The sequence below is a fragment of the Sphingomonas aerolata genome, assembly GCF_003046295.1.
In the GTDB taxonomy this organism is placed as follows: domain Bacteria; phylum Pseudomonadota; class Alphaproteobacteria; order Sphingomonadales; family Sphingomonadaceae; genus Sphingomonas; species Sphingomonas aerolata.
This window is the reverse complement of record NZ_PZZN01000001.1, coordinates 397956-628641: the sequence shown is the minus strand read 5'-3', so window position 1 is coordinate 628641 and position 230686 is coordinate 397956. Positions and strand designations below refer to the sequence as shown.

General features: G+C 66.7%; 209 protein-coding genes, 3 tRNA genes and 3 riboswitches (1 of these 215 running past the window's edge). Of the genes, 115 read left to right on the top strand and 97 right to left on the bottom strand.

Annotated elements, in window-relative coordinates:
• On the bottom strand, positions 1-1347 hold the 5' portion of the coding sequence (locus C8J24_RS03000) for a tryptophan 7-halogenase (protein WP_167396677.1). The gene continues 57 nt to the left of window position 1, outside the view; 1347 of the gene's 1404 nt are visible here — the first part of the coding sequence; it begins with the start codon at positions 1345-1347; its stop codon lies off the left edge, out of view.
• Complete coding sequence (locus C8J24_RS02995; RefSeq protein WP_420894087.1) at positions 1344-2870, bottom strand: tryptophan halogenase family protein; 1527 nt, start codon at positions 2868-2870, stop codon at positions 1344-1346. Before C8J24_RS02995 ends, C8J24_RS03000 begins: the two co-directional genes overlap by 4 nt.
• 157 nt (positions 2871-3027) lie before the next feature.
• Here C8J24_RS02995 and C8J24_RS02990 point away from each other — a divergent pair, with 157 nt between their 5' ends.
• Complete coding sequence (locus tag C8J24_RS02990) at positions 3028-6417, top strand: TonB-dependent receptor (RefSeq protein WP_167396676.1); 3390 nt, start codon at positions 3028-3030, stop codon at positions 6415-6417.
• A 102-nt stretch (positions 6418-6519) separates the two neighbouring features.
• On the opposite strand, the gene C8J24_RS02985 is transcribed toward C8J24_RS02990, so the two are convergent.
• The 5 genes from C8J24_RS02985 to C8J24_RS02965 all read right to left on the bottom strand — a co-directional run bounded on the left by C8J24_RS02985 (position 6520) and on the right by C8J24_RS02965 (position 11806).
• Complete coding sequence (locus C8J24_RS02985; RefSeq protein ID WP_244180374.1) at positions 6520-7662, bottom strand: endo-1,4-beta-xylanase; 1143 nt, start codon at positions 7660-7662, stop codon at positions 6520-6522.
• Between the two features lie 137 nt (positions 7663-7799).
• Positions 7800-9281, bottom strand: a complete 1482-nt coding sequence (locus C8J24_RS17460; protein WP_244180372.1) for a DUF2779 domain-containing protein — start codon at positions 9279-9281, stop codon at positions 7800-7802.
• Positions 9265-9636 (bottom strand): hypothetical protein, encoded by a 372-nt coding sequence (locus C8J24_RS02975; RefSeq protein ID WP_051916297.1) that lies wholly within the window; start codon positions 9634-9636, stop codon positions 9265-9267. Before C8J24_RS02975 ends, C8J24_RS17460 begins: the two co-directional genes overlap by 17 nt.
• A 23-nt stretch (positions 9637-9659) precedes the next feature.
• Positions 9660-10256 (bottom strand): response regulator transcription factor, encoded by a 597-nt coding sequence (locus tag C8J24_RS02970; protein ID WP_031393582.1) that lies wholly within the window; start codon positions 10254-10256, stop codon positions 9660-9662.
• Positions 10253-11806 carry an ATP-binding protein gene (locus C8J24_RS02965; protein ID WP_107930164.1) on the bottom strand — a complete coding sequence of 518 codons (1554 nt, stop codon included), beginning with the start codon at positions 11804-11806 and terminating at the stop codon, positions 10253-10255. Before C8J24_RS02965 ends, C8J24_RS02970 begins: the two co-directional genes overlap by 4 nt.
• A gap of 230 nt (positions 11807-12036) precedes the next feature.
• Here C8J24_RS02965 and C8J24_RS02960 point away from each other — a divergent pair, with 230 nt between their 5' ends.
• Positions 12037-12321, top strand: coding sequence for a hypothetical protein (locus C8J24_RS02960; protein WP_107930162.1), 285 nt, complete (start codon positions 12037-12039; stop codon positions 12319-12321).
• Positions 12322-12439: 118 nt separating this feature from the next.
• On the opposite strand, the gene C8J24_RS02955 is transcribed toward C8J24_RS02960, so the two are convergent.
• Together C8J24_RS02955 and C8J24_RS02950 are read right to left on the bottom strand one after the other, a co-directional pair.
• Positions 12440-13570 carry a hypothetical protein gene (locus C8J24_RS02955; RefSeq protein ID WP_107930160.1) on the bottom strand — a complete coding sequence of 377 codons (1131 nt, stop codon included), beginning with the start codon at positions 13568-13570 and terminating at the stop codon, positions 12440-12442.
• 127 nt (positions 13571-13697) lie between these two features.
• Positions 13698-15788 (bottom strand): TonB-dependent receptor, encoded by a 2091-nt coding sequence (locus C8J24_RS02950; RefSeq protein WP_244180370.1) that lies wholly within the window; start codon positions 15786-15788, stop codon positions 13698-13700.
• A 249-nt stretch (positions 15789-16037) separates the two neighbouring features.
• Positions 16038-16277: riboswitch (cobalamin riboswitch) on the bottom strand.
• Positions 16278-16495: 218 nt separating this feature from the next.
• Here C8J24_RS02950 and C8J24_RS02945 point away from each other — a divergent pair.
• The 9 genes from C8J24_RS02945 to C8J24_RS02910 all read left to right on the top strand — a co-directional run bounded on the left by C8J24_RS02945 (position 16496) and on the right by C8J24_RS02910 (position 25904).
• Positions 16496-18196, top strand: coding sequence for a catalase (locus C8J24_RS02945; protein ID WP_277352392.1), 1701 nt, complete (start codon positions 16496-16498; stop codon positions 18194-18196).
• Positions 18197-18266: 70 nt separating this feature from the next.
• Entirely contained in the window at positions 18267-18839 is a 573-nt protein-coding gene (locus C8J24_RS02940) for an ankyrin repeat domain-containing protein (protein ID WP_107930156.1), read from the top strand.
• A 95-nt stretch (positions 18840-18934) separates the two neighbouring features.
• Positions 18935-19144 (top strand): hypothetical protein, encoded by a 210-nt coding sequence (locus C8J24_RS02935; protein ID WP_037527415.1) that lies wholly within the window; start codon positions 18935-18937, stop codon positions 19142-19144.
• Between the two features lie 141 nt (positions 19145-19285).
• Positions 19286-21598, top strand: a complete 2313-nt coding sequence (locus C8J24_RS02930; RefSeq protein ID WP_107930154.1) for a glycoside hydrolase family 127 protein — start codon at positions 19286-19288, stop codon at positions 21596-21598.
• Positions 21599-21696: 98 nt separating this feature from the next.
• Complete coding sequence (locus tag C8J24_RS02925; RefSeq protein ID WP_107930152.1) at positions 21697-22629, top strand: NAD(P)/FAD-dependent oxidoreductase; 933 nt, start codon at positions 21697-21699, stop codon at positions 22627-22629.
• A 126-nt stretch (positions 22630-22755) separates the two neighbouring features.
• Entirely contained in the window at positions 22756-24195 is a 1440-nt protein-coding gene (gene leuC, locus C8J24_RS02920) for a 3-isopropylmalate dehydratase large subunit (protein ID WP_107930150.1), read from the top strand.
• Positions 24192-24317, top strand: coding sequence for a hypothetical protein (locus C8J24_RS17955; RefSeq protein WP_261362615.1), 126 nt, complete (start codon positions 24192-24194; stop codon positions 24315-24317). Before leuC ends, C8J24_RS17955 begins: the two co-directional genes overlap by 4 nt.
• Positions 24314-24943, top strand: coding sequence for a 3-isopropylmalate dehydratase small subunit (leuD, locus tag C8J24_RS02915; RefSeq protein ID WP_107930148.1), 630 nt, complete (start codon positions 24314-24316; stop codon positions 24941-24943). Before C8J24_RS17955 ends, leuD begins: the two co-directional genes overlap by 4 nt.
• On the top strand, positions 24906-25904 hold the full coding sequence (locus C8J24_RS02910; protein WP_208620900.1) for an NADPH:quinone oxidoreductase family protein: 999 nt from the start codon (positions 24906-24908) through the stop codon (positions 25902-25904). Before leuD ends, C8J24_RS02910 begins: the two co-directional genes overlap by 38 nt.
• A gap of 24 nt (positions 25905-25928) precedes the next feature.
• On the opposite strand, the gene C8J24_RS02905 is transcribed toward C8J24_RS02910, so the two are convergent.
• Positions 25929-26126, bottom strand: a complete 198-nt coding sequence (locus C8J24_RS02905; protein WP_107930146.1) for a hypothetical protein — start codon at positions 26124-26126, stop codon at positions 25929-25931.
• A 150-nt stretch (positions 26127-26276) separates the two neighbouring features.
• Here C8J24_RS02905 and C8J24_RS02900 point away from each other — a divergent pair, with 150 nt between their 5' ends.
• The 11 genes from C8J24_RS02900 (at position 26277) to C8J24_RS02850 (ending at position 34310) form a co-directional block, all read left to right on the top strand.
• The gene (locus C8J24_RS02900) at positions 26277-26600 is read left to right on the top strand and encodes a DUF1476 domain-containing protein (protein ID WP_031395262.1); all 324 of its coding nucleotides are present in this window, start codon (positions 26277-26279) and stop codon (positions 26598-26600) included.
• A 4-nt stretch (positions 26601-26604) separates the two neighbouring features.
• Positions 26605-26835, top strand: a complete 231-nt coding sequence (locus C8J24_RS02895) for a BolA family protein (RefSeq protein WP_031395261.1) — start codon at positions 26605-26607, stop codon at positions 26833-26835.
• 10 nt (positions 26836-26845) lie between these two features.
• The gene (grxD, locus tag C8J24_RS02890; RefSeq protein WP_031395260.1) at positions 26846-27172 is read left to right on the top strand and encodes a Grx4 family monothiol glutaredoxin; all 327 of its coding nucleotides are present in this window, start codon (positions 26846-26848) and stop codon (positions 27170-27172) included.
• Positions 27173-27523: 351 nt separating this feature from the next.
• Positions 27524-27892, top strand: coding sequence for a BlaI/MecI/CopY family transcriptional regulator (locus C8J24_RS02885; protein ID WP_107930144.1), 369 nt, complete (start codon positions 27524-27526; stop codon positions 27890-27892).
• A complete protein-coding gene (locus C8J24_RS02880; protein WP_107930142.1) occupies positions 27889-29511 on the top strand; it encodes a M56 family metallopeptidase in 1623 nt (540 codons plus the stop codon). The genes C8J24_RS02885 and C8J24_RS02880 overlap by 4 nt, the downstream gene beginning before the upstream one ends.
• Before the next feature lie 147 nt (positions 29512-29658).
• Positions 29659-30510 carry an MBL fold metallo-hydrolase gene (locus C8J24_RS02875; RefSeq protein WP_107931418.1) on the top strand — a complete coding sequence of 284 codons (852 nt, stop codon included), beginning with the start codon at positions 29659-29661 and terminating at the stop codon, positions 30508-30510.
• Positions 30495-31235: a DUF4230 domain-containing protein gene (locus C8J24_RS02870; RefSeq protein WP_107930139.1), complete on the top strand. Its 741-nt coding sequence runs from the start codon at positions 30495-30497 to the stop codon at positions 31233-31235. Before C8J24_RS02875 ends, C8J24_RS02870 begins: the two co-directional genes overlap by 16 nt.
• Before the next feature lie 14 nt (positions 31236-31249).
• On the top strand, positions 31250-32254 hold the full coding sequence (nadA, locus tag C8J24_RS02865; protein ID WP_037527429.1) for a quinolinate synthase NadA: 1005 nt from the start codon (positions 31250-31252) through the stop codon (positions 32252-32254).
• Positions 32251-33096 (top strand): carboxylating nicotinate-nucleotide diphosphorylase, encoded by an 846-nt coding sequence (gene nadC / locus C8J24_RS02860; protein ID WP_107930137.1) that lies wholly within the window; start codon positions 32251-32253, stop codon positions 33094-33096. Before nadA ends, nadC begins: the two co-directional genes overlap by 4 nt.
• Before the next feature lie 66 nt (positions 33097-33162).
• Positions 33163-33585, top strand: a complete 423-nt coding sequence (locus C8J24_RS02855; RefSeq protein ID WP_031395952.1) for a hypothetical protein — start codon at positions 33163-33165, stop codon at positions 33583-33585.
• A 5-nt stretch (positions 33586-33590) separates the two neighbouring features.
• Positions 33591-34310 (top strand): ribonuclease T2 family protein, encoded by a 720-nt coding sequence (locus C8J24_RS02850; RefSeq protein WP_107931417.1) that lies wholly within the window; start codon positions 33591-33593, stop codon positions 34308-34310.
• 7 nt (positions 34311-34317) lie between these two features.
• On the opposite strand, the gene C8J24_RS02845 is transcribed toward C8J24_RS02850, so the two are convergent.
• The 5 genes from C8J24_RS02845 to rpsA all read right to left on the bottom strand — a co-directional run bounded on the left by C8J24_RS02845 (position 34318) and on the right by rpsA (position 38479).
• Positions 34318-34743: a DUF4112 domain-containing protein gene (locus C8J24_RS02845; protein WP_107930135.1), complete on the bottom strand. Its 426-nt coding sequence runs from the start codon at positions 34741-34743 to the stop codon at positions 34318-34320.
• Between the two features lie 5 nt (positions 34744-34748).
• On the bottom strand, positions 34749-36050 hold the full coding sequence (locus C8J24_RS02840) for an ABC transporter substrate-binding protein (protein ID WP_277352403.1): 1302 nt from the start codon (positions 36048-36050) through the stop codon (positions 34749-34751).
• Positions 36051-36202: 152 nt separating this feature from the next.
• Positions 36203-36286: transfer RNA gene (locus C8J24_RS02835), tRNA-Leu, on the bottom strand.
• A gap of 64 nt (positions 36287-36350) precedes the next feature.
• Complete coding sequence (locus tag C8J24_RS02830) at positions 36351-36632, bottom strand: integration host factor subunit beta (protein ID WP_031393082.1); 282 nt, start codon at positions 36630-36632, stop codon at positions 36351-36353.
• A gap of 128 nt (positions 36633-36760) precedes the next feature.
• Positions 36761-38479: a 30S ribosomal protein S1 gene (gene rpsA, locus C8J24_RS02825; RefSeq protein WP_031393081.1), complete on the bottom strand. Its 1719-nt coding sequence runs from the start codon at positions 38477-38479 to the stop codon at positions 36761-36763.
• A 275-nt stretch (positions 38480-38754) separates the two neighbouring features.
• On the opposite strand from rpsA, the gene C8J24_RS02820 reads away from it, so the two are divergent.
• Positions 38755-39012 (top strand): SemiSWEET family transporter, encoded by a 258-nt coding sequence (locus tag C8J24_RS02820; RefSeq protein WP_031441625.1) that lies wholly within the window; start codon positions 38755-38757, stop codon positions 39010-39012.
• Between the two features lie 243 nt (positions 39013-39255).
• Here the strand turns inward: C8J24_RS02820 and cmk are convergent, their stop codons facing one another.
• Positions 39256-39891, bottom strand: a complete 636-nt coding sequence (gene cmk, locus C8J24_RS02815) for a (d)CMP kinase (protein ID WP_107930131.1) — start codon at positions 39889-39891, stop codon at positions 39256-39258.
• Between the two features lies 1 nt (position 39892).
• Positions 39893-41227 (bottom strand): 3-phosphoshikimate 1-carboxyvinyltransferase, encoded by a 1335-nt coding sequence (gene aroA, locus C8J24_RS02810; protein ID WP_107930129.1) that lies wholly within the window; start codon positions 41225-41227, stop codon positions 39893-39895.
• A gap of 98 nt (positions 41228-41325) precedes the next feature.
• Between aroA and C8J24_RS02805 the strand changes: the two genes are divergently transcribed.
• Both C8J24_RS02805 and C8J24_RS02800 read left to right on the top strand, forming a co-directional pair.
• A complete protein-coding gene (locus C8J24_RS02805) occupies positions 41326-41652 on the top strand; it encodes a TIGR02300 family protein (protein ID WP_031395784.1) in 327 nt (108 codons plus the stop codon).
• A gap of 82 nt (positions 41653-41734) precedes the next feature.
• Positions 41735-41810, top strand: a tRNA-Ala gene (locus tag C8J24_RS02800).
• Positions 41811-41898: 88 nt separating this feature from the next.
• Here C8J24_RS02800 and C8J24_RS17950 read toward each other — a convergent pair.
• On the bottom strand, positions 41899-43113 hold the full coding sequence (locus tag C8J24_RS17950) for a methyl-accepting chemotaxis protein (protein WP_167396675.1): 1215 nt from the start codon (positions 43111-43113) through the stop codon (positions 41899-41901).
• A 140-nt stretch (positions 43114-43253) separates the two neighbouring features.
• Entirely contained in the window at positions 43254-43925 is a 672-nt protein-coding gene (locus C8J24_RS02790) for a peptidylprolyl isomerase (protein ID WP_107930125.1), read from the bottom strand.
• Between the two features lie 96 nt (positions 43926-44021).
• On the opposite strand from C8J24_RS02790, the gene C8J24_RS17455 reads away from it, so the two are divergent.
• Positions 44022-44189: a hypothetical protein gene (locus C8J24_RS17455; RefSeq protein WP_167396674.1), complete on the top strand. Its 168-nt coding sequence runs from the start codon at positions 44022-44024 to the stop codon at positions 44187-44189.
• Here the strand turns inward: C8J24_RS17455 and C8J24_RS02785 are convergent.
• On the bottom strand, positions 44179-45510 hold the full coding sequence (locus tag C8J24_RS02785; protein ID WP_052148897.1) for an MFS transporter: 1332 nt from the start codon (positions 45508-45510) through the stop codon (positions 44179-44181). The two genes, C8J24_RS17455 and C8J24_RS02785, sit on opposite strands and share 11 nt — an antisense overlap.
• A 223-nt stretch (positions 45511-45733) precedes the next feature.
• Between C8J24_RS02785 and pgsA the strand changes: the two genes are divergently transcribed.
• Genes pgsA through C8J24_RS02770 form a run of 3 tightly spaced genes read left to right on the top strand, consistent with a single transcriptional unit; the run spans position 45734 to position 46993 of the window.
• Positions 45734-46285, top strand: coding sequence for a CDP-diacylglycerol--glycerol-3-phosphate 3-phosphatidyltransferase (gene pgsA / locus C8J24_RS02780; RefSeq protein ID WP_031395843.1), 552 nt, complete (start codon positions 45734-45736; stop codon positions 46283-46285).
• A 4-nt stretch (positions 46286-46289) separates the two neighbouring features.
• Positions 46290-46547: a molybdopterin converting factor subunit 1 gene (gene moaD / locus C8J24_RS02775; RefSeq protein WP_031395844.1), complete on the top strand. Its 258-nt coding sequence runs from the start codon at positions 46290-46292 to the stop codon at positions 46545-46547.
• Entirely contained in the window at positions 46544-46993 is a 450-nt protein-coding gene (locus C8J24_RS02770) for a molybdenum cofactor biosynthesis protein MoaE (RefSeq protein WP_107930123.1), read from the top strand. The genes moaD and C8J24_RS02770 overlap by 4 nt, the downstream gene beginning before the upstream one ends.
• 6 nt (positions 46994-46999) lie before the next feature.
• On the opposite strand, the gene C8J24_RS02765 is transcribed toward C8J24_RS02770, so the two are convergent.
• From C8J24_RS02765 to C8J24_RS02755, 3 genes are all read right to left on the bottom strand, one after another.
• On the bottom strand, positions 47000-47668 hold the full coding sequence (locus C8J24_RS02765; protein ID WP_107930121.1) for a fasciclin domain-containing protein: 669 nt from the start codon (positions 47666-47668) through the stop codon (positions 47000-47002).
• A 146-nt stretch (positions 47669-47814) separates the two neighbouring features.
• Positions 47815-48462, bottom strand: a complete 648-nt coding sequence (locus C8J24_RS02760) for a fasciclin domain-containing protein (protein WP_107930119.1) — start codon at positions 48460-48462, stop codon at positions 47815-47817.
• A gap of 86 nt (positions 48463-48548) precedes the next feature.
• Positions 48549-49466: a LysR substrate-binding domain-containing protein gene (locus C8J24_RS02755; RefSeq protein ID WP_031395848.1), complete on the bottom strand. Its 918-nt coding sequence runs from the start codon at positions 49464-49466 to the stop codon at positions 48549-48551.
• A gap of 151 nt (positions 49467-49617) precedes the next feature.
• Here C8J24_RS02755 and epsC point away from each other — a divergent pair, with 151 nt between their 5' ends.
• Complete coding sequence (gene epsC, locus C8J24_RS02750; RefSeq protein WP_107930117.1) at positions 49618-50349, top strand: serine O-acetyltransferase EpsC; 732 nt, start codon at positions 49618-49620, stop codon at positions 50347-50349.
• Between the two features lie 9 nt (positions 50350-50358).
• On the top strand, positions 50359-50703 hold the full coding sequence (locus tag C8J24_RS02745) for a DUF2794 domain-containing protein (protein ID WP_107930115.1): 345 nt from the start codon (positions 50359-50361) through the stop codon (positions 50701-50703).
• 17 nt (positions 50704-50720) lie between these two features.
• Here the strand turns inward: C8J24_RS02745 and C8J24_RS02740 are convergent, their stop codons facing one another.
• The 9 genes from C8J24_RS02740 to C8J24_RS02700 all read right to left on the bottom strand — a co-directional run bounded on the left by C8J24_RS02740 (position 50721) and on the right by C8J24_RS02700 (position 59510).
• Positions 50721-51635, bottom strand: coding sequence for an SDR family NAD(P)-dependent oxidoreductase (locus tag C8J24_RS02740; protein ID WP_107930113.1), 915 nt, complete (start codon positions 51633-51635; stop codon positions 50721-50723).
• Positions 51636-51737: 102 nt separating this feature from the next.
• Positions 51738-52106: a hypothetical protein gene (locus tag C8J24_RS02735; RefSeq protein ID WP_031395852.1), complete on the bottom strand. Its 369-nt coding sequence runs from the start codon at positions 52104-52106 to the stop codon at positions 51738-51740.
• Positions 52107-52262: 156 nt separating this feature from the next.
• Positions 52263-52955, bottom strand: coding sequence for a phosphate regulon transcriptional regulator PhoB (gene phoB / locus C8J24_RS02730; protein WP_031395853.1), 693 nt, complete (start codon positions 52953-52955; stop codon positions 52263-52265).
• Between the two features lie 5 nt (positions 52956-52960).
• Positions 52961-53644, bottom strand: a complete 684-nt coding sequence (gene phoU, locus C8J24_RS02725) for a phosphate signaling complex protein PhoU (protein ID WP_031395854.1) — start codon at positions 53642-53644, stop codon at positions 52961-52963.
• A 14-nt stretch (positions 53645-53658) separates the two neighbouring features.
• Positions 53659-54420 carry a phosphate ABC transporter ATP-binding protein PstB gene (pstB, locus tag C8J24_RS02720; RefSeq protein ID WP_031395855.1) on the bottom strand — a complete coding sequence of 254 codons (762 nt, stop codon included), beginning with the start codon at positions 54418-54420 and terminating at the stop codon, positions 53659-53661.
• The gene (gene pstA / locus C8J24_RS02715; protein ID WP_031395856.1) at positions 54420-55634 is read right to left on the bottom strand and encodes a phosphate ABC transporter permease PstA; all 1215 of its coding nucleotides are present in this window, start codon (positions 55632-55634) and stop codon (positions 54420-54422) included. The genes pstB and pstA overlap by 1 nt, the downstream gene beginning before the upstream one ends.
• 88 nt (positions 55635-55722) lie before the next feature.
• Entirely contained in the window at positions 55723-57099 is a 1377-nt protein-coding gene (gene pstC, locus C8J24_RS02710; protein WP_031395857.1) for a phosphate ABC transporter permease subunit PstC, read from the bottom strand.
• Positions 57100-57148: 49 nt separating this feature from the next.
• The gene (locus C8J24_RS02705) at positions 57149-58231 is read right to left on the bottom strand and encodes a substrate-binding domain-containing protein (protein WP_107930110.1); all 1083 of its coding nucleotides are present in this window, start codon (positions 58229-58231) and stop codon (positions 57149-57151) included.
• A gap of 46 nt (positions 58232-58277) precedes the next feature.
• On the bottom strand, positions 58278-59510 hold the full coding sequence (locus tag C8J24_RS02700) for an ATP-binding protein (RefSeq protein ID WP_056406039.1): 1233 nt from the start codon (positions 59508-59510) through the stop codon (positions 58278-58280).
• Positions 59511-59652: 142 nt separating this feature from the next.
• On the opposite strand from C8J24_RS02700, the gene C8J24_RS02695 reads away from it, so the two are divergent.
• The 4 genes from C8J24_RS02695 to C8J24_RS02680 all read left to right on the top strand — a co-directional run bounded on the left by C8J24_RS02695 (position 59653) and on the right by C8J24_RS02680 (position 62210).
• Positions 59653-60063 carry a hypothetical protein gene (locus tag C8J24_RS02695; protein ID WP_031441639.1) on the top strand — a complete coding sequence of 137 codons (411 nt, stop codon included), beginning with the start codon at positions 59653-59655 and terminating at the stop codon, positions 60061-60063.
• A gap of 4 nt (positions 60064-60067) precedes the next feature.
• Complete coding sequence (locus tag C8J24_RS17780; protein WP_244180366.1) at positions 60068-60355, top strand: HPr-rel-A system PqqD family peptide chaperone; 288 nt, start codon at positions 60068-60070, stop codon at positions 60353-60355.
• The gene (locus C8J24_RS02685) at positions 60352-61212 is read left to right on the top strand and encodes an HprK-related kinase A (protein WP_107930108.1); all 861 of its coding nucleotides are present in this window, start codon (positions 60352-60354) and stop codon (positions 61210-61212) included. The genes C8J24_RS17780 and C8J24_RS02685 overlap by 4 nt, the downstream gene beginning before the upstream one ends.
• Before the next feature lie 71 nt (positions 61213-61283).
• Entirely contained in the window at positions 61284-62210 is a 927-nt protein-coding gene (locus C8J24_RS02680) for a nucleotidyltransferase domain-containing protein (protein WP_244180491.1), read from the top strand.
• Between the two features lie 16 nt (positions 62211-62226).
• Here C8J24_RS02680 and C8J24_RS02675 read toward each other — a convergent pair whose 3' ends face one another.
• Both C8J24_RS02675 and C8J24_RS02670 read right to left on the bottom strand, forming a co-directional pair.
• Complete coding sequence (locus C8J24_RS02675) at positions 62227-62610, bottom strand: hypothetical protein (RefSeq protein ID WP_244180364.1); 384 nt, start codon at positions 62608-62610, stop codon at positions 62227-62229.
• The gene (locus tag C8J24_RS02670) at positions 62607-63326 is read right to left on the bottom strand and encodes an HAD hydrolase-like protein (protein ID WP_037527459.1); all 720 of its coding nucleotides are present in this window, start codon (positions 63324-63326) and stop codon (positions 62607-62609) included. Before C8J24_RS02670 ends, C8J24_RS02675 begins: the two co-directional genes overlap by 4 nt.
• Positions 63327-63388: 62 nt before the next feature.
• On the opposite strand from C8J24_RS02670, the gene glmU reads away from it, so the two are divergent.
• Positions 63389-64759: a bifunctional UDP-N-acetylglucosamine diphosphorylase/glucosamine-1-phosphate N-acetyltransferase GlmU gene (glmU, locus tag C8J24_RS02665; RefSeq protein ID WP_244180362.1), complete on the top strand. Its 1371-nt coding sequence runs from the start codon at positions 63389-63391 to the stop codon at positions 64757-64759.
• 97 nt (positions 64760-64856) lie between these two features.
• The gene (gene glmS / locus C8J24_RS02660; protein WP_107930104.1) at positions 64857-66680 is read left to right on the top strand and encodes a glutamine--fructose-6-phosphate transaminase (isomerizing); all 1824 of its coding nucleotides are present in this window, start codon (positions 64857-64859) and stop codon (positions 66678-66680) included.
• A 12-nt stretch (positions 66681-66692) separates the two neighbouring features.
• Here glmS and C8J24_RS02655 read toward each other — a convergent pair whose 3' ends face one another.
• Positions 66693-68486, bottom strand: a complete 1794-nt coding sequence (locus tag C8J24_RS02655; RefSeq protein WP_107930102.1) for a putative bifunctional diguanylate cyclase/phosphodiesterase — start codon at positions 68484-68486, stop codon at positions 66693-66695.
• Positions 68487-68633: 147 nt separating this feature from the next.
• Here C8J24_RS02655 and C8J24_RS02650 point away from each other — a divergent pair, with 147 nt between their 5' ends.
• A complete protein-coding gene (locus tag C8J24_RS02650) occupies positions 68634-69560 on the top strand; it encodes an ROK family protein (RefSeq protein WP_107930100.1) in 927 nt (308 codons plus the stop codon).
• Between the two features lie 88 nt (positions 69561-69648).
• Positions 69649-71484 (top strand): putative bifunctional diguanylate cyclase/phosphodiesterase, encoded by a 1836-nt coding sequence (locus C8J24_RS02645; protein ID WP_107930098.1) that lies wholly within the window; start codon positions 69649-69651, stop codon positions 71482-71484.
• A gap of 43 nt (positions 71485-71527) precedes the next feature.
• On the opposite strand, the gene dinB is transcribed toward C8J24_RS02645, so the two are convergent.
• Positions 71528-72616 (bottom strand): DNA polymerase IV, encoded by a 1089-nt coding sequence (dinB, locus tag C8J24_RS02640; RefSeq protein WP_107930096.1) that lies wholly within the window; start codon positions 72614-72616, stop codon positions 71528-71530.
• Between the two features lie 147 nt (positions 72617-72763).
• Between dinB and C8J24_RS02635 the strand changes: the two genes are divergently transcribed.
• Positions 72764-74158, top strand: coding sequence for a phospholipase D-like domain-containing protein (locus tag C8J24_RS02635; RefSeq protein ID WP_107931413.1), 1395 nt, complete (start codon positions 72764-72766; stop codon positions 74156-74158).
• A gap of 30 nt (positions 74159-74188) precedes the next feature.
• On the opposite strand, the gene C8J24_RS02630 is transcribed toward C8J24_RS02635, so the two are convergent.
• Both C8J24_RS02630 and C8J24_RS02625 read right to left on the bottom strand, forming a co-directional pair.
• Positions 74189-75868 carry a formate--tetrahydrofolate ligase gene (locus tag C8J24_RS02630; RefSeq protein WP_107930094.1) on the bottom strand — a complete coding sequence of 560 codons (1680 nt, stop codon included), beginning with the start codon at positions 75866-75868 and terminating at the stop codon, positions 74189-74191.
• A gap of 4 nt (positions 75869-75872) precedes the next feature.
• Positions 75873-76727 (bottom strand): ABC transporter permease, encoded by an 855-nt coding sequence (locus tag C8J24_RS02625; RefSeq protein ID WP_031441650.1) that lies wholly within the window; start codon positions 76725-76727, stop codon positions 75873-75875.
• A gap of 86 nt (positions 76728-76813) precedes the next feature.
• Between C8J24_RS02625 and C8J24_RS02620 the strand changes: the two genes are divergently transcribed.
• Complete coding sequence (locus C8J24_RS02620; RefSeq protein ID WP_107930092.1) at positions 76814-77581, top strand: GcrA family cell cycle regulator; 768 nt, start codon at positions 76814-76816, stop codon at positions 77579-77581.
• 339 nt (positions 77582-77920) lie between these two features.
• Here the strand turns inward: C8J24_RS02620 and C8J24_RS02615 are convergent, their stop codons facing one another.
• Positions 77921-78772 carry an outer membrane protein gene (locus C8J24_RS02615; protein ID WP_031441557.1) on the bottom strand — a complete coding sequence of 284 codons (852 nt, stop codon included), beginning with the start codon at positions 78770-78772 and terminating at the stop codon, positions 77921-77923.
• Between the two features lie 162 nt (positions 78773-78934).
• Here C8J24_RS02615 and parE point away from each other — a divergent pair, with 162 nt between their 5' ends.
• The 7 genes from parE to queE all read left to right on the top strand — a co-directional run bounded on the left by parE (position 78935) and on the right by queE (position 87171).
• A complete protein-coding gene (gene parE, locus C8J24_RS02610; protein WP_107930090.1) occupies positions 78935-80938 on the top strand; it encodes a DNA topoisomerase IV subunit B in 2004 nt (667 codons plus the stop codon).
• Positions 80939-81033: 95 nt separating this feature from the next.
• Positions 81034-82200: a hypothetical protein gene (locus tag C8J24_RS02605; protein WP_146163619.1), complete on the top strand. Its 1167-nt coding sequence runs from the start codon at positions 81034-81036 to the stop codon at positions 82198-82200.
• 83 nt (positions 82201-82283) lie between these two features.
• Positions 82284-83474, top strand: coding sequence for an aspartate aminotransferase family protein (locus C8J24_RS02600; RefSeq protein ID WP_107930086.1), 1191 nt, complete (start codon positions 82284-82286; stop codon positions 83472-83474).
• Between the two features lie 168 nt (positions 83475-83642).
• Positions 83643-84566: an ornithine carbamoyltransferase gene (gene argF / locus C8J24_RS02595; protein WP_107930084.1), complete on the top strand. Its 924-nt coding sequence runs from the start codon at positions 83643-83645 to the stop codon at positions 84564-84566.
• A 164-nt stretch (positions 84567-84730) separates the two neighbouring features.
• Positions 84731-85636: an Hsp33 family molecular chaperone HslO gene (gene hslO / locus C8J24_RS02590; protein WP_031396003.1), complete on the top strand. Its 906-nt coding sequence runs from the start codon at positions 84731-84733 to the stop codon at positions 85634-85636.
• A gap of 196 nt (positions 85637-85832) precedes the next feature.
• Positions 85833-86537: a 7-cyano-7-deazaguanine synthase QueC gene (queC, locus tag C8J24_RS02585; RefSeq protein WP_056406059.1), complete on the top strand. Its 705-nt coding sequence runs from the start codon at positions 85833-85835 to the stop codon at positions 86535-86537.
• Between the two features lies 1 nt (position 86538).
• Positions 86539-87171 (top strand): 7-carboxy-7-deazaguanine synthase, encoded by a 633-nt coding sequence (gene queE, locus C8J24_RS02580; RefSeq protein ID WP_107930082.1) that lies wholly within the window; start codon positions 86539-86541, stop codon positions 87169-87171.
• Between the two features lie 59 nt (positions 87172-87230).
• On the opposite strand, the gene C8J24_RS02575 is transcribed toward queE, so the two are convergent.
• The 3 genes from C8J24_RS02575 to lipB form a co-directional block, all read right to left on the bottom strand.
• The gene (locus tag C8J24_RS02575; protein ID WP_031441566.1) at positions 87231-87938 is read right to left on the bottom strand and encodes a hypothetical protein; all 708 of its coding nucleotides are present in this window, start codon (positions 87936-87938) and stop codon (positions 87231-87233) included.
• 279 nt (positions 87939-88217) lie between these two features.
• Positions 88218-88466: a hypothetical protein gene (locus tag C8J24_RS02570; protein WP_031396007.1), complete on the bottom strand. Its 249-nt coding sequence runs from the start codon at positions 88464-88466 to the stop codon at positions 88218-88220.
• Between the two features lie 91 nt (positions 88467-88557).
• Positions 88558-89280, bottom strand: coding sequence for a lipoyl(octanoyl) transferase LipB (lipB, locus tag C8J24_RS02565; RefSeq protein WP_277352391.1), 723 nt, complete (start codon positions 89278-89280; stop codon positions 88558-88560).
• 168 nt (positions 89281-89448) lie between these two features.
• On the opposite strand from lipB, the gene C8J24_RS02560 reads away from it, so the two are divergent.
• Together C8J24_RS02560 and C8J24_RS02555 are read left to right on the top strand one after the other, a co-directional pair.
• Positions 89449-90270 carry a DUF7847 domain-containing protein gene (locus C8J24_RS02560; protein WP_107930077.1) on the top strand — a complete coding sequence of 274 codons (822 nt, stop codon included), beginning with the start codon at positions 89449-89451 and terminating at the stop codon, positions 90268-90270.
• Positions 90267-91007 (top strand): YciC family protein, encoded by a 741-nt coding sequence (locus C8J24_RS02555; RefSeq protein WP_107930075.1) that lies wholly within the window; start codon positions 90267-90269, stop codon positions 91005-91007. Before C8J24_RS02560 ends, C8J24_RS02555 begins: the two co-directional genes overlap by 4 nt.
• A gap of 31 nt (positions 91008-91038) precedes the next feature.
• Here C8J24_RS02555 and C8J24_RS02550 read toward each other — a convergent pair whose 3' ends face one another.
• The 3 genes from C8J24_RS02550 to C8J24_RS02540 all read right to left on the bottom strand — a co-directional run bounded on the left by C8J24_RS02550 (position 91039) and on the right by C8J24_RS02540 (position 93003).
• Positions 91039-91632, bottom strand: a complete 594-nt coding sequence (locus C8J24_RS02550) for a GNAT family N-acetyltransferase (RefSeq protein WP_107930073.1) — start codon at positions 91630-91632, stop codon at positions 91039-91041.
• A gap of 10 nt (positions 91633-91642) precedes the next feature.
• Complete coding sequence (gene hemF / locus C8J24_RS02545) at positions 91643-92485, bottom strand: oxygen-dependent coproporphyrinogen oxidase (RefSeq protein ID WP_107930071.1); 843 nt, start codon at positions 92483-92485, stop codon at positions 91643-91645.
• Between the two features lie 68 nt (positions 92486-92553).
• Positions 92554-93003 carry a tRNA (cytidine(34)-2'-O)-methyltransferase gene (locus tag C8J24_RS02540; protein WP_031393567.1) on the bottom strand — a complete coding sequence of 150 codons (450 nt, stop codon included), beginning with the start codon at positions 93001-93003 and terminating at the stop codon, positions 92554-92556.
• A gap of 195 nt (positions 93004-93198) precedes the next feature.
• Between C8J24_RS02540 and petA the strand changes: the two genes are divergently transcribed.
• The 4 genes from petA (at position 93199) to C8J24_RS02520 (ending at position 96831) form a co-directional block, all read left to right on the top strand.
• Positions 93199-93765: a ubiquinol-cytochrome c reductase iron-sulfur subunit gene (petA, locus tag C8J24_RS02535; protein ID WP_051916295.1), complete on the top strand. Its 567-nt coding sequence runs from the start codon at positions 93199-93201 to the stop codon at positions 93763-93765.
• A 10-nt stretch (positions 93766-93775) separates the two neighbouring features.
• Complete coding sequence (locus C8J24_RS02530; protein WP_107930069.1) at positions 93776-95074, top strand: cytochrome b; 1299 nt, start codon at positions 93776-93778, stop codon at positions 95072-95074.
• A gap of 21 nt (positions 95075-95095) precedes the next feature.
• A complete protein-coding gene (locus C8J24_RS02525; RefSeq protein WP_031441575.1) occupies positions 95096-95938 on the top strand; it encodes a cytochrome c1 in 843 nt (280 codons plus the stop codon).
• A gap of 245 nt (positions 95939-96183) precedes the next feature.
• Complete coding sequence (locus C8J24_RS02520) at positions 96184-96831, top strand: hypothetical protein (protein ID WP_146163618.1); 648 nt, start codon at positions 96184-96186, stop codon at positions 96829-96831.
• A gap of 4 nt (positions 96832-96835) precedes the next feature.
• Here the strand turns inward: C8J24_RS02520 and C8J24_RS02515 are convergent, their stop codons facing one another.
• From C8J24_RS02515 to ychF, 3 genes are all read right to left on the bottom strand, one after another.
• Positions 96836-97297 carry a MaoC family dehydratase gene (locus C8J24_RS02515; RefSeq protein WP_107930064.1) on the bottom strand — a complete coding sequence of 154 codons (462 nt, stop codon included), beginning with the start codon at positions 97295-97297 and terminating at the stop codon, positions 96836-96838.
• Between the two features lie 14 nt (positions 97298-97311).
• Positions 97312-98622: an alkaline phosphatase family protein gene (locus tag C8J24_RS02510; protein WP_107930062.1), complete on the bottom strand. Its 1311-nt coding sequence runs from the start codon at positions 98620-98622 to the stop codon at positions 97312-97314.
• A 72-nt stretch (positions 98623-98694) separates the two neighbouring features.
• Positions 98695-99792: a redox-regulated ATPase YchF gene (gene ychF / locus C8J24_RS02505; RefSeq protein ID WP_031393698.1), complete on the bottom strand. Its 1098-nt coding sequence runs from the start codon at positions 99790-99792 to the stop codon at positions 98695-98697.
• Between the two features lie 351 nt (positions 99793-100143).
• Between ychF and C8J24_RS02500 the strand changes: the two genes are divergently transcribed.
• Positions 100144-101208 (top strand): NAD(P)-dependent alcohol dehydrogenase, encoded by a 1065-nt coding sequence (locus tag C8J24_RS02500; RefSeq protein WP_107930060.1) that lies wholly within the window; start codon positions 100144-100146, stop codon positions 101206-101208.
• A 187-nt stretch (positions 101209-101395) separates the two neighbouring features.
• Here C8J24_RS02500 and C8J24_RS02495 read toward each other — a convergent pair whose 3' ends face one another.
• From C8J24_RS02495 to C8J24_RS02480, 4 genes are all read right to left on the bottom strand, one after another.
• A complete protein-coding gene (locus tag C8J24_RS02495) occupies positions 101396-102001 on the bottom strand; it encodes a TIGR02466 family protein (RefSeq protein WP_107930058.1) in 606 nt (201 codons plus the stop codon).
• A complete protein-coding gene (pth, locus tag C8J24_RS02490) occupies positions 101998-102567 on the bottom strand; it encodes an aminoacyl-tRNA hydrolase (protein WP_031393695.1) in 570 nt (189 codons plus the stop codon). The genes C8J24_RS02495 and pth overlap by 4 nt, the downstream gene beginning before the upstream one ends.
• A gap of 226 nt (positions 102568-102793) precedes the next feature.
• Positions 102794-103492 carry a 50S ribosomal protein L25/general stress protein Ctc gene (locus tag C8J24_RS02485; RefSeq protein ID WP_107930056.1) on the bottom strand — a complete coding sequence of 233 codons (699 nt, stop codon included), beginning with the start codon at positions 103490-103492 and terminating at the stop codon, positions 102794-102796.
• A 254-nt stretch (positions 103493-103746) separates the two neighbouring features.
• Positions 103747-104613 (bottom strand): TraB/GumN family protein, encoded by an 867-nt coding sequence (locus tag C8J24_RS02480; protein ID WP_107931412.1) that lies wholly within the window; start codon positions 104611-104613, stop codon positions 103747-103749.
• 203 nt (positions 104614-104816) lie between these two features.
• Between C8J24_RS02480 and C8J24_RS02475 the strand changes: the two genes are divergently transcribed.
• The 3 genes from C8J24_RS02475 (at position 104817) to ppdK (ending at position 110955) form a co-directional block, all read left to right on the top strand.
• Positions 104817-105656 (top strand): glycine--tRNA ligase subunit alpha, encoded by an 840-nt coding sequence (locus C8J24_RS02475; protein ID WP_107930054.1) that lies wholly within the window; start codon positions 104817-104819, stop codon positions 105654-105656.
• Positions 105657-105780: 124 nt separating this feature from the next.
• On the top strand, positions 105781-108228 hold the full coding sequence (gene glyS, locus C8J24_RS17690) for a glycine--tRNA ligase subunit beta (RefSeq protein ID WP_107930052.1): 2448 nt from the start codon (positions 105781-105783) through the stop codon (positions 108226-108228).
• 63 nt (positions 108229-108291) lie between these two features.
• Positions 108292-110955 (top strand): pyruvate, phosphate dikinase, encoded by a 2664-nt coding sequence (ppdK, locus tag C8J24_RS17685; protein ID WP_056406073.1) that lies wholly within the window; start codon positions 108292-108294, stop codon positions 110953-110955.
• Positions 110956-111177: 222 nt separating this feature from the next.
• Here ppdK and C8J24_RS02460 read toward each other — a convergent pair whose 3' ends face one another.
• Genes C8J24_RS02460 through C8J24_RS02425 form a run of 8 tightly spaced genes read right to left on the bottom strand, consistent with a single transcriptional unit; the run spans position 111178 to position 118818 of the window.
• Complete coding sequence (locus C8J24_RS02460; RefSeq protein WP_107930050.1) at positions 111178-111579, bottom strand: hypothetical protein; 402 nt, start codon at positions 111577-111579, stop codon at positions 111178-111180.
• A gap of 54 nt (positions 111580-111633) precedes the next feature.
• Positions 111634-112629: a type II secretion system F family protein gene (locus C8J24_RS02455; protein WP_167396673.1), complete on the bottom strand. Its 996-nt coding sequence runs from the start codon at positions 112627-112629 to the stop codon at positions 111634-111636.
• A gap of 7 nt (positions 112630-112636) precedes the next feature.
• A complete protein-coding gene (locus C8J24_RS02450) occupies positions 112637-113608 on the bottom strand; it encodes a type II secretion system F family protein (RefSeq protein ID WP_107930045.1) in 972 nt (323 codons plus the stop codon).
• A gap of 53 nt (positions 113609-113661) precedes the next feature.
• Complete coding sequence (locus tag C8J24_RS02445) at positions 113662-114954, bottom strand: CpaE/TadZ family protein (protein ID WP_107930042.1); 1293 nt, start codon at positions 114952-114954, stop codon at positions 113662-113664.
• Positions 114954-115589, bottom strand: a complete 636-nt coding sequence (locus C8J24_RS02440) for a CpaD family pilus assembly protein (RefSeq protein WP_244180360.1) — start codon at positions 115587-115589, stop codon at positions 114954-114956. The genes C8J24_RS02445 and C8J24_RS02440 overlap by 1 nt, the downstream gene beginning before the upstream one ends.
• A 35-nt stretch (positions 115590-115624) precedes the next feature.
• A complete protein-coding gene (locus C8J24_RS02435; protein WP_107931411.1) occupies positions 115625-117205 on the bottom strand; it encodes a type II and III secretion system protein family protein in 1581 nt (526 codons plus the stop codon).
• Between the two features lie 13 nt (positions 117206-117218).
• Complete coding sequence (gene cpaB, locus C8J24_RS02430) at positions 117219-118274, bottom strand: Flp pilus assembly protein CpaB (RefSeq protein ID WP_107930038.1); 1056 nt, start codon at positions 118272-118274, stop codon at positions 117219-117221.
• A 49-nt stretch (positions 118275-118323) separates the two neighbouring features.
• Entirely contained in the window at positions 118324-118818 is a 495-nt protein-coding gene (locus C8J24_RS02425) for an A24 family peptidase (RefSeq protein WP_031395063.1), read from the bottom strand.
• Positions 118819-118866: 48 nt separating this feature from the next.
• Between C8J24_RS02425 and C8J24_RS02420 the strand changes: the two genes are divergently transcribed.
• Together C8J24_RS02420 and C8J24_RS02415 are read left to right on the top strand one after the other, a co-directional pair.
• The gene (locus tag C8J24_RS02420) at positions 118867-119883 is read left to right on the top strand and encodes an alpha/beta fold hydrolase (RefSeq protein WP_107930036.1); all 1017 of its coding nucleotides are present in this window, start codon (positions 118867-118869) and stop codon (positions 119881-119883) included.
• Positions 119880-120962: an NAD(P)/FAD-dependent oxidoreductase gene (locus C8J24_RS02415; RefSeq protein WP_107930033.1), complete on the top strand. Its 1083-nt coding sequence runs from the start codon at positions 119880-119882 to the stop codon at positions 120960-120962. The genes C8J24_RS02420 and C8J24_RS02415 overlap by 4 nt, the downstream gene beginning before the upstream one ends.
• A gap of 17 nt (positions 120963-120979) precedes the next feature.
• On the opposite strand, the gene rnhA is transcribed toward C8J24_RS02415, so the two are convergent.
• Genes rnhA through ispH form a run of 3 tightly spaced genes read right to left on the bottom strand, consistent with a single transcriptional unit; the run spans position 120980 to position 123358 of the window.
• Positions 120980-121456 carry a ribonuclease HI gene (gene rnhA / locus C8J24_RS02410; RefSeq protein ID WP_414711881.1) on the bottom strand — a complete coding sequence of 159 codons (477 nt, stop codon included), beginning with the start codon at positions 121454-121456 and terminating at the stop codon, positions 120980-120982.
• On the bottom strand, positions 121453-122403 hold the full coding sequence (gene thrB / locus C8J24_RS02405; protein WP_107930031.1) for a homoserine kinase: 951 nt from the start codon (positions 122401-122403) through the stop codon (positions 121453-121455). The genes rnhA and thrB overlap by 4 nt, the downstream gene beginning before the upstream one ends.
• A 1-nt stretch (position 122404) precedes the next feature.
• Entirely contained in the window at positions 122405-123358 is a 954-nt protein-coding gene (gene ispH / locus C8J24_RS02400) for a 4-hydroxy-3-methylbut-2-enyl diphosphate reductase (RefSeq protein WP_244180358.1), read from the bottom strand.
• Positions 123359-123534: 176 nt separating this feature from the next.
• Between ispH and C8J24_RS02395 the strand changes: the two genes are divergently transcribed.
• The 5 genes from C8J24_RS02395 (at position 123535) to gcvPB (ending at position 129409) form a co-directional block, all read left to right on the top strand.
• Positions 123535-124173, top strand: a complete 639-nt coding sequence (locus tag C8J24_RS02395) for a hypothetical protein (RefSeq protein ID WP_244180356.1) — start codon at positions 123535-123537, stop codon at positions 124171-124173.
• 287 nt (positions 124174-124460) lie between these two features.
• Positions 124461-124579: riboswitch (glycine riboswitch) on the top strand.
• A gap of 1 nt (position 124580) precedes the next feature.
• A riboswitch (glycine riboswitch) is annotated at positions 124581-124685 on the top strand.
• Positions 124686-124731: 46 nt separating this feature from the next.
• Entirely contained in the window at positions 124732-125979 is a 1248-nt protein-coding gene (gene gcvT / locus C8J24_RS02390) for a glycine cleavage system aminomethyltransferase GcvT (RefSeq protein WP_082446741.1), read from the top strand.
• Between the two features lies 1 nt (position 125980).
• Positions 125981-126352, top strand: a complete 372-nt coding sequence (gene gcvH / locus C8J24_RS02385) for a glycine cleavage system protein GcvH (protein ID WP_031395016.1) — start codon at positions 125981-125983, stop codon at positions 126350-126352.
• Between the two features lie 121 nt (positions 126353-126473).
• On the top strand, positions 126474-127832 hold the full coding sequence (gene gcvPA, locus C8J24_RS02380; RefSeq protein WP_107930026.1) for an aminomethyl-transferring glycine dehydrogenase subunit GcvPA: 1359 nt from the start codon (positions 126474-126476) through the stop codon (positions 127830-127832).
• Positions 127829-129409, top strand: a complete 1581-nt coding sequence (gcvPB, locus tag C8J24_RS02375; RefSeq protein ID WP_107930024.1) for an aminomethyl-transferring glycine dehydrogenase subunit GcvPB — start codon at positions 127829-127831, stop codon at positions 129407-129409. The genes gcvPA and gcvPB overlap by 4 nt, the downstream gene beginning before the upstream one ends.
• Before the next feature lie 117 nt (positions 129410-129526).
• On the opposite strand, the gene C8J24_RS02370 is transcribed toward gcvPB, so the two are convergent.
• On the bottom strand, positions 129527-130423 hold the full coding sequence (locus C8J24_RS02370; protein WP_031441602.1) for a DMT family transporter: 897 nt from the start codon (positions 130421-130423) through the stop codon (positions 129527-129529).
• A gap of 194 nt (positions 130424-130617) precedes the next feature.
• Here C8J24_RS02370 and C8J24_RS02365 point away from each other — a divergent pair, with 194 nt between their 5' ends.
• Positions 130618-132153 carry an aminoacyl--tRNA ligase-related protein gene (locus C8J24_RS02365; protein WP_037530527.1) on the top strand — a complete coding sequence of 512 codons (1536 nt, stop codon included), beginning with the start codon at positions 130618-130620 and terminating at the stop codon, positions 132151-132153.
• Here the strand turns inward: C8J24_RS02365 and C8J24_RS02360 are convergent.
• Together C8J24_RS02360 and C8J24_RS17260 are read right to left on the bottom strand one after the other, a co-directional pair.
• Entirely contained in the window at positions 132147-133109 is a 963-nt protein-coding gene (locus C8J24_RS02360; RefSeq protein ID WP_107930022.1) for a cation diffusion facilitator family transporter, read from the bottom strand. The two genes, C8J24_RS02365 and C8J24_RS02360, sit on opposite strands and share 7 nt — an antisense overlap.
• A gap of 146 nt (positions 133110-133255) precedes the next feature.
• Positions 133256-133516 (bottom strand): hypothetical protein, encoded by a 261-nt coding sequence (locus C8J24_RS17260; protein ID WP_146163617.1) that lies wholly within the window; start codon positions 133514-133516, stop codon positions 133256-133258.
• Positions 133517-133605: 89 nt separating this feature from the next.
• On the opposite strand from C8J24_RS17260, the gene C8J24_RS02355 reads away from it, so the two are divergent.
• Both C8J24_RS02355 and C8J24_RS02350 read left to right on the top strand, forming a co-directional pair.
• The gene (locus tag C8J24_RS02355; protein WP_107930020.1) at positions 133606-134991 is read left to right on the top strand and encodes a helix-turn-helix domain-containing protein; all 1386 of its coding nucleotides are present in this window, start codon (positions 133606-133608) and stop codon (positions 134989-134991) included.
• 199 nt (positions 134992-135190) lie between these two features.
• A complete protein-coding gene (locus C8J24_RS02350) occupies positions 135191-135550 on the top strand; it encodes a response regulator (protein WP_208620899.1) in 360 nt (119 codons plus the stop codon).
• Positions 135551-135568: 18 nt separating this feature from the next.
• On the opposite strand, the gene C8J24_RS02345 is transcribed toward C8J24_RS02350, so the two are convergent.
• A complete protein-coding gene (locus C8J24_RS02345) occupies positions 135569-136537 on the bottom strand; it encodes an aldo/keto reductase (RefSeq protein WP_107930016.1) in 969 nt (322 codons plus the stop codon).
• Positions 136538-136871: 334 nt separating this feature from the next.
• Positions 136872-137243, bottom strand: a complete 372-nt coding sequence (locus C8J24_RS02335; protein WP_107930014.1) for a hypothetical protein — start codon at positions 137241-137243, stop codon at positions 136872-136874.
• Positions 137244-137450: 207 nt separating this feature from the next.
• On the opposite strand from C8J24_RS02335, the gene C8J24_RS02330 reads away from it, so the two are divergent.
• From C8J24_RS02330 to metH, 4 genes are all read left to right on the top strand, one after another.
• Entirely contained in the window at positions 137451-138404 is a 954-nt protein-coding gene (locus C8J24_RS02330) for an ArsR/SmtB family transcription factor (protein ID WP_107930012.1), read from the top strand.
• Positions 138401-139345, top strand: a complete 945-nt coding sequence (metF, locus tag C8J24_RS02325; protein ID WP_107930010.1) for a methylenetetrahydrofolate reductase [NAD(P)H] — start codon at positions 138401-138403, stop codon at positions 139343-139345. Before C8J24_RS02330 ends, metF begins: the two co-directional genes overlap by 4 nt.
• A 127-nt stretch (positions 139346-139472) precedes the next feature.
• Positions 139473-140531 carry a homocysteine S-methyltransferase family protein gene (locus C8J24_RS02320; RefSeq protein WP_031396518.1) on the top strand — a complete coding sequence of 353 codons (1059 nt, stop codon included), beginning with the start codon at positions 139473-139475 and terminating at the stop codon, positions 140529-140531.
• Between the two features lie 134 nt (positions 140532-140665).
• Positions 140666-143293 carry a methionine synthase gene (metH, locus tag C8J24_RS02315; protein ID WP_107930008.1) on the top strand — a complete coding sequence of 876 codons (2628 nt, stop codon included), beginning with the start codon at positions 140666-140668 and terminating at the stop codon, positions 143291-143293.
• Between the two features lie 57 nt (positions 143294-143350).
• Here metH and C8J24_RS02310 read toward each other — a convergent pair whose 3' ends face one another.
• On the bottom strand, positions 143351-144559 hold the full coding sequence (locus C8J24_RS02310; protein WP_107930005.1) for a cation:proton antiporter: 1209 nt from the start codon (positions 144557-144559) through the stop codon (positions 143351-143353).
• Positions 144560-144796: 237 nt separating this feature from the next.
• On the opposite strand from C8J24_RS02310, the gene C8J24_RS02305 reads away from it, so the two are divergent.
• A complete protein-coding gene (locus C8J24_RS02305; protein ID WP_107930003.1) occupies positions 144797-145729 on the top strand; it encodes a polysaccharide lyase domain-containing protein in 933 nt (310 codons plus the stop codon).
• Between the two features lie 114 nt (positions 145730-145843).
• Here C8J24_RS02305 and C8J24_RS02300 read toward each other — a convergent pair whose 3' ends face one another.
• A complete protein-coding gene (locus C8J24_RS02300) occupies positions 145844-147532 on the bottom strand; it encodes an alkaline phosphatase family protein (protein ID WP_167396721.1) in 1689 nt (562 codons plus the stop codon).
• 70 nt (positions 147533-147602) lie between these two features.
• On the opposite strand from C8J24_RS02300, the gene C8J24_RS02295 reads away from it, so the two are divergent.
• From C8J24_RS02295 to C8J24_RS02280, 4 genes are all read left to right on the top strand, one after another.
• Positions 147603-149636, top strand: coding sequence for a protein-disulfide reductase DsbD family protein (locus C8J24_RS02295; protein WP_208620898.1), 2034 nt, complete (start codon positions 147603-147605; stop codon positions 149634-149636).
• A gap of 71 nt (positions 149637-149707) precedes the next feature.
• Positions 149708-151231: a circularly permuted type 2 ATP-grasp protein gene (locus tag C8J24_RS02290; RefSeq protein ID WP_107929998.1), complete on the top strand. Its 1524-nt coding sequence runs from the start codon at positions 149708-149710 to the stop codon at positions 151229-151231.
• Positions 151231-152166, top strand: coding sequence for an alpha-E domain-containing protein (locus tag C8J24_RS02285; protein WP_107929996.1), 936 nt, complete (start codon positions 151231-151233; stop codon positions 152164-152166). Before C8J24_RS02290 ends, C8J24_RS02285 begins: the two co-directional genes overlap by 1 nt.
• A complete protein-coding gene (locus C8J24_RS02280; protein ID WP_107929994.1) occupies positions 152166-152978 on the top strand; it encodes a transglutaminase family protein in 813 nt (270 codons plus the stop codon). The genes C8J24_RS02285 and C8J24_RS02280 overlap by 1 nt, the downstream gene beginning before the upstream one ends.
• Before the next feature lie 10 nt (positions 152979-152988).
• Here C8J24_RS02280 and C8J24_RS02275 read toward each other — a convergent pair whose 3' ends face one another.
• Together C8J24_RS02275 and C8J24_RS02270 are read right to left on the bottom strand one after the other, a co-directional pair.
• Positions 152989-153774, bottom strand: a complete 786-nt coding sequence (locus tag C8J24_RS02275; protein ID WP_107929992.1) for an arginyltransferase — start codon at positions 153772-153774, stop codon at positions 152989-152991.
• A 123-nt stretch (positions 153775-153897) separates the two neighbouring features.
• Positions 153898-155154: a threonine ammonia-lyase gene (locus C8J24_RS02270; RefSeq protein ID WP_056674504.1), complete on the bottom strand. Its 1257-nt coding sequence runs from the start codon at positions 155152-155154 to the stop codon at positions 153898-153900.
• Between the two features lie 57 nt (positions 155155-155211).
• Between C8J24_RS02270 and C8J24_RS02265 the strand changes: the two genes are divergently transcribed.
• Both C8J24_RS02265 and C8J24_RS02260 read left to right on the top strand, forming a co-directional pair.
• Positions 155212-156066, top strand: a complete 855-nt coding sequence (locus C8J24_RS02265; protein ID WP_107929990.1) for an NAD(P)-dependent oxidoreductase — start codon at positions 155212-155214, stop codon at positions 156064-156066.
• A complete protein-coding gene (locus C8J24_RS02260) occupies positions 156063-157748 on the top strand; it encodes an amidohydrolase (protein ID WP_244180354.1) in 1686 nt (561 codons plus the stop codon). The genes C8J24_RS02265 and C8J24_RS02260 overlap by 4 nt, the downstream gene beginning before the upstream one ends.
• 13 nt (positions 157749-157761) lie before the next feature.
• Here the strand turns inward: C8J24_RS02260 and C8J24_RS02255 are convergent, their stop codons facing one another.
• The 4 genes from C8J24_RS02255 to C8J24_RS02240 all read right to left on the bottom strand — a co-directional run bounded on the left by C8J24_RS02255 (position 157762) and on the right by C8J24_RS02240 (position 161618).
• Complete coding sequence (locus C8J24_RS02255; protein WP_146163616.1) at positions 157762-158109, bottom strand: hypothetical protein; 348 nt, start codon at positions 158107-158109, stop codon at positions 157762-157764.
• A 109-nt stretch (positions 158110-158218) separates the two neighbouring features.
• Entirely contained in the window at positions 158219-158920 is a 702-nt protein-coding gene (gene ctrA / locus C8J24_RS02250; protein ID WP_031396653.1) for a response regulator transcription factor CtrA, read from the bottom strand.
• Between the two features lie 185 nt (positions 158921-159105).
• A complete protein-coding gene (gene zwf / locus C8J24_RS02245; protein ID WP_107929986.1) occupies positions 159106-160599 on the bottom strand; it encodes a glucose-6-phosphate dehydrogenase in 1494 nt (497 codons plus the stop codon).
• Positions 160600-160724: 125 nt separating this feature from the next.
• Complete coding sequence (locus C8J24_RS02240) at positions 160725-161618, bottom strand: LysR family transcriptional regulator (protein WP_031396651.1); 894 nt, start codon at positions 161616-161618, stop codon at positions 160725-160727.
• Positions 161619-161733: 115 nt separating this feature from the next.
• Here C8J24_RS02240 and C8J24_RS02235 point away from each other — a divergent pair, with 115 nt between their 5' ends.
• Together C8J24_RS02235 and wrbA are read left to right on the top strand one after the other, a co-directional pair.
• The gene (locus C8J24_RS02235; RefSeq protein WP_107929984.1) at positions 161734-162453 is read left to right on the top strand and encodes a pirin family protein; all 720 of its coding nucleotides are present in this window, start codon (positions 161734-161736) and stop codon (positions 162451-162453) included.
• Positions 162454-162518: 65 nt separating this feature from the next.
• On the top strand, positions 162519-163118 hold the full coding sequence (wrbA, locus tag C8J24_RS02230; protein WP_107929982.1) for an NAD(P)H:quinone oxidoreductase: 600 nt from the start codon (positions 162519-162521) through the stop codon (positions 163116-163118).
• Positions 163119-163150: 32 nt separating this feature from the next.
• Here wrbA and C8J24_RS02225 read toward each other — a convergent pair whose 3' ends face one another.
• The gene (locus C8J24_RS02225) at positions 163151-163906 is read right to left on the bottom strand and encodes a M15 family metallopeptidase (protein WP_107929980.1); all 756 of its coding nucleotides are present in this window, start codon (positions 163904-163906) and stop codon (positions 163151-163153) included.
• 46 nt (positions 163907-163952) lie between these two features.
• Between C8J24_RS02225 and C8J24_RS02220 the strand changes: the two genes are divergently transcribed.
• The 4 genes from C8J24_RS02220 to C8J24_RS02205 all read left to right on the top strand — a co-directional run bounded on the left by C8J24_RS02220 (position 163953) and on the right by C8J24_RS02205 (position 166574).
• On the top strand, positions 163953-164678 hold the full coding sequence (locus C8J24_RS02220; protein WP_107929978.1) for an RluA family pseudouridine synthase: 726 nt from the start codon (positions 163953-163955) through the stop codon (positions 164676-164678).
• Positions 164671-165084 carry an alternative ribosome rescue aminoacyl-tRNA hydrolase ArfB gene (arfB, locus tag C8J24_RS02215; RefSeq protein ID WP_056406103.1) on the top strand — a complete coding sequence of 138 codons (414 nt, stop codon included), beginning with the start codon at positions 164671-164673 and terminating at the stop codon, positions 165082-165084. Before C8J24_RS02220 ends, arfB begins: the two co-directional genes overlap by 8 nt.
• A 19-nt stretch (positions 165085-165103) precedes the next feature.
• The gene (locus tag C8J24_RS02210; RefSeq protein ID WP_107929976.1) at positions 165104-165586 is read left to right on the top strand and encodes a GAF domain-containing protein; all 483 of its coding nucleotides are present in this window, start codon (positions 165104-165106) and stop codon (positions 165584-165586) included.
• Positions 165587-165716: 130 nt separating this feature from the next.
• Positions 165717-166574, top strand: a complete 858-nt coding sequence (locus C8J24_RS02205; protein ID WP_107929974.1) for an RcnB family protein — start codon at positions 165717-165719, stop codon at positions 166572-166574.
• 3 nt (positions 166575-166577) lie between these two features.
• Here C8J24_RS02205 and C8J24_RS02200 read toward each other — a convergent pair whose 3' ends face one another.
• Together C8J24_RS02200 and C8J24_RS02195 are read right to left on the bottom strand one after the other, a co-directional pair.
• Complete coding sequence (locus C8J24_RS02200; RefSeq protein ID WP_107929972.1) at positions 166578-167861, bottom strand: M20/M25/M40 family metallo-hydrolase; 1284 nt, start codon at positions 167859-167861, stop codon at positions 166578-166580.
• A gap of 94 nt (positions 167862-167955) precedes the next feature.
• Positions 167956-168411, bottom strand: a complete 456-nt coding sequence (locus C8J24_RS02195) for a universal stress protein (protein ID WP_031394497.1) — start codon at positions 168409-168411, stop codon at positions 167956-167958.
• Positions 168412-168545: 134 nt separating this feature from the next.
• On the opposite strand from C8J24_RS02195, the gene C8J24_RS02190 reads away from it, so the two are divergent.
• The 15 genes from C8J24_RS02190 to C8J24_RS02120 all read left to right on the top strand — a co-directional run bounded on the left by C8J24_RS02190 (position 168546) and on the right by C8J24_RS02120 (position 189680).
• Positions 168546-169913: a pyruvate dehydrogenase complex dihydrolipoamide acetyltransferase gene (locus C8J24_RS02190; RefSeq protein WP_107929970.1), complete on the top strand. Its 1368-nt coding sequence runs from the start codon at positions 168546-168548 to the stop codon at positions 169911-169913.
• A 111-nt stretch (positions 169914-170024) separates the two neighbouring features.
• A complete protein-coding gene (locus C8J24_RS02185; protein ID WP_107929968.1) occupies positions 170025-170237 on the top strand; it encodes a hypothetical protein in 213 nt (70 codons plus the stop codon).
• A gap of 44 nt (positions 170238-170281) precedes the next feature.
• Complete coding sequence (locus C8J24_RS02180) at positions 170282-170623, top strand: acyl-CoA thioesterase (protein WP_042466532.1); 342 nt, start codon at positions 170282-170284, stop codon at positions 170621-170623.
• Between the two features lie 21 nt (positions 170624-170644).
• Positions 170645-172039: a dihydrolipoyl dehydrogenase gene (gene lpdA / locus C8J24_RS02175; protein ID WP_037529779.1), complete on the top strand. Its 1395-nt coding sequence runs from the start codon at positions 170645-170647 to the stop codon at positions 172037-172039.
• Positions 172040-172288: 249 nt separating this feature from the next.
• Complete coding sequence (locus C8J24_RS02170; protein ID WP_244180353.1) at positions 172289-172762, top strand: DUF2975 domain-containing protein; 474 nt, start codon at positions 172289-172291, stop codon at positions 172760-172762.
• Positions 172762-172992, top strand: a complete 231-nt coding sequence (locus C8J24_RS02165) for a helix-turn-helix domain-containing protein (protein WP_031393448.1) — start codon at positions 172762-172764, stop codon at positions 172990-172992. The genes C8J24_RS02170 and C8J24_RS02165 overlap by 1 nt, the downstream gene beginning before the upstream one ends.
• A gap of 16 nt (positions 172993-173008) precedes the next feature.
• Positions 173009-173956 (top strand): ABC transporter ATP-binding protein, encoded by a 948-nt coding sequence (locus C8J24_RS02160; RefSeq protein ID WP_107929966.1) that lies wholly within the window; start codon positions 173009-173011, stop codon positions 173954-173956.
• Positions 173953-175452 (top strand): ABC transporter permease, encoded by a 1500-nt coding sequence (locus tag C8J24_RS02155; protein WP_167396672.1) that lies wholly within the window; start codon positions 173953-173955, stop codon positions 175450-175452. The genes C8J24_RS02160 and C8J24_RS02155 overlap by 4 nt, the downstream gene beginning before the upstream one ends.
• Positions 175453-175512: 60 nt before the next feature.
• Positions 175513-177558, top strand: coding sequence for a M13 family metallopeptidase (locus tag C8J24_RS02150; RefSeq protein WP_208620897.1), 2046 nt, complete (start codon positions 175513-175515; stop codon positions 177556-177558).
• A 406-nt stretch (positions 177559-177964) separates the two neighbouring features.
• A complete protein-coding gene (locus tag C8J24_RS02145; RefSeq protein WP_107929961.1) occupies positions 177965-181072 on the top strand; it encodes a TonB-dependent receptor in 3108 nt (1035 codons plus the stop codon).
• Between the two features lie 55 nt (positions 181073-181127).
• Entirely contained in the window at positions 181128-182678 is a 1551-nt protein-coding gene (locus tag C8J24_RS02140; RefSeq protein ID WP_107929959.1) for a tryptophan halogenase family protein, read from the top strand.
• Positions 182675-184210, top strand: a complete 1536-nt coding sequence (locus tag C8J24_RS02135; RefSeq protein ID WP_244180351.1) for a tryptophan halogenase family protein — start codon at positions 182675-182677, stop codon at positions 184208-184210. Before C8J24_RS02140 ends, C8J24_RS02135 begins: the two co-directional genes overlap by 4 nt.
• A gap of 159 nt (positions 184211-184369) precedes the next feature.
• Positions 184370-185920, top strand: coding sequence for a GH39 family glycosyl hydrolase (locus tag C8J24_RS02130; RefSeq protein ID WP_338110769.1), 1551 nt, complete (start codon positions 184370-184372; stop codon positions 185918-185920).
• 21 nt (positions 185921-185941) lie between these two features.
• Positions 185942-187498, top strand: a complete 1557-nt coding sequence (locus tag C8J24_RS02125) for an alpha-L-fucosidase (RefSeq protein ID WP_107929955.1) — start codon at positions 185942-185944, stop codon at positions 187496-187498.
• A gap of 133 nt (positions 187499-187631) precedes the next feature.
• Positions 187632-189680: a beta-galactosidase gene (locus C8J24_RS02120; protein ID WP_244180349.1), complete on the top strand. Its 2049-nt coding sequence runs from the start codon at positions 187632-187634 to the stop codon at positions 189678-189680.
• 58 nt (positions 189681-189738) lie between these two features.
• Here the strand turns inward: C8J24_RS02120 and C8J24_RS02115 are convergent, their stop codons facing one another.
• From C8J24_RS02115 to C8J24_RS02095, 5 genes are all read right to left on the bottom strand, one after another.
• On the bottom strand, positions 189739-190731 hold the full coding sequence (locus C8J24_RS02115) for an SDR family oxidoreductase (protein ID WP_056406115.1): 993 nt from the start codon (positions 190729-190731) through the stop codon (positions 189739-189741).
• Between the two features lie 60 nt (positions 190732-190791).
• Positions 190792-192087 carry a histidine-type phosphatase gene (locus C8J24_RS02110; protein WP_208620895.1) on the bottom strand — a complete coding sequence of 432 codons (1296 nt, stop codon included), beginning with the start codon at positions 192085-192087 and terminating at the stop codon, positions 190792-190794.
• Positions 192087-194756, bottom strand: a complete 2670-nt coding sequence (locus tag C8J24_RS02105; RefSeq protein ID WP_107929951.1) for a TonB-dependent receptor — start codon at positions 194754-194756, stop codon at positions 192087-192089. Before C8J24_RS02105 ends, C8J24_RS02110 begins: the two co-directional genes overlap by 1 nt.
• 164 nt (positions 194757-194920) lie before the next feature.
• Positions 194921-195850: an AEC family transporter gene (locus C8J24_RS02100; RefSeq protein WP_107929949.1), complete on the bottom strand. Its 930-nt coding sequence runs from the start codon at positions 195848-195850 to the stop codon at positions 194921-194923.
• The gene (locus C8J24_RS02095) at positions 195847-197340 is read right to left on the bottom strand and encodes an FAD/NAD(P)-binding protein (RefSeq protein ID WP_146163615.1); all 1494 of its coding nucleotides are present in this window, start codon (positions 197338-197340) and stop codon (positions 195847-195849) included. The genes C8J24_RS02100 and C8J24_RS02095 overlap by 4 nt, the downstream gene beginning before the upstream one ends.
• A 364-nt stretch (positions 197341-197704) precedes the next feature.
• On the opposite strand from C8J24_RS02095, the gene C8J24_RS02090 reads away from it, so the two are divergent.
• Both C8J24_RS02090 and C8J24_RS02085 read left to right on the top strand, forming a co-directional pair.
• Positions 197705-198859: a PQQ-dependent sugar dehydrogenase gene (locus C8J24_RS02090; RefSeq protein WP_208620894.1), complete on the top strand. Its 1155-nt coding sequence runs from the start codon at positions 197705-197707 to the stop codon at positions 198857-198859.
• Entirely contained in the window at positions 198856-199734 is an 879-nt protein-coding gene (locus C8J24_RS02085) for a hypothetical protein (RefSeq protein ID WP_107929944.1), read from the top strand. The genes C8J24_RS02090 and C8J24_RS02085 overlap by 4 nt, the downstream gene beginning before the upstream one ends.
• Positions 199735-200223: 489 nt before the next feature.
• Here C8J24_RS02085 and C8J24_RS17255 read toward each other — a convergent pair whose 3' ends face one another.
• Complete coding sequence (locus tag C8J24_RS17255; RefSeq protein ID WP_128082073.1) at positions 200224-200649, bottom strand: hypothetical protein; 426 nt, start codon at positions 200647-200649, stop codon at positions 200224-200226.
• 366 nt (positions 200650-201015) lie between these two features.
• On the bottom strand, positions 201016-201540 hold the full coding sequence (locus C8J24_RS02075) for an FxDxF family PEP-CTERM protein (RefSeq protein WP_167396671.1): 525 nt from the start codon (positions 201538-201540) through the stop codon (positions 201016-201018).
• A 424-nt stretch (positions 201541-201964) separates the two neighbouring features.
• Between C8J24_RS02075 and xrtV the strand changes: the two genes are divergently transcribed.
• From xrtV to C8J24_RS02030, 9 genes are all read left to right on the top strand, one after another.
• Positions 201965-202858 carry an exosortase V gene (gene xrtV / locus C8J24_RS02070; RefSeq protein ID WP_166746106.1) on the top strand — a complete coding sequence of 298 codons (894 nt, stop codon included), beginning with the start codon at positions 201965-201967 and terminating at the stop codon, positions 202856-202858.
• Positions 202859-202862: 4 nt separating this feature from the next.
• Positions 202863-203552: an exosortase-associated protein EpsI, V-type gene (epsI, locus tag C8J24_RS02065; protein ID WP_157840487.1), complete on the top strand. Its 690-nt coding sequence runs from the start codon at positions 202863-202865 to the stop codon at positions 203550-203552.
• Positions 203553-203810: 258 nt separating this feature from the next.
• Positions 203811-204671, top strand: a complete 861-nt coding sequence (locus C8J24_RS02060; protein WP_031438869.1) for a SurA N-terminal domain-containing protein — start codon at positions 203811-203813, stop codon at positions 204669-204671.
• 1405 nt (positions 204672-206076) lie between these two features.
• Entirely contained in the window at positions 206077-207093 is a 1017-nt protein-coding gene (locus C8J24_RS02055; protein WP_167396670.1) for an endonuclease/exonuclease/phosphatase family protein, read from the top strand.
• 290 nt (positions 207094-207383) lie between these two features.
• A complete protein-coding gene (locus tag C8J24_RS02050; RefSeq protein WP_244180347.1) occupies positions 207384-208691 on the top strand; it encodes a mechanosensitive ion channel family protein in 1308 nt (435 codons plus the stop codon).
• Between the two features lie 212 nt (positions 208692-208903).
• Positions 208904-209926, top strand: a complete 1023-nt coding sequence (locus C8J24_RS02045) for a potassium channel family protein (RefSeq protein WP_056674565.1) — start codon at positions 208904-208906, stop codon at positions 209924-209926.
• A 151-nt stretch (positions 209927-210077) separates the two neighbouring features.
• Positions 210078-210788: a glycoside hydrolase family 97 N-terminal domain-containing protein gene (locus C8J24_RS18040; RefSeq protein WP_420894083.1), complete on the top strand. Its 711-nt coding sequence runs from the start codon at positions 210078-210080 to the stop codon at positions 210786-210788.
• Positions 210789-210796: 8 nt separating this feature from the next.
• On the top strand, positions 210797-212785 hold the full coding sequence (locus tag C8J24_RS02035) for a BCCT family transporter (protein ID WP_107929933.1): 1989 nt from the start codon (positions 210797-210799) through the stop codon (positions 212783-212785).
• A gap of 41 nt (positions 212786-212826) precedes the next feature.
• On the top strand, positions 212827-213030 hold the full coding sequence (locus tag C8J24_RS02030) for a hypothetical protein (RefSeq protein ID WP_107929931.1): 204 nt from the start codon (positions 212827-212829) through the stop codon (positions 213028-213030).
• 682 nt (positions 213031-213712) lie between these two features.
• Here the strand turns inward: C8J24_RS02030 and C8J24_RS02020 are convergent.
• From C8J24_RS02020 to C8J24_RS01995, 6 genes are all read right to left on the bottom strand, one after another.
• A tRNA-Glu gene (locus tag C8J24_RS02020) sits at positions 213713-213787 on the bottom strand.
• Between the two features lie 47 nt (positions 213788-213834).
• On the bottom strand, positions 213835-215586 hold the full coding sequence (gene recJ, locus C8J24_RS02015; RefSeq protein ID WP_107929927.1) for a single-stranded-DNA-specific exonuclease RecJ: 1752 nt from the start codon (positions 215584-215586) through the stop codon (positions 213835-213837).
• Between the two features lie 84 nt (positions 215587-215670).
• Positions 215671-216354 (bottom strand): prolyl hydroxylase family protein, encoded by a 684-nt coding sequence (locus C8J24_RS02010; protein ID WP_056406126.1) that lies wholly within the window; start codon positions 216352-216354, stop codon positions 215671-215673.
• A 91-nt stretch (positions 216355-216445) separates the two neighbouring features.
• Positions 216446-217336, bottom strand: coding sequence for an RcnB family protein (locus tag C8J24_RS02005; protein WP_107929925.1), 891 nt, complete (start codon positions 217334-217336; stop codon positions 216446-216448).
• A 124-nt stretch (positions 217337-217460) separates the two neighbouring features.
• A complete protein-coding gene (locus tag C8J24_RS02000) occupies positions 217461-218006 on the bottom strand; it encodes a (2Fe-2S)-binding protein (protein ID WP_107929923.1) in 546 nt (181 codons plus the stop codon).
• A gap of 40 nt (positions 218007-218046) precedes the next feature.
• A complete protein-coding gene (locus C8J24_RS01995) occupies positions 218047-218808 on the bottom strand; it encodes a class II aldolase/adducin family protein (RefSeq protein ID WP_031438880.1) in 762 nt (253 codons plus the stop codon).
• A 172-nt stretch (positions 218809-218980) separates the two neighbouring features.
• Here C8J24_RS01995 and C8J24_RS01990 point away from each other — a divergent pair, with 172 nt between their 5' ends.
• Positions 218981-220288: a sugar MFS transporter gene (locus C8J24_RS01990; RefSeq protein ID WP_031438881.1), complete on the top strand. Its 1308-nt coding sequence runs from the start codon at positions 218981-218983 to the stop codon at positions 220286-220288.
• A gap of 79 nt (positions 220289-220367) precedes the next feature.
• On the opposite strand, the gene C8J24_RS01985 is transcribed toward C8J24_RS01990, so the two are convergent.
• The 4 genes from C8J24_RS01985 to C8J24_RS01970 all read right to left on the bottom strand — a co-directional run bounded on the left by C8J24_RS01985 (position 220368) and on the right by C8J24_RS01970 (position 223398).
• Positions 220368-221573, bottom strand: coding sequence for a CaiB/BaiF CoA transferase family protein (locus C8J24_RS01985; RefSeq protein WP_107929921.1), 1206 nt, complete (start codon positions 221571-221573; stop codon positions 220368-220370).
• 50 nt (positions 221574-221623) lie between these two features.
• Positions 221624-222820, bottom strand: coding sequence for an acyl-CoA dehydrogenase (locus C8J24_RS01980; RefSeq protein ID WP_244180343.1), 1197 nt, complete (start codon positions 222818-222820; stop codon positions 221624-221626).
• 66 nt (positions 222821-222886) lie between these two features.
• A complete protein-coding gene (locus C8J24_RS01975; protein WP_146163614.1) occupies positions 222887-223213 on the bottom strand; it encodes a hypothetical protein in 327 nt (108 codons plus the stop codon).
• A complete protein-coding gene (locus C8J24_RS01970; protein WP_031438885.1) occupies positions 223210-223398 on the bottom strand; it encodes a hypothetical protein in 189 nt (62 codons plus the stop codon). Before C8J24_RS01970 ends, C8J24_RS01975 begins: the two co-directional genes overlap by 4 nt.
• Positions 223399-223488: 90 nt before the next feature.
• Between C8J24_RS01970 and C8J24_RS01965 the strand changes: the two genes are divergently transcribed.
• Positions 223489-224121 carry a S24 family peptidase gene (locus tag C8J24_RS01965; protein ID WP_107929916.1) on the top strand — a complete coding sequence of 211 codons (633 nt, stop codon included), beginning with the start codon at positions 223489-223491 and terminating at the stop codon, positions 224119-224121.
• On the opposite strand, the gene C8J24_RS17445 is transcribed toward C8J24_RS01965, so the two are convergent.
• Positions 224118-224285, bottom strand: coding sequence for a hypothetical protein (locus C8J24_RS17445; protein WP_167396669.1), 168 nt, complete (start codon positions 224283-224285; stop codon positions 224118-224120). The genes C8J24_RS01965 and C8J24_RS17445 overlap by 4 nt on opposite strands.
• Positions 224286-224458: 173 nt before the next feature.
• On the opposite strand from C8J24_RS17445, the gene C8J24_RS01955 reads away from it, so the two are divergent.
• A complete protein-coding gene (locus tag C8J24_RS01955) occupies positions 224459-226441 on the top strand; it encodes an autotransporter assembly complex protein TamA (RefSeq protein WP_107929914.1) in 1983 nt (660 codons plus the stop codon).
• A complete protein-coding gene (locus C8J24_RS01950; protein ID WP_244180342.1) occupies positions 226438-230601 on the top strand; it encodes a translocation/assembly module TamB domain-containing protein in 4164 nt (1387 codons plus the stop codon). The genes C8J24_RS01955 and C8J24_RS01950 overlap by 4 nt, the downstream gene beginning before the upstream one ends.
• Positions 230602-230686: the final 85 nt, after the last annotated feature.

The following is a 230686-nucleotide window of genomic DNA, read 5'->3' as shown; positions in this document are numbered from 1 at the left end:
CTGCGCGATGACCCGCGCACGCTGCCCGGCCAGATGCCGCTCGATCGCCGCCAGCGGCACTATGTCCGCGCGCGCATCGTAACGGCGCGGCATGAGGCCCATCGCGTCGAACATCACCGCCCAATCCTCCTCCTCGAACACTTCGTCGTCATACATCGGCAACCGCCCGCGCGCCGCAAACAGATCGTGTTTGGCGGCCAGTGGTCCGGGTAGCGATGCCGTGCGGCGGTCGTCCCACAGCGCGCCGGCGCGACCGGCCACGGCATAATGCGCGATCAGGAAGTCGCGCGCGCCCTGTAGCGCCGCGGCCGCGGTGCGGTTGAAGGCTGCGGCTTCGATGGGTGCCTGCGGTCCGGCGGGCCAGAGCTGGATCAACTGCGCGAGCGAGCGCAGCAGCAGCGTCAGTGCGGTGGGGTGCAGCGGTTCGAGCAGACCCGCGGCGGCGCCCAGTGCGACGCAATTGCCCCGCCATGCCTCGAAGCGGCTCGCCGCGCGGAACGGCTTGCCGTTGCCGCCAACGCTGCACGTCAGTCGTACATCCGCACCGTCTAGCGGCCAGGTTGCCGTCCAGCCCGTGTCCTGCGCATCGACCTGCGTATAGGGCGGGGGCGCGCCCTGCGCGGGCACCGTCTCGGCATGCGTCCGGTCGCAGGGCAACCAGCTGGACCAGTCCTCGGACGCGGGGCTGGTACGGCTGGCGATGCGCGCGTCGGTTCCCGAACAGTCGAGGACGAGCCAGGGTTCGATCCCGGTACCGTCCGCAAGGGTCAGCTTCTCGACGATGCCGTTCGCTGCGATCTCGGCATCGACGAAGTCCGCGGACGCGCGTTCGGCCCCCGCCCGCAGCGCCGCCCCGCGCAGCAGCGCTTCATAGGGCGCGACGGGCAGATGCAGCGCATGCGCGAGCGGCGCCCCGGGTGCGAACCGGCCCGCCTGCGCGGCGACCGCGGACAGCGCATGATCGGCCAGCCGGACTGGGTGCCCCGCCGCGCGCAGCCGTCCGGCGAGCTGGTGAAACGCGATGCCCTCGAGCGGCGCACCGGTCTCGCCATAGGACAGGAACGCCGCTGCGCGGTCGGCCCGCCAGCCACCGAACGCGACACCCAGCGCATGGCCGCCGCCGGTCATCCGGACCAGAGTCGCCGCATCGAGACCGAGATCGGCATGAAAGCGCGCGAGCGCTGGCGGCACCGCGATCACCGGCGCGAAATCGCCCAGGCCATCACCGCCGGTGCCGTCGTCGATCACCACCACGCGGTAGGATTCGCGTGGCAAGCGCCGCGCCAGCGCCGCCGCGGCGATCCAGCCACATAGGTTCGCGCCCAGGACAGCGACCGTGGCTGTCACGCGGCAGCCCCGATCCGCGCAAGATAGTCCGCATGCGTCGGCATCCCCTCGGCGGTGCGGCGGCAGGCGTCGGCGACCGCCGCGACACGCGCGCGCGCGTCCGCGACGGGCAGTGCGGCGACGAGGGGGTTGATGCGTTCGGGCATGATTCGCTGGCCATAATAGACCGCGAGCCAGCTCGCGGGCAGGAACATGCCCTCGCGATATTGTTCGACGATGCCGCGATCGCGAAAGGCAGCGATCTTCCCGGCCAGCGAGGGGGGCAGGTCCATCGTCCGCATGTGGCGCCAGAACGGCGTGTCGTCACGCTCGGTCGCGCAATAATGAAGAACCAGAAAGTCGCGGACGCGGTCATATTCCAGCGCCATCGCGCGGTTGAATTCCGCGGCATCTGCAGGGTCGAGCACCGCGTCGTTCGGGAACAGCTCGATCAGCTTGCCGATGGCCAGCTGGATCAGGTGGATGCTGGTCGATTCAAGCGGCTCGAGGAACCCGGCGGAAAGGCCGATCGCCACGCAATTGTCGATCCACTGGCGATGCCGACGCCCGGTGCGGAATCGCAGCATCCGCGGCTCGGCCAGCACCTCGCCCTCGAGATTGTCGAGCAGCACCGCGCGCGCGCGGTCCGGATCGGTGAAGCGGGTCGAGAAGACATGACCGTTCCCGGTGCGATGCTGCAGCGGGATCCGCCATTGCCAGCCGGCGTCGCGTGCGGTGGCGCGGGTATAGGGGACGAGGGGGCCGGCGTTCGCCGTCGGGACCGCCCAGGCCGCATCGCAGGGCAGCCAGTGCGCCCAATCCTCGTGTCCCGCCTTCAGGGCGCCTTCGATCAGCAAGGCGCGGAACCCCGAACAGTCGACGAACAGATCGCCCTCGATCCGCTGCCCGTCCGCCAGGCGAAGGGCTGCGATACCGCTCGGGCCCCGTTCGACGTGCTCGACGCGACCCTCGACCCGCGTAACGCCGCGGGTTTCGGCATAGTCGCGCAGATACGCGGCATAGAGACCGGCATCGAACTGATACGCATAGGAATAGGTCGACCCGACCGATCGCGGATCGTCGAGCGGCGGCGTGAACCGCCCGGCACGCGCGGCGACGATCGGGAGCGAGCAGGCGGCGAGCGCGGGCGTCTCATCCGGCTTGCCCCGGGTCGCGTGGAGCCAATGCTGATGGAATGGCAGTCCGTCGATGTCATGGCCGAAATCGCCGAACGGATGGATGTAGCTGTCACCGATCCGACCCCAATCGCAGAACTCGATGCCCAGCTTGAACGTCGCCTTGGTACGCCGGACGAAGTCGGCTTCGTCGATACCCAGTCTTTGATTGAAGAACCGGATGTGCGGCACCGTGGCCTCGCCGACACCGACGGTGCCGATCTCCTCGGACTCGACCAGCGTGATGTCGGCCAGCCGTGCCGCGGACGGCGTACCGGTCGTTAGGCCGAGCGTCGCCGCGGTCATCCAGCCTGCGGTACCGCCACCAACGATAACGATGCGTAGCCGACCACGTTCGTCCAATTCCACCCCCCGGCTATGTTGCAATCATGCAACAAGCCTAGCAATTCACTAAAAAACCGTCCGATTCAGTCTAGGCCTAACTCATCCCTCTCGCTACCAAACATTGTAAGAAAAAAGCGCTTACAAATGATAGCGCTAACACAATGAGGGGATGCCGGGAGTCATGGCCAAGTACAAGATCACACGCGCCGCGCGTCGCGGGAACCTCCTCAAAGGTGGTGCCTCCCTGCTTGCGCTGTGCCTGGCCGCCGCGCCAAACGGCGCTTTAGCCCAGCAAGCCGATGCCGCCGCCGGCCAACCTGCGCTGACGCCGAACGCGGCCGGGCGTACCGCATCTTCTGATCGCACTGCGGCGACGGTGGCCGGGGCGCCCCAGGCGGGCGCGGCACAGCCCTCCGCCAACGGGCAGGTGCCCTCGGGCGGTGCCGAGGTGACGCAGGCCGAGCAGTCGACCGCAACGCCGCAGGACGAAGCCGCCGATCAGGACATCGTCGTCACTGGCATCCGCCAGAGCCTGAAGAGTGCGCAGGCGATCAAGCGCAATTCCGAAGTCGTGGGCGATTCGATCTCGTCCGAAGACATCGGCGCGCTGCCCGATCGTTCGGTCACCGAAGCGCTGCAGCGCGTGCCTGGCGTGTCGATCAGCCGCTTCTCGGCCGGTGCCGATCCCGATCACTTCGCGACCGAAGGGTCGGGCGTCACCGTCCGCGGCCTCAGCTACACGCGCTCCGAGATCAACGGCCGCGATTCGTTCAGCGCGAACAACGGCCGCGGCCTGTCCTTCGCCGATGTGCCCGCCGAGCTGCTTGGCGGCGTCGACGTGTTCAAGAGCCCGTCCGCCGACATGATCGAAGGCGGCATCGGCGGCTCGGTCAATCTGCGCACGCGCCTGCCGTTCGATTCCACCGGACTGGTGCTGGGCGGGACGCTCGAAAACAACTACGGCGATTTCGTCAAGAAGTCGGCGCCCACGGTCTCGGTTCTCGGCAGCAACCGCTGGGAAACCGGCATCGGCGACTTCGGCATCCTCGCCAGCTTCGTGCGCTCGCAGGTCCGCAGCCGCGCCGACAGCGTGCAGATCTCGAACTGGGGCGAGCGCGTGATCGGCGCCGACGGATCGCTGTTGCAGCCGGTCGACGCGACCACCGGCGTGGTCAACGCGGGCCGCACCGTCTACGTGCCCCGTGGCGCGGCGATCCGCAGCCAGGAATTCAACCGCACGCGCTACGGCTATTCGGCCGCCGGCCAGTGGCGTAGCCCCGACAAGTCGATGACCGCGACCGCGCAGTTCCTGCGGACTGACTCGCGCGAGGCGTGGACCGAGAATTCGATCGAGGTCGCGACCGACAACGTGCTGGCGGCAGGCGACACGCAGCCCTTCCCCGGCACCAGCTTTGCCTATGACGACGATAACGTCTTCACCAGCGGGATCATCACCGGCCCGAACGGCTATCGCGCCGATCAGGATCCGGCGAACGGCGGCGATCAGCGCACGCCGAGCAACGGCCTGCAGAGCAACAACATCTCGCGCGGCAACCAGTCGCGCTTCCGCACCAACGACGCCAGCTTCAACCTGAAGTGGCAGGCGACGAACCGGCTCGGCATCAACCTCGACTACCAGCATGTCTGGTCGCAGGTGAAGGTCACCGACCTGACCGTCTGGGGCACGACCTTCCAGAATGCCGACATCCGGCTGGACGGGACCAACCCGGCCTATGTGAACTTCATCCCGGTGACGAACACGCCGAACAATTACCAGAACGCCGCGCACCCGAGCTATCTCGACGCGTATAACAACTTCTACCGCTCGGCGATGGACCATATCGAGGACAGCGAGGGCAACGAGGATGCTGCGCGCATCGACCTCGATTATTCCTTCCCGGAGGATAGCTGGCTGACCTCGGTCCGCGTCGGCTATCGCTTCGCCGATCGCCAGAATGAAGCGCGTTCAACCGGCTATAACTGGGGCGTGCTCAGCGAGATCTGGGGCGGCGGCAACAACCAGGACAATGCAGCGGCGCCGACCGGCCCGGGTGGCCCGGTCTGGTTCGATCGCCCGATCGACGGCAATCCCGTCACGCGCAATACGGGCAATCTCGGCCCGCAGCAGGCATTCCTCTACGACAACTTCTTCCGCGGCAAGGCGAACGATTCGTCGAACGGCGGGCGCGTGTTCGTGCCGGGGTCGTTCCTCCAGGATTATGGCGCGGCGACGCAGGCGATCAGCCAGATCGCGCAGGAATGGCGCAACTTCACGAGCAACCTGTCGGGCGCCAATGGCTGGGTGCCGCTGGCGAGCCGTGCCGGTGTCGTCGCCGGAACGCCGTTCCTGCCCGGTGAGATCAATCCGGTCAGCGAGCGCAACAACGCGGTCTATGCGATGGCGCGCTTTGGCAACGACCTGTCGAACGGTTGGAACCTGAGCGGCAATATCGGTGTGCGGTACACGAAGACGGATCGCGTCTCGTCGGGCTTCTTCGCCTTCCCGCAACAGTCGTTCAGCTGCGTCGCGCCGACCAACGGGCAGCCGGTCTCGCGGTTCTGCGCGTTGCCGCAAGCCGTACGCGACGCCGCGGCGGCGTTCCAGAACGGCAGCACGACGCCCAACGACGCCAAGCTGAGCTACGACTATTTCCTGCCGAGCTTCAACGTGAAGCTGGCGATGGGCGGCGGTCTTCAATTCCGCGCGGCGTTCACCAAGAGCGTCGCTCCGCCGGATTTCGGGCTGACCCGGTCCTATTACAACATCAATCTGAACACGAGCGACCAGACGATCCTGTTCAACGGGGCGCCGGTCGCGACCTTCCAGGTCGGCAACCCGTTTCTGAAGCCGGTCCGTGCGGACAATTACGATGTGACCGCGGAATGGTATTTCTCGAATGTCGGCCAGCTCACGCTGTCGCTGTTCAAGAAGGACCTGTACGGCGTGCAGACCAACAGCCTGCAGCGTCAGAGCTTCACCAACAACGGCGCGACATTCGACGGGATCATCACGACCCCGCTGAACTCGACCGAGACGGGTCGCGTGAAGGGGTTCGAGGTCGGCTATCAGCAGACCTATGATTTCCTGCCCGGGTTCCTGAGCGGGTTCGGTCTCGCGGCCAATTTCACCTACGTGAAGTCGTCGGGCGTGTCGCAGCAGAATCTCGACTCCGACGATCCCAACGTCACCGCCGGGATCATCTCCAACGTCGACACCAGCGGGTTGCCGTTGCAGGGGCTGTCGAAATACCAGTTCAACTTCGCGCCCTTTTATCAGCGTAACGGGCTGGAGGTACGCGCTGCGTATAACTGGCGGTCGAAGAACCTGCTGACGATCCGCGACGTGATCGTGCCGAACTCGCCGGTCTACGCGGAGAAATACGGGCAGCTCGACGCTTCGATTTTCTACGCGGTGACGCCAGCGATCAAGATGGGGTTCCAGGGCGTCAACCTGACCAATTCGATCACGCGCACGTCATATGTGATCAACGATGATCTGCTGACGCGTCCGCGCAACTGGTTCATCGCGGATCGCCGCTTCACCTTCTCGATCCGCGCATCGTTCAGATAAGCGCGAAAGGGTCGGCCGGTGCGGTCGGCCCTCCCGATCCTTTTCCCGTTCTCCCCCCTGGGCGCCGCGCGACAACCGCGGCGCCCTTTTTTTGTCCGGGCGTCAGGTGCGGGGCGGGGCGGCAGCAAGCGCGGCGGCGATCGCCATGTACATCGGTTTGGGCTTGAACGCGGCGTCATAGGGGCAGGGGCGGCGGCGGGCCTTGTCCTTGCGCGGCTCGAACCCCTCGATCCAGCTATAGCGGTCGGTCATCCCCCACAGCAGCACGTCGCGAAGCTGCGGATAGGCGAGCATCACGTCGAGATAGCCGCGCGTGAAATTGGCCACCGCCTGATCGCGGACCGTGAAGTCGGCAGGGAGTGCGTTGTCGCGGACGTCGAGCTCGGTGATCACCAGGCCATAGCCCATCGCGGTGACCGCATCGAGGAAGCGGCGCCACTCGCCCTCGAGCGCTGCGATCGTTGCACGCGCGTCGATCCCCTGCGTGACCAGGTGAGACTGCACGCCCAGCGCATCGACCGGCACGCCGCGCGCCTTGAACCCTTCGAGCAGCTTGAGCACGCCGGCGCGGTGCGTGGCGTTGCCGGGTTCCCAGCTCATATAGTCGTTATAGACCAGCTGCGCGTGCGGCGCGACGCGGCGCGCGGTGTGGAAGGCCAGGTCCAGCGTTGCCTCGGGGCTGCCCAGCGCGCGCGACAAAGCGGTCTGGTACAGGCTCGCATCCTTGGGATCGACCGCCTCGTTGACGACGTCGTAGCTGCGGATCCGCGTGCCATAGCGGCGGCATACCGTGGTGATATGATCGACCAGCAGATGTTCGGCGGCGCGCGCGGGGGTCGCGCCAAAATCATGCGCTTCTTCCCAGCGCGGCATCCATTTGGGCTGATGCCACAGCAGATTATGCCCGCGCACCAGCAGTGCGTTGGCGTCCGCCCAGGCCATCATCGCATCGAAGCGGGTAAAGTCGAAGGCGGTCGCGCTGGGTCGCAACGCCTGCCACTTCATCTCGTTTTCGGCGACGAGCAGACCGCAATCGCGTTTGAGCAGGTCGGCATAGGCTGGATTCGCGAACGAGCCGCGATCGGCACCCGGGGCACCCCATGCGAAACTCGATCCCACCCGCATCCCCTTGGCCGCGGCGATGCCGTGCAGGCCGGTCGGCGCAGGTGCGGCCGTCCCACGGGCGCCGGCCGATACGGCAAGACCCGTCAGCATCGCCAGCCCGGTGCGTCGCGTAATTTCCACAGGACATCCTCTCTTTTATGGTAGCGCTAACGCTGACGGTTTCTCGTCATCAGGTCAATCCCGAAGCCTCCGGTTTGATACGCAAATTGGATAGCCGAAGACGCAACGGTTCGGTGGCAAGCGGGCCCTGAACGTGTCTATGCAACGGGGGAAGGCGGGCCCGGTTCAATCAGCCGTTCTGCAACGACCCGCATCGCCTCAACATCCCGGCCGCAATAGAGGCGCAGGGCGGCATCAAGTTCGGCGCGGCGCGCCGGCGTACATGCGACGTCGACCGCCTCGCGATACGCCGCGACCGCGTCGCCGCCGTCGCGCACCGCCAGCGTGGCATAATCGAGATGCGGTGCGATCGTCGGCAGGACCGCCTTGATCGACCAGCTTCCGCGCTGGTCCCGGTGGTACCAATGGTCGCGGGTGACGGGCAGCAGGTCGACGATGCGCGCGGCGAGATCGTCGAGCACGGCGGCGAGATCGGGGCAGGCATGCGCAAGGCGCAGCACGACGTCGCGTTCGAAACGGGCGTGCCAGGCGATGACCGCGCCGGTCCGTGGCAGTGCGGCAAGCGCCTCGGCACAGGCGCGACGCGGATCATCGCCGCTCAGGTCGAGGAACTCGTGTCGTACGATGCCGTGGTTCGCGGCTTCGACATCCGCGACGAATTGAAACGGCACCTGCTCATAGGGCGAGCAGCCGGGCCAGACCGGCACCGCGTCGCTGACGGTTTCGAAGTCCAGCCAGGTGCGCGGATACGACCAGCCGGCCATCACCTGCGCAGCGCCCGCGGGGTCATGCTCGACCTGCCCGGTCATCGTGGCGCGGTGGACGCGGCGGTCGGTGTCGGAGCGCAGATCCTCGACTGGGACGAGCGTCAGGTCGTCGATGCCGCGGCGCAGGAACGCTTTGCCTGCGCCGCGCGGCAGGATCGTCACGGGCCAGTACGGACCCGCCGGCAAACCTGCGTGGCAATAGTCGGTAAAGGCACAGGTGTACGGCGCGTGGCAGTGATCGCCGACGATCGCCGCAGGTTCGCTTTGTGTAAGCAAGGCCTTGGCCGCACCGATGCGCGCGCCTTGTGTCGCCACGATCGGCGCAACCAGCGCGGTCACGTCGGTATCGACGAACAGCCCGCCGCGGTCCCCCGAGCGGTCCAGCGTGAAGTCGCGATCGAGGTGGCGGACGTGAACCGATGTGATGCGGAGGCCGTTGGCGGCCGCGACCCAGGCCTGAGTCGCGAGCGCGGCGAGATGATCCGGCTTTGCCTTGGTCGAACCGCGAACGGCAATGATGCGCCAGCCGTCGCCATCCGGTTCGAGGATATCGACGATCGCCTGCACGCCGTCGTGCAGGAACTGCGCGCCCGCGATGGTCTGGCGCGTCGCAATCGCTGCGCCGGTCGCTGCTGACTCTGCCGATCGACTGGAGGCGGGGTCGATCATGACCATGTCAGGGATCTGCCGCCGCGCCTCGGCAGCAATCGCATGCGCGGTCGCCCGACGATCGGCGGCATCGTCCGCCGAGCCTGCGCTGTCGGGCCGAAACGTCATCAGCCACAATTGCCGCGGGCAACGCTCGAACGCGGCGAGGCGCGATGGCGAGAGCGTGTCAGGCGGCAAAATCACACCCCTCCATCGACCATCCGTCCCAGCGCATCACGAGATCCCGCGCGTCGCGCGACGTTGCGGGATCGACCGCGACCGCGTCGATCCGTTCGGCCTGGCGTTCGATCAGGCCGAGCCACTTGGCGCGGACCGGCTCGACGTCCGCCGGGAGCATGTAGCGATGCCATAATCGTGCGACGCGTCGTTCGATGAAAAGGCGCTCGAGCACGTCGCGCGTGCGGTCCAACGGCAGTCCGGCATGGCTGCGCCGCAATTCGCCGACGATATGCGACGGATAGATCTCGCGGCGGGTCTTGAGCAAATCGAGAATGGCTCGTTCGATCATCGTCTCGTCGATCGCCGTGGTGGTCGGCATGAAACCTCCGTCAAAGGATGCGGTCACCGCGCGAGCGCGATCAACTGGGCAAGACCGTTGGTGCCGGTCTTGGCGACGATGGCGGCGCGGTGATCTTCGACCGTCTTGGGGCTGAGCCCGAGGATGTCGGCAACGGCCTTGTTGCTATGTCCCTGCACGAGCAGGTCGAACACCTGACGTTCGCGCGCCGACAGGGCTGCGGTTCGTGCGCGGATGCTGCGTTGGCGCCGGGACCATGCGACCCCCTCGTCGACCGCGCTGAGGAGGCGTGTCTCGTCGAGCGGCTTTTCCAGATAATCGAGGCCGCCATAGCGCCGCACCGAATCCACGGCATTCGCGGTCGTCGGCCACGCGGTCATGAAGACGATCGCAACCGCGGGGTCGATCATTCGCACGCGGTCGGCAAAGCCGAAGCCGTCGAGGTCGCCCATCATGATGTCGGTGACGATGCACAGCGCCGGTGCTTCGGCATAGACCGACAGCAGCATGACCGGGTCGAGAAAGGGTTCGGCGGCATGACCGTGACGGCAGAGCAGCCGTGCGACAGCCGCGCCCAGGTCATGGTCGTCATCGACGACATAGACGGCGGCACGATCCGGCTGATTGGCGGGGAGTGTCATGTCTCGGCTCCGGGGCGCGGGAGGGATAGCGTCGCGCAGATGGTGCCGTCGGCGTGCGTGACACGCTCCACCGTGCCGCCATGGGCTTCGACGATCGCCCGCGCCACGAGCGCCCCGACGCCCATGCCGGGGCGTGCTTCCCGCCGATCGGGGCAGCGGTTCGCGACCATGACCACGACCCGGTCGTCGTTCTGATGGGCGGAGAGCGCGACACGACCGTCGCACGCCTGCACCGCATTGCGGACCAGATTGACCACCGCCTGCGCGAGCTCAATCTCCTGGCCGAAGACGACCAGGTCGGGATCGATGGGCGACACCTCCACCACGACCCGCGCCGCCCTGGCCTCGGCACGGGTCAATGCCGTGACGGTCTCGACCAGCGCGGACAGGGGCAGGGCGCTGGGTTCGTCGACCGATCGACCGCCGAAACGACGCAGCCGGCGGACCAGCGTGGACAGCGCCGCCGCCTTGCGGTCGATCAGCGCAGCGGTCTGGGCGATGTCCGGATCGGCGGCGACGGTGATCTCGTGCAGGTGCTTGGCCTCGATCGCCAGCGTCGAAAGCGGCTGGCTGATCTCGTGGATCACCGCTACCGACATGGCGCGCAACGTCTTCAGCCGTTCCGCCTGGAACAGCATGCGGTCGCGGCGCGACAGGTCGCTCTGGGCCCGCGCCTGCGCATCGGCGAAGCTGCCGGCGAGGTAGCCGACGACGACGATCGATGCGAGGCTCATGTGCAAGGCGAGCCGTTCGGCGACGGGCAGGTCGGTCGCGGTAAAGGGCAGGACGATCGCCGCCACGATCACGATCGCGCACCAGCCTGCGGTGCGGCCGAAACGCAAACCGATCCAGGCGACCGCGAGCAGCGCCGGGGCGGCGGGGACGCCCAGCCCGATCTCCGCCAGCAGCGTGCTCGCGGCGATCGCTGCGCCGAGGACGACGGCCGCTTCGGCCAGTCCGGCAAGCTGGCGCAGCGTCGGACGGTGCAATGCCCGCGGCCGGTACTGCCAAGCATGGACCACCCAGAGCAAGGGCGGGGCGATCAGCAACACGCCGAGCAGGTCGCCGACGACAAAGCCCGTCAGCGATGCCACCGTCTGACGAAGGCCCGAGACGCCCGTCAATTCGGGACTGAACAAGGTCCAGGGCAGCGCCGCCATGGTCGCCGCGACCGGCGCGGTGACTGCGGCGAGGCCGAGCGGCATCGGCGCGACGCCGAGGCTCGATTGCGACCGCGCCGCGACGTGGCGGACCAGCCAGACGACGATGCCATAGGTCAGCGCGGGCCGGGCGACGCCGTTTGCCGCGGTCAGCCAGCCGGCCTGGCCCGGAACGATGATGCCGGCGATCGTCTGCACGATCAGTTCCGTCGCCATCACCGCCAGCGTCAGCCGCGGGCCACGGCTCCACAGCAGCGCCAGCCTGACGCCCGCGGCGGGATAGAGCAGCGAGTAGAAGCCCTGACCGCCCCAGCCTGCCGCGGCCTGGTGCGCGGCCGCGAACGCCGCTGCATAGCCGATGAGCCAGGGAAGGTCGGCCAGTCGTGGCACTGTTTTGCCGGCTACGGCACCGATCGAGAGGCGGGGCGGAGAGGGAGGCAGCGGCATTGAGGGCTGCCTAGCCGCATCCGGCGCCGATAGGCCATCGGGGAAATTCCCGGGTTTTCGGCGCGGCGGCGATGGCCATGATGATCGTGAGCCAGCCCCGGGAATATATCGATGCCAGCCCATAGTGTCTCGCGATCGCGGAATCGTCACCGCGTAACGGGCGCAGCCGTACGATGACGGAAGGACCTGATCCGATTCACGCGGTGCGCGAGCTCTGGTACCAGGAGAATGGCAGCGTCATCGTCTACAGCCATCAGGTCGTGCCGCGGCGGTGGTGGAACCGCCTGACGCGGCCGATCGGCGTGCTGCTGATCGTGCTCGCCGTCGCGTGGCCCGCATTGCTGCTATCCCATGGATGGACATGGCTAGGCCTGGCGTTTGCCATCGGCGACGTGTGCGTCATATTCGTCGGCCGCGATCTGATCCTGTGGGGGGCCAAACGCTGGAGCGATTCATAGATGACCGCGACTAGACGCGGAACCGGAAGGTCTGGGTAGCGGGGCATCGCCTGCCCTGACGGGCTTGTCGCTCGTCAGGGCAGGCGATCACGGGCTTGTCGGCCCCAGGGCCGGCGGGTCAGTCGCCGGGGAGGGCAGCACCGGCGACTGCGAACAGATCCGCCGCGGAGTGGCGGGACAGGTCGATCGGAAACGCCGCGCTCATAGACTTGCCCGCCGGCGCGTCGTGCGCATCGAAGCCGAGCGCGCGGCAGGCCGCCACGCTTGCCTTGGTCCGGCAGGCGAGCCCACCGCCATGTGCAAAGACGTCCAGCAGCACGCGTGTGTGCGAGCGCGGCCGGATGCGCAGATCGGGAACGCCGGTGTAATAGACCTCCAGCGCGCCGGGGCAGAGCCGGGCGAGATCGTCGAGCAGCGCCTCGCGCTCGTTCGGTGCGGCGGTCGGTTCGGTGCGCAGCGCTTCCTCGTCGCCGTCGGTTTCATCGTCGGCCTCGCTCTCTCCGGCCAGATCCTCGACGGCGGGTGCGGGGCGGTCGGCGAGCAGCCGGGCGAGCCGCTCCTCGAACGCGACCGGATCGACCGCTGGCGCGTCGCCGGGTTCGGTGCCGTCGTTGCAGGGCGGCATGAACGCGGCAATGAGATCCCGCTCGATCGGCGCCAGCCAATGCTTCTTCACCCATGCGCTCGGCCGCTGCCCGGGCTCGGGGAGAACGGTCGCGGCCAGGTCGCGCGGCAATTGGAGATAGGTGAAGCCGAGGTGATCGAGCATCGTGGCCTCGTTCCCCGGCCCGAACACATCCCAGTGTGCAGCCGCGAGCTGCGCCTTGGCGAAGGTGCAGCTGCCGCCCTTGCGCTGGAGAAGCGGGCTTTCATCGCCGTTCAGTGCCAGCATCGCGACGATCGTCTCGATCGGTCCGTTGGGCTCTGCGGCGGCGAGCGCATGCAGTTGCTTGAGATGTCGACGGGCGAAGGTGACATAGGGCGAGCGCAGCGTCTGATAGGTGACGTGCTTCTCCCAGCGCTCGAGGACCGATCCGCCAAAGGGCCGCTCGGCCTTGCCGGCATATAGGCCGACATAGACGAGCCGGTCGTCATGGAACATGCCGTAGATGCCGGGCCCGCGCAGTGCCTCCGGCTCCCCCGCCCAGGGTGCCCGCGGCACGGCGCGCAGGTTCATCCATGCTGGCTTGCCGAGCGTGGGCGGCACGGGACGCAGGGTAAACAGCTCGGAAGCCCGGTAAAACGGCATGCGCAATGTCTCCTCATGGGGTGGCCATGCGGCTTAGGCGGACGCGCGCGCGACCGGCTATCCGGGGTTTTCCCGGGGGGCGACATCGCCGGCGGCCCGTCCCAAGGGCTGCCGGCCGCGGGGCGCGCTAGAAGCCGACGCGAAGCGAGACGTCGACCGCGCGGGGACGGCCGAGGACCCATTGATGGTTATTGTACGTGCTGATCGCGTAGTTGCGGTCGAACAGGTTGTAGCCGTGGATGTCGACCGCGAGCCGTGGCGTCACTGCATAGGAGAGCGTTGCATCGACCATGGTGTAGCTGGGGACGCGGAAGCTGTTCGCATTGTCTGAATAGCGTCGTCCAACGTAGCGCAGCCCGGCGCGTGCTTGGAGCGCACGCGTCGCGTTCCAGCGCAGCCAGAGATTGGCGAGCGTCTCGGGCACGTCCGGCGGGGTATTGCCGTCAAAGCGCGTGTCGCTGGAGACGAAGTCGTCGAACGTCGCGTCGAGCACGCTGCCGTTCGCATCGATCCCGACACCGTAAGGCAGATCGAGCGATACCGCGGCCTCGATACCCCTGGCCGATCGCTGGCCTACCTGCTCGACCGGGCTCGTCGGGGTCAGCTGCGCCAGCAGGCGCTTCTTGACGATGCGGTAGGCGGCGAGGGTGGCGGTGCCGCGACCGTCGAGGAACACCGCCTTGGCGCCGACCTCGACCTGGTCGCCGACCGCGTTGCTGAACTGCACCTGCCCGGTCGAATAGGTCGTCAGCGTCCCCAGCGGGTCCACGCCGGTGGCATATTGCGCATAGAGCGACACCGTCGTGATCGGCTGATAGACGCTCCCGACCCGCCAGGTCAGATTGTGCAGTTGCTTGGCGAGCACGAACGTCTCGGTGCCGGTGCCGCCCGGATAGTCGATCGACCAGCGGCGGATCGTGTCGCGCTCGAAGCGGACGCCACCGACGATCGAGACGTGCGTGCCGAGCTTAAGCCGGTCCTCGGCAAAGACCGCATATTCGTTGGTGCGTGTGCGATAGCGCGGTGCGATGCCTTGCGTGTCGATGATCAGACCGGGATCGAACGCGAAGGGATCGACGTCCGAAACCTGGGGATCAGACCCGAAATTGTGCGAATAGGTCAGTTTGATGAGGTTGACGTCGAAGCCCATGACAAGGTCGTTGCCGACGCCATCGGCGATGCCCGTTCTGAACGTCACGCTCCCCTGATCGCCCCATTGCGTCTGGTCGTGGACGATGCCGGTCATGTCGGTGCGCAGGATGCCGCCCGGAGTGCCGGTGTTGCCGCTGCCGTTGGCGCAGACGCCGTCCGCGGCGATCCAGCAATAGGTTTCGAGATTGAGCCAGGAGCGTTTGGAGGTGAGGCGATAGGCCTGGTTGCTGACGGTGACCGCATCGCTCGGCGTCCAGTCGACCTGCAGGCTGGTGCGGTTGTCGCGGTAGCGGATGACGCCGTCGCGTGTGTTGTAGTTGCGTTCCCGGATGCGGTCGTCGAGCCGACCGTCGATCAGCGGCGTGCCGAAATAGCGCATCGGCTTCTGGTCGCCATAATCGTCCCGCGCGGTGACGACGAGCGTGTCGGTCGGTGCCCAGCGCAGCGTGCCCGACACGGCATGGCTGCGCGACTGGCCGCGATCGACATAGCCGTCCGATCGGCGATAGCTGCCGTCTATGCGGTAGGAGAGGCGCTCGGTGATCGGCCCCCCTGCGCCTGCCGCGAGATGGAAGCTGTCCTGCGACCCATAGCCGATCTCGCCCTCCACATGCGTCCGCTGCGTATCGGGTTTGCGCATCAGGACATTCACCGCACCGCCCAGTGCGCCCTGGCCGTAGAGCACCGAGGCTGGGCCGTTCAGGATGTCGATCCGCTCGACCATCCACGGATCGTTCGGAAAGGTGATCGTGCCGGCAGCCGGGAACAGCCTGATGCCGTCGATCAGCTGGAGTACGGAGCCCTGACCGCTGAACCCCCGCGCGGCGAGTGCGGTGCCGCCATTGCCGGGATTGCCCGCGTTGCTGATGCCCGGTGCGCGGCTCGTCGCGTCGATTACCGACAGGTCGCCGCGCGCGCGGATCGTGGCGCCGTCGATGACCGAGAGCGTCGCGGGAGTCTCGAGCGGCGTGAGCCCCAGGCGGCTGCCGGTCGCATTCGGCGTGGTGAGCGTATCCTGGGCATGTTGTCCGACGATCAGGATGTCCTTGGTATCGGGATCCGGCACGGACTGGGCGTGGACTTGTGCTGCGAAGACAGGCGACAGAATAGCCCCCGCGAGCGCGAGGCGAGACAACAGGAACGGCATTACGGTAATCCCCCGGGCGTCTAGCGAACCCGGCAGGGACCTCCCGCGAACGGCCGACATCCGCGCCAGCCGGACGCGATTGCGACCGGCACGCATGCCCGTGCGGTCCCCACCGCACACGTCGTCGCTCGACGGAGTACCGTGCCGCGGCCACCCCCTGGGCCAGGCAAGAGCGACCAGACGCCGGCAGGTCTCCTGGCTCACGGGTCATCACACGATGCACGGCCTTCCCAGGCCCTCATGACGAAACGTCTGGCCCAGTGGCTGCTCCTTCCTTTGCAGGAAGAAGCGAAATGCATCGCGCTCGCCGCTTACAGTTGCAGGGACAGCCTCGGCTTCAGGTGGCGAACCACCCTCACCGCGTTCCCTATTAAGCCCTTTCGGGGCACCGACGCGATCATGCCGCCCTGCTCGGATCGAACAGGTCAGCGGCGCCGGTCTATCCCGGTCAGGATCGTTCGGCAATCGTCCGGCGAGCACGGCGATGGCGGCTCGATCGTCCCGCTCGATTGCTGTGATCCAGAAGCTCCGTTTGGCGCGATGCGCGTCCTCGATCAGGAGGCGGCGGTGCCGCACGCTCTGTGCGGGGATGCCACGCTGATGGCATGCAGGATTAAGGGATCGAGATGAAGAACGTGAAGAGCCGTCAGGCCGTGACGGCGATGCTGCTGGCTGCGACATCGGCTGGTGCCATGATTCAGCCGGTTGCCGCGCAGACGGTGGCGCCGGCCGAGACGCAGGCGGAAACCCGCATGACGACCGCGGCGGCACCGTCCAGCGCCGGCAAGCCCGCGCTGGCGCAGGCCGGGGTTGCCGGCACCGTCGAAGCCAAGGGTGATTCAGCCAGTGTCGCCGCGCCGCAGATGACCCGCGACAATGGTGCGCCGATCGGCGAGAACCGCCACTCGAAGGCGGCGGGCGATCTTGGCCCCGTCCTGCTCGAGGACACGACGCTGATCGAGAAGCTCGCACGCTTCGACCGGGAGCGCGTGCCCGAGCGCGTCGTCCATGCCCGCGGGACCGGTGCCCACGGCGTGTTCACCGCGACCGCGGACATTTCGAGCATCACCGGTGCATCGCTGTTCATGCCCGGCAAGCAGACGCCGGTGTTCGTCCGCTTCTCGACCGTGATCCACCCCTCGGGCAGCCCCGAGGGCATGCGGGATCCGCGCGGCTTTGCGACCAAATTCTACACCGATCAGGGCAATTGGGATCTGGTCGGCAACAACCTGCCGATCTTCTTCATCCGCGACGCGATCCAGTTTCCGGACATGATCCACGCGCTCAAGCCCTCGCCGGTGACGAACAAGCAGGACCCCAATCGCTTCTTCGACTTCTTCTCGGCTACGCCCGAGGCGACCAACATGCTCGCGCATGTCTATTCGAACCTCGGTACGCCGGCATCCTACCGGACGATGGACGGCAACGGCGTCCATGCCTTCAAGCTGGTGAATGCCAAGGGCGAAACAATGTTCGCCAAGTTCCGCTGGATCAGCCGCCAGGGCGTGCGCAACCTGAACGGCGCGCAGGTCGCGACCGCGACCTGGAACTACCTGACCGACGATCTTTATGGCGAGATCGGCAAGGGCAACTTCCCCGTCTGGGACCTGATGGTGCAGACGATGTCGGCGTCGGCGTTCGCCAAGCTCGACTATAATCCGTTCGACGACACCAAGGAATGGCTGGGCGTGCCGTTCCGCAAGATCGGCGAGATGAAGCTCAACAAGGTGCCGACCAACTTCTTCGACTATACCGAGCAGTCGGCGTTCGCACCGGCCAACCTCGTGCCGGGGATCGAGGCTTCGCCGGACCGGATGCTGCAGGGGCGGCTGTTCTCCTATTCGGACACGCAGCGCTATCGCATCGGCGCCAATGCGATGCAGTTGCCGGTCAATCGTCCGCTCGCGAGCGTCGTCAACAATTACCAGGACGGCCAGCTCGACCATAGCAACCGCGCGTCCGACGTGAATTATTTCCCGGCGGCGACCGCGGCAAAGTCGACCGATGCCCGCTTTCGCGCCGCGCCCTATGGTATCGACGCGACCGTCGACGCGAAGCCGATCGCCAAGACCAACAACTTCGCCCAGGCGGGCGAATTCTACCGGGCGCTCAAGCTGCAGGACAAGGCGGATCTGGTGACCAACCTGGCGGGTGATCTCAATGTCGTGACGTCGGCGCGGACGAAGACGATCATGGTCAGCTACTTCTACCAGGCGGACAAGGACTTCGGCACGCGCCTGGCAACCGCGGTGAACGTGCCGATCGCCGACGTGACGCGCGCGGTGGCGGACTATCGCGCCGCCAACCCGGGCCAGAGCGGCCGCTGATCCCGGGGCAGGAGGCGCGGCATGGCGCGCGCCTCCTGCCGTGGCAGACTTCAAGGAAACGAGACCGACGATGCTGACTTATCTTGCCGCGCTGCTCGCCGCGGCCGGTTCACAGGCCGCTCCGACCGAGCGACAGATGCCCCCTGCGGTCGCGGCCTTGCCATCACCCGAACGTCGCCAGCAGCTGCTGTTCGAGGCGGCCCGGCTCGGCCGCACGGACATGATCGATCCGCTGCTCAAGGCCGGCGCCGACATCAATGCCTATGACGAGCGCGGTTTCACGCCCGTGATCCTGGCGGCGTATAACGGACAGCTTGCTACGGTCGACGCGCTGATCGGCAAGGGCGCCGACGCCTGCCGTCCGGATCGCGACCAGGGCAACAGCGCGCAGATGGGTGTCGCGTTCAAGGGCGAGGATGTGATCGCGGCGCGGCTGCTCAAGGCGGGGTGCGACGTGAACGCGCGCAATCATGCCGGGCAGACTGCGCTGATGATGGCATCGCTGTTCAATCGCCGGGCACAGGTCGACCTGCTGCTGGCGGCGGGTGCGGACCGGACGATCCAGGATGCGGCGGGACGATCGGCAGGTTCGGTCGCGGCAGGCCAAGGCAACGCCGCGATGGCGGAACGCGTCAAGCGCTGACGCGACCTTGCTCGGGTGTTGCGCGCGCCACAGCGGGCCGTGTCGCTACCGTTCCGCATTGACGCGGCGCGGCATCCGGGGCCATCGCGTTGGCCATGACCAAGAGCAAGGGACGCACCGGCGCACACGCGCGCGCCAATATCCAGCCTGCGCCGACAGCCGCCGAGCTCGACGCAGCCAAGCACGAGGCCGTCCAGATCGAGGGGCGGCTCGCCGGCCTCGCGGCCGGGCATCCGTCGGTGAAGATCTGGAAGGCCCGCCTCCGGGCCGCTCAGGCGGTGATCGCTCGCGCGCCGCGCGACTGAGACGCGCATAGAGGTGCGGCCGGGTCTGGATCACGACGCACTGACGATCACGATCACACCGTCAGCAGATGTCAGTCCCGGGATTTACTCCGACAAGTGAAGCCGATAGCCTGTGTCTAAAGACGTGGTTGGGAGAGTGACATGGGTTGGACGCGTCGCGGTGCGCTAGGCGCAGGGATTGCGCTGGGGGCGGTGCCGCCATTCGCCTTGCCGGCGGCGGGTGCACCCTCGGCGGCGACCCCCTTTCCGCTGTCGCAGGTGCGGTTGCGGCCGTCGATCTTCCTGACGTCGGTGCAGGCGAACCAGCGCTATCTGCTGTCACTCGATGCGAACCGTCTGCTGCACAATTTCCATGCCGGGGCAGGGTTGCCGACCAAGGGCGAAGTCTATGGCGGATGGGAGTCGCGCGGGATCGCCGGGCATTCGCTCGGCCATTATCTCAGCGCGCTGTCCCTGATCTATGCGCAGACGGGGGACCAGCAATTCCGTGACCGCGCGGCCTATATCGTCGCCGAACTCAAGGCGATCCAGCGGAAGCAGGGGGATGGCTATGCCGGCGGGACGACCGTCGAGCGCGACGGCAAGACCGTCGATGGCAAGGTCGTGTACGAAGAACTGCGCAAGCGGGAGATCCGGTCGACCGGGTTCAGCCTGAACGAAGGGTGGGTGCCGCTGTACACTTATCACAAGGTGATGGCGGGCGTGCTCGACGCGCACCGGCATGCCGGGCTTGCAGAGGGTCTGGCCGTGGCGATCGGGCTCGGGACCTATCTCGGCACGATCCTGGAAGGACTGAGCGACGTCCAGGTGCAGGACATCCTGCGGACCGAGCATGGCGGGCTGACCGAATCCTATGCCGAGCTGTACACGCGGACCGGCAATCGCCGCTGGCTGACGCTTGCCGAACGACTGCGGCATCACGCGATCGTCGACCCGCTCAGGGACGCGCGCGACGACCTCGCGGGGCATCATGCCAACACCCAGATCCCGAAGATCGTGGGGGAGGCGCGGCTGCATGAGCTGACCGGCGATACCGATCATGCCAGGGTCGCGCGGTCATTCTGGACGATCGTGACGCGCGACCACAGCTATGTCATCGGCGGCAATTCGGACCATGAGCATTTCGGCGAGCCGCGCAAGCTTGCCCAGCGGCTCGACCAGCAGACGTGCGAGGCGTGCAACAGCTACAACATGCTGCGCCTGACCCGGCATCTCTATGGCTGGACCGGTGATGCGCGCTATTTCGACTTTTACGAACGCGCGCATCTCAACCACATCATGAGCCAGCAGCACCCCGATACGGGGATGTTCACTTATTTCACCGCGCTGGCGCCGGGCATGGGGCGCGTGCATTCGAGCCCGACCGAGGATTTCTGGTGCTGTGTCGGGTCGGGCATGGAAAGCCATTCGAAGCACGGCGAGAGCATTTACTGGAAGCGCGGCGATGCGGTTGCGATCAACCTCTATTATGCCTCCACGCTGGATGCCCCCGAGGCGAAGCTCGACATCGATACGCAATTCCCGCTCGGCGATACGGTGCGGATCGCGGTCAGGACGGCGCCACGGACGCTGGCGCTCCGCGTGCCCGGCTGGTGCACCGCCCCGCTGTTGCAGGTGAACGGCAGAACGGCCGGCGTGCGCGACGGCGCGTATCTGCTGCTGACCGGGCTCAAGGCGGGCGACCAGATCGCCTTGTCGCTGCCCATGCCGGTGCGCGTCGAAGCGATGCCCGACGATCCAAGGCTGGTCGCGTTCCTCAGCGGCCCGCTGGTCCTGGCGGCCGATATGGGCGCGGGGGACGGTCGGTCCGAAGGGCCGGACCCCGCGCTCGTCACCGACCGGGCGGAACCCGTGCTGGCGGCGGCAGGCGGGTTGCACCGGTATCGACTGGGCGGGCAGGGCAAGCCGGGCGACCTGACGCTGCGACCGTTTTTTGCGCAGCATGACAACCGCACCGCGGTCTATTTCCGCCGGTTCGGTACCGCCGAGTGGCCGACTGCGCAGCTCGCCTGGGCGCGTGCGTCGCAGGAGCGGGCGGCACTGGCTGCGCGGACGGTCGATGTGATCCGGCTGGGCGAGCAGCAACCCGAGGTCGACCACGCGTTCGCCGACAGCGGCAACTCGGCGGCGGTGTCGCATGTCGCCGACCGCAGCCGCAACGTGAACATCGGATATTTCGAATTCGACCTGGCGGTCGCGCCGGGGCCGCTGACGCTGCAGGTCGAATATGGCGGCGGGCAGCGCAACAAGGATTTTCGGATCTCGGTCGACGGCACGCCGTTGGCGCGCGAGCAGCTCACGGGTGACGTCACCGCCGCCCGCAACATCCGGACCTATACGCTGCCGCCCGAAACCACGCGCGGCAAATCGAAAATCCGCGTCCGCTTCGACTCCGACACATGGCAGGGGGTCGAGGTCTATACGGTGCGGACGATGCGATCCGAGACGATCTGACCGATACGCCGGTCGATAGGCCCCGGGGGATTTCAGGCTGGTCGGTTAGGCCCGGGAGCGGTATCGCGCCGTCCCGCGGATCGTCGATCGGAGACGTCATGAAGGTTGCGATCATTGGTGCAGGAATTGCCGGCCTCAGCTGTGCCCTGCGCCTCCAGCAGGCCGGATATACGGTGACGCTGTTCGACAAGGGACGCGGGGCGGGTGGTCGGATGGCGACGCGGCGGGTCGAGACGCCCGGCGGCACGATCGCGTTCGACCATGGTGCGCAATATCTGACGATGCGCGACCCGGATTTCGTGGCGGCGATGCAGGGCTGGGCGGCGGCGGGCGTCGTCGCGCGCTGGCCCGCGGCGGGGCCCGATGCCTGGGTCGGGACGCCGGGGATGAGCGCGATCGTCGGGCATCTTGCGGCGCAGACGGACGTCCGCTGGAACACCCACGTTACCGCGCTCCGTAAGACGGCGACGGGGTGGCAGCTCGATCCGGGCGACGCGGCGCTGTTCGACAGCGTCGTCGTCGCGATCCCTGCGGAACAGGCGGCGGGGCTGCTCGCACCGCATGACGCGGCGATGGCGCGCGTCGCAGCGGACAGCCGGTCGGCGCCGTGCTGGACGGCGATGTTCGCGTTCGAGACGCCGCTCGCTATTTTTGACGACGTGCTGAAGGATCGCGGCATCATCGGCTGGGCCGCGCGCAACAGCGCGAAACCGGGACGCGATGGTCCGGAGGCGTGGGTCGTCCAGGCGACGCCAGACTGGTCTCGCGATCATCTGGAAGACGCGGCGGAGACTGTGGTCGACCAGCTACAGGCGGCGCTCGCTGCGCAGTGTGCCGACGCGCTGCCCGCGCCGATCGTCCGTGTCGGGCATCGCTGGCGCTATGCGCGCGCCGCGGCAGGTGAGTCCGGCTGTCTGTGGAATGCGGGCGAACGGATCGGGGCGGCGGGCGACTGGCTGCTGGCGCCGCGGATCGAGAGCGGCTGGTTATCTGGCCGACGCCTTGCCGAGCAGATGCTGGCAGACGCGTAACGACGGATCCCGGCGCCGCGCCCGGTCGTCACGCGGACCACGCATCGACGCGATAGGGCCATGGTCCGGCGCATGAAAATTGCCGCGAACCTTTGCGTGGCAGGCATTATCGGTTAACGGGGCCGCATGGCCACCCGTCCGCAGACCCTCTACGAAAAGATCTGGGCATCGCACGTCGTCGAACGGCGCGACGATGGCACCTGCTTGATCTATATCGATCGCCACCTCGTTCACGAGGTGACCAGCCCACAGGCATTCGAAGGCCTGCGCGTCGCCGGACGGCGGGTGCGGCGGCCCGATCTGACGCTGGCGGTGCCCGACCATAATCTGCCGACGACCGCACGCGTCGACGCCGCGGGTGTGCCGCTGCCGATCGCCGATCCCGAAAGCGCGCAGCAGCTCGACGCGCTGCGTCGCAACACGACCGAGTTCGGGATCGACTATATTGACGCGACCGCGGTGCAGCAGGGGATCGTGCATGTGGTGGGGCCCGAGCTCGGCTTCACGCTGCCCGGCTCGACGCTGGTATGCGGCGACAGCCACACCTCGGCGCATGGTGCGCTCGGCGCGCTCGCCTTCGGGATCGGCACCAGCGAGGTCGAGCATGTTCTCGCTACGCAGACTTTGTTGCTGAGCCAGTCGAAGACGATGGAGGTCCGCGTCGACGGCACGCTGGGCTTCGGCGTCAGCCCCAAGGACGTGATCCTCGCGATCGTCGGGCGGCTCGGTGCTGCGGGCGGGACCGGTCATGTGATCGAATATACCGGCGACGTGATCCGCGCGATGTCGATCGAGGGGCGGCTGACTGTCGCCAACATGTCGATCGAGGCGGGTGCGCGGGCCGGCCTCGTCGCGCCGGACGAGACGACCTTCGCCTATATCAAGGGCCGGCCGATGGCGCCGAGTGGCGAGGCGTGGGAGCGCGCGCTGGCCTGGTGGCGGACGCTGCCGAGCGATGCGGCGGCGACCTATGACAAGACGGTCGTGTTGCAGGCGAGCGATATCGCGCCGGGCCTGACCTGGGGCACCAGTCCCGAGGACGTCGTGCCGATCACCGGTCATGTCCCCGACCCGATGAGCTTTGCCGACCCCGCCAAGCAGGCGGCGGCGCGCAAGTCGCTCGACTATATGGGGCTGACGCCGGGTACCGCGATGCAGGACGTCGCGATCCAGCATGTCTTTATCGGCAGCTGCACGAACAGCCGGATCGAGGATCTGCGCGCCGCCGCGGCGATCGCGAACGGCCGACGGGTCGCCGATGGTGTCCGCGCGCTGGTGGTCCCCGGATCCGGCCTTGTGAAGCGTCAGGCTGAGGCCGAGGGGCTCGATCGGATCTTCACCGGCGCAGGCTTCGAATGGCGCGAGCCAGGCTGCTCGATGTGCCTGGCGATGAATCCCGACAAGGTGCCGCCGGGCGAGCGTTGCGCCTCGACGAGCAACCGCAATTTCGTCGGGCGGCAGGGGCCGGGTGCGCGCACGCATCTCGTCTCGCCCGCGATGGCGGCCGCGGCCGCGGTCACGGGCCGGCTGAGCGACGTGCGCGACCTGATGGGACAAGAGTTATGAAGCGTGTGATGATGCTGTTGATGGCCGGTGCCGTGATGAGTGGCGTTGCAGCCTATATGGCGGCGGCGCGGACGCTGCCGGGCACCGGACGCGTTGCCCCGGCCGAGACCGGCCCGCGATGAATCCGGTTTCGACGGTTTCGGGGCGCGCCTATCCCTGGGGGGCGAAGAACGTCGATACCGACGTGATCATCCCAGCGCACTGGCTGAAGACGATCACGCGGACGGGGCTGGGGCGCGGCGCGTTCGAGACGGTCCGTGCGCAGCCGGACAATGTGTTTGACGATCCGCGCTATGCCGGCGCGCCGATCCTGATCGCGGGCGACAATTTCGGCTGCGGGTCGAGCCGCGAGCATGCCGCCTGGGCGCTCGCCGACATGGGCATCGCTGCGGTGATCGCGCCGAGCTTCTCGGACATCTTCTCTGGTAACGCGTTCAAGAACGGCATCATCGCCGTCGTCCTGCCGCAGGATGCGATCGACCGGCTGATCGAGGTGGCGCGGACCGACAGCGTGACGATCGACCTCGAATCGATGACCGTTACCACGCCGTTCCAGGACCGCTTCGTCTTCGAACTCGACGCGTTTCGCCGGCAATGCCTGATCGAGGGGCTGGACGAGGTTGGGCTGACACTGGCAAGAGATACCGCGATTTCGAAATTCGAGGAGGCGGTGGCTGAACATCGCCCCTTTCTGGAGAGGGAAAGCGGTTATGCGGGCATTGCTGTCGAAGGCGTCGGGCGGACCTGAAACTCTGATATTGTCCGATCTGCCCGATCCGGTCGCCGCGCCGGGGCAGGTCGTGATCGCCGTCCAGGCCTGCGCGATCAACTTTCCCGACGTGCTGATCATCGAGGACAAATATCAGTTCAAGCCCGAACGCCCCTTTGCACCAGGCGGCGAAATCGCGGGTATCGTCGCCGAGGTCGGTGACGGGGTCGAGGGCTGGGCGGTCGGCGACCGGGCGATCGCGATGCTCGGTCATGGCGGACTGTCCGAAAAGGTCGTTGCCGACCCGGCCAAGCTCTACCGCCTGCCCGAGGGGCGCGACTTTGCCGAGGGCGCTTCGTTGATCCTCACCTATGGCACGACGATCCATGCCTTGCTCGACCGCGGGCATCTGAAAGCGGGGCAGACGTTGCTCGTGCTGGGCGCGGCGGGCGGTGTCGGGCTTGCGGCGATCGAGCTTGGCAAGGCGTTCGGTGCGCGGGTCGTTGCCGCGGTCTCCTCCGAGGAGAAGGCCGCCGCCGCGCGTGCGGCGGGTGCCGACGCGACAATCGTCTATGCCCGCGCCCCGTTCGACAAAAACCAGTCCAAGGCGCTGGCCGAGCAGTTCAAGGCTGCGGTCGGCAAGGCGGGTGCCGACGTGATCTACGATCCGGTCGGCGGGGACTATGCCGAGCCGGCGCTGCGCTCGATCGCCTGGGAAGGGCGGTATCTGGTGGTCGGTTTCCCCGCCGGTATCCCGCGGCTGCCGCTCAACCTGACGTTGCTCAAGAGCTGCGACGTGTGCGGTGTATTCTGGGGTGCGTTCGCTGCCCGTGACCCGAAGGCCAACCAGGCGCATATCGAAACGCTGTTCGAGCTGTGGCGCGACGGCAAGATCGCGCCGCGGGTGACCGAGCGGTTCGCGCTGGAGGACGGTGGCAAGGCGATCGCGAAGATGGCCGCACGCGCCGCGATCGGGAAGCTGGTCGTCGAACTCGGCTGATGAGGTCTCTCGCGCCGTGCCGGTTCAGAGCAGGCGCGAGATCGTCATGACGATCGCCATCCACAGGATCGCGGATGCGGCCGCACCGAGCGCCATGCCATGCGCGATCGAAGGGAAGCTACCGCGACCATGACCACCGGCACCGATCGGCGGCGTTGCGGGGTGCCGCGATACGGCGGTGTCGGACGGCGGCGAAATGCTCCTTGGATGGTGGCCAGTCATTCTACTCTCCATGCCCGTGCCCTGTGTCACGTGACTGTCTTATAGATGATGGATGTGCCGGCATTGTTCCAGAGCCGCACCAAATTATTGCGGAGCCGCGGACCGCTACCTATCTGCTAAGCTCGACACGCCGGAGGGAACACGTGCGCCATGACGACTTTTGACGATCGCGAGCGATCTTTCGAGGCAAAATTTGCCCGCGACGATGAACTCGCATTCCGTGTCACGGCGCGGCGCAATCGGTTGCTGGGGCAATGGGCCGCGGCCGAGATGCGGCTGACCCGCGAGGAGGGCGACGCCTATGCGACGGCCTTGGTTCACGCCGATCTCGAAGGCGGGGGCGACGACGATGTCGTACGCAAGCTGGTCGGCGACATGACTGCCGCGGGTCTCGACCATGACGAGGCGACGGTGCGCCGTGCGCTGGCGACGCAGATGATCGAGGCGCGTCGCCAATTGATGGAGGCCCAGTAATCCAATGCCGATGACCGCCGACGATATCCGCACGATGATTCGCGACGCCATTCCCGATGCCGAGGTCGAGATCACCGATCTGGCCGGGGACGGCGATCATTATGCTGCGCGCGTGACCAGCGCGAGTTTTGCCGGGCTGAGCCGGGTGAAGCAGCACAAGAGCGTTTACGACGCGCTGGGGGGCCGCATGGGCGGCGTCCTTCATGCGCTGCAACTGACCACCGTGATTGCATAAGGACGACGACATGACTGACGACACGCACGCGCGCATCGACGCGCTGGTGAAGGCCAACCCCGTGGTACTCTTCATGAAGGGCAGCCCGCTGTTCCCGCAATGCGGGTTTTCGAGCCGCGCGATCGCGATCCTCAACCATCTCGAGGTCGAGTTCGAGAGCGTCGACGTGCTGCAGGACCAGGGCATCCGGCAGGGCATCAAGGCCTATTCGGACTGGCCGACGATCCCGCAGCTCTATGTCGATGGCGAATTCCTCGGCGGATCGGACATCATGATGGAGATGTACGAGAGCGGCGAACTGAAGCAGGTCCTGGACGCGCAGAAGGCGGCAGGCTGAGTATTTGACGAGGCTCTGGATCGCGCGGGGGTATCTGGCCGCCGTGCGGTCGGGGCTTGCAGGGTGCCGGGTGAGGGTGGACCGGTGCGAGACCTGAATGACAGCGACCCGTCCACCCTGCATAAGCGCTGAACGCTCGGTAACGCATCAGACGGTGCAGACGATGTGCCAGTTCGTCCGAGTTGCGGACTTTCCCCGGTCTCGGTGGTTAATCGGCCGCAGCGCCGGCCGCTGATCGTAAAGAAGCCCGACACAGACGGTCATCGGCGTCGATCGCGCGACCGTAAGAAACTGACATTGACTACGACCGTAAACGAGCTGATTACAAGCGTAGTCAGTAAGGAGTGAGTCGTGGTCGAACGGATCAGTGATGCCGAGCACAGCGTCATGGAGGTGCTGTGGGACGAATCCCCGCTGAGCGCGCAGGATGTCGCCGAACGCGTCGACCCGGCGCGCGGCTGGAGTGCCAACACGGTCAAGACCCTGCTCGGGCGGCTGATCGCGAAATCGGCGATCACGCATGAGGAGGATGGCCGGCGCTATCTTTATCGTCCCACCGTCGCGCGTGGCGATTATGTGGCAGGCGAATCGCGGCGGCTGATGAACCGGCTGTTCGGCGGCAGGCTGACGCCGCTGGTCGCGCATCTTGCCGAACGCGACGAACTGACCGCGCAGGACATTGCCGAGATCGAGGCGTTGCTGAAGGATCTCAAGGCATGAGCGCGGGGCCCATCCTTTCCGGGGGGATCGGAGACGGCCCTGCCGCCGCCCTCCAATCGATCGATACGGCCGCGCTCGCGGGATGGGCGAGCGACGCGCTGATTGCATCGACGCTGCTGATGCTCGTCGTGCTGCTGGTCCGCGCGCCGGTGCGCCGCGCCTTCGGGGCGCAGGTCGCCTATGCGCTCTGGGCGCTGCCCGTGTTGCGGCTCGTGCTGCCGTCGATGCCAGAGACGTGGCACGCGGCGGCGACGCCCATTACGCGCGCTGGCGAGACGATCAGCGTCTATATGATCGCACCCGCTGCAACGGTCGCCACGACGGGGACAATGACGGCTGCGGCGGCACCCGATGTGATGGAACCGCCGTTCGGCGCGGTCCTTGCGGGACTGTTCGAAGGCGGGCTCGGCAGCGCGCTCGGTGCCGCATGGGCTGTCGGGGCGCTCGGGCTGCTCATCTGGCAGCTGCTCCAGCATCGACGGTTCTGCCGGCGGATGCTCGACAGCGCGGACCGGCTCGACGACCGCGACGGGGTGCGCGTGATCGCCACCGCGGCGGCGCCCGGTCCGCTCGCCTTCGGTCTCGTCCGCCGCTACGTCGCGTTTCCACGGGATTTCGCGGATCGCTATGACGCGGACGAGTGCGAATTGGCGCTCGCGCACGAGATTGGCCATCACCAGCGTGGCGACCTGTTCGCCAACTGGGTGGCACTGGTCGTGCTCGCGCTTCACTGGTTCAACCCGGTCGCCTGGCATGCGTTTCGCCGGTTCCGCGCGGACCAGGAGCTTGCCAACGACGCACGCGTGCTCGCGGGCCGGTCCGCGGTCGACCGCCACATCTATGCCTGCGCGATCGTCAAGGCGGCGCATGGCGGCGCGGTGTCGGCCGCGTGTCACCTCCACACCATCACCGATCTGAAAGGGAGATTGCGCATGTTGACGACTTCTCGGATTTCACGCGGCCGGATCGCGACGGGGGCGGCCTCGGTCGGCCTGCTGGTCGCGACGGGGCTGGCACTGACCGCTTCGGGCACCAAGGCCGCCACGGCGATCCGTGCCGGTGTCGAGGAACGCGTGGCGCCGGTCGCCCCGGCGGCGCCCCTGCCACCTCTGCCACCTCTGCCATCCATGCCAGTCTTGACCCCGGTCGCACCCGTAGCGCCCGCTGCGCCGCTTACCGCACGCCCCGCCGACGCGCGTCAGGTCACGACGATCGTCACGCGCGACGGCAAGACCGTCAGCACGCGGGTCATCCGTGCGAAGCCGGGCAGCACGATCGTCGCGTCGGGGATGGTACCCGAGGTGACCGAACGCACCTGCGTCGATGGCAAGGACGGGCCGGGCAAGCACTATGTGATCGACCGGACCGAAGGCGGCGTGCGCAAGATGGTCATCTGCACCAATCGCATCGAACAGGCCGCCGCCGACGCCGCCACCGCCGCGATCAACAGCCGCGAGATCGAGGCGAGCGCCTATGCCTCCGCACTCGCCAGTCTGAAGATCGCGCGGGCGTCGATCGAGAAGAACGCCGACATGACCGCTGCGCAACGCCGCGAGGCGCTTGCGGGTATCGACGAGGGTCTGGCCGAGGTTCAGGCCGACATGGCCAAGCGGGATTGAGCTGCATTCTGGGGTAGGTGGGGTGCCTGCGGCCCTGGATCCTGACTTTCGTCCTGATGACGGGATCGGGGTGGTATCACAGGGTCGGGCGGCGGGGTCTCGGGTTCGGGTCTTGCCATGCGCGCCGCCAGCCGCCATTTCGGGGGCATGGCTGAGCATCCGACCGGCATCCCGATCCAGCTCGAGCCGCTCGTCGTCCGCGTGCTCGCGCCGAACGCGTCGCCCTATACCTTCACTGGCACGCAGACGTATATCGTCGGAACGACCGCGCTGGCGGTGATCGATCCCGGGCCCGACGATCCCGCGCATCTCGATGCCTTGCTGCGCGTGATCGATGGCCGCCCCGTCGCCGCGATCGTCGTCACGCATCATCACCGCGACCATAGTCCGGCGACGCGCCCGTTGCAGGCCGCGACCGGCGCGCCGATCGTCGGCGCCGCCGCGTTCGCGCCCGGTGTCGCGGCCAATAGTTCGTTCGACGCGCTCTATGCACCCGATCGCGTGCTGGCGGACGGTGAGACGGTCGGCGCGGCGGGCTGGACGCTCGAGGCGATCGCGACGCCGGGGCATACGTCGAACCATCTTGCCTTCGCCCTGCGCGAGAGCGGGGCGCTGTTCTCGGGCGATCACGTCATGGGCTGGTCGACCAGCGTGGTCGTGCCGCCCGATGGCGACATGACCGACTATATGGCGAGCCTCGAGCGGCTGCTGGGTCGCGACGACCGGGTCTATTATCCGGGGCATGGCGAGGCGATCGAGCGGCCGCAGCGGCTGGTGCGCGGGATGCTCGGCCACCGCAAGCAGCGCGAGGGGCAGATCCTCCGTCTGCTGCGCGAGGCGCCGCGGGGTGTCGCGGCGCTGGTCGAGCGCATGTATGTCGGGCTCGATCCGCGGCTGGTGCCGGGCGCCGAGGGATCGGTGCTGGCGCATCTGTACGATCTGCGCGGTCGCGGGCTGGTCGGCGAGACGGAAGGGGATGGTGCATGGCGGATGGCGTGAACGAGGACAGCCGCGGCACGGCCACTGCGCGGCGTGGCGGGGTCGGGTCGTTCCTGGCCAAGGCGGCGGGGGTGCTGGTGCTGCTCGCGCTGGCCGCGCTGATCGCGCTGTGGGGCGTGCAGCGGTACGTGCAGAGCCGCCTGGCGCCCGACCCGACGACGATCGCGAGCGCCAGCCTGGAGGGGCTGCGCGAGCAGAATCGGCTGTCGACCTTTGCCGCGCGGTTCGTCGCGGTGGTGACGTCGCGCCAGTCGCAACTGGGCTTCACCACCGAGAAGACGCTGATCATGCCGGGAATGGTCCGCTACGAGGTCGATCTCGGCAAGCTGTCGCAGCGCGACGTCGCCTGGGATGCCGCGACGCGGACGCTCGCGGTGCGATTGCCGCCGGTCGAGGTGGAGGGGCCGCAGATCGACCTCAATGCGCTGCGCGAATATGGTTCGGGCGGCGTGCTGGCGACGCTGACCGATGCGGAGAAGCGGCTCGACACCGCCAACCGGCGCGCGGGCCAGATCGAGCTGGTCCGCCAGGCGCGCGAGCCCGCAATGATCCGGCTGGCGCGCGACGCGACGCGGCGTGCGGTCGAGCGGAGCTTTGCGATGCCGCTGCGCGCCGCAGGGGTGGATGCGACCGTCAGCGTGCGCTTCGCCGACGAAGCGCGGGCGTCAGCCGAGCGATGGGATACGTCGCGTTCGCTGCAGGACGTGCTAGGGAACCGCAACTAAACCGGGATACGACAATGGAACTCCACCAGAATTTTGCGGGCATCGACATTCGCGGCGAGATCGAGCGGCTCCGCAAGGAGAAGAACGCGATCATCCTCGCGCATTATTACCAGAAGCCCGAATTGCAGGACATTGCCGATTTCGTCGGCGACAGCCTCGACCTGTCGCGCAAGGCGGCGGCGACCGAGGCGGATGTCATCGCGTTCTGCGGCGTGCGGTTCATGGCGGAGACCGCCAAGATCCTGTCGCCCGACAAGATCGTCGTCCTGCCCGACATGGATGCCGGCTGCAGCCTCGAGGACAGCTGTCCCCCCGAACAGTTCGCCGCGTTTCGCGCGAAGCATCCCGATCACATCGCGCTGACGTACATCAACTGCTCGACCGAGGTGAAGGCGCTGTCCGACATCATCGTGACCTCGTCGTCGGCGGAGAAGATCCTGTCGCAGCTGCCCGCCGACCAGAAGATCATCTTCGGCCCGGACCGCAATCTCGGCGGCTATCTGGTCCGCAAGACCGGACGCGAAATGCTGTTGTGGCCGGGCGTGTGCATCGTCCACGAGGCGTTCAGCGAGAGCGAGCTGCTCAAGCTCAAGGCCGCCAATCCGGGCGCGCCGATCGTCGCGCATCCCGAATGCCCGCCGATCATCCTCGACCATGCCGATTATATCGGGTCGACGCGCGGCATCCTCGACTATGCGATCGCGATGCCCGGCGACACGCTGATCGTCGCGACCGAGCCGCACATCATCCACCAGATGGAAAAGGCGTTGCCGAACAAGCGCTTCATCGGCGCGCCGGGCGCGGACGGTAACTGCAACTGCAATATCTGCCCGTACATGGCGCTCAACACGATGGAGAAGCTGTACGTTGCGCTGCGCGATCTGTCGCCGCGGATCGAGATCGAGGAGGGGCTGCGGCTCCAGGCGAAGAAGAGCCTCGATGCGATGCTGGCGATGGCCTCGGGCACGGTCGGGATGGGCGATCTCGGCCCGGCGCAGACCAGCGGGACGCGTTCGTGAGCGCAGCGCTGGCGGGCTTCGACATCGATAGGTTCGTCGCTGCGACGCTGGCCGAGGATCTGGGCACGATCGGCGACATCACCTCTGCGGCGGTGATCCCCGCCGAGGCGCGCTTTGCCGGGGTGATGGACAGCCGCGACGCGATCACCGTCGCCGGTCTTGCCCTCGCCGATGCGTTCTTCCGCGCGCTCGATCCCGAGGTCCGGATCGAGCATCTCGTGGAGGACGGTCGGGCGGTCGCCGCGGGTACCGAGCTGATGCGGATCGAAGGCCGTGCGCGTGCGATGCTGACCGCCGAGCGATCCGCGCTGAACACGGTCCAGCACCTCTCGGGTGTGGCGACGATGACGCGGGCCTATGTCGACCGGATGCAGAGCACCGGCGCCATCCTGCTCGACACGCGCAAGACGATCCCCGGGCTGCGCGTGCTCGAAAAATACGCGACCCGCATGGGCGGTGCGCAGAACCACCGCATGGGGCTGTGGGATGCGGCGATGATCAAGGACAATCACGTCGCGGTCGCCGGCGACGTCGGCGAGGCGGTGCGCCGGGCGAGGGATGCGGGCATCGCGCAGATCATCGTCGAGGTCGACCATGTCGATCAGATCGAGCCCGCGCTCGCGGCGGGGGCGACGCACCTGCTGCTCGACAACATGCCGCCCGAGATTCTCCGCGGCGCGGTCGCGCTGGTCGATGGCCGCGTGCCAACCGAAGCATCGGGCGGCGTGTCGCTCGACACGATCCGGGCGATCGCCGAGAGCGGGGTCACCTATGTCTCGGTCGGACGGCTGACCCAGTCCGCGCCCGCCGCCGATATCGGGCTCGATTTCGCGACGCTTTAACTGGCGCGCGGGCAGAGACGCGGTATCGTGCCGCCACGACATGATCGCGAAGTGAACAGGGTGAAGATGCGTCCCAAATCCGTTGTATTGGCCGAATGGCTGTATCTCGCCTCGATCGGTCTGCTGATCGCGGTCAGCGTGCTGACCTGGGATGCCGCGGTTGCGCAGGGCGGCTTCGCACTGGCGGCAGGGGTGACGGCGTTTGGCGTCGGACTGTCGCTGCTGCTGCTGATCCTGACGACGCGCAGGGGCAGCCGGGTTGCCCTGTGGCTGCTCGTCGCGCTGACGGTGCTCGGCGCCGCTGGGGTGATGCTGCAGGTCGCGACGGGGGTGCTCGCGACGGGGCTGATCGGGATGCTGACGATCGCGCAGCTCGTGCTGACGATCCTGCCGATCGTCCTGCTGTTCCGACCCCGCGCGCGCGCCTGGTTTGACGAGGTTGCGGACCGCGGCATCGACGACGATGCCGAGGAGGAGATCGAGGCATGACGCGGATGAACCGACTCGCCGGCATGATGATCGTCGCGGGGCTGTCCGCGCCGGGTATCGCCGCGGCGCAGGCCTATAGCTGTTCGGCGCCCATGGGCGGCACCGACCGCGTCCGCCCCGACCTGCCGTCTGCGCGCGAACCCGCGCGGATCCTGCCGATCGCGAGCTATACGCTCGCGATCACCTGGGCCCCGCAATATTGCCGCGAGAAAGGCGACCAGCCGAGCGCGCGGTTCCAGTGCGGGGCGGGCAACCGGTTCGGCTTCACGCTCCACGGCCTGTGGCCCGACGGCGCAGGCAAGACCTGGCCGCAATATTGTCGCGCAACCGCGATCGTCCCGCAGGCAGTGATCAAGGGCCAGCTCTGCACGACACCGTCGGCGCAGCTGATCCAGCATGAATGGGCCAAGCACGGGACCTGCATGCCGGGCTATCAGCCCGCACGCTATTTCCGCCAGTCGAGCAGCCTCTACGCCAAGCTGCGCTATCCCGACATGGACACCCTGTCGCGAAGCCCGCTGACCGCCGGGCAGTTCGCCACGGCAATGGCCAAGGCCAATCCCGGTCTTAACGCGGCAATGATGCGGGTTACGACGACCAAGCAGGGCTGGCTCGACGAGCTATGGATCTGTCTCGACACCGCCTTCCGTTACAAGCGCTGCCCCGCGCACGCAGGCGGGGTTACGCAGGGCACGCCGATCAGGATCTGGCGCGGCGAGACCTGACCCGCACTCAGCCCGCTAGCGTGACGGTCGAGGGGTGGTGCTTGTCGAGGTGACGCTTGATGATCCGCAGGTTGCGCGTGTTCGATCGGAACATGAAATCCGCGGCGTCGCCGACGAACGGCACCAGCCCGAGCGCTGCGTCGAACCCGACATTGCCCATCATCCGGGCGAGCTGGAACTTCGACATGCCGAGGTTGCGCGCCTCCCAGACGAGCCAGCTCCCCATCAGCGCACCGATCAGGTCACCGATGACGGGGATCAGCCCGACGATCGCATCGAGCCCGATCGGGCGGTTGATCCCGGGGACCATGAACGCGCGTTCGAGAATGCGCTCCAGCGCCTCGACCCGGGCGCGGACCGAGGCCGGGTCCTGACCGATCGCGAAGCTGCTGGCCAGCGTGGCGGGATCGATGCGAGTGGCATTGTTCGTCATGCGACTCACTTGGTGTCGGGACGAAGCCTGTTCAACGGGTGCCACGCGCGGCTGTTCGGCTGCCATTGTTGCAGCCGCGTCGCGACCAGCGACCAGCGCAGCGGCCGTGCGAGCGGAATGAAGGGCACGTCCTCGTTCAGCGCGGCATCGGCCGCCGCAATCCGCTGGCTGCGTTCGGCGAGCGTCGGTGCCGCCCGCGCGGCGTCGAGTGCCGCCTGCGCTTGGGCGCTGCAGACGATGCAGGCGTTCGCCAGATACCAGCGCGCGCTGTCATAGGGCGCTACCAGGTCGATCAGCCGCAGGTCGGCGGGCGCATCGATCGCGACGCGCTCGGGCAGGATGCCGATCCGGAGCAGGGCGGCGGCAACATGCGCGTAGAGGATCGTAGCGCCGGATCCGGCGGGCAGCGCGATCCGCATCGCGATCGGCCCGCTCTGCGCCTGCTCGCGCCACGTCGCGACCCGTAACCGGGCACCTGCCCGGCGCTCGTCCTGGTTCAGCAGCGTCCATGACGGCACCTGCGGGAGCCCGGCGGAGTCGAGGGGTTCGGCGAGGATGCGGTCCGCAGCCTCCCAATTGGGGGCGATCGCGGCGGTCAGCGCGCTGCGATCGATCGCCTGTGAGATCGCGGCGCGGTTCGCCGCCTCGGCAAGGAAGCCCGTCCGCGAAACGATCGCGAGCCCGAACAACCCGACTGCGGGGTCGACCCGGATCGCGGCGGGGGCGATATCGGCCGTCGCGAGCAGCGGCCAGTCGGCGAAGCTGCCGCCGCTGACCAGGTCCGAGTCGCGATGCGCAAACCGCGCGATCGCCCGCGCGGCGCGCTCGCCGATCAGGCGGACGTCACGTTCGGGCTGCATCTCGAGCTGGTCTTCGGGGTCGGCGCGGTTGAGATCATAAACCGGGCGCAGCAACGGCGCGGCGCCGGGCTGGGCAATGCGGAACGGGCCGCTGCCGCCGGGCGGGCGCAGACGCAGCAGCGCGAGTTCGGGCTGAGCGAACAACTTGAGCAGGTCGGGACGCGGCCGAGACAACCGGACCTCGATCACCTGCGGCGTCATCACGACGATTTCGTCGACCGCGCTGAGAAAGGGGGCGAGCGGATTGCGCGATGCCGGCACGATCTGGCGTTTGAGCATCGCGACGATCTGGTCCGCGGTGATGCGGCCACCGTCGCTCCACGTGGCTTCGCGCAGGCGGAAAATATAGCTCATGCCATCATCGATGACGATCCAGCGTTCGGCCAAGCCGGGCTCGATCTGGCCGGCGGCATCGAACCGGACCAGCCCCTGCGCCGTCGAATCAATCAGCAGGCGCGAGGGGAGGTCGATCGGGCCCCGGCGGGCATCCGCGGCAGCGGGCGCCCCACCGATCGCGCTGACGACGACCGCGCCCGAGTCGCGGCGCCGGTTGCAGGCCGCCGGTGCGAAGAGCAGCGCGGCGGCACAGGCAAGCGTGATGGTGCGGACGGCGGGACTCGAACCCGCACTCCAGGGGAGGGAGATTTTAAGTCTCCTGCGTCTACCGGTTTCGCCACGTCCGCACACGGGAGTCAGAAAGACGAGGTCGAGCGCAGGGTCAACCCATGTTGGACCCGCAGGTGCCGCTCAATCGACGTTAAGACGCGAGCGCATTTCCTTGCCGGGCTTGAAATAGGGGACGCGCTTGGCGTCGACGGCGACGACTTCGCCGGTCCGGGGATTGCGTCCGGTCCTCGCATCGCGCGCGCGCGTGGAAAATGCGCCGAAGCCGCGCAGTTCGACCCGGCCGTCGGCGGCCAGCCGCTTCGAGATCTCGTCGAAGAAACACGAGACGATCAATTCGACCTCGCGCGGCTCCAGGTCCGGATGCGCATCGGTCAGTTTTTGAACAAGCTCAGATCTGATCATGGTAACGAGCCCCCGCCCATATGTGATAATACTGATTTAGGTCAGTAATTGGGGCGATAGCACCAAATGAGTTTCAAGCCAAAAGCAAAAGGGACCGAAATGCATCGAGCATCCCGGTCCCAATTCGCTTACTTCTTTTCGGCTTCCGTGCGGGCCTTGAGAGCCTCGCCCAGGATGTTGCCGAGGGTCGCGCCGGAGTCCGACGAACCATACTGAGCGACGGCCTGCTTCTCTTCGGAGATCTGCATCGCCTTGATCGAGAAGGTCGGCTTCTTCGAACGATCGAAGCCCGTCACCATCGCGTCGAACTTCTGGCCGACCTGGAAACGCTCCGGACGCTGCTCGTCGCGATCGCGACCCAGATCCGTGCGCTTGATGAAGCCGGTCGCGCCATCGTCGCCCTGCTGAACTTCGAGGCCCGCGTCGCGGACTTCGAGAACGGTGACCGTGACGATCGCGTTCTTGTTCAGCTTGTCGCCTGCTGCTGCGATGCCGCCGGCCGAAGGCCCGCCGCGCTCGAGCTGCTTCATGCCGAGCGAGATACGCTCCTTCTCGGCGTCGATGTCGAGCACGACGGCCTCGACGGTCTCACCCTTGCGGTGCAGGTTGAGCGCGTCCTCGCCCGAAACGCCCCAGGCGATGTCGGACATGTGGACCATGCCGTCGACGTCGTTGTCGAGGCCGATGAACAGACCGAATTCGGTCGCGTTCTTGACTTCGCCCTCAACGGTCGAGCCGATCGGATGCGCGGCAGCGAACGCCTCCCAAGGATTGGCCTGAGCCTGCTTGAGGCCGAGCGAGATGCGACGCTTCTCGGAATCGACTTCGAGGACCATGACGTCGACTTCCTGCGAAGTGCTGACGATCTTGCCCGGATGGACGTTCTTCTTGGTCCAGGACATTTCCGACACGTGGACGAGGCCTTCGATGCCCGCTTCCAGCTCGACGAACGCACCATATTCGGTGATGTTCGTGACGCGGCCGGTGAGCTTTGCGCCGACCGGATACTTGACCATCGCGCCATCCCAGGGATCGCTCTCCAGCTGCTTCATGCCGAGGCTGATGCGCTGGGTGTCCTTGTTGATGCGGATGATCTGCACCTTGACGGTGTCGCCGATGTTCAGGACTTCGCTCGGGTGACCGACACGCTTGTAGCTGAGATCGGTGACGTGCAGCAGGCCATCGATGCCGCCGAGGTCAACGAACGCACCATAATCGGTGATGTTCTTGACGACGCCGTCGATGATCTGGCCCTCGGCGAGGCTGAGGATCAGGCCCGAACGCTGCTCTGCGCGCGTCTCTTCGAGAACGGCGCGACGCGACACGACGATGTTGCCGCGCTTGCGGTCCATCTTCAGGATCTGGAAGGGCTGGGGGATGTCCATCAGCGGGGTGACGTCGCGCACGGGGCGGATGTCGACCTGCGAGCCCGGCAGGAACGCGACGGCGCCGTTCAGGTCGACGGTGAAGCCACCCTTCACGCGGCCGAAGATCACGCCCTCGACGCGGGTCGTCTTCGAGAATTCGGTTTCCAGCTTGTCCCATGCGGCTTCGCGGCGCGCGCGGTCGCGGCTGAGCATCGCTTCGCCATGGACGTTCTCGACGCGGTCGACATAGACTTCGACTTCGTCGCCGACCTTCAGGTCAGCCTTTTGGCCCGGCGCTGCGAATTCGCGAAGCGGCACGCGGCCTTCCGACTTCAGACCGACGTCGATGACGGCCATGTCGTTCTCGATGCCGGTCACGGTGCCATGCACCACGCGGCCCTCGAAGCTGTCGGCGTCGCCGAGCGTCTCGTTCAGCATCGCGGCGAAATCGTCGCGCGACGGCATTACCTGGGTTGCCATAGAATTCAGTAATCCTAGTCTGTTTCCGGCCAAGCGGTTGGATCCGCTGGTCTTGGCCTTCGTTGCCGCGACGACCGAACGCCGGCGCGGCATCCGGACGGCACGAGGCGCAGAGGATGTAGACGCTGAATGCGAAAACGGCGCGTGAGACTCAAAGGTCTCCGCGCCTTCCTCCACGAGCATCGCTCGCCGGACGCTCCTGTGTAGCGGAAACCCCGTCTCGGAGCAAGTTCGCCGCTGCAGCGTTACGGGCGGCTCACAACAGGAGCGAAGATTTGAGCGAACGCGGCATTCTCGTGCTGGGCTGGATCGCCACGGCGACGGCGATCGTGATGTACCTGTCCTATATCGACCAGATCATGCTGAACCTGGCCGGTCAGAAGGGATCGGTGGTCCAGCCGTTCGCGACGATGGTCAATTGCGGGCTGTGGGTCGCGTATGGCGTGCTGAAGCCGAAGCGCGACTGGCCGATCGCGGTGGCGAACTTCCCGGGGGTGGTGCTGGGGGCGATCACGCTGGCGACGGCTTTGTAAGGGGGAGCGTTTCCGCGCGTCCTTGTTCTCCCGCAAAGGCGGGAGCCCAGTCTGGGTCCCCGCCTTCGCGGGGAAACAGCGTTGTTTTACGGTACCCTAGCCCAACCAAAAGCCACCCCGGCGAAGGCCGGGGCCCAGTTGGGGGACATCGCTAACCAAGCGCAGCGCTCCGTTACTGCGACCTTTCCAACTGGGCCCCGGCCTTCGCCGGGGTGGTGTTACTCTTGGCGGCAAGCGAAAGGCCTAACCCGACGCCTTCTTCGCCCGCTGCGCCTCAACCAGCGCCACCGCGCGCTGCACCGACGCTTCGATCGACAGGAAGCTCGTATCCAGCAACGCCGCATCCGGCGCCATCACCAGCGGTGCGATCGAGCGCCCGCTGTCGCGCGCATCCCGCGCCCGGATGTCCGCCAGCACGCGGTCCTTGCTCGCCGTCCCGCCACGTGCCTGCAATTCGGCATGGCGCCGCTGCGCGCGGATATTGGGGGTCGCCTTCACGAACAGCTTGGCATCCGCATCGGGCACGATGACCGTGCCGATATCGCGCCCGTCGAGGATCGCGCCACCCGCCTGCGCGGCAAACCGCTTCTGTCGCTGCATCAGCGCCGCGCGGACCAGCGGGTGTGCGGACACGATCGAGGCCATCGCCCCGACATCGTCGTCGCGCAGCGCCGGGTCGGTCATCATCGCATCGTCGAAATCGCATGCGGCGACCGCATCGGCTTCCTGCTCGAGATCCAGCCCCATCCGCGCCACGTTCAGCGCCACCGCGCGGTAGAGCAGGCCGGTGTCGAGATAGGGGAGCCCGTAATGCTTCGCCAAGGCGCGCGCGATCGTGCCCTTGCCCGATGCCGCCGGACCGTCGACTGCGATGATCATCTTATTCCCCCTTGCCGGTAAGCGCGTCGAGCGACCGGAAGAACACGGGATAGCTCGTCGCCACCGGCGATATGTCGTCGATCGTGATGGGCTCGGCGCTGCCAAGTCCAGCCACCACCATGCTCATTGCGATGCGATGATCGAGTTTCGAGGCGACCCGAGCGCCACCGCGAATCGCCGCCCCGCCCGAACCGGTGATCGCCATGCCGTCTTCGAATTCCTCGCACGCCACGCCGCACGCCTCGAGCGCGATCCGCATCGTCGTGATCCGGTCCGATTCCTTCACCCGCAGCTCGTGCGCGCCCCTGGCTACGGTCGTGCCGGACGCAAACGCCGCGGCGACGAACAGCACCGGATATTCGTCGATCATGCTCGGCGCGAGATCGGCCGGCACCTCGATCGCGGTCAGCGCGGCATGGCGGACGCGCAGGTCGGCGACGGGCTCGCCGCCGACGGTCCGCGGATCGAGCTCGGTGATGTCCGCGCCCATCATGCGGAGCGCGGTGACGATGCCGATCCGCGTCGGGTTCAGCCCGACATTGCGCACGACGATGTCAGACCCCGGCACGATCGACGCCGCGACCAGCCAGAAGGCTGAGGACGACGGATCGCCCGGCACGACGATATCCTGCGGGGTCAGCTCCGCCTCGCCGGTGATCGAGATCACGCGGCCCTGGTCCGTTTCCTCGACGGTCAGCTGCGCGCCGAACCCGGTCAGCATCCGCTCGCTGTGATCGCGCGTCGCGACCGGCTCGATCACCGTGGTGATGCCGGGCGTGTTGAGCCCGGCAAGCAGAATCGCCGACTTCACCTGCGCCGACGCGACCGGCAGCGTGTAGGTGATCGGCACCGCGGGGCAGATCCCGCGCACCATCAGCGGCAGCTTGCCGCCGGGCGACGCGGCGATGTCCGCGCCCATCTGCGACAGCGGCTCGATCACGCGGCCCATCGGCCGTCCCGACAGCGAGGCGTCGCCGGTGAAGGTGCAGGTGATCGGGTGGCTCGACACCAGCCCCATCAGCAATCGCGTCGAGGTGCCCGAATTGCCCATCTCCAGGGCGGTCGCGGGCTGGAGCAGCCCGCCGACACCGACGCCGTCGACGACCCAGATGCCGTCGTCCTGCCGCTCGATCGTCGCGCCCATCGCGCGCATCGCCGCCGCGGTGGCGAGCACGTCCTCGCCCTCGAGCAAACCGGTGATCCGGCTGGTGCCGACCGCGAGGCTCGCGAACATCAGCGCGCGGTGGCTGATCGACTTGTCGCCGGGAACCGCAATCGAACCGGTCAGCGGACCGCGCGCGACGACGTCCAGCGGCTGGGGGAGGGGGTGTGTCATGGGGCCGGGCTTTTGACAGTGGCCTTGCGCTATGGCAAGGCGCGCCCACTTTGCGGGGGCATCCCCCACAATCTATCCATTCGAAAGGTTCTATCGGCATGATCAAGCCGGAATGGGGCACGAAGCGTTCGTGTCCGAAATGCGCGACGCGTTTCTACGACCTCGAAAAGGCCGACCCCGTCACCTGCATCGAATGCGGGTATGCGTGGGAGCCCGAGCCGATCCTGAAGTCGAAGCAGCCGCTGCCGTTCGAGGTCGCCAAGCCCGACACCAAGAAGCCCGATGCGGATCTCGAGGGTGACGAGGAAGAGGATATCGCCTCGATCACCGGCGAGGACGAAGAGCCGTCCGCGGACGACGAAGTCGATCTGGGCGGCGACGACGACCTCGGCGTCGAGACGCCGCAGGACGAGCACGAGCGTTGAGATAAAGAAATTTGGCAGGCGGCGTTTACGCCGCTTGCCAACCCGGGCGGCTCCGGTTAGTGAGCCGCCTCCCAACGGGAATGGGGCCGTAGCTCAGCTGGGAGAGCGTTCGCATGGCATGCGAAAGGTCAGGGGTTCGATCCCCCTCGGCTCCACCATTCTCGTTGATGCGCGACGCGGTCGCGGTCCCTTATTTATGATGGATACCCCGCAGCGGGTCGTACTGCCGTTGTGCGGTGACGGGCGTCAATAGGTCGCCTGGAAGGTCTCGGTGGCGACGCTGAGACCATGGGTCAGGGCGTGGACGGACTCGAGCTGCTGGCCGATCCGCCGGGCCAGGCTGATGAAGCGCTGGTTGCGGATTTCCAGATGCTCGACGCTTTCTGTCATCGCGCGTGCGGTGAGCGCGGTTTCGTCGATCGCGGCGGTGATCGCGAGAATGCGCTCGTTCTGACTATGTGCCGTGTCGGTCACGATGACCGCGCGAGCCTGGATATCGGCGATGTCGTGCGCGATCGCGCGATTCGCCGCGACGACGTCGCGCGTTGCGATCTGCATCGCGGAGATCTGCGGCTCGATCCGTGCGACCGCATCGGACGTCTGCGTGGCAAGCGTCTTCACCTCGGCTGCGACCACCGCGAAGCCGCGCCCGGCCTCTCCGCTGCGCGCCGCCTCGATAGCGGCGTTGAGCGCGACCAGACCGGTCTGCCGGGCGACCGCGCGGATGATGTCGAGGATCGAGCCGATCGATCCGGCATGGTCCGACAACCCCTGAGACAGCGCGACCGTCTCGTGCGCATGCGCCATCGCGCCGCTGGCGGCGCTGCTGGTGTGGCGGACCTGGTCGACGACCGTGTCGATCATGCCCGCCATCATCGCCGAGGTCTGTGCGGCATCCTGCATCGCGGCGGTGGATTGCTGCGCGGCGACGACGACGTCGCCCAAATCGCGGACGATCAGTTCGAGTTCGGCTTCGCCCGCGCGGCCCATCGCTTGGCCTTCCGCCGCCGCGGCATCGGTTTCGGTGACGACGGTCGCGATCTCCTTGCGGAACCGTTCCGCCTGCGCGGCTTGCGCCGCGACGACGTCGGTCAGCCGTCGCTCGACCGTGACGTCGCGGTAGGTGATTACCGCGCAGTGCCCGGGCAGCGGGGCGAAGTTGATATGCAGGATCGTCCCGTCGTCGAAATGATGATCGATATCGACGCTGTCCTGCCGGGCCTGCCAGCGACGGTGATTGTCGACCACCGTCGCGATCCGTGCCGCGGACCAGCCGACGGCGGTGCCGACGACTCCGAGAAAGCTCGCCATGTCCATGCCGGTCATGACGCGGTCCGGGTCGAAGCGGAATAGCGCCGCCACGCGCGGATTGACCAGCGCGAGCCGCTCCGCCGCGTCGAAGACCACGACGCCGTCGGAGACCGCGGCCATTGCGATCGCCAGCAGGGCTTCGGGGGCCATCGATCCGGTGCCTGGTGCGGTTTCCACCGCTAGTGAGGGGCGGGGGATTGCGGCATGTCGCGTCTGCATCACCGCGGACTAGCCCAAAATGGTTCTAGATCCGTTACTTAACCCCGATCAGTTGCCCTTTGCGGCGGGCGTCACCGTGGCGCGGGCGGGGTCCGCCGGGCGGTCAGGATGCGGATCGGCGCGGCGATCATCTGGCCCTTCATCACGCCTTCGCCCTTGGTCGGCGAGGTGGGCGCGGCAAGGATGCCGCGGACGATGTCCATGCCCTGGACGATGTGCCCGAACGCGGCAAAGCCCGTATTGTCGCCCGGCTTCTCGGGATGCGCGTCGAGGAAGGGGATCGCGCCGACGGTGATGAAGACGTCGGCGCGCCCGGTCCCCGGCGCCAGCCGTGCGAGCGAAATCGTGCCGTCGGTGTGCAGCACGCCGGTCTTGCTGGTCGGCTCGTGCGCGATCGGCGGGAAGGCGCGCTTGGGATCGCCCTCGATCCCGCCCTGGATCAGTCCCGTATCCGGCCCCAGCCGCAGCGCGCGATAGAAGGTCGTGCCGTCGAGCTTTCGCGCATCGACATAGCGCAGGAAATTCGCGGTGGTGATCGGTGCGCGCTCTTTCTCGAGTTCGAGCACGATCGGGCCGAGGCTGGTGGTCAGGGTCACGCCGATGTTCGCGGGGCGCGGCGTCGCAGCGGGCACTGGTGGCAACGCATCTGCGGGCGTTGGGGCGGGCGCTGGCACCGGTGGCACGCTCTGTGCGGCAAGCGGTGCGCTGCTTAGCAGGGTGGCGAGGACGGCGTATCGCAGCATGTCGAAACTCCTGAATTCTGTCCCATTCGCGGACGGGTTAAAACGGGACGATTTTGTCGCTGGTCGAAAAGGTAAACACCGCGTTAACCGGTCGCCATGACCCGACGCCTAGTCCTGACCAACGAAGCCGCGCGCCACCCGTTTCGACGGACGCTGCCCCCGCCCGTGATCGCAACGCCGGGCGGGCGCGACGATCAGGACGTCAAGCTGTTCGTGCTGAGCTTCGCGGCCTTCTTCACCTGTTTCTACAGCTTCATTTTCTGATCACGGGCAGGCAGGTTTCGGCATCGTCGTCACAGGCGCGGTGCAGCTTCTGCGCGATCCAGGCGGATACCAGGCACATGCCGGCGACCAGGAACAGCAGGTCTTCGGGCGTCACGCCCGCCATCGTGATGCCGATGACCGCGATCGACCCGATCGTCATCGCGCCCGAATTGACGACGTTGTTCGCGGCCACCGTCCGCGCGGTCTGATCCTTTTCGACCGTCGTCGTCAGGAAGGCGTAGAGCGGGACGACGAACATCCCGCCGGTGATCGCGATCATCATCAGCGTGCCGAGCACCGGCCAGGCGCGCGGCTGTGCGAGGAATCCGGCCCAGTCGTAGAAATGGCCCGGCGCCGCCGGTGTCCAGGTCCGTACTAGGACCGAGAAGATAAGGACGAATACGCCCATCGCGATCACCGAGGCGGGTGCATAGCGCGCCGAGATCCGGCCCTTGAGCATCGTGTTGATCACCACCGAGCCGATCGCGACGCCGATCGAAAACACCGCGATCACGAAGCTGGCGACCCGCTCGTCCGCGGTCAGCACGTTCTTGACCAGCGGCGGGAAGATCACGATCAGCACCGCGCCGATCGTCCAGAAGAAGCTGATCGCGCAGATCGCCAGGAACAGCCGCGGGATGTGCATCGTCGCGCTGATCAGCCGCCACGACGCGGTGAACGGGTTGTAGTTGAGCACCAGCGGCGGGCCCTCGCGCGGTGCCGGCGGCACCTGGCGACCCGCGAACCAGCCGATCACCGCGATCGCCAGAACCGCGATCGCGGCGCGCTCGATATGATCGGTCATGAACCCGGCAGTGATCGTCCCCATCAGGATCGCCAGATAGGTACCGGCCTCGACCAGCCCGGTGCCGCCGAGCACGTCGCAGGGCGGCAGATGCTGCGGCAGGATCGCGTATTTGATCGGCCCGAAGAACGTCGAATGCACGCCCAGGCACAGCACCGCCCCGAGCATCAGCCCGAGGCCGATCGTCGAATGGCCGCTGCGCGCCACCATCAGCCCCGCCGCGCCGAGCGCCATGATGCCGATCTCCGCGCTCTTCACGAGCCGGATGATCCGCGCCTTGTCATGGCTGTCCGCGAGCTGCCCGGCGAGTGCCGAGAGCAGGAAGAAGGGGATGATCGCAATTCCGGTGGCGAGTGCGTTGAAATTCGCCTCCATCCGCGGATCGTTGAAGATCGCATAGGTCGCGAACAACACCATCGACGTCTTGAACAGATTGTCGTTGAAGGCGCCCAGAAACTGTGTCGTGAACAGGGGCAGGAAGCGTCGTTGCTTCAGCAACCCGAGTGCGTTGCGCATGCGAGAAAAGGCCCTGATCGTGGCAATAAGACTGCCGCGGCCTTAGCCCAGCGGGGGCGGTAGGCCAATGGTTTAGCGCCGTCCGCGTCGGCCGGGTGTCCGCGTACGGGATCCGGACGAGCCCCCGCGCCACGGTCCGGCGTCCGCGCTTGCCGCACATTAGTCGGCACCGATTGGTAAAACCCGGTTTCGCCAAGGGCATGACCGGAGTAGGGAAGGCGGGGTGTGGACCCTGCCCAACCTTCTGACGCTGTCGCGCATTGTCGCGGTACCCCTTCTCGTCGGCTTTCTGTGGTGGCCCGGCTGGGCGGCCGGCTACGGCATCGCCTTCGCGCTCTACTGCCTGATGGGCATCACCGATTATTTCGACGGCTATCTCGCGCGGTCGAACGGTGCGGTCTCACGCCTCGGGATCTTCCTCGATCCGATTGCGGACAAGATCATGGTCGCGGCGGTCATCCTGATCCTGGTCGGCACGCGCGATATTGCGGGCGTCCATGTGATCGCCGCGCTCGTCATCCTGCTCCGCGAGATTGCGGTGTCGGGCCTGCGCGAATTCCTGGCGCAGGTGCAGGTGTCCGTGCCCGTCTCGCAGCTTGCGAAATGGAAGACGACGCTGCAGCTGGTCGCGCTGGGCGGACTGATCCTCGCGGGCGCGCTGCCCGACATGCCGTGGGTACATGGCGTCGGGCTCGCCGCGCTCTGGGGGGCTGCGGTCCTGACGCTGGTGACGGGCTGGGATTACCTGCGCGTCGGCCTGAAGCATATGGATTGAGCGCATGACGGTGACGATGGTGTATTTTGCGTGGGTCCGCGAACGGATCGGGACGGGCGAGGAACGTGTCGATCCGCCCGCATCGGTGACCACGATCGCCGAACTGGTGGACTGGCTGGCGCTGTCCAGCCCGGGCCATGCCGCCGCCTTTGCCGATCCCGCCCGGCTGCGCGCCGCCCTGGATCAGGCGTTCGTGCCGATCGATACCCCGATCGCCGGCGCGCGCGAGATCGCACTCTTCCCTCCGGTGACGGGCGGATGATCCGGATCATCGTCCAGACGGCCCCGATCGACCTGCTTGCAGAGATCACGCAGGCCGAAACTGCCGGCGAACGCGGCGCGGGCGCGGTGGCGACCTTCACTGGTCTCGTGCGCGCAGATGACGGCGTCGAGACGCTCGAACTGGAACATTATCCCGGTGCGACCGAGGCTGCGCTCACCAAGGTGGCGACAGGTGCCGTCGAGCGCTGGGGGCTGAGTGCGGTGACGATCGTCCACCGGGTCGGTCCGATGCATCCGGGTGAACGGATCGTCTTCGTGGCGGCGGCGTCCGCACACCGTGCGGCGTCGCTCGAGGCCTGTGCCTATCTGATCGATCGGTTGAAGACCGATGCGCCGTTCTGGAAACGCGAGACCCGCGGCACACAGGCCAGCTGGGTCGAAGCGCGCGACGCCGACAAGGACGCCGCCGCGCGCTGGACCTCCTAGACGGCGTTAGCCGATCTTGGGAACGCTCATGCCGTTGGTGAGATGGACGACACCGTTGGTCGCCTTGACATCTGCCGTGTCGACATAGGCCTTGCTGCCGGCAACGTCCGTCAGTTCGATATTGCCGTTCGGACCCACCGATGCCGTCAGCGGCTGGCCGGCCAGCGTCGTGAGGACGGCCTTGCCGCCACCCGACGTGATCTGCGCCTTCAGCTGATCCGACGTCACGGCGCCTGCGACGACGTGATACTTCAGGATCGTCGCCAGCGTGGGCTTCGCCTCCGGCTTCATCAGCGTATCGAGCGCGCCGGCGGGAAGCCGGGTGAACGCCTCATCGCTCGGTGCGAAAACGGTGAAGGGGCCGGGGCCCGCAAGCGTCGTGCCGAGGCCGGCTGCAGTCACCAGCTTGGCGAGCGTCGCGCGGTTTGGAAGCGTCGGCAGCGCTGCCGCGATCGTCGCGGTCGCTGCAGGCTGTGCCGCGGCGGGTGCTGCTGGAGCGCCGGCCATCGGTGCGGCGGTACCGGCCTGTGCAGGGGCCTGCATTGGGGCCTGTGCGGGCGCCGTGCCAGTTGGCACGGTCTGTGCGGGCGTCGTGCCGCTCGGCGCGGTCTGCGCGATCGCCGGTGCAGCCGCGAAAAGCGTTGCGGCAAGGACGAGAGGGGTCTTGGTGATCATGGATTTCTCCTGGCTGAAACAATCGTGAAATAAATTCTGCGATAGAACGTATGGAGTCACGCGGCGGTTTGCCAAGTTACGGACCCGCCAACAGGACCAAGTGCGCCGTTGACGCGACGAAGTGTTGGCACGCTGCCACACCTCGCTCAAGACAAGCGGGGTACGATTACCCCGTTGACGACATGAACAATGCCGTTCGACTGACGCACATCGGCGGTCTCGATATAACTTTTGTTACCGTTGACGTCGGTGAGGGCGATGATATCTCCAACGAGGGTCACCGTAATTGCATCACCTTCGACCGTCGTCAGTGCGGCGGTGCCGCCACCCGCCGCGACACGCGCCTTCAGATCAGCAGCGGTGATGTCGCCGGGCACGACGTGATAGGTCAGCACTTTCGCCAGCGACGCCTTGTTCTCCGGCTTGAGCAACGTCTGGACCATGCCGGGCACGAGCCGGCCGAACGCGGCGTCGGTCGGTGCGAAAACGGTGAACGGCCCGGTCCCGGACAGCGTCGCGGTCAGGTCCGCAGCCTTTAGCGCGGTGACCAGCGTTGCGAGATTGGGCGCAGCGGAGGCATTGTCGACGATCGTCCGCGTCGCGATCATCGGCACGCCGCCGACGGTCGGGTTGGCGACGGCGATCGGCCCGTTGGGCGTCGACAGTGCGGGGTTGGCGGGAGGCGGCGCGGTCGGCGTGCCGAGGTCGCTGTTGCCGCTGCTGCACGCGGCGAGCGCGAGCGCGACGAGACCGGTGGTGCCCAGGCCAATATACAGGGGGCGCATGTTCGACATCGAAATCTATCTCCTCAAACGGGCGCTTGCGAACCGCAACTACGGTTGAGCCCGGAAATTGTTGCAGTGCGAGCCAGCGCGGCCGGTCAGCGGGCCTCGGCAAGCGCCTTGGCGAGCAACTGGAAATCCTTCTCGCGCGGCGAGGCCTTCCGCCACACCAGCGCGATCCGGCGAAACGCGTTCTCGGCGTCGAGCGGCAGCGCGGTGATCCCGGTATTTTCGAGGATCCCGGCGTTCAGCGCCATCTCAGGCAGCATCGTGATGCCCAGGCCGTTGTCGACCATCTGCACGATCGTGTGCAGCGACGTGCCCATCATCGTCGCCTCGGCACGGATCTCCGGCCGGTTGCACGCGGCGAGCGCATGATCCTTCAGGCAATGCCCGTCCTCGAGCAGCAACAGCCGAGTCTCGTCGATCGCCGAGGCGGGAATGGCGGAGGCGGGGATCGAGGTCCGGTCCGCGGGCACGTCCTCGGTCGGGAAGGCGACGAACAGCCGGTCGTCGAACAGGGGCTCGAACGCGACTTCGCCGCAGGCATAGGGCAGGGCGAGCAGCACACAGTCGGTGCGGCCGTTGTGCAGCCCCTCGCACGCCGCGCCGCTCGGTTCCTCGCGCAGGAACAGCTTGAGGTCGGGATAGTCGCGTCGCAGCCGGGGGAGTATGCGCGGGAGCATGAACGGCGCGATCGTCGGGATCACGCTCATCCGCATGTCGCCCGACAGCGGCCGGCCGGCGGCGCGCGCCATGTCGCCAAGTTCCTCCGCCTCGCGCAGCACGCGGCGCGCCTTGTCCGCGATCCGATCCCCCAGCGGGGTGAAGCGGACGACGCGGCGGGTGCGCTCGACGAGTACCACCCCGATCAGCGTCTCGAGTTCGCGCAGGCCTGCCGACAGCGTCGACTGGGTCACGAAACACGCCTCGGCAGCACGACCGAAATGGCCATGGTCCTTCAGCGCGACGAGATATTGCAGTTGCTTGAGCGTGGGGAGATAGGTTGCAGCCATTGATCGCCCATATCGATCGTGCACCCCCTTTTGTCCATGCCGGGTCGATAATGAGGCCGTCAGCGCAGGGCGTCCGCCGCGGCGTTGCCCCCGCCCGCTGGAAATCGCCCCTGTGAACGCCTAAATGAGCGGACCGCCAAGGGGAATGCGCATGTTCAGCCGGTTAGGGGCTTATCTCGACTCGATCCGGGCGCGTGACCCGGCGCCGCATTCTCGCGCGGAGATCATGCTCTACCCCGGCGTCTGGGCGCTGGGGATGCACCGCATCGCACACCGGCTGTATAGCGGTCAGAATTTCTTCCTCGCGCGGTGCGTCAATCATCTGTCGCGGTTCCTGACCGCGATCGACATCCATCCCGGCGCGACGATCGGCCGCAACTTCTTCATCGACCACGGCTTCGTCGTTATCGGCGAGACCTCGCTGATCGGCGACGACGTGACGATCTATCAATGCGTGACGCTGGGCGGGACGAGCCCTGACAATGGCGTTGCCGGCAAGCGCCACCCGACCATTTCGGACGGCGCGATCATCGGATCTGGCGCGCAGGTGCTCGGGCCGATCACGATCGGCCGCCGCTCGCGAGTCGGCGCGAATGCGGTCGTGACGCGCGACGTCCCCGAGGGCACGACCGTCGTCGGCATCCCGGCGCGCGCGACGACGGTAGAGGGCGGCGCCGCACCCGAGGCCCCGCGCTTCGTGCCCTATGGCACGCCGTGCACCGAGGCCTTTGACCCGGCCACGCAGAAGATGGAGATCATGCGCTGTGAGCTGGAGATGATGCGCAAGCGTCTGGATTCGCTGCTCGCCGATCAGGACCTGTCGACCGATCGCGACGGGCTCCGCCGCGGCCCGGTCGAACAGGATCTGCGCGATCGGGCCTGATCCGTCCTGATGAACAACGTCACGCCCTTTCCGACCCGCAATACCGCCCCCACCCAGATCGGCTTCGATCGGCTCGAACTGATGCGGATCCTCGACCTCTACGGACGCATGGTCGCGGCGGGACATTGGCGGGACTATGCGATCGATCTCGGCCGCGAGGCGGCGGTGTTCGCCTGTTTCCGCCGCGCGGCCGAGCGCCCCGAATTCCGGATCGAAAAACGCCCCGCGCTTCGCAACCGTCAGGGCATGTGGGCCCTGGTCGGCGAAGGTGGGGCGGTGATCAAGCGCGGCCATGGCCTCGGCCCGATCCTGGCCCCGGTCGAACGACGGCTGATGAAGCTCGTCGAAAGCTGAGCCCGCCGGCGCGGCGGTCAGCCGCGCTGGAGCTTCGCCAATATGGTCATCGCCTGGTCGGCGCCCGACTGCGGTACGATCTCGCCGTTGCGGTCGGTAATCGCCGCCCAGTTGGCGGCCACCCCTTCGACCGACAGATCGTCGCCCGACAGCAACGCGCCCGGCGTCAGCGTGACATAGGCGGCCTGGAACACGCCAGCGCCGGCGCCGAGGATCATGTTGGTCGGGGCATCCTCAGACACCAGGAAGACCGCGCCCGGCGCGACCTTGTCGGGTGAGAAGGCCTTGAATGCCTCTTCGGGAAAGATGTCCTGCGTCATCCGCGTGCCCGCGGTCGGCGCGATCGTGTTGACGCGGATGTTGTTCTTCGCCCCTTCGATCGCGAGCGTCTTGGTCAGGCCGGCAAGGCCGAGCTTGGCGGCGCCGTAGTTGGCCTGGCCGAAATTGCCGTACAGGCCGGTCGACGACGCGGTCATCAGGATGCGGCCGTAATTCTGCGCGCGCATCCCGTCCCAGACCGCCTTGGTCGCGTTGGCCGAGCCGTTCAGATGGACGTCGACGACGAAGTTGAAGTCGGCGGGCTCCATCTTGGCGAAGCTCTTGTCGCGCAGCACGCCGGCATTGTTGATAAGGATATGGACGCCGCCCCATTTTTCGGACGCACGCGCCACCATCTCGACCATCTGGTCATAGTCGGTGACGCTGCCGCCATTGGCGATCGCCTCGCCGCCCGTGGCCTCGATCTCCTCGACGACCTTCAGCGCTGCGTCAGACTGTCCCGTACCGTCGCGCGAGGCGCCCAGATCATTGACGACGACCTTCGCACCGCGCCGGGCCAGCTCGAGCGCATATTCGCGGCCGAGTCCGCCGCCTGCGCCGGTGACGATCGCAACGCGGCCAGCAAAACCGAAGGATCCAAAGCTGTCGGACATGGAAAAAGGCGCCCCTCTCTTATCGTGGAGCGCCTTTCCTAGAACGTAAAGCAGTCGGCGCAAGCCGCGGCGTTAGCCACGGCCCGCACCGATGGTAATCGCTTACTTACCGCCGCGGTTCTTGCAGCCGTCCTTGACGGTGCGCGAGCAGGTTGGATACTCGGCAGGCGCCGGGGTCGGCGGCGTCACCGTCGGCTGACCGAAGACGATGTTCGCACCACCGGGTGCAGCCATCGGAGCCTGGGGCGCTGCGGGCGGCGGCGGTGCCATTGCCGGATCGGCAGGGGCTGCAGGATCGGCCGCCATCGCCGGATCGGCGGGAGCGGCGGGATCTGCGGCTGGCGGTGCCATTGCCGGATCGGCGGGCGCGGTCTGGGCGGCCGGGTCTGCTGGCGGCATCGTCTGCGGCGCGGTCTGCGCGAGCACGGGCGAGGCGAGCAACGCTGCAGCGGCGAGAAGAATGGACTTCATGCGAATCTCCTGAATACTTGGAGCGCAAATTCATTAGCGCCACGGTTGAACGCACTAAAACCCGCTTGGGTCCTTCGTTTCGCGTCCGATTCTAACCGGCTTGTCTTGGTCCTGCACTAATGACGCGGTCGGCGACCGCTTGCAGCACCCCGACTTTCACCCGCCAGTATCAAGCGAATAGCCAGCCGAGCGCACCGTGCGGATGATGTCGGGACGTTCGCCGGTGTTGATCGCTTTCCGCAACCGCCGGATATGCACGTCGACGGTGCGCGATTCGATGTCCGAATCATGCCCCCACACCGCATCGAGCAGCCGTTCGCGCGAGAAGACCCAGCCGGGATGTTCGAGGAAATGCTTGAGCAGCCGGAACTCGGTCGGCCCGAGTGCGACGACCTCGCCCGAGCGGCGGACCTTGTGGCCGACGGTGTCCATCTCGATGTCGGCATAGCTCAGTGCCTCGCCGGCAAGCGCGGGGCGGACGCGGCGCAGCACCGCGCCGACGCGCGCGACCAGCTCGCGCGGCGAGAAGGGCTTGGTGACGTAATCGTCGGCACCGGTCTCGAGCCCGCGGACACGGTCTTCCTCTTCCCCACGCGCGGTCAGCATGATGATCGGCACGTTCTGCGTCTCGGGCGCACGACGCAGGCGGCGGCACACCTCGATCCCCGACAGGCCTTCGACCATCCAGTCGAGCAGGACGATATCGGGCACCTTCTCGCGTGCGAGCAGGAGTGCCTCCTCGCCATCGGGGGTGTGCGCGATCTCGAAATCCTCGCGCTTGAAATGCCAGACTAGCAGTTCGGCGAGCGCCGCGTCGTCCTCGACCAGCAGCATCCTTGCACGGGCCATGTCGATTACTCCTGTATGCCGCCGCGGTCGCGGTCGGCCATCTGGGTGCCGGTCGCGGCAAAATAGACCATCTCGGCGACGTTGGTCGCGTGGTCGCCGATCCGTTCGAGATTCTTCGCGACGAACAGCAGGTGCGCGACCTGGCTGATCGTCTTGGGATTTTCGACCATGTAGGTCACCAGCGTGCGAAAGATGCTGTCGTAGAAATCGTCGAGCGCGGCGTCGCTTTCGACGACGAGCATCGCCGCCTCGAAATCACGCGCCGCAAAGGCGTCGAGCACGTCATGCACCATCTCGCTCGCCATCCGGCCCATGGCGGGCAGGATCGAGATCGGATCGATCCGGTGCTCGCTCTCGATCATCGGTACGCGCTTGGCGATGTTCTTGGCATAATCGCCGATCCGCTCGACGACGCCCGCGATCTTCAGCGCGGCGACGACCTCGCGCAGGTCGATCGCCATCGGTGCGCGCAGTGCGATGATCTGCACCGCCAGCCGCTCGACCTCCGCCTCGATCGCGTCGATCTGCTTGTCCGCCGCGCGGACCTCGCGTGCGAGCGCGACGTCGTTACGCTGCAGCGCCTTCATCGCATTGGCGATCGCGTCCTCGGCGAGGCCACCCATCTGCGAGATGAGGCCGCGCAGGCGGCCGATCTCGTCGTCGAAGACCTTTACGGTATGCGTGTTCATCGATCCCGTCCCCATCAGCCGTAGCGGCCGGTGATGTAATCCTTGGTGCGTTCCTCGCGCGGATTGGTGAAGATGGCGGAGGTGTCGCCATATTCGACCAAGGTGCCGAGGTGGAAGAAGGCGGTGCGCTGGCTGACGCGCGCCGCCTGCTGCATGTTGTGCGTGACGATCACGATCGCATAGCGGCCGCGCAGCTCATGGATCAGCTCCTCGATCTTGGCGGTCGCGATCGGGTCGAGCGCGCTGCACGGCTCGTCCATCAGGATCACCTCGGGATCGACCGCGATCGCGCGCGCGATGCACAGCCGCTGCTGCTGACCGCCCGACAACGCGGTACCGCTGTCGGTCAGGCGATCCTTGACCTCGTCCCAGAGACCCGCACGCCGCAGCGACTTCTCGACGATCTGGTCGAGGTCGCTCTTGGCGCCCGCGAGCCCGTGGATGCGCGGGCCGTAAGCGACGTTCTCGTAGATCGACTTGGGGAAGGGGTTCGGCTTCTGAAACACCATGCCGACGCGGGCGCGCAGCTGGACCACGTCCATGTCGGGCGAATAGATGTCGTGGCCGTCGAGCTCGATCTTCCCCTCGACCCGCGCGCTGGCGACCGTGTCGTTCATGCGGTTGAGCGTGCGCAGGAAGGTCGACTTGCCGCAGCCCGACGGGCCGATGAACGCGGTGACATTGTCCATGTCGACGTCGATCGACACATTGTCGATCGCGCGTTTCTGCCCGTAATAGACGCTGACGTCGCGCGCGGTCATCTTGTGGTTGGTCATCACCAGCGGGTCTCGAATTTGTTGCGGAGGTAGATCGCGACGCCGTTCATCGCGAGCAGGAAGACGAGCAGGACGATGATCGCGGCCGAGGTCTTCTCGATGAAGCCGCGGCTGACCTGGTCGGACCACAGGAAGATCTGCACCGGCAGCACGGTCGCAGGGTCACGCAGCCCCGATGGCGGCGCGGCGATGAACGCGCGCATGCCGATCATCAGCAGCGGTGCGGTCTCGCCGAGTGCGCGCGCCATGCCGATGATCGTGCCGGTCAGGATGCCGGGCAGCGCGAGCGGCAGGACGTGGTGGAACACGACCTGCACCGGCGACGCGCCGATCCCGAGCGCTGCGTCGCGGATCGATGGCGGCACCGCCTTGATCGCGTTGCGCCCGGCGATCACGATTACCGGCATCGTCATCAGCGCGAGCGTCAGCCCGCCGACCAGCGGCGCCGATCGCGGCATGCCGAAGGTGCCGAGAAACACCGCAAGCCCGAGCAGCCCGAAGATGATCGAGGGCACCGCGGCAAGGTTGTTGATCGACACCTCGATCAGGTCGGTCCAGCGGTTCTTCGGGGCATATTCCTCGAGATAGAGCGCGGACAGCACGCCGATCGGGAAGGCGAGCAGCAATGTGACGATCATCGTCAGCAGCGAGCCCTTGAACGCGCCCCAGATGCCGACCCGCGTCGCGTCGGTCGAATCGGCGGTGGTCAGGAACGTCATGCTCAGCCCGCGCGTCAGCACGCCGCGCGCCTTGAGCCGGGCGACGACCGCCTCCGCCTCGGGCGGGCCGTCGCCCTTGGCGGCCATGTCGACCGGGCTGGCGACGGGCACCGCGATCACCGTCTTGCGCGACAGCAGACCGGGATCCGCCTTGAGCGCATCGCGCACGGTCACCCAGGCGCCGTCCGACAACAGGCCTTCGCCATCCTTGCCGAACGCGCGCGTCGCAGCGCTGTCGACCGCACCCTCGAGACCGGCGCTGGCGAGCGCGAGATCGGCGCCGCGGCTTGTCAGCCGTGCGGGTTCGATCGGCAGTGCGGCGGCGGCGAAATCGATCGGCAGCGCGACGCGCGTCTCGACGAACCCGCTCGCGCCCTGCCACAGCATCGACGACAGCAGGAAGGCGAGGAAGCCCGCGGAGAGCCAGACCGCGGCCAGCCCGGCGAGGCGGAACCGGCGCTCGGCGGCATAGCGGCGGCGGATGCGGCTCTGCATCGCCTTGGTGGTCCAGTCGGTCGGCACGCGCGCCGTGGCGGGCTTCGCCGAGGCCGTAGCGTCTGGCGTACCGATGAAGGGGGTGACGCTATTCATAGGCTTCGCGGTACCGTTTCACGACCGTCAGCGCGACGATGTTGAGGAGCAGGGTGACGACGAACAGCGTCAGCCCGAGCGCGAAGGCCGCGAGCGTCTTGGCGCTGTCGAACTCGGCCTCGCCGGTCAGCAGGTCGACGATCTGCTTGGTCACGGTCGTCGTGCTGGCGAACGGGTTGAGCGTCAGCGTCGCGACGCCGCTGGCCGCCATCACCACGATCATCGTCTCGCCGATTGCGCGGCTGACCGCGAGGAGGACACCGCCGACGACGCCGGGAAGTGCGGCGGGGAGCAGCACGCGGCGGATCGTCTCGGACGAGGTTGCGCCCATCGCGAGACTGCCGTCGCGCATCGACGAGGGGACCGCGGCGATCGAATCATCGGCCATCGACGACACGAACGGGATGATCATGATCCCCATCACGAGCCCGGCGGCGAGCGCGCTCTCCGACGAGGCCCAGCTGATCCCGATCCACACCGCGAAATCGCGCACCGCTGGCGCCACCGTCAGCGCGGCGAAATAGCCATAGACGACGGTCGGCACGCCCGCGAGCACCTCGAGGATCGGCTTCATCCATTTGCGCGTGGTCGGGGCGGCATATTGCGTGAGGTAGATCGCACTCATCAGCCCGAACGGGATCGCGACGATCATCGCGATCACCGCGCCGATGAAGAACGTCCCCCAGAACAGCGGCACCGCGCCGAGCGACGCCCCCGGATCGCGCGCGTCGACGACCTGCGGGCTCCAGTGCGTGCCGAACAGGAAGTCGGTGATCGGCACGATCGAGAAGAAGCGCGCGGATTCGTAGAGCAGCGAGGCGACGATGCCGACCGTGGTCAGGATCGCGATCAGCGACGCGCCGAGCAGCAGGATCATGACAATCCGCTCGACCCGCGTCCGCGCGCCGAAGCCCGGCCGCACGCGCAGGAACGCGAACGCGCCGCCGGCAAAGGTGAGCAGCAGCGCGAGCGCGGTCGCGATCCAGTCGTAGCGCGATTGCGCGGCGGCATAGACCGGTGACAGGACGCGCGCGAGCTCGTGGAACGCGCCGAAGCTTCGTCCCTCCGCCAGGCTGCGCGCCTCGGACAGGATCGAGGCACGGTCGAAGCCGGGCGGGGGCAGCTGCACCGCGGCGGGGCTGGCCAGCACGGTATCGGTGACGAGCGCGGGTGCGACCATCGACCAGCCAACCAGAAACAGCAGCGGCGGGATCGCGGTCCACAGCGCGACATACCAGCCGTGATGCGCGGGCAGCGAGCTGAACCGCGCGGTGTTGCCGACCCGGAACCGTGCGGCACGCATCCGTGCGCTCAGCCACGCGATCAGGCCGAGCCCGAGAACGAGGAAGAAGAGGGCGAGCGCCGACATCAGGCCGTCTCCGCCGGGTTGAGGGCGGGGATCGTGTTCCAGTAGTGCATCACGACAGTACCGCCGGGTCGAGAATCGTCTCGTTGGCGATGATCGCCGCCGACCGGGCCTGGACCGCGGGTGGCGCGGCGATCAGGCCGCGCTTCACCAGCGGTCCGGTCGCGCTCCAGTTGGCGGCATAGAGCTTCAGGAACGTCCGCAGGCCCGGGATCGCGCTCAGATGCGCCTTCTTCACATAGATGTAGAGCGGGCGTGACCCCGGATAACGATTGTCGGCGATCGTCGCATAGGTCGGCTGGACACCGGAGATCGCGACACCGTTCACGTCGTTCTTGTTCTCTTCGAGGTAGCTGTAGCCGAACACGCCGATCGCATTGGGGTTGGACTGGAGCTTCTGGACGATCAGATTGTCGTTCTCACCCGCATCGACATACATCCCGTCCTCGCGGACGCGGGTGCACAGCGCCTTGTGCGCATCGGGATCGGACTTGGCGAGCGGCTTGGCGGCGGGGTCGCTCGCTTCGCAGCCCTTGGTCAGGATCAGCTCGGCAAGCGCGTCGCGCGTGCCGCTGGTTGCGGGCGGGCCATAGACCTGGATCGGCACCGGCGGCAGCGCGGGGTTCACGTCGCGCCATACGCGCGCGGTGTTGGGCCGGCCGCCGGGGCTGGCGGCGAGCGCCTTGTACAGATCGGTCGGGGTAAGCTGCATCTTCGGGCCGTTCTTCGCCTCGGCAAAGGCGATGCCGTCGATCCCGACCTGGATTTCGAGGATCTGGCCGGCCCCGTTGGCGGCGCAGTCCTTATACTCGCTCGCCTTCATCCGCCGCGACGCATCCTCGATATCGGGATGGCCGGCGCCGATGCCTGCGCAGAACAGCTTCATCCCCGCGCCGGTGCCGGTCGATTCGATCACCGGTGCCTTGGCATCGGGATCGTTGGCGACGAGCTGTTCGGCGATCATCGTCGTAAAGGGGTAGACCGTCGACGATCCGACCGCGGTGATCTGATCACGCGAACCCGCGCCGCCGCCATTCGCCTGATCGACGCATCCGCCGATCAGCGTCGCGCCCGCCAGTGCCGTGACCGCCAGTCCTGAAATCGCCCCGAAACGCTGCACGTCAATTCCCGTCATGCCTGCCCGATAGCGCGGCTAGACCGGATCCTGTGTGACAGTCGCGTTACCGTTTGATGACACGCGACGAATTGGCGGGGCCGGCACCGGCCGGCGGCAGGATCACCGCGACCGTCGTGCCGACCCCGACCTGGCTCGCGATGTCGAGGCGTCCGCGATGCCGCTCGACGATATGCTTGACGATCGCCAGCCCCAGTCCGGTACCGCCGAGCGACCGGCTGCGCCCGGCATCGGCACGGTAGAATCGCTCGGTCAGTCGCGGGATGTGCACCGCGGCGATGCCGTCGCCCTCGTCGCGCACCGCCAGCCTGACCATGCCCGTCACGTCGCGCGCCAGGGTGATCGTCACCGGCGTCCCCGCGCGGCCATATTTCATCGCGTTGCCGACCAGATTGTGCAGCATCTGCGACAGCTGCACGCGGTCGCCCGACACCGGGGGGACGGCGGGTTCGATCGTCGCGACCAGATCGAGGCCGCGGTTGCCCGCGCCGTCGGCCAGTTCGGCCCGCACGTCGCCGACCAGAATGGCCAGGTCGATCGGCGTGTCGGGGACGCGGTATTTCTCCGCCTCGATCCGGCTGAGCGAGATCAGATCCTCGATCAGCCGCAGCATCCGCTTCGCCTCGTCGTCCATCACCTTGAGGAACCGTGCGCGGATTGCCGGATCCTCGCCCGCTTCCTCGCTCAGCGTCTCGATGAAGCCGAGGATCGAGGCGAGCGGCGTGCGCAGTTCGTGGCTTGCATTGGCGACGAAATCGACGCGCATCCGTTCGGCGGCGTAATTGCCGGTCTGGTCGATCAGATGGACGATGCGCTGCCCGTCGGACAATTCGCCGACGCGCATTTCCCAGCGCTGGTCGCGGGTGCCAAGGCCGACCAGCTCGATCGGCGGCGTCTCGCCCAGCGCGGCGGGGGACGACAGCGCTTCGGCCGCGGCGGGGTGGCGGATCGCGACGCGCGCATCGTCGCCGATGATGTGTTCACCGAGCAACGCGCGCGCGGCGCGGTTGGCGAGCACGACGCGGCCGTCGCGGACGAGCAGCACGGGCTCGACGATCAGGTCGAGCGTCTCGTCGAGGATCGCCGGATTGACCGGCGCGGGATCCGCGGCGGCGGGCGGCTCGTCCCCGGTTCCGGCAGCAACCAGCGCGGCGGCGATCCCGCCGACCAGCGCGACCAGCCCCGCCTGGATCGACGTGCCAATCGCGAACACCGCGATTGCGGCGCCGCCGGCCACGATGATCGCCCAAAAGGTGCGCAGTCCAAATCCGGTCAACATGCGCGCGTGTCTAGGCCATTCGCTGCCCCGCGCGCCAGCCCGTCCCGCAGCGGCACAGCGCGGGCCCCATCGCCCCCTCCAAAGCCCGGTTGCTTGCGCGAGGTTCATGATTGTGAAAGGGCATGATGCTAGCGGAGACCCGATGAGCGACGACACGCGCCCCGACACCGATCCGATCGAGACGACGCCGTCGCGCCGCCGCGTCCTGACGCTCGGCGCGGTCGGTGCCGCTGCGGTCGTGTCGATCCGTCCGGCGCTGGCGCAGACCGCGGGATCGGTGCTCAATTGCGACATTCCGGTGCCCGATGCGGGCCGCGCAGGTAGCTTCATCGATGCGCAGGGCAAGATCGTGCCATCGGGGACCAAGGGCGCTTTCGCGGGCGCCAGCCGGCCATTCAAGGGCGAGGAGGTCCGGCGCGTGCTCAACAGCGGCGGCCAGCTGCCCGGCACCGATTCCGAACGCAGCCGCGCCTATGTAAATTACATCCGCCGGTTGCAGCGCGGCCAGGGCGGCTTCACCTGCTTCGCCTCGTTGCAGATGCCGCGCGGCTGAGGCCGTGGACACAGCCGCACCGGGGGCGATCTACCGCGCCGACCCGCCGGGCGGGCTGGTCGTCGTGCCGCTCGACGCGTTCACCGCGGTCTATCACCGGCGATCGGGCATGACTCACCTGCTGACCGAGCCCGCGCCGCAGATCCTGGCGATCCTGGGCGACGCTGGGCTGTCGCTCGACGCGCTGCTCGACCGGCTGGCGGACGACTATGATCTCGCCGACGCCACAGCTTCGGCGCTGGCCGCGCGGCTCGACGAGCTCGTCGCCGCCGGGCTTGTCGCGACGTCGTGAGGCACGCCTTCGCGCTGCGGATCGGTCCGATCGGGTTCCGGATCGGATCGGACTGGCGCGCGCCGATCGATCAGCTGCGCAGTCTCTACCGCGATTATCCCGCGCCGCAGGACGGGGTGGCGGATTACACCGTCCGGCTCTTTGCACGTCGACCCTGGCGGCGGTGGCTTCGCCCGTCGGTCGAGATCGGCGGCGATTACATGCTGCCCGAGGCCGCGCCGCTGCCGCTGCGGCACGGGCTGCTGGCCGCCGAAATGGCGATGAACCTCCAGATGGCGCTCGGCGCACGCCGCCACCTGTTGCTCCATGCCTCTGCGGTCGAACGCGATGGCCGGGCGGTGCTGATGACCGGGGTATCGGGTGCGGGCAAATCAACACTGGCGACGTTGCTCGCAGTGCGGGGCTGGCGGTTCATGGGTGACGAATTCGCGCTGCTCGACCCCGCGACAGGGCTGCTCCACGCGTTTCCGCGGCTGATCAGCCTGAAGAATGCCGCGATCCTTGCGGCCGAGGCCGCCTGGCCAGACGCGCGGATGGGGCCGCTGATGGCGGCGACTCCGAAGGGCAATATCCGCCACATGGTCCCCGACGCCCGCGCGATCGCCGCGATGGATCAGCCGGCGGCCCCCGCCCTGCTGCTGTTTCCCCGCTACGGCGATGCGGCGGCGGTCCGGCAGGTGCCGCCCGCCGAGGCGTTCGTGCGCATGACCCAGGCCTCGACCAATTATGTCGCGCTCGGCGAGCCGGGATTCACCGCGATGACCCGCCTGATCGCTGATGTCCCCGCGGTCGCGATCGATTATCCCGACGGCGCCAGCGGGGTCGCGCAGGTCGAGGCGTTATGCGCAGCGCTGTGACAGACCTCCCGCCTACCGTGGCGGCGGACGCACGCCTGCTTGCCCGCGCGCTCGCCGATCCGGGACGCGTCATGGCGCTCGACGCGGAAGGCTGGACCAGCCTGCTGACGATCGCCCGGGCGGAACAGCTGATCGGGACGCTGGCGTTGCGCCTCGACGGCCTGCCGCTGCCGCACGCGGTCGAAGCGATCCTCGGCGATGCACGTGCCGCCGCGGAACAGGGCCGCCGCGCGGCGCTGTGGGAGGCGGAGATGGCGCGGCGTGCGCTTGCGCCGCTCGGCTGCCCGGTCGTGCTCCTCAAGGGGACGGCCTATGCCGCAGCGGGACTGATGGCGGGACAAGGCCGGTCGATCGGCGATCTCGACATCCTCGTGCCGCGGGCGGCGCTCGACCGGGTCGAGGCGGCGGTGCTCGGCGCGGGGTGGGAATGGGTGAAGCCCGATCCGTATGACGACGCCTATTACCGGCGCTGGATGCACGAACTGCCGCCGCTGATCCACCGCGAGCGCGACCGGATGATCGACGTCCATCACACGATCCTGCCGCTGACCGCGCGGGTCACGCCCGATCCCGCGCGGCTGATCGCGGACAGCGTCCCGCTCGGCAACGGCCTGCGCACGCTGTCGCCCAACGGCATGATCGTCCATGCCGCCGCGCATCTGTTCGCGGATGGCGACCTGGCGGGCGGCCTGCGCAATTTGTGGGACATTCGCTGTCTGGTCGAGGAGTTCGGCACCGAGGGGCTTGCAGAGAAGGCGGCGCGGCATGGTCTGCGCCTCCCCGTCGCGCGCGCGCTGCGCCTCGTCGACGGCCTGTTTGCCGGGGGGCGGACGTCGAGCAGCGACCGCCTCTATGTGCGGCGGCTGACCGCGCGCGACGGCTGGGGGCGGCCGACCCGCCCGGTCACGCGGCTGGCCTTCTACGTCCGGTCGCACGCGCTGCGGATGCCGCCGGCGATGCTCGCGCGGCATCTGTGGACGAAGTGGCGCAAGGCCTGAGCGCCCGCGCGGAGGATCAGTGCAGCGTGCGCAGCCGCGGCGGCCGTGTCCGCCGCACCATCGCGATGATCGCGACGACGACGGCGATCGCGATCGTGTCGACGATCCAGTCGCCAATGTCGCAGTCGCGGTGCAGCGACGGGATCGACTGCGCCACCTCGACCATCGCGCCGAGGAAGGACAGGCGTTCGAGCACCTTGCGTCCGCGCGCCGCGGGATAGGCGAACGACGCCAGCGCGGCGAGCGTCGCGAAGGCCAGCATGTGCTGGAACTTGTCGCCAAACTGGTCGATCGGCAGGTGCGGCGGCTTGGGGAGCAGCGCCATCGTCACGGCGAAGACGATCGCCAGCGCGAGTGCGATCTTGAAGAACCCGGTCAGGTCGCGGTCACGGCCGTTCACGCTGCGGTGCGCCGGGCGAGGTCGTCGAGCGCGGGGATCAGCGCATCGAACCCGTCGATCACCGCCTCTGCGCCAAGCTCGTCGACCGGCTGCATCAGAAAGCCGAAGCTGCACGCGATCGTCGGCAACCCTGCCGCCTGTCCCGCTTGGATATCGAAGATCGAATCGCCGACGAACGCCGCGCGGGGGGCGGCACCTTGCGCCCCGGCGCGCTTCGCGTCCGCCACCACGGCGCACTGGCGCACCATTTCGTGGATCGGCATCGGCGACGGCTTGCCCTCCGCCATGGTGTCGCCGCCGAGGATGCAGGCGAACCGGTCGGTCAGGCCGAGTTCGTCGAGCACGGTGCGCGCGAATCGTTCGATCTTGTTGGTGACGATCCCGATCGTGACACCGCGTGCCGCCAGCGCGTCGAGCGCCTCGATCACCCCGGGATAGGGCCGCGTCAGCACACAGATATGCGCCTCGTAATAGGCGAGCAGCGCGGCGTGCAGCCGGTCGAGCATCGCCTCGTCATAGCCGCCGGTCGCGGTCAGTCCTTGTTTCAGCATGTGCCGCGCGCCGCCGCCGATCATCGGCTTGACCTGTTCGACGCTCAGCGCCGGCCGGTTCGCAAGCGCGAGGGCATGATTGACCGCCGCGGTCAGGTCGCCGCTGGTGTCGAGCAGGGTGCCGTCGAGATCGAACCCGACGATATCGAATGAAAAATGCGTCATCGCCGTGATGCCTGCCAGCGCGGCTATGGAATTGGCAAGGCTTTCGTGGCAGCGGTCCTTCCATGACGACGCATATGCACGACCAGTCCATCGCGGTGATCATCCTGGCGGCCGGCAAGGGCACCCGGATGAAGTCCGACCTGCACAAGGTGCTGCACCCGATCGCGGGGCGGCCGATGCTGCACCATCTGGTCGCGAGCGCGGCGACGCTGCACCCCGCGCGCACCGTCGTGGTGACGGGTGCGGGGCGCGAGCAGGTCGAGCGTGCGGTCGCCCCGCTGGGGATCGCCACCGCGCTGCAGGCCGAACAGCTCGGCACCGGTCACGCCGTGGCACAGGCGCGCGCCGCGCTGGCCGGGTTCGAGGGCGATGTGCTCATTCTCTATGGCGACGTGCCGCTCGTCACCGCCGCGACGATGCAGCGGATGATCGACCGGTTGCACGGCGACGATTCGCCCGCGGCGGTCGTGCTCGGCTTCCGTCCCGCCGATCCCGGCGCCTATGGCCGCGTCATCGCCGATGCCGCCGGGCGGATCGACCGGATGGTCGAATATAAGGACGCGTCCGACGCCGAGCGGGCCGAGACACTGTGCAATTCAGGGCTGATGGCGGTCCATTCGCGCGACCTGTTCGCGTTGCTCGCGCGCGTCGGCAACGACAATGCGGCGGGCGAATATTATTTGCCCGACATCGTCATGCTCGCCGCCGCCGATGGCCGGGCCTCGGCGGTGATCGAGACGGGCGAAGGCGAAGTGGCGGGCGTCAACAGCCGCGGCGAGCTCGCCGCGGTCGAGGCGGCCTGGCAGGCGACGCGCCGTGCCGCCGCCATGGCGGACGGCGCGACGCTGATCGCGCCCGACACGGTCTGGTTCGCGCACGATACTCTGCTCGGGCGTGACGTGACGATCGAGCCGAACGTCGTGTTCGGCCCCGGCGTTCGCGTCGCGGATGGCGCCGTCATCCATGCCTTCAGCCATGTCGAGGGCGCGGTGATCGGCGAGAAGGCGGATGTCGGCCCGTTCGCGCGCCTCCGGCCCGGCGCGGATCTCGGCGCCGGATCACGCGTCGGCAATTTCGTCGAGGTGAAGAAGGCGACGATCGGCGTCGGCGCGAAGGTCAATCATCTGAGCTATATCGGGGATGCCGAGATCGGCGCGCGCGCGAACATCGGCGCGGGCACGATCACCTGCAACTACGACGGCTATTTCAAATACCGTACCGTCGTCGGCGAGGACGCGTTCATCGGCTCGAACTCAGCACTGGTCGCGCCGGTGACCGTCGGCCGCGGCGCGATCGTCGCGGCGGGGTCGGTGCTCACGCGCGACGTCGACGCCGACGCACTCGCGCTCGTCCGTCCGCCCCAGGTCGACAAGCCCGGCTGGGCGGCGCGGTTCCGCGAAAAGATGGTGGCCCGCAAAGCTGCCAGACGGTGAACTCCCGCGCGACCGATCGCGCGCGATACCCGAACCGGACCAGGATCACGCGGAGCGTGTCGCACGCCTCGCTCGACAAGACGAATGGATAGATAGCATGTGTGGCATCGTGGGAATCCTGAGCAATGATGCGGTTGCCGAGCGGTTGCTCGACGGTCTCAAGCGGCTCGAATATCGCGGCTATGACTCGGCCGGCATCGCGACCGATCATGACGGCGCGATCGAGCGCCGCCGCGCATCGGGCAAGCTGGTCAACCTGGCGAACGAGCTCGCCGCGCATCCGCTGCCGGGCAGGACCGGGATCGCGCACACGCGCTGGGCGACGCATGGCGGACCGACCACCAACAACGCGCATCCACACGCGACCGGCGAGGTCGCGGTCGTCCACAACGGCATCATCGAGAATTTCAAACCGCTGCGCGACGAACTGATCGCGCGCGGCCGGACCTTCACCAGCGAGACCGACACCGAAGTCGTCGCGCACCTGATCAGCGAGAAGGTCGAGGCCGGCAGCGATCCGATCTCGGCGGTGCGCGAGATCCTGCCGCGGCTGCACGGCGCGTTCGCGTTAGCGATCCTCTTCCGCCAGCATCCCGACCTGCTGATCGGCGCGCGGCTCGGCTCGCCGCTGGTCGTCGGCCACGGCGAGGGCGAGATGTTCCTCGGCTCCGACGCGCTCGCGCTCGCGCCGTTGACTCAGCGTATCGCCTATCTCGACGAGGGCGACTGGGTCGTGCTGACGCGCGACGGTGCGCAGGTCTATGACCGCGACAACGCGCCCGTCGAGCGTGCGATCACGCTGTCGGGGATCACCGGTGAAGTGATCTCGAAGGGCAACCACAAGCATTACATGCTCAAGGAGATCTACGAGCAGCCGATCGTCGTCGCGCAGACGCTGCGTTCGTATCTGAAGCGGATGGAGGGCGAGGTTTCGCTGCCGATCCCCGAATTCAACCTGTCGACCATCAAGCGCGTCACGATCGTCGCGTGCGGGACGAGCTTCTATGCGGGCATGGTCGCCAAATACTGGTTCGAGCAGTTCGCGCGCGTGCCCGTCGACCTCGATGTCGCGTCCGAGTTCCGCTACCGCGCGCCGGTGATGGAGGAGGGCGGCCTCGCGCTGTTCATCTCGCAGTCGGGCGAGACCGCGGACACCCTGGCCGCGCTGCGCCATGCCAAGGCCGAAGGGCAGAAGATCGCGGTCGTCGTCAACGTGCCGACCAGCAGCATGGCGCGCGAGGCGGACCTGTTGCTGCCGACGCATGCCGGCCCCGAGATCGGCGTCGCGTCGACCAAGGCGTTCACCTGCCAGCTTGCGGTGCTCGCGGCGCTTGCAGCCAATCTGGCGCGCGCGAAAGGCCTGCTGACTCGCGAGCAGGAGCGCGAGATCGTCCGTCACCTCGCCGAGGCACCAGCCGCGCTCAACGGCGCGCTGGCGTATGACGAGGCGATCGAGGCGATGGCGCACACCGTCGCGGGCGCGCGCGACGTGCTGTATCTGGGGCGCGGGACGGATTACCCGCTCGCGCTCGAGGGGGCGCTGAAGCTGAAGGAAATCAGCTATATCCATGCCGAGGGCTATGCCGCGGGCGAGATGAAGCACGGCCCGATCGCGCTGATCGACGAGCATGTGCCGGTCATCGTCATCGCACCGTCGGGGCCGCTGTTCGACAAGACCGTCAGCAACATGCAGGAGGTGATGGCGCGCGGCGGCAAGGTCGTGCTGATCAGCGACTATGACGGCATCCAGGCGGCGGGCGAGGGCTGCATGGCGACGATCACCATGCCCAAGGTCCACCCGCTGATCGCGCCTCTGGTCTATGCGGTTCCGGTCCAGCTGCTCGCCTATCACGTCGCGGTGCTCAAGGGGACCGACGTCGATCAGCCGCGCAACCTAGCGAAGTCGGTCACCGTCGAATAAGGGCGCCGCGGCTCAGGCCGCCTCGCGGTGGGGCAATGGCGGCATCTGGTCGTCGCCGTTGAACCGCGCGATCCAGGGCAGGACGTCCTGCGCTTCGAGCGGGCGGGCGAAGACATAGCCCTGTGCCTCGTCGCACGCCATCCGCGTCAGCGTGTCGACCGCGCCGACGGTCTCCACGCCCTCGGCGACCACGCGGAAACCGAGCTTCTTCGACAGCGAGATCATCGTCGCGATCACCGTCCGGCTGCGGGCGTCGTCGGTGTCGAGCGGGTCAACGAACGACTTGTCGATCTTGACCACGCTCGCGGGCAGCGTCTGGAGATAGGCCAGGCTGCTGTGGCCGGTCCCGAAATCGTCGATCGCAACGCGGACCCCGGTCGCCGCAAGCGCCTCGAGCCTGGCGAGCGACTGCGCCGAATTCTCCATCATCGCGCTTTCGGTCACCTCGACCTCGAGCATGTCGGGCGCGACATTGTGCGCGTCGAGCGCCGCGGCGATTGCCGCGACGAGTCCGTCCTCGTCGAGATTGGTCGCCGAGATGTTGATCGACAGAGGCAGCGAGACGCCACACGCCTGCCACGCCGCCAGCTGACGCAGGGCGGTGTCGAGGACGAATGCGGTGGTCGGCTTGGCCAGCGTGGTCCGTTCGACGATCGGGATGAACTCCGCGGGCGATACGTCGCCCAGCGTCGGGTCGTTCCAGCGCAGCAACGCTTCCGCCCCGACGCAGCGACGTGATCCGAGGTCGATCCGCGGCTGATAGACCAGGCGGAGCGACGCGCCGTCCTCCAGCGCGGTGCCGAACGCGCTGAGCAGCACGATATTGCGCCGGTATTCGGAATCGTTCGACGTCGCATAGACGCTGATCAGGCTGTCCTTGGCCTGCGCATCCTGTGCGGCGCTGTGGGCGGCGCGCAGGATTTCCTGCGACCGGATCGCGCCCAGCGTCACGGGGACGATCCCGGCCGCCATCGTCGTCACGAACCGCGCGATCGAGCCCGCAGCACTGACCGCGAGCCCCGCGCTCACCACGTCGAGATAGCCTGGCATGGTCGCACCAGGCGCGGACAGGAAGGCAAACTGGGTCGCGGCCACGTGATAGAGCGTTCGCGCGGATCCCAGTTGCTCGCGCAAGGTCCGCGCCGATTCCTTGACCAGCGTTTCGATATAGCCGGCGCCCATCACCCGGATCAGCGCATTCAGCTGGTCGGCGCGCGCGAGGTCGAGCAGCACGACGAAACGCTGCTCGCCGGGCGTGTCGCGCGCCAGGTCGTCGAGATCTTCCAGAAACCGGAAGCGGTTGGGCAGTGCGCTGACCGGATCGACCCGCCCGACCGCATGCTGGAGGTCGATTTGCGCCATGACCATCGCCGCAAGGTCGGTCAGCGCGGCAAGCTCCTCGGGCGAGGCGGTTCGGGGTTCGGCGCCCAGCACGCAGAGCGACCCGAGCCCATGGCCCTCCCGCGTGATCAGCGGCGCACCCGCATAGAAACGGATGCCGGACTGCGCGAGCGGGCTGTTGGCGTAAAAACCGTCAGCCGCCAGGTCGGGTATCACCAGACCCTGCGTCGTCTCGGCGACCTCCGCGCACGGGGCCTTGGCCCGCGCGATGTGGTCGTGCGTGATCCCGACGCGCGATTTGAACCATTGCCGGTCGCTATCGGTCAGCGAGATTGCGGCGATCGGCAGCCCAAAGATTTGGCCCGCCATCCGGGTGATGCGATCGAAGCTTTCGCTGGCGCTGGTGTCGAGCAGGCGCAATTGGCGCAATGCATCAAGCCGTGCCGCCTCTTCATACGCCCGCATTTGTCTGCTCCAGTCGCCAGCATTATGCGCAACGAGTCGACTTGCGCGATAGACTTATGTTGTTAACATGGAGTAAATCACAGCAACTTGACGGATCTGCCCCGCCGGACGAATTGCTGCAGCCAAAGCATTGGTTTGGGGACAGGGATGAGCGAAATACCATTGGTGGCCGGGATCGAACTTGGCGGGACCAAGTGCATCTGTATCCTGGCGCGAGGGCCCGATGCGATCGAGGAAATCGTACGAATTCCGACAACTCGCCCCGATGAGACGCTTGCCGCGATCGAAGCCGTGCTCGACCGCTGGAGCGGTTTCGTCGCGATCGGAATTGCGAGCTTCGGCCCGGTCGGGATCGATCGGCGCGGCGGGGATTACGGCCATATCACCTCGACGCCCAAGCCCGGTTGGGCGGGGACCGACGTCGCCGGGCGCCTGCAGCGTCGCTATGCGGTGCCGACCGGCTTCCATACCGACGTGGTCGGCGCGGCGCTGGCCGAGGCGCGCTGGGGTGCGGCGCAGGGCCTTGCGGACATCGCCTATGTGACGGTCGGCACCGGGGTCGGCGCGGGGCTGATCGCGGGGCATCGACCGGTCGACGGCCTGATGCATTCGGAACTCGGGCATATCCGGCCGGTCCGAATGCCGGGCGACGACTGGATCGGCAGTTGCCCGTTTCACGGCGCCTGCCTCGAGGGGCTCGTGTCGGGCCCGGCGATCGCCGCGCGGCTCGGCCATCCCGCCGATGAGGCCCCCGCCGATCATCCGGTCTGGACGGGCGTCGCGGAGGCGCTTGGCCAGTTGTGCCACACGCTCGTGCTCACCGGGATTCCGCGCAGGATCGTCATCGGTGGCGGGGTAATGGGCGCCGGCCATCTGTTTCCGCGGGTCCGTGCCGCGCTGACGCGCAGTCTCGGGGGGTATATCGCATTGCCCGAGCCGACGCTGGTCGATACGTTCGTCGTACCGCCGGCACTCGGCGGCAATGCCGGCCCGCTCGGCGCGATTATCCTTGGTGGCCAAGCGCTTGGTGACTCGGTCGGAGGGTCGGGAAGCTCGGCCTTCATGTCATATTAATTACAGATGCCTACCCACCGGGCCGCGCGATAAGGCCTGGAAAACCGCCTATACGGGCGGGGTCAGGTATCGCGAGGAACGGTGTCCGATGCGTATTCTGATTGTCGACGACGAACCCGGAGTTCATGACGACTACGCCCGTGCGATTCTCGGGACGGAACCAGCGGCGGCTGACCCGCAGGCCGACGCATTTTCGATAACCTCCGTCGGGACCGGCATCGACGCGATCGCCGCGGTCGAATCCGCCATCGCCGAGCCCGCGCCGTTCGCGGTCGCCTTCCTCGATCTGCAGATGGCGTCGGGGCTCGACGTCTGCGAGACGGCGCGCCGGATCCGTGAACTGGACCCCGACATCAATTTCGTGATCGTCACCGCGCTCGACGGTGCCTCGCTCGCCGGGATCGCCAAAGTGGCCGGGCCGGTCGACAAGGTCTTCCATATCGCCAAGCCGTTCGTCGGCGCCGAGTTGCGCCAGACCGCGCTGGCACTGACACAGCGCTGGCAGTTCGACCATGACTGCAACGCGGTGCGTGCAGCGCTCGTGCGGCAGGTGGCGCAGCTCGAGGTCCGGGCTGCCGAGCTGGCGGCCAATGAAAGCCGTGCGATCCATCTGGCGACGCATGATTCGCTGACCGACGCGCCCAATCGGCTGGCGTTCCTCCGCGCGCTTGCCGAACGCACCCGCGCGGACGGGTGGTTCGCGACGGTGATGATCGATCTCGACCGGTTCAAGCTGGTCAACGACACGCTGGGGCACCTTGCCGGCGACGCGCTGATCCGCGAGATCTGCGCGATCCTCGGCCGGTCCTCGCCCGAGGGTGCGCTGGTCGCGCGGCTTGGCGGCGACGAATTCGGCGTGTTGTTCAGCACCGCGGACGAGACCAGCGCCCTGCTCGCCTGCGAACGGATGATCGCGGCCTGTTCGGTCAGCCTCCAGGTCTTTGGCAGTTCCGTCCAGGGCGGCGCCTCGGCCGGGCTGGTCGTGACGCATGGCGGGCAGGGGAGCGACCCGGTCGACGTCATGCGGCGGGCCGATCTCGCGCTCAACGATGCCAAAAGAAGCGGTCGACGCATGGCGCGCGTGTTCGACGAGAGCATGGACGAGGATATCCGCTTTCGCCGGCGCGTGGAAAGCGGGCTCGGCGAAGCGATCGCGAACAACGAGCTCAGCCTGGTGTTCCAGCCGATCGTGTCGCGCGAATCGATCGAGGTGGTCGGGTTCGAGGCGCTGCTGCGCTGGAACACCATGGCTTACGGCCCGATCAGCCCGGGCCTGTTCATGCCGATCGCGGAGGAATCGAACCTCATCCACGATCTGGGCGACTGGGTGCTGCGCAATGCGCTCGCTGTCCTGACGCAGTGGCCGGGGCAGTATGTCTCGGTCAATTTCAGCCCGCGACAGTTCCGGCGCCACCATTTCGTCGACTATGTCAGCGAGAGCGTGCGCCGTGCCGGGGTCGATCCCAGCCGGTTGCAGATCGAGATCACCGAGACTGCGATCTTCGACGATGCCGAGCGCGCGGCAGAGACGCTGGGCGCGCTGCGCCGCATGGGCTTCCGCATCGCGCTCGACGATTTCGGGACGGGCTATTCGAGCCTGCACAACATCCGCACCTTCGCGCTCGACTGCCTGAAGATCGACCGCAGCTTCATCGAGGGGATGGGCCGCGAGCGCGAAAGCGCGGCGATCGTCCATTCGATCATCAGTCTGGGCCGCGCGCTCGGCATCGGGGTCATCGCCGAAGGGGTGGAGACCGAGGCGCAGGTCCAGGCCTTGCGCTTGGCGGGGGCAAGCCACCTCCAGGGCTTCTTCTTCTCGCACCCGGTGCCCGCGGCGATGGCCCGGACCATGGCGGAGACGCGCGCCATCGGCGGTGATCCCGCCGCCGCGCCCCGCGCCATGGCGACCCCGCAGACCTTCTGACCGCGCCGTCACGGAGCGGGCGGCGGGTCAGAGCAGGGGCGGGTCAGAGCAGGATTGGCTGCGCGTCGTCCGTGTCGTCGCCGACCAGGCCCGACAGCGTCAGCCCGAGCAGCCGGACGCCCTGCGGTACCGGAAGCTGCGCCATCAGCAGGTCCAGTCCGGCGGCGACGAACGCGGCCTTGTCGACCACCGCGCCACTCGACGAGCGGGCGCGCGTGATCGTCCGGAAATCGGCATGGCGTAGTTTGAGCGTGACCGTCCGCCCGCGCGTGTCGTGCCGTTCGATCCGGACCCACGCCGCATCGGCGACGCGGTGCAACGCCTCGCGCAGCGCTGCCGGATCGCTCAGATTGGTCTCGAACGTCCGCTCCGCCCCGACCGACTTGGCGGCACGGTTGACGCGCACCGGGCGGTGATCGATCCCGCGCGCCGCCCCGTAGAGATAGTCCGCATAGCTGCCGAAATGCGCCTGGAGGAACGCCAGCGGGCGTTCGAGCAGATCGGCACCGGTCAGGATGCCGAGCTGTTCCATGCGCTTGGCGGTGACCGGGCCGACGCCGTGGAACCGCTTGACCGGCAATGACGCGACGAACGCGGCACCGCGTTTCGGCGTTATGACGCAGATCCCGTCGGGCTTGTTCTGGTCCGACGCCAGCTTGGCGATAAACTTGTTGTAGCTGACCCCGGCGGAGGCGGTCAGCCCGGTATCGGCCTTGATCCGCGCGCGGATCTCCTCGGCGATCGCCTGCGCCGATCCGACTCCGCGGATATCGGCGGTAACGTCCAGATACGCCTCGTCGAGCGACAGCGGTTCGACGAGCGGGGTGAAGTACGCGAAGATCGCGCGGATCTGGTCGGACACCGCGCGGTACACGTCGAAGCGCGGCGGCACGAAGACGAGGTCGGGGCAGCGCCTGAGCGCGGTGACCGACGGCATCGCGCTGTGCACCCCGAAGGTACGCGCCTCATAGCTCGCGGCAGCGACCACCCCGCGCGCACGCGAACCACCCACTGCGACCGGCCGTCCCTTCAGCGTAGGGTCGTCGCGCTGTTCGACCGAGGCATAGAAGGCGTCCATGTCGACATGGATGATCTTGCGCTGCACCGGCGGCGGGGTAGGAGAAGCGGCCATCTGCACCGCAGATAGGTTCTGACGATGCGCGGAAACAGAGCGTCGTTACGGCGTTGAACGAATTCGGCCGGGCGCAAGCGGCGACGACAAGGGGACCTGGACGTGCGGATCGGAACCGAATGCTGGCGTATCGAACGCGCGGACCAGATGTCCGTGATCGTCGATGCGGAGGAATATTTCCGCCAGGCGCGCGTCGCCATGCTCAATGCCAAGCGGCGGATCATGCTGATCGGCTGGGATTTCGATGCGCGGATCAAGCTCGAACCCGGGGTCGACCGCCCCGGCGAACCGCCGACGCTGGGCGCCTTCATCCTGTGGCTGGTCGAACGCGAGCCCGAGCTCGAGATCTTCCTGCTCCGCTGGGATACCGGTGCGATCAAGTCGCTGTTCCGCGGCTCGACCCTGTTCACGATGATGAAGTGGATGCGGCATCCGCGCATCCATACCAAGCTCGACGGCCATCATCCGACCGCGGGGTCGCATCACCAGAAGATCGTCATCATCGACGACTGCCTCGCCTTTTGCGGCGGGATCGACATGACCGGCGACCGCTGGGACACACGCGAGCATCGCCATGACGATGCGCGACGGCGGCGCCCCTCGGGCCGTGCCTACAAGCCGTGGCACGATGCGATCAGCGCGGTTGCAGGCCCCGTCGCGACCGCGTTGGGCCAGCTGTTCCGCGATCGCTGGGTGCTGGCGGGCGGCGTGCCGATCGCCGAGGCGAACCCTGGCGCGGCGTGCTGGCCCGACGAGCTCGGCGTCCATTTCCGCGATGTCGATGTCGCGATCGCGCGGACCGAACCCGAAATGGACGACCAGGTCCCGGTGCATGAGAGCGAGGCGTTGTTCCTCGCGCAGATCGCCGGTGCCAAACGGCATCTCTATATCGAAAGCCAGTATTTCGCGTCGCGCAAGATCGCCGAGGCGGTCGCGCGCCGGCTCGACGAGGTGGACGGGCCCGAGATCGTGATCATCAACCCGGTGACTGCGCAGGGGTGGCTCGAGCCGATCGCGATGGACACCGCGCGCGCGCGCCTCATGACCGCGCTGGCGCACCGCGACGTCCACAAGCGGCTGCGCATGTATCATCCCTACACCAGCGGCGGGGAGGCGATCTATTGCCATGCCAAGATCCTGATCGCGGACGATCAGATCTTCCGGCTCGGATCGTCGAACATGAACAACCGTTCGCTGCGGCTCGACACCGAATGCGACCTCGCGATCCGTGCGCATGACGAGGCGACGAGCACGGGCATCACCGCGATCCGCAACGACCTGATCGCCGAACATCTTGCGGTCGATGTCGAGGTAGTGACCACGATGATCGCCGAGACCGGGTCGCTGATCGAGACGATCGAGCGGCTGCGCGGGCAGGGCAAGTCACTGCGCGCCTATGAAGCGCCCGACCTGACCGCGGTCGAGGAATGGCTGGCGGACAATGAGGTGCTCGATCCCGAGGGCCCCGAGGAGATGTTCGAGAGCTTCGCGAAGCGCGGCCTGTTCCGCCGCCTCCGCCATCGCCGCCCGAAGAAGAAGTGAGCGATCCTCCCCGTCAGGGGGAGGATCAGATTAGAACAGCCCTTCGATCAACCCGTCCGCATCGAGCCGGATCGCCTCGGCTGCGGGAACGCGCGGGAGCCCTGGCATCGTCATGATCTCGCCGCAGATCGCGACGACGAAGCCCGCACCTGCGGCCAGCCGCACTTCGCGCACCGGCACGATATGCCCGGTCGGCGCGCCGAGCAGCGCGGGGTCGCTCGAGAAGCTGTACTGGGTCTTGGCAAGGCAGACGGGCAGGTGGCCATAGCCGGCATCCTCCCAGCGCTTGAGCTGCGCGAGCACGCTGGGCTCGGCGACCGCATGTTCGGCGCGGTAGATGTGTCGGGCAACCGTATCGATCTTGTCGAACAGCGACAGCTCGTCACCATAAAGCGGCGCGAAATTCGCGGCATGCGTGTCGCACAGCTCGGCGACCGCGTCGGCGAGCTTGGTCGCCCCCGCGCCGCCCTCGGCCCAGTGGCGGCACAGGATCGCGCGGGCGCCGTGCGCACTCGCTGCCTCGTGAACGACCGCGATCTCGGCCTCGCTGTCGGTGTGGAAATGGTTGATCGCGACGACCGCGGGGACTCCGAACTGGCGGATATTCTCGATATGGCGGACGAGATTGACCGCACCGCGGCGGACCGCCTCGACGTCCTCCGCGCCCAGATCGGCCTTGGCGACCCCGCCGTTCATCTTGAGCGCGCGGACCGTCGCGACGATCACCACCGCATCGGGGGACAGCCCTGCCTGGCGGCATTTGATGTCAAAGAACTTCTCCGCGCCCAGATCCGCACCGAAGCCCGCCTCGGTCACGACATAGTCGCCCAGCGCCCGCGCCGCGCGCGTCGCGATCACCGAGTTGCAGCCATGCGCGATATTGGCGAACGGCCCGCCGTGCAGGAAGGCGGGGTTGCCCTCCAGCGTCTGGACGAGGTTAGGCTTGATCGCCTCTGCCAGCAGGACCGCCATCGCGCCGTCGGCCTTCAGGTCGCGCGCGGTGATGGGGCTGCGATCGCGCGTATAGGCGACGACGATGTCACCCAGCCGCCGCTCCATGTCCGCGAGATTCTCGCTGAGGCACAGGATCGCCATGACCTCGGAGGCGACGGTGATGTCGAACCCCGATTCGCGCGGATACCCGTTGGCGACCCCGCCGATCGACTGGACGATGTCGCGCAGCGCACGGTCGTTCATGTCAAGCACGCGGCGCCACACCACGCGCCGCACGTCGATCTGTAGCGCGTTGCCCCAATGGATATGATTGTCGATCATCGCCGCGAGCAGGTTGTGCGCCGCGGTGATCGCGTGGAAATCGCCGGTGAAATGGAGGTTGATGTCCTCCATCGGCGCGACCTGCGCACGTCCGCCGCCGGTCGCGCCGCCCTTGGTGCCGAAGCACGGCCCGAGCGACGGTTCGCGCAGCGCCAGCACCGTCTTGCGCCCCGTCAGGTTCAGCGCATCGGCCAGCCCGACCGAAGTCGTCGTCTTGCCCTCGCCCGCGGGCGTCGGGTTGATCGCGGTGACGAGCACCAGCCGGCCGCGTTGCGCCCCCTCGCGGCGGCCATGCGCTTCGAGCCAGTCGAGTGCGATCTTGGCCTTGAACCGGCCGTAAGGCTCGACCGCGTCGTCGGGGATGCCGAGCGCGTCGGCGACCCGCGCGATGGGGCGCAGCGCGACGCTGCGGGCGATGGCAATGTCGGTTGTCATGAGCCTAGTTCTTCAGTTTCCAGCCGCTTTTCAGCAGCATGTAGCACAGGGTGGCGAGCGCGACGTCGATCGCCAGGATGACGAGGCCGCCGACGAGCACCGGCGAATCGGCAACGCCCAGAAAGCCGTAGCGAAAGCCCGAGATGATGTAGAAGAACGGATTGACGTGGCTGAACGCGCGGAACGCGGGCGCCAGCGTGTCGACCGAATAGAAGGTGCCCGACAGCAGCGACAGCGGCGCGACGACGAAGTTGGTCACCGCGGCGGCATGGTCGAACTTGTCCGCCCAGATCGACGTCAGCACGCCGAGCAGCGCGAGGAAGGTCGCGCCGAGCAGGCCGAACCACAGGATTGCGAGCGGGGCATGCGGCGTGACGTGGACGCCCGGATACAGCGCCATCGCCGCCCAGACGACGCACCCGACCAGCACCGCACGCGTCACCGCACCGCCGACCAGCGCTGCGAGCAGCTCGGCGGTGGACAGCGGCGGCTGAAGATAGTCGACGATCGTGCCCTGCATCTTGCCGACCAGCAGCGAGAAGCTCGCATTGGCGAAGGCGGGCCCCATCATGCCCTGGCTGATGATCAGCCCGGGGGCGATGAAATCGGCGAACATCACGGTCTCGCCGCCGACCAGCACGGGGCGTTTGGCGCCCGTCGCGATGGTGAAAACGATCAGGAACAGCAATGTCGTCATCGCCGGTGCCCACACCGTCTGCAGCTGGACCTTGAAGAACCGGCGCACCTCCTTGATATAGAGGGTACGAAGTCCCTCCCAGTTCACGTTGCGAATGACGGGAACGCCGGGGGCGGATTGCACCGCCGACTGGATTTCACCGATTGGGGGCTGGCTGCTCATGGGGGTTGCGGGTAATCGCTGCCGCTGTCGCCCGCAACCCGGTTGACGAAGACTATACCGGCCGACCCGAAGACTGAGGAACGAACATGTCCTGGACCGACGAGCGTATCGAGACGCTCAAGACGATGTGGGAAGCCGGCCAGACCGCCAGCCAGATCGCCGAAGCGCTGGGTGGCGTCAGCCGCAACGCCGTGATCGGCAAGGCGCACCGCCTTGAGCTTCAGGCGCGCCCGTCGCCGGTGAAGCCCAACGATCCCGACGCGAAGAACGCAGAAGCGAAGGCGGTCGAGGCCAGGCCGGCCGAGTCGCCCGTCGTCGACACGCCGCCCGCGGTCGCCGCCGAACCTGTCGCCGCAGCGCCGGCTCCGGCGCCTGAACCCGCTCCCGTTGCCGCCGCACCCGAGCCGGCGCCGCGAACGGCACCCGTCGCCGCCGATGCGGATGAGGACGCCGACGAGGACGAGGATGAGGACGACGACGCGGTCGAACCCGCCGCCGCACCGGTCCGCGCACCGCAGCCGATCCTGCGCTCGATCGGACCCGGCGGTTTTCTCCGCCAGGCGCCTGGCGAGCAGCAGCCGCCGAGCACGCCCGCCCCGCCGCGGCGTCTCGTCCCCGCCAAGCCTTCGCCCGAAATGGCGGACAAGACGAGCCTGCTGGAGCTCAACGACCGCATCTGCAAATGGCCGCTCGGCCATCCCGGCGAGCCCGATTTTCACTTTTGTGGCGACAAGGTGAACCCGGGCTTCCCCTACTGCGTCGCGCATTGCGGTCACGCCTATCAGGCCCAGCTGCCCCGCCGCGACCGCCGCCCGACGCCGCCACTCCCCTTCGGCGGCCCGCGCGCACGCTGAGGTTTGGGGGGGGGCGTTTCCGCTCTCCGTGCCTCGGATGTATGCCTGTCGCGTAGCCAATCCCCAGCACCACCCCGGCGGAGGCCGGGGCCCAGTTGGGAAGGCCGTGGTAACGGCGGGCAACGCGTAATTGCCTCTGTCCCCAACTGGGCCCCGGCCTTCGCCGGGGTGGTTCCTTGGGGAAACCATATCCACGAAAAAAAGGGCCGCCTCCCGTGTCGGGAAGCGGCCCTCAGTCCTCAGCCGCGCCGCGGCGAAGCCGCGTCGTCGGACGTCGCTGGTGCGACGCCGGCCGAGCTCGGGTGGCGTGACGCCGTTCGGCGTCACACCACCCTGCGCTTAGAACCGGAATGCCGCCGTCGCGCGCAGGCTGTGCCAGCGGAACTTGTCGTCGCTGCGACGGAAGTCCGTGCCGGTCGTGTTCGGCGCCAGCACGAACGGGTTCGTCGCCGGCTGCGTGCCCTGCGTCACGCGGACGCGGAAATCGTCGTCCTGATACTGATGGAACATATATTCCATGCCGACCGAGATGTTCGGCGTGACCTTCTGCTCGATACCGCCGCCGCCGAGGATGCCGAACTGCTGGCGCTTGCCGCTCTGCTGATAGGCGTTGCCGGTGTTGGTGCTGTAGAAATCCCGGTCGATCTTGGCATAGCCCGCACCGAACGTGCCGTAGAACAGCGTGGTGTTGACCGCATAGCCCGCACGGCCGCGGATCGAGGCTTCCCAGTCGACGCTGCGCGTCATCACGTAGCTGGCGGGCGTCGTCGAGAAGGCGGTGACGCTGTCGGTGATCTCGCTCTTGCCGAATTCGCCGACCACGCCGACGACGATGTTGCCGCGCTGCGTATCCATGCCGACGCGGCCATAATAAGCGGCGCCGTCCTTGTCCTTGCGGCAGCCGCGGCCACCGGTCAGCGTCGTCGCGGTCGTCGCGCCGTTGCAGAACCCGCTGCTGAACGCGTTGGCGCCGGCTGCCGTCGTCACCGCATCCCCGAACCGCCCGTCGAGATTGCGATCGAACAGGATCGACGATCCTGCATCGTTTGGCTGCACGTCATAACCACCCGCTGCGCCGACATAGAGACCGTTGAACGGTGCGTCCTCGGTGGTCTCCTGCGCGAATGCCGGCGATGCCGTGAGACCGAGAATGACCGCGCCAGCGAGGCCGGCATAGAGGGATGTACGCATGTAAGCTCCGGATATGATTGATCTAAGACAACCAAGAAACGGAGCGTCCCGCCAATATATCCGCGAACATGACGAAAACATGACGGAAAGTTCATGTTGTGGCTTTTCCGCAACAGCGGTTGCGCGCTTGCACGGATCGCTGGCTAAGCCATATACCACGTCATGCCAGAAGACCTGCCCGAAGGCCTGTTCACGACCCAGTCCAAGACCGCCCCGACCTATGACGCGTCCTCGATCGAGGTGCTCGAGGGGCTCGAACCCGTCCGCCGCCGCCCGGGCATGTATGTCGGCGGCACCGACGAGCGCGCGCTGCACCACCTCGCCGCCGAAGTGCTCGACAATGCGATGGACGAGGCGGTCGCAGGTCACGCGACGCGGATCGAGGTCACGCTCGAGCCCGGCAACCGGCTGACGATCGTCGACAATGGCCGCGGGATCCCGGTCGATCCGCATCCCAAATTCCCCGACAAGTCCGCGCTCGAGGTGATCCTTTCGACGCTGCATTCGGGCGGCAAGTTCGCGGGCAAGGCCTATGCGACCTCGGGCGGTCTGCACGGCGTCGGCATCAGCGTCGTCAACGCGCTGTCGTCCGACACCGTCGTCGAGGTCGCGCGCGACCGCCAGCTTTATCGCCAGCGCTTCGCCAAGGGGCAGACGCTCGGCCCGATCGAGCGGCTCGGGACCACCCCCAACCGCCGCGGCACCAGCGTCGCCTTCACCCCCGACACCGAGATCTTCGGCAACGAGCTCAACTTCAAGCCGCAGCGGCTGCACAAGCTCGTCCGGTCCAAGGCCTATCTGTTCGCGGGCGTCGAGATTCGCTGGCACTGCGCGCCCGAACTGATCAGCGACGATACGCCCGCGCAGGCGGTGTTCCAGTTCCCCGGCGGGCTCGCCGACCATCTGCGCGACCAGGTCGCGGGCCGCGAATGCGCGACCGCCGACTTCTTCTCCGGCTCGCAGGATTTCCCGAGCGCGCAGGGCGAGACGCAAGGGCGCGTCGAATGGGCGATCGCCTGGCCGCTGTGGAGCGACGGCTCGTACAGCTGGTATTGCAACACCATCCCGACCCCTGATGGCGGCACGCACGAACAGGGCCTGCGCCAGGCGCTGGTGCGCGGCCTGCGCGCGTTCGGCGATCTGGTCGGCAACAAGAAGACCAAGGATATCAGCGCGGACGACGTGATGATCGGCAGCGAGCTGATGCTGTCGGTGTTCATCCGCGAACCGCAGTTCCAGAGCCAGACCAAGGACCGCCTGACCAGCCCCGAGGCCGCGGGCCTCGTCGAGAAGGCGGTGCGCGACCATTTCGACCATTTCCTCAGCCACAATATGGACCGCGGCAAGGCACTGCTGAACTATGTGCTCGAGCGGATGGACGAGCGCCTGCGCCGCAAGCAGGAACGCGACGTCAAGCGCAAGACCGCGACGTCCGCCCGCAAATTGCGGCTGCCCGGCAAGCTGACCGACTGTTCCGCCAACTCGCCCGAGGGCACCGAGCTGTTCATCGTCGAGGGCGATTCCGCTGGCGGCTCGGCGAAGCAGGCGCGCGATCGCAAGACGCAGGCGATCCTGCCGATCCGCGGCAAGATCCTGAACGTCGCGTCCGCGACCAGTGCGAAGATCTTCGCGAACCAGGAAATCGCGGACCTGACGCTGGCGCTCGGGTGCGGCACGCGGAAGGACTGTGTCGCGGACAATCTGCGCTACGAACGGGTCGTCATCATGACCGACGCCGACGTCGACGGCGCGCATATCGCGACGCTGCTGATGACGTTCTTCTTCCAGGAAATGCCCGACATCGTCCGTCGCGGGCATCTCTATCTCGCGCAGCCGCCGCTCTACCGCCTGACCGTCGGCACCAAGAGCGTCTATGCGCGCGACGACGCACACCGCGCCGAACTCGAACGCACGGTGTTCAAGGGCAAGAAGGTCGATGTCGGCCGCTTCAAAGGGCTTGGCGAGATGAACCCCGGCCAGCTCCGCGAGACGACGATGGACCCCGCCACCCGCGGCATGCTGCGCATCACCCTGCCGCAGGAATATGAGGAGCGGGCAGGGGTGAAGGACCTGGTCAACCGCCTGATGGGCAACAACCCCGCGCACCGCTTTGCCTTCATCCAGGAAAATGCCGGACGGCTCGACGAGGAAGCGATCGACGCTTGACTGGTCCGTAACGGATCGGCCTCCGGCAGGCGGCGGTTGACGTGGGCGCCGATACCAATATCGTTCGCAGTCCTCGGTAGGCGGGAGTGCGTCGGATGCCCCTATTGGCCATTGCGTTGTTGCAAGCCGTCGCGGCCGCCGCGCCTCCACCCGATCCGGCGCCAAACCTGGCGGGCGACAAGACGATCGTCGTGGTCGCACCCCGCACGTCGAATACGGCAAAGGCACTTGCGGACTGCATCGCACGCGCCTGTTCGCCCAAGGACGAGATTGACGCGTCCCTCGCCCATGCCGAGAGCCAGTTTCTTGCCGGCGACTATGTCGCATCGCGCAGAACCCTGTCCAAGGCGCGCAAGCGCAACGGGGGTTATGCGAAGGCGCTGCCGGTCGACGTGTCGGATCTGGTCCGTGCAAGCGGCCGGCTGGCCAGCCTCAACGGACAGGTCGACACCGCCCGTATCATGTCGATCGATACGCTCGACATCCTGAAGGACGGGTTCGGGGCAAAGGATGAGCGTGTCCTGATGCAGCGCCTGCTGGTCGGTGACGCGATGGTGCGGGACCTCCGCTTCGATGCCGCGCGGGGCATCTTCAATCGCGTCGCTAGGGAGGCCGCAGCGACGGGACAGAAGACGGTCGAGGGGCATGCGCTGCTGAGGATCGCGGCGGTCTATGCCGCGCTCGCGAGCGTCGAACGCGGTTACGCACCGCGTGCGCGGTCGGCGATCGCGCGCATCACGCGGACCGACGATCCGGCGCTGGCGCCGTTTCGCGAGGTGGCGGCAACACTGGAACAGCGCTTTGCTTCTGGGCCCGAGGCGCTGGCGGCTGCGAAGGCCGAGGTCGCAAGCCTGCCGCAGAGGACGCGGTCGACCGTCGCGACCTTGGTCTATGCGCCACCGATCGACCTTCCCAAAGCGAGGCAGAACCAGTCGACGATCGTCACGCTGACGGGCGATAACGAGCCGCAATGGATCGACGTCGCCTTCCGTATCGACGCAGAGGGACTTGTCCGGGATGTCGATGTCGTCCGGCAATCGGAGAACGCGGGCGGCAAATGGCTGGACCTGGTCGAGCAGTCGATCACCGGACGCGTCTATCGTCCTCTCGCGCTTGCCCAGGGTGCGCCCGGGCTGGCGCGCGTCGAGCGCTATTCGCTTGTCTATGACGTTGCGTCCGGGAAGGACACGCGCATGCGCATCCGATCGAACCGCCCGCGCATCGAGGTGACCGACCTGACCAACGACGCACCGACTGGTTGACGCCCATCCCCCGTCACCGGTATTAGGCGCCTCCGGGGCGGTCCATCACGGGCCGCCCTTCTCGTTTCGAAGAGGAAGCGCCTGTGACCATCACCCCGCTCATGCCCGTCTACCCGCGGTGTGGCGTGCGTCCGGTCCGAGGCGAGGGCGCCTATCTGTTCGGTGAGGACGGCCAGCAATATCTCGACTTCGCCAGCGGCATCGCGGTCAACGCGCTCGGCCATGGCCACCCGCACCTGACCAAGGCGATCGCCGACCAGGCGGCGACGTTGATGCACGTGTCGAACCTGTACGGCTCACCGCAGGGCGAGCATCTCGCGCAGCGGCTCGTCGACAACACGTTCGCCGACACCGTGTTCTTCACCAATTCGGGTGCGGAAGCGGTCGAGTGCGCGATCAAGACCGCGCGCCGCTATCATTTCGCGAACGGCAATCCAGAGCGTCATACGCTGATCACGTTCGACACCGCGTTCCACGGCCGCACGCTCGGCACGATCTCTGCGACCAACCAGGCCAAGATGCGCGACGGGTTCGAACCGCTGTTGCCCGGATTCGCTTATGCCAAGTTCAACGATCTCCAGGGTGCGCTCGCGCTGATCGACGACACCACCGCAGGGTTCCTGGTCGAGCCGATCCAGGGCGAGGGCGGTATCCGCCAGGCGAGCCCCGAATTCCTCCAGGGCCTGCGCAAGGCCTGCGACGAGCACGGGCTGCTGCTCGTCCTCGACGAGGTCCAGTGCGGCTATGGCCGGACCGGCAAGCTGTTCGCGCATGACCTCTACGGCATCACCCCCGATATCATGTCGGTCGCCAAGGGGATCGGCGGCGGCTTCCCGCTCGGCGCGTGCCTCGCGACCGAGGAGGCGGCCAAGGGCATGGTCGCGGGGACGCACGGCTCGACCTATGGCGGCAACCCGCTGGCGATGGCCGCGGGCGAAGCGGTGCTCGACGTGATCCTTGAGGACGGCTTCCTCGAACATGTCGCCACGATGGGCGACCGGCTGCGCCAGGGCCTCGAACAGATGATCCCCAATCACGATCACCTGTTCGACAGCGTGCGCGGCACCGGGCTGATGCTCGGGCTGAAGCTGAAAAGCGACAGCCGTGCGTTCGTCGCGTTCGCACGCGATCATCACAACCTGCTGCTGGTCGCAGCGGGCGAGAACGTCATCCGCATCCTGCCGCCGCTGGTGATCGACGAGAGCCATATCGCCGAATGCATCGACAAGCTGTCGACCGCCGCGCGCGTTTATGTGCCCGCCGCCGACGATTGAGCGCCTTTGCGCGGTCACTAAACCCCGTTCGTCCTGAGTAGCCACTGAGCGAAGTCGAAGTGGCGTATCGAAGGACTGGCCCGCTTGGGGCACTGTCCTTCGATATGGGTCTTCGGCTTCGCTCAGCCCCTACTCAGGACGAACGGAACTTCTTACGGGGTCGTTACCATGAACAACCGCCATTTCCTGAATCTCACCGACGCCGGCCCCGACGGCGTCGCCGCGATGCTTGCCGACGCGCTCGATCGCAAGGCCGCGCGCGCCGGCTTCCCCAAGGGCCGCACGGATGCTGACGCCCCGCTTGCCGGCCACACGCTGGCGATGGTGTTCGAAAAAAACTCGACGCGTACACGGTTCAGCTTCGACATGGCGATCCGCCAGCTCGGTGGGACGTCGATCGTCGCCGATGCCGGCAGCATGCAGCTCGGGCGCGGCGAATCGATCGCCGACACCGCGCGCGTGCTGTCGGGCTATGTCGACGCGATCATGATCCGCACCGACGATCATGCCAAGGTCGAGGAGATGGCGCATCATGCCAGCGTCCCCGTCATCAACGGGCTGACCGACGCGTCGCATCCGTGCCAGATCATGGCCGACCTGCTGACGATCATCGAAAGCGGCAAGGCGCTGCCCGGGCTAAAGGTCGCGTGGCTGGGCGATGGCAACAACGTGCTCGCCTCGATCGTCGAGGCCGCCGGGCTGATGCAGTTCGACGTCGTCGCCGCCTGCCCGCAGGGGTTCCAGCCCGAAGAGGAGGCGATCGTCCGCGCCTCGGGCCGCGCGCGCGTCGTCGCCGATCCGCGCGAGGCGGTCGAAGGTGCAGACATCATCGTCACCGACACCTGGATCTCGATGGGGCAGGCCAATGCCGAGAGCAAGCTGAAGGCCCTTGCCCCCTATCAGGTCGACGCCGCGCTGATGGCGCTCGCGCGGCCCAATGCGAAGTTCCTCCACTGCCTCCCTGCGCATCGCGGCGAGGAGGTCACGCCCGAGGTGATCGACGGCCCGCAGTCGCTGATCTGGCAGGAGGCCGAAAACCGCCTCCACGCGCAGAAATCGGTGCTGCGCTGGTGCTTCGGGCAGATCGGCTGAAGCGCCCGGTTGGTTGATCGGGCGCAGGTCAGCCCCCATTTCCGTCATTCCCGCGGAGGCGGGAATCCATAAACTCCGAGCTGGTGGTGAGACCACCAGCGTATGTCGCTTTGGATCCCCGCCTGCGCGGGGATGACGCCGCGACGGGGGATGCCGAAGGAACGATGGTGAACGACCCCAACATGACCGATCTCGACCGCGCGCTGGCATTCGCGATCCCCGCGCGCAGTGCCCGTGGCCGGATCGTCCGGCTCGGTACCGCGCTCGACGAGGTGCTCGCCGCGCACGCCTATCCGCCTGCGATCGAGAAGCTGCTCGCCGAGGCGCTGACGCTCGCCGCGCTGATCGGCTCGACGCTGAAGGACGCGAGCGGCCAGCTGACGATGCAGACCCGGACCGACAATGGCGTCGTGCAGCTGCTGGTCTGCGATTACCGCGGCGGCGAGGTGCGCGGCTATATCGAATACGATGCGGACAAGCTCGCCCAGGCGCCCGCCGAGCCGACCCTGTTCGCCTTGTTCGGCCAAGGCTATCTCGCGATCACCTTCGACATGGCGAGCAGCAACGAGCGGTATCAGGGCATCGTCCCGCTCGACGGCGATACGCTGTCTGAGGCCGCGCAGAGCTATTTCACCCAGTCCGAACAGATCCCGACGATGGTCCGCACCGGCATGGCGAAGGGGCCCGACGGGCGGTGCGTCGCGGGCGGCCTGTTCCTCCAGCATCTGCCCGAGGGCGAGGACGGCCGCGAGCGGCTGCATACCAAGCTCGACCATCCCGAATGGGAGCATGTCGCCACGCTCGGCAACACGATGGGCGCGGACGAGCTGACCGATGCGGCGCTGCCGCTCGAGACGCTGGTGTGGCGGTTGTTCAACGAGGACAGCGACGTCCGCATCCTCGCCGATATTCCCATCACGCGCGGCTGCCGGTGCGATCCCGACTATATTCGGGGCGTGATTGCGAAATTCCCGATCGACGAACGCCGCGACATGGCGGACGAGAGTGGCTTCATCCAGGTCGACTGCGCATTCTGTGCAAAGAAATTTCCTGTTCCGGTCGAGGAATGACGCGTTTCTCATTCACGTGACGGTGGGAAATTGCGCGGCGTTAATGCGCTGTTTACCGCGCCGGGCTATACCTCCCTCGTGCTTTAGAGATTTCAGCACGTTTCTCCCTTGAGGCTGCTATTAGCGCCAACCTTTCAGGGCCGCCTTCGGGCGGCCCTTTCTTTTTGCCGCGGTCTGGCCTAGCGCGTCGCGCATCATGACATCATCAGCTCCCTTAGCGGTCGCCCTCGTCTCGGGCGGCCTCGACTCGATGGTTTCCGCCGCCATGCTGCGGGAATCCGGCCGGCGCCTGCTCGCGCTGTCGTTCGACTATAACCAGCGTCACCGCGTCGAGCTCGACGCCGCGCGCCGCGTCGCCACCGCGCTCGGCGCCGAACGCCACATTGTCCTGCCGATGGACCTGTCCGCGTTCGGCGGCTCGGCGCTCACCGCCGATATCGACGTGCCCAAGGACGGTGTCGGCACCGATGATGCGGGCGGCATCCCCGTTACCTATGTCCCCGCCCGCAACACGATCTTCCTTAGCCTCGCGCTCGGCTGGGCCGAGGCGGCGGGCGCGCGCGACATCTATATCGGCGTCAACGCGCTCGATTATTCGGGTTATCCGGATTGCCGTCCCGAATTCATCGCCGCATTCGAGGGGCTGGCCGAACTCGCGACCAAGGCGGGGGTCGAGGGCGATCCGTTCCGCATCCAGGCGCCGCTCCAGCACATGACCAAGGCGGATATCGTCCGCGAGGGCACGCGGCTCGGGCTCGACCTCGGGCTCAGCTGGTCGTGCTACGACCCGACGCCCGACGGCAAGCATTGCGGCGAGTGTGACAGCTGCCGGCTCCGGTCGCGCGGCTTTGACGAGGCGGGGATCGCGGATCCCACCGTCTACGCGGTCAAGCCGGTCTGACATGAGTTACGCGGTCAAGGAAATGTTCCTGACGCTGCAGGGCGAGGGCGTGAATGCCGGCCGCCGGGCGGTGTTCGTGCGCTTTGCCGGGTGCAATCTGTGGTCGGGACGCGAACAGGATCGCGCGACCGCGGTCTGCCGGTTCTGCGATACCGATTTCGTCGGCACCGACGGGCTGGGCGGCGGCAAGTTCGCCGATGCGCGCGCGCTGGCGGACGCGGTTGCGGGGTTCTGGGGTGCCGGGACGCAGGACCGGTTTGTCGTGCTCACCGGGGGCGAACCGATGCTCCAGATCGACGATGCGATCGTCGATGCGCTTCACGCGGCAGGCTTCCGGATCGCGATCGAGAGCAACGGCACCCTGCCGGTCCATCCCGGCATCGACTGGGTATGTATCAGCCCCAAGGCGGGCAGCGTCGTCGTCCAGCGTCATGGCGACGAGCTGAAGCTGGTCTGGCCGCAGCCCGGTACCGACATCGCCGATATCGAGACATGGGATTTCGCAAACCTGCTGCTCCAGCCGCTCGACGACCCGCAGGCGGATGCCAATCGCGATGCCTGTGTCGCGCTGGTGATGGAGCGTCCGCAATGGCGTCTGTCGCTCCAGACGCACAAGATGCTGGGGCTGCGCTAGGCCGCGCCTTCCCGCTCCGGCAGGGAAAGCCCCCGGCTCAAGGGCCGGGGGGTAAACGTTCAGCGGTTGGCGATGCCAACGCCCGCCGCGGGGGGCCAGTCGAGCGCGCCGCACTTCTTGGCAACCCATTCCGCCTTCTTGTTCCAGCAGATCGGGTCGAGCCGCGGCATCTTCACCCGGTCGCGGCCGATATAGCGCGGGAAACGCTGTTCGCCCCAGGGGATCAGGCTGTTGCGCAGCTCGCGCGTGCGCTGCAGCGTCAAGTCGCCGAACTGGCCGCGCGGCGTGAACAGCGCGTCGCGGCCGATCGATGCGGTCGTCTGGCAAAAGCCATATTGCGCGGCGACGGTCGCGAAGTTCGAATAGGTCCGCGTGCCGAACTGGTCGAGCGCGGCCTGGCCGGCCTTGACGCCCTTGGCCTTGTTGACGCGGAGGAAGTATTTGCCGAGCGTGTCGAAGGCGCCCTGCAGTTCGGTGCCGTGATCGGCGAGGATCGCATTGTAGTTCGACACCGTCAGCAGCGTCGGTTCGAACTGGCACTGGAGCGCCGCGACGTTCAGCGCCGCACGCATGTGCCAGACCATCGCCGCGCGCTTCTCCGCGCTGGTGGCGTCGGGCATCGCCTGGCCGAGATCGGCCTCGTCCCCGGTCACCGCCGGCGCGGAGAAATCGCGTGATTGCAGAAAAAACTGGGCCGAGGCGGGCTGAGCCAACGCCATCGAGCCGCTCGCCGCGCAGAGCGCCAGCGCAGTACGCACCATCTTCATTCCCAACTCCCCGGGCATTCCATCCCGAGATTTCTAAAGCGTTTCTTGCCAACTCCCAACTGTTTTGAGGGGCCCAGCAGCCGATCGCGGCTTCGGGTACGGTCCGGGCCGCAGATTTCCGTCGCAGCCGAAACGAGATCGCACATTGCGGGCAACAAACCGGGCTAGCGGTGGCATCGCATATCCCGCCGCCCCGTCATCGACAGGGCCCCGACGACAAGGGGCCGCCCGGTTTCCCGGACGGCCCCCCGCATCATGTAATCTTCCGAAACCGGAAAATTACATCATGTTGTTGGTCATCATGGTGTCGTTCGACATCATCGTGTCGTTCGCCATCATGCCGTCGTTCATCGCGCCGTCAACGGCGGTCATGTTGTCGGTCATCGTGTCCATGCCTTCGGTGGCATTCATGTCGGTGACCATCGTGTTGTCGGTCGTGGTCTCGGTCTTCGGACCGCATGCCGAAACGGCAAGCGCTGCGCTGGCGATCAGCGAACCGGTCAGAACCTTGGAGATGAGTGAACGCATTTGGAAGCTCCCTAGATAGAGGATTTGGTAGGCCTGGAGGCCAGGTATATACCCAAATCGTAGTGGACATTAATCTGTAAAGGCCTGGCCCTCAAGCCTCGTTTTCTTGAGCCAAAGAAAGTGTTTCAAGGAACACGCCGCTCGTCAACGTCAGGGCAGCGTCAAAAGTTGCCATGTCGACCTTCGTGCCGAGCGATTTCAGGCTGGTAACGGGGTATTCCGCAAGGCCGCACGGCACGATTCCGCCGAAATGCGTCAGGTCCGGATCAATGTTGACCGCAAAGCCGTGCAGCGTCACCCAGCGCTTCACGCGCACGCCGATCGCACCGATCTTCGCCTCGCGGCCGCCAAGATTGGGATCGCGCGTCCAGATGCCGACACGGCCCTCGACCGAAAACGCCGCGACGCCGACCTCGCCGAGCGCCGCGATCACCCAGTCCTCGACCGCGTGGACGAACCGCCGGACGTCGCGCCCGCGTCGTCCGAGGTCGAGCACCAGATAGCCGATCCGCTGCCCCGGTCCGTGATAGGTGTATTTGCCGCCTCGCCCGGTATCGAACACGGGAAAACGCGGATCGACCAGGTCGACCGGATCCGCGCTGGTCCCCGCGGTATAGACCGGCGGGTGCTCGAGCAGCCAGATCAGCTCGCGCGCATCGCCTGCGGTCACCGCGGCGGCGCGCGCCTCCATTTCGGCGAGCGCGGCGGCATAGGGGGTCAGGCCGGTATCGGTCCGCCATTCGAGCCCGTCGAGGCGCGACGGTGGATCGGCGGGCGCGAGGCGGCCGGAGGTCGGGAAGGGGGAAGCGGTCACGCGACCCATCTGCGCACTCGCCGCCGGTGATGCAAGCGGGCAGGGGCCTGCCACGCCGCTGGTCCAACCGTCGCGGGAGTGGTCAAGGCCTGGGGCTTGGGCTACGTCGCGGCGGTATCGGGCACGCGTGCCCGGCGGCAAACGGGGAACAGGCGGATGGGAAGAGGCGTGAAAATCGGCACGGTCTGGGATCGTACCACCGAGGTCCTGTCGGGGCGTAGCGGCCAGATCGCGGCGGTGGCGTTGCCGACCCTGGTCCTCCCGCCGGTCGTCAACAACGCGCTCGTCCTGCTCGTCCCGCCGCAGCCGGCGGTGCAGATCGTCGCCGGCATCGTCGCCGTGGCGTCCGCGTTGCTCGCGATCCTGGGGTCGCTCGCGATCCTCGCGCTGGCGACGCAACCCTCGACCGACCGCACCGAGGCCTATCGTCAGGCGCGGGCGCGGCTCCTGCCCGCGCTCGGCGTGTCGCTCGTCGTCGGGCTGATCGCGCTGGTCTTGATGGCGCCGGTGTTCATCGCGCTGATCGCGTCGCATTTCGACTTTGCCGCCGCGTCCGCTGCCGCCAGCGCGCCCGCGCGAATGCCGCAGCTGCCGCGTGCGACGGCGATGTTCGTCGTGCTCTACAGCCTTGCACTGATCCTGCTCGCCATCTGGGCCAGTGCGCGGCTGATGCTGCTGACCGCGGTCGTGCTCAACGAACGGCTCGGGCTCGGCGCGATCCGCCGCTCGATCGCGCTGACCCGCGGGCTCACCTGGAAGCTGATCGGCGTGCTTCTGCTGTTCGGGATCGTGTTCGCGATCGCCACCTTCGCCGCTCAGGCCGTTGTCGGGCTCGTCTTTCGCCTGATCCTCGGCGGGGACCAGATCCCGACCGCGATGTTCCTTGCCGGGATCGCCGGCGCGCTTGCCAGTGCGGCGCTGATGGCGCTCGCCTATGTCTTCACGGCACAGCTCTATGTCGCCACCCGAGAGAAACCGATCACCGAATGAAAATCGACTTTACGGGCGTGTTGAAAGACGCCTGGGCCCTGTTCAAGCGCGACCGCGATCTGCTGCTCCGGATCGCCGGGCCCTTCCTGTTCCTGCCTGCCTTCGCGCTCGCGCTCGTCGTGCCCGACCCGCCGCTGCCCGATGCGGCGACGCGCGGCGACGAGGCGCAGGCGCTGGTCTGGGCGCAGGCGGTGACCGACTGGGCGGGGGCGAATGGCGGCTGGTACTGCCTGGCCTATGCGCTCAGCTTCTTCGGCATGGCGGCGGTCTATACGCTGTATCTCGACCGTGACCGGGTCGATATCGGCACAGCGCTCAGGCGTTCTGCCACGCTCCTGCCGCGCTATCTGCTCGCGATGATCCTGGTGTCGCTGCCAGCGGGGGCGGGGCTGCTTCTCTATGCGATTCCCGGCCTCTACATTCTTGGCCGGACGATGATGACCGGGCCGGTGCTTGTCGCCGAGGGACCGATCGGCGCGTTCGCCGCGATCCGGCGCAGCCTGTCGCTGACGCGCGGCGCCGGCCTGCCGCTCATGTCGCTCGCCGCGTTCGGCTATATGAGCGGTTGGCTGCTCGGCATGCCGTTCATGGCGCTCGATGACGCGATGCGCGATGGTGGACAGGGCAATCCGGTGGCGATCGCGCTCGTGGATGCCGGCGCGGCGGCGGCTGCCACCGCCTCGGGGGTCGCGATGGCGCTGATCGCGGTGTCGGTTTATCGGCGGCTGGCGCGCTAGGCGGTCGCGGACCGGTGCGACCTCCGCGGGTCTAGCGGCGTCCACCCAGAAACGGGATCTGCGGCGCGACGTCGCCGGGCAGCATCCCGGTCGCGCGCGGATCGGGAAAGGTCTCGATCGTCCGCCGCGTCGCGACGAAGCCCTGCGCGCGGTAGAAGCCGAGCGCACGTGGATGGTCGAGCGTACAGGTGTGCAGCCAGACCCGCTCGACACCCCTGGTCCAGGCCCGGGCAAGCGTTTCCGCCATCAGCCACCGACCATGCCCCTGGCCGGCGAGTTCGGGGATCAGCCCGAAATAGGAAATCTCGCAAGCGCCCGCCCGGCGCAGGTCGAGTTCGAGCATCCCCACCTCGATCCCCGCCGGGTCGACCACCGCATGCACCGCAATGCCCGGATCGCCAAGGATCGCGGTGAGCGCGGCATCGTCCATCGCCAGCCTTGAGAACCACAGCCAGCGCGATCCGACCCGGGCGAACAGCGCACGATAGCCCTCCAGCGTCGGCTGCTCCCAGCGCAGCAACCGCAGCCGCGAGGTCGGCATCGGCCTGAGCGGCGGCTTGCGCGGCATTTCGAGCGTGGTCACGATCGTGGCGAGCACGTCGTCCGCGACGGGGATCAGCGCCACCGGCCCCCGCTCACGACCAGGTTGCGCGGGGCGGCAGGCTCATCAGGATCGCCTCGATATTGCCCCCGGTCTTCAGCCCGAACAGCGTGCCGCGGTCATAGACAAGGTTGAACTCGGCATAGCGGCCGCGCCATTCGAGCATCGCGGCCTCGTCCTGCGGTGTGAACGGCGTGTCCATCCGCCGCCGGACGATCCGCGGATAGGCGTCGAGAAATGCTTCGCCGACGTCGCGCGTGAACGCGAAATTGGCGTCGAAATCGCCGTCGAGATGATCGAAGAAGATCCCGCCGACGCCGCGGTTCACCTTGCGGTGGGGGATCTGGAAATAGGTCTCCGCCCAGTCCCGGAAGCGCGGGTAATAGGCCGGGTCGTGAGCGTCGCAGGCGGCCTTCATCGTCGCGTGGAAATCGGCGGTGTCCTCGGCGATCGGCAGCGGCGGGTTGAGATCGCCGCCGCCGCCGAACCAGCGCTTGGTCGTGTTAAGGAAGCGGCAGTTCATGTGCACCGCGGGGACGTGCGGGTTGGCCATGTGCGCGACCAGGCTGATCCCGGTCGCAAAGAACCGCGGATCCTCGCCAGCGCCATGGATCGACTTGGCAAACTCGCCCTCGAAAATGCCGCCGACGGTCGAGACGTTGACGCCGACCTTTTCGAACACCTTGCCCTTCATGACGCCGCGCACGCCGCCACCGCCGGGTTCACCCGACGGATCGATCCGATCCCAGGGGGTATAGTCGAACACGGCATCCGACCCGGCCTCGCGCTCGATCGTCTCGAACTCCGCGCAGATCCGGTCGCGCAGCGATTCGAACCAAATGCGGGCGGCGGCTTGCTGGGGGTCGAGCTCGGTCATGGCACTGTCCTACAAATCCTGGTCGGGGCGGGGAAGGGGCGCGTTCGCCCGACACTCCCCCCGGTAGGTCAGGCGGGCCAGCCGTCCGTCTGCCGCAACGCCTCTGCCGCGACGATCGCGGTCGCGACCGAGATGTTCATCGATCGCAGGCCGGGCCGCATCGGGATCAGCACGCGCAGGTCGGCGCGGGCATGGACGTCGTCGGGGACGCCCGCGCCCTCGCTGCCCATCAGCAGCACGTCGTCGGACTGGAACGTCGCCGCGTCGAGCCGGACCGCGCCCTTCGTCGTCAGCAGGACGATGCGCCCGCGGACCTGGTCGCGAAACGCCGCCCAGTCGACATGCCGGACGATCTCGACCGCACCGACATAGTCCATCCCGGAGCGCGCGACCGCCTTTTCGTTCCAGGTGAACCCCATCGGCTCGATCAGATCGACCGCCAGCCCGAGACAGGCGGCGGTCCGCAAAATGGCGCCGACATTGCCGGCGATATCAGGTTGGTAGAGGGCGATACGCATACCGCTGCCTCTAATCCGGAACGCGCCGCAGTCAAAATGCTGTTGGCAAAGCGGGCTTGCGCCGTCTATCACCTATGGGCCTCCGTGGGGACGGTCGGGCAGGATGGGCGTGCGGTGCGGCGAACCGGCATGCGCATCGGGCCACGAGAATAAAGATAAACTGCAAGGGCGAGATGAATGGCGATAGTCGACGACATGGTTCCACCCGGCGAGTCGCCTGAACCGTTTCACGAAGAGGCGCACGACCCGCGCCGCCGCGATTTCATCAATATCGCCGCCGTATCCTTCGCCGGGGTCGGCGCCGTCGCGATCGTCCTGCCGCTGATCAACCAGATGAACCCGTCGGCCGACGTGCTCGCGCAGTCGACCACCGAGATCGACCTGTCGAAGATCCTGCCGGGCCAGGCGATCAAGACGAGCTTCCGCAAGCAGCCGCTGTTCGTGCGCAACCTGACGCCGAAGGAAATCAGCGAGGCCGACGCGGTCGACGTATCGACGCTGCGCGACCCCCAGACGCTCGAGGAGCGGACCAAGGCGGGCAAGAAGAACTGGCTGATCACGCTGGGCGTCTGCACGCATCTCGGTTGCGTCCCGCTCGGCGCTGGCGAGGGGGAGAACAAGGGCCCGTTTGGCGGCTATTTCTGCCCGTGCCACGGCTCGGCCTACGATACCGCCGCGCGCATCCGCAAGGGCCCCGCACCGACCAATCTCCAGGTTCCGGACTATGCCTTCAACTCCGACACCGTCGTCACGGTAGGCTGAGGAAACAACCATGAGCTTTCCCTGGGCCAAGCAATACGAACCGAAGCTACCGCTGACGCGGTGGCTGGATGAACGGCTTCCCGTTCCCCGGCTCGTCTACAACGCGGTCGGCGCCGGTTACCCGGTCCCGCGCAACCTCAATTATTTCTGGAATTTCGGCGTCCTTGCCGGTGCCGCGCTGGCGATCCAGATCATCACCGGCATTACGCTGGCGATGCATTACGCCGCCAACGGCGCGGTCGCGTTCGACTCGGTCGAACACATCATGCGCGACGTCAATGCGGGCTGGTTCCTGCGCTATGCACACGCCAACGGCGCGTCGATGTTCTTCATCGTCGTCTACACGCACATCTTCCGCGGGCTCTATTACGGCTCGTACAAGGCGCCGCGCGAGATGGTCTGGCTGCTCGGCGTGACGATCTTCCTGCTGATGATGGCGACCGCGTTCATGGGCTATGTCCTCCCCTGGGGGCAGATGAGCTTCTGGGGCGCGCAGGTCATCACCGGGTTCTTCTCGGCGATCCCGCTGGTCGGCGACACCATCCGCATCTGGCTGCTCGGCGGTTTCGCGCCGGACAACGCTGCGCTCAACCGCTTCTTCTCGCTGCACTATCTGCTGCCGTTCGTGATTGCGGGCGTCATCATCCTGCACATCTGGGCACTGCACATCCCGGGGTCGAACAACCCGACCGGCGTCGACGTGAAGGGCAAGCAGGATACCGTGCCGTTCCACCCCTATTACACAGCGAAGGACGGCTTCGGGCTCGGCATCTTCCTGCTGGTGTTCGCCGGCCTGCTGTTCTTCTTCCCGAACTATCTCGGCCATCCGGACAATTACATTCCGGCGAACCCGCTCTCGACGCCCGCGCACATCGTCCCCGAATGGTATTTCTGGCCGTTCTACGCGATCCTGCGCGCCTTCACCGCGGACTTCATCCTGCCCGCAAAGCTGTGGGGCGTGCTGGCGATGTTCGGCTCGATCCTGCTGCTGTTCTTCCTGCCGTGGCTCGACAGTTCGCCGGTCCGCTCGATGAACTACCGCCCCAAGGCGCGGATCGCGTTCTGGGTTCTGGTCGCCGACATCCTGATCCTGGGCTATTGCGGCGGTGCACCGGCGACGGCGACCTATGTGATCCTCAGCCAGATCTGCGCGGCCTATTATTTTGCGCATTTCCTGATCATCCTGCCGCTGATCTCGCGGTCCGAACGGCCCCGGCCGCTGCCCAATTCGATCACCGAGGCGGTGCTGGCCAAGCGTGGCGGAACGAGCCCGGCGCACACCGCGCTCTCCCCCAAGCCCGCGCACTGATACGGACTAGAGGATACAAATATGGTTCGTCTCATCGCATCCCTGGTCGGCGCCGCCTTTGTGCTGGTGCTCGGCATCGCGCTCTTCGGCAGCGTGTCGGGCGTCATCACCGACCCCGTCGCGCCGTCCGCCGAGAGCGTCGCGCACAAGCATCCCAAGGAACTCGAGCTCGCCTCGAACGGCGTGTTCGGCAAGTTCGACCGTCGTCAGCTGCAGCGTGGGTTCCAGGTCTACAAGGAAGTCTGCTCGGCCTGCCACTCGCTGCGGCTAGTGTCGTTCCGCGATCTCCAGAAGATCGGCTATTCAGAGCCTGAGGTTAAGGCGATCGCCAACCAGTGGGTGATCGAGCAGCCGACGATCAACCCCGAAACCGGCGAAGCCGCGACCCGCAAGAACATCCCGTCGGATCGCTTCCCGTCGCCGTTCGCCAACGAGGTCGCCGCCCGCGCCGCCAACAACAACGCGCTGCCGCCCGATCTCTCGCTGATCACCAAGGCACGCGAGGAGGGCACGGCCTATGTCCACTCGCTGCTGACGGGCTACACCGATCAGCCCGCGGCGTTGCTCAAGCAGTTCCCGGACATCAAGACGCCCGAGGGTCTCTACTACAACCCGTATTTCGCGAACCTCAACATCGCGATGCCACCGCCGATCACTGCGGACGATCAGGTGGCCTATGCGGACGGGACCAAGGCGACGAAGGAACAGATGTCGGCCGACGTCTCGGCCTTCCTGACCTGGACGGCTGAGCCGAACCTGGAGTCGCGCCACGCCGTCGGCGTCGCGTCGATCCTCTTCATCCTCGTCTTCTGCGGCCTTGCCTGGGGCGCCTATCAGAACGTCTGGCGTGACGTGAAGCATTGATCCCGCGCCGCGGCCACCGCGGCATCAGGGCGTGAACGACGGCGGATCGGGACAACCCGGTCCGCCGTTTCGCGTTTGGCGATCCGCTGGCTGCCCGTGTCCGTATCCGGGGGCCACGCCCCCCATGCCCAACCAGCGGTCCCGGCGCGCGTCAGCCGTCGTTCATGGAACCTGCGGTATGTCGGTATTGTTGTGCGACCAATGGCGGCGCGTTGGGTCCGCTCTCCAGGTACGGGAGATTTTCGATGTTTTTCAAGCGACTAGGACTGGTCACTCTCGCCATTGGTGTCGGCCTCGGCGTGGCCGGTTGCACCGATGGGTATGGCTATGGCGGCGGCGGGATCGGCTATGCGAGCGATCCCTATTATGGCGGCGGCTACGGCAACGGCTATTATGACGGCTATGGCGGCGGATACGGGGCCGGTTATGCGGGCGTCGGGCTCGGCTCCTATTATGGCTGGTATGGCGACTATTATTATCCGGGTACCGGCGGATACGTCTATGATCGCAATCGTCGTCCGCACCGCTGGAACGGTGCGCAGCAGCGCTACTGGCAGGGGCGTCGCGGCAATTACCGCGGTGCCGGCAACTGGGGCAATTTCGCCCGTGGCAACAGCCCCGCCGCGCGCGACTATCGCCAGGACCGGCGTGGCGCGAACCGCGACTTCCGCCAGGGCCGGCGTGATGACCGAAACCAGCTGCGCGACGGTCAGATCACGCGCGAGCAATATCGCGGCGAACGGCGCGAGGCGCGGCAGAGCTATCGTGGCGAGGCACGTCAGGACCGGCGTGAATATCGTCAGGAGCGCGGCAATGGCGGCGGGTTCCGCGGTCGTGGCGGCGGCGGCGGCGGCCGGGGTGGCGCCTATATGAACGTCCCAGTCCCGAAGTGACGGATCAGGATGCAGGCGCGCCGGTCGGGCGCGTCTGCATCAGCGCGTTCGACACGAACGTCATCACCATGACATCGTCCTGATTGAACACCTGCATCCGGCTTTTCACGATCCCCATTTCGGGGCGGCTGGCGGAAACCCGTTTGCCGAGCACCTCGGTCACGCAGCGCAGCGTGTCCCCCGGATAGACGGGCTTCAGCCATTTGAGTTCATCGATCCCGGGTGATCCGAGACTCGCCTGACGGTGCTCACCGATATGCTCGACCAGCATCGCCATCGTCATCGCACAGCTATGCCAGCCGCTTGCCGACAGCCGACCGAAATGCGTCTTTGCTGCGGCCTCGTCGGACAGATGGAAGGGCTGCGGGTCGTATTTCTCGGCAAAGGCGATCACCTCGTCGCGCGTCACCGGATAGGAACCGAACGCCGCGGTCGCCCCGACTGCGATATCTTCGAAATACTGCACGCCCGCTGCTCCTCCTATCGTCGCAGCACCTTTTGGAAGGGCGCGTCGTTGCCGTCCAGCCCCGGTTCCGCGGGCAGCCCGATCAGGTCGCGGAGCAGCGGCTCGACCGCGACATTGTCGAAGCTCGCGATGGTCTTGCCACCGATGAAGGCAGGACCGTTGGCGATGAACAGCGCGCGCATTTCGGGGGTGGCATTGTCATAGCCGTGCGAGCCGCCGGCCGAGACCTTGGTGGGCGTCGTCCGATCGACGCGCCAGCCTACATCGGCGAGGCACAGATAGCTCGGGACGCGCGGATTGCGGCCATAATGGAAGCGCGCCGGGATCTCCGCCTTGCGCCAGCATTGCAGGTGGTCGTGCTTCCGAAGCAGTCTGGCCTCGAGCGCGTCCTCATGCCCGGGCACCGCGAACAATGTCGCATAGGCGCCCGTTTCGACGAGGCGATAGTCGGCCGGTGCCGCAATCCGGTCCATCGCGACGACGCGTGTGCTGCTGGTCGCCGCCATGCCGTGGTCCGACACGATGACCAGATTGGCCGGCTGGCCGAGCGTCGCGAGCCCGTCGACGAGGCTGCCGATGCTGCCATCTACCTCGGCGGCTGCCTGCGTTGTCAGGGGGGAGTCGGGGCCATTGTCGTGCGCGGCCACGTCGACGGTATCGAAATACAGCGTCACCAGCTTTGGCCGGATCGTGGCCGGTCGCCGCATCCAGTCGAGCACCGCGTTGACGCGCTGCTTGGCGCTGATCTGCTGGTTGAACTGCTGCCAGTCCTGCGGCCGGGTGCCGCCGTCGATCGCGCCGTGGCTGTTGGGTTTCAGCGTGCCGCCGACCGCGACATTGGCACCCGGCCAGAACATCGTCGCGGTCCGGATCCCCGCCTTTTCGGCGTCGACCCAGATCGGCGAGCTTTGGCTCCACCAGAAGGGATCGTCGCTCGCCATGGTGAATTTCTCACCGGGCCGCGCGGGATCCTCCATCGTGTTGCCGACGATGCCGCTGCGATCGGGTCTGAGCCCGGTCACCAGGGTCCAGTGATTGGGGAAGGTGACGCTCGGGAAGGAGGGGCGCATCGCCGCAAAGACGCCGCCGGCGCGCAACCGGTTCAGGTTCGGCGTGACGCCCCGGTCGAGATAATCGGGGCGGAAGCCATCGATCGACACGAGGATCGTCACCGGTGCCCGGACCGCCAGCGGCTGCGGGCCCTGAGGAGCGGCGGTGGCGGTCGCGGGGGCAGCCTGGGTTACCGGCGCCAGGGCAGGGGGCGTGGCCGGATAGGCACAACCCCCGAGCGCGAGTGCCAGAGCTGAAAACGTCGCGTGTCTCATGCCGTCTGTTCTGCTCGCTACGCCCGCCCCCGGCGCGTGACTACACACGCAGGGGGCGCAACATTGTTGGGATCAGCTGTGCAGGAAGTGCATCACGTCGCCGTCATGGACGACATAGGCCTTGCCCTCGGCGCGCAGCTTGCCCGCCTCGCGCGCCTTCGATTCCCCGCCGAGCGCGATGAAGTCGTCGAACGCGATCGTCTCGGCGCGGATGAAGCCCTTTTCGAAATCGCCGTGGATCTCGCCTGCCGCCTGCGGCGCGGTCGCGCCCGCATGGACGGTCCAGGCGCGTGCCTCCTTCGGGCCGACCGTGAAGAAGGTCAGCAGGTGGAGCAGCTTGTAGCCTGCGGTGATGACGCGAGCGAGGCCGGTCTCTTCTAGCCCCAGCTCGCCCAGGAATTCGCCGCGATCCTCGGCGGGCATCGTCGCGATCTCCGCCTCGATCGCCGCCGACACGACGACCGCCTCGGCGCCCTCGGCCGCGGCCTTCTCGAACACCCGCGCCGACAGCGCATTGCCGTTCGCGGCATCGCCCTCGTCGACGTTGCACACGTACAGCACGGGCTTGGCGGTCAGCAGCTGCGCCTGTGCGAACACGCGCGCCTCGTCCTCGTCCTTGGGCACCGTCAGCCGTGCGGGCTTGCCCTCGCGGAGCAGCTCGAGCGCCTGGCCGAGCACGGCGGCGCCGATCTTGGCCTCCTTGTCGCCCTGCATGCCCTTCTTGGCGAGATTGGGGACGCGCTTCTCCAGGCTTTCGAGATCGCTCAGCATCAGCTCGGTCTCGACGGTCTCGGCATCGGCGATCGGATCGACTTTGTTGTCGACATGCGTCACGTCGCCATTCTCGAAACAGCGCAGCACATGGACGATCGCGTCGACCTCACGGATGTTGCCGAGGAACTGGTTGCCGAGCCCCTCGCCCTTCGACGCGCCGCGCACGAGGCCGGCGATGTCGACGAAGCCGAGCTGCGTCTCGATGATCTTCTGCGAGCCGGCGATCTTCGCCAGCGCGTCGAGCCGCTTGTCGGGCACGCCGACATTGCCGACGTTCGGCTCGATCGTGCAGAACGGATAGTTCGCCGCCTGCGCCGCGGCCGTCTCGGTCAGCGCGTTGAAGAGGGTGGACTTGCCGACGTTCGGCAGCCCCACGATGCCGCAGCGAAAACCCATGATATGCCTTCAGTTTGAGATTGGGGTATAAGAATGTGCGGGCGCTTTAGGGCAGGGCGAGGAGGAACGCCAGCAAGGACGCCTACGCACACGACCGGGCGCGATTCCCCTTATCTCTCCCACCCCGGCGAAGGCCGGGGCCCAGTTGGGGGACGTTGCTCATGAATGTCGGCACGCCGTTACTGCCACCTTTCCAACTGGGCCCCGGCCTTCGCCGGGGTGGTCGCTGATTTCCACGCTCTACTGATCGACCCAAGCGATTGCCGCAATGCAGCAAATTATCGTACCGCTCGGTAGATATTGCGAGTCCCATGCGTATATCGCGCTCTGCCAGTCACATTTAGGAATAGCATGACCACCACCGCCAAGGGCTACGCCGCCCAGTCGCCCGAGACGCCGCTCGCACCGTTCAGCTTCGAACGCCGCGCGCCGGGCAAGACCGACGTTGCGATCGACATCGCGTTCTGCGGCGTCTGCCATTCGGACCTCCACACCGCCAAGGGCGAGTGGGAAGGCACGCTGTATCCGTGCGTTCCGGGCCATGAGATCGTCGGCCGCGTCACGGCAGTCGGTGACGACGTCACCAAGTTCAAGGTCGGCGACATCGCCGGCGTCGGCTGCATGGTCGACAGCTGCGGCCAGTGCCCGTCCTGCACCGACGGCGAGGAGCAATATTGCGAGACAACCGGTTTCGTCGGCACGTATAACGGCCCCGATCCCGTGCTCGGCGGCCACACCTTCGGCGGCTATTCGGACCATATCGTCGTCGACGAGGGCTTCGTGCTGAAGGTCTCGCATCCCGAGGCCGATCTCGCCGCGGTCGCGCCGCTGCTCTGCGCCGGCATCACCACCTATTCGCCGCTGAAGCACTGGAAGGTCGGCCCCGGCCAGAAGGTCGGCATCGTCGGTCTGGGCGGTCTCGGTCACATGGGCGTTAAGATCGCCAACGCGATGGGCGCCGAGGTCTATGTCTTCTCGACCTCGCCGAACAAGCGCGAGGATGCCAAGCGTCTCGGCGCGAAGGACCTGATCGTGTCGAAGGACGCCGATGCCATGGCGGAGCATGCGAACAGCTTCGACTTCATCCTCAACACTGTAGCTGCGCCGCACAATCTCGACCCGTTCCTCGAGCTGCTCAAGCGCGACGGCACGATGACTCTGGTCGGCGTGCCTGCCGAGCCGCATCCGTCGCCCTCGGTCGGCAACCTGATCTTCCGCCGTCGCCAGCTGGCAGGCTCGCTGATCGGCGGGATCGCGGAGACTCAGGAAATGCTCGATTTCTGCAACGAGCACGGGCTGGTCTCGGACATCGAGATGATCAAGATGGACGAGATCGAGCCGGCCTATGACCGCATGGTCAAGAGCGACGTGAAGTATCGCTTCGTCATCGACATGGCGTCGACGAAGACGGCCTAAACTCTCTCCCCTCCGTCATCCCCGCGCAGGCGGGGATCCAGACTGGCAACCCCGAGCGAGTATCGCCAAGGCCAGCCAGTCTGGGTTCCCGCCTCCGCGGGAATGACAACGAGTGGTGAGTGCCGCCGCCACCTCCGTCATCCTGACGAAAGTCAGGATGACGGGGATGGTCGCGAGGCTGCCTACCTCACCACCGATAATTGAAACTGATGCTGATCCGCTCGCCCTTGGCGGCATTCGGCACGACTTCGTGGCGCAGCCAGCTCTCCCACAGGAACACGCTCCCGGGCTTGGGCACCGCATAGACGAACGTCCGTAGGTCCTCCGGCGCATCGTCGAGCCGGGTCGGCGCGGCCATCATCATCGGCAGCCGCGGATCCTCCAGCTTCAGCGCACCCGCGCCTTCCGGAATCGTCACGTACATCGTCCCCGACACGACGCTGTGCGGATGGATATGCCCAGAGTGCGCGCCGCCCGGCTTCAGGACGTTCACCCACAGGCTGTCGAGCTTCAGCTTCCGCCCGCCCAGATCGAACGCGCAGTCCTTGGCGAACGCGGCGACATGCTTGTTGAGCAGCCGCACCAGATCGGCGAAACGCGGGTCGCGCAGCGGCAGGTCGTTGAGCGAGGCGTACGACGTATACCCGCGATAGCCATGCGCCTTGGACCAGCCGATGCCAGCGCGGTCCTCCTTGGCCAGTTCGAGCGCCGCGTCCTCCAGCTCCTCGACCAGATCATGGTCGCCGAGATCGGCCTCGTAGAAGCGCGTGGCGAACAGCGAGCGGGTGGTCATGGTTGCATCCTCACAGCGACATCATTCATGAAACGGACGTCGTCGCCCGCCGCCAGCCACGCCGCCTCCGCGGCGACCGCGCCGAGCATGTCGGACAGCGGCTCGATCTCCGTCTTGGCGTAATTGCCGAGCACATAGCCGGTGACCCGGTCCTTGTGACCCGGATGGCCGATGCCGAGCCGAACGCGGCGGAAATCCGGGCCCAGATGCTGATCGGTCGAGCGGAGCCCGTTATGCCCCGCGGTCCCGCCGCCGGTCTTCACCTTGACGCGGAAGGGGGCGATATCGAGCTCGTCGTGGAACACCGTCAGCGCGTCGACGTCCAGCTTGTAGAAGCGCAGCGCCTCGCCGATCGCGCGGCCGCTCTCGTTCATGAAGGTCGCGGGCTTCAGCAGCAGGATCTTTTCCGATCCGATCCGGCCTTCCTGCGTCCAGCCCTGGAACTGCTTCTTGACCGCGCCGAAGCCGTGCACCGCGGCGATCGCGTCGGCGACCATGAACCCGACATTGTGCCGGTGCATCGCATATTGGGCCCCCGGATTGCCGAGTCCCGCCCAGATCTGCACGTGTGATTCTCCAAAAACGATCGTTGCCCGCGCCCCAAACCGTCATTCCCGCGGAGGCGGGAACCCATAGTGGCAAACCTCTCGATTCCATAGGAAGGTCCGAGGGTCTGGATCCCCGCCTGCGCGTGGATGACGGTTTTTTGGGTGGGCGGAATGGCTTGCAAAACGAAACGGGCGGGAAAGCCCTAGCTTTCCCGCCCGCCAGATCATCCGAAGACGAAGAAGATTAGTCCTTCTTCTGCGGCGTGATCTTGTCGTCGTCGTTGTGATCGTCGTTAGGCTCGACCACGGGCTCTTCGTCCGAAGCAGCCTCAGCAGCCTGCGCCTCGGCGACCTCAGCCTCGAGCTCTTCGTCCTCGACGGTCGGGACGGTCGGCGGCACGATCGTGGCGATCGCGAAGTCGCGGTCGTCGATCGCGGGCGTCGCGCCCTTGGGCAGCGTCACGTCGCTGATGTGGATCGAATCGCCGATCTCCATGCCGGCGAGCGAAATCGTGATCTCGCTCGGGATGTCCGATGCGTCGACGACCAGCTCGATCTCATGACGCGTGATGTTGAGGACGCCCTTGCCCTTCTTGATGCCGGGGGCATCGTCTTCGTCCGTGAACACGATCGGCACCGCGACGGTGACGGTCGAATGCTCGCCGATGCGCAGGAAATCGACATGGATCGGGCGATCCGTGACCGGGTGGAACGCAACGTCCTTGGGCAGCGTGCGCACGCCGTTGACCATCACGACCGAATTCATGAAGTGGCCGGTCATCAGCGCCTTCATCAGCGCCTTTTCCTCGAGGTGAACCGAGGTGGGTTCCTTGTTCAGGCCGTAGATCACGGCAGGCACGCGGCCATCACGACGCAGCGCCCGGGAGGCTCCCTTGCCAACCCGGTCACGCGTCTCGGCTGCGAGCGTCAACTGGTCGCTCATCGATATTCTCCGAAACTCGTTTGTTGTTCTTCCCGCCCACGCCTCCAGGGATGACCATGGACCGGAAGCGCGGGCGCATAGCGGAAGTGCACGTTTTAATCAACTACACCCTCTCCCCCCGGGGGAGAGGGAGGGGCCCGCGTGCTCTTGCACGTGGGAGCGTGAGGGCACGGTGTGCCCGAAACGCGTGCCCTCACCCTTCCGTCGCCTGCGGCTCCTCCCTCCCTCTCCCCTGAGGGGAGAGGGTAAGTCGCTCAATACTGCACCCGCTCCGCCTTCACCCCGAGCTTCGCCAGTTGCGCCTGAAGGCTGTCCTGCCCCGCCAGATGGCCGGCGCCGACCGCGACGAACACCGTCCCCGGCGACTTCATCCGGTTCGCGACCCACTCCGCCCATCGGGCGTTGCGATCGATCAGCAGGGCCTTTGCCACCTCGGGCGAGTCCTTCAGGCTTTCGTTCATTTCGCGCGCGAGCGCCTCGGGATCGCCCTTCGCCCATTCGTCGACCATCGTCGCCATCGTCGTCTCGAGCTTGGGCAGTTCGTCGATCGTGCTGCCGAGGAACTGCAGCTGTGCCTGTTGCGACAGCCCGCCGAAATAGCCCAGCTGCTGTTCCGCCGTCTCCAGCCCCGTCACCGGCTTCCCCGCCGCCTTGGCCGCGGCAGTGATCACCTGCTCGGGCCCGTTCGCGGCGTCATAGCCAAGCTTCGACAGCGGCGCGATCGACAGGTTGGTCGCCGCGAGCCACGGGCGGAACCGGTCGAACGCGTTCGCCGGCAGCCCCAGATCGGTCACCGCCTTGGCATAGGCGGCGCGCTTGTCCGCCGGGATCTGTTCGGTCAACGTCGGCCCGTCTTTCGTGACGCCGGTCGCCATGACCAGGGTCTGCATCTTGGCGGGATCGGGCATCACCAGCTCGAGCACGACCTGCTGCGAGCGGTCGAACGCGGTCTTCACCGCCTCGTCGAACCAGGTCATGCCGGGTTTGAGCACATGGATCGTCCCGAACAGGTAGATCGTCGTGTCCTTGTCCTTCACCACCCACAGGGCGGGATCGGCATCGTTCGCTGCCTCCACGGGCTTGGGCGCGACCTGCGCGCAGGCGGGCAGCGCGAACGCCATCGCGATGGCGGACAGCGTCGAGCGCAGCGGGGCGGATCGAAGCGACGCGAGTCGGGAAAACAGCTTCAAGGGGAGGGCATCCTCATCGTTGGTCGGCCCCATGTAGGATGCGCGATCGCAACGCACCACTTGCCTCGCGCACCCCCATCCGCCAAAGCCCGCGCGTGACCCAGCCCCTGAAAAAGCCTCTTAGCTTCCAGCGCATGATCCTCACGCTCCATGACTATTGGAGCGAGCACGGGTGCCTGATCCTGCAGCCCTATGACATGGAAATGGGTGCGGGCACGTTCCACACCGCGACGACGCTGCGCGCGCTCGGTCCGAAACCGTGGAACGCCGCGTTCGTCCAGCCCTGTCGCCGTCCCACGGATGGCCGCTACGGCGAAAATCCGAACCGGCTCCAGCATTATTACCAGTATCAGGTGATCCTGAAGCCATCGCCGGCGAACCTCCAGGAACTCTATCTGGGCTCGCTCGCTGCGATCGGCATCGACATGCTGAAGCACGACATCCGCTTCGTCGAGGACGATTGGGAAAGCCCGACGCTCGGTGCCTGGGGGCTCGGCTGGGAGGTCTGGTGCGACGGCATGGAGGTGACGCAGTTCACCTATTTCCAGCAGATGGGCGGCTTCGACATGAAGCCCGTCGCGGGCGAGCTGACCTACGGGCTCGAACGGCTCGCGATGTATATCCAGGACAAGGACAGCGTCTACGACCTCGCGTTCAACGACGCCGGGGTGACGTATGGCGAGGTGTTCCTGGAGAACGAGCAGGAGATGTCGAAGTGGAACTTCGAGGTCGCCGACACGGACTCGCTGTTCGACCAGTTCCGCAAGCATGTCGCCGAATGCGAGAACAGCTTGAGCCACAAGCTGCCGATCCCGGCCTATGAGCAGGCGATCAAGGCCAGCCACATCTTCAACCTGCTGCAGGCGCGCGGTGTGATCTCGGTCGCCGAACGCCAGGCCTATATGGGCCGCGTCCGCGACCTCGCCAAAGGCGCCTGCGCTGCGTGGATGGACAAGCACGGATGGGCGGCATGACCCGTCCTCGTGCCGCAGGCTGTATCTCTTCTTCTCTCCGCGTCCTCTGCGCCTCTGCGCGAACAGAATCTCGCGCAGAGGCGCAGAGAGCGCAGAGTGTTTTTGCTCCGACCGGTGAGCCCGAATGACCGACTTCCTCCTGGAGCTCCGCTCCGAAGAAATTCCCGCCCGCATGCAGGCGAAGGCGCGTGAAGACCTTGCCAGGCTGTTCAGCGCCGAGCTCGCCAAGGCCGGGATCGCCACCAGCGATATCGTCACCTACGCGACGCCGCGCCGCCTGGCGCTGATCGCACGCGACCTGCCGATCGAGACCGCCGCCGTCTCCGAAGAGGTGAAGGGCCCCAAGACGTCGGCACCCCCGCAGGCGCTCGAAGGGTTCCTGCGCAAGACCGGCCTCACGCGCGAGCAGCTGGTCGATCGCGGCGGCACGTTCTTCGCGGTCACCGAAAAGCCCGGCCGCGCCACCGCGGACGTGCTTGCCGAGGCGATCCCCGCGATCGTCCGCGCGTTTCCCTGGCCCAAGTCGATGCGCTGGGGCGATGCCTCCGCCAGCACCGAATCGCTGCGCTGGGTCCGCCCGCTGCAGGGCATCGTCGCGCTGCTCGGCGAGACGATCGTGCCGTTCGAGATCGCCGGCATCGCAAGCGGCGCTGCCACGCTCGGCCACCGCTTCCACCATCCGTACCAGATCACGATTGGCGGCGCGCACGACTATGTCGAGAAGCTGCGCGCCTGCCACGTCATCGTCGACCAGGACGAGCGCGCGACGCTGATCCGCGATCACGCGCGCGAGGCGGCGATGCAGGCCGGGCTCGAACTGATCGAGGACGAGGGCCTCGTCGCCGAGAATGACGGGCTCACCGAATGGCCGATCCCGCTGCTCGGCCGGTTCGATCCCGCGTTTCTCGACGTGCCGCCCGAGGTGATCCAGCTCACCGCGCGCGTGAACCAGAAATATTTCGTCTGCCGCAGCGCCGACGGGACCCTAGCGAACGCGTTCGTCTGTACCGCTAACATCGCTGCGCACGACGGTGGCGCGAAGATCGTCGAGGGCAACCGCAAGGTCCTCGCCGCGCGTCTGTCGGATGCGAAGTTCTTCTACGACACCGACCTGAAGGTGCCGCTCGCCGAGCAGGCGGAGAAGCTCGAAAAGATCGTCTTTCACGAGAAGCTCGGTACGGTGGCCGACAAGGTCGACCGCGTCGCCAAGCTCGCCTGCTGGCTGGTCGAAGAGGGTATTGTAACTTCTGCCCCCCTCTCCTTCAGGGGAGGGGCCGGGGGTGGGGCCTCACCGCATTCGCTCACGTCCGTCTCCGCGGGCGGCCCCCACCCCAACCCCTCCCCTGAAGGGGAGGGGCTTGCAGACCTCGCCGAACGCGCCGCGCGTCTCGCCAAGGCGGATCTCGTCACCGGCATGGTCGGCGAGTTCCCCGAATTGCAGGGCCTGATGGGCGGCTACTACGCCGCAGCCCAAGGCGAGCACCCCGCCGTCGCTGCCGCGATCCGCGACCATTACAAGCCGGTCGGGCAGGGCGATGATGTCCCGACTGACCCGGTGACGGTGGCGGTGTCGCTGGCGGACAAGCTGGATACGTTGGTGGCATTTTTTGCGATCAATGAGCCGCCAACAGGTTCTAAGGATCCGTTTGCGCTCCGGCGGGCTGCGTTGGGCATCATCCGCTTGGTTGCTACTAATGACATCCGGGCTGGGGTGCGTAGTGTAATCGAGGCTGCACTCGGACGCTTAAGTCGCGATGCTGTTAAAGCTACGTTGCATCCAGATGAACAATACTGGGCTGATGATTGGTACAACGCCAGCCTAACCCCCTATCCATATCAACTACTGGATAACGGTGAGCCCTTCCGCATGCAGGAGAACGGGGGGCGATCATATTATGCGCAAGAGCTGTCTGCTGTTATCAAGTATGTCGTTGCGTTTCAGCAGCATACCTTGGAACGGGCAGGGGATGTGTTTGCCTTCTTAACCGAGCGAATGAAAGTCCAGCAACGCGACGCCGGTGTCCGTCACGACCTGATCGACGCGGTGTTCGCGCTCGGCGGCGAGGACGATCTCGTCCGCCTGCTCGCGCGCGTCCACGCACTCCAGGCGTTCGTGACCACCGAGGACGGGAAGAACCTGCTCGCCGGGTACAAGCGCGCGGCCAATATCCTGAAGAAGGAAGCCCCTGCCAGTTCCCCCGCGAAGGCGGGGGCCCAGGGACCCGGTGGCGACGAAACCTGGGAGGGTGCGGGCCTGGACCCCCGCCTTCGCGGGGGAACGGAAGGCGAGGGCGTGCATAACCCGCTGTCCTACACCCCCGAACCCGCAGAGGCCGCGCTCCAGTCTGCACTCGACTCCGCCGAACCCCGCGCAACTGCAGCAATCGCGGCCGAAGATTTCGCCGCGGCGATGGCCGCGCTCGCGTCGCTGCGGGCGCCGATCGATGCGTTCTTTGATAGCGTTATCGTCAACGACCCCGATCCCGCCAAGCGCTCCGCCCGTCTCGCGCTACTTGAGCGTATTCGCGCCGCAGTGCACAACGTCGCGGACTTTTCGAAGATCGAGGGCTGACCCGCCCCGCTTGCAAAGACAATCTCTGCCGCCTTGCGCGCAACAACACCTAGAGGACCTGCGATGACCCAATATGTGTACCGTTTCGGCGGCGGTGTTTCGGACGGCGGCAAGGGCGACAAGAACCTGCTCGGTGGCAAAGGCGCGAACCTCGCCGAGATGGCGTCGATCGGCCTGCCGGTGCCGCCGGGCTTCACGATCTCGACCGATTTCTGCGCGGTCTATTATGACGAGGGCGGCCAGTTCCCGCAGGGCCTGCGCGACGAGGTCGCCACCGGCCTCGCGCATATCGAGGGCGTGACCGGCAAGATGTTCGGCGACGCCGCTGACCCGCTGCTCGTTTCGGTCCGCTCGGGTGCCCGCGCCTCGATGCCGGGAATGATGGACACCGTCCTCAACCTCGGGCTCAATGACGAGACGGTCGAGGGCCTCGCCGCCAAGTCCGAGGACGCGCGCTTTGCGTGGGACAGCTATCGCCGCTTCATCCAGATGTACGCCGACGTCGTCCTCGAGCTCGATCACGGCGCGTTCGAGGAAGCGCTCGAGATCGCCAAGGAAGATCAGGGCTTCACGCTCGACACCGAGCTGAGCGCGGACGACCTGCGCGCGCTGGTGACCGAATATAAGGGCCTCGTCGAAAAGCTCTGGGGCAAGCCCTTCCCGCAGGACGTCCACGACCAGCTCTGGGGCGCGGTCGGCGCGGTGTTCGGCTCGTGGCAGTCGGAGCGCGCGAAGGTCTATCGCCGGCTCAACGACATCCCCGCCAGCTGGGGCACTGCGGTCAACATCCAGGCGATGGTGTTCGGCAACATGGGCGACACCTCGGCGACCGGCGTCGCGTTCACGCGCGATCCGTCGAAGGGCGACCGCGCCTATTACGGCGAGTTCCTGATCAATGCGCAGGGCGAGGACGTCGTCGCGGGCATTCGCACCCCGCAATATCTGACCAAGGTCGCGCGCGAGGATGCCGGCGCCAAGGCCGCCTCGATGGAAGAGGCGATGCCCGAGGTGTACGGCCAGCTCGCGGGCGTGTTCGACACGCTCGAAAACCATTACCGCGACATGCAGGACATCGAGTTCACGGTCGAGAAGACCAAGCTCTGGATGCTCCAGACGCGCGCGGGCAAGCGGACCGCCAAGGCCGCGCTCAAGATCGCGGTCGACATGGCGAATGAGGGGCTGATCACGCGCGAGGAAGCGATCCTGCGCGTCGAGCCGATGGCGCTCGATCAGCTGCTCCACCCGACGCTCGATCCCAATGCCAAGCGCGACGTGCTGACCAAGGGGCTTCCCGCATCGCCGGGAGCAGCCTCGGGCGCGGTGGTGTTCGACGCGGATGCGGCGGAGAAGAAGGCCGCCGACGGCGTCGCGGTGATCCTCGTCCGGACCGAAACCTCGCCCGACGACATTCACGGTATGCACGCGGCGCGCGGCATCCTGACCGCGCGCGGCGGGATGACCAGCCATGCGGCGGTCGTCGCGCGCGGCATGGGGCGCCCGTGCGTCTCGGGCGCGGGGACGCTGTCGATCGACACCAAGGCGAAGATCATGCGCTGCGGCGGCCGCGAGGTGAAGGAGGGCGACCTGCTCACGATCGACGGGAGCACCGGCGAGGTGATGATCGGCGCGGTCGCGACCGTGCAGCCCGAGCTGTCGGGTGATTTCGGCACGCTGATGACCTGGGCGGACGAGGTTCGTCGCCTCAAGGTCCGCGCTAATGCCGAGACGCCCGAGGATTGCCGGGTCGCGCGCGAGTTCGGCGCGGAGGGCGTCGGGCTGTGCCGCACCGAGCACATGTTCTTCGAGAGCAGCCGCATCACCAACGTCCGCCAGATGATCCTGGCGAGCGACGAGAAGGGCCGCCGCGCCGCGCTCGAGAAGCTGCTCCCCGAACAGCGCAAGGACTTCACCGAGATCCTCGAAGTGATGGCCGGGCTGCCGGTGACGATCCGTCTGCTCGATCCGCCGCTCCACGAATTTCTGCCGCACGAGGAGTCCGAATTCGCCGAAGTCGCGACCGCGGCCGGGATCGACGTCGACACGCTCAAGCGTCGCGCGGCGGAACTGCACGAGTTCAACCCGATGCTCGGCCATCGCGGCTGCCGTCTCGGCGTGACCTATCCCGAGATCTACGAGATGCAGGCGCGTGCGATCTTTGAGGCGGCGGTCGACGTCGCGGAGAAGTCTGGCGCGGCCCCGATCCCCGAGGTCATGATCCCGCTGGTGGCGACCCGCCGCGAGCTGGAGCTGATGAAGGCGGTCGTCGACAAGGCGGCGCAGGCGGTGTTCGCCGACAAGGGCCGGACGATCGAATATCTGGTCGGCACGATGATCGAGCTGCCCCGCGCCGCACTGCGGGCAGGGGAGATCGCGGAAGTCGGCGAGTTCTTCTCGTTCGGCACCAACGACCTGACGCAGACGACTCTGGGCGTCAGCCGGGACGACGCGGCGCGGTTCCTCGGCGCCTATGTCGAACAGGGCATCTATGCGAAGGACCCGTTCGTCAGCATCGACGTCGAGGGTGTCGGCGAACTGATCGAGATCGCCGCAGAGCGTGGCCGCAAGACGCGCTCGGGCATCAAGCTCGGCATCTGCGGCGAGCATGGCGGTGATCCGGCGAGCATCGCGTTCTGCGAGAAGGTCGGGCTCGATTACGTGTCGGCGAGCCCGTACCGCGTGCCGATTGCGCGGCTCGCGGCGGCGCAGGCTGCGCTCAACAAGCAGTAACGTCCAACTCACCCGATAAACGCCACCCCGGCGAAGGCCGGGGCCCAGGTGGAATGTCGAGAGTAACTAGGGACCGTCCACAGTTACCAAACATCCCCAACTGGGCCCCGGCTTCCGCCGGGGTAGTGCAAAAGAGTGTTTCCCCGCGAAGGCGGGGATCCAGACTGGGCTCCCGCCTTCGCGGGAGAACGAGGAGTGGGGGAACAACGCCCCCCCGAACGCTCACCGACGCTGGTTGAAGTCGAACCAGCCGCGCTTTGACCCGTCGCTCGCATAGGCCGGTCGGCCCGTCGCATAGCCGTCCGAATAGGCCACATCCCGATCACGCGAGACAGGCGCCGCCGTCGTCCGTGCAACGGGCGCTGCCACGGGGGCCGCCACCGGCGCTGCCGCTGCCGCCTTCACCAGCCGCGCATTCTCATGCTCGGCCTCGACCGCACGCTGTTCGGCGGCACTCGCGCGCAGGTCGGTCTCCTTACGGGTCGCGCCATGCGCATCGCGCTCGGCAAGATAGCGCGCCTTCCACTTCTTGCCGCCGGGATGGCTGGCGAGGCCCAGCAGCCAGCCCGCGATCAGGACCAGCCCCAGTGCGGCGAACTGCGTCGGTGTGGAAAACAACGGCATCGTGAAAACCCTCCTGTTACGGGGGCTCAACGAACCGCTGCGGCTGGGGTTGCCTCAGCTCTTGAGCAACGCATCCGAGATCGAACAGGCCGCCGGCCCGAGGATGACGACGAACAGCACGGGCAGGATGAACAGGATCAGCGGCACGGTCATGATCGCCGGCAGCCGCGCGGCCTTTTCCTCGGCGCGCATCATCCGTTCGTTGCGAAACTCGTTCGACAGCACGCGGAGTGCCGAGGCGAGAGGGGTGCCGTATTTCTCGGTCTGGACCATCGTCGTGACGACGCCCTTCACCGCGTCGAGCTTCACACGGCCGGCGAGATTCTCGAACGCGCTGCGCCGGTCGGTCAGGAAGCCCAGTTCGATCGCGGTCAGCGTGAATTCCTCGCCCAGTTCGGGATAGGCGCGGCCGAGTTCGCGCGCCACGCGGTGGAACGCCGCATCGATCGTCAGCCCCGCCTCCGCGCAGATCACCAGCAGGTCGAGCGCGTCGGGCAAGCCCTTGCGGATCGCATCGGTGCGCTTGGTGATCTTGTTGTCGAGATACAGGTCGGGGGCCTTGTAGCTGAGGATGAAGCTGACCGCGACGAGACCGTATTTCTTGAGCGGGCTCCACGTCGCGAAGCCGTCCGTGCCATAGACCCAGATGACCATCGCGCCGCCGACCACGATCGGCAGGACGAGCCGGCCGAAGATCACCGCGGGCGCCCATTCCTTCGAGCGGATCCCCGCCTGCGCCAGCTTGACCTGGACCGCCTTGACCTGGCTGTCCTGCAGGACCTTCATCGACGACAGCCAGCCGCGCATACGGTCGGCGGCATCGTGGCGCTGCACGAGCTTGGCACGGCGCTTGGTCGAGGCGGTGATGCCCGCTTTCAACTGTTCACGACGATCGTTGAGCGCCTTGACCCGCTTGGCCATCGGATCGCTGACCGTGGTGGCGGCATAGATCGCCACCATCACCGCGAAGGCGGCGATTCCCGACAGGATCGTCGCGACCCACAGGACGTCGAATCCGAGCAGCATAGGTCCGGCGGTCTCACCCATCATCCTGATCCTAAATCTCGAAGCTGATCATCTTGGACATGATGAACGACCCGATCGCCATCCAGCACAGCCCGCCCATGCCGATCACCATCAGCCGTTCGTCGATGAAGAACTTCTGCATGTACGTCCCGTTGATGAACCAGATCAGCCCGAACACGATGAACGGCAGCGCGCCGATGATATAGGCCGACGCCTTGGATTCGGACGACATCGCCTTGATCTTCAGCTTCATCTGCGCGCGCATCCGCAACACGTGGGCGAGGTTGGCGAGCGTCTCGGCCAGATTGCCGCCGGTCTCGCGCTGGATCGCGATGGTGATGACGAAGAACTGGAATTCGGGCGTGCCGAGCCGGTCCGCGGTCTCCTGCAGCGCGACGTCCATCGTCCGGCCGATCTTCATCTTGTCGCTGACCGATCGGAATTCCTCGCCGACCGGACCATCGACCTCGGCGCCGACGACGCCGATCGTCTCGCTGATCGGCAGACCGGAGCGCAAGCCGCGCACCAGCAGCTCGATCGCGTCGGGAAACTTCTGCGTGAACTTGGCGACCCGGCGCTTGAGGACCTTGCCGACCACCAGATGCGGGATGCCGATGCCGACGAACAGGCCGACGAACAGCGCGAGGAAGATCGGCATGCCACGCACCAGCATCAGGAATGCGACGACCAGCGTCAGCCCGGCGGTCGCCATGCCATATTGGCCGACGGTCCAGTCCTTGCCGGTCATCGCCAGCCGCTTGGCAAGCTCGGCACGGTTGGGCAGGAACCGCCCGACCGCCAGATCCATCCGCGTGTCGCCCGCCATCGCGATCCGCCGCATCTGCGCCTCGGGCATGGCGACGCCGTCGCCGTGGCGCATGCGCAGCGACGCGACCCGGCGCGTCTGCGCGCGTCCCGCGGAGGGGCCGGCGAAGGCGTACAGCAGCAGGCCGAGCACGGTGCAGCCGCCCAGCGCGACCATGATGACGGGAAGGATGTCCATCGTCGCCTAGGCCCTCTGCGCCCGATCAGCGCGCATCCGCGACCCGTGCGGCGTCACGACTTGATCGCCCGCTTGGCCATCAGCCCCTTCAGGTCGCTGAACTTGCCGAGCAGCGAGACGCCGCCCGACCGGCGGGGCGTCTTGGCGCTCGCAGCTTCCGTACCGGTGGCATCGACCGCGACCATCAGTTCGGTGACGAGCGCGACGATCGGCGCGATCGTCTTCGACGTCTTGCCGGCCTCGACGATCGGCTTGCCGAGCTTGGCGGCCTGCGCCGCGAGCTTCTGGTCGAACACCACGACATGATCGATCCGGCGTTCGATCGAGCCCTCGAAATCCTTGCGACTGATCTCGAGCTGGCCGCCGGCATGCATCCGGTTGGCGAGCACGAGTACCCGCGTCTTCGGGGCGTTGGACTTCATCCACGACAGCAGGCGGATCGTGTCGCGCGCCGCCGCCAGCGTCAGGTCGGTGACGAGCACCGCGAGGTGGACCTCGCTGATCAGATGCGGATGCTGGACCAGCATACCACGCGGCAGGTCGACGATGGTGCAGTCGAACGCCGCGCACATCTCCTCCTGCAGCTGGTAGAAGGCGGCGCCGTCAGTCATCAGCGGCGCGTTGATCGGCGCCTCCGCGCTCAGCACCGACAGCTTCTCCGACGCCTTGACCATCGCGCGCTCGATGAACAGCCCGTCGATCCGGCTCGGATTCTCGATCGCATCGGTCAGTCCGCGGCCCGGCTCGAGATCGAGCGACAGCGCGCCGGTGCCGAAATGCACGTCGAGATCGAGCAGCGCGGTCGCGCGCTGTTCCTTCTCCGCGATCAGCCAGGCGACCGACGTCGCGATCGTCGATGCGCCGACGCCGCCGCGCGTGCCGATGATCGCGATCGAGCATTGCGGACGCGCCGGGGCGTGTTCGACATGCTTGGGCGCGCTGAGCATCGCCTGCGCATGACCGAACGCCTCGCGCAGCATGTCGGGATGCAGCGGCTTGAGCAGATAGTCCTGGATCCCGCTGGCGACGAGATCGCGGTACAGCCGGACATCGTTCACTTGGCCTGCCGCGATCACCACCGTGCCGGGCTCGCACACTTCGGCCAGGGCGTTGATGTCGTTGAGCGGATCGCCCGATTCGGCGAGGTCGACGAACAGGATCTGCGGGCTGGCGGACACTGACAGCGACTGGATCGCGTTGCGCAGTCCGCCCTTGCTGACCTTGTCGACCGACCAGCCGAGTTCGGCCGCGATCGGGCGCAGCGCCTCGGCGGTCGCCTCGTCGCAGACATAGGCGGCGAAGGGTTCGCGGTGCGCGATGCCAGCGGGCTTCCAGGGTGCGTTCATCACTTGCCCCCTGTGGTTTCGGACCGCAGCGCGTTGTTTGCGCCGGTCGGCACCGCGCGGCGATACACGTCGATCGCCTTGAACGAGGAGGCCGGGTCATAGGTCTCGGTGTCGCCGGAACCGCGGACCAGATCCTCGGGCCGCGCGACCATCGCCGCGAGGTTGCGGTTCATCGCGCACCCATAGTTGGACGAGGTGTGGCTGGCGATGTCGATGCTCGCGTCGCGCGACCAGTCGGGGCAGCCGGGGACATCGGCGCGCATCCGCGTGACGACGATCCGGATCGCACCGGGGCTGACCGGCGCCTGCGTGACCGGGGTGTCGGGGGACAGCAACAGGCCATAGCCCGCGACGACGTCGGCGATCTCGGCGCGCGCCATCGGTGCTTGGCCCGCGGGATCGTCGATCGCGACGCGGTCGCCATAGCCGACCCGCATCGTCGTCATCCATCCCGCCAGCCGCCGCGCCTCGCCCTGCGCCAGCGTGCCGCCGGCGGTCCCGAGGTCGAGCGCATAATTGGCGCGGCTCACGACCGGCTGGTGGACCGATTCGAGACCGCGATTCTCGGTTCCCATACAGCCGCCGAGCAGCAGCGCGGATCCGAGCGATAGCAGCAGGATCGGGTGTTTCGTCATCGTGCGAAGTCCTTGAAACATGGCGCGGCGCGGGATCAGTTGGAGAAGCCGGGCATCGGTGCGGCGCCCTTGCTCGTCTTCGGCTTGGTGCCCGTCTTGATGGCCGGCTGCTGCGGGTCGCGGGTCGGCATGGGGCCGACCGGGGCGGCAGCGCCGATCGCGGGGTTCGCATAGCCCATCGGCGCGACGCTCGGCACCGGCCGGCGCCCGCCCGTCGTTCCGCCGCCGAGATCGCCAAGCAGGACCCGGCCAGCATCGGTCGGTGCCTTGTAGCCGTCGGTGGGCAGCGCGATGTCGGCCGGGTTGTTGACCGGCTTGACCAGATAGGGGGTGATGATCACCACCAGTTCGGTCTCGTTGCGCTGGAAGCTGTTCGACCGGAACAGCGCGCCGATGATCGGCAGGCTCGCGAGCCCCGGCGTCTTGTCGTAGGTGTTGTTGTGGTTGTTCGACAGCAGCCCGCTGATCATCATGCTCTGGCCCGAGCCGAGCTCGACCGTCGTCTCGGTCCGCCGCGTCGTCAGCCCCGGCACGCGGGTGCCGTTCAGCGTGACCGCGTTGGAATAATCGAGCTGCGAGACCTCCGGGCGGACGCGCAGCGAGATGCGGCCGTCAGAGAGTACGGTCGGGGTGTAGGCCAAGCTGACGCCATATTGCTTATACTCCACTGACACCGTGCCCAGCGCCTGCGCGATCGGGATCGGCACTTCGCCGCCCGCGAGGAACGTCCCCGTCTCCCCCGACAGCGCGGTGAGGTTCGGGTTGGCGAGCGTGGAGACCTGTCCGGTCTGCTCGCCCAAATCGATCGCCGCGAGCAGGTCGAGCCCCAGCAGGCGCCCGGCCATCCCGATCGTGGAGCCGGTGGTGGACTTGGCGGGGAAGCCGAACAGCGTGTTGCCGGGCAGCGCGCCGTTCGCGTCGATCGCCGTGCCGGGCACCCCGACGACGCCGGGGACCGTGGTGATGGTGCCTTGCCGCCCCTGCGCGATGTTGAAGAGGAAATTGCCCGATCCGCGGCTGGTCAGGTTGACGCCGATCGTCTTGACGAAGCTGCGCGAAACCTCGGCGACGCGGACCTGCAGATTGACCTGCAGCGGCGTCGCGGTCTTGAGCCGCGACAGGACCTTGGTCGCATCGCCGACGAAGGCCTGGACCAGCCGCTCGGCCTCCGCGGCGTCCTCGGGCGCGGCGACGGTGCCGGTGAGCAGGACGAGCCCGTTCATCGGCGTCGCGACGACCTGCGCCTCGGGCATCGCCAGCCCGAGCATCTGCTGGATCGAATCGAGATTGTTGCCGACCCGGACGGTCGAGCTGTAGACGATCGCGCCGCCCTTGGCCGTCGCCGAGATTGTCGTCTCACCGGTCTTCTTGCCGAAAATGTAGAGCTGGGTCGGCGAGCGGACCTGGACGTCGGCGATCGTGTCGTCGGCGACGAAGAGGTCGCTCATCGGCCGCGACAGCGTCACCAGCCGGCCACGCCCGGTATTGACCTGAACCAGCCCGGCGGGAGCGGCCGAGACCTGCGCCTGGGCGATGGCCGGCGCGGAGGGCGCGGTGCCTGCCGCGGCGAGCACCGCGGCGAACGACCAGCCGAGCGACGCCCGCATCCCTGTCATGCTCGTACGCATCTTACTTCCCCCCCACCGGAACGATGGTCATGCTGTTGCCGCGTGCGACCCGGACGACCGGGCCCGACGCGATCGCGCCCGACGGGGCTCCCGCCGGCGCGCCGCCGGGTACGCCAGCCGGCATCATCATCTGTGCCGCCCCCCCCGGACCGCCGGACGCGACCGCCTTGCCCGGCACGGTGCTGCGCTGGTAGCGCGACACGTCCGCGCCGGTGACGTAGCTGCTCGCTCCCGACGAGGGCTGGCTCGCGAGACGCAGCAGCATCGCGCGCTCCGCCTTGGGATCCGACCCCGCGGGCACGCTCACGCTGCCCGACGCGATCGCGTCCTCGAGCTCGCCCGCATTGTCCGCGATCGAGCGGAGCGACAGCGACAGCGTCCCCACCGTCTGCGCGACCGCGATCTCCTCGGCCATCTTGGGCGTCGTCTCGACCGTGACCGTCGAGAAGGTGCTGACGACGGTCTTGCCGTCGTCGCCGACCTTGTTGTCGGTGCGCTGGTCGGTCGCGAGCACGCGCACATTGCGCATGATCGTCTCCGATACCTTCAGCGGATCGCCGTCGCCGCCGCCCGCCACCGCCTGGGTCAGCACCAGATCGATCCGATCGCCCGGGAACACGAAGCCCGCGACCGACGCCTGTTCCGAGACGGGGACCGTCACCGCGCGCATGCCGGGCCCGAGCGCGGCCGCGAGGAAGCCGCGGTCGCCGGGCTTGACCAGCGCGCCCTGCGTCACCGGCTGGCCCGCAGTGATCATGTTGCGCACCACGGTGCCCTGCAGCGCCTTCAGGTCGGTCTTGTCCTTCAGGTAATAGGCGTTGTCGACCAGTTCCTTGGGCCAGGGCTGGAACTTCAATGCGGTCGCGTCGAGGATCGTGCCGACCGGCAGCGCGCGGGTCGCGACCAGCACTTCCGGGCCGTCGATCACGGCGGGCTGCATCGCCACCGCGGTCGCCTGCGGGGCTGCGCTGCCCGCGATCAGCGTGCGGGCGAAGAAGGCCGTGACCGCCGCCACGATCAACGCACCGATCAGCAATATGAGCTTGCGACTATCCATGACTCATCGTGCCTTTCGGGCGCCGTGTGATTGATCGAACATTAAGTATCTACCGCAGGGAGTTAAGGAGTGGTTCGTGGACCGCGACGAGCCCTGCAAAGGCGATCGCGATGCCGTAGGGCACCTCGATCGCGGCGTTTTCGACGCCCGAATCGGCGCGCCGCATGGCCAGCTTCCTTGCGATCAGCATCCCCGCGGTCAGCACGCCGCCCGCGATCGACATCACCATCAGCATCGCCATGAACGCGCCGAACGGCAGCCACAGCGACAGCGCGACGATCAGCTTGACGTCGCCGCCGCCCATCAGCCCGAAATGAAACGCGATGCAGAACAGCGCGAAGACCGCCGCGGCGATCCCGATCTGGATCGCCATGTCGGGCCAGGGTGACAGGCCGTTGGCCCACCACCACAAGGGCGCGAGCAGCACGATCGCGGCGGTCTTCGCGTTGGCGATCTCCCGCGTCCGTGCGTCCTCGATCGCAGCGAGGACAAGCAGCCCGGCGAGCAGAAAAAGTAGAATTGGAAGAGTAAACGTCGACCCCATGCACTACATTTAGCGGGTATGGCTTTCGAAAAAGTAACTGTGTCGCCGATGTTCGATTCTGATCCGACCTCCGGGCCCGCCTCCGGTCCGGCCCGTCCGCATGCCCGCACCACCGTCGCACCGATCGTGCCAGCCGCGAGTCGGCGCGCGATTCCCGACGATGCCCGGGTCACCCGCTGGATTGCGCCCGATGGCTGGAGCCTGAGGCGGTTCGACTGGCCGGCACCGAACCCGCGCGGACGCTTTCTCTTCCAGGCCGGCCGCGGTGACAGTTTCGAGAAATATCTCGAGACGATCGCGCATCTGCGCAGCGTCGGCTGGTCAGTGACCTCGCTCGACTGGCGCGGGCAGGGCGGGTCGGGGCGGCTGTCCCCCGACCCCTATGTCGGCCATGTCGACGACTTCGCGACCTACGATGCCGATCTCGCCGGCTTCTGGCAGCAGTGGCGCGGCGAAGGGGATAGCGGCATTCCGACAGCGATCCTTGGTCATTCGATGGGTGGGCTGATGGTGATGCGCGCGCTGACGGCGGGGACGATCGACCCGGCGGCGGCGATCCTTGTCGCACCGATGCTGGGCCTTCGCTCTCCACTCGGCGCGCGGCTGAGCGGCCGGATCGCGCGCTACATGGCGCGGCGTGCGCCGATCCGCGCGGCCTGGCGCCAGAACGAGCGGCCCGGGCCCGTCGCCTCGCGCCAGCGTCTGCTCACTCACGACGCCGACCGCTATCACGACGAACGCTGGTGGCACGAGGCGCAGCCCGACCTGCAGCTCGGTCCGCCGAGCTGGACTTGGCTGTCCGAAGCATTCGCCGGGTCCGCTGCGCTCGCCTGTGATCCGCGCGTCGAGACGATCGCTACGCCGGTGCTGATGCTGCTCGCGGATGCCGACAAGCTGGTCGATCCGCATGCCGCGGTCCGGATTGTCGAGCGGCTGCGCGACGCGCGGCTGGTGCGGTTCGGACCTGAATCGGCGCATGAGATTCTGCGCGAATCGGATGCCGTACGTGACCGTGCGCTGGCCGCGCTCGACGCGTTTCTCGACGACACGGTGCCGCGCCGATGAGCGTCTACGACGTCGCGATCGTCGGCGCGGGAATGGCCGGGGTCAGCCTCGCCGCGCTACTAGCGCCGCATGCGCGCGTGCTGCTGCTCGAGGCGGAGGATATGCCGGGCTACCACGCGACGGGGCGGTCCGCGGCCTTCTGGTCGGAAACCTATGGTGGCCCCGACATCCAGCCGCTGACGACCGCCTCGGGGCCGGTGCTCAGGGCCGGGGGGCATCTCCAGCCGCTGGGATCGCTGCATATCGGCCGTGCGCAGCACGCGCCCGCGATCGACCGGTTTCTTGCCGAGTTCTCCGACAGCGACGTGCAGCTCGACCGGGTCGATCCGGCGGCGTTCCTCCCCGGGCTGCGCCCCGACTGGACGCTGGGCGTGCACGAGCCGAGTTGCGCCTATATCGACGTCGCCGGACTGCACGCGCGCGACCTGGCGACCGCGCGGCGGGACGGCGCCGATCTCGTCACCGGGGCCGCGCTGAAGGCGGCGCGCCGCGACTCGGGGCACTGGAGCATCGAGACTGCGGCGGGGACGTTTCAGGCCGCCGTACTCGTCAATGCGGCGGGGGCCTGGGCCGATACCGTCGCGCAGCGCGCGGGCGTGGCACCAATCGGACTTCAGCCCTACCGGCGGACGATGGTCCAGTTGCGGACCGATCCTCCAGCCGCGGGGGGCATGCCGCATGTCGCCGACATTTCAGGCGGCTTCTATTTCAAGCCCGAGCCCGGCGGGCGGCTGTGGCTCAGTCCGCATGATGAGACGCCGACCGACCCCTGTGATGCCGCGCCCGAGGAGATCGACGTCGCGATCGCGATCGACCGGCTCGAACAGGCGGTCGACTGGCAGGTCACGCAGGTCGAACGCCGCTGGGCGGGCCTGCGGACCTTCGCGCCCGACCGGCTGCCGGTCTATGGCTTCGACCCGAGCGAACCCGGCTTCTTCTGGTGCGCGGGGCAGGGCGGTTTCGGCATCCAGACCGCACCGGCGGCGGCGCGTCTTGCGGCCGCGTTGCTGCTTGGGACGTCGCCTGATCCTGCGGTGGCGGGGATCGATCCGCACCGCTATTCGCCCCGTCGTTTCTAACGCCGTTTCGTGTCAGCCTAGCGGCGGCCGGGCGTCATCGCCGCAATCGCGGCGTTGCTCGCCAGCGTGTCGGCGCGCTCGTTCTCGGGGTGGCCGGCATGACCCTTGACCCATTGCCACTCGATCTTGTGCCGCGCGACCGCGGCGAGCAGCGCGTGCCACAGCTCGGCATTCTTCACCGGCTTCTTGTCCGCGGTCCTCCAGCCGTTGCGCTGCCAGCCCTTCACCCATTTGGTCAGGCCATCCATCACATATTTGCTGTCGGTGTACAGCGTCACCGCGCAGGGCCGGGTGAGGATGTTGAGCGCCTCGATCGCCGCGGTCATCTCCATCCGGTTGTTCGTCGTCTGCGGCTCGCCGCCCGACAATTCCTTCTCGTGCGCGCCCATCCGGATCACCGCGCCCCAGCCGCCCGGTCCCGGATTCCCCTTGCAGGCGCCATCGGTATAGATCTCGACCTTGGTCATCATTGTCGCGGCAGCGTCGTCGGTCATGCGAACAGGTCGTCCTTGAGATAGGCTTCGAGCCGCCGCCAATAGGCGAGCGGATCCTTGCGCGTCACCAGCGCATCGGCCGGCGTGTTGACCCAGTCCCAGGCGCGCGTCAGCAGGAAGCGCAGGCAGGCGCCCTGCGCGAGGATCGGCAGCGCGGCACGCTCCGCCTCGGACAGCGCGAACCGGCTTTCATAGCCCGCGATCAGCGCCGCGCCGATCGCGGGATCGTAACGCTCGCCGGTCGCGTCGAACGCCCAGGCGCTGTGCATCACCGCCAGATCATAGGCGCGGATATCGGTGCAGGCGAAGTAGAAGTCGATCACCCCGGTCACGCGGTCGCCGAGCATCAGGACATTGTCGGGGAACAGGTCCGTATGGATCGCCGCCACCGGCAGGTCGCGCGGCCACTGTGCCAGCACCCGCGCCAGCGCTGCCTCGATCCGCGCAAACAGCCCGGGCGCGATCGTGTCGATCCCCGCGCCGCATCGCTCGAGCAGCGGGCGCCAGGTGTCGGCGCCCAGCGGGTTCGCGCGGGTCGGTGCGAAGTCCGCCAGCCCGGCATGGAGCTGGCCCATCGCCGCGCCGGCCGCGCGTGCCTGTGCGGGGGTCGGGTGCGACACCGACACGCCGGTCAGGAATTCGATCAGACAGGCCGAGCGCCCGGCGAGCTGCTGGATCGCGAGACCGTCGCGATCGGGCAGCGCGCGCGGCACCGGATTGCCCGCCGCGGCCAGATGATCGAGCATCGCGAGGAAAAAGGGCAGGTCGTCGGTCGACGTCCATTCCTCATACAGCGTCAGGATGAACCGGTCCGCGGTGGTCTCGACAAGGTAGTTGCTGTTCTGCACCCCCTCGGCGATCCCCTTGGCGGAGACCAGCACACCCTGGTCGTACCGCGCGAGGAACGTTCCAAGCGCCTCGGCCGAGACCTGCGTATAGACCGCCATGCTAGGCGGCGGCTTCGAGCCCGCGGGGCAGCTTGAAGGCGATCGTCTCGCGCGTCGTCTCGACCTCGCGCTCGCACACCTCGAACCGCTCGGCGAGGCGCGTGACGAGTTCGCGGACCAGCAGCTCGGGCGCGGACGCGCCTGCGGTGATGCCGAGCGTGCCGACTCCGGCAAGGAAATCCCACTCGAGCTCGCTGGCGCGCTGGATCAGCATCGCGGGCGTGCCTTCGCGCTGCGCGACCTCGACCAGCCGCACCGAATTGGACGAATTGGGCGCGCCGATCACCAGCATCGCGTCACACCCATGCGCGATCGCCTTGACCGCAGCCTGGCGGTTCGAGGTCGCGTAGCAGATGTCCTCGCCGCGCGGCGGCAGCATCTCGGGGAAGCGTCGCTGCAGCGTCGCGACGACCGCCGCAGTGTCGTCGACCGACAGCGTGGTCTGCGTCAGGAAGGCGAGATTGGCAGGGTCGACCGGCGCGAAGACTTCCGCATCCTCGACGGTTTCGATCAGCGACATCGCGCCCTCAGGCACCTGGCCGAAGGTGCCGATCACCTCGGGATGGCCGGCATGGCCGATGAACACGATGTGCCGCCCCTGCGCGACCAGTCGCTCGGCCTGGCGATGGACCTTCGAGACCAGCGGGCAGGTCGCATCGAGATATTCGAGCCCGCGCGCCTGCGCGTCGAGCGGCACCGATTTGGGAACGCCGTGCGCGGAGAACACCACCGGCGCATCGTCGGGCACCTCGCTCAGATCCTCGACGAACACCGCGCCCTGCGCCTTCAGCGTGTCGACGACGAACTTGTTGTGGACGATCTCGTGGCGGACATAGACCGGCGCGCCGTGCTTCTCGATCGCCAGTTCGACGATGCGGATCGCGCGGTCGACGCCGGCGCAGAAGCCGCGCGGCGCCGCGATCAGCAGTTCGAGCGCGGGTTTGTCGCCGCGCACGGCCGGCTCAGCGAGCGAGGTTGCGGGGTTTGCGATGGGCTCTGGGGGGATGCTCATAGTCGTCGGGCTCTACGCGATTGCTTGCCTGGACGAAAGCCGGTTCCTATGGTGCGCGGTGACAGGGGCCGGTGCGGTTGCGCAGGCCCTTTCGCTCGTTCGAGAAGGTACGCGTCCCCGTGAAAGCCCCCATCCTTGCCGTTTCGATCCTCGCGCTCGCCTTGGGCGGTTGCGCTTCCAAGGGAGAGATCGACGCGACCGGCGGCATCTCCGCGATCCGCACCGCGTGCCCGACCGTGGCGGTGCCCGCCGCGACCGGGGACATCACCGTGTTCGACCCCGTCACCAGCCGCGACCAGTCGGCGATCGACGTCACCGCGCTGATGACCAATGTCCGTTCGACCTGCGTCGACGCGAACGACCCGATCCTGACGAATGTGACGTTCACCGTCCAGGCGCGGCGTGCGCGGGCCGATGCGGCGCGCGACGTCGTGCTGCCCTATTTCGTGACCGTGGTGCGCGGCGGCAGCGCGGTCGTCGCCAAGCGCGTCGGCCGTGTGACGCTGCACTTCGACGCCGGCCAGTTGCGGGCGGAGGCGAATGCCCAGGGCACCGCGACGATCACGCGCGCGGCGGCAACGCTGTCGGCAGACGTGCGCGAGAAGCTGACGCGCAAGCGCAAGGCGGGCGACGAGGATGCGGCGGTCGATCCGCTGAGCACGCCCGAGGTGCGGCAGGCGGTGCTGCGCGCCAGCTTCGAGACGCTGGTCGGGTTCCAGCTGACCGCCGACCAACTGAAGTACAACGCGACCCGCTGAGTAGCCTTCTGAAACCGGGGCGGGCGTCCGGTGATGACGTGATAACCTTCCATGTCATCCCCGCGCAGGCGGGGATCCATATTGGCGACCGCCGATGATGGAGCGTTGACGGTGTAGTATATGGGTCCCCGCCTTCGCGGGGATGGCGACGGGTACGGGCGTCGTTCGGCTTGCAACTTGACGTCAGGCATGAATCTCACTCTCGCAGGGGCCCGATCGACCAAGCCCGATTGACTAAGATTGTGCGGCGCGGCACAGCTTGACGCGTCGATGCCGGGCAACCGGCATGGCACCGCGCGGGAGAGCGTTTCCTGGTCCTTTTAGGATCGGCCCTGAAAGGGGCAGGGAGCCGCCGAAGGAGCAACCACCCCGGAATCTCTCAGGCACCAGAGACCGCGCGGGGCTGATCGACACTCTGGAAAGCGTCCTGGCGTCCGCGCCGAGGGCCACCGAAGGGGTAAGCCGCCAATCAGGCGGTGAAAGCTCTCAGGTTCCGTGACAGAGGGGGTCGGATCGCAGCACCACAGGGTGCCGCGCGCCCCTTCGACGGAGACCGACATGAGCGACGCCGACATTCGAGACTATGCTAGCATCATCGACGAGGCCGACGATTACGTCGAGCCCGAGGTGCTGCCATTGCCGCTCGACGCGTGGCACCGCGCGAACGGCGCACGGATGGTCGAGTTCGCCGGCTATCAGATGCCGATCCAGTATGACGGCATCATGGCCGAACATGCCTGGACGCGCGAATCGGCCGGCCTGTTCGACGTCAGCCACATGGGCCAGCTCGTCTTCTCGGGCGAAGGCGTCGCGAGCGCGCTCGAAACCGTGCTGCCGGGCGACATCGCAGGGCTCGGCGAGGGCAAGATGCGCTATTCGCTGCTGCTCGCGCAGGATGGCGGCATCCTCGACGACCTGATGGCGACGCGGCTGCCCGACGATCAGCCCTCGCCCTTCTCGGCGCAGGACGTCGAGCCCGAGGCGTACGACCCGCTCCACCCGTCGCCGACCGCGAGCGGCAGCTTCTACGTCGTCGTCAACGGCGCGACCAAATATGACGATGTCAGCTATCTGATCGAGCATCTGCCCGACGATGTCACGATCAACATCCTCGAGGATCAGGCGCTGCTCGCGGTGCAGGGCCCCAAGGCGGTCGACGCGGTCGCGCGGATCGTTCCCGGCATCGACAGCCTCGTGTTCATGACCGCGGGCGCGTTCCACTGGAACGACGTGCCGCTCTGGATCAGCCGATCGGGCTATACCGGCGAGGACGGCGTCGAGATCTCGATCCCTGCCGAGCATGCCGTCGCGTTCGCCGACGCGCTGCTCGCACTGCCCGAGATCAAGCCGATCGGCCTTGGCGCACGCGATTCGCTGCGCCTCGAAGCCGGTTTGCCGCTCTACGGCCACGACCTCGATCCCGAGACCACGCCGGTCATGGCTGACCTCGGTTTCGCGTTGTCGAAGCGCCGCCGTGAGGCCGCCGATTTCCCCGGCGCCCAGCGTATCCTCTCGCAGCGCGAGAATGGCCCCGCCACCAAGCGCGTCGGCCTGATCGTCGAGGGCCGCCAGCCCGCGCGCGAGGGGTCCGAGGTGATCGACGACACCGGCGCGACGATCGGCCGCCTCACCAGCGGGGGCTTCGCGCCGACGCTCGGGAAGCCGATCGCGATGGCCTATGTGCCGCTCGCGCTGGCGACGCCGGGCACCCGCATCGAGATCGCACAGCGCGGCAAGGTCCACAGCGCGACCGTCACCGCAATGCCCTTCATTCCCCACCGCTACGTCCGCGCAGGAGCCAAGTGATATGAGCCGTTATTTTACGCAGGATCATGAGTGGGTCGATGTCGACGGTGACGTCGGCACCGTCGGCATCAGCGAATATGCGCAGAGCCAGCTCGGCGACGTCGTGTTCGTCGAGGTTCCCGAGGCCGGCAAGCAGCTGACCAAGGGCGCCGATGCCGCGGTCGTCGAATCGGTCAAGGCCGCGTCGGACGTCTATTCGCCGGTGTCGGGCACCGTCATCGAGGGCAATGCTGCGCTCGCTGACGATTCGAGCCTGGTGAACTCGGACGCCGAAGCCGCCGGCTGGTTCTTCAAGCTGACGCTCAGCGATCCGAGCGAGCTCGACAGCCTGATGGACGAAGCTGCCTACGCGGCGTTCGTCGAAGGGCTTTAATTCGTCAAAGCCCCTCCCCTTCAGGGGAGGGGTTGGGGTGGCGCAGTGCGACAGACGCGCCGCCTGTGGAAACGCCCCACCCCCAACCCCTCCCCTGAAGGGGAGGGGCAAGGAGAGTTCCATGCGCTACCTTCCCCTGACCCAGCCCGACCGCGAGGCGATGCTCGCCGTCATCGGTGCCGCGACGATCGATGACCTCTTCGTTGACGTTCCCGAGGCCGCGCGCCTCGACGGCCCCGTCCGCGACCTGCCGATGCATGCCTCCGAAATGGCGGTCGAACGCCACATGTCGTTCCTCGCCAAGAAGAACCTCACCGCGGGCGAAGCGCCGTTCTTCCTCGGCTGCGGCGCGTACAAGCATCACGTGCCCGCCAGCGTCGATCACCTGATCCAGCGCGGCGAGTTCCTGACCGCCTACACGCCCTACCAGCCCGAGATCGCGCAGGGCACGCTGCAGATGCTGTTCGAGTTCCAGACGCAGGTCGCGCGGCTGCTCGGCACCGACGTCGCCAACGCGTCGATGTACGACGGCTCGACCGCGTGCTGGGAAGCGATCGTGATGGCGCGGCGTATCACCAAGCGCGGCAAGGCGATCCTGTCGGCGGGGCTGCACCCGCATTACGTGTCGGTGTCGAACACGATGGCCAAGTTCACCGGCGACGTGCTCGACACGACCGACCCGCGGCTGGTGCCCGAAATGGACCTCGACCGGCTGATCGCGAAGATCGACGACGACACGTCGTGCGTGGTCGTCCAGTATCCCGACATCCTCGGCCGCATCGCCGATCTGCGTCCGCTCGCGGATGCGTGCCACGCGAAAAAGGCGCTGCTGATCGCGGTCGTCACGGAGCCCGTCGCGCTCGGCGCGATCACCTCGCCCGGCGAGATGGACGCGGACATCGTCGTCGGCGAGGGGCAGTCGCTCGGCGTCGGCCTCCAGTTCGGCGGGCCCTATGTCGGCCTGTTCGGGTGCAAGGACAAATATGTCCGCCAGATGCCCGGCCGGCTTTGCGGCGAAACCGTCGACGCCGATGGCCGCCGCGGCTTCGTGCTGACTCTGTCGACGCGCGAGCAGCATATTCGCCGTGAAAAGGCGACGTCGAACATCTGCACCAACTCGGGGCTGTGCGCGCTGGCTTTCTCGATCCACATGACGCTGCTCGGCGAAGCGGGACTGCGAGAGCTGGCCGAGATCAACCATGCGGGTGCCGTGGCCGCTTCCGAGCGCCTGTCGCAGATCCCCGGCGTCGAACTGATCAACGACAGCTTCTTCAACGAATTCACGCTGAAGCTGCCCGTCGAGGCGCGCCCCGTCGTCCGCACGCTCGCGGACCGCGGCATCCTCGCGGGCGTCTCGCTAGGGCGGCTTTACCCGGGCAAGGACGATCTCGCCAACGGCCTCGTCGTCGCCGTGACCGAAACGACCACCGCGGAGGACGTCGAAACGCTTGCGTCCGCACTCCAGGAGATACTGGCATGAGCATCAACCAGAGCGGCTGGCGCCCGACCGCGCCCGAGCAGGGCAAGGGTAACGTCCCCGCCAGCGTCACCGGCAACAAGGCGCTGATGCTGGAGGAAGCGCTGATCTTCGAGATCGGCGACAGCCACACCACCGGCGTCGACTTCGCGGACACGCCCGCCCGCGCGACGACCAGCAAGCTCGGCGCGCTGGCACGCAAGGCCCCGATCGGCCTTCCCGGTCTGTCGGAACCCGAGACCGTCCGCCATTACACGCGCCTGTCGCGCCAGAATTACGGCATCGACCTCGGCTTCTTCCCGCTTGGCAGTTGCACGATGAAGCACAATCCGCGACTCAACGAGAAGATGGCGCGGCTGCCCGGCTTCTCCGACGTCCACCCGCTCCAGCCAGTCGATACCGTGCAGGGCGCGCTCGAGGTCATCCACCAGCTCGCCCACTGGCTCGTCACGCTCACCGGCATGACCTCGGTCGCGATGAGCCCCAAGGCGGGCGCGCATGGCGAGCTCTGCGGGATCCTCGCGATCCGCGCTGCGCTTGAGGCCAAGGGTGAGGGGCACCGCAAGGTCATCCTCGTCCCCGAGAGCGCGCACGGCACCAACCCCGCCACCGCGGCATTCGCGGGCTATGGCGTCGAGGATATCCCCGCCACCGCCGAGGGCCGCGTCGACACCGCCGCGCTGAAGGCCCGGCTCGGCCCCGACGTCGCGGGCGTGATGATTACCAACCCCAACACCTGCGGGCTGTTCGAGCGCGACATGCGCGAGATTTCGGACGCGGTGCATGCGGCCGGCGGCTTCGTCTATTGCGACGGCGCGAACTTCAACGCGATCGTTGGCCGCGTCCGCCCGGGCGATCTCGGCATCGACGCGATGCACATCAACCTGCACAAGACCTTCTCGACTCCGCATGGCGGCGGCGGCCCGGGTTCGGGTCCGGTGGTGTTCTCGGCGGCGCTCACGCCCTACGCCCCGCTGCCGTTCGTCGAGAAGCAGGATGGCCAGTTCGTCCTGGTCGAGGAGGAAACCGCGGGCGAGCATCACGCCGGCAGCTTCGGCCGCATGGTCGCGTTCCACGGCCAGATGGGCATGTTCACGCGCGCGCTGACCTATATCCTCAGCCACGGCGCGGATGGCCTGCGCCAGGTGTCGGAGGATGCGGTGCTCAACGCCAACTACATCCTGCGCAGCCTCGACGACACGCTCGACGCGCCGTTCGGCCCTTCGGGTCCGTGCATGCACGAAGCGCTGTTCTCCGATTCGGGTCTCGCCGACGGCTTCTCGACGATCGACGTCGCCAAGGGGCTGATCGACGAGGGCTTCCACCCGATGACGATGTACTTCCCGCTCGTCGTCCACGGGGCCATGTTGGTCGAGCCGACCGAGACCGAATCGAAGGCGGCACTCGACCAGTTCATCGCCGCGCTGCGCTCGGTCGCCGAACGCGCCAAGGCAGGCGACCCCAGCCTCAAGACCGCCCCGCACTTCGCCCCCCGCGCGCGCCTCGACGAGACGCTCGCGGCGCGCAAACCCGTACTGGTCTGGAAGGATCCGGCCCCGCTCGCGCAGGCGGCGGAGTAACGGTCCTTCCGCCATCTTCTTCGTCATCCTGACGAAAGTCAGGACCCAGGGTAACCAAGCTCTACCGTTTGTAGCTCTGGGTCCTGGCTCTCGTCAGGATGACGGAAAAGAGGTCCATTACGCGATCGCGCGGTCGGTCTCGTCCTGCCGGCGGACATGTTCGCGCCAGACGATGTACAGTCCGCTCGCGACGATGACGGGGGCGCCGAACCAGGTCGCCTCGGCGGGCAGCGTGTCGAACACCAGCCAGCCGAGCAATGTCGCCCATAACAGGCTCGAATAATCCATCGGCACCACCACCGACACCGGCCCGAGCCGCAACGAGGTCGTCATCGCGATCTGCGCGAGGCCGCCGAAGACCCCGACGCTCGCAAGGCAGGCCCAGGTCACGAGATCATGCGACTCCGCTGCGCGCGCGTAGATCACCGACAGCGGCACCAGCGACAGCGCGGAGAACCAGAACACCGTCGTCAGCGCGCTCTCGGTCTTGCCGATCTGCCGGAGCAGGATCGACACGCTTGCCGTCCCGAACGCGCCCGCCAGCGCACAGCCCGCACCCCATAACGGAAAATGATCGCCGCTACCGGGCTGCGCGACGATCAGCACGCCCGCAAACCCCGCCGCCACCGCCGCCCAGCGATGCCAGCCGGTCGGCTCGCGCAGCACCAGCGCGCCAAGGATCGTGGCGAAGATCGGCACGGTGAAGCCGATCGTCGTCGCTTCCGCCAGCGGCAGCGCGACGATCCCGTTGAAGGTGAACGCCATCGCCGACAGCCCGACGACCGCGCGGATGACGTGCGCGGGCAGGCGCTTGGTCGCGATCGAGGGCAGGCCAGGCCCGGCGAGGATCACCCCGGACACCAGCAGGCACGCGCCGAACTGGCGGAAGAACAGGATCTCCGACACGCTCGCGCCGTGGCGTTCGGCCAGCTTGATCGCGGTGTTCATCAGCGCGAAGATCACGACCGACAGCAACCGCATGCCGATGGCGGGAAGGATGCGGTCCGAGGGCATGGCCTGCACCTACGCAAACCGCGCCCGCGATCCCACCCGAAACATCCGTCATCCTGACGAAAGTCAGGATCCAGAGCCAGAAGCGCTACGGGTGGTATCTTGGATCCTGACTTTCGTCAGGATGACGGCGGAGCGTGGGATCCACGCCGCAACGCATAGTGACGAACCCAGTCGCACCCGCTATCCGCGACGCCATGATAAAGCGCGCACTCCCCGTCACCCGAGAGGCGGATTTCTCCGCCTGGTACCAGGCCGTCATCACCGAGGCCGACCTCGCCGAGGAATCCGGCGTCCGCGGCTGCATGGTCATCCGCCCCTGGGGCTATGGCATCTGGGAGCGGATCCAGCGACTGCTCGACGACCGTATCAAGGCGACGGGGCATGAGAATTGCTATTTCCCGCTCTTCATCCCGCTCTCCTATTTCGAGAAGGAGGCCGAGCATGTCGACGGATTCGCCAAGGAAATGGCGGTCGTCACGCATCACCGGCTGAAGGCCGACGGCTATGGCCGGCTCGTGCCCGATCCCGACGCCAAGCTCGAGGAGCCGCTGGTCGTGCGCCCTACGTCGGAGATGGTCATCGGCGCCGCGTTCGCGCGCTGGGTCCAGTCGTGGCGCGACCTGCCCGTGCTGATCAACCAGTGGGCCAATGTCGTCCGCTGGGAAATGCGCACGCGCATGTTCCTGCGCACCAGCGAGTTCCTCTGGCAGGAGGGGCATACCGCGCACGCAACCGTCGACGAGGCGCGCGACGAGACGCTCAAGATGCTCGAAGTCTACCGCGACTTCGCCGAAGAGTGCCTCGGCCTCCACGTGATCGCGGGCGAGAAGCCCGAGAATGAGCGCTTCCCGGGCGCGGTCGCGACCTATTCGATCGAGGCGATGATGCAGGACGGCAAGGCGCTCCAGGCGGGCACCTCGCATTTCCTCGGCACCAATTTCGCCTCGGCGCAGAACATCCGCTTCCAGAACGCAGCTGGCGAGTTTGAGCTGGCCAACACAACCAGCTGGGGCGTGTCGACGCGGATGATCGGCGGCGTCATCATGGTTCACGGCGACGACGACGGCCTGCGCGTGCCGCCGATGATCGCGCCGTGGCAGGTGGTGATCGTGCCGATGCTGCGCGACAATCCCGACGACGCGGCGATCGTCGACTATTGCAAGTCGCTTCAGGCCGAACTCGCCAAGCAGTCCGCGCTCGGCGAGCCGGTCCGTGCGCTGCTCGATCGGAAACCCGCCAAGGCGGCGACCAAGCGCTGGGGCTGGGTCAAGAAGGGCGCACCGATCGTGATCGAGGTCGGCGGCCGCGACATGGCGGGCGGCAACGTCTCGGTCATCCGCCGCGACCGGCTCTACCGCGAGGACGGCAAGCTCGACAGCGTCGCCACCTCGCGCGATGCCTTTGTCGAAGCGGTGTCGGGCATGCTGGCGGACGTGCAGGGGGCGTTGCACGTCGAGTCGGTGGAGCGGCTGCGCGCCAACATCGTGCCGATCGACGACTTTGCGGCGCTCGAGACTCACTTTGCCGACGGCGTGAAGAACCCGGGCTGGGTCGATGTGCGCTGGGCGAAGCCGACGGGCGCGGCGCTCGACTCGGTTGTCGAGCGGTTGAAGGCGCTCAAGCTGACGATCCGCAACGCGCCGATCGGCCAGACCGGATGCGACGATGGCGCCTGCATCTTCACCGGTCAGCCCGCGGTCGAGCGTATCCTGATCGCCCGCGCCTATTGATCCTCCGGGACGCCCTCGTGAACCACGACGGCGTCCTCACGCTTTTCGGGACGGATATAGATCGAGGCGAGCATCGGCACCGCAGCGCGGAGCTCGCCTTCCATCGCCTCGATCATCGTCTCGCCTTCGCCCATCGTCAGCGTGTCGACAAAGTCCGCGCTGATCGCGGCGAAGATGCTGTCGGGTGCGGTGTGGATCGTCCGGACATGGTTCACCGCGGCGATTCCAGGGTGCGCCGCGACGATGCCGCGAATCGTCGCAATCACGGCGGAGTCCGCACGTTCGCCGATCAGCAACCCCTTCGATTCGCGGGCGAGGATCACCGCGACCAGCGCGAGGATCAGGCCGATCAGGATCGACGCGACGCCGTCGATCCGGGGGTCGGCAAAGGCGTGGCTGGCCCAGATGCCGAGCCCGGCGATCATCAGCCCCGCCAGCGCCGCCGAATCCTCGAACAGGACGATGAAGCCTGCCGGGTCCTTCGAGCGATGGATCGCGGTCCACCAGCCCGAATCCCCCTTGGACTTGGCGAATTCCCGGACCGCGATCGTCCAGCTCGTACCCTCGAGCAGGACAGCGACGCCCAGAACGATATAGGCGATGAGAGGGTCGGAGAGCGGCTCAGGCCGCAGCATGTGCCGATACCCTTCATAGATCGACACGCCCGCGCCCACCGCGAAGATGAGGATCGCGACGACGAACGCCCAGAAATAGAGCTCGCGGCCATAGCCGAACGGGTGGGCCGCATCCGCCGGCTGCTTCGCCCGCGATTGGCCATACAGCAGCAGGACCTGATTGCCGCTGTCGACCAGCGAATGGACACCCTCGGTCAGCATCGACGACGATCCGGTCAGCCCCGCGGCGACGAACTTTGCGACGGCAATGCCGAGATTGGCGGCAAGCGCACCGTAAAGGACGATATCGTCCTTGATCTTGTTGAGAATTCCATCGGCCATACCGCCTCCTAGGCGAGGACGGTGGCGTCGGCCAGACGCGGAAAAGCCCATCGATGCCTGTGCACCAATGGGCCCTTTTCCTCCCCAGGAAATCGCTCGATCCGACGCGCGTGCCTATTGGCAAAATGCCCGTCGAACGGTGGCGGTCAGCCGAGTCGGCCGAGCCGGTGATACAGTGCGCTGAGGCGGCTCAATTTGACGTCGTCGACCGAAACCTTCGTGATCAATTCCCCAATCGCTTCCTTGAGCAATTCGAAATCTGCGGTCGAGAAAACGGCGCGGGCGCGCATTGGTTCGGTCGTCATGCCCATCTCCTTCATGGCGAATGTGTCTCCCCGTTTACAAACTCGAGCAACCGGGGCGGCGATGGCATCATAAAGCCTGAGGTTTGCGGGGTTTGGAAGCATGATCGGCAGCCTGGCCGGGTTGTGCTGTCGTTGGGCGTTGCGCGGACTCTGTGTCTCTGTAACTATCGTGACAAGGACGGGGAGGCGGAATGGCCGAGCGCAAATTACTGGCAGGGCACGCGATCAGGCGGCTGCGACGCGGGGCCGGACTGACCCAGGCCGCGATGGCGGAGATGCTTTCGATCAGCCCGAGCTACCTTAATCTGGTCGAGCGCAACCAGCGGCCGATTTCCGCAACGCTATTGATCAAACTGGCGGAAAGCTTCGACTTCGATCCGCGCACCCTGGCTGCGGCCGAACCGGGCGGCGGTTCGGAGGCGATCCGCCGTCGTCTGGCGCACCCCATGTTCGCCGACCTGGCGATCGACCGCAACGAGGTCGAGGAATGGCTGGCCAGCGCGCCCGGTGGTGCCGAGGCCTTTGCGCGCGTGTTCGACCGGATGGGGGAGGGGGATGGTGCGATTGCGCCATCCGACGACCCGGTCGCACTGGTGCGCCGCGAGATCGAGCGGTGGCGGAATCACTTTGCCGATCTCGACGCCGCCGCCGAAGCGCTGGCGGACGAGCTGCGGCTGGGTGCCGGCGACCTTTACGGGGCGATCACCGAGCGTCTGCGCGCCAAACATGGCATCACGATCCGCGTCCTGCCCGCTGACGTGCTGCCCGACACGTTGCGGCGGCTCGATCTCCATGCCCGGCAGCTGCAACTGAGCGAGGTGCTCGACCCTGCATCACGGACCTTCGCAGTCGCGTTCCAGCTTGGTCAGATCGAGGCGCAGGCGGAGGTCGATGCGCTGGCTAAGGCCGCAGGCTTTACCGACCGGGCCGCCGAGCGGCTGTATCGACGCCATCTGCTGAGCTATTTCGCGGCGGCGGTGATGATGCCCTATGCGCGGTTCCTGCGCGGTTGCGAGGCAACCGGCTACGACATCGAACTGCTGCAGCGACGGTTCGGCGCAGGGTTCGAGCAGGTCGCGCACCGGCTGACGACGTTGCAGCGGGTGGGTGCGCGGGGGCTCCCCTTCTTCATGATCCGGATCGACCGCGCCGGGCAGGCGTCGAAGCGCTATCCCGGCGCGAGCGGCGCGGCACTGGTCGAGGCGGAAGGCCGGTGCCCGCTGTGGCAGCTCCATCACGCGTTCGATCGTCCGGGGGACCTGGTGGTGCAGCTGGTCGAGATGGAGGACGGTGCGCGCTGGCTGACGATGGCGCGGACGGTGCGTCCGCAGGGGCGTCGCTTCGGCGCGGTGCGCGCCGAATTTGCGATCGGACTGGGGGTCGAGGCGGCACTCGCGCGCGGGCTGGTCGCTGCGAGCGGTATCGATCTGACGGGCGCGGCCATGCCGATCGGCATTGGCTGTCGCGGATGCTTCCGCGCGGATTGCCCGCAGCGTTCCGCAGCCCCCGCGGGCCGGGCGTTGATCGTCAACGAACGCGAGCGTCGCATCTCGGCCCTGACGTTCGTCGGCGACTGAGGGGCCGATACGGCTGGACGCGCCGGGAATGCGACAGGACGCAGGCGATGCGATGAAAATCCGCGTTGGTGATGCGTCCGAATTCGCCGCCGACCGTTCATAGCGGGTTCGCGCCTCACGCGTCCCGACCTGCCTCAGGCGGACCGATCGTGAGCCGACCCTGAATTTGTGTATGGGGTTTCCATTGTTCGCACCGCCATTGATCAGACGCCCCGTTGCGGGGATCGTTCTGATCGTCGAAGATCATCTGCTTGTTCAAATCACCGCAACGGCGCGGATCGAGGATGCCGGACTGTCGACGCTCGTCGCTGGCGATGCGGACGAGGCGATGGCGATTTTGACGTCGCGTGACGATGTCGCGGCGGTATTCACCGATATCGACATGCCGGGCTCGATGGACGGGCTGGCCCTCGCAACGATCATCCGCCGGCGCTGGCCGCAGATCCAGGTCGTCGTCACGTCCGGCCAGCGGCCGAGCAAAGCCGCAGGTCTGCCCGACGGCGTCGCCTTCTTTCAGAAACCCTACGACTATTCGAACCTTGTTAACCATTTTCGCTGAGGCATAGACCGCGCCCGGTCACCCGGGCGCGGGACGCATCACGCCCCCCGCCAGCGTCAAGGCCGAAAGCTGCTCGTCAGATAGCTCAAGCGTCATGGCGGGCAGAAGATCCTCGATCTGACGCGCGCTGGTCGCGCTTGCGATCGGTGCGGTAATTCCGGGCTGTGCCAAGAGCCACGCGAGCGCGATCTGAGCGTGGCTGGCACCCGTGTTCGAGACGACCGCATCCATCGCCTCGAGGACTGCCTTCCCCTTTCCGTCGAGGAGGTCGCGCATGCCACCGCCACGAACGCTTGCGCCCAGATCGTCGGGCGTGCGGTATTTGCCGGTGAGGAAGCCCGACGCGAGACCGTAATAGGGAAGGACGCCGATATTCTCGGTCACGCAATAGTCCTGCAATTCGCCTTCGAACTTGTCGCGGCTGACGAGATTATATTCGGGCTGGAGGACATGATAGCGCGGCAGGTCGCTGGCCTTTGCGGCGTCCACCGCAGACTTCAGGCGTGCGGCGTGGAAGTTCGACGCGCCGATGACGCGCACCTTTCCGGCATCGACGAGCTTGCCGAAGGCCTCGAGGACAGCCTCCTGCGGCACCGTGTCGTCATCCTGATGCGCATAATAGAGATCGATGCGATCCGTGCCGAGACGCTTGAGCGATGCTTCGGCCGCTGCCGCGATACGCGCCGGCTGGAGTTTTTCGCCGCCTTCACCCGGCAACATGCCGACCTTGGTCGCGATCAGCACGTCATCGCGCCTGCCGCTCGTCCGCAGCCAGTCGCCGATCATGGTTTCGGATTCGCCACCCTCATGGCCGTCCACCCATGACGAATACATGTCGGCGGTGTCGATCATCGTCCCGCCACCCGCGACAAACGCATCGAGGACCGCAAAGCTGGCGGTCTTGTCCGCTGTCCATCCGAACACGTTCCCCCCGAGAACGAGGGGGGCGATCTTGAGATCGGTCGAGCCGAGGCGGCGATTCATCATTGGGGCTGGTCGCTTTGCGAGGAGGAGGGGGACGGTGTCGTGCCGTCAGCGGTCGAGTTGCCAATAGGGGGCAGGCCGTCGGTGCGCATGCTGTTCGCGTCGAGCATGGTCGCGGCATCGTTGAGTTGCGCTGCCTCGTCCCGCGTGACCGCGCCGGGTTGTTCCGGAGTCGGGGAACAGGCGCCCAGCAGGGCCAGAGACAGAACCGCCCCGAGCCGGCCGCCAGAAGCGACTCCTGCCGATAGTCCGCGTCCCGACCAGGCAGGCCGGGAGCGCAGGACCATCGACCGGATCGCGGTCGGACGACGCGGTGCGGGGCGGTCTGTGACGGGGATCAGTCCTTGATCGCATTGCCGGCGCGGGTCAGTGCGTTACCCGTGGCGTCTGCTGCGCGGTCGGCGCTGTTGTTGATCGCGGCACCCGCACGGTCGGCGTTGGCCTCTGCGCGGTCGCCGGCGCGGTCGGCGCTGGCGTCGAGACGGTCAGCGGCGTTGTCCATGCGCGCACCGGCATTGTCGAGCGATGCTTCAGCCGAGCCGAGCGCACGGTCGCTGGCGGCATCGACATCGGCGACCGCGTTCTGGGTCGTCGCGCTTGCGTCCGCCGCGATGGCGTTCGCGGCTTCCGCGGTCTCGTTCTGCGCATTGTTGCTGCACGCTGCGAGGCCGGCCGTCAGGACCAGCGCGGGGATCAGAAACTTCTTCATGAATAACACTCCCATCATCAAATTCGGCGTCGATCCGGGCGGACCTGACGCTTGTGAGCCGGACGCTTTCCAGTTCATCGCGTGTTCGAACGCGGACCAAGCGTTTCCGATCCGTCGAGGTCGGGACGTGCCTGGGGCCAGCATTCCTCCAGCGGCACGCCACGGCCTGCGTTGACCTCATATAAAGAATTCTTTATATGACTTCCCATGACGATGGCGCTCGAAATCTTCCGTGCGATGGCGGATGCGACCCGATTGCGCATTCTCGCGCTTCTGCGTCGCATGGAGCTGTCGGTTGGCGAACTCGCGCAGGTGCTCGGGCAGAGCCAGCCGCGCGTGTCGCGCCATGTGAAGATCCTGTGCGATGCCGGTCTGGCGGAGCGTCGCAAGGAGGGCAGCTGGGTATTCGTCGGCGTGGGGCGCAGCGATGTCGTCGATCCGGTCGCTGCCGCTCTCGATAGCTGGGCCAAGGCTGAACCCGATCACTGGGCGGTTGCCGACGCGGCGCGGCTTGCTGCGGTGCGCGCCGATCGGGCGGCGAGCGCGGCGGCGTGGTTCGAGGGGCATGCCGACGAATGGGATGCGATCCGTTCGCTGCACGTCGCCGAAAGCGAGGTCGAGGCGGCGATGGCGGCGATGCTCGGCGATGCGCGGGTCGGGACGCTGATCGACATCGGCACGGGGACGGGCCGGATGCTCGAGCTGTTCGGTGGCCATGCCCGACTGGCGCTGGGGATCGATCGCAGTTCGGAGATGCTGCGTCTGGCGCGCGCCAAGCTGCACGACATGGCACATGCCGAATTGCGGCAGGCGGATCTGTACGCGCTGCCGCTCGACGACGGGGCGGCGGACGTCGCGATCCTGCATCACGTGCTCCATTTCGCGCAGCAGCCGGGCGCCGCAGTCCGCGAGGCGGCGCGCGTGCTGGCGCCGGGCGGGCGGTTGCTGATCGCGGATTTCGCGAGCCACGACCGCGAGGAATTGCGGCTGAGCGATGCGCATACGCGCCTCGGCTTTGCCGACGATCAGATGACGGCTTGGTTCGACGCGGCGGGTTTGCAGACCGTGCGCGTCGAGACGCTCGAGGGCGGTGAGCTGACGGTGAAATTATGGCTCGGCCGCAGGATTGGCCTGAGTTTGCGTGAGGTGAAGGCGGCATGACGACAATCACTATTCCCCAACTGGCCGAGGCGCGGCGTGCGCTCGAAGAACCGCTCTTTGCCGACCTCGCGGGCGACGTGGGGATCAGCTTCGAATTCTTCCCGCCAAAGAGCGAGAAGATGGAAGCCCAGCTTTGGGATGCGATCCGCACGCTCGAGCCGCTCGGTCCCGATTTCGTGTCGGTGACCTATGGCGCGGGCGGGTCGACGCGCGAGCGGACGCACGCGACCGTTGCGCGGATCCAGCGCGAGACGTCGATGAACGCCGCCGCGCACCTGACCTGCGTCGAGGCGACCAAGGCCGAGATCGACCAGGTTGCCGAGGAATATTGGGCGGCAGGCGTACGGCACATCGTCGCCCTGCGCGGCGACATGCCGACGCTGGGTCAGCCCTATCAGGCGCATCCCGGCGGCTATGAGAATGCGGCGGCGCTGGTCGCCGGGCTGGCGCGGTTGCATCCGTTCGAGATTTCGGTCGCGGCCTATCCCGAATGCCACCCCGAATCCGGCGGGCATGACGTCGATCTCGACAACCTCAAGCGCAAGCTCGACGCGGGCGCGACGCGGGCGATCACGCAGTTCTTCTTCTCGCCGGAAGCCTATTTCCGGTTCCGCGACCGGGTGGCCGCAGCGGGAATCACCGCGCAGATCCTGCCCGGTATCCTCCCCGTCTCGAACGTCGCGCAGACGCGCAAGTTCGCGAGCGCGTGCGGGGCGGAGATCCCGGCCTGGATGGACCGGCTGTTCGAGGGGCTCGACGATCATCCGGCGGCCCGACAGCTGGTCGCGGCGACGATCGCAGCCGAGATGTGCCGGCGGCTCTATGCGGGGGGCGTGAAGGATTTCCACTTCTACACACTCAACCGCGCCGAACTCGCCTATGCTATCTGTCACATGCTCGGCGTCCGCGCGAAGCCGAGCGAAAAGGTCGCTGCGGCGTAATTCACCGCCCCTCCCGCAGGCGGGAGGGGCCGGGGGTGGGCACGCGTTCGCCCCCAACGATACCGCCCGAGGATAGCGGGCGCCCACCCCCGACCCCTCCCGCTTGCGGGAGGGGGGAGTCCAATCGATGACACCACGTGAACGTTTCAACGCGGAAGCCGCCAAGCGCATCCTGATCACCGACGGCGCGTTCGGCACCGAGATCCAGAACTGGAAGCTCGACGAGGCGGCCTATGCGGGCGACCTCGGGCTCAGCCACGACCAGAAGGGCAACAACGACATTCTGGCGATTACCAGGCCGGACGTGCCCCAGACGATCACGCGCGAATATCTCGACGCGGGGTCGGACATCGTGTCGACCAATACGTTCAGCGCGAACATCATCAGCCAGGCGGATTACGGCGCCGAGCATCTGGTCCGCGCGATCAACGTCGAAAGCGCGAAGATCGCACGGGCGCTCGCGACCGAATATGAGGCAAAGGACGGCCGGCCGCGGTTCGTGGCCGGCGCGATCGGGCCGACCAACAAGACGCTGTCGCTGAGCCCCGACGTCAACGATCCGGGCTATCGCGAGATCGACTTCGATTATCTGAAGGGCGTCTACCGCGAACAGATCGACGCGCTGCTCGAAGGCGGCGAGGGGGTCGGCGTCGACTTCATCCTGATCGAGACGGTGTTCGATACGCTCAACGCCAAGGCCGGGATCATGGCCGCGATCGAGGCGGGCGACGACCTGGGGCGCGACGTGCCGATCATGCTGTCGATGACGCTGACCGATCTGTCGGGCCGCAACCTGTCGGGGCACACGGTCGAGGCGTTCTGGCACGCGGTGCGGCATGCCAAGCCGATCACGATCGGGCTCAACTGCTCGTTCGGTGCGGAGCAGCTGCGGCCGCATGTGAAGACCCTGTCCGGCATCGCCGACACGCTGATCATGATCTACCCGAACGCCGGGCTGCCCAACGAACTCGGCGAATATGACGAGATGCCGGCGACGACCGCCGGGCTGGTCGGCGAATGGGCGGTGGCCAAGCAGGTCAACGTACTCGGCGGCTGCTGTGGCTCGACCCCTGCGCATATCAAGGCGATGGCCGACGGCGTGCGCGGGCTGGAACCGCGGGCGGTCTCGCGGCCGGAGGTGCGGACCAAGCTCGCCGGGCTCGAACCGTTCACGATGGCGGCCTGACTTTCTTCCCCTCCCGCAAGCGGGAGGGGGCAGGGGGTGGGCTCGCGCTCTCCCCCAACGACTAGGCCCGCGGATGGCGGGCGCCCACCCCCCGACCCCCTCCCGCTTGCGGGAGGGGGGGAAGAAATGAACCGATGACCACTCCCTCCTCCACGTCCTTCGTCAACATCGGCGAGCGCACCAACGTCACCGGATCGGCCCGCTTCAAGAAGCTGATCATGGCGGGCGACTATCCTGCCGCGGTCGAGGTCGCGCGCCAGCAGGTCGAGAGCGGCGCACAGGTGCTCGACGTCAACATGGACGAGGGGCTGCTCGACGCGCACCACGCGATGACGACGTTCTTGAAGCTGATCGCCGCCGAACCCGACATCGCGCGCATCCCGTTCATGGTCGACAGCTCGAAATGGAGCGTGATCGAGGCGGGGCTGAAATGCGTCAGCGGCAAGCCGATCGTCAATTCGATCAGCATGAAGGAGGGCGAGGAGCAGTTCCTCAGCCAGGCCAAGAAGTGCATGGCATACGGCGCCGCGGTGGTCGTGATGGCGTTCGACGAGGTCGGGCAGGCGGACACCAAGGACCGCAAGGTCGAGATCTGCGAGCGCGCCTACAAGCTGCTCGTCGGCATCGGCTTTCCGCCCGAGGACATCATCTTCGATCCCAACGTCTTCGCGGTCGCGACGGGGATCGAGGAGCATGACAATTACGGCGTCGACTTCATCGAGGCGTGCCGCGAAATCAAGGCGCGCTGTCCGCACGTCCATATCTCGGGCGGACTGTCGAACTTCAGCTTCTCGTTCCGCGGCAATGAGCCGGTCCGCCGCGCGATGCACAGCGTGTTCCTATATTATGCGATCCCCGCGGGCATGGACATGGCGATCGTCAACGCCGGCCAGCTCGACATCTACGACGATATCGATCCCGAGCTGCGTCAGGCGGTCGAGGATGTCGTGCTCAACAAGGATCCCGAAGCGGGTGAGCGGCTCGTCCAGCTCGCCGAGCGGTATCGCGGCACCGATGTCGTGGCCGAGAAGGCGGCCGCCGAATGGCGTTCGCTGGGCGTCAACAAGCGGCTCGAATATGCGCTGGTAAAGGGCATCGACCTGCACGTCGTCGAGGATACCGAGGAAGCGCGGCTGATCATCGACGGCAATGGCGGTCGTCCGATCGAGGTGATCGAAGGTCCTCTGATGGACGGCATGAACGTCGTCGGCGACCTGTTCGGCAGCGGCAAGATGTTCCTCCCGCAGGTCGTGAAATCGGCGCGCGTGATGAAGAAGGCGGTCGCGCATTTGCTGCCTTACATCGAGGCGGCCAAGGAGCCCGGCGCGCGCGGCAAGGGCAAGATCATCATGGCGACGGTCAAGGGCGACGTGCATGACATCGGCAAGAACATCGTCGGCGTGGTCCTGCAGTGCAACGGGTTCGACGTGGTCGATCTGGGCGTCATGGTCCCGTGGTCGAAGATCCTCGAGGCCGCGAACGAGAATGACGCGGACATGATCGGGCTGTCGGGCCTCATCACGCCGAGCCTCGACGAGATGGTGACGGTCGCCGAGGAGATGAAGCGCGCAGGCATGACGATGCCGCTGCTGATCGGCGGGGCGACCACCTCCAAGGTCCACACCGCGCTGCGTATCGCGCCCGCCTATGACGGCCCGGTCGTGCATGTGCTCGATGCGAGCCGCGCGGTGGGTGTCGCGTCGACGCTCGTCAGCGACACGATCCGCGACGAGTTCGTGACCAAGACCGCGGACGAATATGAAGCGGTGAGGGTGGCGCGGGCCAACAAGGGCCAGAGCGAGCTTATCCCGATCGAGACGGCGCGCGAGCGCGGGTTCGTCGCGGACTTTGCGTTGAAGCCCGGGGCGCCCGCGAAGCCCGGCGTCCATGTGTTCGCGGACTGGGACCTGACCGACCTGCGCGACTATATCGACTGGACGCCGTTCTTCCGCGCGTGGGAGCTGGCGGGCAACTTCCCGGCGATCCTGACCGACGAGGTCGTCGGCGAGAGCGCGAGTTCGCTCTATGCGGACGCGCAGGCGATGCTCGACACGATCGTCGCGGAGAAATGGCTGACGCCGCGCGGGGTCGTGGGGCTGTGGCCGGCGCGGCGCGAGGGGGACGATGTGGTCGTCTCGCACACGCGCCGCCACGACATGCCGCACGAGGACGTGCGCCTGCCGATGCTGCGCCAGCAGATTTCGAAGCGCGAGGGGCGCGCGAACATGTGCCTCGCCGATTTCGTCGATCCCGCAGGCGACTGGTTCGGTGGGTTCGCGGTCGGCATCCACGGGATCGACGAGCATATCGCGCGGTTCAAGGCGGGGCATGACGATTACAACGACATCCTGTTGAAGGCGCTCGCCGATCGCTTCGCCGAGGCGTTTGCCGAGCGGCTGCACAAGCATGTCCGTCAGGAGCTGTGGGGCTATGCGCCCGAGGAACAGCTGACCAACGACGCACTGATCAAGGAGCAGTATCGCGGCATCCGCCCCGCGCCGGGCTATCCCGCATGCCCCGATCACAGCCTGAAGCCGATCCTGTTCGACCTGCTCGATGCCGAAACCGCGACCGGGCTCGAACTGACCGAGAGCTTCGCGATGTTCCCGACCGCAGCCGTCTCGGGCTTCTACTTCGGCCACCCGCAGGCGGAGTATTTCGGTGTCGCCCGCGTCGGCCGCGACCAGCTGGAAGACTATGCGGCGCGGCGCGGCGTCGACCTGCCGATCGCGGAGCGCTGGCTGCGGCCGAACCTGGACTGAACCCCGAACCGTGACGTCACCCCGGCCTTCGCCGGGGTGGCGCCATGCCTGTGGCTGTCAGGCGCTACGCCCGACCAATGCCGCCAGCTTCTTCAATTTCGGTGCGACCATCGGCACGGTCAGCATCGTGCTGGCCAACGCCATCAGCAGCAGCGCGGTGAAGGTTTCGTTGGTGATGATCGCCTTGTCGAGCAGGATGTTGACGAAGATGATCATGATGAGCGCCTTGGTCTGAAGCAGCCAGCCGATCGCTGATGCCTCCCCCGGGCGCCATTTGAGGATCCGCCCGGCGGCGTGAACGCCCGCCAGCTTGCCGCCGACCGAGGCGAATAACAGCAATGCCGCGGCGGCGAACACCGCGATCCCGCCGACCGCCCACTCCGTCTTCAGCCCCGTCGACAGGAAGAACACCGGCATCACCGCGAGCAGCACGAAGCGGCGGAAGTCGTCCATCCGGATCTGGTCGAACCATTTCGCGTCGAGCACCGCGCCCGACAGGAACGCGCCGACCATGAAATGCAGCCCCGCCCAGTCCGCGGCGAACCCGCAGCCGGCGAGCCAGATCAGGCTGACATACCAGCGATCGCGCTCAGGGATCCGCGCCATCAGTCGGCGGATCAGCAGGGTGGCGACCGCGAAGCCGACCAGGAAGCCCGCCTGCCGGCCAACCCGCTCCCAATCGAGCAGGATCAGCGCGAGCACGCCCCAGATCGCGATATCGTCGAGGCTGGCATAGCGCAGGATGCGCTGGCCGATCGGCTCACGCAGGACCTCGAGCTTTTCGAGGAACAGCACGAGGATCGGCAGCGCGGTGACCGCGCAGGCCATGCCGATGCCCAGAATAACCTGCCACCGCGCGCCCGACACGCCTGCCCAGCCCGGATAGCGCAGCATCAGCGCGGCGGCGATGCTGCCGGTCGCGAGCGGCACCGCCAGCGCAAGGCCGGCGGTGACCGCGGTCTCGCGGCGATGTCGCCATGCCGCGCCGAGATCGAGTTCGATGCCAGCGACCCACACGAACATCATCACCGCCCACCACGCGACGCCGTTCAGCGAGCCGATTGTCGCAGGCGTGAAGATCGTCGCATAATAATCGGGGAAGAGCGCGCCGAGCACGCCCGGTCCGAGCAGGATGCCGCCGAAGATCTGCACAACGACCAGCGGTGCCCAGTAATCGGTCCGGCCCAGCCGCCAGACCAGATAGGGGACGCTGAAGATGATAAGCATCGCAAGGAGGAAGACCTCCGTCGGTGTCATGGCGTGCATGCATTCCCCCTCTCGCGCGGTCGGGGCCCCCCCGCCGGCTTTATGCTGCGGGGTGGTATGCGGCCGGGCAGGCGGCGGCAATATGCTTCGCTACGGTCGAACCGGTGTCGATCCGTTTGCAGGCTGCGCCATTGCGGGACGCGGGGCGGGCCCCCGCTATCGGCAGCCGGGGCGCATCCGCGCTAAGGATGGGGCGTGGCGGCGCAATCGTGGCGAGCCGATGAGGGAGTGCCCTGCTTGAACCGATCGCTTTTATTGCTCGTGCTGGTCGCCGCGTCCGCCTCGGCCCAGGCGCCGGTGCGGCGCGCCGCGCCCTTTACCGTCGATGGGCAAGGCTTTGCGACACTGCAGGAGGCGGTCTCGTCGATCCGGCTCGGCACTGCGACGATCCTGATCGCGCCGGGCACCTACCGGCAATGCGCGGTGCAGGCGGGCGGGCGGATCACCTTCAAGGCGGTGGAGCCGGGTACCGCGATCTTCGAAGGCGTGGCCTGCGAGGAGAAGGCGGCGCTGGTGCTGCGCGGGCAGGGGTCGGTCGTCGATGGCCTGGTCTTTCGCGGCTACAGCGTCCCCGACGGCAATGGCGCGGGGATCCGCACCGAGATGGGGGATCTCAGCGTCGTCAACGCGATGTTCATCGACAGCCAGGAGGGCATCCTCGGTGGTGAGCCGAGCGGGCAGCGGATCACGATCGACCGGTCGACCTTTTCGGGACTCGGCCAGTGCGACCAGTCGCCCAGCTGTTCGCATGCCGTGTATCTCGCGAACCAGGGCAGCGTGACGATCACCCGCTCGCGGTTCGAGCGCGGGACCGGCGGGCATTACGTCAAGCTGCGCGTGCCGACCGTCTCGATCACCGACAACAGCTTCGACGACAGCGCGGGGCGCAAGACCAACTACATGATCGACCTGCCCGAAGGCGCGACCGGGCTGATCGCGCGCAACACCTTCGTGCAGGGGCGGAAGAAGGAGAACCACACCGGTCTGATCGTCGTCGCGGCGGAGGCGAAGACCTATCGCTCGACCGGGTTGCGCGTCGAGGACAATGACGCGCGGCTGGCACCGGGCGATGCGACCAGCCCCGCATTCCTGGCGGATTACAGCCATGACCGGCTGGCGCTGGGGGCGAACCGGCTGGGGCCGGGGTTGCGGGCGTTCGAGACGCGGTAGTTTTTGGAAGAGCCGTCGGGAAAAGTGGGCCGGTAGCACCGGCCTCCATACCCCCCCCCCCCCGTCATCCAGGCTTTCGCTGGGATGACGGAAAGGGCGGTCCGACGGGGCTCCTCAGCTCGGGCAGGTGCTCGCCGCGCCGGCGTCGAGGTCGAGGCAGCGGCCGTCGAGCCCCGACACTGGCAGGCCGATCGTTGCTGCGAGCGTCGGGACGATGTCGACGGTTTCCACCGACAGCGGCTGTTCGAACCCCGCGATCCCCTTGCGCCAGAACAGGATCGGCACGCGGCGGTCATAATCCCAGGGGCTGCCGTGCGTCTCGACATAGCCGCCGGCGGGCGACACGATCGTCGTCACGCGCGGCTTCAGGAGCGTGACGAACTGACCCGAGCGGCCCTCGGCATAGGAGGCGCGCGCGCGTTCGATCAGCGTCCAGGTCTCGGGCGGGGTGGTCGGCATCGGCGTCGCCATGATCTCGGCGGCCGAGAAGGCGGCGGCGACCTGCGGCAGCGCGCGATAGCGACGCAGCGCCTCGGTCAGCACTTTGGCGCGTGTCTTGGCGGGCAGCGCATCGTCGATATAGACGTCGCCCTCGGTCCCGAGCAGGACGCTGCCGGGCAGGCCCAGGTCCTTGGCGATCGCGGTGCCGACCTGCTTGGCGAGCACATTCTCGTCCATATGCGCCTCCATCGGCATCGCGCGCTGCTGCTGCCGCTCGGTCGCGTCGTGCGCACCGTGATCGGCGGTCAGCACGACCTCGTAATCCACGCCCGTCTCGTCCAGCACCTCGAAGAAGCCGCCGAGCGTCTTGTCGAGCTCGGCCATCTGGATGCACATCTCGGACCCCTGCGTGCCGTAGGTGTGGCCGATATAATCGGTCGCCGACGCGCCGATGTCGATGATGTCGGTCTGCGGCCCCTGGCCGAGCTTCATGTCCTGCACCAGCGCCGCCGCCATCGCGAACACCGCGGCATCGGACGCCGGCGACACGCGGAAGCCCTTGGCGTCGCCCGCCTCGCGCTCGAAGCGGCCCTGGCCGTACGTCTTGCCCGCGATCACGATCGGGTGGTTCACGCCCGTGCAATAGCCGGGCAGCGGCAGCGCGGCCTGGGGCAGCGCGATCAGCCCGGCGACCGCGGTGCGCGTGCGCTGCACCGCCGGCGGTACCGCGCGGCCCGCATAGGAGACATAGGTCTTGCCGTCCCACCACCAGAGCTCGTCGACCTTGTGGCCGCCCATCATCACCGCCGCTCGATCCTTGCCCGCGACCGAGACCGAGCGGGTGCGCGGATCCCGCGCCTTCATCATCTCGCCGAGCGTCGGCACCTTCAGGTGCATGTCGGACACGGTGTAGCTGTCATGCGTGCTGCCCGCGACGCGCTCGTCCTCCGAGCAATAGACGATCTTGTCGGGGCGGCCGGCGCGCTGGTCGACCCAGTTGTTCGCGATGATCCCGGTATGCGCGGGACGCATGCCCGTCAGGATGGTCGAGTGGCCGGGGCAGGTCTCGGTCGCGGCATGGCTCTGGTAGCCGCTCGGAAACACCACGCCGTTCAGCAGGCGGGTGAAGCCACCGGTGAAGTGGTTGCGATATTGCTGGAACAGGTCGGCGGCGAACTGGTCGACCGAAATCGCCACGATCAGCTTGGGCGGCGTTGCGGGGGTCGGTGCCGCAACGGCCGGGGCGGGAGCCGAAGCTGGGGCCGGAGCGGTCTGCGCAGACGCGGTCACGGACGCGGCCGGGGTCAGGAGCAACGCGGCGATAAGTGCTTTCACGGACAGTCCTTTGACGAGCAGCGGCATGACTGCTTTCGGATGTAATGCGATGTCGTCCTCGCTATGGCTGTGGCCGATGAACGAAACAAGGATGGCCATGCGCAGTTTACGTTGCGTCCTGATGACGATGCTGCTCGCGCTGTGCAGCCTCGTGGCGACGCCGGCGCTGGCGGACTCGCTCGACGGGTCGAGCCGGCATCTGAGCATGCGCCTCGTTGCCGAGAGCGACCATCCGAAAGCGGGGGCACCGCTGACCATCGCGATTGCAACGACCCCCGATACGGACTGGCACGGCTATTGGGCCAATCCGGGCGATGCGGGGTTTCCCGCGACGTTGGACTGGACGCTGCCGCGCGGAGTGACGGCGGGGCAGCCCGAATGGCCCGTCCCGACGACGCTGCTCATCGCGGGGCTGATGAACTATGTCTACGAGGCGCCCTATGCGCCGCTCGTGACGATCCAGGTGCCGGCGGGGCTGGCGGCGGGCGTCAAGCTGCCGATCCGGCTGAAGACGTCCTATCTGGTCTGTTCGGCGACGATCTGCGTGCCCGAGGAGCAGGCGCTCGCGCTCGACCTGACGATCGGTGACGGCGCGCCGTCGCAGGCGAGCGCTTTTGCCGGCTGGCGGCGGGCGATCCCCAAGCCGCTCGATGCGGGCGCGACCTATGCGGTCGACCAGGGTGTGCTGCGCGTCGCGGTGCCGTTCCCGGCCGGGGCCAGGGCAAAGGACGCCTATTTCTTCCCCCTCACCACCGGCGTGATCGACAATGGCGCGCGCCAGACCGTGACGCGGTCGGGCGATACGCTGACGATCGCGACGCGACTGGCGGCCAATGGCAAGGCCAATGCGCCGATCGAGGGTGTGCTGCGGATCGGCGACGCGCAGGGGCTCGCGGTCAGCGCCGCGCCCGGGGTCGTTGCGGCGGGGCCATCGGATAATGCGGGCGGGCTGTGGGCGACCGCACTGGCGGCGTTTGCGGGCGCGGTGCTCGGCGGGCTGATCCTCAACATCATGCCCTGCGTCTTCCCGATCCTGAGCCTGAAGGCGCTCAGCCTCGCGCGCGGTGGCGCCAGCGAACGCGAGGCGCGGCACGAGGCGCTCGCCTATACCGCGGGCGTCGTGCTGGTGTGCCTCGGCCTTGGCGCGGCGATCCTCGCGCTGCGTGCGGGCGGGTCTGCGGTCGGCTGGGCGTTCCAGTTGCAGCATCCCGCGGCGATCATCGTGCTGCTGCTGCTGAGCACCGCGATCGCGTTCAACCTGGCCGGGCTGTTCGAGGTGCCGACGCCGCGGTTCGCGGGCGAGAGCGGTGCGAGCGGTGCGTTTGCGACCGGCGCGCTGGCCGCATTCATCGCGACGCCGTGCACCGGGCCGTTCATGGGTGCAGCGCTGGGCGCTGCGCTCGTGCTGCCCTGGCCCGCGGCGATGGCGGTGTTCGCCGGGCTGGGACTCGGGCTGTCGCTGCCGTTTCTCGCGATCGGCTTCGTGCCGGCGTGGCGGCGCTGGCTGCCCAAGCCCGGCGCGTGGATGGAGACGTTCCGGCATGTCCTGTCGGTGCCGATGTTCCTGACCGCGATCGCACTCGCCTGGGTGCTGGGGCGCCAGACCGGCGTCGACAGCCTGACCCTCGCGCTCGTCGCGGTGCTGGCGATCGGCGCGGTGCTGTGGATCGGCGGCACCCGGCAGCGCAAGGGCAAGGCGTTCGGCGCGGCGACGCTCGCCGCGCTGGCGGTCGTGTTCGTCGGCAGCGCGGTCGTCATCGCCCGCGCGCCGCCGGCCTCGGCCAGGGCGGCGGTCGCCGGCGACGAGGCGTTCAGTGAGGCGAAGCTTGCCGCGCTGCGCGCCGAGAAGCGCGGCGTGTTCGTCTATTTCACCGCCGACTGGTGCCTGACGTGCAAGGTCAACGAGAAGGCGGCGATCGAGACCGCGACGGTTCGCGACGCGTTCGCCAAGAACAAGGTCGCGGTGCTGATCGGCGACTGGACCGATGGCGACCCGGTCATGGGCCGCTTCATCGAGGCGCATAACCGCGCCGGCGTGCCGCTCTATCTCTATTATGCGCCGGGAGCGGCCGAACCGACCGTCCTGCCGCAGGTCCTCACCCCGGCGCTGCTGGCGGGGCTGGGCGTCTAATCCGGCTTGTGCAGCGCAGGGAAGCGTTGCAGCATGGAACCGCAACGCTTGATGGGGAATTTACCATTTCGATGGGGAAACAAGCGTTCGACGAAATCATGGGGGCACCGGGTGATACCCGCGTCCGTCCCGAACTGGCCGCTCTAGGCCGCTGGATCGAGGAGACGCCCGACGCCGAGTTGCGGCGTCGACAGCAGGCGGCTGAAACGACGTTTCGGCAGCTGGGCATTACCTTTGCCGTCTATGGCGAGAACGAGGCGGCCGAGCGGATCATCCCGTTCGACATTGTTCCGCGGGTCTTCCTGCATGACGAATGGACGCGGCTGTCCGAAGGGCTCGTCCAGCGCGTCGAGGCGATCAATGCGTTCCTCGAGGATATCTATGGCGAACGCCGCATCCTGAAGGAGGGGATCCTCCCCGAGGATCTCGTCATGGGCAATGCGCAGTTCCGTCCCGAAATCGCCGGGATGCGCCCGCCGCACGGGGTCTGGGCGCATATCTGCGGGATCGATCTGGTACGCACCGGGCCCGACGACTTTTTCGTGCTCGAGGACAATGCGCGGACGCCCTCGGGGGTCAGCTACATGCTCGAGAATCGCGAGGCGATGCTGCGGCTGTGCCCCGAGCTGTTCCGCGAGTTCCGCGTCGCGGCGGTCGACAGTTATCCCGACCGGCTGCTCGAGACGATGAAGTCGGTCGCGCCGCACGGCGTCAGCGCACCGACCTGCGTCGTGCTGACGCCGGGGCATTATAACTCGGCCTATTACGAGCACAGCTTCCTCGCCGATACGATGGGCGTCGAACTGGTCGAGGCGGCTGATCTGGTGGTCGACGACGATGTCGTGTGGATGCGGACGATCGCGGGGCGCGTGAAGGTCGACGTGATCTATCGCCGGATCGACGACGATTATCTCGACCCGCTGGTCTTCCGTCCCGACAGCGCACTCGGCGTGCCGGGGCTTATCGCCGCCTATGCCGCGGGCAATGTCGCGATCATTAACGCGCCGGGCAACGGCATCGCCGACGACAAGGCGATCTACAGCTACATGCCCGACATCGTGAAATTCTATTCGGGCGGCGAGTGCAAGCTGCCCAATGTCGAGACGTGGCGGTGCCGCGAGCCCCAAGCGCTGAAATACGTCCTCGACAATCTTGAGGACGTCGTCGTCAAGCTGGTCGACGGTTCGGGCGGCTATGGCATGCTGGTCGGCCCGACCGCGACGAAGCAGGAGATCGAGGATTTCCGTGCTGCGCTGATCGCCGAGCCGCATCGGTATATCGCGCAACCGACGCTCGCGCTGTCGACCGTACCGACGATGGCCGAATCCGGGCTGTGCCCGCGGCATGTCGATTTCCGGCCGTTCGTGCTGACCGGGTCGAAGGGCGTCCAGGTCGTGCCGGGCGGGCTGACCCGCGTCGCGCTGAAGCAGGGATCGTTGGTCGTGAATTCGAGCCAGGGTGGCGGCACGAAGGACAGCTTCGTCCTGATGGCGGATCAATCGCAGCGGATGGGGGCGGGCGGCATGACGCAGGCGCTGGGCGGGATGACGCAGACCCTCGGCGAGGGCATGCCCGGGCCGGAGGCGCAATCCTGATGCTGTCGAGGACCGCCTCGTCCCTTTACTGGCTGGGACGCTATTTCGAACGTGCCGATTTCATCGCGCGGTTGGTCGAGGCGACGGTGCGCCTCGACGTGCTGTCGTCGCAGCCGGCGGGCGAGGCCGCCTGGGCATCGGCGCTGGCGGTCACCGAGACCGACGAGGCCTTTGCCAAGACCGGGGTGCCGGTCGGGCAGCGCGACGTGGTGCGCTTTCTCACGCTCGACGCCAGCCATCCGGGATCGATCGTCCGCTGCCTCGACATGGCGCGCAACAATGCCAAGGCGGTGCGGACCGCGCTGACGCGGGAATCATGGACCGCGATCAACCGTGCGTGGCTGTTGTTCGAAAACCGCGCGACTCCGGGCAGCACCACCGCGCAGCTCAACCTGGTCGAGGCGGTCAAGACCGAGTCGCGCGGGTTCGAAGGTGCGATCCACCGCATGCTGCGCAACCAGACGACCTGGTTCATCCGGCTCGGCCAGGCGGTCGAGCGCGCGGACAACACCGCGCGGCTGCTCGACGTCAAATATCATATCCTGCTGCCGGAGGGACAGAAGCTGGGCGGCGCGATCGATCGCGACCAGTGGACGACCATATTGCAGACCGTGTCGGCGGTGACCGCCTATCGCTGGATGTACAATGACGGCCTTCGGCCGGCCGACGTCATCGATTTATTGCTGGCGCGTGCGGAGCTGCCGCGTAGTCTTGCAGCCTCGGTCGAGGAGACGGTGGACGTGCTCAATCTGCTTGCGAAACGCACCGGCCAGCATGGCGAGGCGGACCGGATGGCGCGGCTCCGTGCCTCGCGGCTGGGGCGAACCCGATCCGGCGAGGTGATCGCATCGGGTCTGCACCAGTATCTGCAGGCCTTCATCCAGGAAAATGCGCTGCTCCACGGCGCGATCGGCCGGCAGTTCAAGTTCCTTTGATGCGGTTGTCGGTCGATCACCGCACGATCTATCGCTTCACCGAGCCGCAGAGCCGACTCGTCCAGATGCTCCGCATGACCCCGCAGAACACGCATGACCAGACGGTCGCGCAGTGGCGGATCGATATCGACTGCGATGCCCGGCTGCGGCAGGGGCGCGACGGGTTCGGCAATGCCATCACGATGCTCTATATTGACGGCCCGATCGACGGGATCGAGATCGATGTCACGGGCGAGGTGTTGACCAGCCATTCCGACGGCGTCGTCCACGGCGCTTATGAGGTGCTGCCGCCGGCGCTGTTCCTCCGGCCCACCGAGACCACTGCGCAGGACAAGGCCATTGCCGATTTCGCCGCACGCGTCACGACCCCTGCGCAGGGCCGGATCGGGGCGCTGCACCGGGTGAACGAGGCTTTGCACGAACGCTTTACCGCCAATCCCGGCCGTCCCGAGCCAAATCTCGGCGCGGCGGCGGCGTTCCGGCTCGACAGCGCCACCTCGCGCGACTTTGCGCAGATGTTCATCGTCGCCGCGCGTTCGCTCGGGGCGCCAGCGCGTTATGTGTCGGGCTATCTGCTGACCGAACGCGAGGATGATCACCGTCCGACGCCGCATGGCTGGGCCGAGGCGCATGTCGACGGGCTGGGCTGGATCGGGTTCGACCCGTTCACCGGGGACTGTCCAGAAGAGCATCACGTCCGGGTCGCGGTCGCGCTTGATGCCGCAGGGGCCGCGCCGGTGGCAGGCTCGCGGCTCGGCGAAGGCGGCGAGCGGCTGGAGGTCGATGTCGTCGTGTCGCGGGACGGCCAGTGACCGTCGGCGGCTAGTCCTTGCCCTGCCCGGGGCCCTGCCCGGGGGCGGCCGCCGGCAGGTCCTCCTCGCTCAGGCGGCTCCATCCGCCCGGGCCGAGCGCCTCGATCGGGCGGTACCGGATCTTGTATTCCATTCGGCCGGATCCCTTCACCCAATAGCCCAGATAGACATAGGGTAGCCCCGCACCGCGTGCGCGCAGGATGTGGTCGATGATGATATAGTTGCCGAAGCCCGGCCGCGATGCGTCATCCGCTGCGAAGAAGCTGTAGATCATCGACAGCCCGTCGGCCTGGCGATCGGTGAGGCAGGCGCCGACCAGCCGGCCCGGGGCACTGCCGATGCCCGGTTCGCGATACTCGACGATCAGCGAGTCGACGGGCGAATGCTCGACCATGTCGGCATAGTCGTCCTCGTCCATCCCGGCCATGCCGCCGTCCGGGTGACGCGCCGACAGATAGCGGCGCAACAGCTGGAACTGTTCGTCAGTCGCCCATGCGCGACAGACGGTCGCGGTGATGTCGCCGTGCCGCTTGAGCAATTTGCGCTGCGTCGCATTGGGCGTGAATTCCGGCGTCACGACACGGACCGACACACAGGCGCTGCAGCCGGTGCAGCTCGGCCGATAGGCGACGCCCTGGCTCCGTCGAAACCCGATCCGGCTCAGCGCGTCGTTGAGTTCGACCGCATGCGGCCCGTTCAGCTCGGTGAAGACCTTCCGCTCCTCCCGATCGGGCAGATAGGGGCAGGGGCCGGGGCTGGTCACGAAGAACCGGGGAAACCGAAAAGGCGCAGTCATCGCAAAGTGCCCCTCTCTCGGCTTCAGCGCTCTCAAGGCGCGGGCGGTATATGATTCCTGTGCGGGCCGCTGGAAAGTAGGGCGGCCCGCGGTGGTAAAAGAAATTCCCGGCGGCGCCGGGGATCAGGCCAGTTCGACAGTGCTCGTCTCATAGCCCGCCGCCTTCAACGCGGTGACCAGCCGATCGAGATGCGCACGATCGCGGGCCTCGCATTCGATATCGGTGATCAGCCCCTTTGCCGGCAGCGTGGTGAAGACGCGCTGATGATACACCTCGATGATGTTCACCCGCTCCTGATCGAAGATCCGGGCGACGTTGTACAGCGCGCCGGGCTGATCCTGCAGGCGGATGCGCAGCCTTGCGAGTCGGCCCGAGCGTGCGAGATCGCGCAGCAGGACGTTGGCGAGCAGCCGCGTGTCGATATTGCCGCCGCACAGGATGATCCCGACGGTCCGCCCCTTGAAGCGCTCGGGATGCTGGAGCAGCGCGGCGAGGCCGGCGGCACCGGCACCCTCGACCACGGTCTTCTCGATCTGGAGCAGCAGGCTGACCGCCATCTCCAGGCTGCGCTCGCTGACCAGGACGATGTCGTCGACGAGTTCGGCGACCATCTTGGAGGTGATGCCGCCGGGCTCCTTGACCGCGATCCCCTCGGCCAGCGTGTCGCCGGCACAGGGCATCGTCGTCCCGTTGATGCGGTTGTACATCGACGGGAACAGCTCGGCCTCGACGCCGACCACCTCGATCGCGTGACCGCCCTGCGCGGCGTTCGCCCGCGTCACGGTCGCGACGCCCGAGATCAGACCGCCGCCGCCGATCGGGACGACCATCATGTCGATGTCCGGCACGTCCTCGAGCATCTCGATCGCGGTCGTGCCCTGGCCGGCAATGACGCGGGCGTCGTCGAAGGGATGGACGAAGGTGAAGCCGCATTCGCCCTCGAGGATGCGGGCATGCGCATAGGCGGCGTCGAAGGTGTCGCCGTACAGCACGACCTTGGCGCCGTGTCCTTCGGTTTGCGTGACCTTCACGGTCGGGGTGTTGGTCGGCATCACGATCGTCGCGGGGATGCCGAGCCGGTTGGCGTGATAGGCGAGACCCTGTGCGTGATTGCCCGCCGACGCGGCGATCACGCCCTTTGCGCACGCTTCGGGCGACAACTGCAACAGCGTATTGAGCGCGCCGCGTTCCTTGTAGGCCGCGGTGAACTGAAGATTCTCGAACTTCAGATAGACCGTCGCGCCGGTCATCTGGCTCAGCGTGCGGCTGATCAGCGTCGGCGTGCGGACGATCGAGGCGCGGATCCGGTCATGCGCGGCGCGAACGTCGTCGATGGACACGGGAAGGGTGGGTGCCGCTACGGCAGCGAGGGTAGCCATAGGCGTTGCGCTAGACCATCTGGCGCGCAGGGGAAACACCGCTTATGCGCTTGATCCATGGCAAAACTGGCATTCATCGGGACTGGCGTGATGGGCGCGCCGATGGCGGGGCATCTCGTCGCGGCAGGGCACGACGTCACCGTCTATAATCGCTCCCAGGCCAAGGCTTTGGCATGGGCCGATAAATACGGTGGAACGGTCGCGGACACGCCTGCTTTGGCGGCGCGCGACGCGGATGCGGTGTTCACCTGTGTCGGCAATGACGATGATCTTGCCGCGGTGACATTGGGTGAGGACGGTGTGTTCGCGGCGATGCGCGACGACGCGGTGTTCGTCGACCATACGACCGTCTCCGCTGCGATCGCCCGGCGGCTGGCGGACGCCCGCGCGCTCGTCGTCGATGCGCCGGTGTCGGGCGGGCAGGCTGGTGCCGAGAACGGCAAATTGTCGATCATGTGCGGCGGTTCCGCCGACGCCATGGCGAAGGCCGAGCCGTATATGCAGGCCTATGCCGCGCGGATCGTCCATGTCGGTGACGCGGGCGCGGGCCAGACGACCAAGATGTGCAACCAGATCGCGATCGCCGGCGTGATCCAGGGCGTGTCCGAATCGATCCGCTTCGCGCAGAATGCCGGGCTCGACCTCGACAGGGTGTTCGAGGCGATTTCGGGCGGCGCGGCGCAGAGCTGGCAGATGGTCAATCGCTGGCCGACGATGGCGAAGGAAGAATTTGACTTCGGCTTTGCGGTCGACTGGATGCGAAAGGATCTGGGGCTCGCGCTCGACGAGGCGCGGCGCAACGGCGCGGTCCTGCCGGTCGCGGCGCTGGTCGATCAATTCTATGCCGATGTGCAGGCCATGGGCGGCGCGCGGCAGGATACGAGTGCGTTGGTGCGGAGATTGCCGAAGTGAAGCCTGTCCTGTTCGCAACTGCCGCCCTGTCGCTGCTCGCCACCCCAGCGCTGGCCGACGGGATCGTCGACAACGTCAACGGCCTGACCATCACCGAGGGCGGCAAGATCGTCCGGTTCAAGGCGATCCTGGTCGACAAGGACGGCCGCGTGGCCCGGCTGGTGCCGCCGGGGGAGGAGCCCCCCAAGCTCAGCCGCAAGGAATTGAAGAAGAACGCGGGCAAGCCGCTCTATGACTGGCGTACCGACATGGGCGGCAAGACCGTGCTGCCCGGCTTCGTCGATGCGCATGGCCACGTGATCGAGCTCGGCTTCGGCGCGCTGTCGCTCGATTTGTCGGCGGCGACATCGCTCGACGACGCAAAGTCGCGGATCGCGGCCTATGTCGCGGCCAATCCTGATCGCAAATGGGTGCTCGGCCGCGGCTGGAACCAGGAAGCCTGGGGGCTCGGGCGGTTCCCGACCGCTGCGGATCTTGACTCGGTTTCGGGCGGCCATCCGATCTGGCTGTCGCGCGCGGACGGCCATGCCGGCTGGGCGAACAGCGTCGCGATGCGCGAGGCGGGGATCACCGGTGCCACGGTCGCCCCGGCGGGCGGGCGCATCGAAAAAAGCGGCGGCGCGCCGTCGGGCGTGTTCGTCGACGCCGCGCAATCGCTGGTCGAGAAGGTCGTGCCGCAGCCTCTGCCCAAGGAGCGCGACGCGGCCTTCCTCACCGCGCAGCGGATCCTGCTCGGGTACGGCGTCACCGCGGTCGCCGACATGGGCACCACGCTCGACGACTGGCTGACCTATCGCCGGATGGCGGATATCGGCGGATTGCGCGTCCGGATCATGAGCTATGCGCTGGGCGTCGAGACCGCAGGGCGGATCGGCGGCAAGGGGCCGACGCCGTGGCTGTATGACGACCATCTGCGGATGGGCGGGGTGAAGCTCTATGCCGATGGCGCGCTCGGCTCGCGCGGCGCGTGGCTGCTAAAGCCTTATGCCGATGCGCCGGGGCAGACCGGGCTGGGCTTCCTCACCGATGCGCAGCTCCAGAACCAGATGAGCCGCGCGGCGATGGACGGGTTCCAGGTCGCGGTGCACGCGATCGGCGATCGCGCGGACCAGCAGGTGCTCGACGCGATCCAGGTCGAGAGCGAGACCTACAAGGGCGACCGGCGCTGGCGTGTCGAGCATGCGCAGATCGTCGATCCCACCGACCTGCCGCGCTTCGGCAAGTTCGGCACGATCGCGTCGATGCAGCCGACGCACCAGACCAGCGACCGGACGATGGCGGAGGCGCGGCTCGGGCCGAATCGGCTGACCGGCGCCTATGCCTGGAAGTCGATGCTGGCGAACGGGTCGAAGCTCGCCTTTGGTACCGATTTCCCGGTCGAGAAGCCCGACCCGTTCGCCACCTGGGCCGCCGCATTTACGCGGCAGGATGCGAGCGGTCAGCCGCAGGGCGGGTGGCAGCCGCAGGAGCTCATCTCGCGCGAACAGGCGTGGTGGGCGATGACCGGCGCCGCCGCCTATGCGGGGTTTGCCGAGACGAAGTTCGGCGCGCTCGCCGCCGGACAGCGCGCGGACTTCATCGTCGTCGACCGCGATCCGATGATCGCTTCACCGACCGAACTGCGGGCAATCAAGGTTGCCGAGACCTGGATCGGGGGCGAGAAGGTCTGGGTTCGGAAATAGCCGGCCGGTAGCCTCAAAGGTCGCCGCTGGCGTCCTTCGATGCGCGCGCGTTGATCCGCGCCCAGACCGCCTTGTGTTCGGCCTTCGCGTAGAGCGCAGCCCGCTGGCGGGGCGGTGCCGCTGCGAGAGTGGTCGGCAGGTCGGGGAAGGTCGCCAGGACGAGCTGCAACCGCGCCTCGCGCTCGCGTCGCATCGTCGGCGTGATCGACGGGGGCGAAATGTTCGTGCGCGGCGTCCAGCCGGGATTTCCGGGAAACGGCGCGCTGGTACCTATCAAGCCGCTGGGGCCAGGAACGCCAAGTTGCGCAGAAGCAGCCGCGGGACAGGCAATCAGTCCGACAGCGAGCAGGATAGTCTTCATGGAACACCTCCGATGAAGACTAAACTGACACCATCAGGCAAGGTTGCAAGCTTGAACTTCTGAGGAGAAGCGACGCGACCTTGGCCTTTGGGTCGCGCAGCCGAGCAGATCAGGCGACCTGCGCTTCGACCATCTCGTCGGGTTCGCGCAGGACATAGCCGCGGCCCCAGACGGTCTCGATGTAGTTTTCGCCATCGCACGCCAGGCTGAGCTTTTTGCGCAGCTTGCAGATGAAGACGTCGATGATCTTGAGTTCAGGCTCGTCCATCCCGCCATAGAGGTGGTTGAGGAACATTTCCTTGGTCAGCGTGGTGCCCTTGCGCAGCGAGAGCAGCTCAAGCATCGCATATTCCTTGCCGGTCAGGTGAACGCGGCTGCCATCGACTTCTACCGTCTTGGCATCGAGGTTCACGGCGAGCTTGCCGGTGCGGATGACCGACTGCGAATGGCCCTTCGAACGGCGCACGACGGCGTGGATCCGCGCGACGAGCTCCTCGCGGTGGAACGGCTTGGTGACGTAATCGTCCGCACCGAACCCGAAGCTGCGAACCTTCGAGTCCATTTCGTTGACGCCTGACAGGATCAGCACCGGCGTCGCAACACGGGCGACACGAAGACGCTTCAGGACATCATAGCCGTGCATGTCGGGCAAGTTCAGATCGAGCAGGATGATGTCGTAATCATACAGCTTGCCAAGATCGAGGCCCTCTTCGCCCAGATCGGTGATGTACACGTTGAAGCCCTCGGTCGTGAGCATAAGCTCAATGGCCTTGGCGGTGGTAGGCTCATCCTCGATCAGCAGCACGCGCATGGGTTGTCCCCCGTTTAGCGAAAACGCCAGCCCCTGCTAAGCGATCCGCCGTTGATTCATTAACCAAAGAACATCTGAAAGCAAAAGGTTAATTCCGTCTTAAATGAGAGCGTTATACGAACTCTTGGTACGGAACCGACCAAAACTCCGTCATCAGAGCCCGGCAACCGAGTCGCGGCGCGGGCTCACGTCTTCGCCGGGTCGAGCGTGTGCCAAGCAAACCCGTCGCGCGCGAGCAGTTCGTCTGCCGCCGCCGGTCCTGTCGTACCCGCGGCGTAAGTGTCGGGTGCGCCTTCGCTTGCCCATGCGTCGAGAAACGGCTGGACCGCGGCCCATCCCGCCTCGATCGCGTCGGCGCGCTGGAACAGCGTCTGGTCGCCAGCGAACAGATCGTGGATCAGCGACTCATACCCGGTCATCGCGCCGATATCGAACGAGTCGGCGTAGCGGAAATCGAGCGCGATCGGCGCGGTGTCGACCTCGAGCCCGGGGCGCTTGATATTGATATCCATGCTGAGCCCCTCATCGGGCTGGATCTGGATGATCAGGCGGTTGGGCGGCAGCTTCTCGGCGGCGGTCGCGTGAAACTGTGCGAACGGCACGGGCTTGAAGGTGATCACGACCTCGGTATCGCGTATCTCCATTGCCTTGCCGGTGCGAAGGTAGAAGGGCACGCCCGCCCAGCGCCACGTGTCGACCATCAGCTTCAGCGCGACATAGGTCTCGGTGGTGCTGTCGGGGGCAATGTCGGGCGATGCCGTGAAGGCGGGGACGGCGCGCTCGCCGATCGTCCCCGCACCATAGGCGCCGCGGACGCCGTTGCGACGTGCCTTGGCGGGCGAATAAGCCCGAACGGCTTTCAGCACCTTGCCCTTTTCGTTGCGGATGGCCTCCGCGTCGAAACTCGCAGGGGGCTCCATCGCGACCATCGCCAGCAACTGGAACAGATGGTTAGGGACCATGTCGCGCAATGCGCCCGTCGCGTCGTAGAACGCACCGCGCGTGCCGACGTCGACAGTCTCGGCGGCGGTGATCTGGACATGCGCGATACAGTCGGCATTCCAGACCCGTTCGATCATCATGTTCGCAAAGCGCGCGGTCATGATGTTCTGGACGGTTTCCTTGCCGAGGAAATGGTCGATCCGGTAGATCTGTGTCTCGGCGACGTGCGACAGGATGCGCGCGTTCAGCGCCTGCGCGGAGGCGAGGTCGTGGCCGAACGGCTTCTCGATCGCGATCCGGCGAAACGCGGATTTGCTTTCATGCGTCAGCCCGTTGGCCGCGAGCCGATCGACGATGTCGCCGAAGAATCGCGCGGGCACGGCGAGATAGAAGGCGGCGTTGCCCGATAGCCGGTCGCTCAGCCGTGCATAGACGTCGTCCTGCGTGAAATCGCCCTGCATATACTGGACGCGCGCCTGCAACCGGTCCCAGGCAGCCTCCTGCTCGGGCGAGGCATGCGCCGCGGGAGCGCTGGCGCGAAAGGTGGCAAGCGCGGTGCGCAGCGTGTCGTCGTCGCCGGGTTCGATGCCGATTCCGAGGACCGAGAAATCTTCGCCGATCATGCCGAGTCGGGTCATGTTGGTCAGCGCGGGCATCAGCAATCGGCGGGTCAGGTCGCCCATCGCACCGAAGATGACGAGCGTGGTCGGCGGGGCGGGATGGATCGCGCCGGTCATGCGCGGCGGGCCCGGGGCGCGGTCTGGTAGGGGAGCATCGACATCCTTCCGTGGTGACTCACAGCAATAGCCTGGCGGCGAGCATTGTTCCGTAGGGGGTTCCGTCGGGGTCCAGCCAGCGCGGTTCAGCCGGGGTCGCGAAGCCGTGCGCCGAGGAACGCGATGAGCGCCTCGACCCGGGCCGGGCGGAGCGGGCTGGGCGGGGTCAGCAGGTGGAGGCCGATCGGTGCGGGCGCCCAGTCGTCGAGCAGCGTTACCAGCGCACCGGACGCGAGCTGCGCCTCGATGATGAAATGGGGCAGCCGCGCGATGCCGAGACCGGCGACGAGCGCCGGGACGACCGCCTCGCCGCTATTGGCGGTGAGCTGACCCTGCAACCGCACCGAAACGTCGCTTTCGCCGGGGCGCTGAAACCGCCAGGGCCCGACGACGTTCGAATAGCCGATCAGGCGGTGTTCGCCGAGCTGCGCGGGATGCGTCGGCGTTCCGTGCGCCGCCAGATAGGCAGGCGCGGCGACGGTGTGCGCCTGGATGCTGCACAGCCGTCGCGCGCGCAGGGAACTGTCGGGCAGCTCGGCGATCCGCAACGCCACGTCGAACCCTTCCGCGACGATGTCGACTCGCGCGTCGGACAGATGCAGGTCGATCTCGATGCCGGGATGCGCGGCCAGGAACTCGGCCAGCAGCGGCGCGACATTGGTAATCCCGAAGCTCATCGGCGCGGCCAGCCGCACGCGACCCGTCGGCGCGCTCGCGGCATCGTTCGCCGACTCCTCTGCGAGGCGCGCTTCGCCGAGGATCCGCGCGGCGTGCTCGGCAAGCGGCTTGCCCGCTTCGGTCAGCGCGAGACGGCGCGAGGTGCGATGAAACAGCGACTGGCCGAGATGCGCCTCGAGCCGGGTGATCGCCTTGGATACGGTCGCCTTGCTCAGTCCGATCGCGTCGGCGGCGGCGCTGAACGAGCGATGTTCGACAACGCTGGCAAAGATCGCCCAGGCTTCGAGGTCGGGAAGGCGCATCATTCACTCTCCGCAGCGGTGACGTTTGCTAGCAATCGAAACGATCGGTTTCCAGCGTTTCTATTTACGGTGCGATGCCAGTGTCTATCTTGGTGCCAACAAGTGGAGACCTCTCATGACGACCACGACTCTCAACACCGTAGACCGCCGCCCCTTCGACAGCCTGGGCCATGCCGATCATGGCTGGCTGAATGCGCGGCATCATTTCTCGTTCGCGAGCTATTATGATCCTGCGCGGATGGGCTGGGGTGCGATCCGCGTCTGGAACGACGATCAGATCGCCGCCAATTCGGGCTTTCCGCCGCATCCGCACCAGGACATGGAGATCATCACCTATGTCCGCAGCGGCGCGATCACGCATCAGGACTCGCTCGGCAACAAGGGGCGCACCGAGGCCGGCGACGTCCAGGTGATGAGCGCCGGTTCGGGCGTCCGCCATGCCGAGTATAATCTGGAGCCCGAGACGACGACGATCTTCCAGATCTGGATCGAGCCCAGCCGCAAGGGTGGTTCGCCAAGCTGGGGTGCGAAGCCGTTCCCCAAGGGCGAGCGCTCGGGGCAGTTCGTGACGCTGGCAAGCAGCTTTGCCGATGACGGCGACGCGCTGCCGATCCGGGCGAACGCCCGGGTGCTGGCTGCGACGCTGAAGGCGGGCGACAGCGTCGACTATGCGGTCGGCGAGGGGCGTCACGCCTATCTTGTCCCGGCGACCGGCGCGATCACGATCGACGACGAGACCATCAACACACGCGACGGTGCGGCGCTTTCGGGCGGCCGGACGGTGCGGATCACGGCACTCGACGAGGCCGAGATCGTTCTGGTGGACTCCGAGTAATTTTACCGATCATCCTGTGACCATTCCGGCCTGTGCCGGGATGATCTGCCTTTGAGGAGACTGACATGACCAAGGTTCTGGTTCTCTATTATTCGTCCTACGGCCATATCGAGCAGATGGCGGATGCCGTCGCCGAAGGCGCGCGCGCGGGCGGCGCGGAAGTCGACATCCGCCGGGTCGCCGAGACCGCACCGCAGTCGGTCGTCGAGTCGGCGCATTTCAAGACCGACAGCGCGCATGCCGAGATCGAGGGCCCCGATGCACTGAAGGACTATGACGCGATCATCGTCGGTGCGCCGACCCGGTTCGGGCGGATGCCTGCGCAGATGGCGTCCTTCTGGGATACGACCGGCGGCCTGTGGTTCTCCGGCGCGCTGGTCGGCAAGGTCGGCGGTGCGTTTACCTCGACTGCGAGCCAGCATGGCGGGCAGGAGACGACGTTGTTCTCGATCCTGACCAACCTGCTCCATCACGGCATGACGATTGTCGGCCTGGACTATGGCTTCCAGGGGCAGATGGGCGTCGACGCGGTCAAGGGCGGCTCGCCCTACGGCGCGACGACGATCTCGGATGGCGACGGCAGCCGGATGCCGAGCAGCGTCGAACTCGACGGTGCGCGCTACCAGGGCAAGCGGATCGCCGAGACGGCCGCGAAGCTGAAGTAAGCGCGAACGATCCCTCGGGGCGACCGGGGGGATCAGCGCTTGCGGCGTTTGCCCTTTTCGGACGGAAGCGCCGGGACGGGCGCGGCCGGCACCGCGGGTGCGACGACCGGCGGGGGCGCGGGCGGCAGGATCGCCGGGTCGGCGGGATAGAGCCGCCGCGCCCTGGCGAACACGAAGCGCGCCTTTGCCGCGCCGGGTGCATCGGCGGTCGCGCCGACCCAGCGCCAGTGCCATGGCTCCCATTTGACGTTCTGCTTGTTCCCGCCGGGGAAGGATTGTTCGAATCCGAACCGCGTCGCGTTCGCGCGCAGCCAGCGCGCGGCGGGAGTTGCCGCCATGCACGCCTCGGCATCGCGACAGCCATTGGCTGGCCGGATGGCGAAGTCGACGACATAGCCGGTCGAATGTTCGCTATAGCCCGGCGGCGCGACCGAGATCGCCCGCTCGGCCGCTGATGTCCCCGACTCGCGGCAGAACACGCTGCGCTGCTGCGCGATCGAACGCTGGCACGACAGGCCGCGCAATTCGCCCATCACCGCCGGGTCCGATTTGGCCGCAGCGAGCAGGCGGAGAAGGTCGGGCAGCATGTCGCGGCGGACCACGCAGGTCTGGCGGACGCCGAAGTCGGACGGGGTGGCGACCAGCTCGGACGGGGCGGCGTCGCCGTAAGGCAGATGCCCGAATGCGCGACCATCGGCGGCGATCGCTGCGCTCTGTCCGGCGCAGAGTTGCGCATTGGCGGCGGCCGGGATCAGCAGCAACGAAAGAACTAAGGGGCTACGCAACATCGTGCGGGCTCTGGCATGCGGGCGCAGATGCTGGCAAGGGCGACACATGCATGGTGAACGCGTACTTTTCCTCGACGGCGAGGCCCTGATCATCGACAAGCCCGCCGGGCTGCCGGTCGATCCGCCTCGTGACGGCTCGCTGAGCCTCGAGAATCATCTCGAAAGTCTCAAATTCGGATTCCAGCGCTGGCCGATGCCGGTGCACCGTCTCGATCGCGACACGAGCGGCTGCCTGTTGCTGTCGCGCAATCCCAAGGCGCATGCGCGGTTGCAGCAGGCGTTCGAGCAGGGCCTGGTCTCGAAGCGCTATCTCGCGGTGCTCGACGGCGTCCCCGCCGAAGAGACCGGGACGATCGACATGCCGCTCGGCAAGATCAGCAGCGCCGAAGAAGGCTGGCGGATGGTCGAGGACGCCAAGGGCAAGGCGGCGCGGACCGGCTGGCGGGTGCTCGCAACCCGCGACAGACGTTCGCTGGTCGAATTCATCCCCCAGACCGGGCGGACGCATCAGATCCGTGTCCATGCCGCGCTGGGCCTCGGCGCAGCGGTCGTCGGGGATCCGGTCTATGGCCAGAAGGATCGCCTGGGGATGATGCTCCACGCGCAGCGGCTGGTCGTGCCGCGGCCGGGCAAGGCCGATGTCGTCGGTATCGCGCCGCTGCCAGAACGGTTCGCGACCGCGGGCTTCGGCGAGGAACCGGGCGTCGAGGCGACGCCGTCCCCGCAGGACGCACCCGCGCCGGATCCGCGTCCCGAACCCGATAATGGCTGACGTGATCGACGCCTCCCTGCTTGAGGGGGCGATCGAGGAGAAGTTCCTCGCGGCCTCCGGGCCGGGCGGGCAGAACGTCAACAAGGTGGCGACCGCGTGCCAGTTGCGCGTCGACATATTCGCGCTGGGCCTGCACCCCGAAACCTATCGGCGGCTGAGGCTGGTCGCGGGCAGCCGGATGACCGCGGCGGGGGTGCTGGTCATCACCGCGCGCCGGTTTCGCACGCAGGAGGCCAATCGCGCCGATGCGCGCGACCGCGTGCTCGAACTGATCGCACAGGCGCAGCACCGCGACGCGCACCGGGTCAAGACCAAGCCGTCCAGGGCCGCCAAGGCACGGCGGGTGGATACGAAGAAGGTCCGCAGTTCGGTCAAGGCCGGGCGCGGGCGGGTTCGCGAAGACTAACCGCAGACAAGAGGCGATGATGTACCAGTTTGATATTTCCGGCGGTTCGAAGGCCGATCTGTACCGCGACCTGCTCGCGGCGCTCGACGCGGTGACCGTGGACGAGCGCGATCCGATCGCGAACATGGCGAATGCGGCTGCGCTGGTCTGGGAATATCTGCCCGATCTCAACTGGGCGGGCTTCTACCGTGCGGTCGAGGGCGAGCTGGTCCTGGGGCCGTTCCAGGGCAAGGTCGCCTGTATCCGGATCGCGATGGGCAAGGGCGTCTGCGGCACCGCGGCGGCGGAGCGGACGACGCAGCTGGTCGAGGACGTCCATGCGTTTCCCGGGCATATCGCCTGTGACGCGGCGAGCCGGTCCGAGCTCGTCGTGCCGGTCGTCAGTGACGGGCGGCTGATTGGCGTGCTCGATCTCGACAGCCCCGAGCCTGCACGGTTCGATGCCGAGGATGCAGCCGGGTGCGAAGCGCTGGTCGCGTTGCTGGCGTCGCGGATCAGCTGACGCCCGGACCTGACGCCTGCTCCGAATCGGGACCGGGTTGCGGCTGGCCGTGCCAGGGCGGCTTTGGTACGCACTGCGTCAGCATAGGACGCGGCCCCGAAGCGTGCGGTGCGTCAGGGGAGAAGATGTCATGCGCATGAAGGTGATCGTCGGTCTCGCACTGATCATGTCGGCGGCGGGCACGACTGCCGAGGCGCAGCGGCGTCCGGACGGGGCATCGCGGCCCGGTGCGACCTATCCCGTTCCTGCCCGCAGCGTGGTCAGCGTAAGCCCGGAGCCCGCCGCGTCCAGCGACGCGCGCCGGGGCAGCAGCGTCGATGGTCGCTGGTCGGCCGGGGCGAACGCGCCGGGCGGCTGGAGCGGTTATCGTCGGCCGTACCGGGGCTGGGCGCTGCCGGCCTATTGGATCGCGCCGCGGTTCGGGATCGTCGACTGGCGCGACTATGGGCTCGCGCCGCCGCCGCCGGGCTATCGCTGGACGCGCTATTATGACGACGCCGTGCTGATCGATGCGCGGGGATCGATCTTCGATACGCGTGCCGGGGTCGAATGGGACGGCGCCAATGGAGGCGATGCCGCCCCGCGCTATGACGTGCAAAGCTTCGACGGGCGGGCGGACGACCGGGTCTATGCCCGCCGCCAGCCGCGGCCGGTAACGCGGCGGACCTATGTGACGACCCGCGTCGAAGCGGCGCCGGACTTTGCGGGGGCCGCCTATCGCGACCAGCCATTGCCGCCCGTCCAGCAGCGTGGCGGGACATGGGTGTCGCCCGACGGGATGACCACCGTGACGACGACCGGCGGCGGCTATCCCGGCGGCACAGCCTATGCCGGCGACGGGACGACGACGGTCACCGTCCAGTCGGTGCCGGTCACGACGACCACGACGACGACCGAATATATCACCGAACCCGTGACCTACCGGCGGACGACCCCGCGTCGCGGACCGGGCCGGACGCGGGGCGGCACACTGGGGTCGGCGCGCTAGCGCTCAGCGGCGGCGTTCGCGGCCCGCGAAACTGACGACACTCTCGCTGCCATCCGCGCCGAGTGCGGACACGCCGACGAAATGGTCGTCGACGGGGGTCTGGGCGAGCAGCGTCTCGGTGCTGGTGACGTCGCGCAGGTCCTTCCAGTCCTGCGTGTCGTTGCGCCGCCAGCGGACTCGGTAGCCTGCCGCACCCGGAACCGCGGCCCATTTGACCTTGGTGTCGCGCGACAGGGCACCGGCGATCGACACGTCGCCCGGTGCCGCGGGCGCGGCGGCGAGGCGGGCGAGCGTGGCGATGTTGATCGCGGTCACCTTGGCCAGATAGGGGAAGTCCATCCCGGCGATCGTGTCGCCATAGTCGACGCCGTTTTCGGTGCGCAGGTCCTGATGCTGGCGATCCCAGTTCTCCGCCGCGACCGAGAAGCGCACCGCGGGATAGCCGAGCTTCAGAAAGGGTTCGTGATCGCCGCCGCGGCCGAACCGGTCGGGGCGACGGTCGAGCATCACGTCGAGCCCGCCGGGGATCGTGCCCGCGACGCCGTCGATCGTCTTGGCGAGCGCGCGGCTGGGGCCATCGTCCTCGCCACCCTCCGCGCGACGACCGATCTGCGCGGCAAGGTCTTCGGACGCGCGAATGCCTTCGGAAAAGACGCGGACGCTCGACGCCATGCGGACGCCGCCCTGGCCGACCGTGTTGCCGACAATGTCGTTGTTGAGCATCGCGGTGACGGTCCAGCCGCGCGCCTTGGCGGTGTCGGCGAGCAGCTCGGCGCCCCACAGACCCTGTTCCTCACCCGAGAAGACCGCATAGACGATGGTCGCGTCGAACTGCCGCTTCGACAGCGCGCGGGCGGCTTCGAGCACCAGCGCAACGCCCGATGCATTGTCGTTTGCGCCCGGCGCGTCGCTCGTCACGTTCATGACGTCGGTCACACGGCTGTCGATATGCGCGCCGACGATCACGACGCGATTCGGGTCGCGCCCCTTCTGGATGCCCAGCACGTCCTCGACATAGACGCCAGTCGGTGCGCGCGGCCCCGACACGGTGCGGCCGATCCGCTCGACCGTGACGCAGCCGCCACAGGCGCGGCCGATCTCGGTGAAGCGCGCCGCGGCCCAGCTGCGTGCGGCACCGATGCCGCGCTTAGGATCGGTGGTGGTCGATGCGGTGTGGCGCGTGCCGAACCCGACCATCGCGGTCACATCGGCCTTGAGGCGGGTGGCGGAGGGCGCGGGAAGCGCGGCGGCGGCTGCGGCGAGCAGCGGAAGGGCGAGGATCGGCATCGGCGTCACCGTGGCGGCTTCGGCCGGGGAGCTCAAGCGGGGAGTGTTGGATTCGCTCGGTTTAGCCCTCCGCCTCCGTCATCTCCCGCCGCCGTCAACTGAGCCGGTCGATCGCCTCGCTGGTCAGCGACCCCGGGATGATCATGACCGGCACGGGCAGCGCACCCGCATCGGTGCCGGAGAAATGCGCGATCAGCGCACCCGGCGCACCGCTCGCCGCGGCGCCGAGCACCAGCGCGGCAATATTGGGGTTGGCAGCGATCATCTCGCGGATGATCTTGGGGCCTTCGCCCTCGCGAACGGTGATCGACGGGCGCAGATCCGATTCCTCGATCAGCGTGCCCGCTGCGGCGGCGACGAGGCCCTCGGCATGCAGCCGCGCCTCCTCCTCGATCGTCGCCTGGACGCCGCCGAACGCGATGAATTCCTGCGGCGGGATCAGCGTGAGGATCTCGACGCCGCCGCCGGTCTTCACCGCGCGCCGCGCCGCAAAGCGCAACGCGATACCCGCCTCGGGCGACTCGTCGATGACCACCAGATAGACACGCATCATATTCCCCTGTTTATCGGGCTTAGGTGCCGTGCAGATGCGGTTCGCGCAAGGGGAAGGCGGCTTCGCGGGGTTGACCCGGACGGGCGGGGGCGCGAGTAGGCATGCCGTTACGTAACGCCCTGGGGACCTCCATGTCGATCGAGATCAAAATGCCTGCCCTGTCGCCGACCATGGAGGAGGGCACCCTCGCCAAATGGCTGGTGAAGGAAGGCGATACGGTGAAGTCCGGCGACATCATGGCCGAGATCGAGACCGACAAGGCGACGATGGAATTCGAAGCGGTCGACGAAGGCGTGATCGCCAAGATCCTAGTTGCCGAGGCGACCGACAATGTGAAGGTCGGCACCGTCATCGCGATCCTGGCCGAAGAAGGCGAGGATGCGTCCTCGGTGTCCGCGCCGACCAAGAGCGAGACGCCCGTCCCCGCGGCCAAGGAATCGGAGGCCAAGCCCGATCCCAAGGATCCCAACGACACCGGCAGCGAGGCAAAGCCCGTCGCCCGGACCGAGACGTCGGCCGAGGATCATGGTCGTCCCGCCGATGCGGGCGCCGCGTCGGAGTCTAAGCCCGAGTCGAAGCCCGCCAGCGGTGACCGTGTCAAGGCGAGCCCGCTCGCCCGCCGCCTCGCCGCCGACAAGGGGATCGACCTTGGTTCGGTGTCGGGTTCGGGGCCGAAGGGTCGCATCGTCAAGGCCGATGTCGACAGCACGAAGCCCGGGGCGGCACCTGCCGCCGCGGCCCAAGCCGCCGCACCGGCCGCTTCCGCTGCCGCGCCAGCACCCGCCGCCAAGCCCGCGGTCGTGCCGGATATCCCGCACGAGTCGACCAAGCTCAGCAACGTGCGCAAGACGATCGCGCGCCGCCTGACCGAATCGAAGCAGACCGTTCCGCACATCTACCTGACCGTGGACGTGCGTCTCGACGCGCTGCTCAAGCTGCGCGGCGAGCTGAACAAGAGCCTCGAAGCGCGCGGCGTGAAGCTGTCGGTCAACGATCTGCTGATCAAGGCGCAGGCCGTCGCGCTGATGCAGGTCCCGACCTGCAACGTGATGTTCACGCCTGACCAGCTGATCAGCTTCCAGCGTGCCGACATCTCGGTCGCGGTGAGCACGCCGTCGGGTCTGATCACGCCGATCATCGTCGGTGCGGACACCGCCTCGCTGTCGTCGATCTCGATGCAGATGAAGGACCTTGCTGCCCGCGCACGCGACGGCAAGCTGAAGCCCGAGGAATATCAGGGCGGCACCGCCTCGATCAGCAACATGGGCATGTTCGGCATCACGCAGTTCGACGCGGTCATCAACCCGCCCCAGGCGATGATCCTCGCGATCGGTGCGGGCGAGAAGCGTCCCTATGTGATCGGCGACGAGCTCACCGTGGCGACCGTAATGTCGGCGACCGGCAGCTTCGACCACCGCGCGATCGACGGCGCGGACGGCGCGCAGTTCATGAAGGCGTTCAAGCATCTGGTCGAAAACCCGCTGGGCATGCTGGCGTAAGACCGTGACCGCTGTGGCCCCTCTCCCGTTCGCCCTGAGCGAAGTCGAAGGGCATGTGTCCCATGGGCCTCGACTTCGCTCGGCACGAACGGGGTCGGGCCGGCGCGCGTCATGACCAGGACGCTCATCGAGATCCTGCACATCCTCGTCGGGCTCGGCGTCGCGGTCGCGATCACCTGGGCGGCGGCCTGGTCCTATCCGCTCGGGCAGAACGTGATCTGGTGGTGCGGGGCGGCGGCGATGGTCGTGACCGTGATCATGGGGATCGGGCCGCTGCGGCAGGCCCGCATCCTCGACCGACAGACCAGCAGGAGCCACGCGTGACCGACCTGCCCCCCGACAAGGCGCCGACGATCCGCGTCACCGCGATGCCCGCCGATGCCAACCCTTACGGCGACATCTTCGGCGGATGGCTGATGGGGCAGATGGATCTGGCGGCCGGTTCGGTCGCCTCGCGCCGCAGCGGCGGGCGTGCGGTGACCATTGCGGCGGACGCCATGAAATTCCACATGCCCGTCGTCGTCGGCGACGAGGTGTCGGTCTATGCAGAGCTGATCGCGGTCGGCCGCACGTCGATGACGATCGAGGTCGAGGCATGGCGCCGCGCGCGGCACAGCAACGACAGCTGCAAGGTAACACAGGCGCGCTTCATCTTCGTCGCGGTCGGCGACGACCGCAAACCGCGGCCCGTGCCGCCCGCTTCCAACTGATTCACTTGAAGGACTCTCCACGTGGCTGACACCTATGATCTGGTCATCCTTGGTTCGGGCCCCGGCGGCTATGTCGCGGCAATCCGCGCGAGCCAGCTCGGCCTCAAGGTCGCGATCGTCGAGCGCGAGCGCCTGGGCGGCATCTGCCTCAACTGGGGCTGCATCCCGACCAAGGCGCTGCTGCGGACGTCGGAAATCTATCATTATATGCAGAACGCCGAGAGCTATGGTCTGAAGGCGGACAATGTCGGCTTCGATCTCGCCAAGGTCGTCGACCGCAGCCGCAAGGTCGCAGGCCAGCTGAACGCGGGTGTGAAGGGCCTGATGAAGAAGAACAAGGTGACCGTCGTCGAAGGCGTCGGCACCGTGACCGCAAAGGGCAAGCTGAGCGTCAAGCAGGGCGACAAGACCGTCGAGCTCGAAGCCAAGAACATCATCGTCGCCACCGGCGCCCGGGCGCGCGACCTGCCGTTCGCCAAGGCCGACGGGAAGACGATCTGGACCTATCGTCACGCGATGGTGCCGACCGAGATGCCCACCAAGCTGCTGGTCATCGGATCGGGCGCGATCGGCGTTGAATTCGCCAGCTTCTACAACGACATGGGCGCCGACGTGACGATCGTCGAGATGCTCCCGCGGATCCTGCCGGTCGAGGACGAGGAAGTCTCCGCGTTCATGGACAAGGCGCTGACCAAGCAGGGGATAAAGCTCCTGACCGGCACCGGCCTCGAAGGCCTGGCGCCATCGGGCAGCGGCGTCACCGCGAAGATCAAGCACAAGGATGGCAAGGTCGTCGAGGAGACGTTCAGCCACGCGATCGTCGCGATCGGCATCGTCCCCAACACCGAAAATATCGGGCTGGAAGCGCTCGGCGTCGAGACCGACCGCGGGCACATCAAGACCGACGGCTATGGCCGCACCAATGTCGACGGCATCTGGGCGATCGGCGACGTCACCGGCGCGCCGTGGCTCGCGCACAAGGCCAGCCATGAGGGGATCATCGCGGTCGAGAAGATCGCGGGCGGGTCGCCGCACCAGATGGACAAGGCCAACATCCCCGGCTGCACCTATTCGCGCCCGCAGGTCGCGAGCGTCGGCATGACCGAGGCGAAGGCCAAGGAAGCCGGCTATGAGCTGAAGGTCGGCAAATTCCCGTTCATCGGCAACGGCAAGGCGATCGCGCTCGGAGAGGCCGAGGGCTTCGTCAAGACGGTGTTCGACGCGAAGACCGGGGAGCTGCTCGGCGCGCACATGGTCGGCGCGGAAGTCACCGAGCTGATCCAGGGCTATGTCGTCGCACGCCAGCTCGAGACGACCGAGGCCGAGCTGATGGAGACGGTGTTCGCGCACCCGACGCTCAGCGAGATGATGCACGAGAGCGTGCTCGGCGCCTACGGCCGCTCGATCCACTACTGAGCCCGACCGCGTGACGTCACCCGCGCTTCGGCGCGGCCGGTGGCGGCACCGTTTACGATGCGGCGCGCGATCAGACCGATCGTGCGCCGTTTTGCCGTCGCCACGAGGCGATAAGCGTCCCGACCAAAATGGACCAATGAATCGACTTGCCGTTTATCGATAGGCCCCATATCGTTTTGCAATATGCAGGCGGGGGCGGCGATGAGGAGGGATCGGGTTCTTTGGGGGGCGACGGGGCTGCTTCGGCTGATGCTCGTCCTTAATATCGTCTGCGCCGCGGTGTTCGCGCTGGCGTTGCTGCTGTCCTGGCCGATGCAGGGCATGCTGAGCGCGCGGCTGACGCATAAATACGGCGGGACGCTCGATCTGGACCAAGCGGTGCTGGCGATCCGCATGATGCTGTTCGTCGGCATTGCCGGCGGCGTCGCGCTGCATCCGATCTTCTCGAATCTGCTCCGCATCGTCGCGACGGTCGAGGCGGGGGATCCGTTCGTCGACGACAATGCCACGCGGCTCGCGCGGATCGGCTGGGCGCTGTTGGCGCTGCAATGCCTCGATCTCGCCTTTGGCGGGGTCGTCCGCTGGATTTCGCTGCTCAAGCTCGACGTGACCGGATGGACGCCGTCGCTGGGCGGGTGGATCGCGGTCGTCATGATTTTCGTGCTCGCGCGCGTCTTCCGGATCGGTGCGCGGATGCGCGACGACCTGGCGATGACGGTCTGATGCCGGTCGCGGTCAGCTTGGACGCCATGCTGCATGCGCGGCGGATGACGCTGACCGAGTTGTCGGAGGCGGTCGGCATCACGCTCGCCAATCTGTCGATCCTGAAGACGGGCAAGGCCAAGGCGATCCGCTTCACGACGCTGGAGGCGATTTGCCGCGTGCTCGACTGCCAGCCGGGCGATCTGCTGCGGGTCGTCGACGAGGATGAACGGGGCGAAGACGGAATTTAAACGGGGGGATGGTCCGATGGACGCACTGGTTCTGAACGGGGTGACGAAACGGTTCGGGGAGCGGACCGCGGTCGACGCGCTGAGTTTTGCGGTAAAGCCGGGGGAAATTTTCGGCTTTCTCGGCGGGAATGGCGCGGGCAAGACGACGTCGCTGCGCATGGTGCTCGACATCGTGCGGCCGACGGCGGGACGGATCTCGGTACTCGGCTGTCCGCCCGGGCGCGAGAATGCCGCCGATCTGGGCTTTATGCCCGAGGAGCGCGGACTGTACCGCGGGATGAGCGCGATCGACACCGTCACCTATTTCGGGCGGCTGAAGGGCATGTCGGCGGTCGCAGCGCGCGCGAAGGGCCATGCGCTGCTCGACCGGTTCGGCCTTGCGGCATCGGCCAAGATGCAGATCGACAAGCTGTCCAAGGGCATGGCGCAGAAGGTCCAGCTGGCCGCGACGCTGGTCAACGGTCCGAAGCTACTGCTGCTCGACGAACCCTTTTCGGGTCTCGACCCGGTGAACCAGGGGCTACTCGAACACGAGATCCTGGAGGCCGCACGGGGCGGGGCGACCGTGGTGTTCTCGACGCATGTGATGCAGCATGCCGAGCGGCTGTGTGACCGGCTGTTGCTGCTCTCGCAAGGGCGCAAGGTATTCGAGGGCACGCAGGCGGAGGCCCGCGGGCGATTGCCGGCACGGCTGACGATCGTCGCGCGCGATACGCCGATGCGGTGTCCCGGCGTCGAGCGCGCGGAGCCCGGCGCCGTCGATGCACAGGGCTGGAGCGACTATGACGTGACGCTGGCAGAGGGGATCGATCCTGCCGACGTGCTGCAATGCCTGACCGAGCAGGGCGTGACGCTGCGGCGGTTCGACCAGTACCGCGTCAGCCTGCACGACGTCTTTCTCCATCTTGTCGGCCCCCCTCCAGCCGGGCTCGCCGACCCGGCTATGGCGGAGCATGCAGCATGACCCACAATATCCTGCTCGTCGCGATGCGCGAGTTCCGGCAGATCACGGGCATGCGCAGCTTCTGGCTGACGCTGCTGATCCTGCCGCTGGCACTGGCGGTCGGGCCGATCGCGAGCCGCCTGACCCAGTCCGAAAAGACCCAGCGCGTCATGCTGATCGATGCCGATGGCCGCGCGGCGGCGGCGATCCGCGCGCGGCTCGATACCGATTACCAGCGGCGGGTCCTGACCGCGCTGTCGCGCTACGCGCAGCGCTACGGGCTCGATCGCGCCGATCCGGGCGCGTTGTGGGCGCAGCATGACCGGCTGTTCGGTGATGCCGACGTCGCGACGTTCGCCAAGGCCGGCGGCCTGCCTGCCGCGCTGGCGGCGATGCGGCCGGCGACGACCTCGGAAACGCCGAAGTTCGACGCGCCCGAGGCCGATTTCGTGGTCCTGCCGACGCCGCCTGCAATTGCGCGCGCGGCGCCCGGCGCGCTCGATGCGCAGCTCAAGCCGCTGCTGCGGCCGGGCGAGTTCGGCGACAAGACGGCCAAGCCGCTCGACTATGCGGTCTATGTCCCACGCGGTTTCGGCGTGCAGACCGCCGATGTGCGACTATGGTCGAGCGAGCAGCCTGGCGCGAATTTCGTCCAACCGTTGCAGACCGTGCTCACGCAAGACCTGCGCACCGCCTATCTCGAGTCGACCGGGCTCGCGCGCGATCAGGCGCGCACCGCGACCAGTCTGGTCCCGGCGATCGCGGTCTCGACCCCGGCGCCTGGGGGCGGGCGCGAACGGATGCTGGTGCGATCGGTGGTGCCGTTGCTCAGCGCCTATATCCTGCTGATGTCGCTGCTGTTGTCGGGCAACTGGATTTTGCAGGGGCTGGTCGAGGAGCGGTCGAACAAGCTTATCGAGACGGTACTCGCCTGCATCAGCCCCGACGAGCTGCTCTATGGCAAGCTCGCGGGGACGGTCGCGGTCGGGCTGACGATGGTCCTGGTTTGGGGGCTGTGCGCGACCGGTGCCGCGGTGGCGACGCAGGGGGCGGTCGGCGCGTTCCTGCACGTCGCACTCGCGCCGCTCGCCTCGCCCTGGATCATCCTGGTGATGCTGTATTTCTTCCTCGCAGGCTATCTGATGGTGTCGATGATCCTGCTGGCGATCGGCGCGATGAGCGATTCGATGCGTGATGCGCAGAGCTATCTGACGCCCGTGCTACTGGTCATCGCGATGCCGTTCACGGTCGTCGCGCAAGGCGTCCTGTCGAACAGCGGCGCGACCGCGATCAAGGTGCTGACCTGGATCCCGATCTACACGCCGTTCACGATGCTCGCGCGGCTCGGCAGCGGGGTTTCGACCATGGAGATCGTCGGCAGCGGCGTGCTGCTGGCGGTGTTCATCGGCATCGAGTTCGTCTTGCTCGCGCGTGTGTTTCGCGCCAGCCTGCTCAATGCGGGGCAGAAGCCCAACCTCGCCGCACTGGCCCGGTTGATGCAGCGTACGCCCGCCTGACGCATGCGTACCGTTCATATCATTTCGGGGATCCAACCCCGGTTTTCTGGAGGAGCTATGATGTCGTTCAATCGTATTTCGCGTCTGTCGCTGGGGGTGGCGCTGCTTGCCCTGTCCGCACCCGGTCTGGCCCAGACCGGCACGCCGGGCGGCGCGCGCTATGGCAGCTTCGGGATCGACCTGACCGCTGCCGACAAGGCGGTGAAGCCTGGTGACGATTTCTGGACGCACGCCAATGGCGCCTGGGACAAGCGTACGGCGATCGCACCGGATCGCACGTCCGCGGGCGGCAGCGTGATCCTGGCGGATCAGGCCGAGCAGCAGGTCCGCGCGATCCTCGACGATGCCGCGCGCGATCCCGCTGCGGTCGGCGCCGGGGCCAAGCAGTTCGGCGATCTCTATGCGAGCTTCATGGACGAGGCCGCGATCGAGCGCGCCGGCGCCGCACCGCTCAAGCCCTATTTCGCCAAGATCGACGCCGCGACCGACAAGCAGAAGCTGCAGACCTTATTCTCGACGGTCGGCTATGCGTCGCCGGTCGAGGTCGGGCAACTGCCCGATCCCGCCGATCCGAAGCGCTACGCGGTGGCCGCGGGACAGGGGTCGCTCGGGATGGGCGGCCGGGATTATTATCTCGAGCAGGGCGCCAAATACGACACCTTCCGCACGGCGTATCGCGCCTATGTCGAGAAGATGCTGACGCTGTCCGGGGTGACGGATGCGTCGGCCAGGGCGGACCGGATCGTCGCACTCGAAACCGCGATGGCCAAGGTGCAGTGGTCGCCGGTCCAGTCGCGCGACCTGCAGGCGATGCTGAAGCCGATGGATGCGGCGGGCCGCAAGGCGCTGGCGCCCGATTTCGACTGGCCGCTGTTGCTGTCGACTGCGGGCTATGCGCAATTCCCGGTCGTCTACATGACCAACTCGACCGCGCTGACCGAGCTCGGCAAGATCTTCGCCGCGACGCCCGTGTCGACCTGGCAGGACTGGATGAAGTTCCGCCTCGCCTCCGCAAGTGCCGGCGCGCTGCCCAAGGCGTTCGATCAGGCAACGTTCGATTTTTACGGCAAGACGCTGGCCGATCAGCCGCAGCAGCGCGCGCGGTGGAAGCGCGGCATCGCGCTGGTCAACGGCACGATGGGTGAAGCCGTCGGCGAAGTCTATGTGAAGCGGCATTACCCGCCCGAGAGTGAAGCGAAGATGGGCGAGCTGATCGCCAATCTGCGCGCGGCATACAAGGAGCGCATCACCGCGAACAGCTGGATGGATGGCGCGACCAAGACCCAGGCGCTGGCCAAGCTCGCCGCGTTCGATCCGCGGATCGGCCATCCGGTCAAATATATCGACTATTCATCGCTCAACGTCGTCCGGGGCGACCCGGTCGGCAATGCCATGCGCGCGGGCGAATTCCAGCATCAGCTCGACCTCTCGCGGCTCGGCAAGCCCGTCGATCGTACGCTCTGGGGCATGACGCCGCAGACGGTGAACGCCTATTACGACCCGCTCAACAACCAGATCACCTTCCCCGCGGCGATCCTCCAGCCGCCCTATTTCGATCCCAAGGCGGATGCGGCGGTCAATTACGGCGCGATCGGCGCGATCATCGGGCATGAGATGGGGCATGGTTTCGACGACCAGGGCAGCCAGTTCAGCGCGACGGGCAAGTTCGAGAACTGGTGGACGCCGGCCGCTCGCACCGCCTTCACGCAGCGCACCGCTGCGCTGTCGAAGCAGTTTGATGCCTATGAGCCGATCCCGGGTGTCCACGTGAAGGGTGCGTTGACGCTGGGCGAAAATATCGGCGATCTGGGCGGCGTCGAGACCGCTTATGCCGCCTATCAGAAGTACCAGGCGGAGCATGGCAAGGCACCTGTGATCGGCGGGCTGACCGGCGACCAGCGCTTTTTCCTCGCTTACGCGCAGGCATGGCAGGCAAAGTTGCGTGAGGGCGCAGCGCGCGCGCGGCTGCTCACCGATCCGCACTCGCCACCCTTCTACCGCGTCAACGGGATCGTCCGTAACGTCGATGCCTGGTATACGGCGTTCGGGGTCAAGCCCGGTGATGCGCTGTATCTGGCGCCTGGCGACCGCGTCCATATCTGGTAACATCTCGCGGGGCGTGTGGCCGTTCACACGCCCCGATTTTCTTGTGCGCACCACGCGCGACCCGGCTGTGATATCGCTATCCGAGATGGCGGCCGACTGAGACCCGAAGGCCGTTGCGCCCGACGAGGCCAGTGGATACGGGACCGGGCAAGCCTGACGGGCCGGCGGGCGCTCAGCAACAAAGGTAAGCAGTCGTGTCACAAAACTCGGCTCGCAGCTGCCGGTTTGCTTGGATTTAACAAAATCAATTTATGATTTGATTGCTTTCGTTTAAGTCTCACATCCTCGCTTTGTCTCTATTGTCTTCTAAATCAGATCAGCCTAACGGCGGTAGCGGTAGCATTCGTTTACAGATGCGCCGTTGCTGATGTGGTGCGTCTGATGCGCTGCGGCATGGGGAGGGGTTATGAAGGCTTTCGTTCTGAATTCGGGGTCACGTGGGCGTGTGGCGATCGCGATGCGGGTCGGTGTGTCGCTTGCGGCGCTGCTGGCAGCAGGCGCGGGCAGCGCTGCATGGGCGCAGGTGGAAACGCAGACCGTGTCGCCCGATACGACCCAGGCTGCGACGCCGGGACAGGAGGTCGGTCAACCCGCGGCCGATGCGACCGGGGACGGTGATATCGTCATCACCGGCCGTCGCGCCGCGCTCGAGGCGGCGGACGAGCGCAAGCGTCGCAGCGAGACGATCGTCGACTCGGTCGTCGCCGATGATGCCGGCAAGCTGCCCGACAACTCTATCACCGAAGTCCTGCAGCGCGTCTCGGGCGTCTCGATCGTCCGCTTTGCCGCGCTGGGCGATCCCGACCATTATTCGGTGCAGGGGTCGGGCGTGCAGGTCCGTGGCCTGACGGGCGTCGCGTCGCGGCTGAACGGCCGCGAGATCTTCAGCGCGAACAACGGCCGCGCAATCCTGTGGAGCGACGTCACGCCCGAACTGATGGCAGCGGTCGACGTCTACAAGGCATCGACGGCCGACCTGATCGAGGGCGGCACCGGCGGCCAGATCGATCTGCGCACTAAGATGCCGTTCGACTTCAACGGCAAGTTCCACATTGCTGGTACGGGCGAACTCGCGCTCGGCGACATGGCGAACAAGGCGGATCCGTCTGGGTCGGTGCTGATTACCGATTCGTTCGATACGCCGATCGGCCGGATCGGCCTGCTCGGCGACGTCGCGTTCAGCCAGTTCAGCTCGCTGTCGCAGTTCATCCGCGTCAGCCCGTATTTCAAGACCAAGCTGAGCGATGGCAACGAGCGGTACGTCCCCAGCGGCTTTGCCTATGGCGACGAGGCGTTCCAGTACAAGCGCTACGGCATCTATGGCGCGGCACAGTGGCAGCCGGCCGAATCGCTGACCTTTACCGGCAGCTTCTTCCAGTCGCGCTACAAGAGCCAGTCGAGCGATTACGGCACGCAGCTGGATTCGCAGACTCTGGCGGTCGATCCGGCGAGCAGCTCGTTCGACAGTAACGGCCTGCTCACCAAGACGAGCGCGCTGTTCAACCGCGACACGGCGACGTTTGCCCCGACGGGTGGGTCGGTCAACAGCAGCGGCAACAAGGGGTTCGTCGAGAGCAACACGCGGACGCGCGATTATTCGCTGTCGTTCGTCTGGGCGCCGACAGACAGCCATGTGTCGCTGAAGGGATCGCTGCAGCGCGTCGATTCGCGGCAGATCTATGATCGTCTCGACATCTTCCGCGACGTTGGCTTCGGCCAGAGCTTCGGCATGGATCTCACGGGCGACCTGCCGCAGATCACCGTCAGTCCTGCGACGCAGGAGTCGTTCGCCGATCCGGCCAATTATTTCTGGACGGCGTCGATGCCGCACAACGAACGCAACAAGGGGCGGCTCGATTCAGGGCAGCTCGATGCCGAATATACGTTCGACAACAGCTTCTTCCGGTCGGTCAAGGTCGGCGGCCGCTATGCCAAGCGGACCGAGCGCGATCTGTCGAACGGCTATAACTGGACCGCGCTGGGTCGCGGCTGGAACGGCGATCCGCAGCTGACCTATGCCAACGCGGCACCGGGCGACGTCGCCAGCCATGCATTCAAGGACTTTTTCCGCGGCAACACGACGCTGCCGGGCAACCTGATGTTCGCATCGGAGGATCTGGCGTCGCGTTTCAATGAAAACCGTACCGGACTGGTGACGGCTCCGCCTGCCGGCTTCTGCACCGGCAATGAATTCAACTGCTCGGTTGCGGGGCAGCTCCCGGTCACCGGCTATGGCGGCCAGTTCAACCCCGACGGTACGCTGGCGATCCGGCCTGTCGGGTTCGTCCTGCCGGGCGATCAGGTCAACAATCGTACCGAGAATATCGCGGGCTATGCACTGCTCCGCTTCGGGCCCGAGGAAGGCGCACGCGGCATTTCCGGTAACGTCGGCGTGCGCGTCGTGCATATCGAGAATGAAGGCAGCGGGTTCATCCAGCAGAATGGCGGGACCGTCTTTATCCGCAACGGCGCGCAGGTGACGCTGGCAAACACGTTCCTCGCCCGCGGCGGCAAGGCGGACTTCACGCGCGTGCTGCCGTCGATCAATCTCGAATATTCGCCCACCGACCGGATCAAGGTTCGCGGCGGGTACAACATTACGATGGATCTGCCGAGCTTCAACGCGCTGCGTGCGTCGGGTTCGATCGGCGTGGCGACGACCCCCAGCCAGACACCCGGCGGGATCGGCACGTTCAACAACTTCACCGCGGACACGGGCAATCCGTTGCTGAAGCCGACGCTGTCGAACAATGTCGACCTCTCGCTCGAATATTACGGGCGGGCGGGCACGTCCTTCCATCTGGCCCCGTTCTACAAGCGGCTGACCAACCTGCCGATCTATGCGCTGACCAGCCGGCAGGTCACGATCCAGTTCACCGACGGTACGACCGAGAATGTGGCGGCATCGGCCACCGACTATGTCAACTCGACCAAGGCGGCGACCGTCAAGGGCGTCGAGGCCGGTGGCCGCTTCTTCCTCGACATGCTGCCCGGTGCGCTTGCCGGGATCGGGTTCGAGGGCAACTACACCTTCATCAAGAGCAGCAATCCGGGCGATGTCTACCGCGACATCACCGGCGCCGCTCGCAACGACGCGCCGCTGGTCGGGTTGTCGAAGCATAATCTGAACGCGACGCTGCTGTACGAGCGCAATCCGATCTCGTTGCGCGTCGCCTATTCCTGGCGCTCGCGCTATCTGCTGTCGACGAACAGCAACGGCACGAACGGCACCTATACCTATTACAGCGCACCGGGTGTCGTGACCAATCAGGATGGCGGCCTCGACGCATCGACGCAGATCGCGTTGCCGATCTATGGCGGCAATTATGGCTCGGTCGACGCGGGTGTGCGGTTCAAGGTGAACGACCAGTTCTCGTTCGGCGTGCAGGGGACCAACCTGACCGCGGCGACGCAACGGACGCTGATGGGTGGGTATCCCGGCGGCAAGCTGGTCGGGCGCAGCTGGTTCCAGGCCGATCGCCGTATCAGCACTGGCATAAACCTCGCCTTCTGACGATGATGCGTCCCCTGTCGACGTACTGTCGGCAGGGGACGAAGCGGAGCGCGTGATGCGGAAGAGGATCCTGATCGTTGGCGGCGGTACCGCCGGCTGGCTGACCGCGGGTTATCTGGCGAAGCGTTTGGGCGCCGATCTGGCGGGCGGGGTCTCGATCACGCTGGTCGAATCCAAGGACATCGGCATCCTCGGCGTGGGGGAAGGGACCTTCCCGACGATCCGGCGGACCCTGGCGACGATCGGCATCGACGAGGCCGAGCTGATCCGGCGATGCGGCGCGACGTTCAAACAGGGGGCGAAGTTCGTCCATTGGCGCCACGCCCCCGGACAGGGCCGCACCGATCATTACTCGCACCCGTTCCAGGTTGCCGATGCGAGCGACGGCCTCGACCTGCTGCCCTATTGGCTGCTGGGGCATGGCGGCGCGGAGAATTGGGACGAGGTCTCCAATCCACAGAAAAAGGCCGCGGACGCGATGCGCGCGCCCAAGCTGGCGACCAACCCCGATTATGTCGGGCCGCTCAACTACGCGTTTCATTTCGATGCGGTGGCGCTCGCCGGGCTGTTGCGCGAACATGCGGTCAGGAACGGTGTCCGGCATCTGACCGACACCGTGTCCGAGGTGCTGCTCGCTGAAGACGGGGCGATCGGCGGGGTGCGCACCGAGCGGAACGGGATGCTCGACGCCGATCTCTATATCGATTGCACGGGCTTTCGTGCCGAACTGATCGGCAAGGCGATGAAGGTGCCGTTCCGGTCCTGCCGCGACGTGCTGTTCTGCAACCGCGCGATCGCCGCGCAGCTGCCTTATGCAAAGCCCGGCGATCCGATCGCGTCCTACACGATTTCGACCGCGCAGGAGTCGGGCTGGATCTGGGACATCGGGCTCGATCGCAGGCGTGGCATCGGGCACGTCTACTCGTCCGACCATAGCGACGACGAGACTGCCGAGCGCGTGCTGCGTGGCTATCTGGGCGCGGGCGGCGACAAGGCCGAGGTGCGCCATTTCAAGTTCGATGCGGGGTACCGCGAGGTCAACTGGGTCAAGAACTGCGTCGCGGTGGGGTTGTCGAGCGGGTTTTTCGAGCCGCTCGAGGCGACGGGGATCGCGTTCGCCGAGGTCTCGGCGGGCATGATCGCGAACCTGTTTCCCTGGGGCGGCGACTACGAGACGTCGGCGCGCCAGTTCAACGCCAACATGCTGCGCCGCTACGAGCGCGCGCTCGATTTCATCAAGCTGCATTACTGCATCTCGGAACGGCGCGACACGGCGTTCTGGCGCGACAATGTGGCCGACACCTCGATCCCCGACAGCCTGCTCGAGCTGCTCGACCGGTGGCGGTTCCGGCCACCCAACGAGCTCGACATCGACGGGCAGGTCGACATCTTCACCGACGCGAGCTGGCAATATGTCCTGTACGGCATGGGCTGGAAGACGGACATAAGCGCAAAGGCCGGCGCGCTGCGCTATGCTGACGATGCCCGGCGTGCATTTGCCGAGGTCCGGCGACAGGCGGACTATGCGATCCGCAACCTGCCGTCGAACCGCGATCTGGTCGCCTATGCACAGCACCATCATTTCGGTGCGCGAGCGGCGGCGTGACGGATCCCGGCCCGGCCCGCATCACCAGGATCGTCATCGTCGGCGGAGGAACGGCCGGGTGGATGACCGCCGCTGCGATGGCGCGGCTGGTCGAGAGCGGCGTCGCGGTGACTTTGGTGGAATCCGAGGAGATCGGCACGGTCGGCGTTGGCGAGGCGACGATCCCCTCGCTGCTCGACTATAACCGGATGCTCGGCATCGACGAGGACGACTTCGTCCGCGCGACGGGGGCGACGTTCAAGCTGGGAATCGAGTTTCGCGACTGGGGGCGGCTGGGCGACGCGTATTTCCATCCGTTCGGCACGCATGGCCGCGACGTCGAGGGGGTGGCTTTCCATCAGCTTTGGCTGCGTCAGGCCCGGCTTGGGCGAGCCGACATGCCGGGGCCTATCGGCGACTATTGCCTGTCGGCCGTGGCGGCGCGCAACGGGCGTTTCACGCGACCGTCGGCCAATCCGCAATCGGTCCTGTCGACGCTGTCCTATGCCTTCCACTTCGATGCCGCGCTCTATGCCAGATATCTGCGCGACCGTGCCGAGGCCGCGGGGGTGGTGCGGATCGAGGGGCGCGTGGCGGCAGTCGATCGGCATGCCGGGACCGGCTTCATCGAGGCGGTCCGGCTCGCGGACGGGCGTGCGATCAACGGGGACCTGTTCGTCGATTGCAGCGGGTTCCGATCGCTGCTGCTTGGCGACGCGATGGACGTCGGGTTTACGAGCTGGCAGCACTGGCTACCCTGCGATCGTGCCTGGGCGGTGCCGAGTGCACCCCGCGATGCGCCGGCCCCGCATACACGCGCGACCGCGGAAGCGGCCGGCTGGCGCTGGCGGATCCCGCTTCAGCACCGCGTCGGCAACGGCCATGTTTATGCGAGCGACCATGTCGACGACGAGACCGCGCTGCGGGTGCTGCTGGACGGACTGGACGGCCCGCCGCTCGCCGATCCGCGCCAGTTGCGGTTCGTCGCGGGGCGGCGCGACCGGCTGTGGGACCGGAATTGCGTCGCGATCGGGCTGGCCGGCGGCTTTCTCGAGCCGCTCGAATCGACGAGCATCCATCTGATCCAGTCGGGCATCGCGCGGCTGATGAGCCTGTTTCCCGATACCGGGTTCAGCGCGGTCGAGATCGCCGAATATAACCGGCAGATGCTCCGGGAGTATGATCAGGTCCGCGACTTCATCATCCTTCACTACCATGCGACGACGCGGACGGATTCGGCGTTCTGGCGGCATTGCCAGAGCATGACGCTGCCGCCGTCGCTGCAGGCCAAGCTCGATCTCTGGGCGGGCCGGGCGCGGATCTTTCGCGAACAGGGCGAATTGTTCACCCCCGACAGCTGGATTGCGGTCCTGCTCGGCCAGGGCATCTGGCCCGCGTCGGTCGATCCGCTGACCGCGGGACTGCCGGTGGCGGAGAGCGCCATGTTTCTCGACCATGTGCGGGAGATGGTCGCCAAGACCGCCGAGGCGATGCCGCGCCACGCCGACTTCATCGCCCGGCATTGTGCGGCACCGCTGCGAACCGCGGCATGACGCGATCGGCACGCCGCGGCGATCGCTAAAAAGCTTATTTGTCGGACAAAGCTTGCCCTTCCGCCTGATCGCGCTACCATCACGGCAATTCGTATAAGAACGGGAGCGGGTATGCGGTGGGCGTCGAGCGCGGGAATGGCTGCGTCAATAGTCGTAGCGTTGAGCACTCTGCCGGCTGCAGCGGCCCCCGTTGCCCGTGGGGGCGAACGTCGCGTCGTCATCGATGCCGCCAAGGCGGCAGGTCCGGTCGATCGATCCTTCGACCTGTCGATCGGTTCGGATTTCCCGGGCACGCTGATCCGCAGCGACAGCCAGGCGCAGCTCAAGACCGCGGTCGACGAGCTCGGTTTCCGCTACATCCGCTTCCATGACATCTTCCACGATGTCCTCGGCACGGTGCGCAAGACGGATGCGGGGATCGTCTATGACTGGACGAAGATCGACCAGCTCTATGATGCGCTGCTCGCCAAGAAGATCCGGCCCTTCGTCGAGCTCGGTTTCACGCCCAATGCGATGCGGACCTCGGAGCAGACGATCTTCTACTGGAAGGGCAATACCTCGCATCCCGATCCGGCTTTGTGGCGCGGGCTGATCGATGCCTATGTCCGCCATGTTCGGCAGCGTTATGGCGCCGACGAGGTTCGCCGCTGGTATTTCGAGGTCTGGAACGAGCCCAATCTCGACGGCTTCTGGGAAAAGGCCGACCAGAAGGCGTATTTCGATCTCTATGCGGACACCGCGCGGACGATCAAGGCGATCGATCCGGCGTTGCGGGTCGGTGGGCCATCGACCGCGGGCGCGGCCTGGGTGCCCGAGCTGCTCGCCTTTACGAAGCGGAACGCCGTGCCGATCGATTTCGTGACGACGCACACCTATGGCGTCGAGGGCGGATTCCTCGACGAGGAGGGCAAGCAGGACACCAAGCTGTCGGCGTCCCCCGACGCGGTGGTCGGCGACGTGCGCCGCGTTCGCGAGCAGATCGAGGCGTCGGCCTATCCGGGGCTGCCGCTCTACTTCACCGAATGGAGCACGAGCTACACGCCGCGCGACTTCGTCCACGACAGCTATATCAGCGCGCCTTACATCCTGACCAAGCTGAAGCAGTCGCGGGCCTATGCGCAGGGCATGAGCTACTGGACCTATACCGACCTGTTCGAGGAGCCGGGGCCGCCGCCGACGCCGTTCCATGGCGGGTTCGGGCTGATGAACCGCGAAGGCATCCGCAAGCCGGCCTGGTTCGCGTATAAATATCTGAACGCGCTGAAGGGCCGCGCGATACCCGTGGCGGATGACACGGTGCTCGCCGCCGCCGATGGTCAGCGGATCTCGGCCGTGGTCTGGGACTGGCAACAGCCGGTCCAGACGCTGAGCAACAAGCCCTTCTACACGCGGCAGGTGCCCGCGGCCGCGGCCCGGCCGATCGCGCTGACCTTCGATCACGTGCCCGCGGGGACGTACCGGCTGACCATCCGCCGGACCGGTTATCGCCGGAATGACCCGCTCTCGCTCTATATCGACATGGGTATGCCCGCGTCGCTCGATCCCGCGCAGCGCAAGGGGCTCGAGCAGGCCACGCAGGACCTGCCCGAACAGGCGCGGACCGTTCGGGTCGGTCGCAACGGATCGACGCGCGTCACGGTGCCGATGCGGAGCAACGACATCGCGCTCGTCACGCTGGAACCGGCAGGCATCGCGGGCATCAAACAATAATCGGGCAAAAGGGGAGAAGACATGGCGGGATTTAGCAAGCGCGACGTGCTGGCCGCACCGCTGCTCGGCGCCTTGGGGGTCGGCGCGGCGCGGCTGGGGGCTGCGGCGGCTCCGGCAGGCGCAGCACGCGGCGGCCCGGCAATCCCCGCGGGACGCTTCGATGCGTCGGTCGCCTCGCTCAAGACCTATCAGACGCCCGACTGGTTTCGCGACGCCAAGTTCGGGATCTGGGCGCATTGGGGCCCGCAGGCGGTGCCCCGCCAGGGCGACTGGTACGCGCGCTTCATGTATGTCCCCGGCCACCCGCATTACGAGCATCATCTCAAGACCTACGGCCATCCGTCGGAGCACGGCTATAAGGACCTGCTGCCGTTATGGACCGCGGACCGGTTCGATCCGGACGCGCTGATGGACAAATATGCCGCCGCGGGCGCCAAATACTTCGTCTCGATGGCGGTGCATCACGACAATTTCGACCTCTGGCGTTCCAAGCATCAGCGCTGGAATGCGGTGGCGATGGGGCCGAAGCGCGACGTGGTGGGAGAATGGAAGGCCGCGGCCACGCGGCGCGGGCTGCGCTTCGGCGTGTCCGAGCATCTCGCTGCGAGCTATACCTGGTGGTATCCGAACCAGATGTACGATCAGTTCTGGCCGAAGCTCGGGCAGGACTATGACGGTGTCGATCCCGCCAATGCCGATCTCTATCACGGCAATCGCGACGAGCCCTACCGCAACACGCCGGCCTCCTGGTACACCACGAACGCCGCCTATCAGCGGCACTGGTTCGACCGGATCGTCGATCTGGTCGACAGCTATCAGCCCGACCTGCTCTACTCGGATGGCGGGCTGCCGTTCGGGGCCGTAGGCCGCGCCCTTGTCGCGCATCTCTACAATGGCAGCATCGCACGGCGCGGCCGGCTCGATGCGGTCTATACCTGCAAGAATTCGGGGTCGGGGGAGTTCCACCGCGAGGCGTCGGTCGAGGATGTCGAGCGGGGGGTGCTCAAGGGCATCAACGCGCTGCCGTGGCAGACCGATACGTCGAATGGCGACTGGTTCTTCAACGACCGCCACCCCTACAAGACGACCAGCCAGATCGTCACGATGCTCGCCGATATCGTGAGCAAGAACGGCAACATGCTGCTCAACGTCGTGATGTACCCCGATGGCAGCCTGCCGCCGGAGTCGGAGACGTTGCTCGCCGAACTGGCGCCGTGGATGGCAGTCAACGCGCCGGCGATCCATGGCACGCGGCCCTGGAAGATCTTCGGCGAGGGGCCGACCGAAACCGCCGCGGGCATGTTCTCGGAAAAAGCGGATTACACGCCGCGCGATATCCGGTTCACGACCAATAAGGACCAACTCTTCGCGATCACGCTCGGCGAGCCTGCCGGAACCGTGGCGATCACCGCGCTGGCGCTCGGCAATCCGAACGAGCCGCGCGCGGTGCGGGCCGTCCGCCTGCTCGGCCATCGCGGGCCGATCCGCTTTCGTCAGACCGGGCAGGCGCTGGTGATCGACGTGCCCGCGACACTTCCGACCCGCCACGCCAGCGCGTTCCGGATCGATTTTGCCTGAGCGTCAGGTCCCCGCGTCACCGATCCACGCATTCGCCAGCTTGGCGCAGTACCGGCGCCTCCCGACGGGGGGCACCGCTTCGATAAGGACAACCATCTCCATGCTACGCCGCCGCGCGCGATCCTTCGCCCTGATGTTGACCCTTGCAACGGCCGCGCCGGCGCTGCTCGCGGCTCCTGCGGGCGCGCAGAGCGCCGCCGGCCATCCCGGCTGGCCCGGCAAGGGGCAGCTGTTCGTCGGCACCTGTTATCAGCCCGTCGACCGCAGCCCGGCGCAGATCACCAGCGATATCGCGGTGATGAAGGCGGCCGGGTTCAACATGGTCCGGGTGGGGGATCTGGCCTGGGACTATTTCGAACCCGAAGAGGGGCGGTTCACCTTCGAGCGCTTCGACGATGTGCTGCGTCAGATGCAGGCGGCGGGCATCCGGGTCATCGTCGACATTCCGGGCCAGCCGGCGCCGATCTGGCTGCACAAGCGCTATCCCGGCGTCGACATCGTCACGCAGGACGGGGTGCGGGTCAACGCCGCCTCGCGCTACTGGGACAATATCAGCGATCCCGATTATCGCCGCCTCGCCGGTCGGCTCGCCGAGCGGATGATGCAGCGTTATGCCAAGCATCCCGCGGTGATCGCGCTGGGCTATGACAATGAGATCGGCAATGGCCAGATGTCCTATTCGGCGGCGGACCGGGATCGGTTTGTCGTCTGGCTGAAGCAGAAATACGGGACGGTCGACGCGCTCAACACCGCATGGGCGACGCAGCGCTGGTCCCGCCGGATCGGTGACTGGGATCAGGTCGACCTCCCCTATGGCCGGGGTCCGGGGCCCAATGAGCGCTATCTCGACCTGCGCCGTTTCTGGTCGGACGACACGATCGGCGCGCTGAAGGACCTCGAATCGATCCGCAAGCGCTTTGCCCCGAACCTGCCGGTCGCATCGAACTTCTGGCCGACCGCAGGGACCAAGGGGTTCGATTATCTCCGCTCCTGGGAAGATGTCTCGACCTATGGTGCGCAGGGATTTTATCCCGGCGACCCGCTCGGTGCGGGGTTCGAGGTCATGATGAACCGGGCCGGGCACCAGACGCCGGTCTGGTTCAATGAGTTCACTGCCGGAGGCGGAGGCTATTACGGCACACCCGGGCGGTCGCGGATGTGGGCGTATTTCGGGCTGCTGCATTATGCACAGACGGTCCTCGCCTGGACCTTCAATTCTCATCTCGGCGGAGAGGAGCAGGCCTTGTTCGGGCTGGTCGACCATGACGACCGGCCGTCGTGGAAGGTCGGCGAATTCGCGCAGATCGCGCGCGAGTTCCGTCAGCTCCAAACGATGGGTTTCCCCCGCTACGACCCGCCACAGGTCGCGGTGCATTATTCGTTCGACACGATGTGGCTGACCAGCCCGCCGCCCGGGCCGAACACCACACCCGAATATTTCAAGACCGACTACACGACGGCGGTGAAGGCGGCCTTTGCGCCGCTCTACCGGGACAATATCGACGCGGCGGTGATCGATATCGGCCACGACCCGATCGACAGCTACAAGCTCGTCATCGTGTCGAGCGCGTATCTGGTCGATGCGAAGATCGCGGCGGCGCTACGGGGTTACGTCGAGCGCGGCGGCACGGTCGTCATGACGGGCTATTCGGCGAAGGTGGATGCGACCGGGAAATGGTTCGGCACGCCCCTGCCGGGCGGCATGACCGACGTGTTCGGGCTGCGGACCAACGCCTTCTACCGGTCCGAACAGCCGCTGCGCGTCCGCTTCGAGGGCCGCGAACTTAGTGGCACCGACCCCTATTACGAGGTGCTCGAGCCGAGCACGGCAAAGGTCCTGGCGCGGTTCGAGAACACGCCCGACAAGAGCCCGGCGATCACCGTCAACACATTCGGCAAGGGGCAGGCGATCTATCTCGCGACCGCGGCGCAACCTGGGTTGATCGACCCGCTGATCCGGTCGCTCTACGCCAGGCTGAAGATACGGACGGGACCGGCAACCCCCGACGGTGTGGTTGCGCGCACGGTCGAGGGGCGGACGCTCTACGTTAATACCACGCCCGGTGCGCTGAGCGTGGCGATGCCCGGCGCGAAGTCGGGTACGGCCCGCGACGTCCTCACGGGGCGGAAGCTGCCCGGCGCGCTCGACCTCGCGGGCTATGGCGTCGCCCTGGTCGAGTAAGGGGCGTCGCGCTGGGGGCTCGAGGCTGATGCTTCGAGCCCCAGAGCGACAACACTCGTCAGGCGGGCTGGCCATTGCCGCCGGTCGACCCGAAGATCTGCCCGGTCGAATAGCTGAGCGACGGATCAGCCGCTGCGACATAGAGCGCGGCGATCTCGGCCGGCTGGCCCGCACGCGCCATCGGCGAATCGCCGCCGAAGCTGCGCAGCTTTTCAGGCGTCGCGCCGCCGCTGACCTGCAACGGTGTCCAGAACGGGCCCGGCGCGACCGCATTGACGCGGATCCCGCGGCTGGCGACCTGCTTGGCCATGCTCTTGGTGAAGTTCAGCACCGCCGCGCGGGTGAGTGCATAATCGACGATGTCGGGCGACGGGTTGCCGGCCTGCTCCGAAGAGGTGTTCACGATCACCGCGCCTGCACCCATCCGCTCGAGCGCGGCCTTGGTCAGCCAGAATGGCGCATAGACGTTGGTCTTCATCGTATCGTCGAAATCCTGGCTCGAGATATCGGCGATGCCAGGGCGGGTCTGCTGGCGCGCGGCATTGTTGACGAGGATGTCGAGCCCGCCAAGCTGTTCGGCGGCCTGCTGCACCAGCTTGCGGCAGAAGCGTTCGTCACGCAGGTCGCCGGGAATCGCGACGGCCTTGCGTCCCTCCGCCCGGATCAGCGCGACGACCTCGCGCGCGTCGGGTTCTTCGGCCGGCAGGTAGTTGATCGCGACGTCCGCGCCCTCGCGTGCATAGGCGATCGCCGCAGCACGCCCGATCCCGCTATCGCCACCGGTGATCAGCGCCCGCTTGCCGGTCAGCTTGCCCGACCCCTTGTAGCTCGTCTCGCCATGATCGGGCCGCGGTGTCATCTTCGATGCAAGACCCGGCCAGGGCTGACGCTGGACGGGATAGGGCGGCTTGGGATAGGCGGCAGCGGCCGGCGTCGGTGCGGCGGCGGGCTTGCCGCCACCCTGCGCCGCGGCGGCAACGGTGGTCGCGGCGAGCGCGCCAGCGGTGACGGCGGCGCCCGACACGAAGGTGCGGCGTGTTGGATCGGTCATGGTTCAGCTCCCGGGATGCGTGACATCCAAAGCGCCAAGTGACTGTGTCTGTTCCGGATCCTACCGAGATTGTTTCAGGGGGCGCACCGCGGGTTGCAGGGGTGCCAAGCGTGATGCGAGCAGCCGTTCGAACGTCGCGGCGGAACATAGCGGACCAGCGCACTTAGGGATCTCGAGCGCCACGACCGACGCCGATCGTCCGAGCGCTCGAAGCGTCGCAGGCGACTGCGTGCGGTAGGACGCGCGCACGAACCGCGCGCCGGTCGGCACGTCACGCAGGCGCTCGAACAGCAACGCGCCGCCGGGCGGAACGTCGTTGGTCGCATAGCCGGGCGCCGTCAGGTCGAGGCGCAGCGCCGCGGCCAGTGCGGTAACGTTGGTGTCGTGACCCATCAGCACCGTCAGCCGCGGTCCCCCTGCCGACAATGAGGCCAGCACGTCGCGGCCGAGCACCGCGGTTTGATGGGCAGCCATGTAGGGCGGACGTGTGAACACCGCGAACAGCGCAGCGTGCAGCGCGCCGAACTGTTTCAGGGTGGCAGGATCGACGCGGCCCCAGCCGACGCTTGTGCGCGGCAGCCCCTCGACTTCCTGCAGCAACAGTACCTGCGCGATACCGGACGCGGCGCGGATCGGCCCGGCGAGGACGAGGTCGTGGCCGTCTGCGCTCGCGGTGACGGCTGGCGTGTCAGCGGACAGGCATCCGCGTGGCGTCGGCGAGCACCCGAGCACCTGATCGAGCCGGGTCAGCGCGGCGCGATGACGGCGGGCGAGGGCGGCCATCCCGCCGGTGTCCCGGTTGATCGAGACAATCGCCGCCGCCGGGTCGAACGCGGTCGCCCTCGCGCGCAGCGGTTCGAACGTCGGATCGACGGTGCCGAGCGGCTGATGCTCGACGTCGAGCGTGCAGCCGGGCGCAAAGCCGTCCGCATAGGCCCTGCCGCTGGCGATCGTCCGGTCCGACGTATTGGACCTGATCCGGACACCAGCCCCCGGGCAGCCTTTCGCCGTCAGCAGTCCGTGTGCCGCGAGCAGGCGCCGGTCATACGCCGCGACCCGCTCGAGCGCGCGTACACCGTGCGCGGTGATCCGGCTTTCCGCCACCGGCCATCGCGGCCAGGGGGCACCGGTCCGGGTGTTCGGCGGCACCTCGCCGTCGAGCGGTGCGCGGATGCCGTGGCGCATCACCAGCACCGCCCGCTCGACGACCAGCGCGCGCTTCGGCGCGGCGAGCGCGACGTGTCCGAGCAGCAACCCTGCGGCCACGCCCAGGATCGCGAGCGCTCCTGGCTTGAGCCGCGGCATCGCCCGCTGCGTCGTCGCGCTCCACACCAGGGTGGCGGCTGCCGGGATCATCAGAACTGCGCCCGCACGCCGAACAGGATCGTGCGGCCGTAATTGTTGATCTCGCCGAACTGGATCTCCTTGTCGTTATAGCTGTAGCTGTTGGCGTTCGCGATGTTGATCGCCTCGACGCTGAAGGTCAGGTCGTCCGTGGCGCGGACCGAGATATTGCCGTCGAGCGATCCGAACGCGGCCACATAGGTCGGCACCTGCGTGGTGCTGCCGATCCCCGCCAGATATTTGTCGCGCCAGGTATAGGAAATGCGCGCCGCCAGCGGCCCCTTGTCGTAGAAGCCGACCACGTTGAAGCTGTTCTTCGACAGACCGATCAGCTGGCCCTTGATCGGTCGCGCGCCGGCGGTGTAGCTCGCCTCGACCGAGGTGTGCGTATAGGATGCCTGGACGCCGAGGCCGTCGAACGGCGCGGGCAGGAAGGTGAACACCTGGTTATAGGCCGCCTCGGCGCCATAGACCTTGGCACTGCCGCCATTGACCTGCGTACTCAGCAGCACCGTGCCGCGCCCCGGAATCTCGACGTTGATGTTCTGCGCGGTGATGTAATCGTCCATCGCCTTGTAGAACAGCGCGCCGGTCAACGAGCCGGACCGGTTGAAGTACCATTCGAGCGATCCGTCGAACTGGGTCGCGAGGAACGGCTGCAGCGCAGGGTTGCCGCCGCTTGCGGTCGGCTGGTCGGTCGACACGCTGATCTGCGGTGCGCTCTGCGTCACGTTCGGCCGGGTTAGGACGCGGCTCGCGCCCAGCCGTCCGACCATATCGCGCGTCAGCTCGGCGCGCAGGTTGAAGCTCGGCAACCAGTTGCTGAACGTCTGTGGGAAGCTTGCCGGTGTCGCTACGCTGCCGGTGGTCAGCGTGCCGCTCGCCACCTGGTCGGTGTGGACATAGCGTACGCCCACATTGCCGCTGACCGCGACGCTGCCGACCGGGAAGGCATAGTCGGCACGGACATAGCCGCCCGCGGTCTTTTCCGTCACGACATAGGAGGCGCGCAGGTCCCCCGCCGACAGCGGGCTGTTGGCGATCGCCGCGGTGAACAGCTGGTCGTAGAAGACGCTCGTGATCGGAACGAGCCAGGTTCGCGGGATGTTGCCGTCGACGCCCGACAGGAAATTGTCGAACAGGATCTGCTCATAGCCGTTCGGTGCGAAGCTGGTCAGCGACGTGTTGGCCGCCGGGTTCACCGTGAAGTCACGGCGGCGGTAGTCGCGCTTGCGCCAGTGATATTCGCCGCCGGCCGCCAGTTTGGTGACGAAGCCGTCCATCTCGTGATCGACGTCGAGCCGGCCGTAGGTGTCCCAGTCCTTGCTGTTCTTGGGCGCGATATTGAACGGGTAGAGCGTATAGCTGGCGGGATCGAGCACGTTGACCGGGGTGGAGAGCGACGGTGCGACCTTGTACCCGCCTGACGAGTCATAGCTGAGCGGCGCGAAGAACTGGATACGGCTGCGCACCGTGCCCTCGGCGTAGCTCGGATGATAGCTGTGCGCGAACGACCAGTTGGCGTTGGCGACGACATGCCAGCCCTCGGGCGTCCAGGCCTGTTTCAAGCCGATCGAGATCAGGTCGTGGCGGTTGAGGCTGTATTCGCGCGTGCCCATGAAGCGCACGTCGTTGATCGTCGCTGCCACCACCGTATTGCCGTCGAGCTTGACCGAACCGGGCACCAGCACCGGCTTGTGCCCCGCGACGCTGGCATCGTCTGGATAGATGTCCAGCCCATATTCGTCATAGGCGATGTCGAGCCGCGTCGCGAGCACGTCGAGCGTCGTTTCCAGCTCGGGGCTGGGCTTCCACTGCGCCGAGATCATGCCCGACAGCCGCTTGCGATCCTCCGTCTCCACCGTCGGCCGCGTGCGCCCCGGCGTGTAGAAGCCGGTGCCGAGTGCCGAGGCGAATTTGTCGAGATACCAGCCGGTATTGTACGACCGGTCGTTGCGCACTTCCTTGCCCCAATATTGCGCGGCGGCGAGGATGCCGAACGTACCGTCTTCGGTCGCAGCACTCGTCAGCACGGTGGCGTTCGGTTTTACCTTGTCGGTCAGCGTGGTGTAGGTGCCGCGGAGATTGACGGTGGTCTTGGTACCGACGTCGAGCGGACGGAACGTCTTCACGTCGATATTGCCGCCAAGCGCGCCCTCGGTCATGTCCGAGGTCGGCGTCTTGACCACGTCGATCTGTGAGACGAACTCGGCCGGCAACATCTCGAACCGGAACTGGCGCCCGTTCGCACCGCCATTCTCGATCAGGTCGTTGATCGCCACCGGGCGACCGTTGAGCAGCGTGCTCTGAAACTGCGGCCCGAGCCCGCGGACGCTGACGTACAACCCCTCGCCACGCGGACGGGTGATGGTGACGCCGGGGACAAGCTGGAGCGCTTCCGCGACATTCTGCGCCGGAAACTTGCCGATGTCCGTGGCATTGATCGCGTCGACCCCGTAGCCGGCCTGCCGCTTGGTTTCGGTCGCGGCGGCCAGGCTCTCCGCATAGGAGCCGGTGACGACGATATCCCCGGTGGTATCGGCGGCAGCATCCGCGGCAGGTGCCTGCGCGGCCGCGCCGGGCGCACGGGCGTCGGTCTGCGCACGGGCTGACTGGGTGGCGCCCAGGGCAGCCAAGGTAAGCGGCAGCGTTGCCCAAAGCAGGCGCGAGTTATGCAACATGTCGTGTGGTCCCCCCTCCGAACCATCCGGTCCGGACGAGCGGTGCTTAGGCGGCGCCCATTGCAGTTTGGCGGCCTGGTCGTTTCACGCTCGTTACGATTTCGCGTTGGAATTATTGCTAAATTGACATGCCGAGGGTCTCTCGCGCTGGTCCGAGGCACCGCCTAAGTGGGTATCGCCGAATGAAATAAGCCGACGACCAGCAGGACGAGCACCAGCGAGACCGCGCTCGACAGTGCGACGAGGACGGCTGCGGCCTTGCGGTTCGAATCGAGCAGGGTCGCGAACAGCGTGACGTTGCTCGCGATCGGGAACAGCGCGATCAGCCCGACGATGACGCGGTCGCGGGGTGCGAGGATGCCGATGAACGCGGCTTCGAGCGCAAGTGCGGTGGCAATCAGCACGAGTCCGCTGGCCTGCCTGACGCCGAGGATCCGCGTCATCAGGCGGGGCCGCCAGTCGTCGCGGCCAGTCTCGGCAAGGTTGAGGCCGATGACGGCCATGCCGAGAACCGACACCAGCGTACCCGCGACCGACAGGATCGGTGACGCCGCCTCGGGCATCGTAACACCCGCCGACTTTGCAATGATCGCGCCGACGATCACATAGACGACGGGGACGCGCAGCGCCTTGGTCGCGGCCTTGCGCGTACCCTCCTTGGTCCGCGCGATCAGGAAATAGCCGATCGTGTCGCCGTACAGCGCGCTGCCGATATAGGCGCAGATCACCGTCGAGACGCCGACCTCGCCGAACAGCGCCTGGCTGACCGGCACGCCGAAGAACGCGACGTTGAAGAACGAGAAGGAGGCCGACAGCAATTTGGGGTCGAAATCGTCGCCGAGCCGCTTGGCCAACCGGTGGGCAGGGATGCTCATCAGCGCGGCGACCGTGAACATCAGCGGGGGGATCACGAGCAACTGCTGCGTTTCCGCACCGAGCACCTTGTCGATGACCAGCAACGGGATGAGGCCGAAGACGAGGATGGTTGAGAACAGCTTCGCCGCCCAGGGCACACGCGCCCCGACGCCCCAAGCGAGCAGGATCACGCCATAAAGCGGCAGCAGTGCCGCCGCGATGTTGCCCAGCGCGCTCATTGCTGGCGCAGGATATCGTCGATCGCGCGGCCCGCGCACTCGACGTTGAACCAGACCGCGTTGGTGTCGCGCAACTCGCCGTTGAGCAACTGGCCGAGTGCGTAGATGCGTGGTGCGTCACGCGAGGCCGATATGATCCGGCAGGTCGCGCGGTGGGCGATGGCACCACCGACCGGGTGTGGTTGCAGCCAGTCCTTGGCGAGCAGATCCTTGACGAGCAATTCCTTCATCTCGGCGAGGGTGGTCGCCTGGCCGGTGGCGTTGACGACGACCGGCGCCTCGAGCGTATCGCCCGTCGTGAACCGGACGACGAAGCCGCTGCCGGTCGGGCTGGCGACGGTTTCATCGACCCGCCCGCGGACGTTGAGCTGCCCGCGCGTCATCGCATCGGCGAGGCGCCGTGCGTTCACCATCGGCGTGACGAACCGCGCCGCGGCGAAATGCGGCGCCAGCCATTGTCCGAACCGTTTCTGGTCGGCGGGTCGCAACAGGTTCCAGATCGCGGTGGAATCATGGCGGGCGGCGGTCAAGATGCGCTGGAACGGCTCGTCGCCGGCCTCCGCGGCGGCGATGTCGTGCAGCAGTGCTGCTTGGGCGTCGCCGTCGGCACGATCCTCGGCCTGCCAGTCGATCGTTCGTCCCGCGGCAGTCTCGGCCTCGATGCGGAAGAGGCGGAACAGGTCCACGACCGAGAAGGCGGCGCCGCGTTCGCGGATACGCCGGTGAACGTTTTCTAGCGTGAGATGCTGACGGTCATACCCCGTCTCGGGCGCGGGAATTTCGACCCGCGGCAGCAGGCCTTCCTTCGAAATCAGGTGGATATGTCCGCGGTGCCCTTCGTCGAGCAGCGTCATCACCGCGTCGATCGCGCTGAGGCCGCTTCCGAGGATGACAACGGACTGATCGCTGTCGATCCCCCTGGTCATGCGGTCCGCGGGGTAGGGCGAATCGAAATAGCCGGGCTTGCCGTTCAGGGTGCCGAACCGGTCGGGATCGGGCGTGCCGATCGTCAGAAGAACGACGTCCGTCGCGACCGTCGATCCGTCCGAGAACGTGATGGTCGCCGCATCATGGTCGCCCTCGATGCTGACGGCTTCCTGATGGTGGATACGGACGTCGATCCCCGCGCGCCGGGCCTGGTCGAGCGCCTGGTCGAGGACCTCCTGCATGTAGAGGCGATATTCACGGCGCTCGGGGTATTCGACGCCATCGGGATCGAGCGGCGTCCCGGCTGCCGCGCGCCGTGCCTCGAGCCAGGTCCGGAAGTGACCCGGCTCGCGGTCATAGAGCCCCATGAGACGGGATTCGGTGTTCAGGCGATGCCCCGGCTGTTCAGTGCCGAACGCCAAGCCGCGTGCAAGCTCGTCGTCCCGCTCGACCAGATGGATGATCCATCCGTCGCCCGGGTCATAGCATAGTCGCGTGACGGCTTCGGCGAAGGCGGCGACGCCACAGGCACCCATGCCGATAATAGTCAATGTTTTCGGCATGATATCCCATTCGCTGACGAACGGCGACAACGCTCGGGCGCTATATGGTGCCACGGCCGAGATGAAAATTTTGTCATGTCGGCGGCGCCTCGTTCCGGCGGTGGTTCGGTGGCTTCGCCGGCGTGACTGAGGGGCGTTGCCGAGGAAAGCGGTCACGACGTCGCGAAATTAATCCGCGGCGCTGGTAGCCTCATGGATATCGTTGATTGTGAGAGGGTTACACTCTTGTCATGTTCCCGGAGACATTATGAGGACGATCCTTGCCGCCGTCAGCGCATTGGGTTTGGCAGCTGGCGCGATGGCCCAGACCCCACCGCCGGTGCTGGGTCTGAAGACGCAGGCCGAGCCCTAAGCGACTGCGTCCGTGGTCAACCATCCCAAGACGATCGGCTGGCCCGACGGGCGCAAACCCGTGGCGCCGCGGGGGTATGAGGTCATCAAGTTTGCGGGCGGTCTGGACTATCCGCGCCAGGCGCTGCTGCTGCCCAATGGCGATATGCTGGTCGCGGAGGCGCGCACGAAGCCCAAACTGGATGCCGAGCCCGACGTCGAGCGTGGCCAGGCGCTGTCGAAGACGACGGGCTTCAGCGCCAACCGTATCACCCTGTTGCGCGACGCGGACCGCGACGGAGTCGCGGAACAGCGTTTCGTGCTGATCGAGGGGCTCAATCAGCCGTTCGGGATGCAATATGCGAACGGGCGGCTTTACGTCGCCAATACCGACGGCGTCGTCAGCGTTCCGTTCTCGTCCGGCCAGACGCGGGTGACCGCAGCGCCGCAGCCGCTCGTGTCGCTGCCCGCGGGGGGCTACAACAATCATTGGACGCGCAACCTGTTGCTGAGCCCCGATGCGCGGACGCTGTACGTATCGGTCGGTTCCGCCTCGAATGTCGGCGAGCATGGCATGGACGAGGAGAAGCGACGAGCGGCCATCCTCGCGATCGATCTGCGTACCGGGCGCGAGCGTCTCTACGCGTCGGGGCTCCGAAACCCGGTCGGCATGGCCTGGGCGCCTGGTACGAACACTTTATGGGCTGCGGTCAACGAACGCGACCAGCTCGGCGACGATATCGCGCCCGACTATCTCGTCGGCGTTCGCGACGGCGGGTTCTATGGATGGCCTTACAGCTATTACGGCAAGCAGGATCCGCGTCACGCCAATACCAAGCGCGAGTTGCTGGCGACGACGTTGCTTCCCGATGTTGCCGTCGGGCCCCATGCCGCGGCGCTGGGCGTGGCGTTCGCCAAGGAAACGTCCGCCGCGCAACAGGTCGCCTATGTTGCGCGGCACGGATCGTGGAACCGGTCCGCGTTCATCGGCTATGACGTCCTCGCGGTCCCCTTTGCCAATGGCAGGCCGACCGCCGCGCCGCAGCCGTTCCTGACGGGGTTCGTTGCGAACGAGAAGACGGGCGAAGTCTATGGTCGACCGGTGAGCGTGCAGACGCGCGATGATGGCGCGATCTTCGTCGTCGACGATGCCGGGGATACCGTCTGGCTGGTGCGACGCACCGCGTGACCGCCAAGGCGCTGATCGTTCTGGCGGCGATGTGTGGGTGTTTCGACGCGTCCCGGGTGTCGGCGCAGACCGTGCCGTTCATCGATACCGAAGACGCGACGCTGTCGGAGGTCGATGTCGGCGACGGGACGGTCCATCCGATCGTCACGGTCGACGTCCGCAACGGCGATTATGCGCGCGGCGCCTATGACGACGATGATGCCGGCCTCGCCAGGGTCCCGGTCCATCTCTCGGTCGGTGGTGCCGCCGTGCTGACGCGCCGCGCGGACGGGCAGGGGACCTTGTTTCTGGTTGGGCAAAGTTCGAACGGCTTTCACGCACCGCGCGCCGATGAGCGGTCGCGCCCGCGCAGTTGGTATGAAAGCAACACGATCGTCGCTCTTTCATGGCGGCCTGTCGATGGGCTCTCCGCCGCGGCGGCCTATGCCATTAAGGCCAGCCCCAACGGGGTGGCGAACACGACTCACGAGGCCAGCCTGACGATCGTCTACACCGGCGATAACGCAGTGGGATTTCTCGCGCCGCGTTTCGCCGCGACGAAGCGGACCAAAGGCGAGGGGGGCTTCTACACGATCGCCGGCATCGCCCCCGCCTTTGCGCTGACACGCGCAAAAGACGGTCCGACGCTCACGATGCCGGTCTCGGCCGGCGTCGGCTGGCGCGGCTTCTATGCAGCGGACAGCGGCGACAGGGTATATGGCAGCGCCGGGGTGGCGGTCGCGCAGCCCGTCAAGATCGCTGGTGCGGCGGCATCGTTGCAGGGCGAAATCCTTGCCGAGGTCCGTGACCATCAGCTGGCCCGGCTCGACGCTCCCGGTGGCACGACCGCCGATGTCGTGCCCTTGGCGACCCTGTCGATCACCATGGCCTGGTGACTTCCGCGCGCAAGCGGTTGCCGCCTCCCATTTTGGCGGCGAGGCTCGGGCGCCCTTTTCACGGGTGAAGGCTCCGAGAGCGTCAGTGCATCATCATACGCGCAGCAAATTGAAATTCACAATTTGCGGTTAATGCACTTTAAACCGCTTGCAGTCGCAATTACGAAATGAATTTGCTGCATATGTCTCCTTGTCGAAAGACAGACACTTTTTCAATGAGGGGGATTCACATGCGCTACTGGCCAATCGGCAAGCCCATCAGGGGCTAAACAGTCAACAGCCTGTGCTTTTATATTTTTTAATTAACGCATCCTGCACGGCATAATGCAATGCGTTACTAGAGAAATAGTAAGGCGTACAGCAATGATGACTGGCAAATATTGTCATGAATAAAATCATGAGCCAATTTGCGATATTGGAATACCGTGAAGCCCTATAACGGCTGAACTCGAAAATGCCCGGCTTTCCAAGCCGGGCATTTTTTTGCCATCAAGACCTGGCCATAGCCTTTACCGGCATCTCAAAGGTGAAGGCCCGAGGAACAAGCCCAAGTACTTTTACAGCCTTTTGCATGGCTTCGTTATGCGTCGATATCGTGAAGTGGATTTCGGTGAACCAACCGTTCAGATGAGTTTTCCGAAATCGCGATAGCACGGCAGCAAAGGCTGCGGGAGCGGTAGGCGAACCCCACGCGAACGTGATCGTGAGCGTTCGATCATCATGGTCCTCGCCCCAATTGATACCGCCAACGCACGTTCCGCTTTCGTCAAAAGCCAGAATTGCGGGATGATCCCATTTGCATGGGGGATATCTCAGCCAGCCATTCTGCTGATGATCAACACCCGCGGCGTAGGCCGCTCTCAGGCCTTCTTTGCTGTGCGCAAGTTTGGTAACATGCTCCAACCGTAAACTCATGTTACAGCTCTCCGCCTGTACTTGAGGATCTAGAGATCGCAGAACTGCGCACACGGGTGCTCATTGCCAATCGCAGCCGCCTCTGTGGCTGGGAGCGGTTGTCGACCGATGGGTGCCGATACCAGGCCTCGTGCTCGGTAACTGGTGACATCCATTCAGGCGCGTTCGCGATCTCGGAGTTTGTGCCTTTGGGCGCAGCATGGACCATCCCGCCTGCCCAAGTATCGATCAACGGCGCTGGTCGCGCCGCATGGATCCTTTCGTCGACCCGTCCGCGCGGTAGACTAAACAAAAACAGCCGCCAACCTCGAAAGGTTGACGGCTGCCTTCACACAGATGGGCACTGGGACCAGCTGTGAAATGCGCTTAGGCGAATGCGATCTTCGCCTGGCGACGACGAACGCGCATCGATGCGCCGATGCCGCCGATACCGAACAGCATGATTGCCCAGGTACCAGCCTCGGGAACTGCCGAAGGCTCAAAGGTTGCGGTGCCGGCATAGGAGCCGTTGCCACGCGACATGCCGTTCACGACAATCTTGTTCGTCGCACCCGAGGTGATCGCGACGTTGTTGATCTCGAAGAACTCGGCGTTGCCGACGATGGTCTTCGTGGCTGCGAAGCCATTGATGAACACCGACAGGATGTCGAGATCGGTCGAGCTCGTCAGGCGCGTGGTGTTCGTGCTCAGCGTGCCGCTGGCCAGACCAGTCTGATCGATGATGAAGTTGAAGGTATCCGTGAACATGCCCGACGCAATGCCCGAACGACCGAAGTCTGCCGAAACAGTACCGTCCGTGATGTCACCGCTTACGGTGAACTCGGGGTTGCCCGGAACGAAATCCGCTGCGTGAGCTGCAGGGGCCATCGCGAAAGCCGATGCGAATGCCATGGTCGAGAGTAGTAGACGCTTCATGATGGTTCCCTCTATTTGATACTTAACAAGCTGTTACCGGGGGGCATGGCGATTCGCAAACCGATATAACGCTGAGATTTCCCCATGATCTCAATAATGTCCAAGTTTGGGACAATCGGCCTTCCTTCGTCGCAGACGGGGCCGGAAGGCACGTTCCGCTTCGAGCACCGCTAGGCCTCATGCTCTCCTGGGGGGCGGCCCCCAGGCAGCCGGAAAGCGCGGTTTCGGCGCATGGGCGCGCGCTGCTTGATAGGGGTGGTATGGCCTCGCCTTGTCCCGGGGCGATACGGGTGGCCTATCAATGGTGCGGGCGATGGCATTCTCGGCGATCGTGGCGATGGCTTTGAATATTGGGTAAAAGACGCTAGCTTTACCGCTCATAAGTCGTCGGGAGAAATGCGTGATACGGGTAGAGGCGCGGCCGCAGCCAAGCGGGTCGTGGACTGACGTCGGTAGCGGCCTGGCGCGCTGGACAGCGCGGTGGTGGCCGCTTCTGATAGGATTGGCGTGCCTCATCCTGCCGACGCTGAGCCGGCTGGCGACCGTCAGCTGGTCCACCGAACAGGGCGCGCACGGGCCCATTATCTTCATTTCCGCGCTGTGGCTGATCTGGCGCGCGCGGCCGTGGGAGGTCGCCAAGCGCCAATCCTTCCTTCCTGTCGGCTTGCTGCTGATCCCCGCGCTGCTCCTCTATTCCGTAGGGCGAATTACCAGCATCTTGGCGATCGAGGCCTTGTCCCTCTACACCGTGATCGTAGTATTATTATGGACTTATCTCGGTAAGGAGGCGCTCAAGAGGCTGTGGTTCCCCTTGGTGTACCTGCTGTTCATCATCACGCCGCCGGAGAACTGGGTTTTCGTCGCTACGCGTCCTATCAAGGACTTGATCTCCGATGCTTCCGTAAACTTGCTGGCTGCATTCGGTCTTCCCATCGGGAGTACCGGAACGGTCATCCAGATTGGCGGATATCAGTTGCTGGTCGCAACGGCGTGTTCCGGGATAAATTCCCTGATCGGTATCTGTGCGTTGGGCGTTTTCTATGTCTATCTGCGGCATGGCAATGCGCCGCGCTACGCGCTCTTGCTGATATCGCTGATGATACCATTGGCTATAGCGGCAAACTTTCTGCGTATCATCATCTTGGTGCTAATGACCTATTACATCTCGGAAGAGGCCGCGCAGGGCCTGGCGCACGAGCTGGTCGGCATGGGCATGTTTATCCTGGCATTGCTTATGCTGCTGGGACTGGATGCGGTGCTGCATCCTATTGTTTCACGTTGGGCCCGAAAGTAACGACATGACAATCGCTCGATTTACTCGACGAGAAGCTGCCCTGGGTCTCGCCTTCGGCATAACCGCAGGCGTCACCTATGCTCGACGCCCTACCGAGCTCGTCGTTGCCATTCCTTCCGGAAACCTGAACGACGCCATTCCAAAGCAAGCAGCACCTTGGGCGATGGTGCCGGATGTCAGCTTTGTTCTACCCCCCGAGGATGAAGCGAAAGCGGCAGCCGTCTATGAGAAGCAGCTGATGCGCAGTTACGGTGCCGATGGCGCTCCGCCTATCATGCTTTTGATCGCCTATGCGTATCGGCAGAGCGGCATGCTGATGGTGCATCGTCCTGAGTCCTGCTACCCCGGATCCGGTTTCACGATCACCGATATACGAGACGTGGATATTCCCCTGGGCAAAGGCATCAGTGCACCAGGGCGCTTCCTAACGACCGTGCGCGATACCCGTACAGAGCAGGTTCTTTATTGGACTCGACTGGGGAATCGTTTTCCGGTGTCGTGGGACGATCAGCGACGGTCCATCGCAATGCAGAACCTGGCCGGCCTTGTCCCAGATGGGGCGTTGATACGATTTTCGATCATCGATCCGGATGCCAAGGCTGCAGAGGCAACCATGATGGGCTTCGCGAAAACGTTGTTCGAGTCCTGCGGCGCCTCCGGCCGCGCACTTCTCGCTGGTCCGATCAACGCATAGGCGATGAGGGTCGCAAGGCACTGAATATATCGTCAAGTCTCGCCGCGACCATGAATATGGTGGGAGCGGCAGCGCCCTCATTGTCACGTCACTTGCTCAGCGCGCACAGCAAATAGCACCACACCGTTTCAACCGGCTTTTCATCCATCGATCGTCGCAGGTATAAAACGCGCAAGCCCTGCAAAAATCACGACCCTTAACCAGTTCTATACGGTTCCCATCTCGTTTCCTTCTGCATTATGTCTAAGGTAATTGCTTATGTCAGCATCCTCCAGGTTCCTCATCACCAAGCGGCAAACCCTGTCTGCCGCAGCACTCGCACTCACGCTGGCGGCAGCGGCCTGCAATAAGGCCGGACCGAGCGGTCAGACGGTTGCTACGGTCAATGGCGAAGCCATCACGCAAAGCGAACTCAATTTCGAGCTAGGGTTGAGCGGGGCCAACGCGCAAAACTCGAAAGACCTTCAGCCAAAGGCCCTGCAGGCCCTTATCGATCGAAAGCTGGTCATCCAGGCCGGCGAGCGTGATGGTCTTTACAAGAAGCCGAACGCTGTTCTTGCCGTGGAGCGTGCCAAAAATATCGTGATGGCGAACCTTGCGCTGCAATCGGTCGCAGCAGGTGTGCCTCAACCGGTCACGACGCGCGACGTCGAGACGTATCTGGCGAAGCATCCCGAACTGAGTAGGGAGCGCCGGACACTGTCGGTGGAACAGATTCGTTTTCCAGCACCAAATAATCCGAGCCTGATCGCGGCTATGAAGCCGGCAAAGACACTGGCGGAATTGACAGCAGTTCTGGATAGCCGGGGCGTGAGCTATCAGCGGGCAACGGTGGAACTCGACAGCGCAAGTCTGGATCGTAACGCACTCGGTCGATTGATGACGACGGTGAACGGTGAGCCTCTGGTTATTCTCGAAGGTGCAACGGCGATCGCCAATCATGTCATAAGCGTCCGTCCAGCCGAAGCGAGCTCTGCTGCTATCAATGAACTCGCCAAGCAGGGGATCGCACGTGACCGCATCCAGGCAGGCATCGTTCAGCATCAGGCGGCGCTGCGGAACGCGGCGAAGATCGAGTATGCCAAACCCCTCGATCCTAAGGCGAAGGCTTCTCAGTAATTCCTATTGAAGGCTCTTTCGATTGGCGCCCGTTGGCGCGGAGCGCGTTAGCCTCCGCTACAACGGGCAAGGACGTGCCGCTGACGTCCGCGACAGAGGGGACTCTGCGGATCTGACATGCCGCTGGGTGAAGTTTCGTCTGAGGGCGGCAGCGTCGCGGACGCATGCGGGCGCGGCCGCGATGATGCCGTGTCGACTCTATGTCAGGCAAGTGTCGCCGGCTTGGATAGGACCGGCCGACGTATCGCGGGTTGCACCGTTTGCCAGTGGACGTCCCGGTGCGATCAGGCCGTCGTTCACGCCGCCGCACCGACCCGCGGCGCGATCGTAATACGTACCATGATGACTGGGTATCGCCCAAGGTCTGGTGAACTGACCGCTTTGCGGTTCGGTAAGGTCGCGCCGATGCGGACCAAGAGTGCCTCGCCGCCTTTGCGTGCGATCCTGCCTACGCGCTCGAAAGCAGCGAGTACTTATTCTCGGTGTGTATCAAGCCGAGTTCAAGTACGGCGTTCACTCTGTCGAGCAGCGTCAGCCACCTGATAAAATCCGCGAATTGGCGCTGGGTGAAAGGGCCCTGAAGAGCCATCGGCGCCGTCATTCGGCGCTAAATTACTACCGGTTACCGCGCAATGTGGGCAGCAGGAGGTAAAGATGATTTAGATTATGGTCGGCAGAGCATGTCTCATGCCTGGCGCCAACATCTTCGGTATCATCACAGCAACCCCAAGGCGGCTGAAAACCGTCAGACAGGCTGTTCCGGTCCAAAAGTTATCCGGGATAAGAACTCAGAAGCCGTCGCTTGTCGCAAGAATGAATCTTTTCCAGTCGATTCATCATAACGTAAAAAAACTGTAACAATTTTATCAATGCCATAGCATGCAAAAACAAAGAACGACCCACTATCAGATAGCGAGTCGTCCTTTATGTTCGACTTAACCCTTGAAAGGCTTGCCGTTCTGCCAATAACGCATAAAATTTCCTTTGAGTTAAATGGATTATGCTGCCGCCCCGCGGCAAGACCGTCCTGCCCGGTCGTGGTTAATATGGCAATCTACTAAAACCGAGTCGGGATCCAATATTCGTTGAACAGAGCGTTTTGGCCGACGAATCGGTGGAACTCCCGTTACTAGGGTGACGACTCGTTAATCAGTGTTACACCAGGCCCGTGGTGGCGAGGTCGATTGCGGAGAGGAAGGCCTTCGGCCATCGATCGTTGCGACTGACGCCGCCGCGCCCGTCCGTCAAACGACCGAACATGGCCTCGATACGGCTCCGGCTTCGGCAGCAGCGCCGGTGATATCTCGGCCTGAAGGTTATAGCGCTTGGTCCAAGGCAAGGCCGCTCTTAGGCATCAGCAATGCGGCTAGCTACATTTCCGATCCGTGCCCTCACAGGCGTATTGATGCTCGTAACCGGGCTCAGCATCATCGAGTCCAATGAATGGTGGATCAGGATCTGGGACTTTCCCCGGGTTCAGATACTCGGCCTCCTGCTGTTGGGCGGAGGCCTGGCGCTGTGGCTGGATCGACAGGCAGGACGATGGATCGCGTTGGGGTGCGCCGTCGCAGCCGGGTGGCAACTCTATCGCATCTATCCGTATACGCCGCTTGCCAAGACGGAGCTGGCCTTTGCGGATGATGCCTCAATTGCGCAGAGCCGGTGTTTCGGCGTCCTTTCGCTGAACGTGTTGGAGTCCAATCGAGACTATGGGCGAACGGCGCGGCTGATCGATCGGGTTCGGCCCGATATCCTGCTATTGATGGAAACCGACCAGCGTTGGGCCGATGCATTGGCCAAGCAGCTTGTGCGCTATCCACACCGGCTCGAACAACCGATTGGCAATACCTACGGCATGATCTTTGCCACGCGGCTGCCGATGCGCGATGGGCGGATCGAGACGATCGCCCAAAAGGATACGCCGTCGGTCCATGCCGAGCTGACGGCCGGTGATCGATTTCACGTGATAGCACTTCACCCGCGCCCGCCCGTTCCCGGGCAGGATACCGAGGCACGCGACGCCGAGATCGCGATCGCGGCAAGTCGCGCCGCCCGCGCGAAGCTACCGGTATTGGCGATCGGCGACTTCAACGATGTCGCATGGTCCCACACCTCGCAGCTGTTCAAACGCGTCGGAGGCTATCTCGACGCTCGGATCGGCCGGGGCACGTTCGCGACCTTCCCCGCGCGCACGCCGCTGCTCGGTTGGCCGCTCGACCACATGTTCGTCACACCCGAGTTCAAGGTGCATAGCCTGGAGGTGCTGGAAGATGTGGGTTCGGACCATCTCCCGATACATTCGCGTCTTTGCCTGACCGGCCGGTCAGGCGCCAACAAGGCGCCTGACGCAGTGTCGAACGAAGACCGCAAGGATGTGAAGGAGGTCCTTCAGGAGTATCACGAGGACCGGCGCGAACGGTAAGCCAAGCTCACCGATTTGACGTACGTGATTGGGGCAGAGCCGTTGCACGACGACCAACTCAAGACATTGGTATCTGACGAACGGCTTTGGCATCGCATAACAGGGCAGGGGGCACAGAGGTGGTGCCGAGCAACTCGCCCGTCCTTCGCGCTGCTTCACCAGCGATCCCTCGCCCGGAATAGCGCAAACGGCACGGCGGTAACGCGCATGACGTACAAGGGCTGACCGGGGTGCCAAGTCCGTTTAACAGGGATCCGGCGACCAGATGGGAATGACGCTGTGATTGTCGGGTGACCGACGCCGACGAGATGGCATTGGAGAACCGGTTGGAACATGATGCCTGGTGGCAGACCTATCTGGATCAATGGACGGCGCTGCCGTTTCATGACCTGATCGTGGCTGTCGCGATCCTGAGCACGGCCCTTCTGCTGGGTATCGTTGCAGCGCGCCTTGCCTGTAGATACCTCCTGCCGGCCTTGGCGCCGCGCCACGCCGACGTGGTCGCGCCGCGCCTGATGGCGATTACCCGCGCCGGCGTGACGGCGATGGTCCTGACGGCGTTTCTGGGCGTTCGGGGGCTCAACCCCGGCGCCGATCTTCTTCTTGCTGCGGGTCTTGGCATCGCGGTCGCGGCGCTGGCCTATCAGTTCGGCCGTGCGCTTGGCCTGCAAAGCCGACCCGCGTCACTGATTGCCGCCGCCTTGTTCCTCATCGTGCTGGCAAGTCGACTGGGGGGCCTCGCTCCGTTGATCGCGGGACTGGACCGCGCGAGCATGGGGGTCGGCACCCGGCGTATTTCGCTGCTCGATATCGTCAACGCGGTCGGCTTGTCGCTGCTTCTGTTCCTCGCCGCACGCGCGCTGCTCGGGCTGATCCTGCGCTGGATCGGCCAGGCCCGGCTGCTCGACGCGGCGCAACGCGTGCTGTTCCAGAAACTTGCTCAGATTGCGGTCGTCACCGTCGCGATCTTCGTCGGTATCGATCTTCTCGGCATCGATCTCACGGCACTGGCCGTGTTCTCCGGAGCGTTCGGGCTCGCGATTGGTTTCGGCTTGCAGAAGACGCTCGGCAATCTGATCGCAGGGCTCATCCTGCTGCTCGACCGATCGATCAAGCCCGGCGACGTCATCGCGGTCGGCGATACCTTCGGCTGGGTCAACAAGATCGGCGTTCGCGCAGTCTCGGTGCTGACCCGTGACGGCAAGGAGCATCTGATCCCGAACGAACGGCTGATGACCGACGAAGTGGAAAACTGGTCGTTCTCGAGCCGGGACGTCAGGGTTCATGTCGGGTTTCGAGTGTCGTTCGATTGCGATCTGCGACTGGCGCAAAGGCTTGCCGTCGAGGCCGCCTCCGTCTCGCCCCGTGTGCTGACCGAACCCGCCCCTGTCTGCTGGATCAAGGAATTCGGCGACAATGGGGTGGAATTCGACCTGCGGATCTGGATCGACAGCCCCGAGGCGGGGGTCGGGAACGTCACAAGCGACGTGTTCTTTCGCATCTGGGACCTGTTCAAGGAGCACGGCGTCACCATCCCGGTGCCTCAGCGCGATCTCCGTTTTCACTCTACATCAGGCGAGCAAACGCCCCCGACCTAGGCCACTGCCGCAGTGGTCAGGGCGCCCGTTCGATAAAGCGGGGCACTGCTCCGCGGCGTACGGCCCTGATCCTGTTCGGGATCCTCATGTCGGTCCACCGTAAGCGGTTGCAGACAGGCGCTATCGAGGGTTTGTATCCTCCCCAAATGCCAACCAATGAAGCGGATCACCGAAAGACTTCACAGCGGCACTGCGGATGGGCAAGAGACGGCATGCACACTGACGATGCAGACACGGTGCACTATCGCCTGCGCCGCCAGAGCCGAACCCCGGCGTGGCTGGCCCTGTCCTGGCGGGCGCTGGTCGCGTTGGCGCTGATCGGCATTGCGCTCGCAGTGCACTGGTTCGATCGCGGCGGTCTGCGGCAGAACTCGGGCGAGCCCGTGACCTTCGCCGACATCCTGTATTTCACGATGATTACCGTCACGACGGTCGGCTACGGCGACATCGTGCCTGTGACGCAGCAGGCGCGGATGTTCGATACTTTTGTCGTGACGCCGATCCGGCTGTTCGTATGGCTCATCTTTTTAGGTACCGCATATGATTTTCTGCTCAAGGGCGTCTGGGAGAAATGGCGCATGTCGGTGATCCAGCGACGTCTCGAAGACCATGTCGTGGTCGCCGGGTTCGGTACGAGCGGGTCTGAGGCCGTCAGCGAACTCATCCGTCGCGGCGCCGATCCAGGCATGATCGTCGTCGTCGACGAGCGCGCCGCGGCGTTACGCACGGCGGAGAGTTGCGGCACGACGGTGATGGAGGGAAACGCCACGCGCAACGCCGCGCTGGAGGCCGCCCGACTCTCCAAGGCCCGCGCGCTCATCGTTTCCGCCGGCCGCGACGATACCTCGATCCTTATCGTGCTGACGGCGCGGCGGATCGCGCCCGATCTGCCGATCAGCGTGGTGATCCGGTCGGAGGACAATGAAGCGATTGCGCATCAGGCAGGCGCAAACGTCGTCATCAACCCGGCCAGCTTCGCCGGCCTTCTGCTCGCCGGGTCCACGCACGGCGCTCACACCGCCGAATACATGGCCGATCTTGCCGCGTCGGGCGGGCGTGTAGTCCTGCGGGAACGCGAGGTCGCTGCCGACGAGGTCGGCAAACCGCTTGCCGCCATCGCCACCGGACTCGGCCACCGCATCTATCGTGGGCATCAGGACTTCTGCTTCTGGGAACCCGAGGCCGCCCGTCTGGAAGCGGGCGATATCATCGTTGAGGTTGTCCCCCGGCGCTAAATTACCACCAAATGTCCGGCCAGCGCCGTTTTTTGCGGGGGCACCTCGTCTACCGGATCCAAGGCGTTCTTCATCAAGATAGTGCGAGGCCTCGTTTCGATCGCCTGACGGCCGAACCGAAATCGTCGCCGGCCGGCTGAAAAATGGCGGATTGGCCGTTCGGATCCGGCATGATGATCGCGATGTCGTCGCCCCCTCGGATGTCGGCTTGCGGCCAGAGGGCGATGCGTACGGCCCCATGATCATCGAAGGCTCGGAGGCTGTTGTGTCGTCCAGCAACGGTAACGCGCGACACGGGGAATTGCTGGTCAGGGCGCGCGAACTCAATGGCGGTAAACGGGCACTTCTGCTGCGCCTGCGGGCCTATGATCAGGGCGCAGCGTTCAGGCTGGAGATTCCTGCCGAGCCAAGACAGAGAGAAATACGGCTTTCGTCCGAGACGACCGCGCTTCGCTTCCCGCGCGATTACGCATGCCGAGGGCGAGACGTATCGATAACAGGTTTCCGACACCGTCCATCGCTTGTCGAGCTCGATCGACGCGCTGGCATAGAGGTCGGTTTCGTACCAGCCCGGCAGGGCGCCATCGTTCGGCTGGCCGAGCCCGGGCTTCGACCCCTGAATACTGTTCCATGTTCCGGCAAGCACACTGGCCTTCTTCTCGGCCGGCAGCATCGTCTCGGTCGGACGCTCATCGCTTTGCTTAACCGGGCGTCCTGCGCTGTTGCCGCCGACGACAGCACCACCGACAGGGCGAGGCCGCAAGCGAGACCGGGTCAATCGTTTCCGCATCGTAACACTCGTTCGCAACTGACAAGGCTCAGCGTCGTTCCGTTCACTGGACAGGACATTAACCATGAATAGGGGGTACATTGACCGAGCCGGTACCGAGTGACGCGCCACAGCCAGCCGCGGGACGCAAGGCGGAGATCAATCCGCCTGTATTCTTCGTTTCGGCTGGCCTGATCCTGGCCTTCGCCCTCTTCGGCGCACTCGCCCCGGAGACTGCGAACCGGGTATTCACGACCGTGCAGGCGCTGATCGTCGCGGATTTCGGCTGGTTCTACATCGCCGCCGTCGCGGGGTTCCTGATCTTCGCCATCTTCCTGATGTTCAGTCGTTATGGCGATGTGAAGCTCGGGCCCGACGACAGCGAACCGGATTACAGCTACCTGTCCTGGTTCGCGATGCTGTTCAGTGCGGGGATGGGGATCGGCCTGATCTTCTTCGGCGTGGCCGAGCCGATCCAGCATTACGCATCGCCGCCCGTGGGCGAGGGCAAGACGATCGCGGCCGCGCGCGAAGCGATGGTCCTCACCTTCTTCCACTGGGGCTTGCACGCCTGGGCGATCTACATCGTGGTCGGACTGGCGCTTGCCTATTTCGCGTTTCGCCGCGGACTACCGCTCACCATCCGCTCGGCACTCTACCCGCTGATCGGCAAGCGGATCTATGGCCCGATCGGCCACGCCGTCGACATCTTCGCGGTGCTGGGCACGATGTTCGGCGTTGCGACGTCGCTTGGTCTCGGCGTGCTGCAGGTGAATGCCGGGTTCAATCACCTGTTCGGCCTGCCGACGAGCATCCCCGTTCAGCTCGTCCTGATCGCCGCCATCACCGGCATGGCCACGCTGTCGGTCGTCGCCGGGCTGGACAAGGGCGTGAAGCGCCTGTCCGAACTCAACATCATCCTGGCCGGACTGCTGCTCGCCTTCGTCCTCGTCACCGGGTCGACGGTGTTCCTGCTCCAGGCCTTTGTGCAGAACATCGGCACCTATCTCGGCGAAGTCGTGCCGCGCACCTTCCGCCTCTACGCCTACGAACCCAACCCGTGGCTGGGCAATTGGACGTTGTTCTACTGGGGTTGGTGGATCGCCTGGTCGCCCTTCGTCGGCATGTTCATCGCCCGCATCTCGCGTGGGCGCACGATCCGTGAATTCATCGGCGGCGTGCTGCTGGTGCCAACCCTTTTTACGTTCCTCTGGATGACGGTGTTCGGCAACACCGCGATCGCGCTGGACATGGCTGGCACGGCCGCCATCGCCGACACCGTCGCCAACAATCTGCCGGTGGCGTTGTTCGAGACACTGGAGCAGCTACCCTTCGCAACGATCGTCTCAGGTATTGCGACACTCTTGATCATCACCTTCTTCGTCACGTCGGCGGATTCCGGGGCATTGGTCATCGACATGATCACATCGGGCGCGGCGGAGAACCCGCCGGTGTGGCAGCGTGTATTCTGGGCGGTATCCGCGGGCGCCGTCGGTGCGGTGCTGCTGGTCGCCGGTGGGCTCCAGGCCCTTCAGACTGCCGCGATCGCCAGTGCATTGCCATTCGCGATGGTGATGGTGTTCATCTGCTATGGGCTGCTGCGCGCCCTGCAGACCGAGGGCCAGGAAGCGATGGACCTGTCCGCCGCGGGTTCCGATCCGATCGCCGAAAGGCCGTTGAGTTGGCAGCAGCGCCTCGCGACCATCACGCGCTTTCACGACAAGCGTGAGGTTGCGGCGTTCCTCACCGATACGGCAAGCCCGGCGCTCGACGCGGTAGCGGCACAGATGCGCGACAGCGGCCTCTTGCCAACCCTCGTTCAGGACGAAAACCAGGTCGAGCTTCGCATCCCGCACGGCGAGCGTGGCGAGTTCCGCTACGGGGTTCGGGCACGCGGCTTCCGCCAGGCAAGCTTCGCCTGGGCGGCATCGCGCAAGGCGAACGAACAGGAGCGTCTCCACTACCGGGCGGTGGCGCATTCCTCGGAGGGAGAGCCGGCGCATGATGTGACCGGCCTAAGCGACGAACAGCTGATCAACGATCTCCTCAACCGGTATGCGCGGTTCCGCCACGCCCGGCGGATGACCTGAGCGGGACTGTTCGCCGACCAGGAGCCGCCGCCGAGAATGACATGCCGAACAGAGAGAAGATCACGGACAGTGCCAACGAGCGCGCCATCGACGAGCCGATTGCCGGCACCGCGCAAGGCCGCCCCGATGGCGCGCTCTCGCCTGGCGAGGACCTGCCGGAGGAGCCAAGCGACGAGGACGTTGCGTGGCTCGCGGCCAAGCTCGGTGCGCCTGACCAAACCAATAATTTCCTAGGTCTGCGATAGGCCTGGTTTTTCCGGATTAATCGGGGTGACTTCGTCGGCAGGTTCGAAGCGCAGGGTCCACCGGGGGTAGCCTTCCGGTGAAATCTCGATGTCGGGCAGGCCGACTGGGTCCGAGCCGGTTTCTACCCATCCAGCGCCATGGCACCGATCGCAGGCAGTACGCTTGCAGCGGAAGCTTACGAGATCAATCTCGGTATTCCATTGGCCGCGGCCTTTGCACAATGGGCACATCGCATCCAAGCTCCCCTTACGGGGCTGGATCGGAACGATGTCGAAGGCGTGGGGGCTGTCTGGACCGTCGCAATAGACGATGTTGCTGGCGTGAGGCATGCGCCGCAGTCGCGGAACAGCCGTCTCAATGCAAGACGGCCTTGGTGCGCTCAGCGACCATTTGTCGGGCGGTTATCCCGTCTCGCGCTGCCTGATCTCGGCATCCATCGGATAACCAGCACGGCGCGCTTCCTACGCGCCAGGAACGGGTCGGTTGTTCTCAGACACCCTGTCGATGCCGTATTGCCGATTACCCCTCGGACACCCTCCGCAAAGATCATTCGAAGCTGCGAGAAACGCGATCTGCCGCGCTCGACGGAATGCGGTATGCGACGCCATCTGTAGCACTGGGCGCCTCGCGAGGCGTTGATTCTATTGGTATATCGCCAATCTCTGCCGCTTGGCGATGAGATGGTGACCCCTACGGGAATCGAACCCGTGCTTCAGCCGTGAAAGGGCCGCGTCCTAACCGCTAGACGAAGGGGCCTGCGTGGTTGGAGGCGCCTAAGGCCAAGTGGCTGGCCCGTCAACCCTTCAATCGGCCCAAGCGGCATCTTCGACGTGCAATTCTGCTGCGGGGCGCGATGCCCAGTCGTCGATCTTGGCGCGACCGGCGAGCCAGAGCTTGCGGTGCGGGGCCGCGCCGAGCAGCGCCTGGCCGAGCGGCGTCTCGGCGGCGCGGAACGCCATCGCCTTGACGCTGCGGCCGTCGTCGCCCGCGACGATCGTGCGGACATGGCCATTGCCTACCACATCCGCCTTGATCACGCGGACCGGCCCCATCGCGACGCGAGGTGCGGGCCAACCCATGCCATAGGGTCCGCCTGCGTCCATCGATTCGACCAGCGCCGGATTGACCCCGCCCGCGGCAAGGACCGCATCGAGCAGCAGCGCGCGGCCGTCATTCGACTGCGCGACCGCCGCGGCGAGCCGGTCCTCGAGGAAATCGGCGAAAGCCGGGATAGCCGCTTCGGCGATCGTCAGCCCGGCCGCCATCGCGTGGCCGCCCCCTGACACGAGCAGGCCCTGCTCGCGCGCCGCCATCACCGCCGCGCCGAGGTCGACGCCCGGGATCGACCGGCCCGATCCCTTGCCGATGCCGTGTTCGTCGATCGCGATGACGATCGCGGGCCGACCGAGCTTTTCCTTCAGCCGGCCTGCGACGATGCCGATGACGCCGGGATGCCAGCCCTGTCCGGCGACGACCGAGACGCTGCGGTCGCGACTGGCGAGCAGGTCGGCGGCTTCCTGCACGGCGGTCTCGATCGCGCGGCGTTCCTCGTTGAGACGGTCGAGCTCCTCGGCAATCCCGCGTGCTTCGTCGGGGTCCTGCGTGGTCAGCAGGCGGACGCCGAGATCGGCGCGGCCGACGCGCCCGCCGGCGTTGATCCGCGGGCCGAGTGCGAAGCCGAGATCGGTGCAGGTCGGGTTGCGCGTCAGCCGCGACGCCGCGATCAGTGCGGCAACGCCAATGTTGCGGCGCGCGCCCATGACCTTTAGCCCCTGCGCGACGAACGCACGGTTGAGCCCGCGCAACTGCGCGACGTCGGCGACGGTGCCGAGCGCGACGATGTCGAGCAGGTCGATGAGCTTGGGCTCGGCGCGATCCGCGAAGTAGCCGCGCGTGCGCAGCGTGCGGACGAGCGCGGCAGCAGCGAGGAAGCACATGCCGACCGCGGCGAGATGGCCGTGCGCGGCGCCCTCATCCTCGTCGAGCCGGTTGGGGTTCACCAGCGCCAGCGCGTGCGGGAGTGCGGTCGAGCATTTGTGATGGTCGATCACGATCACGTCGACCTTCGCATCGCGCGCGGCATCGAGCGCGTCGAATGCCTGCGCGCCGCAATCGACGGTGACGATCAGCGAGGCGCCTTCGCCCGCGAGCCGGACCATTGCCTCGCCCGACGGGCCATAGCCTTCGAGCAGGCGGTCGGGGATATAGGCGCGTGCCTCGATCCCCAGATCGCGGAGCACGAGGATCATCAGCGCGGCGGAGGTCGCGCCGTCGACGTCGTAATCGCCGAAGATCGCGACCTGTTCGCCCGCCTGCACCGCATCGGCGAGCCGGTCGGCGGCGCGGTCCATGTCGCGAAAGATCGACGGGTCGGGCATAAATGCGCGGATCGACGGGGTGCGGTGCGCGTCGAGCGCCTCGCGCGGGCAGCCGCGTGCGAGAAGGAGCTGGGTCACCAGATCGTCGCCGCCGAACCCGTCGCGCGCGTCCGCGGCGAGCGAGCGCCAGCGCCAGGGCTGGCCGAGGATCGAGGAGGTTACGCCGAGAACTGTCATGCGCCGGAGGTAGTGGCTGCGGGGGGATTGTCGAGCGGGTTCACCGAAGCGGGCAGGCGATCCTCCGCCGACGGGGGAGGGGCGTCACTTGATCCAGGGGCGTTCGCGAAACCATTTTGTGACGATATATTTGACGCCCTCGACCACCGGCATGCCTTCGTGGAGCGTCAGGCCATTGGGGCTGCCGTCGGGGCTCATATTGTTCCACGCGAGCAGCAGCCCGCGCTTGGGCGCGACCTTGACGCCCGCCTGCGGGAACCACGTGGCGCCACCCTCGGGCACGTCGTTCAGATAGACCATCGCGGTCCAGGTGCGCTGGCCGCCCTGTTCCTGCATCTTGTCCCAATAGCTTTCGCTCGCATGGAAATAATCGTGATGCGCGCGAAATTGCTGGCCGGGGGCGTAACGCTGACCCTGCATCGTCTCGCCATGCGGCAGGTCGATGCCGAGCAGCGCGGCGATCGCTTCGTCGGTGGGTTGCACATCGGGGGACCAGCGATCCATGTCGCAGCTTTCCGACGTGCGGAAACTGCTGTTCGGGCGGTCGGACAGCAGCGTCGACGGCCGCCGCTTCGAATCGATCAGCGCGATGAGCGCACGACAGGTCGCGGCGTCGAGGAAGTTGGCGTGGTGATAGAATTGCACCCCGTCGATCGCGACGCGCTGGACCTTCGGATTGGCGTCGAGCCGCGCGGCGACGCTGGCGCCAGCCGCCTGCCGTGTCGGCGCCATCGGATCCTGCGGCTTGGCTTTGGTGAATAAACCCATGGACCCGAATTTGCGCAGCCGTCCGCGAAACGCAAGGGGGCGCAACTGGGACGGCACGACGGGCGATGTGGCCCGCCGTGCCGCGATGCGCCTACCAGAAGATATCGTAGACCGTGTCGACCACCCGCCCGCTGTCGAGATCGACGAGCAGCGCATCGTTGTAATAGCGGACCCAGCGATACGGCCCATAGGCCTCGGGCAGGCGATAGGTGTAGGGATCCTGAATCCAGTAATTCTGGTTGTACAGGATGCTGTTCAGCGAAAAGCCGATGCCGAAGCGGCGATAGCCCGAGCCCCAGCCATTCGGCGCATAATAGCGCGGCAGGCGGTAGGCGCCGCGGTTGCTCGCGCGATAGTCGCTCCAGCCATAGCGATTGTCACTGCGCCAGCCGCGGTTCCACGCCCCGCGCTGGCCATATCCGCCGCGGCCATAGCCCTGGACGGTGCCGTAGCCGCCGAAATGCTGGCCGTTGCGAAAGCCGCCCCGATCCCGATCGCCGTCGCGGCCGCGCCAGTCGTCGCGCCCACGCCCATCCGGGCGGCCGCGAAGGTCGTCGCGCCCGCGTGGATCGTCACGATAGCCGCGGTCTTCGCCGGGGCGGCCGTCGAAGCGGGCGCGGTCGGGCTGACCGCGGCGATCGTTTCGGACGTCCTGGCGGGCGGCATCGCGCTGCGCGTTACCGCGAACCCAGTTCTCGCGAACCTGGTCGGCCTGCCGGTCCGACGCCACACGCGCATTCCAGTCCTGGCGGGGGCCGTCCGGTCGGCCGTTGCGCGCATCGGGCGTATCGCCGCGTGCCGTACCCTGCACGATCGCCCCCCGGTCGGGACGCTGCGGCCGATCGCCGCGATCGCCGCGATCGCTCCAATCACCACGCATCTCGCCATTCCCCGGCGCCTCGGCACCGAACCGCTGCGCCTGTGCGGCAACCGGCACCAGTGCGGATGCCACGAGCAAGATCTTCAGGAAACTCCGCGTCATTGCCGTCGTCCTCGACTGCCGGCGCACGAGCCGGCTCCTATGGTGCACCCCGTCTAGCCTTACGGGCGTGAGGCGACGCTGAATGGCTTGGTCAGCGATCCGACAGGATTCGTGCGCGGGCGCCCTAGCGCGCGGGCGGCGGGACGAGCGCGGGAACGAGTCGTGCGGAATCCGCCGGGTCGATTCCGGGGCGGGGGCCAGCGGGCAGGACCTCTTCGCCGCGGGTCGCGCGGCCCGCGCGCTGGATTGCCTCGACGACGCGCGGATAGACCCCACAACGGCACAGATTGGTGATCTGTTCGCGGATCAGCGCCTCGCTGGGGTCAGCATCGCGTTTCAGCAGCGCGGCGGCGGCCATGATCATGCCGGGAATACAGAAGCCGCATTGCGGCACCGCTTCGGCGATGAAGGCGAGCTGCAGCGGGTGGTTGCGTTCGGGCGACAGCCCCTCGATCGTGGTGACATAGCGCCCCTCGATCGACCCGATCGGCACACGGCAGCTGCGCACCGCACGACCGTCGATATCGACCGTGCAGGCGCCGCAATGTCCGGTGCCGCAGCCATATTTGGTCCCCGTCAAATTCGACGCGTCGCGCAGCGCCCAGAGCAGCGGCGTCGCGGGATCGAGCCGATATTCGATCGCCTGGTTGTTGACGGTGAAGCGGGTCATCCCCGCGCGCTAGCCGATCCCCCGGGCGGAGGGGAGGGGGCTATTGCCGCCAGCTCGTGTCGCGCTTGTCGACCAGCCGGACCATCGCCTCGAAATCCGCCTTGCCCGCACCACCGGGCAGCGAGACCTTGCCGAGATCGCGCTGGTGCACCTTGACGACATCGTCGGGGATCAGGATCGGCGTGCCCATCGACGCCGTCGCGACCTGGATCTCGCAGGCGCGCTGCAGCGACCAGTGCTTGATGAACGCCTCGGGCAGCGTCCGGCCCATGACCAGGATGCCGTGATTGCGCAGCAGCATCACGCGCTTGTCGCCGAGATGCTCGATCAGCCGTTCGCCCTCTTCCGACCGGACGGTGACGCCCTCGAAATCATGATAGGCGATCTGGCCGATGAAATTGCAGGCATAGAAATTGGTCGGCTGAAGCCCGCCCTCGACCGCGCTGACCGCCATCCCCGCGGTGGTGTGCGTGTGCATGATGCAATGCGCGTCGGGCAGGTGCTTGTGGAACAGCGCGTGCTGCGTGAAGCCCGCGAGATTGACCGGATAGGGGTTCTGGTCGAGCTTGTTGCCGTCGATGTCGATCTTGACGAGGCTCGACGCGGTCACCTCGCTGAAATGCAGCCCGAACGGGTTGATCAGGAACGCGCCGTCCTCGCCGGGGATCTTCAACGTGATGTGGTTGTAGATCATCTCGGACCAGCCGAGCATGTCGAACACGCGGTAGCAGGCGGCAAGCTGCTGGCGGGCCTCCCATTCCGCGGGTGAAACCGTCGAATTGCGCAGCGCTGCGGTCGCCATCTCATGCTCTCCCTTGTCGCGTTTGCAAACGGCATACCTGATGCCCGAAAGCGCGGCAATCGACGGGTGGCACGCCGCAGCCGGGCGCGCGAACGCGCCTCTGCCATTGCCACGCGCGGTCGCCCCGGCTTATGCCGCCGCCCAACAAGACCGCGAGAGGGCGCAATTTATCATGCATGTCGACACCCATCACACCGCCGCCGCGGGAGGCGCCGCCGCAGAGGGCGATGCCAATCACGGTTACGACGCCCCCGACCTGCGCGTCTTCGTCTTCGCCCTGTTCTTCATCTTCGGCGGCATCACCTCGCTGAACGACATCATCATCCCCAAGATGAAGGAGCTGTTCACGCTCGACCATGCGACCGCGATGCTGGTCCAGTCGGCCTTCTTCCTCGCCTATGCGCTGTTCTCGATCCCCGCCGCGGCGATCGTGCGCAAGGCGGGTTATATGCGCACCGCCTCGATCGGGCTGGTGACGATGACTGTCGGGTGCCTGTTGTTCATCCCGGCGGCGGGCAAGGCCAGCTTCGAGATGTTCCTGTTCGCGCTGTTCGTGCTGGGCGCGGGCATCACCGTCGTCCAGGTCGTCGCCAACCCGCTGATCTCGGCGCTCGGCGCGCCGAAATCGGCATCGAGCCGGCTGACCTTCGCGCAGGCGTTCAACTCGCTCGGCACGACGATCTTCCCCTATGTCGGCTCCGCGGTCATCCTCGGTGGTCTCGCGACGGTGGATTCATCGACGCTGACCGGCGCCGCGCTTGACGCCTACCGGACCGAATCGTCGCGGACCGTCGTGCACACCTATATCGGCCTCGCGATCGCGCTGCTGATCGTCGCCGCCGTCGTCTGGACCAGGCGCAACCGGCTGAACGAGGAGCAGGAGCAGACGGGCAGCATCCTCCACGCCTTCACGCTGCTCAAGCGCCCGCGCTTCGCGATGGGGACGGCGTGCATCTTCCTCTATGTCGGCGCCGAGGTCGCGGTCGGCTCGCTGATCGTCAACTACCTGATGCAGCCGAGCGTGATGGGCCTGAGCGACGTCGCTGCCGGTCAGCATGTGCCCTTCTACTGGGGCGGCGCGCTGATCGGGCGGTTCATCGGGGCCTATGTCCTCAACAAGGTGTCGCCGGGCAAGGTCCTGGCCGGTGTCGCGACGGGAACGCTGGCGCTGATCCTGATCTCGGCGAATACCGAGGGTGCCGTGTCGGGTTGGGCCTTGCTGTCGATCGGGCTGATGAATTCGGTGATGTTCCCGACGATCTTCGCACTTGCATCCGAAGGCCTTGGCAAGCGTGCGGCCGAGGGGTCGGGCGTGATCGCCACGGCGATCGTCGGCGGCGCGATCATTCCCTATTTCACGGGGGTGCTCGCGGATTCTTCGGGCAGCCTGCACTTCGCGCTGCTGCTGCCGGCGATCTGCTATGCGCTGATCCTTGCGTACGGGGTGTATGCGCGCAAGCCAGTGACGGCCGTCGCCTAAGCCCCGTCGTCATCCTGGGCTAGACCCAGGATCCAGAGCCACGACCGCTACCGTCCGTGGCTCTGGATCCTGACTTTCGTCAGGATGACGGGTGTCTTGGCAGCATCGGTGCTGCACGCCCGGTCGCCAAATCGGCATCTGAGAAGCGGATCGGCGTGCGCAAACCCGGCACGCTCGATCCATCCGGACGCACGACGTCGATCGCCATGCCGCGCGCGATCACCTGTGGATCGTCGAATGCCTGCGCGACGGTGTTGATCGGCCCGGCGGGGACGCCGACCGCCTCCAGCCGCGCGAGCAGCTCCAGCTTTGGCACCAGCGAGGTCGCCGCCTCGATCCCCGCGAACAAGATGTCCTTGAAGGCCAGCCGCCCGGCATTGGTCGCAAACCGCGGATCGTCGCGCATTTCGGGCAAGCCCATCGCATCGCAGAACCGCCGGAACTGGCCATCATTCCCGACCGCGAGGATGAACCACCCGTCGCTGGTCGGGAAGACGGCATAGGGGCACACGTTCATGTGCGCGTTGCCGACCCGCGTCGGCGAGACGCCGCTTGCGAACCAGTTCATCGCCTGATTGGCGAGGACGCCGGTCATCGTGTCGAGCAGCGCCATGTCGATCTGCTGCCCCCGGCCGGTCCGCTCGCGCATCGCCAGCGCCGCCTGGATCGCGATCACCGAATACAGTCCGGTCATGATGTCGGCGAACGCGACCCCGATCTTCTGCGGAGCGCCATCAGGCTCGCCGGTGAGATCCATGATCCCGCTCATGCCCTGGACGATGAAGTCATAGCCCGCGCGCGGTGCGTAGGGTCCGTCCTGTCCGAAACCGGTGATCGAGCAATAGACGAGCCGTGGATTGATCGCGGCGAGCGTCGGATAGTCGAGGCCGTATCTGGCAAGCCCGCCGACCTTGAAATTCTCGATCACGACATCCGCGTCGGCGATCAGCGCACGAACCGCAGCCCGTCCCTCGGGCGTCGTGAAGTCCGCGACGACCGAGCGCTTGCCGCGGTTGGCGGCGTGGAAATAGGCCGCGTCGCGGGTGCCGTCGGGGTTGTCGATGAACGGCGGGCCCCATGTCCGGGTGTCGTCGCCGGCGGGGCTCTCGACCTTGACGACGTCGGCGCCGAGGTCGGCGAGCACCTGGCCTGCCCAGGGGCCGGCGAGGATGCGGGCGAGTTCGACGACCTTTAGGCCGGAAAGGGGCGGCGGTCTTCTTAGCCCCTCCCCTTCAGGGGAGGGGGCGGGGTGGGGCAGCGCCCCAAAATCCTCGGCTGCGTTCATGGAAAACCCCCACCCCAACCCCTCCCCTGAAGGGGAGGGGCTTGTCGCTCTCAAAACGCCGCAATACCCGTGATCGCGCGGCCGAGGATCAGCGCGTGGACGTCGTGTGCGCCCTCATAGGTGTTGACCGTCTCGAGGTTCATCATGTGACGCATCACCTGATATTCCCCCGAAATGCCGTTGCCGCCGTGCATGTCCCGGCTCATCCGCGCGATGTCGAGCGCCTTGCCGACATTGTTGCGCTTGACGATCGAGACCATCTCGGGCGCGAACCGCCCCTCGTCCATCAGCCGCCCGACGCGGAGTGACGCCTGGAGCCCGAGCGCGATCTCGGTCTCCATGTCGGCGAGCTTCTTCTGATAGAGCTGCCGCCCGGCGAGCGGGGTGCCGAACTGGTTGCGATCGAGGCCATATTGCCGCGCGGCGTGGAAGCAGAACTCCGCCGCACCGAGTGCTCCCCACGAAATCCCGTAGCGCGCGCGGTTGAGGCAGCCGAACGGCCCCTTCAGCCCCTGGACGTCGGGGAGCAACGCGTCCTCGCCGACCTCGACCTCGTCCATCAGGATCATGCCGGTGATCGACGCCCGCAGCGACAGCTTGCCCTCGATCTTGGGCGTCTCGAGCCCCTTCATCCCGCGTTCCAGGATGAAGCCGCGGATGCCGCCGCCATGCTCGTCGGACTTGGCCCAGACCACGAACACGTCGGCGATCGGCGAGTTGGAGATCCAGGTCTTGGCGCCCGAGATGACATAGCCGTTCGCGGTCTTCTTCGCGCGTGTCGTCATGCCGCCGGGATCCGATCCCGCATCGGGCTCGGTCAGCCCGAAACAGCCGATGAACTCGCCCGTCGCGAGCTTTGGCAGAAACTTGCGCTTCTGTGCTTCGGAGCCGAACGCGTTGATCGGGTACATCACCAGGCTCGACTGGACCGACATCATCGAGCGATAGCCCGAGTCGATCCGCTCGACCGCGCGCGCGACCAGGCCGTACGCGACATAGGAGGCGCCGACGCCGCCATATTCCTCTGGGATAGTTGGCCCGAGCAGGCCGAGATCACCCATCTCGCGAAAAATCGCGGGATCGGTATGTTCGTGCTGGAACGCGTCGATGATCCGCGGCGCGAGCTTGTCCTCGGCATAGGCGCGCGCGGTATCGCGGATCATGCGTTCGTCTTCGCTCAGCTGGTCGTCGAGCAGGAACGGATCCGCCCATTCGAACTTGCCCATTCCGGCGCCGGTGCCTGCCATCGTCATCTCCTTCATTGGCCGCCGACTTCGTGTTTCCAGGGCCGAAAGTCCAGCCCCAAGGCACGGCTATGCGTCGATCAGCGTCAACGCCGCGATGGTGACACGCAGCCGCGACCCGACCTGCTCCACCATGTCGATCGCGAGATCGGCGAGGATGTGCCCCCGCAGCGGCAGCTCGGCATCCGGCAGGGCGGCAAGCCACGATCGAAAACCGGGTATGGGATCCGCCTGGATGACCAGATGATGTTGCTCGCCCGAGAAGGTCGCGCTTGCCCATGGGCGCGAAACCGTCTCGGTCACCTCGAATGCCGTGCCCGATGCGGCGGCACCGGCGTGAAGTGCGCGGAGCAACCGCGTCGCGACATCGGGGCCGCGCAGGGGGTCCATCCTCACGACCGGCCGCGCCCGGACGTGTTCGCAATGAACGCCTCGATCCGCGCGACCAGTCCGGCCCGTGGCTGACGACCGCGTCTAAGATCCGCGACGAGCCGGGAATCATTCACCGCACGTCGTCCGAAGGTCGCCGCCCCCATGTCGGTCTGCCGCAGATATCGGTTGATCTTGACCAGTACGGACATCGTTTGCTCCTCGTGATTCCCTGTGCTCGTTCACGATCTGTTCTCTGAAATCCAACTTGTCTAGGATTTTTCCTGCGCTATGGTCTCGTCATGTCAGATTCCGATCCCCGAGCAGCGCTGGCACGGCTTGCGGCTGCGCGCGGGGACAGTCTGGCGGCCCTGTCGGCGATGCTCGGACGCAACGCGGCTTATCTGCAGCAGTATGTGAAGCGCGGGTCGCCACGACGATTGGCGGAGGACGATCGCCGGCTGCTCGCGCAGTATCTCGGCGTCGAGGATCATGTGCTCGGCGGGAGCGGGGGGAAGACGGGGCAGAGCCGCACCGGATTCCAGATCGCCCGGCTGGCGGTGCAGGCGTCGGCCGGGCCGGGTGCGCTGGTCGATGACGAGGTGTTGCTGGGCACCGACGTGATCGACCCGGCGCTGGCGCGGCGGCTCGGGCTGCGCGACGGGCAGGCGGCGATCATCCGGGTCCGGGGGACATCGATGGAACCCGGCCTGCAGGACGGCGATCACATCATCGTCGATCTGGCGACCACGGTTCCGGGCGCGCGTGGACGGCTTCACGTCATCCGGGTCGATGGCCTGACGATGGTCAAGCGTGTCGCGCTGCGGGACGGGACGCTCAGCGTGTCGAGCGACAATCCTGCCGCGCCGCCGGTGCCTGACGGCCCGGTCGACATTGTCGGCCGCGTCGTCTGGCAGATGCGCGAACCCGCCTAGCGGCGGTCGCGGATCCAGACGAGCAGCGCGGCGGCGACGCCGATCGCGGTGCCGATCAGGAGGCCGGGCGTGGCCTGGCCGATCGCAAATCCGACCCCGGCACCGCCAAGAATGCCGAGTGCGATCAGAAAGCCGCCAGCAGCGGTCGGACGTTTGTCAGCCATGTCCCGCACCTGCCACGTCGCGCGCGCGGACGCCAGTGCCGGCTGCCGACGCGGACGATGCACCGCGCAACGCGCTGATTGTCCGGCAGAGTATTTCGATGTCATGACGAAACGTGGCGAAAATGCGTCACGAACGACTGTCGCGGGGGGCCAAGCCCGGCTAGGAGGCGAGCATGGTGTACCGCTTCGGGTGGGTCGGGATCGGTACGGCCACCGCCGTCCTTGTCGTGCCGATGCTGCCGGCGCCCCCCCGCGCCGCCGCGCAGACACGCGTGTCCACGAGGCAGGAGGGCGCTGCGGCCGCGGATGCGCCGGTGTCGCTCGATCCCATGTCCCCGCTCGCGCCGCTGCCGGATATCGGCGTCGCCTGGCCCGATCTCGCCGCCGCCACCGATGATCCGGTCACCGTCGCGACCAACACCGATGCGACGACCGAGACGCGCTATTCGTGGCGGCTGGAAGGGATCGACTCGGTTGGAAACGCGCTGCTGAAACAGCGGTTTGACCAGCTCTCGACGCTCAACGCGAACGACGGCGAGGTCGCCAACGCAGCGCAGCTCGATCGCCGCGCGCGCGAGGACGGCGACCTGCTCAACAGCCTGTTGCGCGCCGAGGGCTATTATGACGCGCGCGTCACCACCCGGGTCGAGCCGGGGCAGAAGCCGCTGGTGATCGTCTCGGCCGATCCGGGCACGCGCTACACCTTCACGGGCGTGACGATCGACGGTCTGGCGGCGGCGGGTGACAAGGCGCCCGCGCTGGCCCAGGCCTTCGGCATCAAGCCTGCCGACCCGGTCAACTCCGACGCGATCGTCGCGGGTGAGGCAAAGCTGACGACTCAGATCGGGCGTGAGGGCTTTCCCTTCGCCAAGGTCGGCGATCCGGCGATCGTCGTCGACCATGCGACGCGCACCGCGACGCTCGACCTGTCGATCGTCCCGGGCGGCCAGAAGCGCTTTGGCCGGATCGTCGCGCTGCCCGGCAACCGCGTGTTCGATGCGGAGCATGTGCAGGAAATCGCGCGGTTCACGCCCGGCCAACCCTATGACGCAGGCGAACTGGACGATCTGCGCCGGGCGCTCGTCCAGACCAGCCTGGTGTCGTCGGTCGAGGTCAAGCCGATCCCCGGCAGCACCGCCGACAGCGTCGATATCGGCGTGAAGCTCGACCGTGCGCCGCCGCGCACGGTCGCGGGCGAGCTTGGGTATGGCACGGGCGAGGGCGCACGCGCCGAGGTCAGCTGGACGCATCGCAACCTGTTCCCGCCCGAAGGCGCGCTCACGCTGCGCAGCGTTATCGGGACGCAGGAGCAGCTTGGCGCGATCGTCTATCGGCGGAACAACTTCCATGCGCGGGATCGCGTGCTGACCGCGCAGGTCTCCGCGGTGCATATCAACCGCGATGCGTATGAGGCCAAGACCTTCACGCTGGCCGGCAGCATCGAACGCCAGACGAACATCTTCTTCCAGAAGACCTGGACCTGGTCGCTCGGCGCGGAGCTGATCGCATCGGACGAACGCGACGTGATCGTGTCGACCGGCGACCCGCGGCGCCGCACCTTCTTCATCGGCGCGCTGCCGACCACACTGAATTATGACGGATCGGACGACCTGCTCAACCCGACGCGCGGGTTCCGGCTCGGCGGGCGGCTGAGCCCGGAGGCCTCGTTCCAGGGATCGGTGTTCGGCTATGCGCGGACGCAGATCGATGCGAGCGTGTACAGGACGATCAGCGACGGGATCGTGCTGGCGGGGCGGACCCGGCTCGGCACGATCGTCGGCGCGCCGCGCGATCAGGTGGCACCGTCGCGGCGCTTCTATGCCGGCGGCGGCGCATCGATACGCGGCTATGGCTATCAGTCGATCGGTCCGCGCGATCCGAACAACGATCCGATCGGCGGCCGCAGCTTGACCGAATTCTCGATCGAGGCGCGGATCAAGGCGTTCGGCAATTTCGGGGTCGTGCCGTTCCTCGATGCTGGCAACATCTACACGTCGCCGCTGCCCAAATTCACCGGTCTGCAATATGGCACGGGGATCGGGGTGCGCTATTATTCGAACTTCGGCCCGATCCGCTTCGATGTCGGGACGCCGATCAACCCGCAACCGGGCGACAGCCGGATCGCGGTCTATGTATCGCTGGGACAGGCGTTTTGACCGACGCCGTGACCGAGGCGACAGAGCCGGGCCGGCCTGTGCCACGGCGCCGCTGGTGGCGCTGGCTTGCCGCGGCATTCCTGGCCCTGGTGGCGATCCTCGGTGCTGCACTGCTGATCGTCGATACCGATATCGGCCACCGCTATGTCGCCAACCGGGTCGGCGCGATCCGCGCGGCCAACGGGCTACGTTTCACGATCGGGCGGATCGACGGGTCGCTCTATGGCGATACGCGGCTGACCGATCTGCGCGTCTATGATCTTGACGGGCTCGTGTTCCAGGCGCCGCGTGTCGCGCTCGACTGGTCGCCCATCCGCTGGTTTTCGAACCGGCTCGAAATCCGCCGGCTCGCGATCGATCGCGCGACGCTGTTCCACGTCCCGCGCACGCGACCGTCGAAGAGGCGCACGCCGATCCTGCCCGATTTCGACATCCGAATCGGGCGGCTCACGGTCGGACGCCTGCTGCTCGACACCCGCGTGCTCGGCACCGCACGCGTCGCGCGGCTCGACGGCCGTGCCGATATCCGCTCGGGACGCGCGCTTGTCGATGTGAACGCGCTGGTCGCGGGCAGCGACCGGCTCAAGCTGCGGATCGATGCGGAGCCCGCGCGCGACCGGTTCGATCTGGACGTCGCGGCGCGCGGGGCGGTGAACGGGGTGCTCGCGCGGATGATCGGCGCCCGGAGCAACGTCGCGCTCGTCGTCACCGGTGACGGCCGCTGGGCACGCTGGACGGGCCGCGCACAGGGTAATGTCGGCACGGCACGCGCGGTCGATCTCGCGCTCTCACAGGCGAGCGGACGCTATACGCTGTCGGGAACGCTCGCCCCCTCGGGGCTGCTCAGCGGACGGCTCGCGGCGCTCACGACGCCACGGTTGCTGGTCAATGGCGCCGCGACGTTCGTCGAACGCCGGCTCGACGGGCGGCTGTCGCTGCGGTCGCCGGCGCTCTCGCTCGACACGACGGGTATCGTCGATCTCGGCGCGAACGCGTTTCGCGATTTCCGCGTGAAGGCGCGGCTGCTGCGGCCGACGGCGCTGATCGGGACGATGGGGGGCAGCGGCATCGAACTGCGGGCCATTCTTGACGGTGACTTCGCGACCGCCAGCTTCGACTACCGCCTCGATGCGGCACGGCTGGCCTTCGACAAGACCGGATTCGATTCCGTGCGGATCGCCGGCAAAGGGCGATTGTCTGCAGCGCCGGTCACCGTCCCGATCCGCGTCACCGCGGCCCGCGTGACCGGGGTAGGCGATGTTGCGGGGGGGATCCTGCGCAACCTGTCGGTCGATGGGCGGCTGCGGATCACGCCGGCGCTGTTGACCGGTGACGACCTCGTGCTGCGCTCCGACAAGCTCAACGGACGGCTCGGCATCCGGGTCGATCTGCGCACCGGGCGGTTCGACGTCGGGGTGAATGGCCGGCTCGGTCGCTATCTGATCCCGGGGCTGGGAATCGTCGACGTCACGTCGACGCTGCGCGTCGTTCCGGGGCCGAACGGCAAGGGGACGCGCGTGATCGGGCAGGGCGCGGCACAGGTGCTGCGTCTCGACAACGCCTTCTTCCGCGGTCTGGCAGGCGGTTTGCCGCGGCTCACCGCCAATCTCGAACGGACGACGGACGGAGTCCTGCATTTCAACAATCTCGTCCTCGTCGCGCCGCAGATCCGGTTGAGCGGCAACGGCTACAGACGGCGCGACGGCAGTTTCCGGTTCGAGGGCGGTGGCCGTCAGCAAAACTACGGGCCGGTCACGCTGACCCTGGACGGCAGGATCGAGCGGCCGACGCTCGACCTCGTCCTCGCCAGCCCCAGTCCGGCCCTGGGGCTGACCAACGTGCGGGCGCATCTCGATCCGACCGCGCAGGGCTATGCCTTTGCCGCTGCGGGTGGCTCGCGGCTTGGCCCCTTTACCGCGGCCGGAACGCTGCTCCTGCCGCGCGGCGCGGGTGCCACGATCGCGATCGCCGCGCTGGACGTCAGCGGGACCCGCGCGACGGGAACGCTCGCGATCGTCGATGGCGGCTTCAACGGGCGGCTCGCGGTGGCGGGCGGCGGCCTGGCGGGTGAACTGCTTTTCCGGCCGGTCGGCGAGAATCAGCGCGTCGAGGCGCACCTCGATGCGCGCGCGGGGACGCTTGCCGGCTGGACGTTGCGGCGTGGCCATATGGATCTCGTCACGATCCTCGACCCCGCTGGCACTTCGATCGAGGCGACCGCGACCGGCGCAGGCTTGCAACGCGGCGCGCTCAGCATCGGGCGGCTGGCGGGCAGCGCGTCGCTGCGCGGCGGAGTGGGGCAGATCAAGGCGTCGATCGCGGGGTCGCGCGGACGCGCTTTCGATATCGAGAGCGTGACCGACGTGACCGCAGACAGCTATCGCATCGCCGCGCAAGGGACGCTCGACCGGCGGCCGCTGCGCCTGCTGAGCCCGGCGATCGTGACCCGCGACGGCGATGGCTGGCGCCTCGCACCGACGCGGCTCAGCTTTTCGGGGGGCGAGGCGCAGATCGGCGGACGCTTCACCGGATCGACCAGCGCGATCGACGCGAGCATGACGCGGATGCCGCTGGCCATCCTCGACATCGGCTATCCCGGCCTCCAGCTTGGTGGCCTGGCATCGGGGACGTTCAGCGTCGCGACGAGCGGCGGCAACCCGCCGACGGGCAAGGCGGACGTGACGATCCGTGGCCTCAGCCGTGCGGGGCTGGTGCTGTCGTCGCGGCCGATCGACGTCGGGGTCGCGGCGCTTCTGTCGCCCGACAAGCTCGGCCTGCGTGCGGTGATCGCCTCGGGTGGCAAGACGATCGGTCGCGCACAGGCGCAGCTCGCACCGCTCGGTGAGGGCGACCTCGCCACGCGGATCTCACGCGCGCGGCTGTTCGGACAGCTGCGCTACAGCGGGCCCGCAGACACGCTGTGGCGGCTGACGGGGGTCGAGCTGTTCGACCTGTCGGGGCCGGTCGCGATCGGCGCGGACGTCGTCGGTACGCTCGAGGCGCCGGTAATCCGCGGCGTCGTCCGTGCGACCAACGCCCGCATCGAAAGCGGCACGACGGGGACGATCCTGTCGAACGTCCAGGCCAGCGGCCGGTTCGGCGGCTCGCGTCTGGTGATCGACCGTTTCGCCGCGGACGCGGGCAAGGGCGGCCGGGTGACGGGGGTTGGCCAGTTTGATTTCGCGGCCAGGAACGGGCTCGGCATCGACCTGCGGCTTCAGGCCGCGAACGCTGTGATGATCAACCGCGACGATATCGGCGCGACCGTGACGGGGCCGCTGACGTTCACGTCGGACGGGATAGGCGGCGTGATCGCGGGCGACGTGGTGATGAACAAGAGCCGCTACCGGCTTGGCCAGGCGACCGCGGCGAGTGCGGTGCCCCAACTCAACATCCGGGAAATCAACCTGCCCGAGGGCGGCGAGGAAAAGGCCGCGCCGACACGCCCCTGGACGCTGGCGATCAAGGCCCGCGCGCCGAACCAGGTCATGGTCAGCGGGCTGGGGCTGACGAGCGAATGGTCCGCCAATCTCCAGATCGCCGGTGAGCCGCAGAACCCCGCGATCACGGGCCGTGCGACCCTGATCCGCGGCGATTACGAATTTGCCGGGCGCGAATTCGAATTGGCGCGCGGCGTCATCCGGTTCGACGGCGGCGTGCCTGCGAACCCCGCGCTCGACATCGAAGCGAACGCCGATTCGACCGGGCTCAACGCTTCGATCCGCGTCACGGGCTATGCGCTCAAGCCCGAGATCGGGTTCACCAGCACGCCCGCGCTGCCGCAGGACGAACTGCTGTCGCGCCTGCTGTTCGGGACGTCGATTACCAACCTGTCCGCGCCCGAGGCCCTGCAGCTCGCGGCGGCGGTGGCGGCGTTGCAGGACGGCGGCAACGGGATCAACCCAATCAACGCAGTGCGGCGTGCAGCGGGTCTCGACCGGTTGCGCATCCTGCCTGCCGATCCGCAGACGGGGCAGGGCACGTCGATCGCCGCGGGCAAATATGTGACGCGGCGGCTCTATGCGGAAATCGTCACCGACGGCCAGGGCTATAGCGCGACGCAGGTCGAGTTCCAGGTCACCCGCTGGCTGTCGCTGCTGTCGAGCATCTCCACGCTTGGCAGGCAGAGTGCGAACGTCCGCATTTCCAAAGACTATTGAACCGGCGGCAAACGCCGGAGGAACCCTTGTCGTGGGAACCAGCGCTTTCGGCCATGGTTGATCGGCAGTCACATATCGAGGCCAG

Coding starts and splice junctions, on each gene's coding strand:
- C8J24_RS02615 (WP_031441557.1), bottom strand. CDS start 78,772: ATGCGTACATCCCTCTATGCCGGCCTCGCTGGCGCGGTCATTCTCGGT.
- C8J24_RS02805 (WP_031395784.1), top strand. CDS start 41,326: ATGATCAAGCCGGAATGGGGCACGAAGCGTTCGTGTCCGAAATGCGCG.
- hslO (WP_031396003.1), top strand. CDS start 84,731: ATGGTGAACGACCCCAACATGACCGATCTCGACCGCGCGCTGGCATTC.
- C8J24_RS02930 (WP_107930154.1), top strand. CDS start 19,286: ATGGGTTGGACGCGTCGCGGTGCGCTAGGCGCAGGGATTGCGCTGGGG.
- C8J24_RS02310 (WP_107930005.1), bottom strand. CDS start 144,559: ATGCACGCCATGACACCGACGGAGGTCTTCCTCCTTGCGATGCTTATC.
- C8J24_RS02990 (WP_167396676.1), top strand. CDS start 3,028: ATGGCCAAGTACAAGATCACACGCGCCGCGCGTCGCGGGAACCTCCTC.
- C8J24_RS17455 (WP_167396674.1), top strand. CDS start 44,022: ATGACCCGACGCCTAGTCCTGACCAACGAAGCCGCGCGCCACCCGTTT.
- C8J24_RS02235 (WP_107929984.1), top strand. CDS start 161,734: ATGACGACCACGACTCTCAACACCGTAGACCGCCGCCCCTTCGACAGC.
- rnhA (WP_414711881.1), bottom strand. CDS start 121,456: ATGACCGACGACGCTGCCGCGACAATGATGACCAAGGTCGAGATCTAT.
- C8J24_RS02670 (WP_037527459.1), bottom strand. CDS start 63,326: ATGACGCATTTTTCATTCGATATCGTCGGGTTCGATCTCGACGGCACC.
- C8J24_RS02160 (WP_107929966.1), top strand. CDS start 173,009: ATGGACGCACTGGTTCTGAACGGGGTGACGAAACGGTTCGGGGAGCGG.
- pstB (WP_031395855.1), bottom strand. CDS start 54,420: ATGACCAACCACAAGATGACCGCGCGCGACGTCAGCGTCTATTACGGG.
- C8J24_RS02850 (WP_107931417.1), top strand. CDS start 33,591: ATGAACCGACTCGCCGGCATGATGATCGTCGCGGGGCTGTCCGCGCCG.
- C8J24_RS02520 (WP_146163618.1), top strand. CDS start 96,184: ATGTTTTTCAAGCGACTAGGACTGGTCACTCTCGCCATTGGTGTCGGC.
- C8J24_RS02845 (WP_107930135.1), bottom strand. CDS start 34,743: ATGACGAACAATGCCACTCGCATCGATCCCGCCACGCTGGCCAGCAGC.
- C8J24_RS02500 (WP_107930060.1), top strand. CDS start 100,144: ATGACCACCACCGCCAAGGGCTACGCCGCCCAGTCGCCCGAGACGCCG.
- C8J24_RS02790 (WP_107930125.1), bottom strand. CDS start 43,925: ATGCTGCGATACGCCGTCCTCGCCACCCTGCTAAGCAGCGCACCGCTT.
- C8J24_RS02370 (WP_031441602.1), bottom strand. CDS start 130,423: ATGCCCTCGGACCGCATCCTTCCCGCCATCGGCATGCGGTTGCTGTCG.
- C8J24_RS02055 (WP_167396670.1), top strand. CDS start 206,077: ATGCTCGTAACCGGGCTCAGCATCATCGAGTCCAATGAATGGTGGATC.
- glmS (WP_107930104.1), top strand. CDS start 64,857: ATGTGTGGCATCGTGGGAATCCTGAGCAATGATGCGGTTGCCGAGCGG.
- C8J24_RS02100 (WP_107929949.1), bottom strand. CDS start 195,850: ATGAGCGCGCTGGGCAACATCGCGGCGGCACTGCTGCCGCTTTATGGC.
- C8J24_RS02760 (WP_107930119.1), bottom strand. CDS start 48,462: ATGTCGAACATGCGCCCCCTGTATATTGGCCTGGGCACCACCGGTCTC.
- C8J24_RS02955 (WP_107930160.1), bottom strand. CDS start 13,570: ATGCCGTTTTACCGGGCTTCCGAGCTGTTTACCCTGCGTCCCGTGCCG.
- C8J24_RS02735 (WP_031395852.1), bottom strand. CDS start 52,106: ATGAAGTCCATTCTTCTCGCCGCTGCAGCGTTGCTCGCCTCGCCCGTG.
- C8J24_RS02855 (WP_031395952.1), top strand. CDS start 33,163: ATGCGTCCCAAATCCGTTGTATTGGCCGAATGGCTGTATCTCGCCTCG.
- pstC (WP_031395857.1), bottom strand. CDS start 57,099: ATGTCGGCGCTCGCCCTCTTCTTCCTCGTTCTCGGGCTCGGCCTGATC.
- C8J24_RS17950 (WP_167396675.1), bottom strand. CDS start 43,113: ATGGCCCCCGAAGCCCTGCTGGCGATCGCAATGGCCGCGGTCTCCGAC.
- C8J24_RS01995 (WP_031438880.1), bottom strand. CDS start 218,808: ATGGCGACCGCAGCGCTGCGCAATTCGACGGTTTCACCCGCGGAATGG.
- C8J24_RS02705 (WP_107930110.1), bottom strand. CDS start 58,231: ATGACGGGAATTGACGTGCAGCGTTTCGGGGCGATTTCAGGACTGGCG.
- C8J24_RS02475 (WP_107930054.1), top strand. CDS start 104,817: ATGATCCTCACGCTCCATGACTATTGGAGCGAGCACGGGTGCCTGATC.
- C8J24_RS02960 (WP_107930162.1), top strand. CDS start 12,037: ATGACGGAAGGACCTGATCCGATTCACGCGGTGCGCGAGCTCTGGTAC.
- C8J24_RS02970 (WP_031393582.1), bottom strand. CDS start 10,256: ATGACACTCCCCGCCAATCAGCCGGATCGTGCCGCCGTCTATGTCGTC.
- cpaB (WP_107930038.1), bottom strand. CDS start 118,274: ATGGATAGTCGCAAGCTCATATTGCTGATCGGTGCGTTGATCGTGGCG.
- C8J24_RS02195 (WP_031394497.1), bottom strand. CDS start 168,411: ATGCGTGTCTATCTGGTGGTCATCGACGAGTCGCCCGAGGCGGGTATC.
- C8J24_RS02655 (WP_107930102.1), bottom strand. CDS start 68,486: ATGCGGGCGTATGAAGAGGCGGCACGGCTTGATGCATTGCGCCAATTG.
- C8J24_RS02105 (WP_107929951.1), bottom strand. CDS start 194,756: ATGTTGCATAACTCGCGCCTGCTTTGGGCAACGCTGCCGCTTACCTTG.
- C8J24_RS02280 (WP_107929994.1), top strand. CDS start 152,166: ATGCGGTTGTCGGTCGATCACCGCACGATCTATCGCTTCACCGAGCCG.
- C8J24_RS02895 (WP_031395261.1), top strand. CDS start 26,605: ATGCCGATGACCGCCGACGATATCCGCACGATGATTCGCGACGCCATT.
- wrbA (WP_107929982.1), top strand. CDS start 162,519: ATGACCAAGGTTCTGGTTCTCTATTATTCGTCCTACGGCCATATCGAG.
- C8J24_RS02320 (WP_031396518.1), top strand. CDS start 139,473: ATGACACCACGTGAACGTTTCAACGCGGAAGCCGCCAAGCGCATCCTG.
- C8J24_RS02190 (WP_107929970.1), top strand. CDS start 168,546: ATGTCGATCGAGATCAAAATGCCTGCCCTGTCGCCGACCATGGAGGAG.
- C8J24_RS02415 (WP_107930033.1), top strand. CDS start 119,880: ATGAGCGTCTACGACGTCGCGATCGTCGGCGCGGGAATGGCCGGGGTC.
- C8J24_RS02630 (WP_107930094.1), bottom strand. CDS start 75,868: ATGACAACCGACATTGCCATCGCCCGCAGCGTCGCGCTGCGCCCCATC.
- parE (WP_107930090.1), top strand. CDS start 78,935: ATGCCAGAAGACCTGCCCGAAGGCCTGTTCACGACCCAGTCCAAGACC.
- C8J24_RS02420 (WP_107930036.1), top strand. CDS start 118,867: ATGTTCGATTCTGATCCGACCTCCGGGCCCGCCTCCGGTCCGGCCCGT.
- ppdK (WP_056406073.1), top strand. CDS start 108,292: ATGACCCAATATGTGTACCGTTTCGGCGGCGGTGTTTCGGACGGCGGC.
- C8J24_RS02110 (WP_208620895.1), bottom strand. CDS start 192,087: ATGATCCCGGCAGCCGCCACCCTGGTGTGGAGCGCGACGACGCAGCGG.
- C8J24_RS02635 (WP_107931413.1), top strand. CDS start 72,764: ATGTCCGTGATCGTCGATGCGGAGGAATATTTCCGCCAGGCGCGCGTC.
- C8J24_RS02435 (WP_107931411.1), bottom strand. CDS start 117,205: ATGACAGGGATGCGGGCGTCGCTCGGCTGGTCGTTCGCCGCGGTGCTC.
- zwf (WP_107929986.1), bottom strand. CDS start 160,599: ATGACCGGCGCGATCCATCCCGCCCCGCCGACCACGCTCGTCATCTTC.
- C8J24_RS02745 (WP_107930115.1), top strand. CDS start 50,359: ATGAACAACGTCACGCCCTTTCCGACCCGCAATACCGCCCCCACCCAG.
- C8J24_RS02555 (WP_107930075.1), top strand. CDS start 90,267: ATGAAAATCGACTTTACGGGCGTGTTGAAAGACGCCTGGGCCCTGTTC.
- C8J24_RS02010 (WP_056406126.1), bottom strand. CDS start 216,354: ATGGGTTTATTCACCAAAGCCAAGCCGCAGGATCCGATGGCGCCGACA.
- phoB (WP_031395853.1), bottom strand. CDS start 52,955: ATGGCCCGTGCAAGGATGCTGCTGGTCGAGGACGACGCGGCGCTCGCC.
- petA (WP_051916295.1), top strand. CDS start 93,199: ATGGTTCCACCCGGCGAGTCGCCTGAACCGTTTCACGAAGAGGCGCAC.
- leuD (WP_107930148.1), top strand. CDS start 24,314: ATGAATCCGGTTTCGACGGTTTCGGGGCGCGCCTATCCCTGGGGGGCG.
- C8J24_RS02680 (WP_244180491.1), top strand. CDS start 61,284: ATGGCGCTCGACGCGGAAGGCTGGACCAGCCTGCTGACGATCGCCCGG.
- C8J24_RS02450 (WP_107930045.1), bottom strand. CDS start 113,608: ATGGACATCCTTCCCGTCATCATGGTCGCGCTGGGCGGCTGCACCGTG.
- C8J24_RS02695 (WP_031441639.1), top strand. CDS start 59,653: ATGAGCGACGACACGCGCCCCGACACCGATCCGATCGAGACGACGCCG.
- C8J24_RS02485 (WP_107930056.1), bottom strand. CDS start 103,492: ATGAGCGACCAGTTGACGCTCGCAGCCGAGACGCGTGACCGGGTTGGC.
- C8J24_RS02910 (WP_208620900.1), top strand. CDS start 24,906: ATGCGGGCATTGCTGTCGAAGGCGTCGGGCGGACCTGAAACTCTGATA.
- C8J24_RS01990 (WP_031438881.1), top strand. CDS start 218,981: ATGCATGTCGACACCCATCACACCGCCGCCGCGGGAGGCGCCGCCGCA.
- C8J24_RS02225 (WP_107929980.1), bottom strand. CDS start 163,906: ATGTTGCGTAGCCCCTTAGTTCTTTCGTTGCTGCTGATCCCGGCCGCC.
- cmk (WP_107930131.1), bottom strand. CDS start 39,891: ATGATCATCGCAGTCGACGGTCCGGCGGCATCGGGCAAGGGCACGATC.
- C8J24_RS02605 (WP_146163619.1), top strand. CDS start 81,034: ATGCCCCTATTGGCCATTGCGTTGTTGCAAGCCGTCGCGGCCGCCGCG.
- C8J24_RS02510 (WP_107930062.1), bottom strand. CDS start 98,622: ATGAGACACGCGACGTTTTCAGCTCTGGCACTCGCGCTCGGGGGTTGT.
- C8J24_RS02355 (WP_107930020.1), top strand. CDS start 133,606: ATGGCCGAGCGCAAATTACTGGCAGGGCACGCGATCAGGCGGCTGCGA.
- C8J24_RS02285 (WP_107929996.1), top strand. CDS start 151,231: ATGCTGTCGAGGACCGCCTCGTCCCTTTACTGGCTGGGACGCTATTTC.
- C8J24_RS02270 (WP_056674504.1), bottom strand. CDS start 155,154: ATGGCTACCCTCGCTGCCGTAGCGGCACCCACCCTTCCCGTGTCCATC.
- C8J24_RS02255 (WP_146163616.1), bottom strand. CDS start 158,109: ATGAAGACTATCCTGCTCGCTGTCGGACTGATTGCCTGTCCCGCGGCT.
- C8J24_RS02335 (WP_107930014.1), bottom strand. CDS start 137,243: ATGAAGAAGTTTCTGATCCCCGCGCTGGTCCTGACGGCCGGCCTCGCA.
- C8J24_RS02425 (WP_031395063.1), bottom strand. CDS start 118,818: ATGGGGTCGACGTTTACTCTTCCAATTCTACTTTTTCTGCTCGCCGGG.
- pstA (WP_031395856.1), bottom strand. CDS start 55,634: ATGCAGAGCCGCATCCGCCGCCGCTATGCCGCCGAGCGCCGGTTCCGC.
- C8J24_RS02900 (WP_031395262.1), top strand. CDS start 26,277: ATGACGACTTTTGACGATCGCGAGCGATCTTTCGAGGCAAAATTTGCC.
- aroA (WP_107930129.1), bottom strand. CDS start 41,227: ATGACACACCCCCTCCCCCAGCCGCTGGACGTCGTCGCGCGCGGTCCG.
- C8J24_RS02575 (WP_031441566.1), bottom strand. CDS start 87,938: ATGAAGATGGTGCGTACTGCGCTGGCGCTCTGCGCGGCGAGCGGCTCG.
- C8J24_RS02770 (WP_107930123.1), top strand. CDS start 46,544: ATGATCCGGATCATCGTCCAGACGGCCCCGATCGACCTGCTTGCAGAG.
- rpsA (WP_031393081.1), bottom strand. CDS start 38,479: ATGGCAACCCAGGTAATGCCGTCGCGCGACGATTTCGCCGCGATGCTG.
- C8J24_RS01965 (WP_107929916.1), top strand. CDS start 223,489: ATGTCAGATTCCGATCCCCGAGCAGCGCTGGCACGGCTTGCGGCTGCG.
- ychF (WP_031393698.1), bottom strand. CDS start 99,792: ATGGGTTTTCGCTGCGGCATCGTGGGGCTGCCGAACGTCGGCAAGTCC.
- C8J24_RS01970 (WP_031438885.1), bottom strand. CDS start 223,398: ATGTCCGTACTGGTCAAGATCAACCGATATCTGCGGCAGACCGACATG.
- C8J24_RS02530 (WP_107930069.1), top strand. CDS start 93,776: ATGAGCTTTCCCTGGGCCAAGCAATACGAACCGAAGCTACCGCTGACG.
- C8J24_RS02905 (WP_107930146.1), bottom strand. CDS start 26,126: ATGACTGGCCACCATCCAAGGAGCATTTCGCCGCCGTCCGACACCGCC.
- C8J24_RS02880 (WP_107930142.1), top strand. CDS start 27,889: ATGAGCGCGGGGCCCATCCTTTCCGGGGGGATCGGAGACGGCCCTGCC.
- C8J24_RS01955 (WP_107929914.1), top strand. CDS start 224,459: ATGGTGTACCGCTTCGGGTGGGTCGGGATCGGTACGGCCACCGCCGTC.
- C8J24_RS02200 (WP_107929972.1), bottom strand. CDS start 167,861: ATGCCGATCCTCGCCCTTCCGCTGCTCGCCGCAGCCGCCGCCGCGCTT.
- C8J24_RS02145 (WP_107929961.1), top strand. CDS start 177,965: ATGAAGGCTTTCGTTCTGAATTCGGGGTCACGTGGGCGTGTGGCGATC.
- C8J24_RS02570 (WP_031396007.1), bottom strand. CDS start 88,466: ATGCGTTCACTCATCTCCAAGGTTCTGACCGGTTCGCTGATCGCCAGC.
- C8J24_RS02125 (WP_107929955.1), top strand. CDS start 185,942: ATGGCGGGATTTAGCAAGCGCGACGTGCTGGCCGCACCGCTGCTCGGC.
- recJ (WP_107929927.1), bottom strand. CDS start 215,586: ATGACAGTTCTCGGCGTAACCTCCTCGATCCTCGGCCAGCCCTGGCGC.
- nadA (WP_037527429.1), top strand. CDS start 31,250: ATGGAACTCCACCAGAATTTTGCGGGCATCGACATTCGCGGCGAGATC.
- gcvPA (WP_107930026.1), top strand. CDS start 126,474: ATGCGCTACCTTCCCCTGACCCAGCCCGACCGCGAGGCGATGCTCGCC.
- C8J24_RS02045 (WP_056674565.1), top strand. CDS start 208,904: ATGCACACTGACGATGCAGACACGGTGCACTATCGCCTGCGCCGCCAG.
- C8J24_RS02005 (WP_107929925.1), bottom strand. CDS start 217,336: ATGACGCGGAGTTTCCTGAAGATCTTGCTCGTGGCATCCGCACTGGTG.
- C8J24_RS02170 (WP_244180353.1), top strand. CDS start 172,289: ATGCTCGTCCTTAATATCGTCTGCGCCGCGGTGTTCGCGCTGGCGTTG.
- C8J24_RS02210 (WP_107929976.1), top strand. CDS start 165,104: ATGTACCAGTTTGATATTTCCGGCGGTTCGAAGGCCGATCTGTACCGC.
- gcvT (WP_082446741.1), top strand. CDS start 124,732: ATGAGCGACGCCGACATTCGAGACTATGCTAGCATCATCGACGAGGCC.
- C8J24_RS01985 (WP_107929921.1), bottom strand. CDS start 221,573: ATGAACGCAGCCGAGGATTTTGGGGCGCTGCCCCACCCCGCCCCCTCC.
- C8J24_RS02220 (WP_107929978.1), top strand. CDS start 163,953: ATGCATGGTGAACGCGTACTTTTCCTCGACGGCGAGGCCCTGATCATC.
- C8J24_RS02060 (WP_031438869.1), top strand. CDS start 203,811: ATGTCAGCATCCTCCAGGTTCCTCATCACCAAGCGGCAAACCCTGTCT.
- epsC (WP_107930117.1), top strand. CDS start 49,618: ATGTTCAGCCGGTTAGGGGCTTATCTCGACTCGATCCGGGCGCGTGAC.
- C8J24_RS17955 (WP_261362615.1), top strand. CDS start 24,192: ATGAAGCGTGTGATGATGCTGTTGATGGCCGGTGCCGTGATGAGTGGC.
- C8J24_RS02525 (WP_031441575.1), top strand. CDS start 95,096: ATGGTTCGTCTCATCGCATCCCTGGTCGGCGCCGCCTTTGTGCTGGTG.
- C8J24_RS02830 (WP_031393082.1), bottom strand. CDS start 36,632: ATGATCAGATCTGAGCTTGTTCAAAAACTGACCGATGCGCATCCGGAC.
- C8J24_RS02240 (WP_031396651.1), bottom strand. CDS start 161,618: ATGCGCCTTCCCGACCTCGAAGCCTGGGCGATCTTTGCCAGCGTTGTC.
- C8J24_RS02275 (WP_107929992.1), bottom strand. CDS start 153,774: ATGACTGCGCCTTTTCGGTTTCCCCGGTTCTTCGTGACCAGCCCCGGC.
- C8J24_RS02290 (WP_107929998.1), top strand. CDS start 149,708: ATGGGGAAACAAGCGTTCGACGAAATCATGGGGGCACCGGGTGATACC.
- moaD (WP_031395844.1), top strand. CDS start 46,290: ATGACGGTGACGATGGTGTATTTTGCGTGGGTCCGCGAACGGATCGGG.
- C8J24_RS02935 (WP_037527415.1), top strand. CDS start 18,935: ATGACCAAGAGCAAGGGACGCACCGGCGCACACGCGCGCGCCAATATC.
- arfB (WP_056406103.1), top strand. CDS start 164,671: ATGGCTGACGTGATCGACGCCTCCCTGCTTGAGGGGGCGATCGAGGAG.
- C8J24_RS02030 (WP_107929931.1), top strand. CDS start 212,827: ATGCCGAACAGAGAGAAGATCACGGACAGTGCCAACGAGCGCGCCATC.
- C8J24_RS02650 (WP_107930100.1), top strand. CDS start 68,634: ATGAGCGAAATACCATTGGTGGCCGGGATCGAACTTGGCGGGACCAAG.
- C8J24_RS02185 (WP_107929968.1), top strand. CDS start 170,025: ATGACCAGGACGCTCATCGAGATCCTGCACATCCTCGTCGGGCTCGGC.
- C8J24_RS02645 (WP_107930098.1), top strand. CDS start 69,649: ATGCGTATTCTGATTGTCGACGACGAACCCGGAGTTCATGACGACTAC.
- C8J24_RS02330 (WP_107930012.1), top strand. CDS start 137,451: ATGACGATGGCGCTCGAAATCTTCCGTGCGATGGCGGATGCGACCCGA.
- C8J24_RS02975 (WP_051916297.1), bottom strand. CDS start 9,636: ATGCCGACCACCACGGCGATCGACGAGACGATGATCGAACGAGCCATT.
- C8J24_RS02785 (WP_052148897.1), bottom strand. CDS start 45,510: ATGCGCAACGCACTCGGGTTGCTGAAGCAACGACGCTTCCTGCCCCTG.
- C8J24_RS01980 (WP_244180343.1), bottom strand. CDS start 222,820: ATGGCAGGCACCGGCGCCGGAATGGGCAAGTTCGAATGGGCGGATCCG.
- C8J24_RS02150 (WP_208620897.1), top strand. CDS start 175,513: ATGTCGTTCAATCGTATTTCGCGTCTGTCGCTGGGGGTGGCGCTGCTT.
- C8J24_RS02940 (WP_107930156.1), top strand. CDS start 18,267: ATGCTGACTTATCTTGCCGCGCTGCTCGCCGCGGCCGGTTCACAGGCC.
- C8J24_RS02755 (WP_031395848.1), bottom strand. CDS start 49,466: ATGGCTGCAACCTATCTCCCCACGCTCAAGCAACTGCAATATCTCGTC.
- thrB (WP_107930031.1), bottom strand. CDS start 122,403: ATGGCGGTCTATACGCAGGTCTCGGCCGAGGCGCTTGGAACGTTCCTC.
- C8J24_RS02345 (WP_107930016.1), bottom strand. CDS start 136,537: ATGATGAATCGCCGCCTCGGCTCGACCGATCTCAAGATCGCCCCCCTC.
- C8J24_RS02700 (WP_056406039.1), bottom strand. CDS start 59,510: ATGTTGACCGGATTTGGACTGCGCACCTTTTGGGCGATCATCGTGGCC.
- C8J24_RS02445 (WP_107930042.1), bottom strand. CDS start 114,954: ATGAACGCACCCTGGAAGCCCGCTGGCATCGCGCACCGCGAACCCTTC.
- C8J24_RS02205 (WP_107929974.1), top strand. CDS start 165,717: ATGCGCATGAAGGTGATCGTCGGTCTCGCACTGATCATGTCGGCGGCG.
- dinB (WP_107930096.1), bottom strand. CDS start 72,616: ATGGCCGCTTCTCCTACCCCGCCGCCGGTGCAGCGCAAGATCATCCAT.
- C8J24_RS02495 (WP_107930058.1), bottom strand. CDS start 102,001: ATGACCACCCGCTCGCTGTTCGCCACGCGCTTCTACGAGGCCGATCTC.
- C8J24_RS02265 (WP_107929990.1), top strand. CDS start 155,212: ATGGCAAAACTGGCATTCATCGGGACTGGCGTGATGGGCGCGCCGATG.
- C8J24_RS02155 (WP_167396672.1), top strand. CDS start 173,953: ATGACCCACAATATCCTGCTCGTCGCGATGCGCGAGTTCCGGCAGATC.
- C8J24_RS02875 (WP_107931418.1), top strand. CDS start 29,659: ATGGCTGAGCATCCGACCGGCATCCCGATCCAGCTCGAGCCGCTCGTC.
- queC (WP_056406059.1), top strand. CDS start 85,833: ATGACATCATCAGCTCCCTTAGCGGTCGCCCTCGTCTCGGGCGGCCTC.
- C8J24_RS02295 (WP_208620898.1), top strand. CDS start 147,603: ATGCGCAGTTTACGTTGCGTCCTGATGACGATGCTGCTCGCGCTGTGC.
- C8J24_RS02620 (WP_107930092.1), top strand. CDS start 76,814: ATGTCCTGGACCGACGAGCGTATCGAGACGCTCAAGACGATGTGGGAA.
- C8J24_RS17255 (WP_128082073.1), bottom strand. CDS start 200,649: ATGAGTTTACGGTTGGAGCATGTTACCAAACTTGCGCACAGCAAAGAA.
- C8J24_RS02365 (WP_037530527.1), top strand. CDS start 130,618: ATGATAAAGCGCGCACTCCCCGTCACCCGAGAGGCGGATTTCTCCGCC.
- C8J24_RS02140 (WP_107929959.1), top strand. CDS start 181,128: ATGCGGAAGAGGATCCTGATCGTTGGCGGCGGTACCGCCGGCTGGCTG.
- grxD (WP_031395260.1), top strand. CDS start 26,846: ATGACTGACGACACGCACGCGCGCATCGACGCGCTGGTGAAGGCCAAC.
- C8J24_RS02925 (WP_107930152.1), top strand. CDS start 21,697: ATGAAGGTTGCGATCATTGGTGCAGGAATTGCCGGCCTCAGCTGTGCC.
- C8J24_RS02115 (WP_056406115.1), bottom strand. CDS start 190,731: ATGACCGATCCAACACGCCGCACCTTCGTGTCGGGCGCCGCCGTCACC.
- argF (WP_107930084.1), top strand. CDS start 83,643: ATGAACAACCGCCATTTCCTGAATCTCACCGACGCCGGCCCCGACGGC.
- C8J24_RS17260 (WP_146163617.1), bottom strand. CDS start 133,516: ATGCTTCCAAACCCCGCAAACCTCAGGCTTTATGATGCCATCGCCGCC.
- C8J24_RS02625 (WP_031441650.1), bottom strand. CDS start 76,727: ATGAGCAGCCAGCCCCCAATCGGTGAAATCCAGTCGGCGGTGCAATCC.
- C8J24_RS02740 (WP_107930113.1), bottom strand. CDS start 51,635: ATGTCCGACAGCTTTGGATCCTTCGGTTTTGCTGGCCGCGTTGCGATC.
- epsI (WP_157840487.1), top strand. CDS start 202,863: ATGACAATCGCTCGATTTACTCGACGAGAAGCTGCCCTGGGTCTCGCC.
- C8J24_RS02945 (WP_277352392.1), top strand. CDS start 16,496: ATGAAGAACGTGAAGAGCCGTCAGGCCGTGACGGCGATGCTGCTGGCT.
- C8J24_RS02300 (WP_167396721.1), bottom strand. CDS start 147,532: ATGCCGCTGCTCGTCAAAGGACTGTCCGTGAAAGCACTTATCGCCGCG.
- C8J24_RS02120 (WP_244180349.1), top strand. CDS start 187,632: ATGTTGACCCTTGCAACGGCCGCGCCGGCGCTGCTCGCGGCTCCTGCG.
- C8J24_RS02765 (WP_107930121.1), bottom strand. CDS start 47,668: ATGATCACCAAGACCCCTCTCGTCCTTGCCGCAACGCTTTTCGCGGCT.
- leuC (WP_107930150.1), top strand. CDS start 22,756: ATGGCCACCCGTCCGCAGACCCTCTACGAAAAGATCTGGGCATCGCAC.
- C8J24_RS02440 (WP_244180360.1), bottom strand. CDS start 115,589: ATGACGAAACACCCGATCCTGCTGCTATCGCTCGGATCCGCGCTGCTG.
- C8J24_RS02460 (WP_107930050.1), bottom strand. CDS start 111,579: ATGCCGTTGTTTTCCACACCGACGCAGTTCGCCGCACTGGGGCTGGTC.
- C8J24_RS02165 (WP_031393448.1), top strand. CDS start 172,762: ATGCCGGTCGCGGTCAGCTTGGACGCCATGCTGCATGCGCGGCGGATG.
- C8J24_RS02000 (WP_107929923.1), bottom strand. CDS start 218,006: ATGACCCGCTTCACCGTCAACAACCAGGCGATCGAATATCGGCTCGAT.
- C8J24_RS17445 (WP_167396669.1), bottom strand. CDS start 224,285: ATGGCTGACAAACGTCCGACCGCTGCTGGCGGCTTTCTGATCGCACTC.
- C8J24_RS02095 (WP_146163615.1), bottom strand. CDS start 197,340: ATGCCGAAAACATTGACTATTATCGGCATGGGTGCCTGTGGCGTCGCC.
- gcvPB (WP_107930024.1), top strand. CDS start 127,829: ATGAGCATCAACCAGAGCGGCTGGCGCCCGACCGCGCCCGAGCAGGGC.
- metH (WP_107930008.1), top strand. CDS start 140,666: ATGACCACTCCCTCCTCCACGTCCTTCGTCAACATCGGCGAGCGCACC.
- C8J24_RS02075 (WP_167396671.1), bottom strand. CDS start 201,540: ATGGCATTCGCATCGGCTTTCGCGATGGCCCCTGCAGCTCACGCAGCG.
- hemF (WP_107930071.1), bottom strand. CDS start 92,485: ATGACCGAGCTCGACCCCCAGCAAGCCGCCGCCCGCATTTGGTTCGAA.
- glmU (WP_244180362.1), top strand. CDS start 63,389: ATGACGACGCATATGCACGACCAGTCCATCGCGGTGATCATCCTGGCG.
- C8J24_RS02180 (WP_042466532.1), top strand. CDS start 170,282: ATGCCCGCCGATGCCAACCCTTACGGCGACATCTTCGGCGGATGGCTG.
- C8J24_RS02480 (WP_107931412.1), bottom strand. CDS start 104,613: ATGGCGTTCGCGCTGCCCGCCTGCGCGCAGGTCGCGCCCAAGCCCGTG.
- C8J24_RS02540 (WP_031393567.1), bottom strand. CDS start 93,003: ATGCGTATCGCCCTCTACCAACCTGATATCGCCGGCAATGTCGGCGCC.
- C8J24_RS02455 (WP_167396673.1), bottom strand. CDS start 112,629: ATGATGGGTGAGACCGCCGGACCTATGCTGCTCGGATTCGACGTCCTG.
- phoU (WP_031395854.1), bottom strand. CDS start 53,644: ATGAACACGCATACCGTAAAGGTCTTCGACGACGAGATCGGCCGCCTG.
- gcvH (WP_031395016.1), top strand. CDS start 125,981: ATGAGCCGTTATTTTACGCAGGATCATGAGTGGGTCGATGTCGACGGT.
- C8J24_RS02870 (WP_107930139.1), top strand. CDS start 30,495: ATGGCGGATGGCGTGAACGAGGACAGCCGCGGCACGGCCACTGCGCGG.
- metF (WP_107930010.1), top strand. CDS start 138,401: ATGACGACAATCACTATTCCCCAACTGGCCGAGGCGCGGCGTGCGCTC.
- glyS (WP_107930052.1), top strand. CDS start 105,781: ATGACCGACTTCCTCCTGGAGCTCCGCTCCGAAGAAATTCCCGCCCGC.
- ctrA (WP_031396653.1), bottom strand. CDS start 158,920: ATGCGCGTGCTGCTGATCGAGGATGAGCCTACCACCGCCAAGGCCATT.
- queE (WP_107930082.1), top strand. CDS start 86,539: ATGAGTTACGCGGTCAAGGAAATGTTCCTGACGCTGCAGGGCGAGGGC.
- C8J24_RS02360 (WP_107930022.1), bottom strand. CDS start 133,109: ATGGCCGATGGAATTCTCAACAAGATCAAGGACGATATCGTCCTTTAC.